214 protein-coding genes and 7 tRNA genes (2 of these 221 cut by a window edge) are annotated in these 227,720 nt (G+C 69.9%); 62 read left to right on the top strand and 159 right to left on the bottom strand.

The genetic code is table 11. The features are described 5' to 3' along the window. The 8 genes from HF323_RS10020 to HF323_RS09985 all read right to left on the bottom strand — a co-directional run. Positions 1-328: the 5' portion of an HIT domain-containing protein gene (locus HF323_RS10020; RefSeq protein ID WP_169582440.1), read on the bottom strand. It extends 20 nt beyond the left edge of the window; the window shows 328 of its 348 coding nt (coding positions 1-328); the start codon lies at positions 326-328; its stop codon lies off the left edge, out of view. Between the two features lie 47 nt (positions 329-375). Next, the gene (locus HF323_RS10015) at positions 376-1,110 is read right to left on the bottom strand and encodes a 16S rRNA (uracil(1498)-N(3))-methyltransferase (RefSeq protein ID WP_169582439.1); all 735 of its coding nucleotides are present in this window, start codon (positions 1,108-1,110) and stop codon (positions 376-378) included. A 3-nt stretch (positions 1,111-1,113) separates the two neighbouring features. Then, positions 1,114-2,229 carry a molecular chaperone DnaJ gene (dnaJ, locus tag HF323_RS10010; RefSeq protein WP_169582438.1) on the bottom strand — a complete coding sequence of 372 codons (1,116 nt, stop codon included), beginning with the start codon at positions 2,227-2,229 and terminating at the stop codon, positions 1,114-1,116. 54 nt (positions 2,230-2,283) lie between these two features. Beyond that, entirely contained in the window at positions 2,284-3,324 is a 1,041-nt protein-coding gene (gene hrcA / locus HF323_RS10005; RefSeq protein ID WP_169582437.1) for a heat-inducible transcriptional repressor HrcA, read from the bottom strand. 92 nt (positions 3,325-3,416) lie between these two features. Next, a complete protein-coding gene (gene hemW, locus HF323_RS10000; RefSeq protein ID WP_169582436.1) occupies positions 3,417-4,634 on the bottom strand; it encodes a radical SAM family heme chaperone HemW in 1,218 nt (405 codons plus the stop codon). A 7-nt stretch (positions 4,635-4,641) separates the two neighbouring features. Beyond that, positions 4,642-5,292: a DUF1990 family protein gene (locus tag HF323_RS09995; protein ID WP_169582435.1), complete on the bottom strand. Its 651-nt coding sequence runs from the start codon at positions 5,290-5,292 to the stop codon at positions 4,642-4,644. Between the two features lie 10 nt (positions 5,293-5,302). Next, complete coding sequence (gene lepA / locus HF323_RS09990) at positions 5,303-7,153, bottom strand: translation elongation factor 4 (RefSeq protein WP_169582434.1); 1,851 nt, start codon at positions 7,151-7,153, stop codon at positions 5,303-5,305. Positions 7,154-7,183: 30 nt separating this feature from the next. Further along, positions 7,184-8,347 (bottom strand): aminotransferase class I/II-fold pyridoxal phosphate-dependent enzyme, encoded by a 1,164-nt coding sequence (locus tag HF323_RS09985; protein WP_169582433.1) that lies wholly within the window; start codon positions 8,345-8,347, stop codon positions 7,184-7,186. A 40-nt stretch (positions 8,348-8,387) separates the two neighbouring features. Here HF323_RS09985 and HF323_RS09980 point away from each other — a divergent pair, with 40 nt between their 5' ends. Then, a complete protein-coding gene (locus HF323_RS09980) occupies positions 8,388-9,110 on the top strand; it encodes an alpha/beta hydrolase (RefSeq protein ID WP_169582432.1) in 723 nt (240 codons plus the stop codon). A 110-nt stretch (positions 9,111-9,220) separates the two neighbouring features. Continuing rightward, positions 9,221-9,481, top strand: a complete 261-nt coding sequence (rpsT, locus tag HF323_RS09975; protein WP_169582431.1) for a 30S ribosomal protein S20 — start codon at positions 9,221-9,223, stop codon at positions 9,479-9,481. 80 nt (positions 9,482-9,561) lie between these two features. Here rpsT and holA read toward each other — a convergent pair whose 3' ends face one another. From holA to pabB, 5 genes are all read right to left on the bottom strand, one after another. Beyond that, complete coding sequence (gene holA / locus HF323_RS09970) at positions 9,562-10,599, bottom strand: DNA polymerase III subunit delta (protein ID WP_169582430.1); 1,038 nt, start codon at positions 10,597-10,599, stop codon at positions 9,562-9,564. A 27-nt stretch (positions 10,600-10,626) separates the two neighbouring features. Further along, positions 10,627-12,960 (bottom strand): ComEC/Rec2 family competence protein, encoded by a 2,334-nt coding sequence (locus HF323_RS09965; RefSeq protein WP_169582429.1) that lies wholly within the window; start codon positions 12,958-12,960, stop codon positions 10,627-10,629. 1 nt (position 12,961) lies between these two features. Further along, positions 12,962-13,558: a ComEA family DNA-binding protein gene (locus HF323_RS09960; RefSeq protein ID WP_169582428.1), complete on the bottom strand. Its 597-nt coding sequence runs from the start codon at positions 13,556-13,558 to the stop codon at positions 12,962-12,964. 94 nt (positions 13,559-13,652) lie between these two features. Continuing rightward, complete coding sequence (leuS, locus tag HF323_RS09955; protein ID WP_169582427.1) at positions 13,653-16,244, bottom strand: leucine--tRNA ligase; 2,592 nt, start codon at positions 16,242-16,244, stop codon at positions 13,653-13,655. Positions 16,245-16,313: 69 nt separating this feature from the next. Further along, entirely contained in the window at positions 16,314-17,615 is a 1,302-nt protein-coding gene (gene pabB, locus HF323_RS09950; RefSeq protein ID WP_169582426.1) for an aminodeoxychorismate synthase component I, read from the bottom strand. Positions 17,616-17,657: 42 nt separating this feature from the next. Here pabB and HF323_RS09945 point away from each other — a divergent pair, with 42 nt between their 5' ends. Genes HF323_RS09945 through HF323_RS09930 form a run of 4 tightly spaced genes read left to right on the top strand, consistent with a single transcriptional unit; the run spans position 17,658 to position 21,033 of the window. Next, positions 17,658-18,347, top strand: a complete 690-nt coding sequence (locus HF323_RS09945; protein WP_169582425.1) for a DedA family protein — start codon at positions 17,658-17,660, stop codon at positions 18,345-18,347. 4 nt (positions 18,348-18,351) lie between these two features. Beyond that, complete coding sequence (locus HF323_RS09940) at positions 18,352-19,389, top strand: phosphatase domain-containing protein (RefSeq protein WP_169582424.1); 1,038 nt, start codon at positions 18,352-18,354, stop codon at positions 19,387-19,389. Positions 19,390-19,417: 28 nt separating this feature from the next. Next, entirely contained in the window at positions 19,418-20,131 is a 714-nt protein-coding gene (locus HF323_RS09935) for an SOS response-associated peptidase (RefSeq protein WP_169582423.1), read from the top strand. 26 nt (positions 20,132-20,157) lie between these two features. After that, on the top strand, positions 20,158-21,033 hold the full coding sequence (locus HF323_RS09930; RefSeq protein ID WP_169582422.1) for a 3-methyladenine DNA glycosylase: 876 nt from the start codon (positions 20,158-20,160) through the stop codon (positions 21,031-21,033). A gap of 1 nt (position 21,034) precedes the next feature. Here the strand turns inward: HF323_RS09930 and HF323_RS09925 are convergent, their stop codons facing one another. From HF323_RS09925 to rplU, 15 genes are all read right to left on the bottom strand, one after another. Then, a complete protein-coding gene (locus HF323_RS09925) occupies positions 21,035-22,246 on the bottom strand; it encodes a glycoside hydrolase family 3 N-terminal domain-containing protein (protein WP_317451049.1) in 1,212 nt (403 codons plus the stop codon). Positions 22,247-22,322: 76 nt separating this feature from the next. After that, on the bottom strand, positions 22,323-24,002 hold the full coding sequence (locus HF323_RS09920) for an acyl-CoA dehydrogenase family protein (RefSeq protein ID WP_169582421.1): 1,680 nt from the start codon (positions 24,000-24,002) through the stop codon (positions 22,323-22,325). Next, entirely contained in the window at positions 23,999-25,084 is a 1,086-nt protein-coding gene (locus tag HF323_RS09915; RefSeq protein ID WP_169582420.1) for a putative zinc-binding metallopeptidase, read from the bottom strand. Before HF323_RS09915 ends, HF323_RS09920 begins: the two co-directional genes overlap by 4 nt. A 45-nt stretch (positions 25,085-25,129) precedes the next feature. Next, positions 25,130-26,269 carry a PQQ-dependent sugar dehydrogenase gene (locus HF323_RS09910; protein WP_169582419.1) on the bottom strand — a complete coding sequence of 380 codons (1,140 nt, stop codon included), beginning with the start codon at positions 26,267-26,269 and terminating at the stop codon, positions 25,130-25,132. Beyond that, on the bottom strand, positions 26,266-26,742 hold the full coding sequence (locus HF323_RS09905) for a VOC family protein (protein WP_169582418.1): 477 nt from the start codon (positions 26,740-26,742) through the stop codon (positions 26,266-26,268). Before HF323_RS09905 ends, HF323_RS09910 begins: the two co-directional genes overlap by 4 nt. Positions 26,743-26,963: 221 nt before the next feature. Further along, positions 26,964-27,039, bottom strand: a tRNA-Ala gene (locus HF323_RS09900). Positions 27,040-27,110: 71 nt separating this feature from the next. Then, positions 27,111-27,488 carry a ribosome silencing factor gene (gene rsfS, locus HF323_RS09895; RefSeq protein WP_169582417.1) on the bottom strand — a complete coding sequence of 126 codons (378 nt, stop codon included), beginning with the start codon at positions 27,486-27,488 and terminating at the stop codon, positions 27,111-27,113. Then, positions 27,488-28,600: a hypothetical protein gene (locus HF323_RS09890; RefSeq protein ID WP_169582416.1), complete on the bottom strand. Its 1,113-nt coding sequence runs from the start codon at positions 28,598-28,600 to the stop codon at positions 27,488-27,490. Before HF323_RS09890 ends, rsfS begins: the two co-directional genes overlap by 1 nt. Further along, positions 28,597-29,193 (bottom strand): nicotinate-nucleotide adenylyltransferase, encoded by a 597-nt coding sequence (nadD, locus tag HF323_RS09885; protein ID WP_169582415.1) that lies wholly within the window; start codon positions 29,191-29,193, stop codon positions 28,597-28,599. The genes HF323_RS09890 and nadD overlap by 4 nt, the downstream gene beginning before the upstream one ends. 9 nt (positions 29,194-29,202) lie before the next feature. Further along, the gene (locus HF323_RS09880) at positions 29,203-29,430 is read right to left on the bottom strand and encodes a hypothetical protein (protein ID WP_169582414.1); all 228 of its coding nucleotides are present in this window, start codon (positions 29,428-29,430) and stop codon (positions 29,203-29,205) included. A 50-nt stretch (positions 29,431-29,480) separates the two neighbouring features. Further along, entirely contained in the window at positions 29,481-30,740 is a 1,260-nt protein-coding gene (locus tag HF323_RS09875; protein WP_169582413.1) for a glutamate-5-semialdehyde dehydrogenase, read from the bottom strand. A gap of 9 nt (positions 30,741-30,749) precedes the next feature. Further along, positions 30,750-31,580 carry a glutamate 5-kinase gene (proB, locus tag HF323_RS09870; protein ID WP_169582412.1) on the bottom strand — a complete coding sequence of 277 codons (831 nt, stop codon included), beginning with the start codon at positions 31,578-31,580 and terminating at the stop codon, positions 30,750-30,752. Further along, a complete protein-coding gene (gene obgE / locus HF323_RS09865; RefSeq protein WP_169582411.1) occupies positions 31,577-33,085 on the bottom strand; it encodes a GTPase ObgE in 1,509 nt (502 codons plus the stop codon). The genes proB and obgE overlap by 4 nt, the downstream gene beginning before the upstream one ends. A 97-nt stretch (positions 33,086-33,182) precedes the next feature. Beyond that, positions 33,183-33,440 (bottom strand): 50S ribosomal protein L27, encoded by a 258-nt coding sequence (gene rpmA, locus HF323_RS09860; RefSeq protein WP_169582410.1) that lies wholly within the window; start codon positions 33,438-33,440, stop codon positions 33,183-33,185. Between the two features lie 20 nt (positions 33,441-33,460). After that, complete coding sequence (gene rplU / locus HF323_RS09855) at positions 33,461-33,769, bottom strand: 50S ribosomal protein L21 (protein ID WP_168914039.1); 309 nt, start codon at positions 33,767-33,769, stop codon at positions 33,461-33,463. A 240-nt stretch (positions 33,770-34,009) separates the two neighbouring features. Here rplU and HF323_RS09850 point away from each other — a divergent pair, with 240 nt between their 5' ends. Further along, positions 34,010-34,285 (top strand): DUF4031 domain-containing protein, encoded by a 276-nt coding sequence (locus HF323_RS09850; RefSeq protein ID WP_169582409.1) that lies wholly within the window; start codon positions 34,010-34,012, stop codon positions 34,283-34,285. A gap of 19 nt (positions 34,286-34,304) precedes the next feature. Here HF323_RS09850 and HF323_RS09845 read toward each other — a convergent pair whose 3' ends face one another. Next, a complete protein-coding gene (locus HF323_RS09845) occupies positions 34,305-36,638 on the bottom strand; it encodes an Rne/Rng family ribonuclease (protein WP_169582408.1) in 2,334 nt (777 codons plus the stop codon). Positions 36,639-36,944: 306 nt separating this feature from the next. Here HF323_RS09845 and HF323_RS09840 point away from each other — a divergent pair, with 306 nt between their 5' ends. Next, positions 36,945-37,547, top strand: a complete 603-nt coding sequence (locus HF323_RS09840; RefSeq protein WP_169582407.1) for a vitamin K epoxide reductase family protein — start codon at positions 36,945-36,947, stop codon at positions 37,545-37,547. Positions 37,548-37,583: 36 nt separating this feature from the next. Here HF323_RS09840 and ndk read toward each other — a convergent pair whose 3' ends face one another. The 4 genes from ndk to ileS are packed head-to-tail and all read right to left on the bottom strand — an operon-like array spanning position 37,584 to position 43,150. Beyond that, a complete protein-coding gene (gene ndk / locus HF323_RS09835) occupies positions 37,584-37,997 on the bottom strand; it encodes a nucleoside-diphosphate kinase (RefSeq protein WP_169582406.1) in 414 nt (137 codons plus the stop codon). Positions 37,998-38,019: 22 nt separating this feature from the next. Further along, complete coding sequence (locus HF323_RS09830; protein WP_317451048.1) at positions 38,020-38,433, bottom strand: DUF4233 domain-containing protein; 414 nt, start codon at positions 38,431-38,433, stop codon at positions 38,020-38,022. Then, positions 38,430-39,788 (bottom strand): Mur ligase family protein, encoded by a 1,359-nt coding sequence (locus HF323_RS09825; RefSeq protein WP_169582404.1) that lies wholly within the window; start codon positions 39,786-39,788, stop codon positions 38,430-38,432. Before HF323_RS09825 ends, HF323_RS09830 begins: the two co-directional genes overlap by 4 nt. Continuing rightward, positions 39,785-43,150: an isoleucine--tRNA ligase gene (gene ileS, locus HF323_RS09820; RefSeq protein ID WP_169582403.1), complete on the bottom strand. Its 3,366-nt coding sequence runs from the start codon at positions 43,148-43,150 to the stop codon at positions 39,785-39,787. Before ileS ends, HF323_RS09825 begins: the two co-directional genes overlap by 4 nt. A gap of 272 nt (positions 43,151-43,422) precedes the next feature. On the opposite strand from ileS, the gene HF323_RS09815 reads away from it, so the two are divergent. From HF323_RS09815 to HF323_RS09800, 4 genes are all read left to right on the top strand, one after another. Continuing rightward, complete coding sequence (locus HF323_RS09815) at positions 43,423-44,757, top strand: MFS transporter (protein ID WP_317451047.1); 1,335 nt, start codon at positions 43,423-43,425, stop codon at positions 44,755-44,757. Between the two features lie 31 nt (positions 44,758-44,788). Further along, on the top strand, positions 44,789-45,445 hold the full coding sequence (locus tag HF323_RS09810) for a pentapeptide repeat-containing protein (RefSeq protein ID WP_169582402.1): 657 nt from the start codon (positions 44,789-44,791) through the stop codon (positions 45,443-45,445). A gap of 97 nt (positions 45,446-45,542) precedes the next feature. Next, positions 45,543-48,125, top strand: coding sequence for a valine--tRNA ligase (gene valS / locus HF323_RS09805; RefSeq protein WP_169582401.1), 2,583 nt, complete (start codon positions 45,543-45,545; stop codon positions 48,123-48,125). 1 nt (position 48,126) lies between these two features. Further along, a complete protein-coding gene (locus tag HF323_RS09800; RefSeq protein WP_169582400.1) occupies positions 48,127-48,375 on the top strand; it encodes a hypothetical protein in 249 nt (82 codons plus the stop codon). A gap of 143 nt (positions 48,376-48,518) precedes the next feature. Here HF323_RS09800 and HF323_RS09795 read toward each other — a convergent pair whose 3' ends face one another. Genes HF323_RS09795 through HF323_RS09785 form a run of 3 tightly spaced genes read right to left on the bottom strand, consistent with a single transcriptional unit; the run spans position 48,519 to position 50,739 of the window. Further along, the gene (locus HF323_RS09795; RefSeq protein WP_223169308.1) at positions 48,519-49,937 is read right to left on the bottom strand and encodes an MFS transporter; all 1,419 of its coding nucleotides are present in this window, start codon (positions 49,935-49,937) and stop codon (positions 48,519-48,521) included. Further along, the gene (locus tag HF323_RS09790; RefSeq protein WP_169582399.1) at positions 49,934-50,140 is read right to left on the bottom strand and encodes a hypothetical protein; all 207 of its coding nucleotides are present in this window, start codon (positions 50,138-50,140) and stop codon (positions 49,934-49,936) included. Before HF323_RS09790 ends, HF323_RS09795 begins: the two co-directional genes overlap by 4 nt. Then, positions 50,137-50,739 carry a helix-turn-helix domain-containing protein gene (locus HF323_RS09785; protein ID WP_169582821.1) on the bottom strand — a complete coding sequence of 201 codons (603 nt, stop codon included), beginning with the start codon at positions 50,737-50,739 and terminating at the stop codon, positions 50,137-50,139. The genes HF323_RS09790 and HF323_RS09785 overlap by 4 nt, the downstream gene beginning before the upstream one ends. Before the next feature lie 142 nt (positions 50,740-50,881). Between HF323_RS09785 and HF323_RS09780 the strand changes: the two genes are divergently transcribed. Further along, positions 50,882-52,933 carry a M3 family metallopeptidase gene (locus tag HF323_RS09780; protein WP_169582398.1) on the top strand — a complete coding sequence of 684 codons (2,052 nt, stop codon included), beginning with the start codon at positions 50,882-50,884 and terminating at the stop codon, positions 52,931-52,933. Positions 52,934-52,949: 16 nt separating this feature from the next. Here HF323_RS09780 and HF323_RS15430 read toward each other — a convergent pair whose 3' ends face one another. From HF323_RS15430 to HF323_RS09735, 9 genes are all read right to left on the bottom strand, one after another. Next, positions 52,950-54,080, bottom strand: a complete 1,131-nt coding sequence (locus HF323_RS15430) for an alpha/beta fold hydrolase (RefSeq protein ID WP_169582397.1) — start codon at positions 54,078-54,080, stop codon at positions 52,950-52,952. After that, a complete protein-coding gene (locus HF323_RS09770; protein ID WP_169582396.1) occupies positions 54,077-55,198 on the bottom strand; it encodes a class I SAM-dependent methyltransferase in 1,122 nt (373 codons plus the stop codon). Before HF323_RS09770 ends, HF323_RS15430 begins: the two co-directional genes overlap by 4 nt. A 78-nt stretch (positions 55,199-55,276) precedes the next feature. After that, positions 55,277-56,119 (bottom strand): hypothetical protein, encoded by an 843-nt coding sequence (locus HF323_RS09765; protein ID WP_169582395.1) that lies wholly within the window; start codon positions 56,117-56,119, stop codon positions 55,277-55,279. A 133-nt stretch (positions 56,120-56,252) separates the two neighbouring features. Next, on the bottom strand, positions 56,253-57,521 hold the full coding sequence (clpX, locus tag HF323_RS09760) for an ATP-dependent Clp protease ATP-binding subunit ClpX (RefSeq protein WP_169582394.1): 1,269 nt from the start codon (positions 57,519-57,521) through the stop codon (positions 56,253-56,255). A gap of 171 nt (positions 57,522-57,692) precedes the next feature. Further along, positions 57,693-58,367, bottom strand: coding sequence for an ATP-dependent Clp protease proteolytic subunit (locus HF323_RS09755; RefSeq protein WP_282435362.1), 675 nt, complete (start codon positions 58,365-58,367; stop codon positions 57,693-57,695). 32 nt (positions 58,368-58,399) lie between these two features. Then, positions 58,400-58,984 carry an ATP-dependent Clp protease proteolytic subunit gene (locus tag HF323_RS09750; protein WP_169582393.1) on the bottom strand — a complete coding sequence of 195 codons (585 nt, stop codon included), beginning with the start codon at positions 58,982-58,984 and terminating at the stop codon, positions 58,400-58,402. 80 nt (positions 58,985-59,064) lie between these two features. Next, positions 59,065-59,556, bottom strand: a complete 492-nt coding sequence (locus HF323_RS09745) for a tetratricopeptide repeat protein (protein WP_169582392.1) — start codon at positions 59,554-59,556, stop codon at positions 59,065-59,067. 73 nt (positions 59,557-59,629) lie between these two features. Further along, positions 59,630-61,048: a trigger factor gene (gene tig, locus HF323_RS09740; protein ID WP_169582391.1), complete on the bottom strand. Its 1,419-nt coding sequence runs from the start codon at positions 61,046-61,048 to the stop codon at positions 59,630-59,632. 80 nt (positions 61,049-61,128) lie between these two features. Next, a tRNA-Pro gene (locus tag HF323_RS09735) sits at positions 61,129-61,202 on the bottom strand. A gap of 124 nt (positions 61,203-61,326) precedes the next feature. On the opposite strand from HF323_RS09735, the gene HF323_RS09730 reads away from it, so the two are divergent. Beyond that, positions 61,327-61,400: transfer RNA gene (locus HF323_RS09730), tRNA-Gly, on the top strand. Positions 61,401-61,693: 293 nt separating this feature from the next. Further along, complete coding sequence (locus HF323_RS09725; protein ID WP_169582390.1) at positions 61,694-62,602, top strand: alpha/beta fold hydrolase; 909 nt, start codon at positions 61,694-61,696, stop codon at positions 62,600-62,602. Positions 62,603-62,615: 13 nt separating this feature from the next. Here HF323_RS09725 and HF323_RS09720 read toward each other — a convergent pair whose 3' ends face one another. The 3 genes from HF323_RS09720 to HF323_RS09710 are packed head-to-tail and all read right to left on the bottom strand — an operon-like array spanning position 62,616 to position 65,712. Beyond that, positions 62,616-62,978, bottom strand: coding sequence for a hypothetical protein (locus tag HF323_RS09720; protein ID WP_169582389.1), 363 nt, complete (start codon positions 62,976-62,978; stop codon positions 62,616-62,618). 2 nt (positions 62,979-62,980) lie between these two features. Continuing rightward, positions 62,981-63,523 carry a gamma carbonic anhydrase family protein gene (locus tag HF323_RS09715; protein ID WP_169582388.1) on the bottom strand — a complete coding sequence of 181 codons (543 nt, stop codon included), beginning with the start codon at positions 63,521-63,523 and terminating at the stop codon, positions 62,981-62,983. A gap of 44 nt (positions 63,524-63,567) precedes the next feature. Next, positions 63,568-65,712, bottom strand: coding sequence for an SGNH hydrolase domain-containing protein (locus HF323_RS09710; RefSeq protein WP_169582387.1), 2,145 nt, complete (start codon positions 65,710-65,712; stop codon positions 63,568-63,570). Positions 65,713-65,886: 174 nt separating this feature from the next. Between HF323_RS09710 and HF323_RS09705 the strand changes: the two genes are divergently transcribed. Continuing rightward, positions 65,887-66,369 carry a DNA starvation/stationary phase protection protein gene (locus tag HF323_RS09705; RefSeq protein WP_169582386.1) on the top strand — a complete coding sequence of 161 codons (483 nt, stop codon included), beginning with the start codon at positions 65,887-65,889 and terminating at the stop codon, positions 66,367-66,369. A gap of 62 nt (positions 66,370-66,431) precedes the next feature. Here the strand turns inward: HF323_RS09705 and HF323_RS09700 are convergent, their stop codons facing one another. The 8 genes from HF323_RS09700 to HF323_RS09665 all read right to left on the bottom strand — a co-directional run bounded on the left by HF323_RS09700 (position 66,432) and on the right by HF323_RS09665 (position 75,149). Further along, positions 66,432-67,085 carry a response regulator transcription factor gene (locus HF323_RS09700; RefSeq protein WP_169582385.1) on the bottom strand — a complete coding sequence of 218 codons (654 nt, stop codon included), beginning with the start codon at positions 67,083-67,085 and terminating at the stop codon, positions 66,432-66,434. 20 nt (positions 67,086-67,105) lie between these two features. Then, a complete protein-coding gene (locus HF323_RS09695) occupies positions 67,106-68,503 on the bottom strand; it encodes a sensor histidine kinase (protein WP_169582384.1) in 1,398 nt (465 codons plus the stop codon). Next, positions 68,478-70,046, bottom strand: a complete 1,569-nt coding sequence (locus HF323_RS09690; protein ID WP_211160439.1) for a multicopper oxidase domain-containing protein — start codon at positions 70,044-70,046, stop codon at positions 68,478-68,480. The genes HF323_RS09695 and HF323_RS09690 overlap by 26 nt, the downstream gene beginning before the upstream one ends. Before the next feature lie 91 nt (positions 70,047-70,137). Further along, positions 70,138-71,643 carry an amidohydrolase family protein gene (locus tag HF323_RS09685; RefSeq protein ID WP_169582383.1) on the bottom strand — a complete coding sequence of 502 codons (1,506 nt, stop codon included), beginning with the start codon at positions 71,641-71,643 and terminating at the stop codon, positions 70,138-70,140. Continuing rightward, positions 71,640-72,281 carry an FMN-binding negative transcriptional regulator gene (locus tag HF323_RS09680; protein WP_169582382.1) on the bottom strand — a complete coding sequence of 214 codons (642 nt, stop codon included), beginning with the start codon at positions 72,279-72,281 and terminating at the stop codon, positions 71,640-71,642. Before HF323_RS09680 ends, HF323_RS09685 begins: the two co-directional genes overlap by 4 nt. Before the next feature lie 38 nt (positions 72,282-72,319). Further along, entirely contained in the window at positions 72,320-73,321 is a 1,002-nt protein-coding gene (locus HF323_RS09675) for an Fpg/Nei family DNA glycosylase (RefSeq protein WP_169582381.1), read from the bottom strand. Between the two features lie 7 nt (positions 73,322-73,328). Further along, on the bottom strand, positions 73,329-73,874 hold the full coding sequence (locus HF323_RS09670; protein ID WP_169582380.1) for a ribose-5-phosphate isomerase: 546 nt from the start codon (positions 73,872-73,874) through the stop codon (positions 73,329-73,331). 48 nt (positions 73,875-73,922) lie between these two features. After that, entirely contained in the window at positions 73,923-75,149 is a 1,227-nt protein-coding gene (locus tag HF323_RS09665) for a ferrochelatase (RefSeq protein WP_188241685.1), read from the bottom strand. 152 nt (positions 75,150-75,301) lie between these two features. Between HF323_RS09665 and pepN the strand changes: the two genes are divergently transcribed. From pepN to HF323_RS09645, 4 genes are all read left to right on the top strand, one after another. Next, complete coding sequence (pepN, locus tag HF323_RS09660) at positions 75,302-77,848, top strand: aminopeptidase N (protein ID WP_169582378.1); 2,547 nt, start codon at positions 75,302-75,304, stop codon at positions 77,846-77,848. Positions 77,849-78,076: 228 nt separating this feature from the next. Continuing rightward, positions 78,077-79,192 carry a mechanosensitive ion channel domain-containing protein gene (locus HF323_RS09655; protein ID WP_169582377.1) on the top strand — a complete coding sequence of 372 codons (1,116 nt, stop codon included), beginning with the start codon at positions 78,077-78,079 and terminating at the stop codon, positions 79,190-79,192. Beyond that, positions 79,189-79,689 (top strand): globin, encoded by a 501-nt coding sequence (locus tag HF323_RS09650; RefSeq protein ID WP_169582376.1) that lies wholly within the window; start codon positions 79,189-79,191, stop codon positions 79,687-79,689. Before HF323_RS09655 ends, HF323_RS09650 begins: the two co-directional genes overlap by 4 nt. A gap of 57 nt (positions 79,690-79,746) precedes the next feature. Continuing rightward, entirely contained in the window at positions 79,747-81,417 is a 1,671-nt protein-coding gene (locus tag HF323_RS09645) for an FAD-binding dehydrogenase (RefSeq protein WP_169582375.1), read from the top strand. A gap of 22 nt (positions 81,418-81,439) precedes the next feature. On the opposite strand, the gene HF323_RS09640 is transcribed toward HF323_RS09645, so the two are convergent. Further along, positions 81,440-82,111, bottom strand: a complete 672-nt coding sequence (locus HF323_RS09640) for a hypothetical protein (protein ID WP_169582374.1) — start codon at positions 82,109-82,111, stop codon at positions 81,440-81,442. 101 nt (positions 82,112-82,212) lie between these two features. Here HF323_RS09640 and HF323_RS09635 point away from each other — a divergent pair, with 101 nt between their 5' ends. Next, positions 82,213-83,067 (top strand): acyl-CoA thioesterase II, encoded by an 855-nt coding sequence (locus tag HF323_RS09635; protein ID WP_169582818.1) that lies wholly within the window; start codon positions 82,213-82,215, stop codon positions 83,065-83,067. 44 nt (positions 83,068-83,111) lie between these two features. Here the strand turns inward: HF323_RS09635 and HF323_RS09630 are convergent, their stop codons facing one another. The 4 genes from HF323_RS09630 to HF323_RS09615 all read right to left on the bottom strand — a co-directional run bounded on the left by HF323_RS09630 (position 83,112) and on the right by HF323_RS09615 (position 86,562). Next, positions 83,112-83,630, bottom strand: a complete 519-nt coding sequence (locus HF323_RS09630; protein ID WP_169582373.1) for a thioesterase family protein — start codon at positions 83,628-83,630, stop codon at positions 83,112-83,114. Next, positions 83,623-85,302, bottom strand: a complete 1,680-nt coding sequence (gene ettA / locus HF323_RS09625) for an energy-dependent translational throttle protein EttA (protein ID WP_169582372.1) — start codon at positions 85,300-85,302, stop codon at positions 83,623-83,625. The genes HF323_RS09630 and ettA overlap by 8 nt, the downstream gene beginning before the upstream one ends. A gap of 134 nt (positions 85,303-85,436) precedes the next feature. After that, the gene (locus HF323_RS15275; RefSeq protein ID WP_317451046.1) at positions 85,437-85,976 is read right to left on the bottom strand and encodes a hypothetical protein; all 540 of its coding nucleotides are present in this window, start codon (positions 85,974-85,976) and stop codon (positions 85,437-85,439) included. A gap of 70 nt (positions 85,977-86,046) precedes the next feature. Continuing rightward, a complete protein-coding gene (locus tag HF323_RS09615; RefSeq protein WP_169582371.1) occupies positions 86,047-86,562 on the bottom strand; it encodes a single-stranded DNA-binding protein in 516 nt (171 codons plus the stop codon). A 218-nt stretch (positions 86,563-86,780) separates the two neighbouring features. On the opposite strand from HF323_RS09615, the gene HF323_RS09610 reads away from it, so the two are divergent. After that, entirely contained in the window at positions 86,781-87,038 is a 258-nt protein-coding gene (locus HF323_RS09610) for a hypothetical protein (RefSeq protein WP_169582370.1), read from the top strand. Between the two features lies 1 nt (position 87,039). Here HF323_RS09610 and HF323_RS09605 read toward each other — a convergent pair whose 3' ends face one another. Next, the gene (locus HF323_RS09605) at positions 87,040-88,464 is read right to left on the bottom strand and encodes a PLP-dependent aminotransferase family protein (RefSeq protein WP_169582369.1); all 1,425 of its coding nucleotides are present in this window, start codon (positions 88,462-88,464) and stop codon (positions 87,040-87,042) included. A 61-nt stretch (positions 88,465-88,525) separates the two neighbouring features. Between HF323_RS09605 and HF323_RS09600 the strand changes: the two genes are divergently transcribed. After that, positions 88,526-89,146: a hypothetical protein gene (locus HF323_RS09600; protein ID WP_169582368.1), complete on the top strand. Its 621-nt coding sequence runs from the start codon at positions 88,526-88,528 to the stop codon at positions 89,144-89,146. Positions 89,147-89,170: 24 nt separating this feature from the next. On the opposite strand, the gene HF323_RS09595 is transcribed toward HF323_RS09600, so the two are convergent. Then, the gene (locus tag HF323_RS09595; protein ID WP_169582367.1) at positions 89,171-89,383 is read right to left on the bottom strand and encodes a methyltransferase; all 213 of its coding nucleotides are present in this window, start codon (positions 89,381-89,383) and stop codon (positions 89,171-89,173) included. A gap of 107 nt (positions 89,384-89,490) precedes the next feature. Between HF323_RS09595 and HF323_RS09590 the strand changes: the two genes are divergently transcribed. The 6 genes from HF323_RS09590 (at position 89,491) to HF323_RS09565 (ending at position 91,527) form a co-directional block, all read left to right on the top strand. After that, positions 89,491-89,563: transfer RNA gene (locus HF323_RS09590), tRNA-Arg, on the top strand. A gap of 64 nt (positions 89,564-89,627) precedes the next feature. Continuing rightward, the gene (gene orn, locus HF323_RS09585; RefSeq protein ID WP_169582366.1) at positions 89,628-90,254 is read left to right on the top strand and encodes an oligoribonuclease; all 627 of its coding nucleotides are present in this window, start codon (positions 89,628-89,630) and stop codon (positions 90,252-90,254) included. Positions 90,255-90,291: 37 nt separating this feature from the next. Further along, positions 90,292-90,367: transfer RNA gene (locus HF323_RS09580), tRNA-His, on the top strand. A gap of 22 nt (positions 90,368-90,389) precedes the next feature. Beyond that, positions 90,390-90,740: a metallopeptidase family protein gene (locus tag HF323_RS09575; RefSeq protein ID WP_169582365.1), complete on the top strand. Its 351-nt coding sequence runs from the start codon at positions 90,390-90,392 to the stop codon at positions 90,738-90,740. After that, positions 90,731-91,039, top strand: a complete 309-nt coding sequence (gene clpS, locus HF323_RS09570; protein ID WP_169582364.1) for an ATP-dependent Clp protease adapter ClpS — start codon at positions 90,731-90,733, stop codon at positions 91,037-91,039. Before HF323_RS09575 ends, clpS begins: the two co-directional genes overlap by 10 nt. 8 nt (positions 91,040-91,047) lie before the next feature. Beyond that, positions 91,048-91,527, top strand: coding sequence for a DUF2017 family protein (locus tag HF323_RS09565; RefSeq protein WP_317451045.1), 480 nt, complete (start codon positions 91,048-91,050; stop codon positions 91,525-91,527). A gap of 9 nt (positions 91,528-91,536) precedes the next feature. Here HF323_RS09565 and HF323_RS09560 read toward each other — a convergent pair whose 3' ends face one another. Genes HF323_RS09560 through gatC form a run of 6 tightly spaced genes read right to left on the bottom strand, consistent with a single transcriptional unit; the run spans position 91,537 to position 97,118 of the window. After that, a complete protein-coding gene (locus HF323_RS09560) occupies positions 91,537-92,130 on the bottom strand; it encodes a hypothetical protein (protein ID WP_317451044.1) in 594 nt (197 codons plus the stop codon). Then, complete coding sequence (locus HF323_RS09555; RefSeq protein WP_169582362.1) at positions 92,105-92,425, bottom strand: hypothetical protein; 321 nt, start codon at positions 92,423-92,425, stop codon at positions 92,105-92,107. The genes HF323_RS09560 and HF323_RS09555 overlap by 26 nt, the downstream gene beginning before the upstream one ends. A gap of 33 nt (positions 92,426-92,458) precedes the next feature. Next, on the bottom strand, positions 92,459-93,724 hold the full coding sequence (gene dinB / locus HF323_RS09550; protein WP_169582361.1) for a DNA polymerase IV: 1,266 nt from the start codon (positions 93,722-93,724) through the stop codon (positions 92,459-92,461). A 57-nt stretch (positions 93,725-93,781) separates the two neighbouring features. Next, positions 93,782-95,299, bottom strand: coding sequence for an Asp-tRNA(Asn)/Glu-tRNA(Gln) amidotransferase subunit GatB (gene gatB / locus HF323_RS09545; RefSeq protein WP_169582360.1), 1,518 nt, complete (start codon positions 95,297-95,299; stop codon positions 93,782-93,784). After that, entirely contained in the window at positions 95,299-96,810 is a 1,512-nt protein-coding gene (gatA, locus tag HF323_RS09540) for an Asp-tRNA(Asn)/Glu-tRNA(Gln) amidotransferase subunit GatA (RefSeq protein ID WP_169582359.1), read from the bottom strand. The genes gatB and gatA overlap by 1 nt, the downstream gene beginning before the upstream one ends. 8 nt (positions 96,811-96,818) lie before the next feature. After that, on the bottom strand, positions 96,819-97,118 hold the full coding sequence (gene gatC / locus HF323_RS09535; RefSeq protein WP_169582358.1) for an Asp-tRNA(Asn)/Glu-tRNA(Gln) amidotransferase subunit GatC: 300 nt from the start codon (positions 97,116-97,118) through the stop codon (positions 96,819-96,821). Between the two features lie 76 nt (positions 97,119-97,194). Between gatC and HF323_RS09530 the strand changes: the two genes are divergently transcribed. Continuing rightward, entirely contained in the window at positions 97,195-98,895 is a 1,701-nt protein-coding gene (locus tag HF323_RS09530) for a long-chain-fatty-acid--CoA ligase (protein WP_169582357.1), read from the top strand. Between the two features lie 14 nt (positions 98,896-98,909). Here the strand turns inward: HF323_RS09530 and HF323_RS09525 are convergent, their stop codons facing one another. From HF323_RS09525 to HF323_RS09510, 4 genes are all read right to left on the bottom strand, one after another. Then, positions 98,910-99,404, bottom strand: coding sequence for a DUF4262 domain-containing protein (locus HF323_RS09525; RefSeq protein WP_211160438.1), 495 nt, complete (start codon positions 99,402-99,404; stop codon positions 98,910-98,912). Positions 99,405-99,494: 90 nt separating this feature from the next. After that, entirely contained in the window at positions 99,495-101,828 is a 2,334-nt protein-coding gene (ligA, locus tag HF323_RS09520) for an NAD-dependent DNA ligase LigA (protein WP_169582814.1), read from the bottom strand. Positions 101,829-101,904: 76 nt separating this feature from the next. After that, positions 101,905-103,002 carry a tRNA 2-thiouridine(34) synthase MnmA gene (mnmA, locus tag HF323_RS09515; RefSeq protein WP_169582356.1) on the bottom strand — a complete coding sequence of 366 codons (1,098 nt, stop codon included), beginning with the start codon at positions 103,000-103,002 and terminating at the stop codon, positions 101,905-101,907. 9 nt (positions 103,003-103,011) lie between these two features. After that, positions 103,012-104,199, bottom strand: coding sequence for a cysteine desulfurase family protein (locus tag HF323_RS09510; RefSeq protein WP_169582355.1), 1,188 nt, complete (start codon positions 104,197-104,199; stop codon positions 103,012-103,014). Between the two features lie 108 nt (positions 104,200-104,307). Here HF323_RS09510 and glgX (HF323_RS09505) point away from each other — a divergent pair, with 108 nt between their 5' ends. The 3 genes from glgX (HF323_RS09505) (at position 104,308) to glgB (ending at position 110,709) form a co-directional block, all read left to right on the top strand. Further along, a complete protein-coding gene (glgX, locus tag HF323_RS09505; protein WP_169582354.1) occupies positions 104,308-106,392 on the top strand; it encodes a glycogen debranching protein GlgX in 2,085 nt (694 codons plus the stop codon). Positions 106,393-106,549: 157 nt separating this feature from the next. After that, complete coding sequence (locus tag HF323_RS09500; RefSeq protein WP_317451066.1) at positions 106,550-108,535, top strand: maltotransferase domain-containing protein; 1,986 nt, start codon at positions 106,550-106,552, stop codon at positions 108,533-108,535. Further along, a complete protein-coding gene (gene glgB / locus HF323_RS09495; protein WP_169582353.1) occupies positions 108,532-110,709 on the top strand; it encodes a 1,4-alpha-glucan branching protein GlgB in 2,178 nt (725 codons plus the stop codon). Before HF323_RS09500 ends, glgB begins: the two co-directional genes overlap by 4 nt. A 7-nt stretch (positions 110,710-110,716) precedes the next feature. Here the strand turns inward: glgB and HF323_RS09490 are convergent, their stop codons facing one another. Both HF323_RS09490 and HF323_RS09485 read right to left on the bottom strand, forming a co-directional pair. Beyond that, the gene (locus HF323_RS09490; RefSeq protein ID WP_169582352.1) at positions 110,717-111,667 is read right to left on the bottom strand and encodes a tetratricopeptide repeat protein; all 951 of its coding nucleotides are present in this window, start codon (positions 111,665-111,667) and stop codon (positions 110,717-110,719) included. After that, positions 111,664-113,502 (bottom strand): glycosyl transferase, encoded by a 1,839-nt coding sequence (locus tag HF323_RS09485; protein WP_169582351.1) that lies wholly within the window; start codon positions 113,500-113,502, stop codon positions 111,664-111,666. The genes HF323_RS09490 and HF323_RS09485 overlap by 4 nt, the downstream gene beginning before the upstream one ends. Before the next feature lie 176 nt (positions 113,503-113,678). On the opposite strand from HF323_RS09485, the gene HF323_RS09480 reads away from it, so the two are divergent. Beyond that, entirely contained in the window at positions 113,679-114,740 is a 1,062-nt protein-coding gene (locus tag HF323_RS09480; RefSeq protein ID WP_169582350.1) for an AI-2E family transporter, read from the top strand. Positions 114,741-114,758: 18 nt separating this feature from the next. Here the strand turns inward: HF323_RS09480 and HF323_RS09475 are convergent, their stop codons facing one another. The 9 genes from HF323_RS09475 to rpsB all read right to left on the bottom strand — a co-directional run bounded on the left by HF323_RS09475 (position 114,759) and on the right by rpsB (position 121,566). After that, complete coding sequence (locus HF323_RS09475; RefSeq protein ID WP_169582349.1) at positions 114,759-115,481, bottom strand: alpha/beta hydrolase; 723 nt, start codon at positions 115,479-115,481, stop codon at positions 114,759-114,761. Between the two features lie 26 nt (positions 115,482-115,507). Then, positions 115,508-115,792, bottom strand: a complete 285-nt coding sequence (locus HF323_RS09470; protein ID WP_169582348.1) for a hypothetical protein — start codon at positions 115,790-115,792, stop codon at positions 115,508-115,510. Positions 115,793-115,796: 4 nt separating this feature from the next. Next, on the bottom strand, positions 115,797-116,405 hold the full coding sequence (locus HF323_RS09465) for a lytic transglycosylase domain-containing protein (protein ID WP_317451043.1): 609 nt from the start codon (positions 116,403-116,405) through the stop codon (positions 115,797-115,799). 187 nt (positions 116,406-116,592) lie between these two features. Next, complete coding sequence (locus HF323_RS09460; protein WP_169582346.1) at positions 116,593-117,159, bottom strand: DivIVA domain-containing protein; 567 nt, start codon at positions 117,157-117,159, stop codon at positions 116,593-116,595. After that, positions 117,156-118,304 carry a phosphatidate cytidylyltransferase gene (locus HF323_RS09455; RefSeq protein ID WP_169582345.1) on the bottom strand — a complete coding sequence of 383 codons (1,149 nt, stop codon included), beginning with the start codon at positions 118,302-118,304 and terminating at the stop codon, positions 117,156-117,158. Before HF323_RS09455 ends, HF323_RS09460 begins: the two co-directional genes overlap by 4 nt. 5 nt (positions 118,305-118,309) lie before the next feature. After that, a complete protein-coding gene (frr, locus tag HF323_RS09450; protein WP_169582344.1) occupies positions 118,310-118,864 on the bottom strand; it encodes a ribosome recycling factor in 555 nt (184 codons plus the stop codon). Positions 118,865-118,914: 50 nt separating this feature from the next. Beyond that, positions 118,915-119,634, bottom strand: a complete 720-nt coding sequence (pyrH, locus tag HF323_RS09445; protein WP_169582343.1) for a UMP kinase — start codon at positions 119,632-119,634, stop codon at positions 118,915-118,917. Between the two features lie 82 nt (positions 119,635-119,716). Next, positions 119,717-120,544: a translation elongation factor Ts gene (gene tsf, locus HF323_RS09440; RefSeq protein ID WP_169582342.1), complete on the bottom strand. Its 828-nt coding sequence runs from the start codon at positions 120,542-120,544 to the stop codon at positions 119,717-119,719. Positions 120,545-120,654: 110 nt separating this feature from the next. Next, a complete protein-coding gene (gene rpsB / locus HF323_RS09435) occupies positions 120,655-121,566 on the bottom strand; it encodes a 30S ribosomal protein S2 (protein ID WP_169582341.1) in 912 nt (303 codons plus the stop codon). 308 nt (positions 121,567-121,874) lie between these two features. Here rpsB and HF323_RS09430 point away from each other — a divergent pair, with 308 nt between their 5' ends. Beyond that, complete coding sequence (locus tag HF323_RS09430) at positions 121,875-122,408, top strand: M23 family metallopeptidase (RefSeq protein ID WP_169582340.1); 534 nt, start codon at positions 121,875-121,877, stop codon at positions 122,406-122,408. A 12-nt stretch (positions 122,409-122,420) separates the two neighbouring features. Here HF323_RS09430 and HF323_RS09425 read toward each other — a convergent pair whose 3' ends face one another. Then, positions 122,421-123,335, bottom strand: coding sequence for a tyrosine recombinase XerC (locus HF323_RS09425; protein WP_169582339.1), 915 nt, complete (start codon positions 123,333-123,335; stop codon positions 122,421-122,423). A gap of 150 nt (positions 123,336-123,485) precedes the next feature. Between HF323_RS09425 and HF323_RS09420 the strand changes: the two genes are divergently transcribed. The 3 genes from HF323_RS09420 to dprA are packed head-to-tail and all read left to right on the top strand — an operon-like array spanning position 123,486 to position 126,570. Then, positions 123,486-123,854: a YraN family protein gene (locus HF323_RS09420; protein ID WP_169582338.1), complete on the top strand. Its 369-nt coding sequence runs from the start codon at positions 123,486-123,488 to the stop codon at positions 123,852-123,854. Next, the gene (locus HF323_RS09415; protein WP_169582337.1) at positions 123,851-125,380 is read left to right on the top strand and encodes a YifB family Mg chelatase-like AAA ATPase; all 1,530 of its coding nucleotides are present in this window, start codon (positions 123,851-123,853) and stop codon (positions 125,378-125,380) included. Before HF323_RS09420 ends, HF323_RS09415 begins: the two co-directional genes overlap by 4 nt. Next, the gene (gene dprA / locus HF323_RS09410) at positions 125,377-126,570 is read left to right on the top strand and encodes a DNA-processing protein DprA (protein WP_169582336.1); all 1,194 of its coding nucleotides are present in this window, start codon (positions 125,377-125,379) and stop codon (positions 126,568-126,570) included. The genes HF323_RS09415 and dprA overlap by 4 nt, the downstream gene beginning before the upstream one ends. A 6-nt stretch (positions 126,571-126,576) precedes the next feature. Here dprA and HF323_RS09405 read toward each other — a convergent pair whose 3' ends face one another. From HF323_RS09405 to HF323_RS09385, 5 genes are all read right to left on the bottom strand, one after another. Next, complete coding sequence (locus tag HF323_RS09405) at positions 126,577-126,900, bottom strand: DUF2469 family protein (RefSeq protein ID WP_056120641.1); 324 nt, start codon at positions 126,898-126,900, stop codon at positions 126,577-126,579. Between the two features lie 66 nt (positions 126,901-126,966). Further along, positions 126,967-127,626 carry a ribonuclease HII gene (locus HF323_RS09400; protein ID WP_169582335.1) on the bottom strand — a complete coding sequence of 220 codons (660 nt, stop codon included), beginning with the start codon at positions 127,624-127,626 and terminating at the stop codon, positions 126,967-126,969. After that, positions 127,623-128,408, bottom strand: a complete 786-nt coding sequence (gene lepB / locus HF323_RS09395) for a signal peptidase I (RefSeq protein WP_169582334.1) — start codon at positions 128,406-128,408, stop codon at positions 127,623-127,625. The genes HF323_RS09400 and lepB overlap by 4 nt, the downstream gene beginning before the upstream one ends. 171 nt (positions 128,409-128,579) lie before the next feature. Continuing rightward, positions 128,580-128,927 (bottom strand): 50S ribosomal protein L19, encoded by a 348-nt coding sequence (rplS, locus tag HF323_RS09390; protein WP_169582333.1) that lies wholly within the window; start codon positions 128,925-128,927, stop codon positions 128,580-128,582. A gap of 169 nt (positions 128,928-129,096) precedes the next feature. Next, positions 129,097-129,588, bottom strand: a complete 492-nt coding sequence (locus tag HF323_RS09385; protein ID WP_169582332.1) for an MFS transporter permease — start codon at positions 129,586-129,588, stop codon at positions 129,097-129,099. Positions 129,589-129,706: 118 nt separating this feature from the next. On the opposite strand from HF323_RS09385, the gene map reads away from it, so the two are divergent. Continuing rightward, on the top strand, positions 129,707-130,489 hold the full coding sequence (gene map / locus HF323_RS09380; RefSeq protein ID WP_169582331.1) for a type I methionyl aminopeptidase: 783 nt from the start codon (positions 129,707-129,709) through the stop codon (positions 130,487-130,489). Position 130,490: 1 nt separating this feature from the next. Here the strand turns inward: map and treZ are convergent, their stop codons facing one another. Genes treZ through glgX (HF323_RS09365) form a run of 3 tightly spaced genes read right to left on the bottom strand, consistent with a single transcriptional unit; the run spans position 130,491 to position 136,772 of the window. Then, on the bottom strand, positions 130,491-132,215 hold the full coding sequence (gene treZ / locus HF323_RS09375) for a malto-oligosyltrehalose trehalohydrolase (RefSeq protein ID WP_169582330.1): 1,725 nt from the start codon (positions 132,213-132,215) through the stop codon (positions 130,491-130,493). Further along, positions 132,212-134,548, bottom strand: coding sequence for a malto-oligosyltrehalose synthase (gene treY, locus HF323_RS09370; protein WP_169582329.1), 2,337 nt, complete (start codon positions 134,546-134,548; stop codon positions 132,212-132,214). Before treY ends, treZ begins: the two co-directional genes overlap by 4 nt. 10 nt (positions 134,549-134,558) lie before the next feature. Next, the gene (gene glgX / locus HF323_RS09365) at positions 134,559-136,772 is read right to left on the bottom strand and encodes a glycogen debranching protein GlgX (protein WP_169582328.1); all 2,214 of its coding nucleotides are present in this window, start codon (positions 136,770-136,772) and stop codon (positions 134,559-134,561) included. A 341-nt stretch (positions 136,773-137,113) separates the two neighbouring features. Here glgX (HF323_RS09365) and nirB point away from each other — a divergent pair, with 341 nt between their 5' ends. From nirB to HF323_RS09345, 4 genes are read left to right on the top strand one after another with little or no spacing between them, the layout of a single operon-like run. After that, the gene (nirB, locus tag HF323_RS09360; RefSeq protein ID WP_169582327.1) at positions 137,114-139,693 is read left to right on the top strand and encodes a nitrite reductase large subunit NirB; all 2,580 of its coding nucleotides are present in this window, start codon (positions 137,114-137,116) and stop codon (positions 139,691-139,693) included. Beyond that, positions 139,690-140,088 carry a nitrite reductase small subunit NirD gene (gene nirD / locus HF323_RS09355; protein WP_169582326.1) on the top strand — a complete coding sequence of 133 codons (399 nt, stop codon included), beginning with the start codon at positions 139,690-139,692 and terminating at the stop codon, positions 140,086-140,088. Before nirB ends, nirD begins: the two co-directional genes overlap by 4 nt. Further along, on the top strand, positions 140,085-140,849 hold the full coding sequence (gene cobA, locus HF323_RS09350; protein WP_169582325.1) for a uroporphyrinogen-III C-methyltransferase: 765 nt from the start codon (positions 140,085-140,087) through the stop codon (positions 140,847-140,849). The genes nirD and cobA overlap by 4 nt, the downstream gene beginning before the upstream one ends. Further along, a complete protein-coding gene (locus tag HF323_RS09345) occupies positions 140,846-141,994 on the top strand; it encodes a uroporphyrinogen-III synthase (RefSeq protein WP_169582324.1) in 1,149 nt (382 codons plus the stop codon). The genes cobA and HF323_RS09345 overlap by 4 nt, the downstream gene beginning before the upstream one ends. A 4-nt stretch (positions 141,995-141,998) precedes the next feature. Here HF323_RS09345 and trmD read toward each other — a convergent pair whose 3' ends face one another. Further along, entirely contained in the window at positions 141,999-142,676 is a 678-nt protein-coding gene (gene trmD, locus HF323_RS09340; RefSeq protein ID WP_169582323.1) for a tRNA (guanosine(37)-N1)-methyltransferase TrmD, read from the bottom strand. Positions 142,677-142,840: 164 nt separating this feature from the next. Between trmD and HF323_RS09335 the strand changes: the two genes are divergently transcribed. Continuing rightward, positions 142,841-144,262, top strand: a complete 1,422-nt coding sequence (locus tag HF323_RS09335) for an MFS transporter (protein WP_169582322.1) — start codon at positions 142,841-142,843, stop codon at positions 144,260-144,262. A 156-nt stretch (positions 144,263-144,418) separates the two neighbouring features. Here the strand turns inward: HF323_RS09335 and HF323_RS09330 are convergent, their stop codons facing one another. The 4 genes from HF323_RS09330 to rpsP all read right to left on the bottom strand — a co-directional run bounded on the left by HF323_RS09330 (position 144,419) and on the right by rpsP (position 149,960). After that, positions 144,419-148,501: a bifunctional nitrate reductase/sulfite reductase flavoprotein subunit alpha gene (locus tag HF323_RS09330; RefSeq protein WP_169582321.1), complete on the bottom strand. Its 4,083-nt coding sequence runs from the start codon at positions 148,499-148,501 to the stop codon at positions 144,419-144,421. Between the two features lie 122 nt (positions 148,502-148,623). Next, a complete protein-coding gene (rimM, locus tag HF323_RS09325) occupies positions 148,624-149,211 on the bottom strand; it encodes a ribosome maturation factor RimM (RefSeq protein WP_211160480.1) in 588 nt (195 codons plus the stop codon). A gap of 82 nt (positions 149,212-149,293) precedes the next feature. After that, the gene (locus HF323_RS09320) at positions 149,294-149,524 is read right to left on the bottom strand and encodes an RNA-binding protein (protein WP_055965452.1); all 231 of its coding nucleotides are present in this window, start codon (positions 149,522-149,524) and stop codon (positions 149,294-149,296) included. A 4-nt stretch (positions 149,525-149,528) separates the two neighbouring features. Further along, on the bottom strand, positions 149,529-149,960 hold the full coding sequence (rpsP, locus tag HF323_RS09315) for a 30S ribosomal protein S16 (protein WP_169582319.1): 432 nt from the start codon (positions 149,958-149,960) through the stop codon (positions 149,529-149,531). A gap of 260 nt (positions 149,961-150,220) precedes the next feature. Between rpsP and HF323_RS09310 the strand changes: the two genes are divergently transcribed. Beyond that, positions 150,221-151,381 carry a glutamate--cysteine ligase gene (locus HF323_RS09310; protein ID WP_169582318.1) on the top strand — a complete coding sequence of 387 codons (1,161 nt, stop codon included), beginning with the start codon at positions 150,221-150,223 and terminating at the stop codon, positions 151,379-151,381. A gap of 35 nt (positions 151,382-151,416) precedes the next feature. Here the strand turns inward: HF323_RS09310 and ffh are convergent, their stop codons facing one another. Together ffh and HF323_RS09300 are read right to left on the bottom strand one after the other, a co-directional pair. Then, positions 151,417-152,973 (bottom strand): signal recognition particle protein, encoded by a 1,557-nt coding sequence (ffh, locus tag HF323_RS09305; RefSeq protein ID WP_169582317.1) that lies wholly within the window; start codon positions 152,971-152,973, stop codon positions 151,417-151,419. A gap of 45 nt (positions 152,974-153,018) precedes the next feature. Continuing rightward, complete coding sequence (locus HF323_RS09300) at positions 153,019-154,011, bottom strand: TetR family transcriptional regulator (protein WP_169582316.1); 993 nt, start codon at positions 154,009-154,011, stop codon at positions 153,019-153,021. Between the two features lie 88 nt (positions 154,012-154,099). On the opposite strand from HF323_RS09300, the gene lipB reads away from it, so the two are divergent. Further along, positions 154,100-154,738 carry a lipoyl(octanoyl) transferase LipB gene (gene lipB / locus HF323_RS09295; RefSeq protein ID WP_169582315.1) on the top strand — a complete coding sequence of 213 codons (639 nt, stop codon included), beginning with the start codon at positions 154,100-154,102 and terminating at the stop codon, positions 154,736-154,738. Continuing rightward, positions 154,735-155,760 carry a lipoyl synthase gene (gene lipA, locus HF323_RS09290; protein WP_169582314.1) on the top strand — a complete coding sequence of 342 codons (1,026 nt, stop codon included), beginning with the start codon at positions 154,735-154,737 and terminating at the stop codon, positions 155,758-155,760. Before lipB ends, lipA begins: the two co-directional genes overlap by 4 nt. 17 nt (positions 155,761-155,777) lie before the next feature. Here the strand turns inward: lipA and HF323_RS09285 are convergent, their stop codons facing one another. The 4 genes from HF323_RS09285 to smc all read right to left on the bottom strand — a co-directional run bounded on the left by HF323_RS09285 (position 155,778) and on the right by smc (position 161,254). Continuing rightward, positions 155,778-156,209 carry an MSMEG_6728 family protein gene (locus HF323_RS09285; RefSeq protein WP_169582313.1) on the bottom strand — a complete coding sequence of 144 codons (432 nt, stop codon included), beginning with the start codon at positions 156,207-156,209 and terminating at the stop codon, positions 155,778-155,780. Positions 156,210-156,214: 5 nt separating this feature from the next. Next, entirely contained in the window at positions 156,215-156,715 is a 501-nt protein-coding gene (locus tag HF323_RS09280) for a DUF2004 domain-containing protein (RefSeq protein WP_169582312.1), read from the bottom strand. Between the two features lie 88 nt (positions 156,716-156,803). Beyond that, positions 156,804-157,676, bottom strand: a complete 873-nt coding sequence (ftsY, locus tag HF323_RS09275) for a signal recognition particle-docking protein FtsY (RefSeq protein WP_169582311.1) — start codon at positions 157,674-157,676, stop codon at positions 156,804-156,806. A gap of 41 nt (positions 157,677-157,717) precedes the next feature. Further along, a complete protein-coding gene (gene smc, locus HF323_RS09270) occupies positions 157,718-161,254 on the bottom strand; it encodes a chromosome segregation protein SMC (protein WP_169582310.1) in 3,537 nt (1,178 codons plus the stop codon). A gap of 531 nt (positions 161,255-161,785) precedes the next feature. Here smc and HF323_RS09265 point away from each other — a divergent pair. The 3 genes from HF323_RS09265 (at position 161,786) to HF323_RS09255 (ending at position 164,303) form a co-directional block, all read left to right on the top strand. Further along, the gene (locus tag HF323_RS09265; RefSeq protein WP_169582309.1) at positions 161,786-162,043 is read left to right on the top strand and encodes a hypothetical protein; all 258 of its coding nucleotides are present in this window, start codon (positions 161,786-161,788) and stop codon (positions 162,041-162,043) included. Between the two features lie 86 nt (positions 162,044-162,129). Further along, complete coding sequence (locus tag HF323_RS09260) at positions 162,130-163,209, top strand: GNAT family N-acetyltransferase (RefSeq protein ID WP_188241683.1); 1,080 nt, start codon at positions 162,130-162,132, stop codon at positions 163,207-163,209. After that, complete coding sequence (locus tag HF323_RS09255; protein WP_169582307.1) at positions 163,206-164,303, top strand: GNAT family N-acetyltransferase; 1,098 nt, start codon at positions 163,206-163,208, stop codon at positions 164,301-164,303. The genes HF323_RS09260 and HF323_RS09255 overlap by 4 nt, the downstream gene beginning before the upstream one ends. Positions 164,304-164,346: 43 nt before the next feature. On the opposite strand, the gene HF323_RS09250 is transcribed toward HF323_RS09255, so the two are convergent. From HF323_RS09250 to HF323_RS09220, 7 genes are all read right to left on the bottom strand, one after another. After that, complete coding sequence (locus HF323_RS09250) at positions 164,347-165,117, bottom strand: GntR family transcriptional regulator (RefSeq protein ID WP_169582306.1); 771 nt, start codon at positions 165,115-165,117, stop codon at positions 164,347-164,349. Between the two features lie 70 nt (positions 165,118-165,187). Then, complete coding sequence (gene mutM / locus HF323_RS09245; RefSeq protein WP_169582305.1) at positions 165,188-166,105, bottom strand: bifunctional DNA-formamidopyrimidine glycosylase/DNA-(apurinic or apyrimidinic site) lyase; 918 nt, start codon at positions 166,103-166,105, stop codon at positions 165,188-165,190. After that, the gene (gene rnc / locus HF323_RS09240) at positions 166,098-166,799 is read right to left on the bottom strand and encodes a ribonuclease III (RefSeq protein WP_188241682.1); all 702 of its coding nucleotides are present in this window, start codon (positions 166,797-166,799) and stop codon (positions 166,098-166,100) included. The genes mutM and rnc overlap by 8 nt, the downstream gene beginning before the upstream one ends. Before the next feature lie 16 nt (positions 166,800-166,815). Continuing rightward, positions 166,816-167,025 (bottom strand): 50S ribosomal protein L32, encoded by a 210-nt coding sequence (gene rpmF / locus HF323_RS09235; protein ID WP_127818873.1) that lies wholly within the window; start codon positions 167,023-167,025, stop codon positions 166,816-166,818. A 2-nt stretch (positions 167,026-167,027) separates the two neighbouring features. Beyond that, positions 167,028-167,582, bottom strand: coding sequence for a YceD family protein (locus tag HF323_RS09230; protein WP_169582811.1), 555 nt, complete (start codon positions 167,580-167,582; stop codon positions 167,028-167,030). Positions 167,583-167,655: 73 nt separating this feature from the next. Further along, complete coding sequence (gene coaD / locus HF323_RS09225) at positions 167,656-168,153, bottom strand: pantetheine-phosphate adenylyltransferase (RefSeq protein WP_169582304.1); 498 nt, start codon at positions 168,151-168,153, stop codon at positions 167,656-167,658. 51 nt (positions 168,154-168,204) lie between these two features. After that, positions 168,205-170,367, bottom strand: coding sequence for an ATP-dependent DNA helicase RecG (locus tag HF323_RS09220; RefSeq protein ID WP_169582303.1), 2,163 nt, complete (start codon positions 170,365-170,367; stop codon positions 168,205-168,207). Between the two features lie 73 nt (positions 170,368-170,440). Here HF323_RS09220 and HF323_RS09215 point away from each other — a divergent pair, with 73 nt between their 5' ends. Continuing rightward, entirely contained in the window at positions 170,441-171,025 is a 585-nt protein-coding gene (locus tag HF323_RS09215; RefSeq protein WP_169582302.1) for a 1-acyl-sn-glycerol-3-phosphate acyltransferase, read from the top strand. Between the two features lie 22 nt (positions 171,026-171,047). After that, complete coding sequence (locus HF323_RS09210) at positions 171,048-171,611, top strand: RsmD family RNA methyltransferase (protein ID WP_169582301.1); 564 nt, start codon at positions 171,048-171,050, stop codon at positions 171,609-171,611. Position 171,612: 1 nt separating this feature from the next. Here HF323_RS09210 and thiL read toward each other — a convergent pair whose 3' ends face one another. Continuing rightward, entirely contained in the window at positions 171,613-172,608 is a 996-nt protein-coding gene (gene thiL / locus HF323_RS09205) for a thiamine-phosphate kinase (protein WP_169582300.1), read from the bottom strand. A gap of 56 nt (positions 172,609-172,664) precedes the next feature. Here thiL and HF323_RS09200 point away from each other — a divergent pair, with 56 nt between their 5' ends. Further along, the gene (locus tag HF323_RS09200; RefSeq protein WP_317451042.1) at positions 172,665-173,138 is read left to right on the top strand and encodes a DUF3515 family protein; all 474 of its coding nucleotides are present in this window, start codon (positions 172,665-172,667) and stop codon (positions 173,136-173,138) included. Positions 173,139-173,156: 18 nt separating this feature from the next. On the opposite strand, the gene HF323_RS09195 is transcribed toward HF323_RS09200, so the two are convergent. From HF323_RS09195 to HF323_RS09160, 8 genes are all read right to left on the bottom strand, one after another. Continuing rightward, complete coding sequence (locus HF323_RS09195) at positions 173,157-174,242, bottom strand: D-alanine--D-alanine ligase family protein (RefSeq protein ID WP_169582299.1); 1,086 nt, start codon at positions 174,240-174,242, stop codon at positions 173,157-173,159. Continuing rightward, positions 174,142-175,302: an NAD(P)H-dependent glycerol-3-phosphate dehydrogenase gene (locus tag HF323_RS09190; protein WP_169582298.1), complete on the bottom strand. Its 1,161-nt coding sequence runs from the start codon at positions 175,300-175,302 to the stop codon at positions 174,142-174,144. Before HF323_RS09190 ends, HF323_RS09195 begins: the two co-directional genes overlap by 101 nt. Then, positions 175,268-176,017, bottom strand: coding sequence for a lysophospholipid acyltransferase family protein (locus HF323_RS09185; protein ID WP_169582809.1), 750 nt, complete (start codon positions 176,015-176,017; stop codon positions 175,268-175,270). The genes HF323_RS09190 and HF323_RS09185 overlap by 35 nt, the downstream gene beginning before the upstream one ends. Before the next feature lie 22 nt (positions 176,018-176,039). After that, a complete protein-coding gene (murA, locus tag HF323_RS09180; RefSeq protein ID WP_169582297.1) occupies positions 176,040-177,407 on the bottom strand; it encodes a UDP-N-acetylglucosamine 1-carboxyvinyltransferase in 1,368 nt (455 codons plus the stop codon). Positions 177,408-177,482: 75 nt separating this feature from the next. Continuing rightward, positions 177,483-178,079, bottom strand: a complete 597-nt coding sequence (leuD, locus tag HF323_RS09175) for a 3-isopropylmalate dehydratase small subunit (protein ID WP_169582296.1) — start codon at positions 178,077-178,079, stop codon at positions 177,483-177,485. Position 178,080: 1 nt separating this feature from the next. Next, positions 178,081-179,559 (bottom strand): 3-isopropylmalate dehydratase large subunit, encoded by a 1,479-nt coding sequence (gene leuC, locus HF323_RS09170; protein ID WP_188241681.1) that lies wholly within the window; start codon positions 179,557-179,559, stop codon positions 178,081-178,083. Positions 179,560-179,734: 175 nt separating this feature from the next. Beyond that, the gene (locus tag HF323_RS09165; protein WP_169582295.1) at positions 179,735-180,814 is read right to left on the bottom strand and encodes an acyl-CoA desaturase; all 1,080 of its coding nucleotides are present in this window, start codon (positions 180,812-180,814) and stop codon (positions 179,735-179,737) included. Between the two features lie 113 nt (positions 180,815-180,927). Further along, a complete protein-coding gene (locus tag HF323_RS09160) occupies positions 180,928-182,040 on the bottom strand; it encodes a TerC family protein (RefSeq protein ID WP_169582294.1) in 1,113 nt (370 codons plus the stop codon). 284 nt (positions 182,041-182,324) lie between these two features. On the opposite strand from HF323_RS09160, the gene HF323_RS09155 reads away from it, so the two are divergent. Together HF323_RS09155 and HF323_RS09150 are read left to right on the top strand one after the other, a co-directional pair. Then, positions 182,325-182,882: a sigma-70 family RNA polymerase sigma factor gene (locus HF323_RS09155; protein ID WP_169582293.1), complete on the top strand. Its 558-nt coding sequence runs from the start codon at positions 182,325-182,327 to the stop codon at positions 182,880-182,882. Beyond that, positions 182,879-184,048, top strand: coding sequence for a DUF4349 domain-containing protein (locus HF323_RS09150; RefSeq protein WP_169582292.1), 1,170 nt, complete (start codon positions 182,879-182,881; stop codon positions 184,046-184,048). The genes HF323_RS09155 and HF323_RS09150 overlap by 4 nt, the downstream gene beginning before the upstream one ends. Before the next feature lie 79 nt (positions 184,049-184,127). Here HF323_RS09150 and HF323_RS09145 read toward each other — a convergent pair. After that, positions 184,128-184,200 (bottom strand) — tRNA-Glu (locus HF323_RS09145). A gap of 107 nt (positions 184,201-184,307) precedes the next feature. Between HF323_RS09145 and HF323_RS09140 the strand changes: the two genes are divergently transcribed. After that, entirely contained in the window at positions 184,308-184,946 is a 639-nt protein-coding gene (locus tag HF323_RS09140; RefSeq protein WP_169582291.1) for an MBL fold metallo-hydrolase, read from the top strand. A gap of 89 nt (positions 184,947-185,035) precedes the next feature. On the opposite strand, the gene HF323_RS09135 is transcribed toward HF323_RS09140, so the two are convergent. Genes HF323_RS09135 through HF323_RS09120 form a run of 4 tightly spaced genes read right to left on the bottom strand, consistent with a single transcriptional unit; the run spans position 185,036 to position 189,159 of the window. Then, a complete protein-coding gene (locus tag HF323_RS09135; protein WP_169582290.1) occupies positions 185,036-185,305 on the bottom strand; it encodes an HPr family phosphocarrier protein in 270 nt (89 codons plus the stop codon). A gap of 34 nt (positions 185,306-185,339) precedes the next feature. Beyond that, positions 185,340-187,400: a fructose-specific PTS transporter subunit EIIC gene (locus tag HF323_RS09130; RefSeq protein ID WP_169582289.1), complete on the bottom strand. Its 2,061-nt coding sequence runs from the start codon at positions 187,398-187,400 to the stop codon at positions 185,340-185,342. A gap of 29 nt (positions 187,401-187,429) precedes the next feature. Next, positions 187,430-188,383, bottom strand: coding sequence for a 1-phosphofructokinase (gene pfkB / locus HF323_RS09125; RefSeq protein ID WP_169582807.1), 954 nt, complete (start codon positions 188,381-188,383; stop codon positions 187,430-187,432). Further along, a complete protein-coding gene (locus HF323_RS09120) occupies positions 188,380-189,159 on the bottom strand; it encodes a DeoR/GlpR family DNA-binding transcription regulator (RefSeq protein ID WP_169582288.1) in 780 nt (259 codons plus the stop codon). Before HF323_RS09120 ends, pfkB begins: the two co-directional genes overlap by 4 nt. Positions 189,160-189,252: 93 nt before the next feature. Between HF323_RS09120 and HF323_RS09115 the strand changes: the two genes are divergently transcribed. Further along, on the top strand, positions 189,253-190,170 hold the full coding sequence (locus tag HF323_RS09115; RefSeq protein WP_169582287.1) for a phosphotransferase: 918 nt from the start codon (positions 189,253-189,255) through the stop codon (positions 190,168-190,170). On the opposite strand, the gene HF323_RS09110 is transcribed toward HF323_RS09115, so the two are convergent. From HF323_RS09110 to HF323_RS09095, 4 genes are all read right to left on the bottom strand, one after another. Continuing rightward, positions 190,158-190,964, bottom strand: a complete 807-nt coding sequence (locus HF323_RS09110; protein WP_169582286.1) for a hypothetical protein — start codon at positions 190,962-190,964, stop codon at positions 190,158-190,160. The two genes, HF323_RS09115 and HF323_RS09110, sit on opposite strands and share 13 nt — an antisense overlap. 118 nt (positions 190,965-191,082) lie before the next feature. After that, positions 191,083-191,157 (bottom strand) — tRNA-Gln (locus tag HF323_RS09105). A 75-nt stretch (positions 191,158-191,232) separates the two neighbouring features. Next, complete coding sequence (gltX, locus tag HF323_RS09100; protein ID WP_169582285.1) at positions 191,233-192,747, bottom strand: glutamate--tRNA ligase; 1,515 nt, start codon at positions 192,745-192,747, stop codon at positions 191,233-191,235. An 11-nt stretch (positions 192,748-192,758) separates the two neighbouring features. Next, on the bottom strand, positions 192,759-193,730 hold the full coding sequence (locus tag HF323_RS09095; RefSeq protein ID WP_169582284.1) for a LysR family transcriptional regulator: 972 nt from the start codon (positions 193,728-193,730) through the stop codon (positions 192,759-192,761). An 86-nt stretch (positions 193,731-193,816) separates the two neighbouring features. Here HF323_RS09095 and HF323_RS09090 point away from each other — a divergent pair, with 86 nt between their 5' ends. Further along, the gene (locus HF323_RS09090; protein WP_169582283.1) at positions 193,817-194,896 is read left to right on the top strand and encodes an aminotransferase class V-fold PLP-dependent enzyme; all 1,080 of its coding nucleotides are present in this window, start codon (positions 193,817-193,819) and stop codon (positions 194,894-194,896) included. Here the strand turns inward: HF323_RS09090 and HF323_RS09085 are convergent, their stop codons facing one another. The 8 genes from HF323_RS09085 to HF323_RS09050 form a co-directional block, all read right to left on the bottom strand. After that, on the bottom strand, positions 194,897-195,748 hold the full coding sequence (locus HF323_RS09085; protein WP_169582282.1) for a hypothetical protein: 852 nt from the start codon (positions 195,746-195,748) through the stop codon (positions 194,897-194,899). Between the two features lies 1 nt (position 195,749). Beyond that, on the bottom strand, positions 195,750-196,451 hold the full coding sequence (locus HF323_RS09080) for an iron-containing redox enzyme family protein (RefSeq protein WP_169582281.1): 702 nt from the start codon (positions 196,449-196,451) through the stop codon (positions 195,750-195,752). 10 nt (positions 196,452-196,461) lie between these two features. Next, entirely contained in the window at positions 196,462-197,589 is a 1,128-nt protein-coding gene (locus HF323_RS09075; RefSeq protein ID WP_169582280.1) for a 3-oxoacyl-[acyl-carrier-protein] synthase III C-terminal domain-containing protein, read from the bottom strand. Between the two features lie 96 nt (positions 197,590-197,685). Then, on the bottom strand, positions 197,686-198,954 hold the full coding sequence (locus HF323_RS09070) for an MFS transporter (protein WP_169582279.1): 1,269 nt from the start codon (positions 198,952-198,954) through the stop codon (positions 197,686-197,688). Between the two features lie 7 nt (positions 198,955-198,961). Next, on the bottom strand, positions 198,962-199,729 hold the full coding sequence (locus tag HF323_RS09065; protein ID WP_169582278.1) for a fumarylacetoacetate hydrolase family protein: 768 nt from the start codon (positions 199,727-199,729) through the stop codon (positions 198,962-198,964). A 108-nt stretch (positions 199,730-199,837) separates the two neighbouring features. Beyond that, entirely contained in the window at positions 199,838-200,944 is a 1,107-nt protein-coding gene (locus HF323_RS09060; RefSeq protein WP_169582277.1) for a branched-chain amino acid aminotransferase, read from the bottom strand. Between the two features lie 64 nt (positions 200,945-201,008). Then, positions 201,009-202,076 carry a 3-isopropylmalate dehydrogenase gene (locus HF323_RS09055; RefSeq protein ID WP_169582276.1) on the bottom strand — a complete coding sequence of 356 codons (1,068 nt, stop codon included), beginning with the start codon at positions 202,074-202,076 and terminating at the stop codon, positions 201,009-201,011. Between the two features lie 100 nt (positions 202,077-202,176). Beyond that, a complete protein-coding gene (locus HF323_RS09050; protein WP_169582275.1) occupies positions 202,177-202,482 on the bottom strand; it encodes a hypothetical protein in 306 nt (101 codons plus the stop codon). 99 nt (positions 202,483-202,581) lie between these two features. On the opposite strand from HF323_RS09050, the gene HF323_RS09045 reads away from it, so the two are divergent. After that, the gene (locus tag HF323_RS09045; RefSeq protein WP_223169305.1) at positions 202,582-204,000 is read left to right on the top strand and encodes a PLP-dependent aminotransferase family protein; all 1,419 of its coding nucleotides are present in this window, start codon (positions 202,582-202,584) and stop codon (positions 203,998-204,000) included. A gap of 13 nt (positions 204,001-204,013) precedes the next feature. On the opposite strand, the gene HF323_RS09040 is transcribed toward HF323_RS09045, so the two are convergent. Further along, positions 204,014-205,558 carry an MFS transporter gene (locus HF323_RS09040; protein ID WP_169582274.1) on the bottom strand — a complete coding sequence of 515 codons (1,545 nt, stop codon included), beginning with the start codon at positions 205,556-205,558 and terminating at the stop codon, positions 204,014-204,016. A 75-nt stretch (positions 205,559-205,633) separates the two neighbouring features. Here HF323_RS09040 and HF323_RS09035 point away from each other — a divergent pair, with 75 nt between their 5' ends. Beyond that, a complete protein-coding gene (locus HF323_RS09035) occupies positions 205,634-206,179 on the top strand; it encodes a TetR/AcrR family transcriptional regulator (protein WP_169582273.1) in 546 nt (181 codons plus the stop codon). Between the two features lie 96 nt (positions 206,180-206,275). Here the strand turns inward: HF323_RS09035 and serA are convergent, their stop codons facing one another. The 10 genes from serA to HF323_RS08985 all read right to left on the bottom strand — a co-directional run bounded on the left by serA (position 206,276) and on the right by HF323_RS08985 (position 217,253). Beyond that, on the bottom strand, positions 206,276-207,880 hold the full coding sequence (gene serA, locus HF323_RS09030) for a phosphoglycerate dehydrogenase (protein ID WP_169582272.1): 1,605 nt from the start codon (positions 207,878-207,880) through the stop codon (positions 206,276-206,278). 145 nt (positions 207,881-208,025) lie between these two features. Beyond that, positions 208,026-208,391, bottom strand: a complete 366-nt coding sequence (locus HF323_RS09025) for a bacitracin resistance protein (RefSeq protein ID WP_169582271.1) — start codon at positions 208,389-208,391, stop codon at positions 208,026-208,028. Beyond that, positions 208,388-208,945: a DNA polymerase III subunit gamma/tau gene (locus HF323_RS09020; RefSeq protein WP_169582270.1), complete on the bottom strand. Its 558-nt coding sequence runs from the start codon at positions 208,943-208,945 to the stop codon at positions 208,388-208,390. The genes HF323_RS09025 and HF323_RS09020 overlap by 4 nt, the downstream gene beginning before the upstream one ends. A gap of 141 nt (positions 208,946-209,086) precedes the next feature. Next, positions 209,087-209,623, bottom strand: coding sequence for a hypothetical protein (locus HF323_RS09015; RefSeq protein ID WP_169582269.1), 537 nt, complete (start codon positions 209,621-209,623; stop codon positions 209,087-209,089). A gap of 229 nt (positions 209,624-209,852) precedes the next feature. Next, a complete protein-coding gene (gene ilvC, locus HF323_RS09010; RefSeq protein WP_169582268.1) occupies positions 209,853-210,878 on the bottom strand; it encodes a ketol-acid reductoisomerase in 1,026 nt (341 codons plus the stop codon). Between the two features lie 65 nt (positions 210,879-210,943). Further along, positions 210,944-211,453, bottom strand: a complete 510-nt coding sequence (ilvN, locus tag HF323_RS09005) for an acetolactate synthase small subunit (protein WP_169582267.1) — start codon at positions 211,451-211,453, stop codon at positions 210,944-210,946. 5 nt (positions 211,454-211,458) lie between these two features. Further along, positions 211,459-213,261 carry an acetolactate synthase large subunit gene (locus tag HF323_RS09000; protein ID WP_169582266.1) on the bottom strand — a complete coding sequence of 601 codons (1,803 nt, stop codon included), beginning with the start codon at positions 213,259-213,261 and terminating at the stop codon, positions 211,459-211,461. Positions 213,262-213,303: 42 nt separating this feature from the next. Continuing rightward, positions 213,304-215,010, bottom strand: coding sequence for a dihydroxy-acid dehydratase (gene ilvD / locus HF323_RS08995; RefSeq protein WP_169582265.1), 1,707 nt, complete (start codon positions 215,008-215,010; stop codon positions 213,304-213,306). A 9-nt stretch (positions 215,011-215,019) separates the two neighbouring features. Further along, positions 215,020-215,814: a trehalose-phosphatase gene (gene otsB / locus HF323_RS08990; RefSeq protein ID WP_317451041.1), complete on the bottom strand. Its 795-nt coding sequence runs from the start codon at positions 215,812-215,814 to the stop codon at positions 215,020-215,022. Then, the gene (locus HF323_RS08985; RefSeq protein ID WP_169582263.1) at positions 215,811-217,253 is read right to left on the bottom strand and encodes a trehalose-6-phosphate synthase; all 1,443 of its coding nucleotides are present in this window, start codon (positions 217,251-217,253) and stop codon (positions 215,811-215,813) included. The genes otsB and HF323_RS08985 overlap by 4 nt, the downstream gene beginning before the upstream one ends. Positions 217,254-217,390: 137 nt before the next feature. On the opposite strand from HF323_RS08985, the gene HF323_RS08980 reads away from it, so the two are divergent. After that, positions 217,391-217,654, top strand: a complete 264-nt coding sequence (locus HF323_RS08980; RefSeq protein WP_169582262.1) for a hypothetical protein — start codon at positions 217,391-217,393, stop codon at positions 217,652-217,654. Between the two features lie 53 nt (positions 217,655-217,707). On the opposite strand, the gene HF323_RS08975 is transcribed toward HF323_RS08980, so the two are convergent. The 4 genes from HF323_RS08975 to HF323_RS08960 are packed head-to-tail and all read right to left on the bottom strand — an operon-like array spanning position 217,708 to position 220,827. Continuing rightward, complete coding sequence (locus HF323_RS08975; protein WP_169582261.1) at positions 217,708-218,148, bottom strand: GNAT family N-acetyltransferase; 441 nt, start codon at positions 218,146-218,148, stop codon at positions 217,708-217,710. Between the two features lie 42 nt (positions 218,149-218,190). Beyond that, positions 218,191-219,375, bottom strand: coding sequence for an acetyl-CoA C-acetyltransferase (locus HF323_RS08970; protein WP_169582260.1), 1,185 nt, complete (start codon positions 219,373-219,375; stop codon positions 218,191-218,193). Beyond that, a complete protein-coding gene (locus tag HF323_RS08965; RefSeq protein WP_188241680.1) occupies positions 219,372-220,025 on the bottom strand; it encodes a CoA transferase subunit B in 654 nt (217 codons plus the stop codon). The genes HF323_RS08970 and HF323_RS08965 overlap by 4 nt, the downstream gene beginning before the upstream one ends. A gap of 1 nt (position 220,026) precedes the next feature. Further along, complete coding sequence (locus HF323_RS08960; RefSeq protein ID WP_169582259.1) at positions 220,027-220,827, bottom strand: CoA transferase subunit A; 801 nt, start codon at positions 220,825-220,827, stop codon at positions 220,027-220,029. Positions 220,828-220,931: 104 nt separating this feature from the next. Here HF323_RS08960 and HF323_RS08955 point away from each other — a divergent pair, with 104 nt between their 5' ends. Continuing rightward, positions 220,932-221,726, top strand: a complete 795-nt coding sequence (locus HF323_RS08955) for an IclR family transcriptional regulator (RefSeq protein ID WP_169582258.1) — start codon at positions 220,932-220,934, stop codon at positions 221,724-221,726. 41 nt (positions 221,727-221,767) lie between these two features. Here the strand turns inward: HF323_RS08955 and HF323_RS08950 are convergent, their stop codons facing one another. The 7 genes in view from HF323_RS08950 to HF323_RS08920 are tightly spaced (each overlapping or abutting the next) and all read right to left on the bottom strand, a layout consistent with a single transcriptional unit that may run on beyond the window. Then, entirely contained in the window at positions 221,768-222,691 is a 924-nt protein-coding gene (locus HF323_RS08950; protein WP_169582257.1) for an alpha/beta hydrolase, read from the bottom strand. Then, positions 222,688-223,443, bottom strand: coding sequence for a 3-hydroxybutyrate dehydrogenase (locus tag HF323_RS08945; RefSeq protein WP_169582256.1), 756 nt, complete (start codon positions 223,441-223,443; stop codon positions 222,688-222,690). The genes HF323_RS08950 and HF323_RS08945 overlap by 4 nt, the downstream gene beginning before the upstream one ends. After that, positions 223,440-224,126 carry a TetR/AcrR family transcriptional regulator gene (locus tag HF323_RS08940; RefSeq protein ID WP_169582255.1) on the bottom strand — a complete coding sequence of 229 codons (687 nt, stop codon included), beginning with the start codon at positions 224,124-224,126 and terminating at the stop codon, positions 223,440-223,442. The genes HF323_RS08945 and HF323_RS08940 overlap by 4 nt, the downstream gene beginning before the upstream one ends. After that, positions 224,123-225,712, bottom strand: coding sequence for an AMP-binding protein (locus tag HF323_RS08935; RefSeq protein ID WP_169582254.1), 1,590 nt, complete (start codon positions 225,710-225,712; stop codon positions 224,123-224,125). Before HF323_RS08935 ends, HF323_RS08940 begins: the two co-directional genes overlap by 4 nt. Continuing rightward, complete coding sequence (locus HF323_RS08930) at positions 225,709-226,839, bottom strand: branched-chain amino acid ABC transporter permease (RefSeq protein ID WP_169582253.1); 1,131 nt, start codon at positions 226,837-226,839, stop codon at positions 225,709-225,711. Before HF323_RS08930 ends, HF323_RS08935 begins: the two co-directional genes overlap by 4 nt. Next, positions 226,836-227,711 (bottom strand): branched-chain amino acid ABC transporter permease, encoded by an 876-nt coding sequence (locus HF323_RS08925; protein WP_169582252.1) that lies wholly within the window; start codon positions 227,709-227,711, stop codon positions 226,836-226,838. Before HF323_RS08925 ends, HF323_RS08930 begins: the two co-directional genes overlap by 4 nt. Then, on the bottom strand, positions 227,708-227,720 hold the end of the coding sequence (locus HF323_RS08920; protein WP_169582251.1) for an ABC transporter ATP-binding protein. The gene runs 740 nt beyond the window's last position; only the last 13 of its 753 coding nucleotides appear in the window; its start codon lies beyond the right edge, outside the window — the gene reads right to left on this strand; it ends in the stop codon at positions 227,708-227,710. The genes HF323_RS08925 and HF323_RS08920 overlap by 4 nt, the downstream gene beginning before the upstream one ends.

Genomic DNA, 227,720 nt, shown 5'->3' with positions numbered 1-227,720 from the left:
CTTCGAGTCCTCCTGCGAGCACATGAGCGTGCACGTGGAAGACGGTCTGGCCCGCGTTGGGGCCGGTGTTGAACACCAGGCGGAAGTCTCCGTCGGCGTGCTCCGCCGCGAGGCTGCTGGCGAGGCCGATCAGCTCGGCGAGGAGATCGGGGTCACCGGCGGCGAGCTCGACGACGTTGCGGTACTCCTCGCGCTTGGGGATCACGAGGAGGTGCACGGGCGCCTTCGGAGCGATGTCGCGAATGGCGAACACGTTCTCGGTCTCCGCGATGATCTCGGACGGGATCTCGCCGCCCAGGATGCGCGTGAAGATCGATGGCTCGCTCATGCCGCAAGTCTACCGACGGGCCACCCCGCCGGGACGGGCGACGGGCCTCACCAGCGACCGACCGCGGCGCTCACCACGGCCAGGGCCGCGGGTCCCGCCGTCGACGTCCGCAGCACGCTGTCGCCGAGTCGTACGAGGTCGGCGCCGCTCTGCGCGAACGAATCGAGCTCTTCGGGCGCAATGCCGCCCTCGGGCCCGACGACGAGAACGAGGTCCCGGTCGTCGCCGGTGACCACGAGGCCGGCGAGCCGCTCGTCGCCGGTCGGCTCGAGGACGAGCCCTCGCGACGCCGCCAGCCGCGCCGTCAGCTGGCCGGTGGTGACGAGCGGGCCGACCTCGGGGATCCAGGCGCGATGGGCCTGCTTGGCCGCTTCGCGGACGATCGTCGCCCAGCGGGCGCGACCCTTCTCAGCCTTCGCGGCATCCCAGCGCGAGACGCTCCGCGCCGCCTGCCACGGCACGATCTCATCCACGCCGAGCTCGGTCGCCGCCTGGATCGCGAGCTCGTCGCGGTCGCCCTTCGCCAGGGCCTGAACCAGAACGATCCGGGGGCGGGGTGCCGGGGCGTCCGTCCGCCTCTCGATCCTCACAACCACCTCACGAGACGCAACCGACTCGCAGCGACCCGTGAGCCAGGCACCGCGACCGTCGCCGACGGTCACCTCCTCACCCACGCGGACCCGCCGCACGGTCGCGGCGTGATGCGCCTCCGACCCCGTGAGCACGACCGCGTCGCCGGGCGCGGCGTTCGTGGCCTCGTCGAGCACGAAGTGCAGCGCCACGGATCAGCCGTTCCGGAACCGGTCGCGCAGCTTGGCGAACAGACCCTGGTGGAATTCCGCGAGCCGCGGGCTCGGAGCCTTGGTGCGCTTGGCGAAGTCCTCGATCAGTGCGCGTTCCTTGTGGTCCAGGCGCGTGGGCGTGACCACGTGCACGCCCACGCGCAGGTCTCCGCGCTGCGATCCGCGCAGCGGGGTGATGCCGCGCCCCTTGATCGTGAGCACGTCCCCTCCCTGCACGCCGGGGCGCAGTTCGAGGTCGACGGGTCCGTCGAGCGACTCGATCGTGGTCGTCGTGCCGAGGATCGCGTCGGGCATCGACACCTCGAGCGTCGCAAGCAGGTCGTCGCCGTCGCGGCTGAAGACCTCGTGCGGCGCGACCGTCACCTCGATGTACAGATCGCCGTTCGGACCGCCGGCCGGACCCACCTCGCCCGAGCCGGGCAGCTGCAGACGGAGTCCGGTCTCGACGCCGGCGGGGATGTCGAGCGACACCGTCCGGCGTGCACGGACCCGGCCCTGACCCTGGCACGTGGCGCACGGGTACGGGATCGTCGTTCCGTAGCCCTGGCAGACGTTGCACGGCTGGTTCGTGAGCACGTTGCCGAGGAGGCTGCGCACCTGCCGCTGGACGTGACCGGTCCCGTGGCAGATGTCGCACGTCACCGGCTGCGTGCCCGGCTGGCAGCACGACCCCTGGCACGTCTCGCACAGCACCGCGGTGTCGACCTCGATGTCGCGGTGGACGCCGAAGACGACGTCGCCGAGCTCGAGGGTGACGCGTACGAGGGCGTCCTGGCCCCGCTCGCGTCGCGAGCGCGGCCGCACGCCGCGGCCGCCCCCGCCCGCTGCGCCGAAGAACGTCTCGAAGATGTCGTTGAAGCCTCCGAAGCCGCCCGCTCCGCCGAAGGGGCTGTCTCCGCCGCCCATGTCGTAGCGTCGCCGCTGCTCGGGGTCGCTCAGGACGTCGTAGGCGTGCGTGACGAGCTTGAACCGCTCGGATGCCTCTTCGCCGGGGTTCACGTCCGGGTGGAGCTCGCGCGCGAGACGCCGATAGGCCTTCTTGATCTCGTCGACCGTGGCGTCGCGCGAGACGCCGAGGACCTCGTAGTGGTCAGCCACATTCGCCTTCCTGCCCGCGCCGCGGCGCGGGGATCGTGGGGGTGCGCGTCCGCGTCAGCGGGAGCTCTCGTCTTCCTCGAGCATTCGCGTCAGATAGCGCGCGACGGCGCGAACCGCCGCGAGGTTGGTGGGGTAATCCATGCGAGTCGGGCCCATCACGCCCACGCGGGCGCGCGCGCCGGTCGCGTCGTAGTCGCTGGCGACGACGGATGCCTCGGCCAGCCCGAAAGGCTCGTTCTCGCGCCCGATGCTGGCGGCGAGGCCCTTCTCGTCGGCGACCATCTCGCCCATGAGCCTGAGGATCGTCACCTGCTCCTCGATGGCCTCGAGCAGAGGGTAGATGCTCCCACGGAAATCCGCTTCGCGTCTCGCGAGGGTGGCGCTGCCCGCCATGACGAGCCGGTCCTGGCGGAACTCCTCGAGCTCCTCGGCGACGACCCGCACGATCTCGGCGGTCGCCGCCTGGTGGGGTGCGGCGGTGGCGGGCGCGTTGGCGAGGTGGTCGGCGATGCGCTGCAGTCCGTCGCGCACCGACCGGCCGACGAGGAGCGTGCCGAGTTCGGCGCGGATGCGCGCCAGGTCGGCGTCGTCGAACTCGTCGCGCACGAAGGCCATGCGCTGCGAGACACGGCCCGTGTCGGTGACGACGATGACCAGCATCCGTCCCCCGCCCAGCTGGACCAGCTCGACGTGCGTGACGTTCGCACGCGCGAACGACGGGTACTGCACGATGGCGACCTGGCCGGTGAGCTGCGTGAGCGCGCGGACCGTGCGCGCGAGGACATCGTCGAGATCGCCCGGGCCCTCGAGGAACGACGTGATCGCCGTGCGCTGCGCGCTGCTCAGCGGCCGGACCTCGGCGAGGTGGTCGACGAACACGCGGTAGCCCTTGTCGGTGGGCACCCGACCCGACGACGTGTGCGGAGCCGTGATGAGCTCTTCGTCTTCGAGCAGGGCCATGTCGTTGCGGATGGTCGCGGCGGACACGCCGAACGCATGCCGTTCGACGATCGCCTTGCTCCCGACCGGCTCTCGCGTGTCGACGTAATCCTCGACGATCGCGCGGAGCACCTGCAGGCCACGGTCGCTGACCATCCCGCCTCCTCACACCGGCCTGGCACTCGCATGACTGGAGTGCCAATTCTACCGGATGGCCTGGACTGCGGCCGAGAGCACCGCCGCGCCGGTCACGCCGTGAGCGCCCGCACGACGGCGTCCGCGAGCAGGCGGCCGCGGCGCGTGAGGACGATGCGACCGTGGACGGCCGCGGGGCCCTCGATCAACCCGTCGGCGATGAGGGATGCCACGGCACGCCGCCCTTCGCCCAGCACCTCCGAGACAGGCAGGCCTTCGCGGATGCGCGTGCGCAGGAGGATGTTCTCCAGCGTGCGGGCCTCGATGTCCGGAACCTCGCGTGCGGCCGCAGGCGACGCGCCCGCCGCCAGCCGCTGAGCGTACGCGGCCGGATGCTTGACGTTCCAGAATCGGACGCCGGCGACGTGGCTGTGGGCGCCTGGGCCGAAGCCCCACCAGTCCGTGCCGCGCCAGTACGCCAGATTGTGACGCGACCGCTGAGATTCCTCGCGCGCCCAGTTCGACACCTCGTACCACTCGAAGCCGGCGCGCGACAGCTGCTCGTCGACGAGCTCGTACATGTCGGCCTGCAGGTCGTCGTCCGGTGCGGGCACCTCGCCACGGCGGATCTGGCGGGCGAGCTTCGTGCCGTCCTCGATGATCAGCGCGTAAGCCGAGATGTGGTCCGGTTCGAGCTCGATCGCCGTCTCCACCGACCTGCGCCAGTCGTCGAGCGCCTCCCCCGGCGCGCCGTAGATCAGGTCGACGCTCACGTCGAGGCCCGCGGTGCGCGCAGCGGCGACGGCGGTCCGCACGTTCGCCGGGTCGTGCGTGCGATCCAGCGCCGCCAGCACATGCGGCACCGCCGACTGCATGCCGATGGAGAGCCGCGTGACGCCGGATGCCGCGAGCTCGGCGGCGACCGCGTCGGTGACGGTGTCGGGATTGGCCTCGACCGTCACCTCCGCGCCGTCGGCCACGCCGAAGGCCCCCCGGACGCCCTCGAGCATGCGCCCGAGGTCGCCGGGCGGAAGCAGCGTCGGTGTGCCGCCGCCGAAGAAGACCGTGCTCGCGGGCCGGAGGGGGCCGGCGCCGGCCAGTACGACGCGAGCCAGGTCCACTTCGCGCAGCAGCGTGTCGGCGTACTCGTCCTGCCGGGCGCCGCGGAGCTCCCCCGACGTGTACGTGTTGAAGTCGCAGTAGCCGCAGCGGACGCGGCAGAACGGGACGTGCAGATACACGCCGAAAGGGGTCTCCGAATCGACCGAGACTCCGGGCGGAAGCGAGCCGTCGGCGGGAACCGGCTCGCCCAGCGGAAGCGCGGAACCCATCAGCGGTTCACGCGGGCGTCGCGTACAGGGGCGAGATCGCGCGGAGATACCGCGTGAAGAGCTCACGACGCCGGCGTCGCATCAGACCGGGGAACATCCGGTACATGAGCGCGGACGGCGCGTCGAAGGCGCGCACGGTGAACCACACCTCGTCGTTGTCGTGCCACTCGAGCATGAAGGACTCCTCCCCGCTGACCACCGACTCGCCGACGGTGCCCAGGGCGAAGCCGATGCGCCGCGGCTCCTCGATCGCGAAGATCACACGCAGCTCGGCGTCGGCGCGCAGGCCCTTGACCCGCCCGTCGACCCGGATCGTCGTGCCGCCGGCCACGTACGGCGTGCCGTCGGCGTCGTACCGCAGGTCGGCCTCCGAGCGGCTCGGCGCGATGGGATGGCCCTCGGCGTCGAAGCTGACGCCGGAGTACATCGGCCCCGCCGCCGGCCGCACGTCGGAGATCTCCAGACCCGCACCGCGCTGCGCGGTCCACGACATCAGCGCCTCGCCCGCACCCTGGAAGCGCGCCTCGCCGCTGCCGATGCGCCACGACTCCTCGGCCGGAATGCTGCGCTCCGGCGGATAGGTCATGAGGTCGGGCGCCTGCGTCGCCCCCACGGCGGCATAGTCGACCGTGTCGTCCCGGAAATTCCCTCGACGCATGTCGACCAGCCTACTTCGAGGCCTTCCCTTCGACGTCTCCCGACAGCGCGGCGATGAACGCCTCCTGGGGGACCTCCACGCGGCCGACCATCTTCATGCGCTTCTTTCCCTCCTTCTGCTTCTCGAGCAGCTTGCGCTTTCGGGTGATGTCGCCGCCGTAGCACTTGGCGAGGACGTCCTTGCGCATCGCGCGGATGTTCTCGCGCGCGATGATGCGGGCGCCGATGGCGGCCTGGATGGGGACCTCGAACTGCTGGCGAGGGATGAGCTTGCGCAGGCGCTCGGTCATCATCGTGCCGTAGGCGTACGCCTTCTCTCGGTGCACGATCGAGCTGAATGCGTCGACCTTGTCGCCCTGGAGCAGGATGTCGACCTTCACCAGGTCGGCCTCCTGCTGTCCGCTCGGCTCGTAGTCGAGGCTCGCATAGCCCTGCGTGCGCGACTTCAGCTGATCGAAGAAGTCGAAGACGATCTCGCCCAGCGGCATGTTGTAGCGGAGCTCGACGCGTTCCTCGCTGAAGTACTCCATGCCCAGGAGCTGACCGCGGCGCCCCTGGCACAGCTCCATCACGGTGCCGACGTAGTCCTTGGGCAGCAGGATCGCGGCCTTGACCATCGGCTCGGAGACGCTCGCGACGCGGCCGTCGGGGTACTCGCTCGGGTTGGTGACGATGACCGTCTCCCCGGTGTCCGTGAGGACCTCGTAGACGACGCTCGGTGCGGTGGTGATGAGATCGAGGTCGAACTCCCGGGAGAGACGCTCGGTGATGATCTCGAGGTGCAGGAGGCCCAGGAAGCCGCAGCGGAAGCCGAAGCCCAGGGCGACCGAGGTCTCGGGCTCGTACTGCAGCGAGGCATCCGACAGCTTGAGCTTGTCGAGGGCTTCGCGCAGGTCGCCGTAGTCGCTGCCGTCGATCGGGTAGATGCCCGAGAAGACCATCGGCTTGGGATCGGTGTACCCGGGGAGCGCATCGGAAGCGGGCTTGCGGTGGGTCGTGATCGTGTCGCCGACCTTCGACTGGCGCACGTCCTTCACGCCGGTGATGAGATAGCCCACCTCGCCGACGCCGAGGCCCTTGGTAGGCACCGGTTCGGGGCTCGAGACGCCGATCTCGAGCAGGTCGTGCGTCGCCGTCGTCGACATCATCTGGATGCGCTCGCGCGGGGCGAGCTTTCCGTCGACCATGCGGACGTACGTCACGACGCCACGGTAGGAGTCGTAGACGGAGTCGAAGATCATGGCGCGAGCGGGGGCATCCGCGTTCCCCTGGGGAGCCGGGATCTGCTCGACGATGCGATCCAGGAGGGCCTCCACGCCCATTCCCGTCTTTCCACTCACCCGCAGGACGTCGTCGGGATCGCCGCCGATCAGGTTCGCCAGCTCTTTGGCGAACCGATCGGGGTCGGCCGCCGGAAGGTCGATCTTGTTCAGCACCGGGATGATGTGCAGATCGTTCTCGAGGGCCAGATAGAGGTTCGCGAGCGTCTGCGCTTCGATGCCCTGCGCCGCGTCGACGAGCAGGATCGCGCCCTCGCACGCCGCGAGGGAACGGCTGACCTCGTAGGTGAAGTCGACGTGACCGGGCGTGTCGATCATGTTGAGCGCGAACGTGCCGTCGCTCGTCTGCCACGGCATGCGGACGGCCTGGGACTTGATCGTGATGCCGCGCTCGCGCTCGATGTCCATGCGATCGAGGTACTGCGCGCGCATGTCACGGTCGGCGACGACGCCCGTGATCTGCAGCATGCGATCGGCCAGCGTCGACTTGCCGTGGTCGATGTGGGCGATGATGCAGAAGTTGCGGATCAGCTCGGGAGGGGTCGCAGACGGCTCGAGAGGCTTCAGGGCGCGCGGTGACATATCCCGACGATTCTACGGGTGAGGCGGGCCTCAGCCCTGCGCGTGCGCTGAGTCCCCGGGCGCGGGCAGCCGGCGCAGTCCCGTGAGCAGCTGCTCCCGGTCGCTCGCGACGCACACGCGGATCCATCCTTCGCCCGACGCGCCGAACGCGGAGCCCGGGGCGACCGCGACGCCCGCTTCGTCGAGGAAGCGCTCGCACCACGCCACGACGTCGCCCCCGGAGGCGTGGGAGACGTCGATCCACAGGTAGAAGGCCCCCGTCGGCGTCAGGTACCGGATGCCCAGCTCGTCGAGCTGCGCCGTCGCCGCGTCGAGGTTGGCGCGGTAGTGCGCGGCGGCCCGGACGACGTCCGCCTGATCGCCGGCGATCGCGGCGGCGGCCGCCCGCTGCGACGGCGCGTCGACGCAGCTGACGATCGACTCCTGCACCCGCAGCATGGTCGGACGCCACCCCGGCGGCGTGACGAGCCAGCCGACGCGGGCGCCCGTCATCGCGTAGGTCTTGGAGGTCGAGAACACCGACAGCACGCGGTCGTCTCTATCGAGGCTCTGCAGGCTCGTGTGCGGCGCACCCCAGGTGAAGCGCTCGTAGACCTCGTCGCTGATCACCCACAGGTCGTGGCGCCGCGCGAGGTCGAGGAGGGACTCCAGCGTGGTCCGGTCGAACGTGGAGCCGAGCGGGTTGGACGGCGAGTTCACGATGATCGCGCGCGTCCGCGGCGACACGAGCGCCTCGACCTCGGCGAGGTCCGGCTGGAACCCTCGCTCGGGTCGCAGAGGGTAGGGCACCGGGACCGCCTGCAGCAGCCGCGCGTTCATGGTGAAGGTCGTGTAGCCCGGGTCGGGGACGAGCACCTCGTCCCCCTGGGCCAGCGTGAGGGCCATCGCCATGTGCAGCGCCTGGGTCGCCCCCACGGTCACCCAGACCTGCTCGAGGTCGACCGCGACGGCGTTCTCGCGGGCGAGCTTGTCGACGATCGCCTGCCGCAGCACCGGCAGCCCGCCGTTGGGCGTGTAGCGCAGGTCTCCGTCGAGCCACGCGTCCGCGGCGATCTGGCGGACACCGCGGCCGACGAGCTCGCCCGGCTCCCCCACCGCGAGGATGATCGTGCCCGGTCGGCGCAGTGCCCGCTCCAGGATGTGCCGTACGCCTGACCCCGGCATCCCGGCGATGTGCGGTGCGATCTCGGGCATGCCGCCATGCTACGTCCGGGCCGGCCGCTAGCCTGGGCGCATGGTCGTGCAGGTCGTGCTCGTGCACGGGATCCGCACGTCCGCCACGATGTGGCGATCGCAGGTCGCGTACCTCGAGGAGCGCGGCAACCCCGTCACCGCCGTCGACCTCCCGGGCCACGGCTCGCGCATGACCGAGGAGTTCACCATCGACGGCGCGTTCGCGACGATCGATGAGGCGGTGACGGATGCCTCTGCCCGCGGCCCCGTGCTGCTGGTGGGCCATTCGATGGGCGGCCTGCTCTGCATCGAGTACGCGGGCGCCCAGAGCCGTCCGCCGGTGGCGGGATTCATCGCGGCATCCTGCACCGCCATCCCCCGGGGGGTCGGTCTGGCGGCATACCGCTTCCTGGCGAGAAGCTTCGACTCCCTCCCCGACCGCGGGATGTGGCTGACGAACCGGCTGCTGGACCGGATCCTCCCCGACGAGACCCGCGACGACTTCGGCGCCGGCGGCTATGCCCTCGACGCGCAGGACATCGCGCTGGGCAGCCTCTCGGTGCTCGACCTGCTCGCCGCCCTCGAACGCATCGACGTGCCGCTGTGGTTCGTCAACGGCCAGTACGACCAGCTCAGGGTCAACGAGAGACTCTTCACCAGGATCGCCCCGCACGCCGAGCTGATCGTCTTCCCGCGGACGACCCATCACGTCACGGTGATGCGCCCGCGGGTCTTCAACGCCGTCCTGAACCTGGCGATCACGACGCTCGGGCAGACCTGTTAGACTCGGTGATTGGCTTGCGTGCGGGGTCCCACCTCCGCGCGACGCCGCGAGCGGCCCCTCTACCCGTAACGCGGCAACTCCCAATCCATCAACACGAAAGATCTTCACCCGTGGCGAACATCAAGTCGCAGATCAAGCGCAACAAGACCAACGAGAAGGCGCGCGAGCGCAACAAGGCCGTCAAGAGCGAGCTGAAGACCGAAGTGCGTCGCACCCGCGAGGCCGTCGCCGCCGGTGACAAGGCCGCCGCCGAGAAGGCGCTGCGCAAGGCGACCAAGAAGCTCGACAAGGCCGTGAGCAAGGGCGTCATCCACCAGAACCAGGCCGCCAACCGCAAGTCGGCGATCGCCAAGCAGGTCGCGGCGCTCTGAGCCCGCTCGGATCTGTTTCGAAGGCCCGTCCCTCCGGGGGCGGGCCTTCGGCGTCGACGCCCGGATCGCCGGGGCGGCGGTCAGGAACCGTAGGGCGCGCGCGTCGCGATCACCGTGACGAGTCGCTCGAGCGCGAACACCGAGTCCCGCGACCCGCCCTTGACCTCGGCATCGGCACGGGCGGCGGCCTGAATGGCCATGCCGAGGGATGCCTCGTTCCACCCCGACAGGTCACGGCGCGCGCGATCGATCTGCCAGTCCTTCATGCCCAGCCGCCCCGCAAGGGCGGCGGCCGGCTCGCGGCTGCCGGCGACGCGCGCCATGGTGCGGAGCTTCATGGCGATCGCCGCGACCAGAGGGACCGGATCGGCGCCTGACGCCAGGGCGTGCCGCAGGGCGATCAGAGCATCGCCGTACCTTCCCGCGATCGCCGTGTCGGCGACCGTGAAGGCCGACGTCTCGACGCGTCCGCCGTAATAGCGCTCGACGACCTGCTCGGTGACGTCGCCGGGCACGTCGGCGATCAGCTGCTGGCACGCCGCAGCGAGCTCGGTGACGTCGTCGGCGAACGCCGACACGAGGGCGCGGAGGGCCGGCGGCGCGATGCGCTTCTTCGCCGCCTGGAACTCCCCTGCGGCGAAGTCGTAGCGATCGCTGTCGCGCTTGATCGCCGGGCAGGCGATCTCGACGCCCCCTCCGTCTCCAGCGCGGATGGCGTCGAGGAGCTTCTTGCCGCGCACGCTCGCGCCGCTGTGACGCAGGACCACGGTGGCACCATCTTGCGGAGCGGCGAGGTAGGACACGGCCTCTGAGAGGAACGCGTCGGAGCACTTCTCGACCCCCGTGACGCGCACCAGGCGAGGTTCGCCGAACAGCGAAGGCGAGGTGACGGCCAGCAGCGATCCGGGCGCGTAGTCGTCTGCCCGCAGATCGGACACCTCGAGGCTCGGGTCCTCTGCGCGGAGGAAGTCGCGCACTGCGGCGATCGCGCGTTCGGCGCAGACCTCTTCCGGCCCCGACACGAGGACGATCGGGGCTGGCTGGGGGGACCGCCACGACAGCTGGGGGATCGTGCTGCGCGCGGCCTTCGCGGGTGCGCGTCGCGCGGTCGGTGCCATGACTCCAGCCTAGCGAGCGCCCCCGACTCACCCGCCTCGTTCCCGCCATACCTCCAGCACTCCCCTGCTCTCGCGCACTGCGACGACGCCCTCGGAGTCGGTCCGCGCCACCACCGCGCCGACATCCGCCAACGTGTCGAGGATCTCGGCCCGCGGATGGCCGTAGTCGTTGTCCTCGCCGACGGTGATGATCGCGAGCGACGGCGCGGCGGCTCGGTAGAGCGCCGGTTCCTGATCGGCGCTGCCGTGGTGGGCCACCTTCACCACCGCGTAGGGCGGACGCAGAGAGCCCGACCCCGCGATCGCCCGCTGCGGCGAGGCGGACAGATCGCCGAGGAGCAGCGTTGCCGGGATTCCCCCGCCGCGCACATCGAGCACGATGCTCGCATCGTTTCCGGGCGGGAAGGCGTGGCCTCGGGCGCGCGGCCACAGGACACTCCATCGTGCCCGCCCCAGCTCACCCGAAAGGCCCTCGTGGGCGGGCTGGAGTCGCGCCCCGGCCCGCGCAAGGCGGTCGAGGATCAGCCCCGCGTCCCCGTGCGGCGGGCCATGCAGCACCGTTCCCACGCGCCCCTCGACCGCGGCGGCGCCGCCCGCGTGATCGAGGTCGAAATGCGTCAGGACCAGCAGATCGACGGTGGCGATCCCGACGCGGTCGAGGCACGCGACGAGCGACTCGGGATTCGGGCCCGTGTCGACCAGAGCCACCACGCCGTTCGATCGGAGCAGAACCGCGTCGCCCTGCCCGATGTCGCATGCCAGAATGCTCCAGTCCGCGGGCAGGGTCCAGCGGCCCGCGACCGAGCCGAGCAGGCCCCCGCCGGCGACGACGCCGATCACGACCGCCACGAGCGCGCCCGACGACCAGCGCATCCTGCGGCCGACCGGCGTGCGCGGACGGAGCGCGATGAGCACGCCGACCGCCGTGCCGACCGCCGAGAGGGTCAGCACACCGGGCCACCCCTCGAGCCATGGAAGCGTGTCGCCGGGCAGCGAGCTGACCGTGGTCGCCGTGGCAGCGATCCAGGATGCCGGAAGCCACGCGACGGCTGCCAGCCCGCTCTGCAGGGGCGGGACGGGAGCGGCCAGGCACGCCGCGAGGCCGACGACCGTCGCGATCGGGGCGGCAGGAGCGGCGAGCAGGTTCGCCAGAACGCCGTACACCGGAATCTGCGGCGCCACCAGGATGATCAGCGGCCCGCACGCGAGCTGCGCCGCCAGCGGCACGGAGAGCCCGAGCGCGAGCGCGCGCGGGAGCACGCGCTCGAGTCCCTGCGCGAGTGGCCGGGCGAACAGCAGCAGCGACGCCGTCGCCGCCGTCGACAGGGCGAACCCGAGCGAGCCTGCAAGCCAGGGATCGATGACGAGCAGCAGGGCGACACCGAGCGAGAGGAACGCCATGCCGACGGCGGGGCGGCCGAGCAGCACCCCGAGCATCGCGATCGCCGACATCGTCGCGGCCCGCACGACACTGGGCTCGGGGGTCACCAGAAGCACGAACCCCGCCAGCACGGCGAGGCCGACCCCGACCCGCACCGGGCGGGATGCCCCGGCGGCGCTCGCAGCAACGAACGCGAGTCCCACCACGAGCGCGCAGTTCGCTCCCGATACCGCCGTCAGGTGCGACAGTGACGACTCCTTCATCGCACCCGAGAGTTCGCGGGAGACCGCCGACGTGTCGCCGACGGCGAGCCCGGGAACGAGCCCGGCACCCTCTCCGGGCAAGCCCCGGACTGCAGCGACGAGTTCCGTTCGCAGCGATGCGGTCGCCGCCGCGGTCCCGTCGGGCGCGCGGGCCACCGTCACCCCGCGGTCCGCCCGGAAGACGAGCACCGCCCGGTCGCCGGGGCGCCCGGCGTGCGCCGTCCCCTGCGCGACGACTTCAGCTCCGACATCGAGCACACCGCGAATGTCGACGTCGTCGGGCGCCACGCGCACCTCGGCCTCCGCGCGGACCAGATGGGCAGCCATGCCGATCGTGACCCTGCTGACGATCGCGTCGAAGGCGAGCGTGCCGTCTGCGCGGCCCTCGACCTTCCCGACCACCGTGGCCTGCACGGTGACGGCACGGCCACCCGTCACGTCGAGTGAGAGCACCGCGTGACGCGCCGGCTCCGCGACAGCGACGTGGGAGGCGGTGGCGGCTCCTCCCACCGCCGCGAGCATCGCGACGATCACCGCCAACCGGGCGCCGCGTCGCGGACAACGCCCGTACGCGGACCACGCGAGAGCCGCCAGCACAGCGAGCCAGAGAGTCGCGGCGAGCACCGCCGCATGCTGGGGAAGATGGATCGCTCCGAGTGCCACCAGCCAGGTCGCGCCCGCGACGGGAGCCAGCCGGAGGGTCTGCCCCCGTGGCACGTCAGACCCTCACCAGATCGCGGAGGGAGTCGAGCATCTTGTCGCCGATGCCGGGCACCGCGAGAAGGTCTTCGATCGCCGTGAACCGGCCGTTGGCGTCGCGCCATTCGATGATGCGCTGCGCCAGCGCAGGCCCGACCCGCGGCAGCGTCTCGAGTGTCACGGCATCGGCGGCGTTGAGGTCGATGAGACCGGCCGAGCTGTCACCGGCAGCCGCGGCGGCGCTCGCCTCCCCCGCGCGTGGAACGTGCAACTGCTCTCCGTCCGTCACCGGCCTCGCGAGATTGACCGCCGCCTGGTCGGCATCCCGCGCGAACCCCCCGGCGGCGGCGACAGCGTCGACCACGCGCGCACCCGCGTCCAGCACGTACAGGCCCGGGGAGACCACCGCGCCGGAGACGTGCGCATACAACGGCGCGGGGGTGGCGGCATCCGTCGCCGAACCGCCGCTCGCGACCTGCTCGATCGGCGCGGCGGCGCCACGGAAGATGCCGATCGCCACCGTCACCGCGAGGGCCGCGATCACCAGGATGACCGCCGCGCCGAGTCCGAGCCGGCGGGACGTCGGCGCCGGTTCGGGTTCGGGATCCGCAGTCACCCGCCCACGCTACGAGCGAGCCTGCGGCCGTCCGTTGCTCACGGGGCGTCCTGGGGATCTCCTCCGCCGGCGGGATGCCGGGGAGGAGTCGTCGTCAGTGCGTGCTGAAGCTGACGACCTTCGGCGGGCGGACGACCGCGCGCGTGATCTCGCGACCGGCGAGCGAGCGCTGCACCTTCTCGTCGGCGCGCGCGAGACGCTCGAGCTCGGCGGCGTCGATGCGCGCGGGGACCTGCAGCGTGGCACGCACCTTGCCGTCGATCTGCACGACCGAGGTGACCGACTCCTCGACCAGGAGCGTCGGATCGGCGTTGCGCCACGGAACCAGCCCGACGAAGCCGTCGTAGCCGAGGACCTCCCACATCTCCTCCGCCGTATGGGGGGCGAACAGGTCGAGGATCATCGCGGTCGCCTCGGCCGCTTCCCGAACCGCCGGGTCAGCGGGTCCGGCGCCGGTGTCGATCGCCTTGCGCGTCGCGTTGACGAGCTCCATGAGACGCGCCACGACGACGTTGAACTTCGTCTGCTCCACGAGCCCCGGAGCGTCGGCGAGCAGACGGTGCGTCACGCGCCGGAGCGACGCGTCACCGTCGGCCCAGACGACGTCCGGATCGCTCGAGACGTCCTTCGCGACGCGCCACGCGCGAGCCAGGAACTTCTGCGCGCCGGTCGTCGAGACGTCCTCCCAGTTGATGTCGTCTTCGACGGGGCCGGCGAAGGCGATCGCGACGCGCACCGCGTCGGCGCCGGGGTCGACCATGCTCGCGGCGAACTCGACGAGATTGCCCTTGCTCTTGGACATCTTCGAGCCGTCGAGCAGCACCATGCCCTGGTTGATGAGGCTGGTGAAGGGCTCGGTGAACTCGATCAGGCCTATGTCGAAAAGGACCTTCGTGATGAAGCGCGCGTACAGCAGGTGCAGGATCGCGTGCTCGACGCCGCCGATGTAGGAGTCCACGGGAGCCCACTTGTCGGCCTCGCGCGAGGGGAACGCCTGGCTCGGGTCGTTCGCAGACAGGAAGCGCAGGAAGTACCACGAGCTGTCGACGAACGTGTCCATCGTGTCGGCGTCGCGCAGCGCCGGCTCCCCCGTCTCGGGATCGGTGGTCGCCATCCACTCGGCCGCGCCGCCGAGAGGCGATGTGCCCTTGGGCGCGAGGTCGAGTCCCTTGGCGTCGGGCAGGCGGAGCGGCAGCTGGTCGTCGGGGACGGGGACGATGCGGCCGTCCTGCGTGTGGATCATGGGGATCGGGGTGCCCCAGAAGCGCTGACGCGAGATCAGCCAGTCGCGCAGGCGATAGGACTTCGCCGCGCGGCCGGTCCCGGCAGCCTCGAGCTGCTCGATCACACGCGCGATCGCGTTGCGCTTGGACAGCCCGTCGAGGGCGCCGGAGTTGATCATGCGACCATCGCCGGTCAGCGCGATGCCCGTCTTGGCGGGATCGATGTCGGCGAGCGTGGGCTCGTCCACACCGGGGTCGATCGGCACGCCGTCGTCGTCGAGCTCGATCACCGGGATCGCGCCCGTGATGGGAGCGGTGGTGTCGACCACCGTCTTCACGGGCAGGTCGAACGCGCGGGCGAAGTCCAGGTCGCGCTGATCATGCGCCGGCACGGCCATGACCGCGCCGTGACCGTAGTCGGCGAGAACGTAGTCGGCCGCCCAGATCGGCAGGCGATCGCCGTTGACCGGGTTGATCGCGTAGCGCTCGAGGAACACGCCGGTCTTGGGTCGGTCGGTGCTCTGGCGCTCGATGTCGGTCTCGCGCTGCACCCGCTCCAGGTAGTCCTGGAAGCGCATCCGCACGTCGGGCGACGATCCGGCCGCCAGCTCGGCGGCGAGGTCGCTGTCGGGCGCGACGACCATGAACGTCGCGCCGTAGAGCGTGTCAGGACGCGTCGAGAACACGGTGACCTTCTCGTCGCGGCCCTCGATCTCGAAGTCGATGTCGGCGCCGACCGACCGGCCGATCCAATTCCGCTGCATGCGGATGACCTTCTGGGGCCAGAAGCCCTCGAGCTGATTCAGGTCGTCGAGCAGTCTGTCGGCGTATTCGGTGATCTTGAAGTACCACTGCGTGAGCTTCTTCTTGACGACCTCGGCACCGCAGCGCTCGCAATGCCCGTCGACGACCTGCTCGTTGGCGAGCACCGTCTGGTCGTTGGGGCACCAGTTGACCGGGCTCTCCTTGCGGTAGGCCAGTCCCCGCTCGTACAGCCGCTGGAACAGCCACTGGTTCCACCGGTAGTACTCGGGGTCGCTCGTGTGGAGCACGCGGCTCCAGTCGTACGACGTGCCGAAGTTCTGCAGGCTGGCGCGCTGCTGCGCGATGTTCGCGTACGTCCATTCCCGCGGGTCGGCGCCGCGCTGGATGGCGGCATTCTCGGCCGGCAGGCCGAAGGAGTCCCAGCCGATCGGGTTGAGGACGTTGTAGCCGCGGTGCCGCCAGAAGCGCGCCACCGTGTCGACGTAGGCGTAGTTCTCGGCGTGACCCATGTGCATGTCGCCCGACGGGTAGGGGAACATCCCCAGCACGTACTTGCGCGGGCGCGTGTCGCCCTCGTCGCCGGCCTTGAACGGGTCGGCGGCCCTCCACCGCGCCTGCCACTTCTCCTGGATGGCGTAGGCGTCGTATCCCCCGCCGTCGGCGGGCACAGCGGTGTCGGGTGGGAGGGTCTGTGACACGGAGAAACCAATCAGAGGGATGCCGAGGACGCGCGACGCGCGAATGTCCAGGTTACCGGAACCGACGGTTCACCAGCCGGGCGGGAGATCCGCGCCCAGCGCGGCGAGCGGGCCGCGGGCCTTGATGCCCACCTCGGCGACTTCCGCCGAGGCATCCGATCGCCACGTGATCCCTCCGCCGGCACCGACGTACGCGCCGCCAGGGTGCACGACGATCGAGCGGATGACCATGGCGAGGTCGAGCGCGCCGTCGGCGCCGACCCAGCCGAAGCAGCCGGCGAAGGCGCCCCGCGGCCCGCCCTCGAGGTCGTGGAGGATCGTCATCGCGGAGAGCTTCGGAGCACCCGTCATGCTGCCGGCGGGGAAGGCAGCGGCGAGCAGGTCGCCCACGGTCACGCCCGGTTCGAGCCGTCCGGACACGGTGCTCACGAGCTGGTGGACGGCGGGGTACGACTCGACCTGCAGCAGCCCGTCGACCCCGACGGAACCCGCCTCGCACACGCGGGAGAGGTCGTTGCGCATCAGGTCGACGATCATGACGTTCTCAGCACGCTCCTTCTCGTTCGCGAGGAGCTCTTCGGCGAGGGCCGCGTCGGTCTCGGCATCCGCTCCCCTCGGCCGCGTGCCCTTGATCGGACGCGTCCGAACGGTCCCGGCGTCGACCTCGAGAAACCGCTCGGGACTGGCGCTCGCGAGGGCGACCTCTCCGGTTCGCACCAGTCCGCCGTGGTGCGCAGGCGTGGCGGCGCGCAGCCGTCGGTACGCGTCGAGGGGATCGACGACGGCGTCGACCTCGAACCGCGTGGTCAGACACAGCTGATACGCGTCGCCCGCACGGATGGCCTCGCGACAGCGCTCGATGAGCCCGGCGTACTCCGTCGGGGCGTGGCGGGACGACGCGGCGGCACGCGCGGCCGGCGGCGGGGTCTCCTCGACCGGGACGATGCGGGAGAACTCCTCGGCCAGCGCCCCGACTCGATCGGCAGGGCCGACGGCCCAGACACGGCCTGTGCCGTGGTCGAAGGCGAAGAACTCCGCTACCCGCAGCCAGCGCTGCCGCGGCATCCGTTCGTCGAACCGCGCCGGGGCACCGGTGCGCTCGGCTGCGTCGTCATACCCCAGCCAGCCGACCCACCCCCCGCGGAAGCGTCCCGCGGGCCAGGGCGGCGCGCTCACGCTCTGACACGCGATCGCGCGCACGACGTCGGGGTCGCTCTCCGACTCGCCTGCGCCGATCCAGCTCCAGCCGTCCGCGGCGTCCGGTCCGGCGTCGAGCCAGAACGCATGGTCATCGCGGTCGTGCCGCGACACGAACACGGATTCCGGGTCCGCCCATCGCGGGAGCTCCATGGCGACGAGGGGCTCGGACATGTTCCCAGGCTAGACGGGGGCCCGTCGTTCTAGGCTCGTGGCGTGAACGAGTTCCTGACCTGGCTGCTCGACGCCGTTCAGAGCGTCGACGCGGTCGTCAGGACCCTGATCGCCGGCGTCGCGATCATGCTGGAGACGAGCGTTCTGATCGGGCTCGTGGTTCCCGGCGACACCGTCGTGATCGTGGCGGCGACCGCCGTCGGCTCGGTGCTCGAGGGTGTCCTCCTCGGCGTCGCCGTCGTGGTGGGCGCGATCATCGGCGAGAGCATCGGCTTCGGCCTCGGTCGCTTTCTCGGCCCCAGGATCCGCCACTCCCGGCTCGGGCAGCGGATCGGCGAGGAGAACTGGGAGCGTTCCGAGCGCTACCTGCGCCGTCGCGGCGGCCCGGCCATCTTCATCTCCCGGTTCCTGCCGGTGCTGCATTCGCTCGTGCCGCTCACGGTCGGGATGAGCGGCTACCCGTACCGGAGGTTCCTCGCCTGGACCGTTCCCGCCTGTGTGATCTGGGCGTCGCTGTACATCTCGGTCGCGGCAGTCGCCGCCGGGACGTACCGTCAGCTCGCTGATCAGCTGCACTATGCCGGGTACATCTTCGTCGGCATCATCGTCATCTTCCTGATCCTCGTCTTCATCAGCAAGAAGATCATCGAGCGCGCCGAGCGCAAGCACCTCGACCACGGCCATGAGACGGACCCCCGTGCAGCCGTCACCGAAGACGACATGGAAGACTGAGACGATGCCCGAAACCGTCGCGACCCCCCAGCGCACGAAGGTTCTGTGGCTCGCGCGTCTGGAGTATCGCTTCCATTCGTGGCGCGAGCGCCGTGCCCGCAGGCGCGGACACACCCCCACCGTGACCCCCTTCCCCGGGTACGCCGGACCGGACTGGGTCCGCGTGCTGGGGCGAGTCATGATCGTCCCCCCGGTGAAGACCACGGAGTCCGGCGAGTATGCGAGCGTGCGAGGCTGGCGGAGCTTCGTCGCGGTCCCGATCGGGTACGCGCAGGTGACGGTCACGATCGCCGGCGTGGATCACGAGGTCGTGGCCGACCGCGGCGGCGTGATCGACGTGCGGCTGCCCGCCGCACTCGCGGCGGGGTGGCAGACCTTCACGATGACCGTCGAGGACGGCGAGCCTGTCGAGACCCGCGTGTTCGTCGTCGCGCCCGACGTGACGTTCGGCGTCGTGTCGGATGTCGACGACACGGTCATGGTGACCGCTCTTCCTCGGCCCCTCCTCGCGGCCTGGAACTCGTTCGTCGTCGACGAGCACGCGCGTCAGCCCGTTCCCGGGATGGCGGTCCTCATGGAACGGGTCACCCGCGAGAACCCCGGCGCGCCCGTGATCTACCTGTCGACGGGCGCCTGGAACATCGCTCCGACGCTGCTGCGGTTCCTCCGCCGCCATCTGTTCCCGCCGGGCGCGCTGCTCCTGACGGACTGGGGCCCGACCCACGATCGCTGGTTCCGCAGCGGCAAGGCGCACAAGCTCTCGAATCTCCGCCGTCTGGCCGAGGAGTTCCCCCACGTGCGCTGGCTCCTCGTCGGAGACGACGGGCAGCATGACGACGAGATCTACACGACCTTCACCGCGGAGCATCCGTCGAGCGTGGTCGGTGTCGCGATCCGGCGCCTGTCCCCTGCCGAGGCGGTGCTCGCCGGCGGTCGCACCGCCGTCAACGACCACAGCGCGGCCGCGGTCCCGTGGGTGTCGGAGTCCGACGGGGCCGGCCTGCTCGATCGTCTGGAGGACGTGGGAGTCGTCCCGCGCTGACGTCGGAGGCCGCGCGTAGGCTGGCCGTATGTGCGGACGCTTCGTGGTGGCCAGTGCCGGTTCCGACCTCGTCGGCGTGCTGCGGGTCGATGTCGAGGGCGACGACCTGCCCGAGCCCTCCTACAACGTGGCACCCACGTCACAGGTCGCCATCGTCCTCGACTCCATCAAAGAGGAGCTCCCCACGCGGCGGCTCGAGAGCGCGCGGTGGGGGCTCGTGCCGGGCTGGGCGAAGGACCCCAAGATCGGGGCCCGTGCCTTCAACGCCCGCTCCGAAGAGCTCGAAGAGAAGCCGATGTTCCGCAGTGCTCTCGAGAAGCGCCGGGCGGTCGTGCCCGCTTCGGGCTACTACGAGTGGAAGAACGTCGACGGGCAGAAGATCCCGCACTACATCCATCCCGCCGACGGGTCGCCGCTGTTCATGGCGGGGCTGTACGAGTGGTGGCGCGACAAGTCAAAGCCCGATGACGACCCGTCGCGGTGGCTGCTGAGCTTCACGATTCTCACGCGCGACGCGGTCGGCCGGCTGGGCTCGATCCATGACCGTATGCCGCTGTTCATCGACGCGGACCATGCCGACGCGTGGCTCGACCCTACGACCGACAACGTCCGCGATGTGCTCGATGCCGCCATCGATGCCGCCCCGGCGCTCGCCGAGAGCCTTGACGACCACGTCGTCTCACGAGCCGTCGGCAACGTTCGCAACAACTCCCCCGAGCTCATCGAGCCGGCCGAGGACTGACGCGCGCTCGCGCGTATCCTCGTACGGTGACGATCGCCCCACCCGCTCCCGCGCTGCTCAGCGCCGAGCGCTGGCGCGACCGCGCCGAGGCTCACACGGCCCGCGCCGACGCGCTCACCGAGGCCCACCGCTCGCGCGCGGCCCGCGGCGTGAAACATCCGGTGGAGGACTTCCTCTTCACGTACTACTCCTACAAGCCGTCGGTGCTGCGCCGCTGGCATCCCGGCGAGGGCGTGGACCTCGCCGATGCAGCGGGGACGGAGCGCACCGCCTGGCGCTGGTACGCATCCGGCGCGCATCCAGGATCACTCGCCGTGGACGGCGAGGGCCTGCGCGCCCGCTACGGCGCTCTCCTGGCGAACATCGGCCGCATCCTGCGTGCGACCGCCGGCCGAGCTGCGAACTTCGGATGCCTCGGACTGCACGAGTGGGCGATGGTCTACCGCGCGACCGACCGCCGTCACGACGTGCCCCTTCGGCTCGGCCAGACGGCGACCGATGCGGTGGTCGACGCGCACGACCTCCGGTGCACGCACTTCGACGCCTTCCGCTTCTTCACGCCCGCGGCGGCGCCGCTCAACCGCGTCCAGCCGACCCGAGAGGGTCAGGCCGCGCGGGAGCAGCCCGGTTGCCTGCACGCGGGAATGGACCTGTACAAGTGGGCGGTGAAGGCCGGCCCTCTCGTCCCCGGTGAGGTGATGCTCGACGCCTTCGAGCTCGCGCGCGACATCCGGATCCTCGACATGCGCGCATCGCCGTACGATCTCACCGACTGGGGCTATGCGGCGGTGCCGATCGAGACGCCGGATGGAAAGGCGTCCTACGTCCGCGCTCAGCGCGAATTCTCAGTGCGCGGGCAGGCGATCCGCGCGCGTCTCCTCGCCTGCATCGACCCGAGGTGACTCACGCCGCGGGCTCGCAGTCGGGACACGGCACGAGACCCCGCCCCGCGGCGGCGAGTTCGAGGCGCAGCGCGGCCACACGCACCGCGGCCTCCTCGAGACGCCCGGCCGGCACCGTGCCCGCATCGACAGCGGCCACGATGCCGTCCACAACCGCGGTCGCGCTGTCCGGGGTGGAGAACATGACGGCGAGCACGAGGTCGTTGCCGGCTGCGAGAGCGGTCACCGCGTTCGCGACCGGGTCAGCGTAGGCATCGATCCCGGATGCCTCGAGCATTCCGAGATCGTCGGTCACCGCGATCCCGTCGAAGCCCATCTCTTCGCGCGCGATGCGATGCCACTCCGGGGAGAGGCTCGCCGGAGTGGCGTCGACCGACGTGTAGGCGAGGTGCCCGAACATGAGCAGCGGAGCCCCCGCCTCGATCCCGGCCGCGAAGGGCACGGCATCCGCACTCTTCCATTCGGCCTTCGTCATGCCGGTGGACGGGATGCCGGCATGGGAGTCGCCCGGCGCCGCGCCGTGCCCGGGGAAATGCTTGAGCGTGGACAGTGCCGTCTCGCCCTCACCCGCGACCGCGGCGGCGACCCGCTCCGCGGCGGCCGCGGGTGACGTCCCCAGGGACCGGCGGTGGATGAACGAACCGGGATCGGCGGTCTCGTCGGCGACGATGCCGAAGTTGACCCCGATGCCGGCCCGCTGCACGAGCGCTGCCCGCGCGGCGAACGCGTCGCGGGCGTGGGCCGGCGGAGCGTCCTTGAGCTGGAGCGACGACGGGAAGCCGTCCCACGGCAGGCGCGAGACGTCGCCGCCCTCCTGGTCGATCGCGAGGAGGGGAGGGAACGCCGGATCTACCGTCAGAGCCGCCGTGACCTCACGAAGCGACGACTCGTCGGCGGGGATGTTCGCGCCCATGAGGATGAACCCGCCGATGCCGGTGGTCGCCATGTAGTCGCGCAGCCTCGCCGCCTCGGTCGTGGGGATGTGTCCCATCACGACCGACGCCGCACGCTCGCGAACCGTCATCGATTCGACCGCCCGGACCGCGGCTTCGTGGAGCGACGGCACCGCAGCAGCCTTGACGGTCACGACGGGCTCGGAGCCGGGCGCGGGACTCGCCTCGCTCGCGAGAGCACCGCTGCCGCTGACGACCGAGGTGGACAGCATCGCGGCCATCGCGGTCGCCGTCAGCAGTAGGCGGCGGTTCCGGATCACCCCGACAGCCTAGGCGGCACGCCTCGTATGGACACGCCCGCCGGGGTTCCCTCCCAGCGGATTCCCGGCGCGGTCCTCAGTGCCGGGCGACGATGGCGGCGGCATCCGTCCCCGTCGGCAACACGCCGTACTGCCACGCGCGGTCCTCGCCCAGCCGCGCCGCGATGAAGGCCTCGGCGTCGCGTGACGGGGCATGGCGCAGCATCAGCGAGGCCTGGAACGCGAGAGCCAGCGCCTCGCACAGGCGCCGGACCTGCGCCTGCGCCTGTGGGAGGTCCGCGCCCTGCACCTCCGCGAGGAGCGCGAGGGTGCGCGTGACGTGGCCGTCGAGAATCGCCGAGGCACCCGCAGCGGTGGCCAGTTCGCTCGCGAAGGCCTCGGCGGACGCCGGGTCGCGGGTGAGCGCCCGCAGGACATCGAGGGCGATCACGTTGCCCGACCCCTCCCAGATCGCCATGACGGGCTGCTCGCGATAGCGCCGCGCGAGAGGAAAAGCCTCGGTGTAGCCGTTGCCGCCCAGGCACTCGAGCGCCTCGTACGCGTGATGCGGCCCGCGCTTGCACACCCAGTACTTCGAGACCGGGGTGGCGAGCCGGCGCAGGGCGATGTCGGAATCGGATGCCTCGGCCTCGAACAGCTGGGCGAGCCGCAGCCCCGTCAGCATGGCCGCCTCGTATTCGAGCGCGAGGTCGGCCAGCACCGCCGTCATCGCGGGCTGATCCACGAGCACGGCACCGAAGGCGCGCCGGTTGCGGGTGTGCCAGAGCGCCTCGGCGAGGGACTGCCGCATCCCGGCCGCCGTCCCCAGAACGCAGTCCAGCCGCGTGCGCTGGACCATCTCGATGATGGTGCGCACCCCGTGTCCGGGTTCGCCGAGCACGAATCCGACGGTTCCGTCGAACTCGACCTCTCCCGAGGCGTTCGACCTGTTCCCGAGCTTGTCCTTGAGTCTCTGCAGCCGGAAGACATTGCGCGTCCCGTGAGGCAGGATCCGCGGCACGAACAGGCATGACAGCCCCTCCTCCGTGCCGCCGCTGCGGGTGTGGGCGAGAACGAGGAAGGCATCCGACATCGGCGCCGAGCAGAACCACTTGTGTCCGGTCAACTGGTATGCGTGCCCGCCCATGGAGACGCCCGTCGTCGTGCCCGCGCGGACGTCGGATCCGCCCTGCTTCTCGGTCATCGCCATGCCGACGAGCGCACTGGGCTTCGGCTCCGCGGGCAGCAGGCGCGGCTCGTAGGATCGCGCGTACAGCCGGGGAAGCCACTCGTCGGCGACCCACGGCGACCCCTGCACGGACGCGACGGCCGCGTGCGTCATCGAGACGGGGCAGGCGTGACCGGGCTCGACCTGCGCGAAGAGCATGAAGGAGGCCGCGCGGGCGACGTGCGCCCCGGGCCTCGGATCGGCCCACGCGGACGTGTGCGCACCGTGCGCGACGGCGGCGGAGATCACACGGTGATACGACGGGTCGTACTCCACCTCGTCCAGTCGGAAGCCCCATCGATCGTGGGTGTGCAGAACGGGGGTATGTGCGTTCGCGAGGTCCGCGTCGCGCTGGAAGTCGCCCGATCCGACGAGGGCGCCGACCTCCCCCAGCGCAGGCGTCGCCCACCCGGCTCCGAAGCGGTCGAGGGCGCCCACGAGCGGGGCGTTGGAGGAGAACTCGTCAACGTCCACGCGCCAGGGAGGCTGGTTCTCGACGTAATGGGTCGCGGCGCCGATCACGCGCTGACCGCGCGAGAACGCGGTCATGCTCGCTCCGTATCGGCCGCAAAGGCGATCGCGACCTGCTCCTCGACGGTGAGCGGGGCGCGCGTGATCACCTCGTGGACGAACTCCAGCTTGTGGCGCACGGGGCCGGCGATCGTGAACGGGTACAGATCGCCGAAGCCCATCGCGCGATTGATCCGATTGAAAGCCTGCGACATCCACTCCCAATCGCTCAGCAGGCGCTGGATCGGCTCGTCGTGGTACGAGTCCAGCGGTACGACGTCGGTATCGCGCAGGTTGGTCATCTCCGCGTCGAGTCGGATGCCGAGAACCGCCGCGGTCTGGAGGGTGCCGGTGATGTGGAGATAGTGCGCGAAGGTCTCGGCGAAGTCCTCCCACGGGTGCATGGTGGCGTACTCGGAGATGAAGCTCTCATGCCAGTCGGCGGGCGCCCCGATCTTGTAGTGGCGAGACAGCGCTTCCTTGTAGCTGGCCCTCTCGTCGCCGAAGAGCGCGCGACACCGCGCCCACGTCTCGTCGTCCGTCATCAGGACACCCTGGTAGTAGTGCCCCACCTCGTGCCGAAGATGCCCGAGGATCGTGCGATAGGGCTCACCCAGACGCACGCGCAGTGCTTCGCGACGGTCGTCGAGACTCTCCGCGAGATCGATCGTGATGATGCCGCCCGCGTGCCCGATCATCACCGGCTTGCCGTCGCTCAGGCTCGAGATCAGATCGAATCCGAGACCGCCGGAGCGCACGTCCCACGGAACGATCGGGAGTCCGAGGTCGCCGAGCTGCAGCAGGAGACGGCGCTTGGCCTCCTCGGTCTTCGCGAGCTTCTCGAGGGCCACGGTGTCATCCGCCTCCGGTCGACGCCGCGTGAGCCGACACGAGAAGCATCTGCCGGCGGGTGCGTCCTCGCGGACGAGCCAGTTGCAGTCCCAGTCGCGATTCGAGCAGGTGTACCAGATCTTGTCGTCGATCTGCACCCGACCATGGCGCACGCCGTAGAACTGCCGCGTGACGATGTGATACCCGAGCTCGGCCTCGCAGTTCGGGCACCTCAGGGTGTCGAGGTAGACGAAGTGGCGGCAGTGCGGGCACCGTGGCTGCGAACTCACGGTCTCACCGTAGCGTCGCCGTGTCGTCGGCGGCCGCTCCGACCCTCATGTCGCCGGGGTCACGCGCAGCTGAAGCAGCAGATCGTCCTCGGGGCGCGGGTCGCCCCTTCCGTCGGTGTTGCTCGTCAGGATCCACAGCGCGCCGTCCGGTGCCGCGACCACGTCGCGCAGTCGGCCCTGCTCCCCCGCCAGGACGGCGAAGGGCTCGCCCGCGAGCTCGCCGCCGGCGGTGTCGACGACCCACAGTCGTTCGCCGCGGAGTCCGGCGATGAACACCGTGTCGCCGATGGCCGCGATGCCACTCGGGCTCGCCTCATCGGTCGGCCACCAGGCGACGGGGCCGATCATCCCCTCGCGGTCGTCCGGCCCCTCGACGACCGGCCAGCCGTAGTTGCCGCCGGCCTCGATGCGGTTGAGCTCGTCCCAGGTGTCCTGTCCGAACTCGCTCGCCCACAGAGTCCCGTCGGCGGTCCACGCGAGGCCTTGCACGTTCCGATGCCCCAGGGACCACACCGGCCCGTCGAACGGATTGCCGGGTGCCGCCTCCCCGTCGGGCGTGAGACGCAGGATCTTGCCGCCGAGCGCGTGCGGGTCCTGAGCGCTGTCCGTGTCGCGCGCGTCGCCCGTGGCGACGTAGAGGTATCCGTCGGGGCCGAAGGCGAGGCGCCCTCCGTTGTGCGTGTTCGCCCGTGGGATGCCGGAGAAGACGACCTCCACGTCGCCGATCGTCCGCGCGCCGGGCTGGCCGCGCAGCGGCATCCGCACCACTCGGTTATCGTCCTGTGCGCCGTGATACGCGTACAGCCACGACTCCGGCCCGTCCACCAGCACGGCGAGCCCGTGCAGGCCCGATTCACCGCCCGAGACGACGCCCGGCACCGCCCCGACCGTGCGCACCCGGCCTGTCGGAGCGAGTTCGAGGATCGCGCCGTCATCTCGCTGCGAGAGGAGCGCCCCGCCGTCCACGGCGACCACCGACCAGGGAGAGGCGAGGCCCTGCGCGAGCGTGCCCGGCGCACCGTCGGGATGCCACAGGCCTGTGGCGGCCGGTCTCGACGACGGGCCCGGCGTCGGCGCGACCGCGGACGGCACCGTCCGCTGCACATCAGTGGGCGTGCAGGCGGATGCCGCGACCGCCGCGAGGGCGAGGCATCCGGCCGCCACCACCCGTCCGAAGCGCGTCACTCGCCCGTTGCGGCCGCTTCGAGCGCGGCGATGTCGATCTTGTGCATGGCGAGCATCGCCTGCACCGCCCGGTGGGCGGTGTCGGGATCGGGATGCCTGATGAGCTCGATGAGCCGGTCCGGAATGATCTGCCATGAGACACCCCAGCGGTCCTTGAGCCAGCCGCAGGGCTGCTCCTGTCCGCCGCCGGCCGTGAGCGCATCCCAATAGCGATCCACCTCGGACTGGTCGGAGCAGGCCACGTACAGCGAGATCGCCTCTGTGAACGGGAACTGCGGACCGGCATCCATCGCGTAGTAGTCCCGTCCTGCGAGCCGGAAATGCGCGTGCATCACCTTGCCGCCCATCGCCGGTACATCGTCGGGGTATCGCCCGAGCGACACGATGGACGAGTCGGGGATGAGTTCGGTGTAGAACGCGATCGCGGCTTCGGCGCCGTCGTCGAACCACAGGAACGGGGTCACATCGGTCATGGGGGCCTCCAGGGTTCCCCCTAGAGTCTCCCGCGCGTCGCGTGCGGTCAACGACCTGCGCGTCGTGGTGTGCGGTGAGCCTCGGGCGTCAGACGCTCCCGTGGCCTGGGCCCCGCCCGCGCCGGGGCGAGTGCCTCGAGGCCGGACAGCGAATAGCGCGCCGGAGCATCGCCGATGCGTAACAGGAAATGCCCCCGGAAGACCGGGGGCATTTCATGCGGTGGTGGACCTGAGGGGACTCGAACCCCTGACCCCCTGCATGCCATGCAGGTGCGCTACCAGCTGCGCCACAGGCCCTCGTTCGGCTGCCCGTCGGGGCAACCAGACCAGCTTACAACACCTCGAACGATGCTCCGAACCACCGCCGCCTACTCGGCCGGAGCGGCCGCCGGCAGCTCGATCGGAACAACCGGGCAGTCCTTCCACAGGCGCTCGAGGCCGTAGTACACGCGCTCCTGCTCGTGGAAGACGTGAACGACGAGGTCGCCGAAGTCGAGGAGCACCCAGCGCGCCTCCTGCCGCCCTTCGCGACGGAGTCGCTTGTGGCCCGCCTCGATGAGCTTGTCTTCGATCTCGTCGGCGATCGCTGCGACGTTTCGCTCGCTGCGACCCGTGACGAGAAGGAAGATGTCGACGAGAGGAAGAGGCTGCGAGACATCCAGCGCGATGAGGTCCTCGCCGCCCTTGGCGTCGGCAGCGACCGCGGCGATTCGCAGCATGTCGTGGGACTGATCGGACACTGTCATCACAGCGCTCCTGTCACGAAGGCGAGGATGAGGACGCCGACCAGCGCAAGCGCGAGGGCGCCCGCCGTGATCGCCAGGGTCAGCATGAGCTTGCTGCCCTTTTCGGGTGCCGGCGGCCTGATGACCTCGCCGGCCGTCTTGACCGTGCTGATCGCCGCGCTCGCGGCGATCGGCGTCGGTGACGAGTGGGCGGGCAGTTCCCCGTCGACGAGCGTCGCGTCGACCTCCTTGCCGTCGGCTGTCCCATGGGCGTGCCCGGTCGAACCAAGACCCTCGGGCAGGTTGAGCGTGCCTGTGACGAGCACTTCTCCGGCGGCTCCGAGCGGCGCGGAGATCGGCGCACCTTCGGGCGCCTGAGACAGGATCAGCGCATTCGGCATGGACACGGCGCCGGTGCTGCGAGCGAGCAACTGGTCGAACGATGGCGGCAGTTCCGCCTGCGGGGTCTCGCCCGACAGCACTCCTGCGCCGAAGAGGGGGTTGACCACGCGGTCGCGCTCATCCTCTGCGGCGTCGGCGGTCTCGCCGTCCGGGAGGACCTCGCTCCACGCGTCCTCGCGATCCGCGGACGTCGACGGCTCGTCCTCCTTCACGGGAGCCGACGTCGATGCCGCGAGCCCGAAGAGGTCGTGCATCCCGCTGTGCAGGCCGACCGGCTCGGTATGGGTGAGCGTCGGGAGCTGGGTGGAGGCGGCCTGGCTGGGGGTGAGCGAGGCCGAGTGAGCGGCTGCGACCTCGGGCGTGATGACCGGTACGGATGCCGTCCGGATCCGCTCCTGCTGACGCGCCTGGCGCCGAGTGAGGGGGGATGCACCGAGGTCGACGGTGGCGTCGGCCACGGGCGCCGGCGGCACGACCGCCGGCTCGGCGGGGCGCGGCAAGGGCGCGACCGCGATCGACGACGCGGGCGGAGCGGTCTGCCACGGCGTCGAGCTCACTGCCGATCCGGCGGCGGCCTTCTTCGACGTCGCCGCGGGCGCGGCGGGCACGGGGACGGATGCCTCGGCCTCTGCGGCTTCGGGCGTGATGACCGGCGTGGATCCGGTGTTTCGGATCTCACGCAGTTGTTTGCGTGTCAGCGGTGGATTCGCCGGCTGCTCGGGTGTGCTCATTCCTTGCTCCGGTAGAGATGGTGCTTCGCAATGTATTGGACGACCCCGTCGGGAACGAGGTACCACACCGGGTGTCCTTGCTCCACGCGGTCACGGCAGTCCGTCGACGAGATGGCGAGAGCGGGGATTTCGAGCTGACTCACGTCCTCACTGGGCAGTCCGTCCGTGCTCAGGACATGCCCCGGGCGCGAGACCGCGACGAAATGGGCGAGGTCCCACAACTCATCATGGTCCCTCCAACTGAGAATTTGCGCTATGGCGTCCGCGCCGGTGATGAAGTACAGCTCGGCGCCGGGCCGTTCGGCCTTCAGGTCGCGAAGCGTGTCGATCGTGTAGGTGGGTCCCGAACGGTCGATGTCGACGCGGCTCACGGTGAAACGGGGGTTGGATGCCGTGGCGATGACCGTCATCAGATAGCGGTGCTCACTGGGCGAGACGTCTTCCTTGTGCCACGGCTGCCCCGTCGGCACGAAGACCACTTCGTCGAGATCGAACCATTGAGCGACCTCGCTCGCGGCGACAAGGTGACCGTGATGGATGGGATCGAATGTCCCACCCATGACCCCGATCCTCGGGGTGGCCGTCACCGACATGCAGTCGGCCTAGTGGCCGTGCCCCGCATGCTGGACGACGTCGTTGGCGTGTGCGCGCGCATACGCCTCGGCCTTGTTCGCATGGCGATTCGCGACGTTGCGGTACGACATCGTCACGAATGCCAGGAGCGCGAAGACGACGATGGCGATGATCCCGTACTGAACGGTCTCGAGAGCGACGTTGCCGTGATGCTCGGACTCCTCCGCAGCGAGGGCGACAATCGTGGCGAGGTTCATTCGGGCTCCGTTCGGTTCGCCAACATCGGTGCTGTGTTCAGTTTAGGCGCTCACGCGCGGACTTGCCCGACGCCTCGCGCGAGCCACTTCGTGCTCGTGAGCTCACTCAGCCCCATCGGACCGCGTGCATGCAGCTTCTGCGTGGAGATCCCGACTTCTGCACCGAAGCCGAACTCGCCTCCGTCGGTGAAACGCGTGGACGTGTTGGCCATCACGACGGCGGAGTCGACCTCGGCGAGGAAGCGCTCGGCCCGTGCGGCGTCCTGCGTGATGATCGATTCGGTGTGGTGGGTCGAGTAGCGACGGATGTGGGCGAGCGCCTCATCGAGGTCGTCGACCGCACGGATGGAGACGTCGAGACTGAGATATTCGGTCGCCCAGTCCTCATCGGTGGCCGGCACCACGCCTTCGGCCAGGGAGGCCACGACCTCGTCACCGTGCACCGTGACGCCATTCGCGCGCAGCGCCTCCACGACCGGCGGCACGAGCCGGCCGGCGGCATCCCCCACCACCAGCACGGTCTCGACGGCGTTGCACACGCTCGGTCGCTGCGTCTTGGCGTTCACGACGATGTCGCGCGCCCACTCGAGGGGGGCGGATTCGTCGAGCACGATGTGCACGACCCCTGCGCCCGTCTCGATGACGGGAACCGACGACTCGGTCACCACCGTCTCGATGAGCTGGGCGCTTCCGCGCGGCACGAGCACGTCCACGATGCCTCTCGCGTGCATGAGCTCACGGGCGCCGTCGCGTCCGAAGTCGTCGACGGTCTGGATCGCCTCGGGGTCGAGCCCACGCTCGGCGAGGGCACCGCGCATCGCGCGAACCAGGGCCCCGTTCGTCTTCTCGGCGGCCGAGCCGCCGCGGAGCACCACCGCGTTCCCCGAGCGCAGGGCGAGCGCGGCGATGTCGACGGTCACGTTCGGGCGCGCCTCGTAGATCGAGCCGACGACGCCGAACGGAACGGAGACCTTCGTCAGTGCGACGCCGTTGGCGAGGGTCCGCTCGTCCAGGACGCGGCCGACCGGGTCGGGCAGCGCCGCGATCTCGCGCACCGCGGTGGCCAGCGCCGCCACGCGAGGGGCGTCGAGGCGCAGGCGATCCTGAAGTGCTTCCGACAGGCCGGTCGCGCGGCCGCGTTCGAGGTCCTCGGTGTTCGCGGCGACGATCTCCGCCTCGGACGCCTCGAGCGCGGATGCGATCGAGAGCAGGGCGTCGCGCTTCTCGGCGTCGGAGAGGAGACCGATGCTGCGCGAGGCCTCCTTGGCGAGCATCATCCGCTCGCGCGCGGTCGTGGCCGTCGTGGTCATCCGCCCAGTTTATCGAGCGGCGGTCCGGATCGGACCGGTCCCGACCGGCGCCCCCGGTTCGGGGTTCGGCTGGAACCACGTGCCGATGTCGTCGCCGTTGAGCGCCTGGTCGACGAGGTCGGCGCTCGTCACGAGAACGCCGATCCCGGATGCCGCGGCGAGCCGCGCGGCCGTGACCTTGGTCGCCGCCCCGCCGGTCCCGACGCTGTTCACCACGACGGAGCCGAACTCGAACCCGTGCAGGTCGTCTCCGTACGCGACGCGCTTGATCGGGACGGCGCCCGGCTCACCGGGGGGACGGGTGTACAGGCACTCGATGTCGCTCAGGAGAACGAGGGCGTCGGCGCCGACGAGCTGCGCGACGAGGGCGGCGAGCCGATCGTTGTCGCCGAAGCGGATCTCGTGCGTGGCGACCGTGTCGTTCTCGTTGACGATCGGGAGGATGCGCAGTCCGAGAAGGCGCTCCATCGCGCGGCGTGCGTTCGATCGGTGCGTGGGATTCTCGAGGTCCCCCGCTGTCAGCAGAACCTGCCCGGCGACGATGCGGAACTCGCGCAGAGCCGCCTGGTACCGGTAGATGAGGACGTTCTGACCCACCGCGGCCGCCGCCTGCTGCGTCGCGAGATCGGTCGGTCGCTCGTCGAGCTGCAGGAAGGGCATCCCGGTCGCGATCGCACCCGACGAAACCAGCACGACTTCCGTGCCCCGCCCGTGAGCGGCAGCGAGGGCGTCGACGATCGGACCGATCTTCTCGGAGTTCTCACCGCTGATCGACGACGAGCCCACTTTGACGACGACGCGGCGCGCCGTGCGGATGCCCTGCCGTGCCGCGAAGCTCACTCGTCGCCCTCGCCGTCCCAGCTGCGCGCAGCCCGGCGCTCGGCCTCGAGCTCGGCGCGGGCTTCGGCCTTCGCGTCCATCAACTCGTGGTAGCGCTCGCGGCGCTCCGACGTGGTGCGACGGTTGCTCTGCAGCAGGCGCGGGTCGGTGCCACGCGGGGCGGTCGCGAGCTCAGCAGCCGACTTCAGCGAGGGCTCCCAGTCGAACACGATCCCGTCGCCCTCGCCGATGACGACGGTCGCTCCCGGGGTCGCACCGGCACGGAAGAGCTCGTCTTCGACGCCGAGCTTCTCGAGCCGGTCCGCGAGGTATCCGACCGCCTCCTCGTTCTGGAAGTCGGTCTGGTGCACCCATCGCACCGGCTTCTCGCCGAGGATCCGATAGACGTTGCCGTAGGTGCCGCCTTCGACGCGGATCCAGAAGTCCTTCTCGGATCCCTTGGGACGGATCACGATGCGCTCGGGGACCGGTGTCTTCGCCTGCTCGAGCCGGTGCTGCGCGACGATGTCGCCCAGGGCGAAGGTGAGCTGCCGAAGGCCCTCGTGGCTCACGGTGGAGATCTCGAACACGCGGAATCCGCGCGCCTCCAGTTCGGGGCGCACGAGATCGGCCAGATCCTTCGCCTCGGGCACGTCGACCTTGTTGAGGGCGACCAGCTGCGGACGCTCGAGCAGAGGCACCTGCCCCTCGGGCACCGGATAGGCGCCGAGCTCTGCGAGGATCACGTCGAGATCCGTGAGCGGGTCGCGGCCGGGGTCGAGGGTCGCGCAGTCGAGCACATGGACGAGCGCGGTGCAGCGCTCGACGTGGCGGAGGAACTCCAGGCCCAGGCCCTTGCCCTCACTGGCGCCCTCGATGAGGCCCGGCACGTCGGCCACCGTGAAACGCGTGTCGCCCGCCTGGACCACGCCCAGATTCGGATGAAGAGTCGTGAACGGGTAGTCGGCGATCTTGGGGCGCGCGGCCGAGACCGCTGCGATGAGGCTGGACTTCCCGGCGGAGGGGAAGCCGACCAGCGCCACATCGGCCACCGTCTTCAGTTCGAGGAGGACGTCTCCCTCCCACCCCGGCGTGCCGAGGAGCGCGAACCCGGGCGCCTTGCGCTTGGGATTCGCGAGAGCTGCGTTGCCGAGCCCACCGATGCCGCCCGGCGCCACGACGAACCGCATTCCCGGCTCGATCATGTCGACGAGCGCCTCGCCCGAGGCATCCTTCACCACCGTCCCGACCGGCACAGGCAGCTCGAGCGAATCCCCCGCCGCACCCGAGCGATGATCGCCCATGCCGAAGCCGCCGTTTCCGCCGGCGCGGTGCGGCGAGTGGTGGTACGACAAGAGCGTGGTCACCTGGGGGTCGGCGACCAGCACGATGTCGCCGCCGTGACCGCCGTTGCCCCCGTCGGGGCCGGCGAGCGGCTTGAACTTCTCGCGCTTCACAGAGACGCAGCCGTTGCCGCCCTTGCCCGCGCGCAGATGCAGCGTCACGCGGTCGACGAACGTCACCATGCGAACTCCTTCATGAAGCGTCCTGGGTCAACCCCAGGGTAAAGGGAAGGGGCGAGCCGAAGCCCGCCCCTTCCTCGAGAATTGCGCAGCGCGTGGATTACTCCGCGTTCGCCACGATGTTGACGACCTTGCGGCCGCCCTTGTTGCCGAACTCGACCGCGCCCGCCGCGAGGGCGAACAGCGTGTCGTCGCCACCGCGGCCGACGTTGGCGCCGGGGTGGAAGTGAGTGCCGCGCTGACGGACGATGATCTCGCCCGCGAGGACCTTCTGGCCGCCGAAGCGCTTCACGCCCAGTCGCTGAGCGTTGGAGTCACGACCGTTACGGGTGGAGCTTGCGCCCTTTTTGTGTGCCATCTCTGCGTCTCTTCCTGGACTTACTTGATGCCGGTGACCTTGACGCGCGTGAGGTCCTGACGGTGGCCCTGGCGCTTCTTGTAGCCGGTCTTGTTCTTGAACTTCTGGATCACGATCTTGGGGCCGCGCTCCTCGCCGAGCACCTCGGCCGTCACGGTCACCTTGGCGAGCTTGTCGGCGTCGGTCGTGACAGCGTCGCCGTCGACGAGCAGGACGGCGGGCAGCTCGATCTTGTCGCCGATCTTCGCGGCCTGGCGGTCGAGAACGACGATCGTGCCGACCTCGACCTTCTCCTGCCGGCCACCGGCGCGCACAACTGCGTAAACCACTTCACACCTGTTTCTACTGGGATGGAGCGCACGGCTCCGGTTGCTTTTGCGAGACTCTGCTCTTGCGAGAAGAGGAAGTCGTGGTGCGGATGGACGGCCCGAGCCGGATGCCGGGGCCCGTCGAGCATCGCCGTGAACCTGCGACGCGTGACGCACCAAAGGACAACTTTACCGGATGCCGCGACATACGGCAAAAGCGCGACGAGCCGTGTCCTTCCCTCGAGCGCATAGGATCGCGACGTGGCCATCCTCATCGACGACCCGCTCTGGCCGGCGCACGGTCGGCTCTGGGCGCATCTCGTGAGCGACTCGGACCTCGAGGAGCTTCACGCCTTCGCCGCGGCGAACGGGATCCCACGCCGTGGCTTCGATCTGGACCACTACGACGTGCCGGATGAGGCGCATGCGCGGCTGGTCGCCGCCGGGGCCGAGCACGTGAGCGGACGCGAACTCGTCCGGCGCCTGATCGCATCCGGGCTGCGCGTCCCGGGACGCGAGCGCCGCGCCGGCCGCTGAAGGACCGGCGCGCGCGCCGTCAGTCGTCGACCGGCGTGTGCGCGACGGGCGTGCCGGTGAGGGCGGCCGTCGTCACCCGCCGGCGGGAACGCCCCTGGCCCGGCGCCTTCGGCTCTGGCAGGGCGCTCAGCACGGAGTCCAGCAGCAGGTCCTTCTCGGTCTTCGGCGCCTTGGCGCGCTCCTTCGGCTCCCCGCGCTTCTTGCGCGCCTTCTTCGGACGCTCGACGGGCACCTCCGCCGCCGCAGCGGTCTCCTCGACCGTCGGCTCCTCGTGATGGTGGATGGTCGATGCCGCGATCTGCGCGAGCGCCGACTTCACACCCTCGGTGATCACGTGCGTGCCATTGGACCCGCCGCCGGCCGGCTGGGCCGAACCGCCTCCGCGAGGACGACGCTGCGAGGACGATCCGCCCGCGGACTGCGCACCCCGATGCTTGACCACCGGGTCGTGATGCACGATGAGGCCGCGGCCCGCGCACACCTCGCACGGTTCGCTGAAGGTCTCGAGAAGGCCGAGGCCGAGCTTCTTGCGCGTCATCTGGACGAGACCCAGCGAAGTGACCTCGGCGACCTGATGCTTGGTGCGGTCGCGACTCAGGCACTCGACCAGACGCCGCAGCACGAGGTCGCGGTTGGATTCGAGCACCATGTCGATGAAGTCGACGACGATGATCCCGCCGATGTCGCGCAGGCGCAGCTGCCGCACGATCTCCTCCGCCGCCTCCAGGTTGTTCTTGGTGACGGTCTCCTCGAGATTGCCGCCCGAACCGACGAACTTGCCGGTGTTGACGTCGACGACGGTCATCGCCTCAGTGCGGTCGATGACGAGCGACCCGCCCGAGGGCAGCCACACCTTGCGGTCGAGTGCCTTCTCGATCTGCTCCGTCACGCGGAACTCGTCGAACGGGTCCCGGTCGCCCTCGTACGCCTCGACGCGCTCGAGAAGGTCCGGCGCCACACTCTCGACGTACTTCGTGATCGTGTGGTGCGCGTCCTCGCCTTGGATGAGCATCTTCGAGAAGTCCTCGTTGAAGACGTCCCGGACGATCTTGACCAGCAGGTCGGGCTCGGAGTGCAGCAGCGCGGGGGCCTGGATGGTCTGGATCTGCTTGCTGATGTGCTCCCACTGGGTGGTGAGGCGCTGAACGTCCCGCGTCAGCTGCTCCTCGGTCGCACCCTCGGCGGCCGTGCGCACGATGACGCCCGACGACTCGGGGAGGACCTCCTTGAGGATCTTCTTCAGACGTGCGCGCTCGGTGTCGGGGAGCTTGCGGGAGATCCCGTTCATCGCCCCGCCCGGCACATACACGAGATAGCGGCCCGGCAGCGAGATCTGGCTCGTGAGGCGCGCGCCCTTGTGGCCGACCGGATCCTTGGTGACCTGCACGAGCACCTTGTCGCCCGACTTCAGCGCGAGCTCGATGCGGCGCGGCTGGTTGCCCGTCTCAACGGCATCCCAGTCCACCTCACCCGAGTACAGGACCGCGTTGCGGCCGCGTCCGATGTCGACGAACGCGGCCTCCATGCTCGGCAGCACGTTCTGCACGCGGCCGAGGTAGACGTTTCCGATCAGCGAGGCGTCCTGGTTGCGCGCGACATAGTGCTCTACCAGCACGTTGTCTTCGAGCACTGCGATCTGGATGCGTCCGTTCTTGGAGCGCACGATCATCACGCGGTCGACGGCCTCACGGCGTGCCAGGAACTCCGCCTCGGTGACCACGGCGCGCCGACGGCCCGCTTCGCGGCCATCGCGACGGCGCTGCTTCTTCGCCTCGAGACGCGTGGACCCCTTGATGCGCTGCGGCTCAGTGATGAGCTCGACCGCGCGCTGACGCGGCGGCGACGGTTCGGAGGCGGACTCGGATGCCTCGCTGCGCTGCCCCTCTCCCCCGCGGCGACGGCTGCGGCGCCGTGACGACCCCGAGGACTGCTCCTGCTCGGGCTCGCTCGGCGGGGCCGGAAGGGGTGCGATCTCGGGCGCGTAGAAGTGCAGTTGAGTCGACACGGCCGAGACGAACGTCTCGGGCAGCAGACCCAGCGACACGGCGGTGACCGGTCCAGTCGGCTCGGGCTCGGGCTCTGCTTCGGGCGCCTCGGGCTCTTCCGCAGGTGCCGGCTCGTCGGCAGGAGCGGACTCATCCGCAGCTGCCGCCCCGTCAGCGGGCGCCGGCTCCTCCGCAGGAGCGGACTCCGGTGCGGGCGCGCCCTCCTCGTAGACCTCGACGGCCTCGATGACCGCTTCGGTCTCGGCCTCAGCCGGCGACCCGTCGGAGTGCGCGCTCACACCGCCTGGTGCGGGTGAAGCATCCGATCCGGTCTGGGGGTTGAGGTCTTCATCTGTTCCATCGGCCATCACTGGCTTACTCCCTGCGGGTCGGCACCGCGCGCCGCCCGGCGAAATCTCTTGCGGTGCCGCACCTGCGGTGCCGCGAACTCACTCGGTCTGCAGCGGGATCCCGGCTCATGCGGCGGGAAAACGCGCTGCCACGGGCATTCGTCGCCCTGAAGTCTTCTGGTGATGCGCGTCGCGGCGCGGCCGCAGCACATCGACACTCATTATCGCACTTTCGCCCGCCGATTGCTCGCCGACGCCACGCCGACGATTTCACACGGCCCCGCACGAGGCATCCGATCCGTCCTCGATGCCATAATCCGGAGCATGTCCGAGCGTCCCTCGCCTACCCGCCACCCGCTGATGGCCGTGTGGCTCGTCGTCGCCGGCGCGATCGGCTGGTGGGCGGCTTTCCAGCTGACGGTCGAGAGGTTCCACCTGCTCGCCGACCCCGACGCCATCGCGTCCTGCGACTTCAGCGTGCTGGTCCAGTGCACGGCGAACCTCGAGTCGTGGCAGGGAAGCGTCTTCGGTTTCCCCAATCCGATCCTCGGGCTGACAGGGTGGGTCGCGCCGATCGTGGTCGGGATGGCCTTGCTCGCGGGTGCGCGATTCGCGCGGTGGTTCTGGCTCTTGTTCGAACTGGGAGTGCTCTTCGCCTTCGCGTTCGTGATCTGGCTGATCTCGCAGAGCATCTTCGTGCTCGGCACCCTGTGCCCGTGGTGCATGGTGACGTGGGCGGTGACGATCCCCACGTTCTACGTCGTGACCCTCCACGTCCTGCGCACCGGCATGGTGCCCGTCGGACCGAGGGCGCGGCGCGCGGCCGGCGCTCTCATGGGATGGGTGCCGTTGTTCGCCGTCGTCAGCTACGCCGTGATCGCGATCCTCGCCCAGGTGCGGCTCGACGTTCTGGGCAGCATCTTCTGACGCGAGATCTTCTGACGCGAGCGCACGAGGCCCGCGTCAGAACCAGATCTCGAGCTCGCGCGCTGCCGACTCCGGGCTGTCGGAGCCGTGAACGAGGTTCTGCTGCACCTTGAGGCCCCAGTCGCGGCCCAGATCACCGCGGATCGTGCCGGGCGCCGCCGTCGTCGGATCCGTCGTTCCCGCGAGCGATCGGAAGCCCTCGATGACACGGTTGCCTGCCAGGCGGATCGCGACGGACGGTCCCGACATCATGAACTCGAGAAGCGGCTCGTAGAACGGCTTGCCCTCGTGCTCGGCGTAGTGGCGCTCGAGCGTGCCCCGGTCGGGCTCGACGAGGCGGATGTCGACGAGTGCGTAGCCCTTCGCCTCGATGCGCGCGAGGATCGCGCCGGTCAGTCCGCGCGCCACGCCGTCGGGCTTGATGAGGACGAGGGTCTCTTCGGTGGCCATGGGAAGTCTCCGTTTCGCCGGTTCAGGCTTCTTCTGGGGGGTTCGCGGCGAGCTGGGCGTTGCGCCGATCGAGGGCCGCTCCCTTGATGGTCGCATACGCGTACATCCCGCCGAAAATCAGCGCGACGATCCCGAGCGAGGGAACCAGGAACGCCCCCAGCGCCACGATCACCTGCAGCGCCCATCCGAAGGCGATGCCCCACGGGTAGCGGAGGAAGCGCGTCGCAAGCACCATCAGCACGGCCACGACGGTGCCGGCGACGATTCCCCACCACGGCGCGATCGGTTCGGGAAGGGCCCGGAGGCCGTAGATCACGAGGCCGCCGAGGAACGCGATGATCGACTCGAAGCCGAGCACGATCGCCGCGAGCGATTCGGCTGCGCCGCGCGGGCGGCGTGAGCGGGGCGCGGGCGCGGGCGCGTCGGCGGTCGTCACTGCTCCCACCCGCTCTTCCAGTCCTCGGCGGCGGCGAGGGCCAGCGCCTGGCCGGCGAGCACGACGGATCCTGCGATCACGACAGCACGCCGATCGGATGCCGCCGCCCACGCCCGCGCGGACTCCGCCGCCTGTGCGAGGTCGTCGTGCACCGTCACGGCGAGCCCCTGGGCCTCGGCGAGATCGGCGAGACGGTCGGCGTCCTCGGCCCGCTCGGATGCCGGCGCCGTGGCGAACACGTGGCTTGCGGCGGGGGCGAGTTCGCGAACGATGCCGTCGGCATCCTTGTCGGTGAAGACGCCGAGCACGACGCCCCACTCGTCGAAGTCGAACGACTCGCGCAGCGCCGTGACGAGCGCGCGGACGCCATGCGGGTTGTGCGCGGCGTCCACGAGCACGGTCGGCGCGATGCCGACGAGCTGCAGGCGTCCGGGAGCCGTCGCGCGGCCGAGGCCCTCCGCGAGCACGTCGCCGGTGATCGGCTGGGATGCCCCGCCGATGAGCGCCTCGACCGCAGCGATCGCCAGCGCGGCGTTGAAGCCCTGATGCCCGCCGTAGAGCGGAAGGTACTCCTCCTCGTACGTTCCGGCCAGACCGCGGACCGTGATCTGCTGTCCGCCGACGGCAAGTCGCTGCTCGGCGAGGGCGAACTCCGCGCCCTCGAACGCGATGCTCGCGCCGCGGGCGGCGGCGGCTTCTCGCAGCACCGCCTCGGCCGCGGCATCCTGTCGCGCCGACACCACCGCCGCGCCGTCCTTGATGATGCCGGCCTTGACCGCGGCGATCTCGGCGATCGTCTCGCCGAGGCGGTCGGCGTGGTCGATGTCGATCGGCGCGAAGACCGCCACATCGCCGTCGGCCGTGTTCGTCGAGTCCCACGCTCCGCCCATACCGACCTCGAGGACCAGCACGTCGATCGGGGCGTCGGCGAATGCGACGAACGCGAGCACGGTGAGCAGTTCGAAGAACGTCAGCGGAGCATCGCCCGCCGCCGCCAGCTCGGCATCGACCAGCCCTACGAAGGGCTCGATCTCGTCCCAGGCGTCGGCGACGGCAGCGTCGGCGATGGGCTCGCCGTCGATCATGATGCGCTCGGTGAACCGCTCCAGATGCGGACTCGTGAACAGGCCCGTGCGCAGCCCGTGCGCACGGACGAGACTCTCGATCATCCGGCTCGTCGAGGTCTTGCCGTTCGTCCCCGTCACGTGGACCACGCGATACGTCTTCTGAGGATCGTCGAGCAGTTCGAGCACTCGGCGCGTCCGCTCGACGCGGGGCTGCACCCAGCGCTCACCCTGGCGCTCGAGCAGCGCCGCATAGACGGCGTCTGCGCGAGCGACGTCGCGATCGGTCATGCGTTCGCCTCCACCTTGGTCACGGACACGGTGAACGCGCCGCGGTTCGCGAACGTTCCCGCCGAGAAGTCCGCGGAGTGCTGAGCGGTGCTCGCCGACGCTGGCCCGCCGACGACCAGCTCGTGCTCGAGCGCGAGCGTCTCCCCCGGGATGTCGGCTGCGAAGAACGCGGCCTCGACCGCCCGGCCGTCGTCGGGGTCTGCGAATGCCAACTCGAGACGGATGCGGTCGCTCACCTCGAACCCGGCGGCCTTGCGCGTATCCTGCACGGCGCGGATGACGTCACGCGCCAGCCCCTCGGCCTCGAGCTCGGGCGTGGTGGCGGTGTCGAGCAGCACGAAGCCGCCCTCGCCGACGAGCGCGATGGCCGTTCCGGCGGCGACGCCGCCCGCCTCGAGGGTGAGCTCGTACTCGCCCTCGTGCAGCGCGACGCCGTCGACCACCACGGCGCCGTCGATCTCCTCCCACACGCCCGCGCGTGCCCCCGCGATGACGTGCTGCACCTGCTTGCCCAGGCGCGGTCCGGCCGCCCGTGCGTTCACGGTCAGGCGCTTGCTGATGCCGTAGCGCTCGGCCACGTCACCGTCGAGCTCGACCAGCTCGACCGACTTCACGTTGAGCTCGTCTCGCAGGATGCCCTCGAACTGGCCGAGGGACGAGGCATCCGGAACCACCACCGTCAGCTTCGCGAGCGGCAGGCGCACGCGCTTGCCCTCCTTCTTGCGAAGGGCGTTGGCGACGCTGGAGACCTGCCGGACCGCATCCATGGCCGAGCGGATGTCGTCGGCGGCCGGGAACGCGGAGGCGTCCGGCCAGTCCTGGAGGTGCACGCTGCGGCCCCCGGTGAGTCCCTGCCAGACCCGCTCGGACACCAGCGGGATGAGGGGCGCCGCGACGCGCGTGAGCGTCTCGAGCACGGTGTACAGGGTGTCGAACGCCTCACGGCTGCGGGGATCATCGTTCACCCCCAGCCAGAAGCGATCGCGCGAACGGCGGATGTACCAGTTCGTCAGCGCCTCGGCGAAGTCGCGGAGCTTGGCGGCGGCGAGGGTCGAGTCGAGCCCCTCGAGATCTGCGGCGACGTCGCGCACGAGATCTCCGGTGAGCGCGAGGATGTAGCGGTCGAGCACATCGGTCGAGTCGGTGCGCCAGGATGCCTCGTACCCGCTGCCCTCGGGCCCGCCCGCCGCGTTCGCGTAGGTCGCGAAGAAGTACCACGCGTTCCAGAGCGGGAGGAGGAACTCGCGCACGCCGGCGCGGATGCCCTCCTCGGTCACGACGAGGTTGCCGCCGCGCAGCACCGACGACGCCATGAGGAACCAGCGCATCGCGTCGGAGCCGTCGCGATCGAAGACCTCGCTCACATCGGGATAGTTGCGCAGCGACTTCGACATCTTCTGACCGTCGCTGCCCAGCACGATGCCGTGGCACGAGACGCCCGTGAACGCCGGACGGTCGAACAGCGCCGTCGAGAGCACGTGCATGACGTAGAACCAGCCGCGGGTCTGGCCGATGTACTCGACGATGAAGTCGGCGGGCGCATGCTCGTCGAACCAGTCGTGGTTCTCGAACGGGTAGTGCACCTGGGCGTAGGGCATCGACCCCGAATCGAACCACACGTCGAAGACGTCCTCGATCCGGCGCATCGTGCTGCGGCCGGTAGGGTCGTCGGGGTTCGGACGCGTCAGCTCGTCGATGAACGGGCGGTGGAGGTCCACCTCCCCCTCGGTGTTTCGCGGCAGGCGTCCGAAGTCGCGCTCGAGGTCGGCGAGCGAGCCGTAGACGTCGATGCGCGGGTACTCCGGGTCGTCGCTCTTCCAGACCGGGATCGGCGACCCCCAGTAGCGGTTGCGGCTCACCGACCAGTCGCGCGCGCCCTCGAGCCACTTGCCGAACTGCCCGTGCTTGACGTTCTCGGGCACCCACGTGATCTGCTCGTTGTTCTCGAGCAGCCGATCCTTGATATCGGTGACGCGAACGAACCAGCTCGACACGGCTCGGTAGATCAGTGGGTTCCGGCAGCGCCAGCAGTGCGGGTACGAGTGCTCGTAGCTGGCCAGCCGCAGCAGGCGGCCGGCCTGACGCATCAGCCGGACGAGGGGCGTGTTCGCGTCCATCCACAGCTCGCCCGCGACGTCCGTCACCTGCGGCAGGAATCGTCCTCCGTCGTCGAGGCTCATGATGAGCGGGATGCCGGCGGCCTCGGTCACGCGCTGGTCGTCCTCACCGTAGGCCGGGGCCTGGTGGACGATGCCGGTGCCGTCGCCGGTGGTGACGTAGTCGTCGACGAGGATGCGCCATGCCGTCTGGGTGCCCCAGATCTCGGCGTCGGCGTAGTAATCGAACAGCCGATCGTAGGCGACGTCCGCCAACTCCGAGCCCAGGACGGTCTGCACGACCGCCGCGCGGGCCTCCTCGGCCGACTCGTAGCCGAGATCCTTCGCGTAGCCGGCGAGCAGCTCTTCGGCGAGCAGGTAGCGGTGCGCGTACGCCTCGGCGGGCTCGTCGGCGCGGCCGTCGGGGGCATGGTGGACGTCTGCCGCGCCGGCCGGACCGCCGGGAACCACCACATAGCGGATCTCGGGTCCCACCGCCAGGGCGAGGTTGGTCGGCAGCGTCCAGGGCGTGGTCGTCCAGGCCAGCGCCCGCACACCGGTGAGCCCGAGCGACTCCGCCTTCGCCCCGACCAAGGGGAAGGTCACCGTGACCGACGGGTCCTGGCGCATCTTGTAGACGTCGTCGTCCATGCGCAGCTCGTGGCTGGAGAGAGGCGTCTCGTCCCGCCAGCAGTAGGGAAGCACGCGGTAGCCCTCGTAGGCGAGCCCCTTGTCGTGGAGCGTCTTGAAGGCCCAGAGCACCGACTCCATGTACGAGGTGTCGAGCGTCTTGTAGCCGCGCTCGAAGTCGACCCACCGGGCCTGTCGCGTGACGTAGTCCTCCCATTCGCGGGTATAGGCGAGCACGGACTGCCGCGCCTTCGCATTGAAGGCCGCAAGTCCCATCTCCTCGATCTGCGTCTTCTCGGTGATGCCCAGCTGCTTCATCGCCTCGAGCTCGGCCGGAAGCCCGTGCGTATCCCACCCGAACACGCGGTCGACCTTCTTGCCGCGCATCGTCTGGAAGCGCGGGAACAGGTCCTTGGCGTACCCGGTGAGGAGGTGTCCGTAGTGGGGAAGGCCGTTCGCGAAAGGAGGGCCGTCGTAGAACACCCACTCCTCAGCGCCGTCGCGGTTCGCGATGGACGCCCGGAACGTGTCGTCCTGCTGCCAGAACGCGAGCGTGTCGCGTTCGATCTCTGGGAACCGCGGGCTCGGCACGACGGCATCGGCGGCGGGTCCGAACGAGGACTTCGGGTAGGTCATGTCACTCCAGCAGGTTGCGAACGCTTCCTGCGAGGACGACCCTTGCGAGCCGCGGTACCACCCCGCGTGGCGCCCGTTGTCGCGGGCGCCCTCTCTCACTGCGGCTGTGACGGGCCTGACCCGCTCGGTTCTAGTGACCCCGAAGGGCGTTCTTCCGAGAGCTCCCCGGTGATGGCCGGATCGGTGCTGATGGTCGATTCTATCGTGCGGGCACAAGAGGGAATGCCGGGAATGGTGCCGCGGTTTCTGGACGCGTGCCAAGATTGACGTCCGTGACCTCTGCTGCCATGCCCGACACCGCCTCGTCCCCCACACGCCGAGTGGCGTGGGCCTCCATGGTGGGGACCTCGCTCGAGTCCTTCGACTTCTACGTGTTCGCGTACTTCTCCGCGTTCTTCGTCGGCCCTCTGTTCTTCGAGCCGCTCGGCGAGCTCGGCGCGACCGCGGCGGGCTTCCTCACGATCGCGCTCGCCTTCGTGGTGCGCCCCATCGGCGCGATCCTCTTCGGCTACATGGGCGACCGCCTCGGCCGCCGGGCGACGCTCCTGTGGACCGTGGGCATCATGGGCGTGGCCACGGGCCTCATCGGCCTGCTGCCGACGTATGCCCAGGCCGGCTGGATCGGCGCGATTCTCCTCATCCTCCTGCGCATCGTGCAGGGCCTCTCGCTCGGCGGGGAGTGGGGCGGCTCGATCCTCATCGCGACCGAGCACTCCGGCCGCCTCAAGCGCGCGTTCTACGCCGCGATCCCGCAACTGGGCTCCCCGGTCGGCTCGATCCTCTCCGCGACGCTGTTCATCGTCATGACCGTCGCCCTTCCCGCCGAGGCGATGGTCGAGTGGGGATGGCGCATCCCGTTCCTCCTCGCGATCCCGCTGCTGCTGGTGTCGCTGTACCTTCGCTGGTCGATCACCGAGACACCCGTCTTCGAGGGAGTGGTCGCCGAGGGGCGCCGCGACAAGATCCCGTTCGTGACGATGTTCGCGCAGCGCCCCGCGGCGATGGCGATCGCGATCGGCTCCGCGCTCCTCGGGATCGGCTCGTACTCGCTGATGAACACGTACACGATCAACTACGGCGTCGAGCGGCTCGGCTTCAGCTTCCAGGACCTCCTGATCGCGACCACCATCGGCGGCCTCCTGCAGCTCGTCACCATCCCGCTGTTCGGGGCGTGGGCGACGCGAGTGGGTTCGGCGAAGGTGGTCGCCTGGGGAGCCCTCGGCACGCTGCTGATCACCTTCCCGATGTACTTCCTGCTCCAGTTCGCGGCTTTCCCGATCCTCGTGGCGACGATGATCATCGGCGGGATCCTGCCGACCATGTCGTGGGCCGCGCTCGGCGGACTCATGAACGACCTGTTCCCGGATCACTTCCGGTACTCGGCACTGTCGTTCGCCTACGCCCTGGCGGCCACGATCAGCGGCTTCGTTCCGTACGTGACCTTCGAGCTCGGTGCAGCAACGGACTTCGCGTGGTGGCACCCCGGCGTCATCCTCGCGATCCTCTCGGCGATCACGCTCGTCTCGGCGTGGGCGGCGTCACGCCGCCCGGCCGAGCCCGAGTTCAGCGGGTCCGGTCGCGACCAGCCGGAGACCGCGACCGTCTGACTGGTCGGAGCGGGCGGGTAGCGTCGACGGCATGGCTCGTGTCGACCGCCCGCTCGCTCCTCGTATCGGCGCCCCCGATCTTCCCGACGAGTTCACGGAGGTCGCCGGACTGCGACCTCGTGACGACGTCCTTCGCGCGCGGATCTCGAACCTGGAAGCCCGCACGGATGCCTCGCACGCCGTCCTGACCGAGTGCGAGGTGCTCGAGGCATCCGTCGACCGACTCGATCTCACCGGCGCCACGCTCATCGACGTGACGTTCGACGGGCTCCGGGCGACCGAGCTGATCGCACGCGAGGCACGGCTGAGGCGCGTCTGCATCACCGGGGGCCGGATCGGCACCCTCGACCTCGGGAGTGCCGGCGCCGACGAGGTCGAGCTCCGAGGCATCCGGATCGACTATCTGTCGCTCGGGGGCGCCACGGTCGAGGATCTTCTGGTGGCCGACGGCACGATCGTGACGCTCGACGTGCCGCAGGCGGCGCTCACGCGCGTGCGGTTCGAGGGCACGCGGGCGGACGAGGTCGACACCCGGGGAATGCGGGCGGACAGTCTCGACCTGCGCGGACTCGATGCCGCGTCCTTCCTCGACGTGTCGTCGCTGCGGGGCGCCACCCTTACCCCGTGGCAGGTGGAGCAGCTCGCTCCCGCCTTCGCCGCCTCACTCGGGATCGACGTGCAGGCCTGACGCCGCCGGCGGCGTCGCGCGCACCCGGTAGAATCGTGGGGCACCCCACACTCAGGCACGCTCACACAGTGCCGCACATATCGTCCAGGAGACCCGCATGGCCGACGCGCACATTCCCGACAAGCCCGCCCTCGAGGGTCTCGAATCCAAATGGGATGCCGCGTGGACCGCGCAGGGAACGTACCTGTTCGACCGCGCCCGCGCTGCGCGGGCCGGCCGCGCCGGGATCTACTCGGTCGACACTCCCCCGCCTACGGCGTCGGGGAGCCTGCACATCGGACACGTCTTCAGCTACACCCACACCGACGTGAAGGTGCGCTTCGAGCGCATGCGCGGGAAGACCGTCTTCTACCCGATGGGCTGGGACGACAACGGCCTGCCGACCGAGCGCCGCGTTCAGAACTACTACGGCGTGCGCTGCGATCCGTCGCTGCCCTACGATCCCGCGTTCACCCCCCCGTACGAGGGCGGTGACAACAAGTCGAGCCGCGCGGCCGACCAGGTGCCGGTGAGCCGCCGCAACTTCATCGAGCTGTGCGAGAAGCTCACCGTCGAGGACGAGAAGCACTTCGAGGCGCTGTGGCGCGCGCTCGGACTGAGCGTGGACTGGACGCAGACCTACCGGACGATCTCGGACGACACCATTCGCACGAGCCAGCTTGCCTTCCTCCGCAACCTCGAGCGCGGCGAGGCGTACCAGGCGATGGCTCCCACGCTGTGGGACATCGACTTCCGCAGCGCGATCGCGCAGGCCGAGCTCGAGGATCGCGACCAGCCGGCGGCGTATCACCGCGTGGCGTTCCACAAGGCCGACGGCTCCGGCGACGTCCACATCGAGACGACCCGCCCCGAGCTCCTGCCCGCGTGCGTGGCCCTCGTCGCGCACCCCGACGACGAGCGCTACCAGCCGCTCTTCGGCTCGACCGTGCGCACACCGCTCTTCGATGTCGAGGTGCCGGTGCTCGCCCACCCGCTGGCGCAGCAGGACAAGGGATCCGGCATCGCCATGATCTGCACCTTCGGCGACGTGACCGACATCATCTGGTGGCGCGAGCTCGACCTGCCGAACCGCACGATCCTCGGCCAGGACGGGCGGGTCCTCGCCGACGCTCCCGACGTGATCGTGACGGATGCCGCGAAGGCCGCCTACGCGGAGCTGGCGGGCAAGACGGTCTTCAGCGCGAAGAAGCGCATCGTCGAGCTGCTCCAGGAGTCCGGCGAGATGGAGGGCGACCCCAAGACCTTCACGCACGCCGTCAAGTTCTACGAGAAGGGCGACCGCCCGCTCGAGATCGTTTCGACGCGCCAGTGGTACATCCGCAACGGCGCCCGCGACGAGGCACTGCGCGACAAGCTCATCGCGCTCGGCAAGAGCATGGCGTGGCATCCGGACTTCATGCGCGTGCGGTTCGAGAACTGGACCAACGGGCTCACCGGCGACTGGCTCGTCTCACGGCAGCGCTTCTTCGGCGTGCCCATCCCGGTCTGGTACGGGCTCGACGAGAGCGGCGAGCGGGACTACGCGCACGTGATCACGCCCGACGCCGCCGCGCTGCCCATCGACCCCAGCACCGACGTGCCGCCCGGGTACACCGAGGACCAGCGCGGCGTTCCGGGCGGGTTCGAGGGTGAGAACGACATCTTCGACACGTGGGCGACCTCGTCGCTGACGCCGCAGCTCGCGGGCGGGTGGGAGCGCGATCCCGAGCTGTGGAACCTCGTCGCCCCGTTCGACCTGCGCCCCCAGGGCCAGGACATCATCCGCACGTGGCTCTTCTCGACCCTGCTCCGCAGCGCGCTCGAGGACGACCGGGCACCGTGGACGGACGCCGCGATCTCCGGGTTCATCGTCGACCCGGACCGCAAGAAGATGTCGAAGTCGAAGGGCAACGTCGTCACTCCCGCCGACATCCTCGCCCAGCACGGCTCCGACGCCGTGCGGTACTGGGCAGCCTCGAGCCGGCTGGGCACGGATGCCGCGTTCGACCCGCAGAACCCCACCCAGATCAAGATCGGGCGGCGCCTCGCGATCAAGGTGCTCAACGCGGCGAAGTTCGTGCTGTCGTTCCCGGTGCCCGAGGGCGCCGAGGTGACGCACGCCCTCGACGCGTCGATGCTCGCCACGCTCGACGGAGTCGTGCGCGACGCCACGAAGGCACTCGACGCCTACGATCACGCCCGTGCGCTCGAGGTGACCGAGTCGTTCTTCTGGACGTTCTGCGACGACTACCTCGAGCTGGTGAAGGAGCGCGCCTACAACCAGGCCGATGTCGGCCAGGCCTCGGCGGCGCTCGCGCTGCGCACCGCCCTGTCGACCCTCCTGCGCCTGTTCGCGCCCGTGATCTCGTTCGCGGCCGAGGAGTCGTGGTCGTGGTTCAACGAGGGTTCGGTGCACACCGCGTCGTGGCCCGAGCCGCTGGGCATCGACGGGGACCCCGAGGTGCTCACCGCAGCCAGTGCCGCGCTGATCGGCATCCGTCGCGCGAAGACCGAAGCGAAGGCCTCGCAGAAGACGGCCGTCGCGACGCTGACGCTTCGCGCCGAGGATCACACCGTCGCGCGGCTGCGGCTGGCAGAGGGCGACCTTCGCGCCGTCGGGCGCATCGAGTCCCTCGAGCTGCTCGGCGGCTGGAACGAGCTCGTCATCGACAGCATCGAGCTGGCGCCGCAGGAGGCCTGACATGCAACTCGGAACACGCTGGACCTCGGGGGACGAACCCCCGAGCTCGGTCCCCCAGGAGCTCCGTGGCGAGATCGCCTCGGTCGACGCCACGATCCCGGCGGACCTCTTCGGGCAGCCTCGTCCGCGCTGGACGCTGACGTGGCTCGAGGGCAAGCCGATCGCGGAACTCGACACGGGCATCATCGTGTCGCTGGACGAGGACGGCGTCGCCTTCGCGCGGAACGACCCTGAGGACGGCTTCGGCTAGGAGCCCGCGCCGGCGCGCAGCGTTCGCGCGGGCAGGAGTGCCGCGTCGATCAGCGTGCGCCCTCCGACAGGTGCGGCGAGTTCCCGCACGACGAGTGTCGCCATGTTGGCCGGACACGCCCATCTCCGCCGCGCGGTGACGGGTCAGTCCTCGGGGGCGTCGTGCTTCGAGGCCTGCAAGAGGAGCCTCCAGGCGACGAGGACGGCGAGCAGGGTCGCGCCGGCGGCGAGCAGGTAGGGCAGGCGCAGATCGAAGCGGGCGATCCACCCGCCGAGCAGCGTCGCGAAGGGAAACAGTCCCCAGGTGAAGGTGCGGATGATCCCGAGCACACGTCCGAAGAGATAGCCGGGCACGATCGCCTGCCGAAGCGCTCCCCACGGGACGTTCCACACCGAGACCGCGCACGCCATCAGCGCATACGCGATGGTTCCGGTGATCACTTCGGGTGCAGCCCAGACGCAGACGAGGGATGCCGCCGCCACCAGGTTCGCTCCGAGCATGACTGCCCCCCGGCCGAATCGCTCCACAAGCCTCGACGCGACCAGCGAGCCGCCGAGCGCGCCCAGTCCTATTCCGGCCGTCACGACGCCGATGGCGGCGGGTGCGACAGCGAGCTCGTCGAGGAAGTAGAGGAAGGTCGGGGCCTGGGCCAGCGAGAAGGCGGAGCCCACGACGCACGTGAAGACCACCATGGACCGCAGGAAGCGGTGGCGCCAGAGGTACGTGATCGCTTCGCGAGCGGACGTACCGCCTTCTGCGGCGACGAGCGCGGCCTGCTCCGCGGCCTGTTCGGCCGGAGCCTCCGCGGCGGCGATCGGCTCTCCCGCGACGACGGCTGCCGCCGGTTCGGGGGCATCCTGCCGCTGACCGCGCGACGCCCCCCGCAGGGGACGTGCCGCAGAGAGCGGGAGCATCACGGCAAGCGCGATCGGGATCAGGTACCCCGCCGCCCCGACCCACAGCGGAAGTGCGAGCGACACGGCGAACAGGACGCCGCCGATCGGCGTGGCGATGAAGCTGTCGATGGTGACCTGCGCCGCCTGCAGGAATCCGTTCGCCCGATCGAGCGATCGACGTTCGACGAGAGAGGGGACGACCGCGTTCGTCGCGTTGTCGAACAGGGTCTCTCCGACCCCGAAGACGAGGGTGGCGGCGAACAGCCACCAGATGTCGAGTGAGCCGGTCACGGTGAGCACGGCAAGGCCGAGAGCAGCGAGCCCCCGCAGTGCGTTCGCGAGCGCCATGATGCGTCGTCGGTCGAAGCGGTCGACGATCATGCCTGCAGGGAGCCCGAAGACGAGCCACGGCACGAAAGCGAGCGCACCGATCGCGGCGATCGCCAGCGGGTCGCGGGTGAGCGTCGTGGCGATCAGCGGCACCGCCACCCGGCCGAGGCCGTCAGCAAGGTTGCTGAAGGCTGCGGCGGTCCAGAGCTTGCCGAAGTCCCGTCCCAGCGCGGGTTTCGCTCGCGGTTCCGGGTTCGTCGCCGGGCCGGCCAGAGGGGGCCGGCCCTTGCGCCCGGCCCCCTCTGTCATATCCGCGGTGTCCGTCGTGCCGGTCATCGCGGAAGCATCCCGACCGCGCCCATGGCGAGGGCATCGGCGCGGGTGTCGGCGGCCTGACTCTGCGCGTCGAGCGGCGGGGTGGTCCAGGTGCGCCGTTCGAGTCTCGATTCGACGAACCGGTCGATCCCGGCGGCGGTGGTCAGCAGCATCCGCTCGAATCGCGTGGCGTGCGTGGAGCGAGGTGCGGTGAGAGCGGTCATGACTGTCCTCCCAGGGTGGGAAGCGGGAACAGGTCGGCCCGAATCGTGACGGGCCGGACGTTCTCGCCGGATTGGTCTCGGTAGTTGTCCACGGCCTCGTCGATCAGGGCCATGATTTTGAGCGCGAGCTCCTTGCTCTGCTCGGGGGTGAGGCGTGCCGTCGCGGTGGAGATGAGCGTGCCCTCCTGCCACATCTCGTCCTCTCCGCCGATTCCGCGGTTGACGAACTCGAGCAGCTGGTCGTTGCGGTTGCGCAGGAACTCGTTCATGACGACCTGCGTCGCGGCACGGCCGGCAGGTGTCGCCATGGCGTCGGGGCTCGCGAACGAGACGCCGCCCACGGGCCGCTCCCACCAGCGCTCGCGACCCGTTCCACGGTCGGTGGCTTCGCGGATGAGGTCGTGCTTGGCGAGCGCACGGAGGTGGTAGCTCGTCGCACCGCTCGACTCCCCCAGGCGCTCCGCGAGGGAGCTCGCCGTCTGCGGTCCGTACTGGCTGAGGATGTCGTAGATCCTCACCCGGAGCGGGTGGGCGAGCGCGCGCAGGGCCCCGGAGTCGAGGACGCGATCCTCGTTGTGACGCTGCTCCGAGCGGGCCATCGCTTCGGCCTGCTCGTTGGTCTCGTTCTCTGCCATGGCATCAGATTAGCGATGCAAAGACTTCTTTGCAAGCATTTCTTTGCAACGGCTTGTTTGCAAACAAGTGTGGGCATCTTGGCTCGTCGTGATTAGGCTGAACCGCATGCCGAACGACAACCCTCTGCTGTCCCCCGGGCCGCTTCCCTACGATCTCCCCGACTACACCGCCATCCGGCCGGAGCACTACCTCCCCGCGTTCCGCGAAGCCTTCCAGCAGCACTCCGGCGAGATCGCCGCCATCACTCGCGTGCGCTCCATGCCCACGTTCGAGAACACCCTCGTACCGCTCGAGGAGAGCGGGAAGCTCCTCGGCGACATCTCGCGCGCTTTCTACACCGTGTCGTCGGCAGACGCCACTCCCGAGATCCAGGCGATAGAGGAGGAACTCGCTCCGCTCATGTCGGCGCATCACGATTCGATCCAGCTCGACTCGGACCTCTATTGGCGGATCAAGACCGTCCACGACGGGCTGGACGACCTCGAGGTGGATTCCGAGCAGCGCTACCTGGTGGAGCGCCATTATCGCGAGATGTCTCACGCCGGCGCCGGACTCGATGATCCGGCGAAGGAACGGCTCACTGCTCTCAACCAGCGCCTCTCGACCCTGACCACCACCTTCGAGAAGAACCTGCTGAACGACACGAACGACCTCGCGGTCGTGTTCGACGCGGCCGACGAGCTCGACGGGCTCACCGAGGGCGAGCTGTCGGCCGCGGCACAGGCTGCCACGGACCGCGGCCTCGACGGGAAGTGGGTCGTCACCCTCACGCTGTTCACGGGTCACCCCTACCTGTCGTCGCTGACGAACCGCGACAGTCGCAAGCGCCTCCTCGACGCTTCGCGCTCGCGCGGCAGCCGCGGGAACGAGTACGACAACCGTGAGGTGCTCCTGGAGATCGTCCGGCTGCGGGCCGAGCGGGCGGCACTGCTCGGCTACGACACGCATGCGGGCTACGTCACCGCGGACGAGACCGCCGGATCGCCCGAGGCGGTGCACGACCTCCTGCGGCGGCTGGCCGTTCCGGCCGCTCGGAATGCGCGGAGCGAGCAAGCGGCGCTGCAGGAGATCATCGACGCCGAATCACAGCCCTTCACGCTCGAGGCGCACGACTGGGCGTACTACACCGAGAAGGTGCGGGAGGCGGAGTTCGACCTCGATCGCGGTGCACTGCGCCCGTGGTTCGAGGCGGAGCGCGTGTTGAACGATGGTGTCTTCCGCGCAGCGACAGAGCTGTACGGCGTGACCTTCACCGAACGCCCCGACATTCCCGCGTATCACCCGGACGCCCGCGTCTTCGAGCTCCACAATGCCGACGGCAGCGAGCTGGGCCTGTTCATCCTCGACCTGTACACGCGCGACACGAAGCGCGGCGGCGCATGGATGAACTCGATCGTCTCCCAGTCGGCGCTGCGCGCAACCCGTCCCGTCGTGGTGAACAACCTCAACGTGCCCAAGCCGGCGCCCGGCAAGCCGACCCTGCTCACCCTGGACGAGGTGACGACGCTCTTCCACGAGTTCGGGCACGCCCTGCACGGCCTCTTCGCGACGGTGACCTACCCGCACTTCGCCGGCACGAATGTGTTCCGCGACTTCGTGGAGTTCCCCAGCCAGGTCAACGAGATGTGGATCTACTGGCCGGAGATCCTCGACGCCTATGCGCGGCACGTCGACACCGACGAGCCGCTCCCTGCCGACGTGGTCGAGAAGCTGCGCGCGTCGGAGGCCTTCAACCAGGGGTTCGCGACCAGCGAGTATCTCGCCGCTTCCTGGCTCGACCAGGCCTGGCACTCGCTGACGTCCGAGCAGGCAGGCGTCGACCTCGACGTCGCGGAGTTCGAGGCATCCGCTCTCGCCGACATCGGTCTCGACAACCCGGCGGTGCCCACCCGCTACTCGTCGACCTACTTCGCGCACGTCTTCTCGGGGGGCTACAGCGCCGGCTACTACTCCTACATCTGGAGCGAGGTCCTCGACGCCGACACGGTGGAGTGGTTCCGCGAGAACGGCGGGCTCACGCGGGCGAACGGCGATCGATTCCGTCAGCGCCTCCTGGGCGTCGGCGGGTCGAAGGACCCGCTTGCCGCCTACCGCGACTTCCGTGGACGGGATGCCGATATCCGGCCCCTCCTGGAGCGACGCGGTCTCGTCGCCTGACGACGGGGCGCCGCGGTCACGCCGTGTGGGCGACGGCCCACGCGGCGGCAGCGGCACGCGAGGGAACGCCGAGCTTGGAGCGCGCATTCGCGACGTGACGGTGCACCGTATGGATGCTGAGGTACAGCTCCGAGGCGATCTGGGCGTCTGTGAGTCCCCGGGCCACCAGCGTGAGCACCTCGAGCTCACGGAGGCTGATCGGAAGCGCGGCACCCGGCGTCGGCGCACTCGGCGAGACCACGTCCGGCTCGGCCACCCCGTCGAAGCGGAGAGCGGCCGCGAGCAGCGCGGTCGTGTCACCGTGCCAGGGATGATGCGCCGCTCCGTCGAGCACCTGCAGGCGTGCGTCGGGCAGCGCGTCGGCGACCGCCGCCCCCAGCGCCAGACGTATCGCGCGGTCACCGCGGCGGTGGAGCACGAGCGCGGGAGCCGAGACGTCTGCGGCGAAGTCCCTCGCGTCGAAGGAGTACACGGCCTCGAGCGCGGCGGCCGCGGCATCCGCCGTCGCCGTCGAACGCTGGTGCCGCACATACGCGCGACGCTGCTCCGGGGTCGCGTCGGGGTAGAAGATGTCCGACATCACCCGCGAGCTGACGCCCCAGCTGCGTCGCACGAGTTCCACCAGGGCGGCGCGGTCGGCGTCGGGCGCGATCATGGACCCGGACAGGTACGCGCCCGACAAGACGAGTCGCCGCACTCGTTCAGGGTGGCGGGCGGCGAACGCGATCGCGACCGGACACCCCGACGAGCCGGCGAAGAGGGTCGCCTGCTGCGCGTCGGCGGCATCGAGCACCGCGAGCATGGCGTCGACATGCGGCCAGAGTTCCGACGGTGTCTCGCGAGATCGCGAGAGGCCACTGCCCGGCGGATCCATCCGGATGACTCGACGGTGCTGTGCGATCGTCGAGACGAAGTCCCGGAAGGGCGGGTACTCCGCGTCGCGTTCGAGGTGGCTCATCCACCACCCGCCGATGAGGACCGGCGGGCCGTCGCCCGTCTCAGACCACGCCACGTCGTCTGATCCGGTCCAGGCGTACCGGATGGGGGGCTCGCCCGATCGCACGATCTCAGTATGGGACACGACCCGGCCCGCGGCGAGCGGGCCGGGTCGTGGCGGCGAGAGCGTGCGACCCTGGACGGGCGTCATACACCGAGCCGGTAGAAGGACCAGGCCGGGTGCTCGATCTCGAGCCGGCGAACGTCCGCCAAGCCGGCGGCCCTCGCCCACGCCGCGACCGTGGGCGCGCGCAGCACGGTGCCGTGCGCGTGGCCGCTCCCCTCTGCGAGGGTGGCGGGCAGGCAGTGCAGCACACTGAACGCCGAGAACATGCGGTCGAGGGGCCCGGCCGGAGCGGTGAACGTGTCCGACACCTGAGCATCGCCGACGAGGACGGCTCCCCCCTCCTGCAGGAGTTCGGCGAACGCCGAGAGCGCGCGCTGCGGTTCATTCATGTCGTGAAGCGCGAGGAAGACGGTCACGAGGGTCGCTCTGCCGCCGACGATGCGGGCGAGCTCGCCCACGTCCGTCGCGTCGGCCGCGGCGAACGACACCCGGTCCGCCACGCCGGCTTCAGCCGCGTGGCTTCGAGCTTCGTCGACGGATGCCTCGTCGAGGTCTACCCCGACGACGCGGGCATGCGGGAATCGACGCGCGAGCGCGATCGTCGACCACCCGGTTCCGCAACCTGCGTCCACGACGATGCCGCCCTGCTCGAGTCGTGCCGCGATGTCCGGCAGGTGCGCCATCCACGCGCCGAGCGCGTGCGTGTAGCCCGGGCGGTAGATGGTCTCCAGACCGTGGCGCACTGCAGCGCCGAAGTCCGAGAACGCGACGGCTCCGCGTCCGGGGAACGCCGCTGAGACGTCCTCGAAGGTCTCCGCGATCCCGGCGAACATCTCCGCCAGTCCGGCACCGTGCAGCGGATTCGTCGGATCGAGGAGCACCGGCCGGTACGACTCGGGCAGGACATAGCGTTCGGCGCGGTCGTCCGCGACGAGGACGCCTGCGATCGCCTGCTGCTGGAGCCATTCGGCAAGCTGCCGTTTCCCAACACCGGTCTCGTCGGCCAGCTGGGCGGCTGTCGCGGCGCCCAGGCGGTCGATGGTCTCGTACAGGCGGTGGCGTCGTCCGAGTTCGATGGTCAGCAGTTCGAGGGCCGGGCCTACCGATTCGAGGAGTCGCTGGGCGAGCGCCGCGCCCTCTTCTGCCTGCGCAGCGGTGAGCGCGGCGGCGCCGTGATCGATGTCTTCAAGGATGGTCGACATGGTGTGCCTTTCTGTCAGTGCTCGGCTCAGCCGGGCGAGTGGGTGGAGTGTTGGGCTGTCTGCGACGGCCCGTGTGGATCACCGGAAGCGACTCGCCCACCGGGCGACGCGCTGCCTGCGGAGGGCGATCCAGGTGGAATCGGCGCGGGCGATCACTTGCCCGCGGCTGTCGACGATGGCGACGGACGTCTCGTGCCGACGTCCCTGGCGCGCGCGGGTCCAGCTGTACACGACGAGGTTCTCCCCCACGCGCGGCCGGCGCTCGACCAGGGCGGTCATCGTCCCGAGCAGGCAGAGTTCACGATCCCGTAGGGCGGCGGCGGGGTAGCTCGGGCAGTCCATGGCGGCCCACACCGTTGCGTACGAGGCCGTTCCCCCCACGGCATCGCGACTGTCGACGGACCAGGGTGCCGCCAGAAGCTCCGGCCGACCGCGAACCGGCCCCGGCGTGATGTGCATGCCATCCCGGCGGTGCGGCGAGCAGACGACGCAGTCGGACAGGGGATGCTTCTGGCCGACGAAGGGGTGGGCTTCACGCGCGGCGAGGGCGTCATCCCACGCGGGCGCGGCAGGAAGCGCCGCCGGCACCAGGCTCCCGGGACGCGCCTCGGCGATGAGGCGGCGTCCGTGGTGGACAAGGCACCCGTGGGCGCCGTCACCCGAGACGTACAGGGTGCGACCGAGAGGGATGCGGCGGCGGAGCCGCACGGTGACGACATCCGCGTCGATGTGACGCGCGATCGCACCCGCGGCGAACCCCCCGTTCGCAGAGCGCCGAGGGCCGTTGTGCCGCGGGTCGATGCGTACGCTCCCCAGGAGTGAGGACCGCACTTGCTCGGCGCCGGCCGGACGGAGGTCGATCGCAGCGGGCCGGCCGAAGAGCGCGGCCGACTCGTGGGTGGAGAGGATCAGGTCTGACATGTCCCCGAGTCAACCGCGCGGCGGATCTAGCGCGCGTCGCTCGGAAGGGCCATTCACACGTGGCCGGAATCGGCCATCTCGCAACGAGCCGGCCCTGTGGGATCACCTCCCGGGTCCGGCCGCGGGCCTGTCGTCAGGCGCTCTTGCGCTTCTGGCGCAGCACGAGGGTGGGCGGCGCGCCATCCTCGACCGCCGCGCGCGTCACGATGACCTTGTCGACGTCGTCGGTGGACGGGATCTCGAACATGATCGGGCCGAGCACGTCTTCGAGGATCGCGCGCAGACCGCGGGCGCCTGTCTTGCGCTCGACGGCGAGATCGGAGATCGCTTCGAGCGCCTCCCGGTCGAACTCGAGAGTGACGCCGTCGAGCTCGAACATGCGCTGATACTGCTTGACGAGGGCGTTCTTCGGCTCGGTGAGGATCTCCATCAGCGCGTCACGGTCGAGCGGGGAGACCGATGCGACGACTGGCAGACGCCCGATGAACTCGGGGATCAGGCCGAACTTGTGGAGGTCTTCCGGCCGGACCTCGCTGAAGAGAGTCAGGTCGTCGCCCTTGTTGTGCAGCGGTGCGCCGAAGCCGATGCCGTGCTTGCCGACGCGCGACGAGATGATGTCTTCCAGGCCGGCGAACGCACCGGCGACGATGAACAGCACATTCGTCGTATCGATCTGGATGAATTCCTGGTGCGGGTGCTTGCGACCGCCCTGCGGCGGCACCGATGCGACCGTGCCCTCGAGGATCTTCAGGAGCGCCTGCTGCACCCCCTCGCCCGAGACGTCGCGGGTGATCGACGGATTCTCCGCCTTGCGCGCGATCTTGTCGACCTCGTCGATGTAGATGATGCCGGTCTCGGCGCGCTTGGTGTCGAAGTCGGCGGCCTGGAGGAGCTTGAGGAGGATGTTCTCGACGTCTTCGCCGACGTAGCCCGCCTCGGTGAGCGCGGTCGCGTCGGCGACGGCGAACGGGACATTGAGACGCTTGGCGAGCGTCTGTGCGAGGTAGGTCTTTCCGCAACCGGTGGGACCGAGGAGCAGGATGTTGCTCTTGGCGATCTCGATCTCTTCGGCCCGCTGCTCGGCGGACTGGATCGTGCCGTGCGCACGCACGCGCTTGTAGTGGTTGTACACCGCGACGGACAGCGCACGCTTGGCGGCGTGCTGACCGACGACGTACTCCTCGAGGAAGCCGAAGATCTCACGCGGCTTCGGAAGATCGAAATCGGTCACGACGCCCGAGCTGGACTCGGCCATCCGCTCTTCGATGATCTCGTTGCACAACTCGACGCACTCGTCGCAGATGTAGACGCCGGGACCCGCGATGAGCTGTTGCACCTGCTTCTGGCTCTTTCCGCAGAAGGAGCACTTGAACAGGTCGGCGCTCTCACCGATGCGTGCCATGAGGCTCCCTCTCGTCACGTGCCGGGGCGCTCCCCGGGTGTTCTCAGAGCCTAATCGCTCGCGACGACATGCGGCGGGATTGCCACGTTCAATGTGAACGATGAATTGTCCGCCCACAGCGAAGCCCCGCCCTCCCGGGTTTCCGGGAAGCGGGGCTTCGAGGCATCCGCCCTACTTCGTCAGAGCAGCGGGGGTGCGCTTGCGCGTCGTGAGCACCTGGTCGACGAGACCGTACGTGACGGCCTCCTCGGCGGACAGGATCTTGTCGCGGTCGATGTCCTTGTTGACCTCTTCGATGGTCTTGTTGGAGTGCTTCGACAGCGTCTGCTCGAGCCACGTGCGCATGCGCATGATCTCCTGCGCCTGGATCTCGATGTCGGACGCCTGGCCGTGGCCGGCCTCGCCCATCGCGGGCTGGTGGATCAGGATGCGCGCGTTCGGCAGCGCGAGACGCTTTCCGGGGGCGCCGGCCGCCAGCAGCACGGCCGCCGCCGAGGCCGCCTGGCCGAGCACGACGGTCTGGATCTGCGGCGACACGTACTGCATGGTGTCGTAGATCGCCGTCATCGCCGTGAACGAGCCACCGGGCGAGTTGATGTACATGATGATGTCGCGGTCGGGATCCTGGCTCTCGAGCACGAGCAGCTGCGCCATGACGTCGTCGGCCGACGCGTCGTCGACCTGGACGCCGAGGAAGATGACGCGGTCCTCGAACAGCTTGTTGTAGGGATCCTGGCGCTTGTAGCCGTACGCCGTGCGCTCCTCGAACTGCGGGAGGACATAGCGGCTTCCGGGCATCTGGAGGCCCTGCGGGCTCATGCCGGGTCCGAAGGTGGGGGTCTGCATTCCGGGTTCTCTCTCTTTCGCCTTCGGAGCCGTCAGGCCGCGGTCCCGCCGCCGCCGACGACGTCGGTGGCGGATTCGCGGATGTGGTCGACGAAGCCGTACTCGAGGGCCTCGTCCGCCGTGAACCAACGGTCGCGGTCACCGTCGGCGTTGATCTGCTCGACGGACTTGCCGGTCTGCGCGGCGGTGATCTCGGCGAGACGCTTCTTCATGTCGAGGATGAGCTGTGCCTGCGTCTGGATGTCGCTCGCGGTTCCGCCGAACCCGCCGTGAGGCTGGTGCAGCAGCACGCGGGCGTTGGGCGTGATGTACCGCTTGCCCTTCGTGCCCGCGGTGAGCAGCAGCTGGCCCATGGACGCGGCCATGCCGATGCCGACGGTGACGATGTCGTTCGGCACGAACTGCATCGTGTCGTAGATCGCCATGCCAGCCGTGATCGAGCCGCCGGGCGAGTTGATGTAGAGGTAGATGTCCTTCTCGGAGTCCTCGGCGGCGAGAAGGAGGATCTTCGCGCAGATCTCGTTGGCATTGTCGTCGCGCACCTCCGACCCCAGCCAGATGATGCGGTCCTTCAGCAGCCTGTCGAAGACGCTCGTCGCGACAAGTGGTTCGGCCATGTGTACTCCTGATTCCGTGGTCGTGCCATCGAATCTACCGGCGCGCCGAGAGCGACCCGCGCGTGTTCGCCCTGGGCAGATCAGGCGCCGCCGACGCGCAGTTCGTCGGCGTACCAAGCGACCGCGCGCCCGTAGCGGCTGAGGTGGGGTGCCAGGGTGCGGAGGGCGACGGATGCTCCCTCCGCCGCGTCGCCGTTCGAGACGAGCGCGAGAGCGAGGAACGCCGCGGCCTCGTCGCGCAGCGGCGAGACGGGCTGGCGGGCGACCTCGGCGCGCAGCATCCGGATCGCCTCCTCGCTGCGGCCGAGGTTGCGGACCGTGCTCGCGAGCTGGATCACCGCCTGAGGCCGGAGCTCATCGTCGAGACCGCGCTCGAGGGCCGCGCGATACAGCGGCTCGGCCTCTGCTTCGCGCCCGGCGGCATCTCGGGCACCCGCCCTCTCGAAGAGGCCGCGCGCGTCATCGGGGGCGAGCTCGGCCGCGAGGGCGTCGATCCGCTGGAGGCGCGTCTCATCGTCGAGCCCGGTGTCGGCCCACACGGCCTCGACGCGTCGTTCCCAGTCCCGGGTCATGGTCGTCCTCCTCGATGAAGAAGGGGACGGATGCCGCGGCATCCGTCCCCTCACTCTCGCTGCGTCGCAGCGATCACTCCTTGTCGGCAGCGGCCTTCTTCTTGGCCGGCGCCTTCTTCTTGGGCTTCTCGGCCGCGGCCTCGGGGGCGGCCTCGGCCTCGGCGGCCTCGGCCTCGTCCGCGGCTTCGGTCTCCTCCGCGGCCTCGGTCTCGTCCTCGACGGCGACGAAACCGGTGAGGTCCACCGGGTTGCCGTTCGTGTCGACGACCTTCACCTTGCCGAGCGCGACCGCGAGGGCCTTGTTGCGGGCGACCTCGCCGACCATGGCAGGAAGCTGGTTGCCCTCCTGCAGCGCGTTGACGAAGTCCTGCGGCGCCATGCCGTACTGCGCGGCCGACTGCACGAGGTACTGCGTGAGCTCGTCCTGCGAGACCTGCACGTTGACCGTCTCGGCGATCTTGTCGAGGAGCATCTGCGTCTTGAACTGCTTCTCGCTGGCCTCGGCGACCTCGGCGCGGTGCACGTCGTCCTCGAGACGGCCCTCGCCCTCGAGGTGGTTGTGCACCTCGTCGTCGATGAGCTGCTGCGGCACGGGAATCTCGACCTGCTCGAGCAGCTGCTCGATGAGCTTGTCGCGCGCGGCCGAACCCTGCGTGAAGACCGACTGCTGGCCGACGCGCTCCTTGAGGCTGTCGCGCAGCTCGGCGATCGTGTCGAACTCGCTGGCGATCTGGGCGAAGTCGTCGTCGGCCTCGGGAAGCTCGCGCTCCTTGACGGCCTTGACGGTCACCGAGACCTCGGCCTCTTCGCCGGCGTGGTCGCCGCCGACCAGCTTCGAGCGGAACGTGGTGTCCTCACCGGCGGTGAGCGAGTCGATGGCCTCGTCGATGCCCTCGAGCAGTTCACCCGAGCCGACCTCGTACGACACGCCCTCGGCGCGGTCGATCTCGGTGCCGTCGATCGCGGCGACGAGGTCCAGCTCGACGAAGTCGCCGGTGGTGGCGGGGCGGTCGACGGTCACCAGCGTGCCGAAGCGGGCGCGCAGGCGGTCGAGCTCGGCGTCGATCGCGGCCTCGTCGACCTCGGCGGCCTCGACCTCGACGGTCGTGCCCTCGAACGCGGGGAGATCGAAGTCGGGACGCACGTCGACCTCCACCTCGACCTCGAGGTCGCCCGAGAAGTCCTTCTCGTTCGGCCACTCGGTGACCTCGGCGCTCGGACGGCCCAGCACGCGCAGCTCGTTGGCCTCGACGGCCTCGCGGTAGAACCCGTCCAGGCCCTCGCTCACGGCGTGCTCGAGCACGGCGACGCGGCCGATGCGCTGGTCGATGATCGGCGCGGGGACCTTGCCCTTGCGGAAGCCGGGGATCTGCACGTCCTGCGCGATGTGCTCGTACGCGTGCGCGATGCTCGGCTTGAGCTCATCGGGGGTGACCGTGATGTGGAGCTTCACCCGGGTCGGGCTGAGCTTCTCGACGGTGCTGTTCACCATGCCTGTTCGTTCTCCTCTATCGGACCGCGCGCGGGCGCGGCGGGTGGAAGTCTGGTTTCGCGGAATCTGTGGCCGTGATGTCGGGGCGACAGGATTTGAACCTGCGGCCTCCCGCTCCCAAAGCGGGCGCTCTACCAAGCTGAGCTACGCCCCGGGCGGGTTCGCACGCGTGCGTGCGCCTTTCGGCCCCGAGAAGTCTAGCCGACGCGCCTGGGCACTCGTGTCGGATGCGCGCGTCGGATGCGGTTAGACTGTCGGATGCCGCGGCACGCCGCTGCGGGGATGTAGCTCAATGGTAGAGCCTCAGTCTTCCAAACTGATGGTGCGGGTTCGATTCCCGTCATCCCCTCCACATCGTCATCTGCCGGTCAGGGCCGGTATCGCTTCGCGTCCGCGGGACACGCTCGAGCACCGTGCGCACGCCGTCCTGTCTTGCCGCGCCGGGCGCGCCGCACACTTCGGCTCGTGACGCGCAGATGCAGCCGCGCGGCATGCACCGATGTGCGCGGCACCCGCACCCGCGCGGCGCGCGGCACGCACGGGTGGAGGGGGCGACTTCGGGGGTGATTTCGGCCCGGTCGTGATGACGCCCCGCCCTGCCCGCGGCAGAATGCGGGCAGGCAAGGATCACGAGGGGGTACCGCGATGACCACGCCGAGTTCGTCGGCCCAGACACCGAAGCCGCGGAAGCTGCCGCGTCGGCCGGCGTCAGCGCTCACCGAGAAGTGGACGCGCATCGACGACGTCGACGTGTTCTACCGGGAGTCGCCTCGGAAGCCGGCCGATCCGCGCGTGATGATGCACGTGCACGGATTCGGCCTGTCGGGCCGGTACCTCCTGCCGACGGCGGAACGCCTCGCCGACGAGTTCCACACCTACGTTCCCGACCTCCCCGGCTTCGGCAGGAGCGGCAAGCGCCGCGACATGCTCGACATCCCCGATCTCGCCAGCGCCGCACGCGACTTCATGGACGACCGCAGAGTCGAGAAGGCCACCCTCGTGGGCAACTCGATGGGGTGTCCCGTGATCATCGAGTTCGCCCATCACTTTCCTGAGCGCATCGACCGCGCCGTGCTCGTGTCGCCGGCGGGCGGACTGTACAACCAGCCGCTGCGGCGCGCGATCGGTCAGCTCTCGAAGGATGCGCCCCGCGAGCCGACGCGCATGGCACGGGTCGCGGTCCCCGACTACGTGCGCTTCGGCGTGCCGAGCACGGTGCGCATGTTCAAGGCGCTCACGCAGTACCCGTCGCTGCAGCGCCTGCTCGAGATGCGCATACCGACGCTCGTCGTGCTGGGCGAGCGCGACCCGCTCCTCCCCCACGCCCACCGCGTGGACGAGATCGCCAGTCAGACCGACAGTCACGTGCTCGTGGTGCTGCTCGAGGGCGCGGCACATGCGATCAACTTCAGCCATCCCGGTCAGCTCGCGCACGTCATCCGGCTCTTCATGGACGACCAGCCGATCGTGAACGACCCGACCTGGCCGGGCCACGTGCGTCTGTACGAAGTGCACCGCGGCAAGCACCATCCCGAGCCGAAGACCGGGGCCTGAGGCGCGGCGGCGGTCAGCGGGATTCGAGCGCCGAGGCGAAGCTCGCCGGCAGCACGACGTTGTCCGGCGCACCTGCGAAGAACACCGCCACCTGATCGGGCCGGTACCCGGCGATCCCGCAGCCCACCTCCGTGACCAGGAAGCGGAGGTCGGGGCGCGAGCGAGCGAATTCCACGAATCGACCGGCCTGCTCCTCGAGCACGGCCAGCCCCGACATCGTGTCGATCGCGTACGCCTGACCCTGGAGTCCCTCGGACTGCCCCCACACCGCACCGAAGCGGTCCAGCGCGAAGCGCGCCGCCCCACCGGCATGCGCCCCGGCTGCGTTCGATCCGAAGACGAAGACCTCGCCGGGAGCGAGCGACTCGATCCGCATCCCTACTCCCCCGGGAGAGTCGCCGTACGGTGAGCGTCGAGGTGCGCGCGGTAGGTCGCGGCGTTGCGCACGATGCTTCCGCGCTCCTCGTCCGTGAGCTCGCGGCGCACCTTCGCGGGGACGCCGGCGACCAGCGAACCGGCTGGGACGACGGTGCCCTCGAGAACGACGGCGCCGGCGGCCACGAGGCATCCGTCTCCGATGACCGCCCCCGACAGCACCACGCTGCCCATTCCGATGAGCGAGCCATCGCCGATCGAGCAGCCGTGCACGACCGCGTTGTGTCCCACGGACACGTCCCGCCCGATCACGACGGGATGGCCCGCGTCGACGTGGACGGAGACGTTGTCCTGCAGATTGCTGCCTGCCCCCACGGTGATCGCGTCGCTGTCAGCTCGAAGGACCGCGTTGTACCAGACGCTCGCACCCTCGCCCAGCGCGACGGCTCCGATGACTCGGGCGCCGGCCGCGAGGAAGGCGGAGCCGTCGATCTCGGGGGTGCGCCCGCCGACGGCGAGCACGGTGGCATCCGGAGAGATCGTCATGGCACGACCTTATTCGACGGCGACGGACGCCAGGGAGGCCGGAGCTAGCCCGCCCGGGAGGAGAGGCTCTGCTGGATCGCCTCGGTGTACCAGGGGGCAAGGGTGTCGGCGAAGGTGACGGTGAGGTGGTCCTGATCGCGGTACACGTTCGCCCCGCCCACGACCGGCGCGCACCACTGGTCGTCGCAGAAGACGTCCGTGAAATCCAGCAGGGTCACGGTGTCGCGCTGGGATGCCGCATCCCGAAGCGGATCGTCGGCGACGAGCACGTCCGACCGCGCGCCGAGGCACTCGGCCTGATCGCGCGTGCGCAGGCACTTGTTCGGATCGGTCTCCCACACGGGATTGTCCACGACGGTGATGACGGGGATGCCGCGGTCGAGAACCTCGTCCCACGCCTCGACGTACCCGGCCACAGCCGCGTCGTACGACGAGTCGAAGCCGTCCGACGAGTACGGCGTCGTGGCGATCGCCGCCGTGAAGACCGCGTCGACATCCGCCTCGGCGAGGGCTTCGGACACGCCCTCGCGCCATTCGGTGCACGCCGCACCGAATGCGCCGGGGGTCGCGAGCGGCGTCGTGCTCCAGGGACACGCCCCCTTGAACCACGTCACCAGCTGCCAGCCCTGATCGTCGGCGATGCGCTCGAACGTCGACAGGAGCTGATACGCGTGGCTGTCGCCGATGAGTGCGATGCGCGGAGCATCGGGGTCGTCCGAGCCGAAGGTGCACGACACCGGCCGTGCGTCGGTGAGCTGCACGAAGCAGTCGCCGGCCTGAGGACTGTCGACCCCGGCGAATCCCGGAGCGGGCAGGATGTCATCGCCGAAATCGGCCGACGCGCACGACGGATCGAGCACCGACGCGGCGCCGAAGCACGGCGGCGGATCCTCCTGCAGCTCCTGGATCGCCCGGAAGCCGGCGTTGTACGCCGGTGCGTTGACGAACCACGCCATCGCGGCGACCAGCGCGACCACGATCATCGCCGCCAGGGAGCTCCACAGCGTGACGCGAGCAGGACGCGACGTGAGCACCTTCCAGCCGCGCACCGGATCCTCGACGAACCGCTTCGTGAGCCACGCCAGGACGAAGCACAGTCCGAGGAGCGCCACGCGGTGATAGATCGTGAGGCCCCAGAACGGCACAGACGGCGCGATGATGATGAGCGGCCAGTGCCACAGGTACAGCGAGTACGAGATGTCGCCCACGAACTGAGCGGGGCGGAGGGACAGAATCCGCGTCGGATACCACCACCGGCCGGCGTTGGACGCCGCGATCACGGCCGCCGCGCCGAGCGTGGGGAGCGCCGCCATGTAGCCGGGGAACGGCGTCTGCCCGTCGAACTGGAAGATCACGAACACGAGCACCGCGATGCCGCCCCAGCCCAGGAGGAAGCTGCCGAGCGCGTTGCGCACCCGCAGCACCGGCACCAGGGCGATCATCGCTCCGACTCCGAACTGCCACATCCGCCCGAAGGTGACGAAGTACGCGGGCGCGGGATCGGTGATCGTGAAGACCACGCAGAACGCGAACGAGATCACCGAGACGACGGCCAGCGTGACGATCACCGCGCGCCGACGAGCGCCGCGGAACCACTTCACACCGATCCACGCGGCGAGGAGCATGAGCAGCGGCCACATGACGTAGAACTGCTCTTCGAGCGAGAGAGACCAGTAGTGCTGGACAGTCGTCGGGTCGCCCGAGTGGTTGAGATAGTCCGCCGAGTTCAGCGCGAGGAACCAGTTCTCGACGTAGAACGTCGAGGCGAGGATCTCGCGCACCTCATTCGGCAGCGCCGACGTGGGGGTCAGGTAGGGCGACATCGCCACCAGCGCGCAGAACAGCAGGACGAGGAGGGATGCCGGCAGCAGCCGTCGCGCCCGCCGCGCCCAGAACTGCCCCAGGCGCACGGTGCCCGTGGCGGTCAGTTCCCGCATCAAGTGCGACGTGATGAGGAAGCCCGAGATGACGAAGAAGATGTCGACGCCGACGTAGCCGCCCGAGAACCGCGCAGGCCAGAAGTGATACAGCACGACGGCGAGCACGGCGATCGCGCGCAGCCCCTGCACATGCGGAAGGAAGCGCGACGGCTCGGCGTGTTCGGGAGACCGGTCCAGCGGCTCCTGCGTCACCGTCGCAGCGGGCTGGCGCAGATGCTGGGGTCCGAGGTCGTGATCGGCGGAAGGCACCCAACGACGTTAGCCGGTCCCGGCTGACAATCCGGCGCGACAGGTCGGCCATGCTCCGCCTCGGGTAAGCGGAGCCTTCTCTTGCTTGCGGAATGCGACCTGCTGAGTAGCGTTGCACCCACTGGAGGACGCGCGCCGACAGAGACGCCCCTGCCGAAGATGGAGACGAGAGACATGTCGAAGACGAACACCACCCCCGCCACCGCCGCCGACCCGACTGTGGCCGCTGCCAGCGCCCAGTTCCTCACGCCCGTGGTCCTCGGCCTCCAGGCCCTCGCCGTCAACGGCAAGCAGGCTCACTGGAACGTCCGCGGAGCGAACTTCATCGCGATCCACGAGCTGCTCGACACGGTCGTCGCCAACGCTCAGGCCGGCGCAGACCAGGCCGCCGAGCGGATCGTCGCGCTCGGGCTGCCGGTCGACGCTCGCGTGAGCACCGTCGCGGCGAAGACGACGACCGAGGTTCCCGCCGGGTTCACCCAGTGGGATGCGCTGATCCGCACCGTCATCGCCGACATGGATGTCGTCATCGCCGACGTCCAGGCCGCGATCGACGGCCTCGATGAGTTCGACCTGACGAGCCAGGACATCGCCATCGGCATCAAGGAGACGCTCGAGAAGGACCGCTGGTTCCTCTTCGCGCACCTGGCCGAGTGATCCTCAGCGACTGACAGGCGCCCCCGGCTCGCGCGGGGGGCGCCTTGCCATGTCGCCTGGGATCAGTGCTGGAGGAACGCGAGCACCGCGAGGACGCGGCGATGCTCGGTCCCCGATTCCTCCAGCCCGAGCTTGGCGAAGATGGCGCTGATGTTCTTCTCGACGGCGCCGACGCCGATGAAGAGGCGCTGGGCGATGCTCGCATTGCTGCGCCCCTCGGCCATGAGCGTGAGCACGTCGCGCTCTCGAGGTGTCAGCGTGGACAGCGGATCGGGCCGCGCGGCGAGGAGACCCTGCACGACGAGCGGATCGAGGACGGTCCCGCGCTCCCTGACGCGGCGCACCGCGTCGGTGAACTCCTCGAGCGAGGTCACCCGGTCCTTCAGCAGATAGCCGACTCCCCCGTCGCCGCCGGCGAGGAGCTCCCGCGCATACACGCCCTCGACGTATTGGCTGAGGACGAGGATGCCGACCGCAGGAAGCGCCGCGCGGAGCTCCAGGGCGGCCCGGATCCCCTCGTCACGGAACCCGGGCGGCAGCCGGACATCGAGGATGGCGACATCCGCTCGCGTCTCCCGCACGCGCGACACGACATCCTGCGCGTCCCCCCACGCGCCGGCGGTGACATAGCCGGCCTCGTCGAAGAGTCGCACGAGGCCCTCCCGCAGGAGAACGGAGTCCTCGAAGAGCACGACGCGCAACGGAGCCTCGGTCATGGCCCCAGCATACGGAGCGCTCACGACGCGCTCGCGGCGAGCGGCACATGTGCGCCGATCGACGTCGGTCCGCCCACGGGACTGTCGACGACGAGCATCCCTCGCAGTCCGGCGACCCGCTCGCGCAGGCCCTCGAGCCCGTGGCCCGCCGCGTAGGAGGCACCGCCGCGCCCGTTGTCGACCACCCAGACGTCGAGCATCGACGGCGCGCCGCTCACCGAGGGTCGCAGCGACACCTTCAGGGTCGCAGCCGTCGCGCCGGCGTGCTTGACCACGTTCGTGAGCAGCTCGGCCACCACGAAGTACACGGTCCGTGCGATCTCGGGGCTCGTGACGGCGTCGATCGCCGGGTCGATATCGGTGTGCACCGCGATGGGCGCGCCCGCCGCCGTGGCCGCGAGCGCCGCCGCGAGCCCGCGATCCTGCAGCAGCGGCGGCGCGACGCCGCTGGAGAGCGCGCGGAGCTCGTCCAGTGCGGCCTTGGCGTGCGCCCGAGCCTCCCTGGCGAGCTCGGCCGCGGCATCCGCGTCGCCCGACTCGGCCCGCCGCTCGAGGGCGGCCAGGTCGAGCTGAAGGCGCACGAGGCGCTGCTGGGGACCGTCGTGGATGTCGCGCTCGAGCCGCCGCAGCGCGACATCCTCGGCGTGGACGGCCGCGCCGCGCGCGGCTGCTTCGGCCCGCACCTCGGCGGCCAGGTCGTCGGACTTCCAGCGCCCGAGCATGCCCACGGCCACGGCGTGGTGTCCGCGCGCGAGACCGCCGAGCACCCACGGCATCGTGAAGGTGAAGACCATCCCGGCGAGAAGGTACAGCACGACCTCGACCGTCCACGCGGACCAGCCGCCGAACAGCCACGGCAGCGCATCGGCCACGTATCGGCCCCAGTCCGCCCCGCGGTCCCCGCGCGGCAGGAAGACCCCCCAGAACCAATAGGTCAACCCGCCCAGGCCCACGCTCAGCCACACCGTCGTCAGCGCGAACGAGATCGTGCTGATGATGGGGCTCACGACCACGCCGTGCACGAGGTACACCCAGTAGTGCGCGTTGCGGAGCGGGCGAGTGAGCGTCAACCAGAAGCCTCCTGCGTCGGTGCGATCGCGGTTCCACTCCGGCTCGACGATCGTGGGCAGGCCGGTGAGCCGCAGCAGGCCGCGATCGGCCGCACCGAAGCCCCGGGCGATCACGAGCGTGCCCACGACGATCGGGAGCCCGATCACGAGGACGAGAAGGCCGACACCCGTCCAGAAGAGCGAGGCGAGCACGGTCACCGACACCATGGCGAGGACGAAGACGGCGAGGAGGTAGACGGCGCTGCCGGGGGTGCGCACCCAGGCCCGTCCATACGAGGCCCAGAAGCCCTCCGGCGTCGCGGGCGCGAGCGCCGGGGGCGCCTCAGTGGTCGTGGGCTGAGTGGTCATCGGAATCTCCCTCGGGACGACGCAGGTCGGGCTGTTGGCCCTCTTCGACGACCAGGAACTGTCCCATCATGCCCTGGTCCTCGTGCCACAGCAGGTGGCAGTGATACATGTACGGAGTGGTCGGGTCGGCGTAGTCCTCGAACCTGACCAGCAGGCGGTATTCGCGGTTCCACTCGAGCGCGATCGTGTCCTTCCAGCCCGACAGGCGAGCGGGCGGCGCCTCGCCGTCGACGCTCAGCACACGGAACTGCGTGTCGTGGACGTGGAACGAGTGGGGCAGCGGATTCTCATTGCGGACCGTCCACACCTCGGAGGTGTCCACAGTCGCCGTGAAGTCGGCGCGTCCGAGATCCATCTGGCGGTCGTTGATGCTGTGGCCAGACATCACGAACGAGCGCTCGGCCGCGGCATCCGCGTCGCTCGCGTCCGGAAGTGCGGCGAGCGTCTCCGGCAGGACGGGAGAAGGGGTGAGGGATGCCTCGGCGCGCAGCTCCAGCACGTCGAAGACGGCGCTGCCGGCGTTCAGGGCGGGGTCCGGTGCCTGCGAACGCAGGACGGCACGCTCCCCCGGACGCATGCTGACGACGATCTCCGCGCGCTCGCCGGGCGACAGCGGGATGCTCGTCGACGGCACCGGGGCGGCCAGCAGACCGCCGTCCGTTCCCACCAGGGCGAATTCGCGGCCATCGGCGAAGGCGAAGTCGTACATCCGTGCGCTGGAGCCGTTGAGCAGCCGCAGTCGCACCTTCTCGGTCGACACGTCGAGGAAGGGCCCGACCGTGCCGTTGACGAGGATCGTGTCGCCGAGGACGCCGTCGAACTGCATGCCGAGGCCACCGGCGAACGCACCATCGGCGCTGAACGAGCGGTCCTGAACGATCACGGGCACATCGTCCACGCCGTAGTCCCTCGGCAGCGCGAGCCCCGCCTCCTCCTCGTCCGTCACCAGGAACATGCCGGCGAGGCCGGCGTCGACCTGCTCGCGCGTCCGGCCGTGCAGGTGCGGGTGGTACCACAGCGACGCCGCAGGCTGATCGATCGTCCATTCGGGTGACCAGGACGCGCCCGCCGCGATCGGCGAGTGCGGTCCGCCGTCCATCGCGGCAGGCAGATGCATGCCATGCCAGTGCACCGTCGTGCTCTCGTCGAGCCCGTTGCGCACCTCGACGCGCACGCGCTCACCGCGCTCGGCGACGAGCGTCGGGCCGAGGTAGTCGCCGTTGTAGCCGAGGGTGGGCGTGGTCCCCTGAGGTACGAGGGAGCTGCGGCCCTCGGCCGCCTCGAGCCGGAACACCCTGACCCCGTCCTCGACCGTGGAGGGTGCGAGCTCCGGGATCCGCAGCGGCTGCGCGAAGGTGACCGCTCCGGCGGCGGGCGGAGTCGGCCGCCCGGATTTGAGGCCGAACCACACGGCGCCCGCAGCCACCGCCAGCACGAGCGGCGCCGCGATCAGGACGGCGATGAGTCCGCCGCGGCGGCGACGCGGTGGAACGGGCGGAGCAGGGGGCGGGGCGGGGAAGGGATCAGGGGCAGCGGAGACCATGCATCCAGCCTCGTCACGACAGGCGGAAGGCGGCATCCGACGCCCTCCCGAACCGCGACGGGGGCAGACCCCCGGTTTCGCGCGCGGGTGGCTACCCGACGTGCGTCAGACGCCCGCCGAGAAGGGTCGCGGTCACCGTCATGCCGCGCAGCTGAGCCTCGTCGGCGCGGAGCGGGTCGTGGGCGCACAGTGCGAGGTCGGCCGGCATGCCCGGCTCGATGCGCGCCGGTGCGAGCGATCCCCCGCGGGTCGAGGCGCCCAGCGCCGTCGCGGCGTCGACGCTCTGGTGCGGCTGCCAGGCCTCCCGGCCGTCGCGCGTGCGGAACACGGCCGACGCCATCGCCGCCCACGGGTCGAGCGGCGACACAGGCGCGTCGGAGCCGAACAGGAGGTTCGCGCCGGAGTCGGCCAGCGCCCGCAGCGGGTAGGGCTGCGCTGTCTGATCGGCCCAGATCATGTCGGTCATGTCCCGGTCGTCGATCGCGTGCTCGGGCTGGACGCTCGCGCCGACCCCGAGTCGTGCGAATCGGGGGATGTCGGCGTGAGCCACGAGCTGGGCGTGCTCGATCGTGCCCCACGCACCGGTCGCGGCGAAGGCGTCGAGCGCGTGCGTGTTGGCGACGTCGCCGATGGCGTGTATCGCGCATGAGATCCCCGCCGCGGTCGCGCGCGTCATGAGGTCGACGAGCGTCGCGAGGTCGACCGTCAGCATGCCGTGATTGTGAGGGTCGCCGGGATACGCGTGAGAGCAGGCGGCTGTGCGGGTCCCGAGCGAGCCGTCGGTGATCACCTTGAGCGAGCCGACGCGAGCGAGAGCGGATGCCCCGCCCCGCGCCGGATCGCCGGTCTGCAGTCCGTCGGCGATCGCCCGGTCGAGGTACTGCGGGTAGATCCCGAACTCGACGCGCAGCACATCGAAGCCGGCGCGCGTGCGCCGAGCCCACGCGTCCTCGTTCCACGCCATGTCGAGGTCGACCAGTCCGACGACACCGCGAGCCGCGGCATCCGCCGCCATGCGCTCCACGAAGGGATCGGCAGTCTCCGGCGCGACCGCGTTGAGGCGACGCGACACCTCGAACGCCGGCTCCTCGCGAAGGATCCCGGTGCCGTCGTCGTCGAACCCCTCGCGTCGCAGCGCCGCCGAGTTGAGCCAGACGCTGTGCACGTCAGCGTTGATCAGGTACGTGGGAATCTCCCCCGTCGCCGCGTCGAGCAGGTCGGTCGTCGGCGCGTCCGGCCACAGCGCGTCCCGGAATCCCGTCCCGATGCGGCGTCCGTCCGGCAGCATCGGCGCCCCACTCATGAGCCGGGCGGCGTGTGCCGCCGACGTGGCGTGGCCCAGTGGCGCGCGCTGGGCGGCGAGAGCCCATTGCACGACGTGCACGTGATGGTCCCACAGCCCAGGGAGGAGCCAGGAGCCGCCGCCTTCGAGAACCAGGCCGCGCCGCGCAAGTGCGCCGGCCGGAGCCACGTCGACGACGAACCCGTCGGCGAGGTGCACATCCACGACGTCGTCGGCGAAAGGATCGGTGCGCTCGGAACCCGTCAGGCGGACGTCGGCGATGACGTCGGGCCTCTCGCCGCGGGCGGCGCTCATCGAGCGGCCCTGCGCGTGTCGAGGTCGCGGCGCATCTCACGCGCGAGGCGCGGATCGGCGTAGGGCCCCGCCCCCGCCTCGAGCTCGGCGATGATCGTCTCGACGACCTCATCGGGCCGGTTCTGGCTGAGCTTGCGCTTGGCGACGACGCGCGTCGGCGTCAGGCGAAACCCGACGGTGCCGCGTTCGAGCCGCGTGACGTAGTCCGGATCGTTCGGCCGCTCCCAGAGGAGTCGCGGCTGGAGCATCCCGCCCTCGAAGCGTGCGACCAGCCGGTCGAGCACGCGCAGGTTCTCCTCCGGCGACAGCAGCTCGGGCACTCCCGCCAGGTGCGCCGACACGAAGTTCCAGGTGGGCACGCTCGGCACGTCGCCGTACCAGCCCGGAGAGATGTAGCCGTGCGGCCCCTGCACCACCACGAGCAGTTCTCGCTCGCCGAGCCCGTGGATGAGATCGTCGGGCTTGCCGACGTGGCCGACAACAGTGAGATCATCTCGGCCCTCGTCGAGGAGAACGGCGTAGTGCGACGCCACGAGCCCCCCGTCGGCATGGCTGACCAGGGTCATCCAGGGGTTCAGGTCGATGAGGCGACGAAGCTCGGCGACGTCCGTCAGCGCGAAGCTCGGGTTCTGACGCATGCACCCAGCCTAGAGTCCGGAGCGGCCGCCGATCCGCCTCAGCGCTGGCAGGACGGGCACCAGTAGAGCTTGCGCGTGGCGACCTCCTCGACGACGATCTCGGTGCCGCACACCCGGCAGGGCAGACCCGCCCGGTGGTACACCCAATGCCTGTCGTCGCGGTTCGCCATGGCCTTGCGATACGCGTCGGGATCGAGGTCGTCCATCGTCATCATCTGGCCGGTCTCGACGCCGATCGCGAGCAGCCGCACCCAGTCGCGCCAGATCCCGCGCACGATCTCCTCGGGCACGTCGCGGCCGGGGGTGTGCGGATTCAGGCGCGCCCGATACAGCAGCTCGGCCCGGTAGACGTTCCCGATGCCGCTGACCACGCTCTGGTCCATCAGGAGCAGTCCGATGGCGGTCGGCTTGCGGCGAACGACGGACGTGAAGCGCTCCTCGCCCTCGGCGACGTCGTCGACGAGCGGATCCGGACCGAGCTTCGCGATCGTCTCGGCCACCTGATCGGGAGACTGCAGTTCACAGGCCGTCGGACCGCGCAGATCGGCGACCGTCGAATCCGTCATGAGCCGCAGGCGGACCTGGCCGACGACGGGCGGCGGCCACTCCTCGCCATCGCCCGGGAGCCCGGTCGTCTGCTCCGACATGCGCACGTGCACCCGTGTGCGCCGCGGAGCCCCGATCGACGTGAGCGAATTCTCGCCGGCGGCGTCGAGGATCGGTGGGCTGTCGAGGTCGGTGCCGCGCTGATTGGTCTGCCCCATGCGCCCGTTCGCCGCCGCGATCGTCGGGTCGACCAGGATCTCTCCGGCGAAGTCCCAGGCGCCGTACATTCCCAGATGAACGCGCAGCCAGAGGTCGTCGTCGAACTCGAGGAACATCTGCTTGCCGACGGCGCGCACCGACCGCGCCTCACGGCCGTCGATCATCGCGGCGCCCTCGACGAAGCGTCCCTGCGGGCTCGACGCCGTCACGACGCGGCCGACGAAGTTGCGGTCGAACTGGCGTGCGATGCGGTGGACGGAATGGCCCTCGGGCATCGCCGGTTCAGCCGGCCTCGGGGTCGAACGAGCTGTCGTCGGCGTCGAGCACGTCGGGCCGGCCGGGAGTCGCCCGCGGGTCGGGCTCCAGCGACCCGTCTCGCTCATACGCGGCGAGCTGCCCGATGCGGCGCGCATGCCGCTCCTCGCCCGAGAAGGGCGTGTCGATGAAGCGGTCGATGAAGGACACCGCCTCGTCGAAGGTGTGCTGGCGCGCGCCGATCGCGATGACGTTGGCGTCGTTGTGCTCGCGAGCGAGCTCGGCGGTGGCGATGCTCCACGCGAGCGCGGCGCGCACGCCGACGACCTTGTTGGCCGCGATCTGCTCACCGTTGCCCGAGCCGCCGAAGACGACGCCGAGCGCCTCGATCCCCGCGGCCTGGTCTCGGACCACGGCCTTCGCCGCGCGGATGCAGAAGGCCGGGTAGTCGTCGAGCGGGTCGTACTCGATCGGACCGTGGTCGATCACCTCGTGGCCCGCGGCGGCCAGGTGGTGCTGCAGCTGGGTGGAGAACTCGAGGCCGGCATGGTCGGTCGCGATGTGGATGCGCATGGGCTCAATCCTAGGAGCGCGGCGATGACGCCCCGCGTCTGTGTCGAGTCAGGGGGCGATACCAGCGGCGGCCGGTTTGAAGCCCGCCCGGATGTTCTCGCAGCAGGCGGGGCGGCACACGTCGAACCACGGTCCGAGCTGCGTGGAGTGCGGCCGTTCGGCGGCGGGCGTGCCGTTCACCCGCTCCTCGACGAGGTCGACGAGTCCCGCGACGAAGGCCGGATCGACGCCGGGAGTCGGAGTGCGCACGGACCGGATGCCGGCTTCGGCCGCGGCATCCGTCGCCTCCGTGTCGAGATCCCACAGGACCTCCATGTGGTCGCTCATGAAGCCGAGCGGCACGATCGCCACCGCCTCGATGCCCGCGCCGGGCAGGTCGGCGATCACGTCATTGACGTCGGGTTCGAGCCACGGCTGGCTCGGCGGGCCCGACCGGGACTGGTAGACGAGCTCCCAGCCGACGCGCGCCGCCGAGGGGATCTCGGCGGCGACGGCAGCCATGACCACCTCTGCGACGGCGAGGTGCTGAGCGGCGTACGCGCCGCCGGCCCCGAAGTCGCGATGGGCGGGATCGCCCTCGCGCGGGCCCGAGCGCTCGGCGTCGGCAGTCGGGATGCTGTGCGTCGAGAAGAGCACGCGGATGGCCTCGGGGGCGAGGCCGTCGGCGAGGAAGCCCCCCACTGCGTCCCGTACGCCGTCGATGAACGGCTGGACGAAGCCGGGGTGATCGAAGAACTGGCGCACCTTGTCGATCGTCACGGTGCCGGCGAGCCCGGTCTCGGTGAGCACACGGGCGAAGTCCTCGCGGTACTGACGGCAGCTCGAGAAGGACGAGTAGGCGCTCGTGGCGAGGCCCAGGAGGTTGGTGTGCCCGGCAGCCGCGGCATCCTGGACCGCCTCCTCCAGATACGGGGCCCAGTTGCGATTCCCCCAGTACACGGGCAGCTCGATCCCGCGGCGCGAGAGCTCCGATTCGAGCGCCGCCTTGAGTGCCCGGTTCTGCGCGTTGATGGGACTCACCCCGCCGAAGTGGCGGTAGTGGTGCGCCACCTCTTCGAGCCGCTCGTCGGGGATCCCCCGCCCCCGCGTCACGTTGCGCAGGAACGGGATGACGTCGTCCTGCCCCTCCGGTCCTCCGAAGCCGGCGAGGAGGATCGCGTCATACGCGACCGGGACCTCCACATGCGGGGGTCCGGATGCCGCGGCCGGCGAGGCGAACGGAACGACGGCGTCGTTCGGGGAGATCTCGGAGGGGTTCTGCGGTTCCGACGTCACCCTCCCATCCTTCCACCGCGCCGAGGGGTGTCGGACCGGAACCGTCCACACGCGCCGCCACCGCCCGGGCGCTGGAATAGGCTGGTCCGGTTGCCGCCGGCGCCAGCAGCGCCTCCGACGCGGTATCCACCCTCACCCACGGGAGCATTGCAGTGCCTGGAGAGAACCTCACCCGCATCGAGGCGCAGGAGCGCCGCGCGATCGTCGACACCCACTCGTACGAGGTGGACCTCGACCTGACGAAGGGCGACGAGGTCTTCGCGTCGCGCACCGTCGTGCGCTTCGCCGCGACCGCCGGCGCCGACACCTTCATCGACCTCATCGCCAGGGAAGTGCGCGAGATCACCCTCAACGGCCGATCGATCGACCCGGCCGACGCGTTCCGCGACTCGCGCATCGCCCTCACCGATCTCGCGGCCGAGAATGAGCTCGTCGTCGACGCCGACTGCCTGTACACCAACACGGGCGAGGGCCTGCACCGCTTCGTCGACCCCGTCGACGGCGAGGTCTACCTCTACTCGCAGTTCGAGGTGCCCGACTCCCGCCGCATGTACGCGGTCTTCGAGCAGCCCGACCTCAAGGCGACGTTCCAGTTCACGGTGACCGCGCCCGAGCCGTGGAAGGTCGTCTCCAACTCCCCCACGCCCGAGCCGAAGAAGCACGGCGACGGCACCGCGACGTGGACGTTCGCGCCGACGCCGCGCATCTCGTCGTACATCACGGCGCTCATCGCGGGCCCGTACGAGGGGACGTTCTCCGAGCTCACCAGCGCCTCGGGCAAGGTCGTCCCGCTCGGCGTCTACGGCCGCAAGAGCCTCTGGCAGCACCTCGACGCCGACTACATCTTCGAGAAGACCCGTCAGGGCTTCGCCTACTTCGAGGACAAGTTCGACTACGCGTACCCCTTCGAGAAGTACGACCAGCTCTTCGTCCCGGAGTTCAACGCGGGCGCCATGGAGAACGCGGGCGCGGTCACGTTCACCGAGACCTACGTGTTCCGCTCCAAGGTCACCGACGCCGTCAAGGAGCGCCGCGTCGTCACGATCCTCCACGAACTCGCCCACATGTGGTTCGGCGACCTCGTCACGATGAAGTGGTGGAACGATCTGTGGCTCAACGAGTCGTTCGCCGAGTGGGCGTCGACCATCGCCACCGCCGAGGCCACGGAGTGGACCGAGGCGTGGACCACGTTCAACGCCATGGAGAAGACCTGGGCGTACCGCCAGGACCAGCTGCCCTCTACGCACCCCGTCGTCGCGCAGATCAACGACCTCGAGGACGTGCAGGTCAACTTCGACGGCATCACCTACGCCAAGGGCGGGTCGGTGCTCAAGCAGCTCGCGGCCTGGGTGGGCATCGAGCAGTTCTTCGCGGGCGTCGCCGCGTACTTCAAGAAGCACGAGTGGTCGAACACCGAGCTGAGCGACCTCCTGTCCGAACTCGAGACGACGAGCGGCCGCGAGCTCTCGACGTGGTCGATGAAGTGGCTCGAGACCGCCGGCGTGAACACGCTCTCCCCCGAGATCGCAACCGACGTCGACGGAACGATCACCCGATTCGCAATCGTCCAGACGGCGCCCGCCGACTACCCGACGATCCGCCCCCACCGGCTCGGAGTCGGCTTCTACTCGCTCGACGGCGACAGCCTCGTGCGCGTGCACCACGTCGAGCTCGACGTGGACGGCGACCTCACCGAGGTGCCCGAGCTGAAGGGCCACAAGCGCCCCGATCTCGTGCTCCTCAACGACGAGGACCTCGCGTATGCGAAGATCCGCCTCGACGAGCGCTCGCTCCAGACGGCGATCGATCACCTCGGCAAGATCAGCGACCCGCTCGCGCGTTCGCTGGTCTGGGGCGCGGCATGGGACCAGACGCGCGACGCCGAGGCATCCGCGTCCGACTACGTCGACCTCGTCCTGCGCAACATCGGCTCCGAGACGGAGTCGACGACGGTCCGCACCACCCTGGCCCAGCTGCAGCTTGCCGCGAACGCCTACGTCGCGCCCGAGAAGCGCGATGCGACCCGCCAGAAGGTCGCCGACGCCCTGTGGGAGCTCGCGCAGGCAGCCGAGGCGGGAAGCGACAGCCAGCTGCAGTTCGTCACCGCCTTCGCGAGCGCCGCATCAACGAGCGCGCAGTGGGAGAAGGTGCGCCAGGTGCGCGACGGCGAGGTCGCCTTCCCCGGACTCGAGATCGACACCGACCTCTCGTGGCAGCTGCTCGTGGCTCTCGCGGCCGGCGGCAGGGTGACCGTGGCGGACATCGACGCGGCGCTGGCCGCCGACAACACCGCCAAGGGCGGCGAGTTCGCGGCGCAGGCGAAGGCCGCACTGCCGTCCGCCGAGGCCAAGGCCGCCGCGTGGTCATCGCTCGTCGACAGCGACGACCTGCCCAACACGATCGTGCGCTCTGCGGCGCTCGGCTTCGTGAACCCGGCAGGTCGCGCCCTCCTCGGTGCGTATGTCGAGCCGTACTTCGCGTCCCTGCTGCCCATCTGGGAGACGCGGAGCTACAAGATCGCCGAGTACCTGATCTTCGGCCTGTACCCGGCTCCGCTCGCGAACCCCGAGCTGCGCGATGCGACGCGCGCCTGGCTCGAGGCCAATGCCGATGCCGCCCCGGCCCTGCGCCGCCTCGTCGCCGAGAACCTCGCCGGCGTCGAGCGCGCGCTGTCGGTGCAGGAGCGCGACGCTCAGTAGCACCGGAACCACGAGGACACAGCGGCGACACCCCTCCCGACGCACTGCGGGGAGGGGTGTCACCGTGGTCCCGGACCGCGTCCGCAGCACGGCGCAGAACCACGGCGTGCGCGAGGCCGCGGTGTCGGGGCGAGCGGCGAGCGGTGCCCCTGATGCGCTGCGCACCAGACGGCGACCTCGGCCCGGCGCTCAGCGGTCGCCGAGGCATCCCTCGTTAGGATCGTGGCGATGATGGAAGCAACCCTCGCCAGCGCGCCCGCCCCGACGTCCGGTCCGACCGATGTGAGCATCACGTCCGCCGAGTTCTGGGAGAGAGTGGGCGCGTTCTTCGTCGCGTTCGGCTGGAACATCGTGACGGTGGGATGCATCGTCATCGGCGCGATCCTCGCCGTGTGGATCCTGCGCCTGGTGATCCGACGGGTCGTCAACCGCATCGTCTCGGGTGCGAAGAACAAGGCGAACGTCGACGACACCCAGGCGCTCGACCGGTCGCCTCTCGCGTCGGTCCGGCTCGTGCAGCGCACCCGCACGCTCGGTTCGATCCTGTCGAACATCGTCAACGTGACGATCGTCATCATCGCGCTGCTGCTCATCATCAACGTCCTCGCGCCCACCGCTCTGGGGTCCCTCACGCTTCTCACGGCCGCTGTCGGCGCGGGGCTCGGCTTCGGGGCGCAGAACATCGTCAAGGACGTCCTCAACGGCATCTTCATCGTCGCCGAGGACCAGGTCGGGATCGGCGACGTCGTCGACCTCGGTCTCGCCTCCGGCATCGTCGAGTACGTCAGCGTGCGGGTCACCCACGTCCGCGACGTGAACGGCACCCTCTGGTACGTCCGCAACGGCGAGATCACGCGCATCGGCAACCTCTCGCAGGGGTGGTCCCGCGTGATCCTCGATCTGTCGATCCCGGTCGATGCCGACATCGACGAGGTGGAGAAGCTTCTGCTCGAGACCGCCAAGGGCCTCGCGAAGGACGCCAAGTGGAGGACCCGGATCCTGGAGCAGCCCGAGGTGTGGGGCCTCGAGTCGATCTCCGGCGATGCTCTCGTGATCCGCCTCGTCATGAAGACCCGTGCGAACGCCAAAGACGACGTCGCCCGCGAGCTGCGGATGCGTGTCAAGAAGGCGCTCGACGAGGCATCCATCACCCTTCCGGCCCTCAACACGATCATGCCGACCGGGATCGAGGGCGCCCAGCGCGTGCGCGGCGCCAACCCACCGAAGACGAAGCCCACCGCGGTCACCCCGCCGGCCGCGGCCTCCCGCCCGGTCTGGAAGCCCAAGCGCACGCCGAAGACCCCGCCGACCGCCGGCGGGGACGACACGAAGAGCACGCCATGACAGACGCACTGAGCTTCTACGACGAGATCGGCGGCCACGAGACATTCGTGCGCCTCGTCGACGCGTTCTACCGCGGGGTGGCGGACGACGACGTGCTGCGCCCGATGTATCCCGAAGACGACCTCGGCCCGGCCAAGGAACGGCTGACAGGGTTCCTCGAGCAGTACTGGGGCGGACCGACGACGTACAGCGAACAGCGGGGGCACCCGCGACTGCGGATGCGCCACGCACCGTTCCACGTCAACCCCGACGCCCGGGACCGCTGGCTCGCGCACATGCGGGTCGCGGTCGACGAGCTCGGGCTCTCGCCGCTGCACGAGGCGACCCTGTGGGACTACCTGCAGCGCGCCGCGCACGCGATGGTGAACACGTTCGAACCCACCGGCATCGGCCCGGCGGCCGGATCCCGGTCCGCGACGTCACTGCCCGTCACCGCCACGCCGTCCTCTCCGCCGGTGTCTCCGGCTCCCCCGGCTCGAAGCGACGACAGCGACTGAACCCGGCCGCGCCGTGACGAGGCGCCGCACCCCGCCAACCCCGACGAAGGAGTCGACATGACCGCATCCGCCGCATCGCACACCGCGGACGTCCTCGTGATCGGCTGGGGCCTGGCCGGCCTGGTGGCCGCGAGCGAGGCGATCGCAGCCGGCAAGCGGGTCGTGATCGTCGATCAGGAGCCGCGCTCCAACCTCGGCGGCCAGGCGTGGTGGTCCTTCGGCGGTCTGTTCTTCATCGACTCCCCCGAGCAGCGCCGCCTGGGCATCAAGGACTCCCTGGAGCTGGCACGGCAGGACTGGTTCGGCACAGCCGGGTTCGATCGTGACGAGGATACCTGGCCGAAGCAGTGGGCCGAGGCCTATCTGCAGTTCGCCCATCATGAGAAGCGCGCCTGGCTTCGCGAGAAGGGCGTCGGCTTCTTCCCCATCGTCGGCTGGGCGGAGCGCGGCGGGTACACCGCAACCGGTCCGGGCAACTCCGTCCCGCGCTTCCACATCACGTGGGGCACCGGCCCGGGTCTCGTCGCCCCCTTCCAAGCCGCCGTCGAGTCGGGCGAGGCGCAGGGGCGCGTCACGATCCTCCCCCGCCACCGCGTGACGGCTCTCACGCTCGTCGACGGCGCCGTGACGGGCGCACAGGGCGACATCCTCGCGCCGTCGGGGGCCGCGCGCGGCGTGGCGTCCTCTCGCGAGACGGTGGGGTCGTTCTCGATCGCTGCGGGCGCGACGATCGTCGCGTCGGGCGGCATCGGCGGGAACCACGAGCTCGTCCGCCGCTGGTGGCCGGAGCGGCTCGGCAGCGCGCCTGCGACCATGGTCACCGGCGTACCGGCCTACGTCGACGGCTCGATGCAGGCCGTGTCGGAGACCGCCGGCGCCAGGCTCATCAATGGCGACCGCATGTGGCATTACGTCGAGGGCATCCAGAACTGGGATCCGGTCTGGCCCGACCACGGCATACGCATCCTGCCCGGCCCGTCTTCGCTGTGGCTCGACGCGACAGGCCAGCGCCTGCCGGTGCCCCTCTTCCCCGGCTTCGACACTCTCGGCACGCTCGCGCACCTGCGCGCCACAGGCCACGACCACTCCTGGTTCGTGCTCTCGCAGCAGATCGTCGAGAAGGAGTTCACGCTCTCCGGGAGCGAGCAGAACCCCGACCTCACGGGAAAGGACGTGCGCCTCCTCGCGAAGTCCCGGCTCGGCAAGGGCGCCGCAGGTCCCGTGCAGGCGTTCATGGACAAGGGGGCGGATTTCGTCGTGCGCGACTCGCTCGACGAGCTCATCGCCGGCATGAAGGCGCTCCCCGGCGGGGAGCTGCTCGACGGCGACCGGGTGCGGTTCGAAGTAGAGGCACGCGATCGTGAGATCGACAACGAGTTCACCAAGGACGCGCAGATCGCGATGCTGCGTTCGGCGCGGTCGTATCGGGGCGACAGGCTCATCCGCACCGCGACCCCGCATCGCATCCTCGACCCCACGTCCGGTCCGCTCATCGCGGTGAAGCTCCACGTGCTCACCCGCAAGTCCCTCGGCGGCATCGAAACCGACCTCTCCGGACGCGCGCTCGGCGTCGGCGGTCAGCCGATTCCGGGCCTCTACGCCGCGGGCGAGGCGAGCGGCTTCGGCGGCGGCGGCGTGCACGGGTATCGCGCCCTCGAGGGGACGTTCGTGGGCGGATGCCTCTTCTCCGGTCGCGTCGCGGGGCGCGCGGCGGCCGCGGCTGTCTAGGACCCCGGGCGCCTGTTGCGGCTCAGCTCGCGCCCGTCCGTCGCACGGGCGTGAGCCCGATCGCGACCGGGCCGCGGACCACGACATGACCGCGCTGCAGCGACACGCGCGTCCACGGGCCGCTCGCGTAGACGCGGGCGGTCTCGGATCCGCTGATGAATCCCATGCTCACGGCGGCGAAGGCGACCCCCAGCGGGAGGCCGCCGAGCTCGTCGTCGGGCGCTCCCCAGACCGACGCGCGGATCGCCCGCACCACCTCTTCCCCGGCGTCGGTGGGCACCGCGTCTGCCACGCGTGCGATCCCGCCCTGCGCCTTCGCCGCGAGCACCGACGCGTCGATGCCCGGTCGCTCACTCCACCCGGAGCGAGGCGGCGCGACACCCGCCCACGCGGGTGAGAGTGCGGTGTCGGGAAGCTGCACCGCCGTCGCGTCGTCCGGTGCGGCAGAGAGGGCGGATGCCTCGACCACGAGATCGCACATCAGCTCGGGGTCTGCCGCGAGCGTCCGCATCGCGAGGACGGTCGGTGTGGCGTCGCCGATCCCCCGGGGGGCCAGCGCGGCGGCGGTCATGACGAGGATGCCGCCCGTCGCCTGGAGGCGCACCGCCTCGTCGGTGAACCGATCGGCCCGGCCGGCGAAGGTCAGGGCATCGGCGGCGGACTCGGGGTCGGCGAGGAGAAGGCGGGGAGACATCGCCCCCTAAGCTACCAAGCGAGCGATGGGTGGCAGACCGCCCCGGAAGGAGATCCGTGGAGCACGCGGAGTGGGAGCCCGACCCCGATCCGGTGGCGTCGATGCTGTCGGTGCTCGATCTCGCCGGATCCGACGCCAGGACGACAGAGGACATCTTCACCGGCGTCTCGCAGTCGATGCCGCTCGGTCGCGTCTACGGCGGGCAGGTGCTCGCCCAGTCGATGGTCGCCGCCGCCCGCACGATCCCCGATGGTCGCAACATCCACTCCATGCACGGATACTTCCTTCGACCGGGCGACTCCGCGAAAGGCATCACGTTCGCGGTCGATCGGATCCACGACGGCCGGTCCTTCTCGACACGCAGGACGCAGGCCTTCCAGGAGGGCGTCCCCATCTTCTCGATGATCGCCTCCTTTCAAGACGAGGACCCGGGGATCGAGCACCATGCGCCGATGCCCGATGGCCTGCCCGGGCCGGAGGACCTGCCCGACATCGAAGCGCACCTTCACGGGCTCCACCCCATGTCCAAGCGGCTCTTCACCGACCGGCCGGTGGATCTCCGACACGTGCCCTCGCCGATCTATCTCTCCGTCGAGGGTGAGCGTGAACCCAGCCAGGCGGTATGGATGAAGGTGCGACGAGCCATCCCCGACTCCCCCGATCTTCACCGTGCGGCACTGGCGTACCTGAGCGATCTCACCATCCAGGAGTCGATCCTCCGGGCGCACGGGATTCCGTGGGCGACCCGCGGTCTGAAGGTGGCGAGCCTCGATCACGCGATGTGGTGGCACCGCTTCGGGCGGGTGGACGAGTGGGTGCTCTATGTGCAGGAGTCTCCGAGCGCCCGGGGCGGCCGCGGCCTCGCGACCGGTCGCGTGTACGCGCAGGACGGCACGCTGCTGGCGAGCGTCGCACAGGAGATCATGGTGCGCGTCCCGGAGCCGGAGGCCGTCTGAGCAGGCCACGCTCACGCGCGGCCCACGCTCATGCGCGATGCGCTTCAGGCTCGGTGTGCGTACGCGATCGGGGCTCCCACGTACGGGGTCCACGCCTCCCGCTCGGCGGCCGACAGCCTCAGCGGGCGCCCGGTCGCGGCATCCACTTTCACCACCACCGTGGTCGCGCGCGCATACACCGTCTGCGGCCGCGTGTCGGATGCCGTCTCGATCGGGCTGCGCACTTCGTAGCAGACCTCGATGCTGGAGCCGCCGAGCTTCCCGAACCACATCTGCACGTCGAGCGGATCCCGCTGATAGGGAACGGGTGCCAGGTACTCGATCTCCTGTCGCGCGATGAGCGTGAGCACGCCGCTGAGGATGCTCGACTCGAGCACTGCCGTGTCTGGCGCGGTCTCGCCGGGCTCGGGGAGCCAGAACGCGCGGACGCGCGCCTCTTCCAGCAGCTTGAGCATGGACGTGTTGTTGACGTGGTTGAAGGCGTCGAGATCGCCCCAGCGCAGGTGGATGGGGATGTGCAGGCGCCGCCCTCCGGCGGCGCCTGCCTCCGCGGCGTCAGTCACGCGTGAGCTTGCGGTAGGCCGAGCGGTGGGGCTTGGCCGCCTCCGGACCGAGGCGCTCGATCTTGTTCTCCTCGTACGCCTCGAAGTTCCCCTCGAACCAGTACCACTTGTCGGGGTCCTCATCCGTGCCCTCGTACGCGAGGATGTGCGTCGCGATGCGGTCGAGGAACCACCGATCGTGAGTGATGACCACGGCGCAGCCGGGGAACTCGAGCAGCGCGTTCTCGAGCGACTGGAGAGTCTCGACGTCGAGGTCGTTCGTCGGCTCGTCGAGGAGGAGCAGGTTGCCGCCCTCCTTGAGGGTCAGCGCGAGATTGAGACGGTTCCGCTCACCACCCGACAGGACGCCGGCCTTCTTCTGCTGGTCGGGACCCTTGAACCCGAACTTCGACACGTAGGCCCGCGACGGGATCTCGGTCTTGCCGACCGTGATGATGTCGAGCCCGTCCGACACGACCTCCCACAGCGTCTTGTTGGGGTCGATGTTCGAGCGCGACTGGTCGACGTAGCTGATCTTGACGGTCTCACCGATCTTGAGGTCGCCGCCGTCGAGCGGCTCGAGCCCGACGATCGTCTTGAACAGCGTGGTCTTTCCCACGCCGTTCGGTCCGATCACGCCGACGATGCCGTTCGGCGGGAGGCTGAAGCTCAGGCCGTCGATGAGCGAGCGCCCGTCGAAGCCCTTCTGCAGCTTCTTCGCCTCGATCACGATGCTGCCCAGACGCGGTCCCGGCGGGATCGTGATCTCTTCGAAGTCGAGCTTGCGCGTGCGGTCGGCCTCGGCGGCCATCTCCTCGTAGCGGGCGAGGCGCGCCTTCGACTTCGCCTGACGGCCCTTGGCGTTGGAGCGCACCCACTCGAGCTCTTCGGCCAGCCGCTTGGCGAGCTTGGCGTCCTTCTTGCCCTGGATAGCGAGGCGCTCGCCCTTCTTCTCCAGATAGGTCGAGTAGTTGCCCTCGTACCCGATGAGGCGGCCTCGGTCGACCTCGGCGATCCACTCGGCGACGTTGTCGAGGAAGTACCGGTCGTGCGTGATCGCGATCACGGCGCCGGGGTACTTCTGCAGGTGCTGCTCGAGCCACAGCACGCTCTCGGCGTCCAGGTGGTTGGTGGGCTCGTCGAGCAGAAGGAGGTCGGGCTTCTGAAGAAGCAGCTTGGTGAGAGCGACGCGGCGCTTCTCACCGCCGGAGAGGTTGGAGACGGAAGCCTCGCCGGGCGGCGTTCGGAGAGCGTCCATTGCCTGCTCGAGCTGGGAGTCGAGGTCCCACGCATCGGCCGCGTCGATCTCTTCCTGGAGGGTGCCCATCTCGGCCAGCAGCGCGTCGAAGTCCGCATCGGGATCCGACATCAGCGCGGAGATCTCGTTGAAGCGATCGACCTTGGCCTTGATCGCGATGCCGTCCTGGATGTTCTCGAGCACCGTCTTGGACTCGTCGAGCTCAGGCTCCTGCATGAGGATCCCGACGCTGAACCCCGGCGTCAGCTTGGCCTCGCCGTTCGAAGGGGTGTCGAGGCCCGCCATGATCTTGAGGATGGTCGACTTGCCCGCTCCGTTGGGGCCCACCATGCCGATCTTCGCCCCCGGGAGGAACGCCATCGTGACGTCATCGAGGATGAGCTTGTCTCCGACCGCCTTGCGGGCGCGGACCATCGAGTAGATGTATTCAGCCATGTCGTGTGAGCGTTCTCCTGTCGGGTGGCGACGTCAGCCTCCCAGCCTACCGGCCGACGGCTGAGCGATCCGCGAGCGCGGATGTCGCGGTCGGCGCCACGACGTCTGCCGCGGCCGGCGTCACTGCGTCGGCGTCACCAATCGATCGGGCGCGTCTGGCCGATCAGGCATCGCCCGTCGACGACGGGCAGGACGACGGCGTGCGGGTCGCCCGTCGTGGATCCGACCTGCCCGACCAGGCACTCGTCGCCCCACAGCACCGAGAACTGGATGCTCTCGGCTGGGTTGCCGATCGTCGTCTGGTCCGCGGTGACCTCCATGGCGACCTTGTCGAACCCGGCGGCGACGAGCGCGTCGATGTACGCACGACCGGCGTCTCGGGACTCCGAAGCCCACACGCGCTCGGTGACGGCGAGGAACAGCGGCAGGTTGTCCTCGGCGGTTCCTTCTGGCACGAGCGTGGGCGCGGGATCGACGTCGGACGTCGGGGTCGGAGTGTCCTGCGGGCTCGCCGTGCCTGGGGAGGGAGTCTGCCCTGTCGACGGGCCCGGCTCGGGAGCGTCCGTGCAGGCGGCGAGGCCGGCCGCTGAGAGAGCCACCAGGGCCGCCACGGCGGCCGCACGTGCCGACGCATGCACGATCCGCACACCGGCACGCTCGGGATTTCGGGGCACGGACCGAGTCTATGACCCGTCACCCCGAACGCCCTGTGAGCACGATCGAACGGCGCGACGCCGCGTCGCGTCAGAACGGCGCGTCGACACCGGCGGGCTCGAGCGGACGGGCTTCGCCCTCCGAGCCGGGCTCCGGGCCATTCGAAGCTGCCTCGGCATCCGCACCCGGCGCGCGCCACTCGGGCGCATCCGCGTCGCTGCTCCACGCATCACTCCCCGCAGCGGCCGCCGGAGCGACCTTGCTGAACGTGGAGGTGCCCCACCGCAGGTCGTGACCGATCGCCTCGGCGTCGATCTCGACGTCGGTACCGCGCTTCGTGCCGTTGTCCCAGTCCTTGATTCGGAGCCGTCCCGTCAGCACGACAGGCTGGCCCTTGCGGAGCGACTCGAATGCGTGATCGGCGAGCCCACGGAAGGCTGACACCGAGTACCAGTTGGTGCCGCTGTCGACCCAGACGCCGGTCGGCCGGTCGAAGCGGCGCTGTGCGCTGGCCAGCCGGAACGTGGTGATCGAGACTCCTCCACTCGTGCGCTTGCTCTCGGGCTCGGTCGCGACGTTCCCCGTGATCGTGATGGTGTCGGACATCTTTCCTCCTCGTCTGCGGAGACCTTCCCCGCCCCGCCGGCGCCTGAGTGCCCGTCAGGCGCCGACGGTGAGACGAGCCTGACGGCTTCGGATCACCGTCCGAGTGCGAACTCCGGAACCTGGGGACAGCTGCCTCGCGGCCCTCCCTGGGGAGAAGCAGGTCCCGATCGACGAATGTCGGTGATCGCATTTATGTTCGAAGAAGGAAGGAGCAACCCATGACGCAGGACGCGCTGATCACCGACCGACCCGCCATCGCACCCGAGGCGCCGGTTCGACTCCTCGACGCCGCCCCATCGCTGTGGCGCGTGATTGACCGCAGCGGCCGAGTGATCGGCCACCTGCAGGCTCTCGCGGCCGGCGGCGACACGCGGTACCGCGCTCGCCGCTTTCACGCGGCGTCCAAGGCTTTCCGCGAGCTCGGCGACTTCTGGTCGGCAGAGGATGCGATCGACTGTCTGCGCTTCGCCCGATGACTCACACGACGGATTCGTACTGCTCCACCATCGACGACGGCGCGCCCGCCTTCACGTCGGCCCACGACTCGGCGAGCAGCTCGGCCGCACGCACGACATCGTCCGGCGGCGCAGTGAAGGGAACCCGCAGATGCCGATCGTGACCCCCGTCCACCGAGAAGCGCGGTCCGGCAGAGAGGAGGACTCCTCGCGCTCGAACGTCCAGCACGAGCGCGGCGCTGAGGGGAGCATCGAGCTCGATCCACAGCGCGACTCCGCCCGGAGCGTACGGTATGCGCCACGTGGGGATTCGAGTCCGGAGCGCCGAGGTAAGGGCGTCGCGCCCGGAACGCAGGAGGGCCGATCTCTGCTGCGCGATAGCGGCGAACTCGGCGAACAGCGCGGCCGCCACCGCCTGCTCGAACTCCGGCGTGCCTAGATCGTGTGCCGGGCGGGCGGCGGCGAATCGCCGAACGAGGTCACCCGATGCGCGAATCCACCCCACCCGGAGGCCGCCCCAGACCGTCTTGCCCAGGGAGCCGATGCGAACCACCCCCGACGGGTCGGCGCTCGCGAACCCCGGCGCTACCGGTCCGCGGTCGATGTCCAGGTCGGCGGTCGTCTCATCCAGGACGAGCACCGCACCCGCCCGCTCTCCGGCCCGCAGGAACACCTCACGCTCGATCGCATCCATCGACCGCCCCGTGGGATTGTGGAAGTCCGGCATCAGATACGCCATCACCGGGAGCGTCCGCGCGAACACCTGCTCGGCCCGATCGACATCCCACCCCGCGTCGGTCGTGACCGGGACGCCGACCAGTCGCGCCCCTGCGCGGCGCAGCGCGTCCACCGCGTGCGGATAGGTCGGGGTCTCGACGACGACACGGTCGCCGCGACCCAGCAGAACGGACGCGACGAGGTGGATCGCGCTCTGCGCGCCGGTCGTCACGAGCACCTCCGCAGGCGAGGTCGGGATGCCTCGCCGCTCATAGTGCGCGGCGATCGCTTCACGCAGCTCGGTGCTGCCGAGCACGTCGTACCCGACGCGCGACACCAGCGCTGGAGCGTGCGCGGCGACTTCGCCGATGATGCCGGCCAAGCCGGGCCACGCCGGCGGACTCGCCTGCTGGAGATCGATCATTCCGTCGCTCGGTTGGGTCTTGCCCGGATCGCGACGCTGCAAGGGCAGAGTGACGCTGCCCGAGCCTCGCAGGCTGGCGATGTGACCCGTCTCGCGCAGGCTCCGATAGGACGCCGCAACCGTGCTGCGGCTGAGGTGGAGCGCGGCAGCCAGCTCGCGTTCGGCGGGCAGAGCGGTCCGCGGGGCGATCCGGTTGTCCAGGCAGAGCAATCGGATACCGTCCGCGAGCGCCTCATAGGCGGGCTCGCGCGTTCGCCACCCTCCGAGGGCGGCGGCCAGTGCGCGGGCGGAGATCCGGGAGTCCATAGGGCCAGGGTATCCATATTGGCCTGTTCCGCACATGCCAATCCTGCGATTGGATGGGAGCATGGTTCGTCGCGTCGTGCAGCTCTTCGTTGGCCTGTTCCTGTACGGGGTCGGCTGTGCGATGACCGTCCAGGCCGGCCTGGGCGTAGACCCGTGGACCGTCCTCGCTGAAGGAATCTCGATCCATACCGGGATCGGCATCGGCTGGGTCGCCAACATCCTGGGGTTCTTCGTCCTGTTGCTGTGGATCCCGCTGCGACAGAAGCCCGGTGTCGGCACGATCGCCAACATTCTGCTTGTCGGCACGAGCATGCAGGTCGCGCTTGCCGTCATCCCGCCCGTGAGTGGGCTGATCGCACAGTTCGCCGTTCTTCTCGGCGGAATCGTCGTCGTCGCCATCGCCTCAGGGCTCTACATCGGCGCTCACTTCGGCCCCGGGCCGCGAGACGGACTCATGACCGGCATGCACAGACGACTCGGGTGGCCGATCTGGACCTGCCGAGCGCTCGTCGAGCTGACGGTGCTGACCATCGGCTGGCTTCTCGGCGGCACCGTCGGCATCGGCACGGTGCTCTTCGCCTTCCTTATCGGGCCGCTGGTGCACCTCGCGCTGCCGCTCCTCGACACGCGTCGAACGATCACGCCGGGCACGTCGACGGAATCGTCGATCGCTCGGCGCTGAGCATCGACGGACGCTCGGGCGAGCCTAGTGCTCGCGGAACTCCGGCCAGTCGCTCCCCGGCGTCATGCGCGCGTGGAGGGCGCTCTTGGCGATCTCCATCGAGGGATAGCTGCCGGCCGAGGCATCCGCCCCCGCCATGGTGACCGTGTACCCGTCATCGTCCTTGCGAATGCTTCCGACGACTCCCGAGGGGCCGTAGGCGACCCACAAGGGGTGGTGCGTCTCCGTGGTGCTCATGCCCGAACTCCTTTCGATGCGTCCGATGCAGACGCTACGCCGCGTCCGCGTTGCGCGCCAGCCTTCGCGGCCTGCCCACAGGAACCGCTAGCCTGGGAGACACCCTTCCCTCCGTAGCTCAGGGGACAGAGCGAGCGGTTTCTACCCGCCAGGTCGGGGGTTCGAATCCTCCCGGGGGGGCACAAATGGCCTCGGCGACGGCGCTGAGGCGTCGGCGTCCGGGGCCGTCAATAGGATGGAGCGCATGGTGGGGGCACCCGAGAACGACCGACTTGTCTGGATCGACTGCGAGATGACGGGACTCGACCTCGACGTCGATGAACTCGTCGAGATCGCGGTCGTCGTGACCGACTTCGAGCTGCGCCCGCTGCATCCGGGCTTCCAGGTCGTCATCAAGCCCGACGCGAGTGCGCTGGCGAACATGAGCGAGTTCGTGACGAAGATGCACGCGAAGTCCGGCCTGCTCGATGAGATTCCTCACGGCGTGTCCGTCGCGGACGCCGAGTTCCAGGCGCTCGAGTACATCCAGCAGTATGTGCCGCTCGAGGGCAAGGCTCCGCTCGCCGGCAACACCATCGGCACCGATCGCATGTTCATCGCGAAGTACATGCCGCGGATCGATCACTGGCTGCACTATCGCAACGTCGACGTCTCGAGCATCAAAGAGCTCGCCCGCCGTTGGTACCCCCGGGCCTACATCCACGCGCCGGCCAAAGACGGCGGGCATCGCGCGCTCGCCGACATCATCGAGTCCATTCGCGAGCTCGCGTACTATCGCCAGGCCGTCTTTGTGCCTGAGCCCGGTCCGACGAGCGACGGCGCACGAGCGGCGGCTGCGGCGGCCGTGTCGTCGTTCGCCCCAGAGGTGTGAGAGAATCTTCTGGTTGCCCGCGCAGGCGGGAGACATGGTGGGTATAGCTCAGTTGGTAGAGCACCTGGTTGTGGTCCAGGGGGTCGCGGGTTCAAGTCCCGTTACTCACCCCAATTTCTGCTGTCGCGAGGCATCATGATGGAGATGGATGCGGCGACGTTCGAGCAGCTCGTCGTCGACGAGCTCGACCTCCTCCCCGACGACATGGTGGAGGGGCTCGACAACGTCGTGTTCGTCGTCGAGGATCGTCCAGAGGACGGCAGCCTCGACCTCCTCGGCCTCTACGACGGGTGGGCGCTGACCGAGCGCGACCGTTACGGCGTCGGGGAACTGCCCGATCGCATCATCGTCTACCGCGAATCGCATCTCGCCGCGTGCGAGAACGAGGAAGAGCTTCGCGACGAACTGCACACCACTCTCGTGCACGAGATCGCGCACTTCTACGGCATCGACGACGAACGTCTTCATGAACTGGGATGGGCATGATGGCAGCGCTGACCACGCCCGACCTCGATGCCGACACCGACCTGGGCAGCAAGCTCGGTCCCGAACGACCGTGGCAGACCGTGGTGTGGGATGACCCCGTCAACCTCATGAGCTACGTGACGCACGTCTTCCGCGAGTACTTCGGCCTGCCACGGGCAGAAGCTGAGCGGCTGATGCTCGCCGTCCACCACGAGGGTCACGCCGTCGTCGCCGAGGGAGCCCGTGAGCAGATGGAGCTGCATACCCGCGCGATGCACGATTACGGCCTGTGGGCGACCGTCAGGCAGGCGCCGGCATGACCGCCCGCGTGGTCGTCGTCGAGATCACCAGGCTGGAGGCCGCCCACCTGTCCGGGTTGGTGACGCAGTTCTCGGAACTGGTGGACGGTGCCTCCGTCGCAGAAGGCGACCCCGCCATCGAGCGTCTCGCGCCCGATGCCTATGAGGAGGCCGAAGCCGCCCGGGAGTTCCGCCAGTTCACGGAGGACGATCTGCTGGATCGTCGCCGCGACGACGCCGCGCGGGTCCTCGCGTCCCTCACGGAAGCGTCGCAGATTCCTGAGGACCCCGACGATCCGGCGCTCCTCGAAACCGTCGCGATCGTCCTGGACGCCGAGGACTCGGGCGCGTGGCTGCGCACGCTCGCCGCCATCCGCCTGGTGCTCGCCACGCGGCTCGGCATCACCGAGGCCGATGACCATGATCCCGAGGACGCCCGATTCGGCATCTATGACTGGCTGGGCTACCGCCTGGACGGGCTCGTCAAAGCGCTCTCGGAGGAGAGCTGAGGCATCCGATCACGGAACAGCGAAGACGTGCGACGCCAGCCTCATCGGCTCGTCGCGCGTCACATGCCGCTCCTCTTGGCGTGCCCACCGGTCCCAGTGCGGTCGGTAGGCGTCGCCGTCGCGCGTGAGCGCCCGGCGGCGCCGCGACGCACCCGGCGAGTCCAGCCACACGCGGACGTCTCCGAGCGGACTCGTGGAGGGGCGCAGGATGCCCGATCCTTCGACGATGAGCGGGAGCGCAGGGTCCACCGCGTGCGCTTCTGCCGGCGCACCCACCTCCCAGTCCCAGCGCTGCCACACCCCGATCAGACCGCGCGCGTGAGGAACGAGGATCTGTGCGCGGGCGAGCTCGACGCCCTCGTCGAGGCCGTCCCAACCGGGATATACCGAGTCGAGCGCGACGAGCTGCACCCTGCCTGCCGCGGGCCAGCGGGCAACGAGCGATCGCGCCAGCGAGGTCTTGCCGGCTCCGCTCCGTCCGTCGATCAGCACCACTGGATTGAGGGCCGCCACCGCCCGGATCGCACCGATGAGACTCGACGCCGCGGCGTCGAGGGCGTGCGCGACCGGGTCGGAACTACTTCTTGAGGGCGCGGATGACACGGCTCAGCGCGCGCCCGGCGAAGAAGACGAACGGAATCGCAACGGCGATCAGCGAGACGATGTTCGCTTCGAAGCGCAGGTCATCGCCCCGTCGGATGTAGGCGCCGAGCGGGATGGACCATCCGCCACCGCCACCTCCGCCGTTGCCCGCCTCGTCGGAGCCGCCGCCGAAACCTGCCCACGTCAGCGCGACGGGGATGACACGGACGCCGTCGACGTCCTGCTGTTCGCCATAGGCGCTCTTGACGCCGAACGACGCCGACTGCTGACCGAGTTCGAGTGCGATGTTGGGCATGCGACCCACGCTACCCGTCGGGCGTGGGCGGTGTCAGCCCCGATCGAGCTTCGGAGCCGGCGGACTCGAGGGGAGGGACCCGCCGCCCCTTGCCCTGCCGAGAAGCGTCGCCCGTGTCACCGCACCACGACCGAACTTCGCCGCCGCACCGTCCAGGGCATCTTCGATGCGGCGCCAGTCCTGGTCGTCGTCCCACAGGGCGAGCGGCGCGGATCCGGCCGGGCGGAGCTTCTCGGCACGGACCCCGATGAGGCGGACCGGCATGCGGCGCTCGACGGACTCGAACAGCTCGTGCGCGGCGTCGCCGATCCGCTGCCCCACGGCGGTCGGCTCCGGCAGGGTCTGGGAGCGCGAGATCGTGCTGAAGTCGGCGAAGCGGACCTTGATCGCGATGGTCGAGGCCTCCCAGCCGCCGCCACGCAGCCGGGCTCCGACGCGGTCGGCGAGGCGTCGGAGTTCCGATCGAAGGATGACAGGATCGGCGATGTCCGCGTCGAACGTCTCCTCGTGTCCGACGCTCTTCTCGGTGCGGTCGGTCTCGACGGAGCGCAGATCGATTCCGCGGGCGAGGTGCCAGACACGGTCACCCATGGCCGGGCCGAGCGCGCGATCGAGGACGTCGCGAGGCGCGTCCAGGACGTCGGCGACGGTGCGGATGCCTCGTCCCTCGAGCGACTCGGCCGCTTTCGGGCCCACACCCCAGAGCGCACGCACCGACCGCGGTCTGAGGAAGGCGTCCGTGTCTGCCGCCGACACGACGAGGAGTCCATCGGGCTTGCTGATCGTCGATGCCATCTTGGCGACATGCTTCGTCGCCGCGACGCCGATGCTGCACGTGAGACCGGTCTCCTCGAGCACACGCGCCCGAAGCGCGCGGGCGATCTCGCCCGGGCTCCCCCACAGCCGCCGCACGCCCTGCACGTCGAGGAAGGCCTCGTCGATCGACAGCGGCTCGACGAGCGGCGTGACGTCGCGGAAGATGCGCATGACCCGCTTCGAGAACTCGAGGTAGCGGTCGAAGTGCGGCAGCACGACGATCGCCGATGGGCACAGCCGCAGCGCCTGGCTGACCGGCATCGCGGACCGCACACCGAACCGGCGAGCTTCGTACGATGCACTCGACACGACCGAGCGGCCATCCGGCGCGCCGATGATGATCGGCTTGCCGCGCAGCGACGGGTCGTCCAGCTGCTCGACGGACGCGTAGAACGCGTCCATATCTACGTGCAGGATGCCCGTGCCGGTGTCGTCGGCGCCGACCGGCGAGGTCAGGCGTCCCGTGCCGTCACCTCGTCCCATGGCGACGATTATCCTCCGTGGCTCCGACGTCCCCCTCGGGAGCGGACGACGTGACGCCTACGACGCGGCGGCGCGCTCCAGCACGAGTTCGCGCACGCGCGCCGCGTCCGCCTGACCCTTCATGGCCTTCATGACCGCACCGATGACCGCACCGGCCGCCTGGACCTTGCCGTCGCGGATCTTGGCGAGCACGTCGGGCTGGGAGGCGAGGGCATCGTCGATCGCCGCGATCAGCGCGCCGTCGTCGGACACCACCGCGAGACCTCGAGCGTCGACGACCTCCTGGGGAGTGCCCTCCCCCGCGACGACACCCTCGAGCACCTGGCGCGCGAGCTTGTCGGTCAGCGTCCCGGCGTCGACGAGCGACTGCAGGGCCGCAACGTCCGCCGCGGTGGCGAGGTCGGATGCCTCGCGCCCCTGTGCGTTCGCGATGCGGGTCAGCTCGCCCGTCCACCACTTGCGCGCTGCGGCCGGCGACGCGCCCGCGGCGACCGTTGCCTCGACCTCGGCGAGCAGTCCGCCGTTGTGGACGTCCTGGAACTCGAGATCGGTGAAGCCCCACTCAGCCTTCAGCCGCCGGCGACGCGCAGCGGGCGCCTCGGGAAGCGCGGCACGCAGCTCCTCGATCAGCTCCAGCGCGGGGGCGACGGGCAGCAGATCGGGCTCGGGGAAGTACCGGTAGTCGTCGGCGTCCGACTTCGGCCGGCCGGGGGACGTCGTGCCGGTGTCCTCGTGCCAATGGCGCGTCTCCTGCACAATGGATCCACCCGCGGCGAGGATCGCCGCCTGGCGCTGGATCTCGTAGCGAACGGCGCGCTCCACCGACCGCATCGAGTTGACGTTCTTGGTCTCGGTGCGGGTGCCCAGCTTCTCCTGGCCACGCGGGCGAAGCGAGACGTTGGCGTCGCAACGCAGGTTCCCGCGCTCCATGCGGGCCTCCGAGATTCCGAGGGCCAGCACGATGTCGCGGATCGTCTGCACATACGCCTTGGCGATCTCGGGGGCACGGTCCTCCGCGCCGAAGATCGGCTTGGTCACGATCTCGACGAGCGGAACGCCGGCGCGGTTGTAGTCCACGAGGGAGTACTCGGCGCCCTGGATGCGACCGGTCGATCCACCCACGTGCGTGAGCTTGCCGGCATCCTCTTCCATGTGAGCACGCTCGATCGGCACCGAGACGATCGACCCGTCAGCCAGCTCGACATCCACCCGTCCTTCGAAGGCGATGGGCTCGTCGTACTGCGAGATCTGATAGTTCTTGCCCAGGTCGGGGTAGAAGTAGTTCTTTCGTGCGAATCGGCTCGACGGCGCGATCGAGCACCCCAGGGCGAGGCCGAGGCTGATCGAGTGCTTCACCGCCTCGGCGTTCACCGTCGGCAGCGAACCGGGCAGTCCCATGTCAACGGGTGCGACGAGTGTGTTGGGGGCGGCGTCGTGGTTCGCCGGGTGGGCAGGATTGGCCGCACCCGAGAACATCTTGGTCTTTGTGTTGAGCTCGACGTGGACTTCGAAGCCCAGCACCGGCTCGAAGAGCTCGAGGGCCTTGTCGAAGTCCATCAGCTTGTCCTTGGCCATCATCGTCCTCCTCCGAGGATCGGTGCGCGGTCGAGGAGCGGCCCGCCCCACGCGTCGAGCAGCAGGGCTTCGAGAGCGGCGCCCACCCGGTAGAGGCGCGCGTCCTCGCGGGCAGGAGCGAGGAATTGGATCCCCACGGGGAGCCCGTCCTCCTCGGCGAGGCCCGACGGGATGGAGATGCCGGGAACACCTGCGAGGTTCGCGGGAATCGTGGTGACGTCGTTGAGGTACATCTGCATCGGGTCGTCGATCTTCTCGCCCAGGCGGAAGGCGGTCGTCGGCGCCGAGGGCGTGGCGATGACGTCGACCGAGGCGAACGCCTCGTCGAAGTCGCGCTGGATGAGCGTGCGGACTTTCTGAGCAGAGCCGTAGTAAGCGTCGTAGTAGCCCGCGGACAGTGCGTACGTGCCCAGGATGATGCGCCGCTTCACTTCGTCGCCGAAGCCCTGGTCGCGCGTCGCCGCCATGACATCTTCGACGGTGCCGCCGGGCACGTCGACCCGCAGGCCGAATCGCACCGAGTCGAACTTCGCCAGGTTGCTCGATGCCTCGGCAGGCAGGATCAGGTAGTACGCCGCGACGCCGTACTCGAAGTGCGGTGCGCTGATCTCGACGATCTCGGCGCCCTGCGACTCCATAGCGGCCAGGGCCGAACGGAAGGACGTCGACACACCGGACTGGAACCCCGCGTCGGGCAGTTCCTTGATGACGCCGACCTTGAGGCCCTTCAGCACCTCACCACGGGCGCCCTCTCGAGCAGCGTCGGCGAACGACGGCCAGGCTTCCTCGAGCGAGGTGGCGTCGTGCGGGTCGTGCCCGGCGATCACGTCGTGGAGCAGCCCCGCGTCCACAACGGTGCGCGTGACCGGCCCCACCTGGTCCAGGCTCGACGCCAGGGCGATGGCGCCGAAGCGACTGACGCCGCCGTACGTGGGCTTGAGGCCGACCGTCCCCGTCACGTGCGCGGGCTGACGGATCGAGCCGCCGGTGTCGGAGCCGAGCGCGAGAGGCGCCTCGAACGCGGCGACGGCGGCAGCCGAGCCCCCTCCCGATCCACCGGGGATCCGGTCGAGGTCCCACGGGTTGCGCGTGGGACCGTACGCGGAGTGCTCGGTCGACGAGCCCATCGCGAACTCGTCCATGTTGGTCTTGCCGAGGGGCACGAGACCGGCGGCACGGGAACGCGCCACCACCGTGGCGTCGTACGGCGACATGTAGCCGTCGAGGATCTTCGATCCGCTCGTGGACGGCATGTCGGTGGTCACCAGGACATCCTTGATGGCCAGGGGCACACCGGCGATGGGACCGAGTGCCTCGCCCGCCATGCGGCGGCGATCGATGTCGGCGGCCACGTCGAGTGCGCGATCACTGACGTGGAGGAAGGCATGCAGGTCGCCGTCCACAGCGGCGATGCGATCGAGGTGCGCCCGCGTGGCCTCGACGCTGGAGACCTCGCCGGAGACGAGCTTGTCTGCGAGCGCGGCGGCGCTCAGCCTGGTCAGATCGGTCACAGTGGTCCTTACTGCTCTTCGCCGAGGATCGCGGTCACGCGGAAGCGGCCGTCCGCCGAGTCCGGGGCGTTCTGAAGCACCTGCTCCGGGGTGAGCTGATCGCCGACCACGTCGGGACGGAACACGTTCTGGAGCGGGATCGGGTGGCTGGTGGCGACCACGTCGGGCGTGGCGACCTCGGACACCTTGGCGATGTTGTCGACGATGACGTCGAGCTGGCCGGTGAGGCGCTCGACCTCCTCTTCGCTCAGCTGGATCCGGGCGAGCACACCGAGATGGCGCACGAGATCGGGGGTGATTTCAGACACCCGGACAGTCTATTCGGATCGCCGCCGCCGCCCTGCGGCGAGAGCGCCGCGAGACCCCCCGGCGTAGGCTGAGCGCGTGACGACGTATGACCCCCCTCGCCCGTGGATCGCCAGCTACGCAGATGGCGTGCCGCAGGATCTCGAACCGGTGAGCGGTTCGCTCGTCGAGATCGTCGAGGCCTCGGCGCGCGACTTCCCCGAGGCACCTGCGCTCCAATTCTTCGGGCGGACCACGTCCTATCGCGAACTGCGCGAGCAGATCGATCGCGCCGCGGCGGGGCTGCGTGCGCAGGGCGTGAAGGCCGGCGATCCGGTGGCGATCGTCCTGCCGAACTGCCCTCAGCACATCGTGGCCTTCTACGCGATCCTGCGCCTCGGCGCCGTCGTCGTGGAGCACAATCCCCTGTACACGCCCCGCGAGCTGCGCAAGCAGTTCGAGGACCACGGCGCCAAGCACGCGATCGTCTGGTCCAAGGCCGTGGCAACCGTGCAGGACTTTCCCGCCGACCTCGCTGTCACCTCGCTGATCTCGGTCGACATCACCACCGCGATGCCCCTCGGCACCCGCCTCGCCCTGCGATTGCCGATCGCGAAAGCCCGGGAGGCGCGCGCGGCACTCACCGCTCGCGTGTCGGGCGTCATCCCTTGGCAGCAGATCGTCGGCTCCGAACCGCTGCCCGCCTCCCATCCCAAGCCGTCGACAGACGACCTGGCGCTCATCCAGTACACGAGCGGCACCACCGGGACGCCGAAGGGCGCATCCCTCACCCACCGCAACCTGCTCTCCAACGCCGCGCAGGCGCGCTCCTGGGTCCCCTCGATCGTGCGCGGTGACGGATGCGTCGTCTACGCGGTCCTTCCGATGTTCCACGCATACGGCCTCACCCTGTGCCTGACCTTCGCGATGTCGATGGCCGCGCGTCTGGTCCTCTTCCCCCGCTTCGACCCAGACATGGTGCTCGAGGTCACCCGGAAGCACCCGGCGACCTTCCTTCCGCTCGTTCCCCCGATCGCCGATCGACTGCTGAAGGCGGCGAAGGAGAAGGGCGTCTCGCTCGCCGGCACCCGGGTCGCCATCTCGGGAGCTATGGCCCTCCCCCACGAACTGGTCGTGCCTTTCGAGGAAGCGTCGGGGGGATACCTCGTCGAGGGATACGGCCTCAGCGAGTGCTCGCCCGTGCTCATGGCGAACCCCGTGGCGGACAACCGTGTGCCAGGCACGGTAGGGCTGCCCCTGCCGGGTACCGAGTGCCGTGTCGTCGATCCCGATGAGCCGACGAAGGACGTTGCCTGGGGCGAGCGGGGCGAGCTCGTCGTGCGCGGACCGCAGGTGTTCAGCGGGTACTACGGCAAGCCCGAGGAGACCGAAGCCGTCTTCACCGACGGGTGGTTCCGCACCGGTGACATCGTCACGATCGACGACGCCGGCTTCGTGCGCATCGTGGATCGCATCAAGGAGCTGATCATCACCGGCGGCTTCAATGTCGCACCCACCGAGGTGGAGAACGCGCTGCGCCAGCACCCGGCTGTCGAGGACGCGGCGGTGGTCGGACTGCCGAACGAGCGCTCGGGCGAGGAGGTCGTCGCCGCCGTCGTGCTGACTCCGGGTCAGGACGCCGACGTCGAGCGCATCCGGGAGCACGTGCGCGGGATCCTCACGCCCTACAAGGTGCCCCGGCGCATCTTCGTTGTCGACGAGCTGCCCACCTCGCTGATCGGCAAAGTGCTCCGCAGGCAGGTGCGCGACCGGCTCCTCGCCCTGACATCGGGATCCTGACAGGTTCGCGGCGATCACCAGGCCGAGAACGTGCCGGGCCGCGGCTGGATCCAAACGGCGTTCGAGTACTCGTCGTCCCACGGGAACAACCCGTCGCGGTCGTCGTACGTGAGCTGGAGCAACGGCACCGAGTGCTCGTCGGGGCGCTGATAGAAGCGATTCGCCGCGAACGCGATCTCGCCGGGGTTGGGCACCGTTTCGACCGTGACCCGGTGACTCCAGCCGTCGAACTCGAGAAGCTCACCCGGGACGATGTCGCGTCCACGCCGGATCCGATCGCTCACGTCGTTGAGGAGCAGCCCCGTCGTGCGCGAGTCCAGACCGAAGACGAGCAGCTCGGGATGCCCCATTCCGAAGAGCCCGACCGTGTACGCGAAGGGAGTCTGGCGCCGGCGCATGTCGCCGATGACGTACTCGATGTGGGTGCCGTGGGTGCGGATCGTCTGCGCCGTCCGGCGGTCCTGCTGGTCGAGCCAGGCGATCACGGCGGGATCGGGGATCATGGTCATGGCGGAGTCCCTTCTTCGGAGGACACCGACATTAGAACAAAGCTACGACATTGCCGCGAGTCTCAGGACTGCCCTGATCGGAAGAGACGCTCAGGCTTCGGCAGGCGCCGCCCCGTCGAGAGCCGCCGGCCCCCGGGTGACCAGGATGTGGAACTGGGCGGCGTCGAGGACGGGAACCCCCAGCTCTTCGGCCTTGGCGAGTTTCGATCCCGCCCCGGGTCCGGCCGCGACGAAATCCGTCTTCTTCGAGACGCTCGAGCCCGCCTTTCCGCCGGCCTTGATGATCGCCTCCTGCGCCCCTTCGCGCGTATACCCCTCGAGACTTCCGGTCGCGACGACTGTGAGTCCCTCCAGCACGCCGCCCTCCACCACCGCGGCACCGGGGCCGGGATGCCCGGGCGTGGCCAGCTGCGCCCCGGCTGCCGCCCAGCGTTCGACGATCTCGCGGTGCCAGTCCACGGCGAACCAGTCCGTCAGCGAGTCGGCGATGATGCCGCCGACGCCCTCCACAGCTGCCAGCTCGTCTCGCGACGCGGCGCGAATCGCGTCCACCGACCCGAACCACTGGGCGAGCGCACGCGCGGCGACGGGGCCGACGTGACGGATATTCAGGGCTACGAGGAAGCGCCAGAGGTCCTTTCTCTTGGCCCGCTCGAGCTGATCGATGAGCGTGAGCGCCTGCGCGGACGGCTGAGGACCTTCGAGTCCCGCCTTCTTCTCGGCCGCCGAAGGATTCCGCCCGAACGGTCGGCGCCGTACCGGCTCCCCCGTCCTCTCGTCGACCCGCGCCTCCCCGGTCTCGGCATCGCGCACGATCACCTCGATCGGGACGAGTTCGGGAAGGGTCAGCTCGAAGAGGCCGGCTTCCGTCTCGAGCGGCGGCACGTCGGGGTACGACGGCTGCGTCAGCGCCGCTGCGGTCACCTCGCCGAGCGCTTCGATGTCGAGCGCACCCCGTGAGCCGATGTGCTCCACACGGCCGCGCACCTGCGCGGGGCATGCTCGCGTGTTCGGGCAGCGCAGGTCGATGTCGCCTTCCTTCGCGGGCGCGAGCGGAGACCCGCACTCGGGACAGTCCGCGGGCATCACGAACTCGCGTTCGGTCCCGTCCCGCAGCTCCACGACGGGGCCGAGGACTTCGGGGATGACGTCTCCGGCCTTGCGGAGCACCACGGTGTCGCCGATGCGCACGCCTTTGGCGCGAACGATCTCCTGATTGTGGAGTGTCGCCTGGCGCACGACGGACCCGGCGACGCGTGCGGGCGCCATGACCGCGAACGGCGTCGCCCGTCCGGTGCGACCGACGGATACGACGATGTCGAGCAGCTTCGTATTGACCTGCTCGGGCGGGTACTTGTAGGCGATGGCCCACCTCGGCGCGCGGCTGGTCGCGCCGAGCTCGTCGTGCAGAGCGAGCTCGTCGACCTTGACGACGACACCGTCGATCTCGTGCTCGACGTCGTGACGGTGCTCTCCGTAGTGCGCGACGAAGCCGAGCACGCCGTCGATGTCGTCGAAGGTCCGGAAGTACGGACTGGTCGGCAGACCCCACTCTGCGAGGAGCGCGTACGTCTCGCTCTGGGACTCGACCGGCGGGCGGGACCATGCTCCGATGCCGTGCACGAACAGCCGCAAGGAGTCGAGGCGCGCCTGCCCGGCCTCGAGTTCGAGGCCGTCCTTCTTGTCGAGCTGCTGGCGAAGGCCGCCGGAAGCGGCGTTCCGGGGGTTGGCGAACGAGGGGAATCGGCGCTCCGCGCTCGCTCGGGCCTTCGCCTCGTCGAAGGCCCGGCCGCGCGCACGGGTCTCCTCGACCGCGCGATCGCGCATATCGGCTTGAAGGGCGTTGAGCCGCGCGAACGCCGCGACCGGGATGAACACCTCGCCGCGGACTTCGACGAGGTCGGGATGTCCCGCGCCTTCGAGTCGCTGCGGGATGCCTGCCACCCGCACGGCGTTGACGGTCACGTCCTCGCCCGTCCGGCCGTCGCCGCGGGTCGCCGCCGACGTCAGCACGCCCCGCTCGTACCGCAGGCTGATCGCGAGTCCGTCGATCTTGAGCTCGGTCAGCCATCGGACCTTGCGGCCCGCCGCGCTCTCGGCCTTCCCGCACCACTCCCTCAGTTCGTCGAGGCTGAACACGTTGTCGAGGCTGAGCATGCGCTCGGCGTGCTCGACCGGCGCGAACATCGAGCTCTCGGCGGCACCGACGGTGAGCGTCGGCGAATCCTGGCCCTGCAGTTCGGGGTGGAGCCTCTCGAGCTCCTCGAGTCGCCTCATCCACTGGTCGTACGTCGCGTCGTCCACGATCTCGGCGTTGCGGCCGTAGTACGCGTCTCGCGCGTCGAGGATGCGCTCGGTGAGCTGCTGAGCCTCCACGCGGGATGCCTCGAGCCCGGCGTCGGCGGGGAGCGCCGGAGCGTCGATCGAAGGGGACTGCGGCGTCGCGAGATCGTCATCCGTCACGCCGCCAGTCTAGGAGCGGCCTCCGACCCCGCGCGGCTCACGCCGGAACCGGGACCGCCGACACCGTCCGGTCGATCGTGAACTGGCCGATGACCCGCGTGCCGTCGTACAGCACGGCGGTCTGACCCGGCGCGACGCCGTCGAACGGCGTCGCGGGCACCACCGTGATGAGGCCGCCGCCGAACGTCGCGCGCGCCGGAACCGGATCGGCGTGGGCCCGGATCTGCACGTCGCAGTCGAACGCACCCTCGGGCTGGGCCCTGCCGGCCCACGAGTAGCGCTCGCCCCCGATCTCGGACGTGGCCAGCGCCTCCTTGGGCCCGACCACGACCGTGTTGGTCACGGGCCGCACCTCGAGCACGAATCGCGGCTTTCCGTCCGGCGCCGGGACCCCGAGGGAAAGGCCGCGGCGCTGGCCGACCGTGAACGCGTGCGCACCCTCATGACTGCCCACCACCGCGCCGGACCGATCGACGATCTCGCCTGTCGCGGTGCCGACCTTCTCGGCGAGCCACCCGCGGGTGTCGCCGTCGGGAATGAAGCAGATGTCATGACTGTCGGGCTTGTGCGCGACGGTGAGACCACGCTCCTCGGCCTCGGCCCGCACGACCGCCTTGGACGGCGTGGATCCGAGCGGGAAGAAGGTGTGCGCGAGCTGCTCGGCGGTGAGCACGCCCAGCACGTAGGACTGGTCCTTCGCGGCATCCGAGGCCCTGTGGAGCTCGAGCCCGTGGGCACCCTCGACGAGCGTCGCATAGTGCCCGGTGCACACCGCGTCGAACCCCAGCTCGAGCGCGCGCTCGAGCAGTGCGGCGAACTTGATCTTCTCGTTGCATCGCATGCAGGGATTCGGCGTTCGGCCGGCGCGATACTCCGTGATGAAGTCCCCGATCACGTCGTCGCGGAACCGCTCCGAGAAGTCCCACACGTAGAACGGGATCCCGAGCCGGTCGGCGGCGCGGCGCGCGTCCATCGCGTCCTCGATCGTGCAGCAGCCGCGACTGCCGGTGCGCAGCGTGCCGCCGGCGCGCGAGAGGGCGAGGTGAACACCGACGACGTCGTGGCCGGCATCCACGGCGCGGGCGGCCGCGACGGCGGAGTCGACGCCACCGCTCATGGCCGCGAGAATCCTCATGCGCCCAGTCTAGGAGCGGGCGCCTGAGCGGGTCCCGGACGCGGCGCGAGCGCGCTCGACGGCCTCCGGGAGCACCGACAGCACGGCGGCGACGTCGGCGTATCCGGATGTCCTCCCGAGCGTGAACCGCAGAACCTGACGAGCCTCGGCATCCGTCCGCCCCATCGCCTTCACCACGTGCGACGGCTCGGGGATCCCGGCCTGGCACGCCGAGCCGGTCGACACCGCGATGCCCGCGCGATCCAGCAGGAAGAGGAGCGACTCGCCCGGCGCGCCCTCGAAGTGGACGTGCGCATTGCCCGGGATGCGCTCGATCGGGTCGCCCAGCAGCTCGGCTCCCGGAACGCGGGAGAGGATGCCGCGGACGAGCTCGTCGCGCAGGCGGGAGAGCCGCTGCGCCTCGCCCTCGCGCTCCGCCTCCGCCAGCTCGGCCGCCACCGCGAAGGCCGCGGCGCCTGCGACGTCCTGCGTGCCGGCGCGGAGCCCGCGCTGCTGACCGCCGCCGTGGTGGAGCGCCGCGATGCGGGCGTGACGGGACACCACCAGTGCGCCGACTCCCACGGGCCCACCCACCTTGTGGGCCGTGACGCTCAGCGCGCTCAGGCCGGAATGGCCCTTCGCGCTCCCCCGCCACGACCGGAATGACACCGGGACGTGCCCGAACGCCGCGACGGCATCGACGTGCAGCGGAACGCGTGCCTCGATCGCTGCCGCTGCGAGTCCGGCGACGTCGCTGATCGTGCCCACCTCGTTGTTCGCCGCCAGAGCGGTGGCGAAGGCCGCGCCGGGCAGCTCCCCGGCGAAGACGTCACTGTCGATCCGCCCGCTCGCCTCGAGCGGCACGTGTCGAAGTCGCGCGCCCTCGGTCGTCGCGAGCCACTCGGCGGCGTCGAGCGTCGCATGATGCTCGCCGTCCGGCAGCACCACCGCGACCGTGCCCTCGGCACGCGCCCACCACAGTCCCTTGAGCGCGAGATTGACCGCCTCGGTCCCGCCGGATGTGAAGACCACCTCGATGGGATCGCAGTCGAGCGCCGCCGCGAGCCGCTCTCGGGACTCTTCGAGCAGCCGCCGCGCCGACTGGCCATAGCCGTGGATCGACGAGGCGTTCCCGATCTCCTGAGTCGCCGTGAGCCATGCATCGCGCGCCTCCGGGCGAAGCGGCGAGGTCGAGGCGTGATCGAGGTAGACCTCCATCGCTCCTCCCTCGCTTCACGGCGCGCTCCACGGTGCACCCGGGTCCCGCGAGGCCCGGCACCCGGTCCCGTAACGCGCCGGACTCACGCGGTTACTACTGTAGTTCGCATGCCCAGCCTCGAGTCCGCCGCGATCGCGCTGCCCGCGGGCTTGCACAGCGCCGACCTCGACCGCCTCGGCGTGACGCTCGGCCCCGACGGTGCGACCTTGCGCGTATGGTCGGGTGCGGCGGACGCCATGGAGCTGGTGGTGTTCGACGACACCGACCTGGACTGGGCGATCGAGAGCGTTCCGCTTGCCCCCGTCGGCGGCGGGGTGTGGGAGATCACCTCCTCCCTGCTCCGCCCCGGCACCCGCTACGCCATCCGCGTCGACGGTCCGCACGGCCCGGGCAACACGTTCAATCGAGGCACGCTGCTGGTGGAGCCGTACTCGCGTGGGCTCGCGCGCGGCGGCTATGACGACTGGCGATCGGTCGTCGTCGAGGGCGCCTTCGATTGGGGCGGCGTCCCGAAGCCGGCGGTTCCGATGGATCGCACGGTGCTCTACGAGGGGCACGTCAAAGGCCTGTCGAAACGGCATCCCGGCGTGCCGCCGGCGCTCCACGGAACCTACGCCGGGCTCGCCCACCCCGCGATGGTGGACCACTTCCTCTCGCTGGGAGTGACCAGCATCGAGCTCCTCCCCGTGCACGCGTTCGCCACCGAGCCCCGTCTGCTGCAGCACGGCCTGGCGAACTACTGGGGCTACAACACCCTCAACTTCTTCACCCCGCACGCCGCCTACGCGACCGAGCAGGCACGCCGGGAAGGACCCGAGGCGGTGCTCCGCGAGTTCAAGGGGATGGTCCGGCTCCTTCACGAGGCGGGGCTCGAGGTGATCCTGGACGTCGTGTACAACCACACCGCCGAAGAAGGCCTGGGGGGTCCGCGCTCGAGCCTGCGCGGGATCGACAACGGCGCGTACTACCGCCAGCAGGACGACGGCGCCTACATCGACGTGACGGGTTGCGGCAACGCGGTGAACACGTCGACGGATGCCGCGGCACGCCTCATCCTCGATTCGCTGAGGTACTGGGCGAACGATGTGCAGGTCGACGGCTTCCGATTCGACCTCGCGGTGACGCTCGGGCGCGATGCCGCGCATCACTTCACGCCGGAGCATCCGCTTCTGCGCGCCATCATCGACGACCCGGCGCTGGCTGGAGTCAAGAAGATCTCCGAGCCATGGGACGTCGGCATGGGCGGCTGGCAGACGGGCAGCTTCGGGGCCGGCTGGAGCGAGTGGAACGACCGCTATCGCGACCGCGTCCGCAACTTCTGGCTCAGCGACGTCGACTATGCGCGACGCGCCTCCACCGCGCCGGTCGGCATCGGCGGCTTCGCGACGCGGCTCGCCGGCTCGTCGAACACGTTCTCGGCGGAGCGCGGCCCGCTCGCGAGCATCAACTTCGTGACCGCACACGACGGCTTCACGCTGCGCGACCTCGTCTCGTACGACGTCAAGCACAACCTCGGCAACGGCGAGCAGAACCGCGACGGCGCCGACACGAACCGCTCGTTCAACCACGGAGCGGAGGGGCCGACCGACGACGAGGGCATCCTCGCCAGCCGCCGCAAGGCGATGAGGAACCTGATCGGGACGCTGCTCCTCTCGGCGGGCGTGCCGATGATCACGGCCGGGGACGAGTTCGGCCGCACGCAGCGAGGCAACAACAACGCCTACTGCCACGATTCGCCGCTCACCTGGCTGCCGTGGGAGCACGCGCCCTGGCAGCACGATCTCTTCGCGCACGTGCAGCACCTCCTGAGGCTGCGCCGGGAGAACCCGGCACTTCGACCGGTGCGGTTCGCGCGCCTCGACGAGCACATCCCGTCGGCCTCGGTCATGGAGTGGTACGACGAGCACGGCGAGACGATGTCCATCGAGCGGTGGACGAATCCCTCGCACCGCACGCTGCAGTACGTCGCCGCGTCCACTCCCGAGTTCGAGGCGTTCAACCGCATCCTGCTGATCGTCCACGGCACCGAGCGCCCGATCGACGTGACCCTTCCGACGATCGACGGAGTCACGCGTTTCGTGCCGCTGTGGTCGAGCGCCGACGAACGACCGCACGGGACCGGCGACGAGGCATCCCCCGGTGACGTGCTCGCGATCCCCGCGACGTCGATGCGCCTTTTCCGAGCCGAGTGAGCGACGCGCCCGTGTCAAACGGCTGTCGCGGGCTGTGAGGGCGGGGTAGGTTCGAGACGTGGTCACGACGTCGCGCGCCGCGCGCTCCCGCCCGTGGCGGAGCGCCACCGCCATCCCTGTCCGAGACGCCCGCGAGTGGCAGCCCGATCGCCTCACGGTGACGCGCCGGCTTCCCCTCGCCCGGCCGTATCCGTCGGTGCCGTGGGGCGACTACCGGCCCAAGGCCTTCGCCGGCGAGGCCGTGCCGTTCGGCGTCACCGCATTCCGCGAGGGGCACGATCGCATCGGCGTCCAGCTGCGGCTCACCTCCCCCACCGGGGATGTGTCGCTCCACCGGCTCGAGCCGCTCGGCGATGGCTTCGACCGGTGGGAGACCACCGTCGTGCTGCTCGAGGAAGGGGTCTGGAGCTTCCGCTTCGAGTCCTTCGGAGACGAGTTCGCGACGTGGGAGCACGCTGCCGACGTGAAGATCGAGGCGGGGGTGGATGCCCCGCTCATGCGAGACATCGGCGCCTCACTGTTCGATCGCGCGGCCGCCGAGAAGTCGCGCCCCAGAGCGCAGCGAGAAGCGCTGACGGCCGCCGCCTTGTCGTTGCGGGATCCATCCGTGAGCGACGACGAGGCCCTCGTGACGGTGCGTGACCCGGCCCTCGCGGGGTTCTTCCGCGAGCGGCCGATCATGTCGCTGACGACGGTCGGAGACGAGCAGTCCCTGCTCGTCGAGCGCGAGCGCGCCGGCGTCGGCGCGTGGTACGAGTTCTTCCCTCGCTCGGAAGGCGCTCGACGGCTCAAGGACGGATCGATCAAGAGCGGCACCTTCCGCACGGCGATGCGGCGCCTCCCCGCCGTGGCGGCGATGGGCTTCGACGTGCTCTACCTTCCGCCGATCCACCCCATCGGCACCCTGAACCGCAAGGGCCGCAACAACACGCTCGACCCCGGACCCGGCGACCCGGGGTCGCCGTGGGCCATCGGCTCGGCGGAGGGAGGCCATGACGCCATCCACCCCGACCTGGGCTCACTCGCCGACTTCCGCGCGTTCGTGCGCGCCGCCCGCGCCGAAGGCATCGAGGTCGCACTGGACTTCGCGCTGCAGGCAGCTCCCGACCACCCGTGGGTCGCCGAGCACCCGGAATGGTTCACGACGCTGCCGGACGGCACCATCGCCTACGCCGAGAACCCGCCGAAGAAGTATCAGGACATCTACCCGATCAACTTCGACAACGATCCGGAGGGCATCTACTCCGAGGCACTGCGGGTCATCCGCCACTGGATCGCGCAGGGAGTGAAGATCTTCCGCGTCGACAACCCGCATACCAAGCCCCTGCAGTTCTGGGAGTGGCTGATCGGGAAGGTGAACGCCGAGCACCCCGACGTGGTCTTCCTCGCCGAGGCGTTCACCCGGCCCGCGCCCCTGCAGAGTCTCGCCTCGGCGGGATTCCAGCAGAGCTACACATACTTCACGTGGCGCAACACCAAGGCCGAACTCGAGGAGTTCCTGTCGGGTCTGGCCCGCGAGACCGCCGACTTCGTGCGACCGAACCTCTTCGTCAACACGCCCGACATCCTGACCGAGTACCTCCAGTTCGGCGGCCGTCCCGCGTACCGCATCCGTGCGGCGATCGCCGCCACCGCGGCGCCGACGTACGGCGTCTACGCCGGATACGAGCTGTACGAGAACGTCGCACGGCCCGGCTCCGAGGAGAACATCGACAACGAGAAGTACGAGTACAAACTGCGGGACTGGAGCGGTGCAGAGGAGCGCGGCGAGTCGCTGGCGCCGTTCCTGCGCCGCCTGAACGACATCCGACGTGCACATCCCGCCCTCCGCCAGCTGCGGAACCTGACAGTGCACTGGAGCGATGACGACGCCGTCCTCGTCTACGTCAAGCATCTGCCCGCCGCGCTCTCGCCGAGCGGGGCGAACGACACGATCATCGTCGTCGTCAACACCGACCCGCATTCGGTGCGGCAGACGATGGTCCACCTCGACACCCGCGTGTGGGGCGTTCAGCCGGGCGATCCCTTCGAGGTCGAGGACCTCGTGACGGGGTCTCGCTGGACGTGGTCCGATCACAACTTCGTCCTCCTGGACGCGTTCGCCGAGCCCGTGCACATCCTCCACGTCAAGGAGCAGCGATGACGCCCTCAGATCAGGTCCTCGATGCGGTGGGCGCGGCCGCCTACCACGATCCGCACAGCGTCCTGGGAATCCATCCGGGCCGGGACGGCGAGGGTCGGGACGAATGGATCGTGCGTGCTCGCCGCCCCCTCGCCCGCAGCGTGACCGCCGTCTTCGCCGACGGCACGCGCGTACCGCTCGAGCACGTCCGCGCGGGAGTGTGGGAGGGACTGCGCTCCGGCGACGCGGGCGGATACGAGCTGCTGACCACGTATGAGGGCGCACCCGACTTCGTCGTCGACGATCCGTACCGCTTCCCGCCGACGATCGGCGAGATGGACCTGCACCTGATCGGAGAGGGCCGGCACGAAGAGCTCTGGCGCGTGCTCGGTGCGCACGCGCGCGAGCACCACGGTGTCGGCGGCACGGCGTTCACCGTGTGGGCTCCCAACGCGCGAGCGGTCCGCGTCATCGGCACGTTCAACGAGTGGAACGGCGAGAGCCACGCCATGCGGTCGATGGGCGGAACCGGCGTTTGGGAGCTGTTCGTGCCGGGGCTGGGGGCCGGCACCACGTACAAGTTCGAGCTGCAGGGCCGCTCCGGCGACTGGGTCGTGAAGGCCGATCCGATGGCCCGGTTCGCCGAGGTCCCGCCGGCCACGGCATCCGTCGTCGTGGAGTCCTCCTATCGATGGGAGGACGACGTCTGGATGGCCCGCCGCGCACGGGAGACCCCGCTGTCGCGCCCGATGTCGGTGTACGAGCTGCACCTCGGGTCGTGGCGACCCGGGCTGTCCTACCGCGACGCCGCCGACCAGCTGATCGACTATGTGACGGATCAGGGCTTCACCCACGTCGAGTTCCTGCCCCTCGCCGAGCACCCGTTCGGCGGCTCCTGGGGATATCAGGTCACCGGGTACTACGCACCGACCAGCAGGTTCGGCCACCCCGACGACCTGCGGTACCTGATCGACCGCCTCCACCGCGCCGACATCGGCGTGATCATGGACTGGGTCCCCGGCCATTTCCCCAAGGACGCCTTCGCGCTGGCGAGATTCGACGGGGAGGCGCTCTACGAGCACCCCGATCCCCGCCGCGGGGAGCACCGCGACTGGGGCACCTATATCTTCGACTACGGCCGCAACGAGGTGCGCAACTTCCTCGTCGCCAATGCCCTGTACTGGTTCGAGGAGTTCCACGTGGACGGCCTCCGCGTGGACGCGGTGGCCTCCATGCTCTACCTCGACTACTCCCGCGAAGCGGGCGAATGGGCACCCAACATCCACGGCGGACGCGAGAACCTCGAGGCGATCCGGTTCCTGCAGGAGGTGAACGCCACCGCCTACAAGCGCTATCCCGGCATCGTGATGATCGCCGAGGAGTCGACCAGTTTCCCCGGCGTGACGGCGCCGACCAGTCACGCGGGCCTCGGGTTCGGGTTCAAGTGGAACATGGGCTGGATGAACGACTCGCTGCAGTACATCAAGCGTGATCCGATGTACCGCGCGCACCACGAAGGCGAGCTGTCCTTCTCGTTCGTCTACGCCTTCAGCGAGAACTACGTCCTGCCCATCAGCCACGACGAGGTCGTGCACGGCAAGGGCAGCCTTTTCGGGAGGATGCCGGGCGATCACTGGCAGAAGCTGGCGAACACGCGCGCGTTCCTCGCCTACATGTGGGGACACCCGGGCAAGCAGCTCCTGTTCATGGGGCAGGAGTTCGGTCAGTTGTCGGAATGGTCCGAGGGGCGTTCCCTCGACTGGTGGCTGCTCGACCAGCCCAGCCACGCCCAGCTGCACGGCTTCGTCGCCGCCCTCAATCGCACCTACCGCGAGCACTCCGCGCTGTGGGCACGCGACAGCGACGGAGCCGCTTTCGCACGGTTGGGCGCGCCGCATTGGAACTCCAATGTCGTCGCGTTCTCGCGGCGCGACTGGCACGGCAACTCGATCGCCGTCGTCTGCAACTTCTCGGGGGTGCCCATCACCTCGTTCGAACTGGACCTCCCGGAAGAGGGTGTGTGGCACGAGGTCCTGAACACCGACGCGGAGATCTACGGCGGCTCAGGCGTCGGCAACCTCGGCGTCGTCCACGCCGGCGTCGGGGGCCGAGCGAAGATGGTGCTGCCGCCGCTCGGCGTTCTCTGGCTCCGTCACGACCCGGAGGCGCACATCCCGTCCCCGACGAAGGGCTGACGCCGCGTCAGAAGAGGAGCGAGGCCAGCCGGCCTCGAGCGCGCAGGACGCGCGGGTCCGCATCGCCGACGAGTGAGAAGAGCTCGAGGAGTCGCTCGCGCACGGGCGCGCGGTCCTCGTCGGGGAGCTGTGCGAACAGGTCGAGCAGACGGCCGAAGGCGTCATCGACGTGACCGCCGGCGAGGTCCAGGTCGGCTACCGCGAACTGGGCCGCGACATCGGTCGGTCCGGCGGCCGCCGCGGCGCGCGCGGCCTGAAGGTCGAGTCCCTGCACGCGGTCGAGCAGGCGGACCTGTCCGAGTCCGGCGCGCGCCTCCGTGTCGCGGGGGTTCTCTGCGAGGGCTTTCTCGTAGGCCGTGATCGCGCGGGGGTAGTCGCCCGCTTCGATGGCCTCGAACGCCTCGGCGTGCAGCGGTGGCAGAGGCGGCTCGACGGGTGCGTCGGCAGGGGCATCCGTCTCCACGCTCACCGAACCGGTGACCCCGTTCTGCGCGGCCAGCTGCAGCAGCTGGGCGAAGACCTCGCGAACCTGCTGCTCGGGCACGGCTCCGGTGAACAGCGGCACCGGCTGGCCCGCCACGAGAGCGACCACCATGGGGATGGACTGCGCCCGGAAAGCCTGCGACAGCTGCGGGTTCGCGTCGACGTCGACCTTGGCGAGGATGAGCCGGCCGCCCAGTTCGGTGACGACGCGCTCGAGGACGGGACTGAGCTGCTTGCAGGGTCCGCACCACTCCGCCCACAGGTCGACGACCACCGGAACCGTGCGCGAGAGCTCCAGCACCTGCGCGAACGTCTCGTCGGTGACGTCCATCACCAGCGAGGAGATCGAGGGCCCGCCCGCACCCGGTGAAGTCGCCGGATCGCCCGCCGGCGCAGGGGCCGGAGCGGGACGATTGCGCAGGGCCGAGAGGTCGACGGCACCGCGCAGCGCGGCAACCGAGGTGGGATCGGTCACGGGATCACCTTCGCGTCGAGGAGGTCGGACGAGTACCCGAGGAGACGGATCTTCTCAGGCGAGCCCTGAACGGGCACGTAGAAGAACACCTGGTCGGTGAACGTGGTCGTGACGCCGGTCGCCGACTGGTCGGCGTCCACGAGCGCCCGGACGGCGGGGTTCTTGTCGAGCTTGATGACGGCGTCCGAGTTCTTCGGCTTCACGGTGTCGGTCTCGTCGACGTTGACGGCGACGATCGCGCCGCTCTCGAGCGTCGCCAGCGCCATCGGCGCGAAGGACCCGGGCGAGGAGGAGAACGTCAGGGTCGCTGTCTCGGCGCCCGTCTGGTTGAACTCGGTCAGGCGATCCTGCCGGTCCAGGGCGATGCGCTCGCGCAGCTGGTCGCCCTCCGCCTCGAACATGTCGTAGTACTCGCTGTCCTCACCCTTGTTGATGATGTCGGAGTATGCAGCAGCGACGTCCTGCGGCGCCATCTTGAGGAACGGTGAATCGGGCGCGGGCTGAACCGCGCCGATGTACACCGGCGCGAGGTCAGGCATCGGCGTCGACGCCTCGAGGCTTGCGGCGTACGAGAGCTTGTAGGGCGCCCAGGCGTCCTGCTGGGTGAGCACCATGATGCTGGACGTCTTCGACTCCTCGTCGTCCACGACGACCATGACGGAGCGCGGCCACTCGTCGTACGCCTGCGGGAGGACGATCTCCAGCGGCTTGGTGAGGATCGGGGCGGGAGCCGCGAAGTCGGCGATCGCCGCGCGAAGCTTGTAGTTGGTCTCGCGTGTCGCCAGCGCGGCGCCTTCCAGGCGCGTCGCCGCGAGCGCGGCATCCTTCGCCTCGTCGGCCTCGGCCACGGTCTCGGCGATCCGCGAGAGGATCCGCTCCGCCTGGGGCTTGGTCACGGCCGGCGCCTGCTGCCCCTCGGGGACCACCACGCTCGCCGTGGGGGTGGGCGTGGGGGTGGCGCCGAACTGCGGCCAGGCGTCGGCGGAGCATCCGCTGAAGAGCAGTGCGGACACCGCCACGACAGGGACGATCGCGAAGGCGCGCCGGCCGCCGGTGATCGCACGGCGGGAGCGGGGGGTCGAACTGATCACGCCCTTGTCGGCGCTCTCGACGGCGATGTCGATCGGCTCGGTCACTGGCAGCGGGAGTCCCTTGCGGCGCGGCCCGCGCGAACGGCGCGCGTGACGGATGCCCAGGATGTACAGGAACACGCCGAACGCCAGCACGATGCCGCCGGCGACGATGAGCGGTCCCGCCCACGGGGTGGAATTCTCGATCGGCCAGGACACGGAGACGTTCTCCGGTGCGGGCGCACTGCCGTCCGAGGCGACGAGCACGCTCATCTCGGCCGGGAGCTGGAGCGGGGCGATCAGAACGTCGCTCTGCTGGAACTCGTCCAGCCAGAGGTCGGAGCCGATGGGGCTGCGCGCGGTGGGCTCTTCGGCCGCCGCGTCGTCGGCTGCGGATCCCCCTTCACCGTCCGCCGATCCCTCGACCGGCTGCGCCGCGACCTCCGGCTCCACGAGCTCGGTGACGATCTCACCGGACTCATCGAGCGACGCGACGTTGTAGGGCGTGTCGGCGAGCCAGGCCTTCATGTCGGCCGTGCGCCCGTAGGCCGCGAAGATCTCGCCGTCGCCCTGCGCACGAAGCGTCTGGGCGCCAGCGGTCTCATTCAGCACGGCGCCGTCGATGAGGAGGTACGGCGCCTCCTCGTCCACCGAGATGGCGGCGATGTCGGCGTCGGGACCTTGGAAGACCGTCCGTTGCGCGATGCCGGCTCCGATCATCACGGCGGCCAGCACGAACGCCGCGACGGCCCATACGAAACGCACGAAGACACCTTTCCCAGGCTCGCTCGGGACGCGCGAAACCTCGACTCGACATTTCAGACTAGCGAAAGTGACCTGAAAGGGGACCGGGAGGGACCATTCCGCGGGCTGAAGGTCTCGCCCGCGTATCCTGACGTGACAGGAGTCGGCGGTCGAGCCGACGACGGCGGGGAGGCCGAATGAAGGTGCACAATCCGTTCCGGGTCGCGTTCGTCGCGACGCTCGGAGTCGGGCTCGGTCTGCTGCTCATCGGCAGCATCCAGACGCTGTCCACCATCCTTCTCTACGTCGGCACCGCGCTGTTCCTGTCCCTCGGTCTCGATCCTGTCGTCGCCTGGCTCGAGCGGCGGAAGATGCCGCGGTGGGCCGCGGTGCTGATCACGATCCTCGCGGTGCTGGCGGCATTCGCAGGCATCCTGATCATGGTGGTGCCGATCATCGTGGGGCAGATCTCCCAGCTCGTCGCCGACGTCCAGGACCTCATCGAAGAAGGGTGGAACCCGATCGACGAGGTCAAGACCTGGATGGGCGAGACCTTCCCGAACCTGAAGGTCGACGACGTCTTCACCTACCTCAACGACTGGTTCGAGTCCCTGGACATCGGCGCGATCGGCGAGCAGATCGGCGGCGGTCTCATCGTGATCGGCGGCGCCGTGCTCGCGGGGCTCGCCGGAGCGTTCATCGTCCTGATCCTCACGATCTACTTCACCGCATCGACGCCGAACCTCAAGCGTGCGGTGTACCAGCTCGTCCCCGCCTCCAAGCGCGCACGGTTCATCGACCTGGGCGAGCAGATCACCGACTCCGTCGGCTACTACGTCATCGGACAGCTGAGCCTCGGCGTCATCAACGGGGTGCTCAGCGCGATCTTCCTGTCGATCATCAATGCGCCGTTCCCGGCGGTGCTGGCCGTGATCGCGTTCTTCTTCTCGCTGATCCCGCTCGTCGGCACGCTCACCGGCTCGACGATCATCGTGCTGTTCTGCCTGGGCCTCGGCTCTCCCACGACCGCCCTCATCGCCGCGATCTACTACCTGATCTACATGCAGATCGAGGCGTACGTGATCTCGCCCCGCATCATGGGCCGCGCGGTATCGGTTCCGGGCGCGGTGGTCGTGATCGCAGCGCTCGCCGGCGGCGCGCTCCTCGGGCTCCTCGGCGCGCTCGTCGCGATCCCGGTGGCCGCCAGCATCCTCATCATCTACCGGCAGGTGGTGATCCCGCGTCAGAACGAGCGGTGAGCGGATGCCTCGGCTCGGTCAATCCTCGGTCGGGCCCTCCCACTCCGTCGGGAGGGGCAGGGCGTCCGGATTCACCGCCGCGACGATCTCGGTGAGCACACGGCGGGTCTGGTTCTCCCCCACCCACAGGTGCTTGCCTCCCTCGACGGGGATGAGAACCGCGTGCGGGATGCTCGCGAAGCGCACGGCCGCGGCATCCGGTCGCAGATAGTCGTCGAACTCGGGCACCAGGATCACCAGGCGCCGGGGGTCGCCTGCCCAGGCCGCGACCTCTTCGTCGGTGGCGCGATGCAGGGGCGGCGAGAGCAGGATCGCACCTTCCACGTCGTGGTCGCGCCCGTACTTGAGCACGAGCTCCGTGCCGAAGGACCAGCCGACGAACCACGGCCGCGGCAGACCGCGCTCGCGCACGAAGTCCATGGCGGCGGCGACGTCGAACGCCTCGGCCCGGCCTCCGTCGAAGGCGCCCTGACTGGTGCCGCGCGGCGACGTCGTGCCACGGGTGTTGAACCGCAGGACAGCGAGATCGGCGAGAGCAGGCAGGCGGCCGGCCGCCTTGCGCAGGATGTGCGAGTCCATGAACCCGCCGGCGGTGGGAAGTGGATGCAGGGTCACCAGGGTCGCCACGGGATCGCGATCCGCCGGCAGCGCGAGCTCTCCGACGAGGGTCAGCCCGTCGATCGTTTCGAGCTCGATGTCCTCCCGGCGGGCGGGCAGGAGCATCGGTCCTCGGATCTCCATGTTCATCGATCCTCTGCGAGGGGCCGTCAGGCCGTCTTCCAACAGTGCTGGTGCCAGTGTCGGCGTGCCGCGAGGTCGGCGGCGTCGCCGAGTACGCCATCGGCGCGCCAGATCACGAGATGCGCCGCCCCCACCCGGATGACGCGACCGCACCCCGGGCACACGTACTCCTTCAGCGCCTGTGCCGCCGTCACCGGCTGCACGGTCCATGAGACGCCCCGCCGCATCTCCGTCCGCTTCCAGCCCGCCAGCAGGCGTTCGAACGAGTCGTCGCCGGCCGACTCGGGTCGACGGCGGTTCGATCGCGGCATGGTGTCAGTACCAGCCGACGCTCTGCGAGTGGTTCCACGCTCCGCACGGGGTGCCGTAGCGGCCCGAGATGTAGCCGAGACCCCAGGCGATCTGCGTCGCGGGATTCGTCTCCCAGTCGGCGCCCGCACTGCCCATCTTGCTGCCGGGGAGGGCCTGCGGGATGCCGTACGCCCCACTCGAGGCGTTGTAGGCGTTCACGCGCCAGCCGGACTCCTTGTTCCACAGGGCGACAAGACACGCGAACTCGTCGTCGCCCCAGCCTCGTGCGAGCACCATGTCGTAGGCGATGGCCTGGGCCGTCCCGGGATCGGGTGTGACGAACGGCGGCGCCCAGCCCGACCCCGATGACTCTGCGGCCTCGGGCTCGGGTTCCGGCGTCGGTGTGGGCTTCGGCTTGACGTAGACGGAGTAGCCGCCACGATCGAGTGCACGCGCGTCGTCATCGCTGGCGACGGCGTCGACGGACATCGTCTGCACGTCGCCGAGCGAGCTCGCGTAGAGCGAGATGGGCGGGGACTCTTCGGCGTTCGCCTCGGTGAGGGCCATTCCCGTGGGACCGACATACGCGGCGACGAAGCCGATCGCGGCGAAAGCGGCGAAGACGCCGAGCACGCCTCGGCGACGGGACCAATGCGGCGCGGGCGCCGGGCGGGGCGCTGTGCGGACGGGTGAAACCGCGAGGGTGGAGACACCGTTTCGGCGAGGACGCCTGGTCGGGATCAGCTCGTTTCCGGAAGTCACAGTTCCCCGAGTCTACCGATGGCTCGCCCGCCGTGCCATCCGCGGCCCCCGGATCGCGTCACGAGACGGCCAGCATCACCTCGACGACCGCATCCAGCAGGGCATCCACCTGCGCCTCGCGGTATCCACCCCGCTGCATGCGGAATGCCACCGAGCGCACCTGCTCGACCGAGATGGGGTCGTCCTTCTCCAGGTAGCGTGCGATCTTGTCCGCCACGAGATCGACCTCGTCGACCCGATAGCCGTAGCGGAGCGCGGAGACCCGATCGAAGCGATGCCCGCGTGGTCGCGACAGACGGTCCAGGACGACCTGGGCGGTCTCCCGAGTTCGGCCGACCCACGCGCGGGGACCGCCAGTCGCCGAGAGCGCTGCCTCGCGCTCGCGCGCGGCGAAGGCGTCCTCGATGCGTCCGAGGGCCGCGTCCACCGACGCGATCGCGTAGCCGTGGCGAACGAGCGGGAACGCCGCCCGGCGCACGTCGGCTGCCGACAGTGACTCGCTGCCGACCTCGAAGGCGATGCGGGCCTTCGAGAGGAAGTCGTCGACGGCCTGCTTGTCGTAGCCCTTCTCGCGGCCGCGTGTCTCCGGGAACGACGTCGGAGGTGAGCTCGATGCGGTCGTCATGAGGCCACCAGCGGGGTGAAGAGGTAGAAGAGGGCGAGCGCGCCGACGGTCGACGGGAGGATCGAGTCGAGTCGGTCGAGGACTCCCCCATGGCCGGGAAGCCACGAGCTCATGTCCTTGATGCCCATGTCGCGCTTGATCATCGACTCGCCCAGGTCGCCCGCGGTGGCGGTGCCGACGATCACGATGCCGATGATGAGGCCGACCCACCAGTCCAGACCGAGCAGGAAGATGGCGAGGAGAGCGCCCGCCAGGAGCGACGCCGCCACCGAGCCGGCGAATCCTTCCCACGTCTTCTTCGGACTGATCTTGGGCGCCATCGGATGACGGCCGAAGCTGAGCCCCGCGGCATAGGCTCCGGTGTCGGCGGCGACCACGATCGCGATGAAGCTCAGCACCCACCATTCCCCGCCGTCCTGCGCCAGCAGCACCACGCACAGACTTCCGAGGAAGGGGACGTACAGCTGCACGAACCCCGCGACCAGGACGTCCCCGAGCACGTTTCCGTAGGTGCGCCCGTCGCGCGCGGCCATCTGGACGAGGAGGCGCCAGACCACGACGACCGCCACGGCGACGAAGACGACGACCCAGTGCAGCCACAGATCGAAGAAGTAACCCGACAGCACGACCACGGCACCGGCGATGAGCTGCGGCACGATGTCGACGCGCCGACCCGCCACCCGGAGCGCACGGGCGAACTCGAAGATCCCCAGCAGGACGGCAGCCAGGGCGAACACGAGGAACAGCTGCTTCACGAAGATCAGCGAGCCCAGCAGGGCCGCGCCGGCGGCGACGCCGATCAGTATCGCCAGGATGAGGTCACGCCCCGTTCGCTGCTTGATCCGCTCGTTCGCCTCCTCGAATTCCGCGCGGGCGTGGGCCACCTGGCTCTCGAACTCCGAACGCGCGGCTCGGATGTGGGTCTGCAGGGCGGGAGCACCGCCGGCCGGACTCGCCGGGAGCGGCGGGACCGGGGGCACGACCAGCGCCGGTGCGGCCTGCTGATCGGACGCCGGCTGCACCGGGGGAACGATGGCGGCTACCCCGTCCGGCTCGGATCGCCGGCGCGCCTCTGCCGCCTCACGCCGGGTCAGCGGCGTGTCGGGAACGGCGTCGCCGTCCCCGCCTGACTCAGCCTCGGCCATGGGCCTCAAACCTCGAGGAGTTCCGCCTCTTTGCGCTTGAGCGCTTCGTCGATGGCATCGACGTGCGCGCGCGTGAGGGCGTCGAGCTCCTTCTCGGCACGGTTCAGCTCATCTTCGCCGAACTCGCTCTTGAGCCCGTCGAGATCGTCCTTCGACTTTCGCCGGATGCCGCGAAGGTGCACCTTGTGGTCCTCGCCCTTGGAGCGGACGAGCTTGACGTACTCCTTGCGTCGCTCCTCGGTCAGTTCCGGCATCGTGACACGCACGATGTTGCCGTCGTTCGTGGGGTTCACGCCGAGGTTCGGGATGTCTCGGATCGCCTGCTCGATCGCCCGCAGTGCCGACTTGTCGTAGGGCGTGATGATGAGTGAGCGCGCCTCGGGGCTGTTGATCGACGCCAGCTGGGCGAGCGGAGTCGGGGTGCCGTAGTAGTCGACGAGCACCTTCTGGAAGAGCTGGGGATTCGCCCGTCCGGTGCGCACCGTCGCGAAGTCATCCTTCGCCGCCTCGACGGCGCGGTCCATGCGTGCTCCGGCATCGGCCAAGACGTCCGCGATCACTGTGTCTCCTTCACTGGGGTGTGCTTGATCAGTCTACTCAGCGGGGCGATTCACGCCGTGACCAGCGTGCCGATCGACTCGCCGAGCAGGGCACGTGTCACGTTGCCCGCGGGCTCCATGCCGAACACGCGCATGTCCATCTTGTTGTCCATGCAGAGGCTGAACGCCGTCGAATCGACGACCTTGAGCCCGCGCTGCAGCGCGTCGAGATACGTGATGCGGTCGATCTTCGTCGCCGAGGCATCCTTCTTCGGGTCAGCGGTGTACACGCCGTCGACCCCGTTCTTGGCGACCAGCACCTCTTGCGCGTCGATCTCGAGAGCGCGCTGCGCGGCGACGGTGTCGGTCGAGAAGTAGGGAAGACCCGCGCCCGCGCCGAAGATGACGACGCGCCCCTTCTCCATGTGGCGTTCCGCACGGCGCGGAATGTAGGGCTCGGCGACCTGGGTCATCGAGATGGCCGACTGCACGCGCGTCGCGGCGCCCGCCTGCTCGAGGAAGTCCTGGAGCGCGAGCGCGTTCATGACGGTGCCGAGCATGCCCATATAGTCGGCGCGGCCCCGGTCCATGCCGCGCTGGCTGAGCTCGGCGCCCCGGAAGAAGTTGCCGCCGCCGACGACGACGGCGATCTCGACGCGATCGACGGCCGCGGCGATCTCACGGGCCATCTGGCTCACGACGTCGGGATTGACCCCGAGCTGTCCACCTCCGAACGCCTCGCCCGACAGCTTCAGGAGGACGCGACGGCGCCCGGTGTTCTCATTGATCACGACGATCCTCTCGTTGACGACAAACTACCGTTGGGCATGAGAAAAGGCCCGCACCGGAATCGATGCGGGCCTTCTCGATGTGTTACGCGCCGACCTTGAAGCGGGCGAAGCCCGTCAGGGTCAGTCCCGCGTCCTTGGCGACCTGGGCGACGGACAGCTTGTTGTCCTTGGCGTAGTCCTGGTCGAGCAGCGAGACCTGCTTGAAGAACGCGTTGACGCGACCCTCGACGATCTTGGGAAGAGCAGCCTCGGGCTTGCCTTCGTTGCGCGAGATCTCGGTGACGATCTCGCGCTCCTTCTCGACCTCGGCCTCGGGGACCTCGTCGCGGGAGAGGTAGGACGGGTTCGCGAACGAGATGTGCTGCGCGAGGCTGCGCGCCGTCTCGGCGTCGTCGCCCGTGTAGGCCAGCACCACGCCGACCTGCGGGGGCAGGTCCTTGCTGGTCTTGTGCAGGTAGATCTCGAACTTGTCGCCCGAGAGCGTGCGGACCCGGCGCAGCTCGACCTTCTCGCCGATGATCGCGGCTTCGTCCGAGATGAGCTCGGCGACGGTCTGGCTGCCGGCGGGCGCCGCGAGGGCGGCCTCGGCAGACTCGGCGCCGGCGGCGGCCGCGGCGTCGAGCACCTTGTCGGCCAGCGCGATGAAGCGCTCGTTCTTCGCCACGAAGTCGGTCTCGGTGTTGAGCTCGAGGATGGTGACCTTGTCGCCCTCCTGCTTGGCGGCGACGAGACCCTCGCTGGTGGAGCGGTCGGCGCGCTTGGCGTTGCCCTTCGCGCCCTTGAGGCGGAGGATCTCGACAGCCTTCTCGAGGTCGCCGTCGGCCTCCTCGAGAGCCTTCTTGGTGTCGACCATGCCCGTGCCGAGCTGCTCGCGCAGCGCCTTGATGTCGGCGATCGTGAAGTTTGCCATGGGTGGCGGCTCCTTGATTGTGGTGAGTTCTGAGGATGCCTCGGCGGGACCGCCGTGACCGTGCGGGTCAGGGCGATCCCGCCGAGGCGGAGTTCATGCGGGTCGGCCGATTACTTGTCGGCGGCCTCGGCGTCCTCGGCGGGAACCTCGGCAGCCTCGGGGGCGTCCTCTGCGGGGGCTTCTTCGGCGGCGGCCTGGGCGTCAGCAGCCTCGGGAGCCTCGGCCGACTCGGCGGGGGCCTCGGCGGCAGCGTCGGCGGCGGCGCCCTGCTCGAGCAGCTCGCGCTCCCAGTCGGCGAGGGGCTCGGCGTCGGCCGACTCGTCGGTCGGCTGGTGGCGCTGGATGAGGCCCTCGGCGGCGGCGTCGGCGATGATGCGCGTGAGCAGGCTCACCGAGCGGATCGCGTCGTCGTTGCCGGGGATCGGGTACTGGAACTCGTCCGGGTCGGCGTTCGTGTCGAGGATCCCGATCACCGGGATGCCGAGCTTGGTGGCCTCGTCGACGGCGAGGTGCTCACGCTTGGCGTCGATGACCCAGATGGCCGACGGCGTCTTCTGCAGGTTGCGGATGCCGCCGAGCGACTTGTGGAGCTTGTCCAGCTCGCGCTTCTTGATCAGCAGCTCCTTCTTGGTGAAGCCGCTCGCAGCCGGGTCGTCGAAGTTGAGCTCCTCGAGCTCCTTCATGCGCGCGAGGCGCTTCGACACGGTCTGGAAGTTGGTGAGGAGGCCACCGAGCCAGCGCTGGTTCACGTAGGGCTGGCCGACCCGGGTCGCCTGCTCGGCGACGATCTCCTGGGCCTGCTTCTTCGTGCCGACGAAGAGGATCGTGCCACCGTGGGCGACGGTCTCCTTGACGAACTCGTACGCCTTGTCGATGTAGGTCAGCGACTGCTGCAGGTCGATGATGTGGATGCCGCTGCGCTCCGTGAGGATGAAGCGCTTGACCTTCGGGTTCCACCGGCGGGTCTGGTGCCCGAAGTGGACGCCGCTGTCGAGCAGCTGGCGAATCGTGACGACGGCCATAGCCGTTCTCCTGTTCTGGCGCTTTCGCGCCGCTTGCGGTTGTGTTCTCGCCGACTGATGGCCGGCGGGCCTGGTGCCCGGCGCACACCCGCTCGCAGAGGACTGCAAGACCGGTGGGAGTGGATGCCGCACCACGGGACCCGGTGGATCGTCGCGGTGCTCTGGGCACGCGGAGTCACCCCGACATGCGGAGTGCGAGGTCCAGTGTATCAGGACGCCGTTCCTCCCCCGCTGCCCCGTCGGTGCGCCGTTCCACCGCGGCGCGCCGGCGTGACGTCGGCGCTCACGCCGCGAGGCAGGCTCGCAAGATGCGCAAACCACCTGCTCACTCACGGAGCCTCGCCGCGCTTCTCGTCGGCGCCGCGCTGGTCGCCGCACTGGGCGGTGGGGCGGAACCGGATGCCTCGGCGGCGACGCCGCCGATCGGCGAGGAGGACCCAGCATGGGTCTGGCCGCTCGCCGCCTTCCGGGTGGAGCGCCCGTTCGAGGCGCCCGCGCACCGCTACGGTGCCGGACACCGCGGGATCGACCTCAGGGCCGATCCGGCGGAGCCGATCCGCTCACCGGCACCGGGGACGGTGGCCTTCTCCGGCACGGTCGCTCGGCGGGGAATCCTCACCATCGACCACGGTGACGGCCTCGTCACCACGCTGGAGCCCGTCGAGTCGGAGCTCGAACCGGGAGCCCCCGTCGATCGCGGGCAGGTTGTCGCGCGCGTGGCCGTCGGCGGTCATGCGGCGCCGGGCGCGCTGCACGTCGGGGTGCGGCGGCACGGAGAGTACATCAACCCGCTCCTGCTCCTGGGAGAGGTGCCGCGCGCGGTCCTGTTGCCCTGCTGCTGAGTCGTGGCGTGCTCAGGCCCGCGGGTGCGCGTTGCGATAGGTGGCCGCCAATCGCTCGCTCGAGACGTGCGTGTAGATCTGCGTGGTGCCGAGGCTCGCGTGGCCGAGGAGCTCCTGGACCGCACGCAGATCGGCGCCGCCGTCGAGGAGGTGCGTCGCCGCGGAGTGGCGGAGGGCGTGCGGGCCGACGGATCCGCCGAGGACCGGGCCGAACACTCCCGTGACGAGGTCGTAGACGGCCCGCGTGCCCAGGCGCCCGCCGCGGCTTCCGAGGAACAGCGCGTTGCCGTCGCGGTTCGCCCCGTCCGCCCTTCGGGCGGCGAGAGCGGGGCGGCCACGCACGAGATAGGCGTCGACCGCGCGGGCCGCCGCACCGCCGAACGGAACGACGCGCTCTTTCGAGCCCTTGCCGACAACGCGCGCGGTGCGCCGATCGCGATCGAGATCGCCGACATCCAACCCGCACAGCTCCGACACCCGGATGCCCGACCCGTAGAGAAGCTCGAGCGCCGCGTGATCTCGCAGTGCCACCGGATCGCCGCTCTCCGCCGCCGCAGCCCCCCGATCGTCGAGCACCGCGGAAACGGCATCCGTCGTCGCGACTTTCGGCAGGGTACGCCCGCGCTTGGGTGCGACGAGGCGCAGCGCCGGGTCTTCGGGGACGAGCCCGTGCTCCGACGCCCAGAGGAAGAAGCCCTTCGCCGTGGAGGTGCGCCGGGCGATCGTGGAGCGCGCGTCGCCGCGCTGTGTGGCCCGCCAGAGCCACTCGCGGAGCGTCTCGAGGTCGACATCCCGCACCTCGACGTCACCGGTCGCGGCGCACAGGTCGGTGAGATCTGCGCGATACGCGCGGACCGTCGCGGGAGACAGCCGGCGCACCTCGGCCAGGGTGCGCGCGTACTCCTCCGCGGCGTCGTGCAGTCTCACTCCCCCAGCTTCGCTCCTCGGGCGGCCAGGTCGTTCCCGACGCTCCGTTCTCACTGCGCCCGCTCCTCCCCAGGCCTCCTGCGAAGAACTGAGTGAACGGATGCCTCAGCATCCTGATTCCGGCACCGGCGGGCGGGAGAGCATCGCAGCATGGCGATGAAGGACGAGCTCGGCCGAGCGGGCGAAGACCGCGCCGCAGGGTATTTCGCGAGCAGCGGGTACGAGATCCTGGCCCGCAACTGGCGGTGTCGGGCGGGAGAGATCGACCTCGTCGTGGCCGATGCGGCGCACGTGGTCGTCGTCGAGGTCAAGACCCGCCGCGCCGAGGGGTTCGGGCACCCGTTCGAGGCGATCGACGGCCGCAAGCGTGCGCGCCTGTGGCGCCTGGCGGCCGCCTGGGCGGCGGGGAACCGGGATTCTGTGCAGGGCCGGCGCCTGCGCATCGACGCCGTCGCGCTGACCGGCGCCGATCCCCGCACCGCCCGACTGGAGCACATCGTTGACGTGGAGGTGCCGTGAGCGTCGCGCGCACGTGGGCCGTCGCACTCGTGGGTGCACAGGGAGAGCTGGTCGAGGTCGAGGCCGACCTGTCCAATCAGACGCCCGAATTCAAGATCATCGGGCTCCCCGACAAGTCGCTCGGCGAAGCGGTCCAGCGGGTGCACAACGCGTGCGCGAACAGCGGTGTCCCGCTTCCCCGGCGCCGGCTGACCGTCAACCTCTCGCCCGCGAGCCTGCCGAAGCAGGGCTCGGGATTCGATCTCGCGATCGCGATCGCGTGCCTGGCGACGGAGAGGGCGATGGATGCCTCATCCCTCGCTGGCACCGTCCACCTCGGCGAACTCGGGCTCGACGGCCGGCTCCGGCCGATCCCCGGCATCCTTCCCGCCGTCGTCGCCGCCGCGCGGGCCGGTCATCGCCGCGTGATCGTCCCGGTCGCCAACCGGGCCGAAGCGGAACTGGTCGATGGCATCGAAGTGCTCGGCGCGATCAACCTGGCCGAAGTGGTCTCCGCGCACGGCGCGGATGTCGTGGTCCCCGCCGACCCTCCGGTCGAGCTGCCCGAGGAGTGCGCACCCGCCCCATCGGCGCCCGCGGACCTTGCCGACGTCATCGGCCAGGGTGAGGCGATCGAGGCACTCGTCGTGGCGGCTGCCGGCGGACACCACCTGCTGATGTGCGGTCCTCCCGGGGCGGGGAAGACGATGCTCGCGCAGCGGCTTCCCGGCATCCTGCCCGAACTCGATGATCGTGCAGCGCTCGCGAGCGCATCGATCCGGAGCCTGTCGGGCTCGCGCGTGGTGGAGCTGTCCCGCGTTCCCCCGTTCGAAGCTCCCCACCACAGCGTCAGCGTCGCAGCGCTCGTCGGCGGAGGATCCAGAATCGTGCGCCCCGGCGCCATCGCACGGGCGAGCGAGGGAGTGCTGTTCCTCGACGAGGCCGGCGAGTTCGCCGCGAGCGCGCTCGACGCGCTGCGCCAGCCGCTCGAGAGCGGAGCCATCACAATCCACCGGTCCGGCGCCAGCGCCGAGTTCCCCGCGCGATTCCAGCTGATCCTCGCGACGAACCCCTGCCCGTGCGGCGACTACGGCATTCGCGGCGGCACGTGCACGTGCCCGCCCGCCGCGATCCGCCGGTATCTCCGGCGTCTCTCGGGTCCGCTGCTGGACCGCATGGACATCGAACTCACCCTCGCGCGGGTGTCCGTGGCCCAGCGCGGAGTCGGCGGAGCGAGTACCACCACCGCCGAGGCGCGCGCTCGCGTCGCGGAAGCGCGAGACCGAACCGCGCGGCGCCTGGCGGGAACACCGTGGCGCCTCAACGCGCAGGTCCCGGGAACGTGGCTCCGAGAAGGGCCCTGCGCGCCGTCGCCGACGGTTCGACGGCCTCTCGACGCGGCGTTGCACCGAGGATCCCTCACGCTCCGGGGCTACGACCGCGTGCTGCGGGTGGCGTGGTCTCTGGCCGACCTGGACGGACGAGAGCAGCTCGACGTCGAGCGGATCGGCCGCGCTCTGTACCTCAAGAAGGGAATCGCCCTATGACCCGTTTCGCGCTCGACGCCGTTGCCGCACGGAGTGCGCTCGGCAGAATCGTCCGCCCCGACGAAGCCGACGACGCTCTCCTCGACCGCTATGCCACCGTCGTGTGGAGTCACCTCGTCGAGCCGGGCGACTCCGCTGCCGGCCGGCTGGTCGAAACGCTCGGCTCGGTCCGCGCCCTCGAGGTCGTCCTGGCAGGCGGAGCGCGTGCAGACCCGCTGACGCCGAAGGAGTTCGACGACGGGCGTCGGCGATGGCTGCCCCGTTTGCAGGCAGAGCAGATCGCGCTCTCGCTCCGGGCGGCGGAGAAGGGCCGGATCGGGCTCGTCACCCCGGCCGACGACGAGTGGCCGCGACAGCTGCACGACCTCGGACCGCATGCACCTCACTGCCTCTGGGTGCGTGGCGACGTCGGTGCGCTCACCCGGCTGCGTCCCTCTATCGCGATCGTCGGGGCTCGCGCGGCCACGTCATACGGAGATCACGTCGCGATCGAGCTCGCCGCCGATCTCGCGGGGAGCGGTGTCCCTGTGGTGTCGGGCGGTGCGTTCGGGATCGACGGCGCCGCCCACCGTGCGGCGCTGCACGCCGGTGGCCTCACGGTGGCTCTCCTGGCAGGCGGCGTGGATCGCGCCTATCCGGCCGGTCATGCAAGCCTTGTCGACCGCATCGCCCTGAGCGGCGCCGTGGTGAGTGAAGTGCCGTGCGGCGCTGCGCCGACCAAGTGGAGATTTCTGCAACGGAACCGGCTGATCGCCGCGCTCACGGACGCGACGATCGTCGTGGAAGCCGGCTGGCGCAGCGGCTCCCTCAACACCGCCGGTCATGCCTGCGCACTGGCGCGCGGGCTCGGGGCGGTGCCCGGTCCGATCACGTCCGCGGCCTCAGCGGGAACCCATCGCCTGCTGCGCGAGTACGGCGCCTCCTGCATCACCGGCGCCGACGACGTGCGCGAACTCCTCGGCATCGCCGGCAGCACACGGGGCGGCCGCGACGATGGACGTCCACCCACCGACGACACCACGCGCGTGCGCGACGCGCTCAGCCCGAGAACCGCTCGCAGCGCCGCCGATGTCGCCGCCCGGGCGGGCATGTCTCCCGCGGAGACCGAGGCGATCCTGGGCCTCCTGCACCTCGAGGGCGCCGCCGTACGCACGCCCGGTGGATGGCGCGCGGCATCCGGCGCCGAGTGACCCGGGTCAGGTGTCGAGCGAGAGCTCCTCGGGAAGGTGGAAGTCCCGGCGCTGCAGCTCCTCGACGTTGACATCCTTGAACGTCAGCACGCGGACCGCCTTGACGAAGCGGTCGGCGCGATAGATGTCCCACACCCATACGTCCGACATCGAGATCTCGAAGTAGAAGTCGTGCTCGGTGTCGCGGCGCACGACATTGACCTCGTTCGCGAGATAGAAGCGCCGCTCGGTCTCGATCACGTACTGGAACTGAGAGACGACGTCGCGGTACTCGCGGTACAGCGCGAGCTCCAGCTCACGGTCGTAGTCTTCGAAGACTTCGTCATCCATGGTGAGACCATCCTATGGGCCGGGCGCGAGCGCGCGACCACACGTCCGCCGACGGCGGACAGCACCTCAGAACAGCGTCGGAGCCTCGGCGATCGACCACGACGCCCGGTGGTGAGCACTGATCCCGTGCTCGCGGATCGCGTCACGATGGTCCGGGCTCGCGTAGCCCTTGTTGCGCGCCCAGTTGTAGGCGGGGAGGTCGTCGTGCAGCTCGGTCATGAGCGCGTCGCGCGCGACTTTCGCGATCACGGATGCCGCGGCCGCCGACGCGCAGTCGCGGTCGGCCTTGATCACCGGCCGCACGAGCAGACCGGTCGCGCCAGCCGCGCTGATGTAGTCGTAGTTGCCGTCGAGGATCACGATCGCATCCTCCGGCACGACTCCGTGTGCCCGCAGATCCGCCAGCGCTCGGATCGACGCCAGTCCCAGCGCGCGCATGATCCCGATCTCGTCGATCTCGGCCGAGCTGGCCCACCCCACCGCGCTCGCCGACACCCACGAGGCCGCCCGCGCGGCGACATCGGCGCGCTTGGGCTCGGGCACCAGCTTGGAGTCGCGCAGCCCCTGAGGAATCCGCTTCCGAGCACGCGGGGCGTCGATCACCGCGGCGCCCACCGCGACCGGTCCCGCCAGCGCGCCGCGCCCGACCTCGTCGCACGCGATCACGATCGCGTGCTCCCGCAGAAGCCGCCGCTCCAAGGTGAGGCGCGGCTCGGCGACGGTCATGGCGCCGACTCCTCCTGCTCCGGCGACGGCTCGGGGACGCCCGCGAAGTCGTCGTGATGGAAGTCGAGAGTGCCGAAGCGGTCGAGAGGCCAGGTCACCAGGAACGCGCGCCCGACGACGTTGTCGACGGGGACGAATCCGTCGCCCGGCTGATCCTGGTTGTAGCGCGAGTCCTTCGAGCGATAGCGGTTGTCGCCGAGCACCCAGAGGCTGTCTTCGGGCACGGTGACGTCGAAGGCGTCGCCCGACGCTGCGGACTCGCCGGACGGGAGCTTGATGTAGTCCGTCTCGTCGATCGGCACGCCGTTGACGGTCACCTGTCCGATCGTGTTGCAGCACACGACATGGTCGCCGGGCAGGCCGATGATGCGCTTGACGAGATGGTCGTCGCTGTCGGGGGCTGAGAGCCCGACGAGGGCCAGCACCCAATCGACGGCTTCGACGAACGGGGGCCGCGCCGGGTCGGTGCTGGGCGGGAGCCACCCACCCGGGTCCTGGAACACCACGATGTCGCCCCGCGCATAGTCCCCGAACCGCGGGGTGATCTCGTCGACCAGGATCCGGTCGTTCACGTGCAGCGTCTCCTCCATCGACCCGGAGGGGATGTAGAAGGAGCGCACCAGGAACGTCTTGACGAGGAACGAGACCAGCACCGCGATGAGGATGATGACGACGACGTCCCGCAGGAACGTCAGCCAGCCACGACGACGCCGGTGGATCGTGGCCTCGCCGCCCTCGGGCGACGGCGACGACTCAGCAGGGGCCGTCTTCTCGGTCGTCATTTGCGGGTTCCTTCACCGGCACACCGAACGTCGGATGGCCTCCCGTCAAGCGTCCCACATTCCGGCGCGGCCGACATGCCGCCGCCGTCGGTTTCCCGGGACGTTTCCAGCGTCGCGAACGACGAAGCCCCGGACCGTCGGGTCCGGGGCTTCGATTCGCGCAGCGCTGACTCAGTTGTCGCGCTTCTCCTTGATCTTGGCCTTCTTGCCACGGAGGTTGCGCAGGTAGTAGAGCTTGGCGCGACGCACGTCACCGCGGGTGACGACCTCGATGTGGTCGATCACCGGGGAGTGCACCGGGAAGGTGCGCTCGACGCCGACCTGGAAGCTGATCTTGCGGACCGTGAAGGTCTCGCGCACGCCGTCTCCGGAGCGGCCGATGACGACGCCCTGGAAGACCTGGATGCGGGAGCGGTTGCCTTCGGTGATGTTCACGTGAACCTTGACGGTGTCACCGGGACCGAAGGCGGGGATGTCGGAGCGCAGCGATGCCGCGTCGACGGAGTCGAGGATCTGCATGATCGTTTCTCTCTGCGGCCGCCACAGGTCGACCGCGGGAAGTATTCGGAAGGGAAGTCGTGTGCCCGAGGCCGCCGGATGAATCCGTGCGACGGGTTCCCCTGAGGCAGAACCTGGTCAGGGCACAAGCACCCATTCTGCCACGGATGCCTCGACCGGCCAAAACGCCTCAGGACGGGGTCCGGCGCTGCTTCTCCTCGATGACGATCACGTCCTGGACTTCCGCCTCCGAACGCTCACCGGCTGCAGGGATGTAGGCGACGCCGTCGACGGTGTGCAGCACCACGCGCGACGGTTTGGCCTCGCTCCACAGCTGCCACAGTTCCATCCAGAACAGTCCGATCCCCACGATGATCGCGGTGATCATGACGGGCGTCCACCATGCCTGCGCGTAGAACCCGAGCGAGATCACGAGAAGGTGCCAGACCGTGAAGCCCAGCACGTCCCACCATGACACCGCCCGGTGAGCCCGGACCGTTCCGCGTGCCCTCACGAGGAGGGTGAGGAGGAGCTGCCAGAGGAACAGGCCGGGGATGGCGAACAGCATCCAGATGAACGCCCAGCCGTTGGCGCCCGAGGCGATCCATCCCACGAAGAGCCACAGCGGCAACACGAACGCCGCCGGGATCATCCAGGCGAAGAATCCACGTCGAAGCCACATGCCTTGAATGGTACGCCCGGGAGGCGCTCGTGAGGCAGGCCCCTGCCCCGCCACGGAGCATCCTCACAGCCGCGCGCGTTCGCATCCGACAGAATGGATTCCGGACGAGAGGAACACGATGATCGAGCTGCGCACCCCCGCCGAGATCGAGGCGATGAAGCCCGCCGGGCGATTCGTCGCCGAGACGCTGGCGACGCTGCGCGACGAGACCAAGGTGGGCACGAACCTGCTCGCGATCGATCGCCGCGCCCACGACCTCATCCGGAAGGCCGGTGCGCAGTCGTGCTACATCGACTATCACCCTTCGTTCGGAGCGAGCCCCTTCGGCAAGGTCATCTGCACCTCCATCAACGACGCGGTGCTGCACGGACTCCCCTTCGACTACGCGCTCCGAGACGGCGACCTGGTGTCGCTGGATTTCGCTGTCTCCATCGACGGGTGGGTGGCGGACTCCGCCGTGTCTTTCGTCGTCGGCACCGCGCGAGACGAGGACCTCGCCCTCATCGACACCACGCAGCGCGCGCTCGACGCGGCGATCGCGGCCGCCACCGTCGGCAACCGCATCGGCGACATCTCCGCGGCCATCGCCGCCGTCGCCCATGCCGACGGCTACTCGATCAACACCGACTTCGGCGGTCACGGCGTCGGCCGCGAGATGCACGGGGACCCGCACGTGGCCAACGACGGCAAGCCCGGCCGCGGTTACCCCCTCCGCGACGGCCTGGTGCTGGCGCTCGAGCCCTGGTTCCTTCAGACCACCGACCGGCTCGTGACCGACCCGGACGGCTGGACGCTCCGCTCGGTCGATGGGTCGCGCGGCGCGCACTCCGAGCACACCGTCGCGATCACGGCGGACGGCCCCGTCGTGCTGACGGACCGTTCCTGGCTCGGCGTCGACTGACTCAGTCGCCCGTCACCGCGACCGCCCCGGACCGCGGCGGAAGCATCAGCCACCCGTCGGAGGCCTCGGCGCGAGAGTCCGTCGCCCAGGCGAGCGCGGCACCGGGGACCGGCAGCCGCACCGCTTCCGTCGAGAAGTTCACGAGGACTTCGACCCCCGGACGCACCAGTCGGAACCACCGGGCATCCTCGTCGGCCGTCGCGCTCAGATGGCGGAAGTCGGGGTCGGTGAGTCCCGGAATCCTCCGGCGGAGCGCGATGAGCTCGCGGTACATGGCGAGCAGGCGCGCGTGGGGGGCGGCATCCCGTTCCCGCCACGTCAGCTTCGACCGGTGGAACGTCTCCGGATCCTGTGGGTCGGGCACGACGGACTCGTCCCAGCCCATCCGCGCGAACTCCGCCTTCCGCCCTCGCGCCGTCGCCTCGCCGAGCTCCGGCTCGGGATGCGAAGTGAAGAACTGCCACGGCGTGGAGGCACCCCACTCCTCCCCCATGAACAGCATCGGCGTGTATGGCGTCAGCACCGTGAGCACCGCGGCGATCGCGAGACCGCCCTCGTCGAGGGTCTGGGAGAGACGGTCCCCCGCCGCGCGGTTGCCGATCTGATCGTGGTCCTGTGAGAACGTGATCAGGCGCCACATCGGGACGCGCTGATCGATCCGGTGACCGTGCTCGCGCCCCCGGAAGGACGAGAACGTGCCGTCGTGGAAGAACCCGCGCGTCGACGCCTTGACGAGGGCCGCCAGCGGGGCGAAGTCGGCGTAGTAGCCGCTCGTCTCACCGGTCAGGGCCACATGGAGCGCGTGGTGATAGTCGTCGCTCCACTGCGCACCGAGGCCGTACCCGCCCGCCTCGCGCGCAGTGATGAGGCGGGCGTCGTTGAGGTCGCTCTCGGCGATGAGGGTCAGCGGCCGGGCGAGGTGCGCGCTGAGGGCGTCGACGGCCTCGGCGAGCTCTTGCAGGATGTGGTTCGAAGACCGGTCCCTGAGGGCGTGCACCGCATCGAGCCGGAGCCCGTCGACATGGAAGTCTCGCAGCCACATCAGTGCGTTCTCGACGATGTAGCGCCGCACCTCGGGCTGGTCGAGGTCCACCGACGACCCCCACGTGGTGGACTCCGCCTCGCGCAGGTAGGGGCCGAACTCGGGCAGGTAGTTCCCGCTCGGCCCGAGGTGGTTGTAGACGACGTCCTGGATCACTCCCAGCCCGGCCGCGTGGCAGGCGTCGACGAACCGCTGGTAGGCGGCGGGGCCGCCGTACGCCTCGTGCACCGCGTACCACAGCACACCGTCGTAGCCCCAGTTGTGCACCCCGTTGAACGCGTTGACGGGGAGGAGCTCGACGAAGTCGATGCCGAGGTCGACGAGATGGCCGAGACGGGCCGCCGCGGCATCCAGCGTCCCCTCCGGTGTGAAGGTGCCGATGTGGAGCTCGTAGACCACGCCGCCGGCGAGCTGGCGTCCGTGCCAGGCGGTGTCCTTCCACTCGTGCGTCCCGAGATCGACCACCGCGCTGAGATCGTGCACCCCACGAGGCTGGCGGCGGGAGCGCGGGTCGGGGCGGACGTCGCCGCCGTCGAGGACGAAGCCGTACTCGTCGCCGTCTTCCAGCTCGACCTCGGCGTGCCACCAGCCCCCGTCGCCGGACCGCATGTCGACGTCGGCGCCGAGCTCCGGCGCGCGCAGGGCGACCCGCTTCGCGCGAGGAGCCCAGACAACCGGCTTCATGACTCCTCCGCGACGAGGAGTGCGACCGGGTACACGTCGAGCACCTCGGCGAGCGGCAGCGCTCCGCCGGTGAACGAGCGCCCGGTGAACACGTCCCGGGTCGGACCGGAGTGCCGCAGCAGCACGGTGTCCTCCCACGGGTGCCCGGTGGCCGCGCCGCGCCGCGCGAGCGCGACGGGAAGTCTCGTCGCCACCACGAGCGCGCCTCCGCGATCCACCGCGATGGCATGCGTCGCGGCGGGCCCGACCACCGTGGCAGGCGTGTATCGGGTGAACAGGTCGGGACGCTCTCGGCGCATGCGGAGCGTCCGCGACGTGACGAGCAGCTTGGCCGCGCCCGAGCGGTCGATCGGAGGCTGATCGCCGTCGGCGATCGCCTGGAGCAGGCCGCGGCGCTCGTCGAAGTCGACCGTGCGGCGGTTGTCGGGATCGACGAGGCTCTGCTCCCACAGTTCGCTGCCCTGATAGACATCGGGCACGCCCGGGCCGGCGAGCTGGAGGAGCTTCGCCGAGAGCGCATTGGCCCAGCCCGCGCCCTCGATCTCCGAGACGAACGACTCGATCCGGGCAGCCAGGTCGGCATCGTCGAATGCGGCGTCGACGAGATCGTGCATGCGCGCTTCGAACTGCGCGTCGGGGTCCAGCCAGGACGTGACCTCGCCCGCCTCGCGCGCGGCTTTCTCGGCGTAGGCGTGCAGGCGTTCGCGAGAGGCCGGCCACGATCCGACGATCGCCTGCCACAGCAGCGCGTCGAACGGTCCATGGCCGGTGGTGGCGGCATCCCGGAACCCGGTCACGACCTCACCCCATCGATCGGGGATCTCGGCGAGCACGGAGAGGCGCGCGCGCACGTCCTCGCCGCGCTTGGTGTCATGCGTGGACAGCGTCGTCATCGTGTGCGGCCAGGCCGCATGACGCCGCGCCTGAGAGGCGTGGAACTCAGCGACGGTGAGGGCGAACTCCGACGGGTCCGCCCCGACCTCGGTGAGCGTGCCGAGCCGCGTGGCCCGGTAGAACGCGGTGTCCTCGACCCCTTTGGCCATAATCATGCCGCTCGTCTGCTGGAAGCGCAGGCTTGCCGGATGCCCCGGCTGGGCGAGCGGCGGGAGAATCCGGCCGATCGTTCCGACGAGTTCGGGTCGGTGCTCCCGCGCCGCTCGCGCGGCGGCGAGAAGGTGGTCGGCACCGGCGGGAAGGTACGAGCGGTAGACCGGGAACCGCGCGAGCAGCTCGGCGAGAGCGTCTTCGACATCGGGAGCGTCGCCGGCACCGAGATCGCGGGCGAGCCTTCGCACCTCCGATCGAAGGATGCCGTCGGCGACGGCGCGCTTCGTCGTGGCGATGAGCTCGTTCCACGGCACGGCGGCGGGCAGTCCGCTCTCTTCGCGCAGGCGCGCATCGAGGTCGTCCAGCGCCTTCTCCCCCGCTGGGTCGACGAGCACCCGGTCGATCTCGGCGAGGGCGTCGTACCCGGTCGTGCCGTCGGCGGCGAAGAACTGCGGGAGAGTCTCGCCGTGCTCGAGGATCTTCTCCACGAGCACGTAGGCGCCGCCGGTGACGGCGCTCAGGCGGTCCAGGTACTCCACCGGCGCGCGGAGGCCGTCCGGATGATCGACGCGCAGCCCGTCGACGAGCCCGTCCGCGAACCAGCTTCCGATCTCGGCGTGAGTGCGCGCGAACACGTCGGGATCCTCGACGCGGAGCGCGGCCAGGCTGGATACCCCGAAGAATCGCCGGTAGTTGAGATCCGTGGCCTCGCGTCGCCACGGCATGAGCTCATAGTACTGCCGCGCGTGGACGGCGAGGACGTCGCCCCTGTTCTCAGTTCCCGGCGCCAGCGGGAAGCGATGGTCGTAGTAGCGAAGCTCGTCGCCCTCGATGCGCAGGGAGCCGGATGCCGCGGCATCCGTCACCTCCTCGCCCAGCACGGGCAGGCGCACGCGGCCGTCGCCGAACTCCCAGTCGATGTCGAACGCGCCGGCGTGCACGGACTCCCGGCCATGCTGCAGGACGTCCCACCACCACGGGTTCTCGAACGGACGCGCGACACCGACGTGGTTCGGCACGATGTCGACGAGCACGCCGAGTCCCGCAGCGTGGAACGCGCGGCTCGCCCGCTCGAGTCCCGCCCGTCCCCCGCGCTGCGGGTCCACCGCCGTCGGATCGACGACGTCGTAGCCGTGGTCGGAGCCCTCCGACGCCGTGAGGATCGGCGAGAGGTACACCCAGTCCACCCCGAGCTCGACGAGGTAGCCGGCGAGCGCGGCGGCGTCGTCCAGCGTGAAGGACGGACGGATCTGCAGGCGATACGTCGAGAAGGGTCGGGCGGGCATGGCGCTCACCTCAGCGGCTCTGCTCCGCACGCGGCGCGGCACCGGGAACCTCGTCGGCGCCGGCGACGGCCGTCACGGCCAGCGACGCGGCGACCGTGTGGCCGATCTCGGGCTCGGGCAGCTCATGCTCCCGCAGCACCATGAGCGAGCGTCCGAGCACGGCGAGCGACGAACCCGGCTCCACCGGCTCGGTGTTCGCATGCTCGCCGGCGGTATCGACGATCACGTCCCACTTCGGGCTGAACTCGTCCTCGGGGATCCGGAACTCCACGACGTCCTCTCCCGCGTTGAAGAGCACGATGAAGTGGTGGTCGGAGATGGCCTCGCCTCGCCGATCGCGCTCGCGGATCCCGTCGCCGTTCAGGAAGACGGCGACAGCGCGACCGAAGCCGGAGTCCCAGTCCTCGGGCTGCATCTGGGTGCCGTCGGGCCGCGCCCACACGATATCGGGGATCGGAGCGCCCTCTTCGCGACGGACCGGGCGACCGTTGAAGAAGCGGCGGCGCCGGAAGGTGGGATGCTCGCGGCGCAGGCGCGCGAGAGCCGCAGTGAACTCGACGAGCGGCTGGTCCGGCGCCGACCAGTCCACCCAGGTGATCTCGTTGTCCTGCGCGTATCCGTTGTTGTTGCCGCCCTGGGTCCGTCCGAGCTCATCGCCGTGAAGCAGCATGGGGACGCCTTGCGACAGCATGAGCGTGGCGATGAAGTTGCGCTGCTGACGGGCGCGGAGCGCGAGGATCTCCGGGTCGTCCGTCGGCCCCTCGACGCCGCCGTTCCAGGACCGGTTGTCGTCCGCCCCGTCCCGGCCGTCCTCGCCGTTGGCCTCATTGTGCTTGTCGTTGTACGACACGAGATCGCGCAGCGTGAAGCCGTCGTGGGCGGTCACGAAGTTGATGGATGCCACGGGCCGTCGTCCGGAGTGCTCGTAGAGGTCGGCCGAACCGGTGAGCCGTGAGGCGAACTCGCCGAGCGTGGCGGGCTCTCCGCGCCAGAAGTCGCGGACGGTGTCGCGGTACTTCCCGTTCCACTCCGTCCACTGGGGCGGGAAGTTCCCGACCTGGTACCCGCCAGGCCCGACGTCCCACGGCTCGGCGATGAGCTTGACCTGCGACACGACCGGGTCCTGTTGCACGAGCTCGAAGAAGGTCGCCAGCTTGTCGACCTCGTAGAACTCGCGGGCCAGGGTCGATGCGAGGTCGAACCGGAAGCCGTCGACGTGCATGTCGAGCACCCAGTAGCGCAGCGAGTCCATGATGAGCTGCAGGGTGTGGGGGTTGCCGACGTTGAGGCTGTTCCCCGTCCCCGTGTAATCGGTGTAGTAGCGCTTGTCGTCCTCCTCGAGCCGGTAATACGCCTCGTTGTCGATGCCGCGCATCGAGAGCGTCGGGCCGAGGTGGTTGCCCTCGGCGGTGTGGTTGTAGACCACGTCGAGAATGACCTCGATCCCCGCCGCGTGGAGCGCCTTGACCATGCCCTTGAACTCCTGAACCTGTTGCCCTCGCTGGCCGCTCGAGGCATAGGTGTTCTGGGGCGCGAAGAAGGCGATCGTGTTGTATCCCCAGTAGTTGGAGAGGCCCTTCTCCTCCAGCACGGAGTCGTTCACGAACTGGTGGACGGGCATGAGCTCGATGGCGGTCACGCCGAGCTTCTGCAGGTGCTCGATGATCGCGGGATGGGCGATCGCGCTGTACGTGCCTCGGATCTCCTCGGGCACCGCCGGGTGCAGCTGCGTGAGCCCCCGGACGTGGGCCTCGTAGATGAAGCTCTCCGAGTACGGCGTCTTCGGCTGGCGGTCACCGCTCCAGTCGAAGTAGGGGTTCACCACCACGCCCATCATCTGGTGGGCGGCGGAGTCCTCGTCGTTGCGTGAATCCGGATCCCCGAAGTCGTAGCCGAAGACCGGCTGTCCCCATTGCACCTGACCCTCGACGGCCTTCGCGTACGGATCGAGGACGAGCTTGTTCGCATTGAAGCGCTTGCCTGAGGCCGGGTCGTGCTCGCCGTGCACCCGGAAGCCGTAGCGCTGGCCGGGCTGGACCGCCGGCAGGTAGCCGTGGTGCACGAACGCGTCGACGTCGACGAGCGTCACGCGAGTCTCGGCGCCGTCGTCGTCGAACAGACACAGCTCGACGCGCTCTGCGCCGTCGCTGAAGAGCGCGAAGTTCGTGCCGCTGCCGTCGAACGTCGCGCCCAGCGGATACGGGGAACCGGGCCAGAGCTGCATGAGACCTCCACCTCATCGAGGACTTCACGATAGCGGCGGAGACGAACCGTGCGCCGGGGCTGGCCATCGCAGACCTCGTGAGGTAGGCGGCGGAACCGCGGGAATCTCACTTCCGCTCGCCGCGCGCTGTGAGGGAAACGTTCGTCGCAGGTAACGGTTCTTCGCCGGGCGGTGAAACACCGCGCTCCTAACGTGGCCGCCACCGAGAGATGTTCCGCCGAGCAGGAGACGATATGACCGAGGAATCGCCCCGCACTCCCGCACCGGGCCGGCCGGCGCCCGTCAAGAGCCCGAAACATGACGCTGACTCCCCCGCAACATCCCCGGCGTACCGTGACGCCATGAGCTCCACCGCCCCACCCGCCACGCATGTCGTGGTCGTGGGCGCGGGAATGGTCGCCCACCGCTTCGCCGAGAGCCTGCTCAGCCGTGCGGGCGATGACTGGCGGCTGACGGTGATCGGCGAAGAGCCTCGCCACCCGTACGACCGGGTCGGTCTGACAGGGTACTTCGCCGGATCGACGCCGGACGACCTCACGCTCGACCGCAGCGTGCTCGAGGACCCCCGCGTGCGCTTCGTGAGCGGCGACGCCGTCGCGCGCATCGACCGCTCCGCACGGCGCGTCACCACCCGCAGCGGACTGAGCGTCGCCTACGACCGCCTCGTGCTCGCCACGGGCTCGTACGCGGCCCGGCTGGCGGTGGACGGCTTCGGGCTGGACGGATGCTTCGTCTATCGAACCCTCGACGACGTGGAGCGGCTCCGGGCTTTCGTCGAGGAGCGCTCCCGCGAGCTCGGCCGGCCCCTCACGGGCACGGTCGTCGGCGGCGGGCTCCTGGGCCTCGAGGCCGCGGGCGCCCTGCAGGGACTGGATGTCACGTGCACCGTCGTGCAATCGTCCGACCGCCTGATGTCGGCCCAGCTCGACCTTCCGGCCGGCGACGCCCTGCGCCGGCTCATCGAATCGCGCGGGATCGCGGTGAAGACCGGCACGGTCACCACCCGGCTCGATCCGGACCGCAGCGGCCGGGTGACCGGGCTCGAGTTCCGGGACGGCGGATACGAGCGCACCGACGTGGTGGTCTTCACGGTGGGCGTCCGTCCGCGCGACGAACTCGCCCGCGGCGCCGACCTCGCCGTCCACGAGCGCGGTGGCGTGCTCATCGACGAGCGCTGCGAGACCTCCGATCCCCGCATCCTCGCGATCGGCGAGGTCGCGAACTTCGACGGTCTCTGCGTGGGCCTCGTCGCCCCGGGATACGCGATGGCGGAGGTCGCCGCAACGCGGCTCCTCGGAGGAGAGGCATCCTTTCCCGGCTACGACCTGTCGACCAAGCTCAAGCTGTCGGGTGTCGATGTCGCCAGCTTCGGGGACGCCTTCGCCGAGACGCCGGGCGCCCTCGATGTCGTCTACGCCGACCCCGTGGCGGGCGTCTACAAGAAGCTCGTGCTGTCGGACGACGCGAAGACCCTTCTGGGCGGCATCCTCGTGGGCGACGCGTCGGCGTACGGATCGCTGCGCCCACTGGTGGGAGGCGCGCTGGGCGGGGACCCGGCTGCCTACCTGATGCCGGAGGGCGGCGTGGCCCCGCCGACGGGGGATCTTCCCGACGAGGCACTCGTGTGCTCCTGCAACAGCGTCACGGCGGGCACGATCCGTCACGCGGTGCACGAGGAGGGCTGCACCGATGTCGCCGCCGTCACGTCGTGCACGAAGGCCGGCGCTGCGTGCGGCTCCTGCGTGATGATGGTGAAGAAGATCGTCGGCACGGAGCTCGCCAGGTCGGGCGCCTCGCTCAGCAACGCGCTGTGCGAGCACTTCGACATGTCGCGCCGTCAGCTCTTCGACGCCGTGCGCGTGTCGGGGCTCACGACGTTCAGCGCGGTGATCGAGCGCTTCGGCACCGGCCGCGGCTGCGACATCTGCAAGCCCGCGCTCGCCAGCATCCTCTCGACCCTCGTCGGCGGTCACGTGCTTGCAGGCGAGAACGCGACTCTGCAGGACACCAACGACCACGTCATGGCCAACCTGCAGAAGGACGGCAGCTACTCCGTCGTGCCGCGGATCCCCGGCGGAGAGATCACCCCCGAGGGGCTCGTGACCATCGGCGAGGTGGCCCGGGATTTCGGGCTCTACACCAAGATCACCGGCGGGCAGCGCATCGACATGTTCGGAGCGCGGCTCGAGCAGCTGCCCGACATCTGGCGGCGCCTGGTCGATGCCGGCTTCGAGTCGGGACACGCCTACGGCAAGTCCCTGCGCACCGTGAAGTCGTGCGTCGGATCCACGTGGTGCCGGTACGGCGTGCAGGACTCGGTCGGCATGGCGGTGCGGCTCGAGCTGCGGTATCGCGGCCTGCGCTCGCCGCACAAGCTGAAGCTCGGCGTCTCGGGCTGTGCGCGCGAGTGCGCCGAGGCCAGAGGCAAGGACGTGGGCGTGATCGCGACCGAAGCGGGCTGGAACATGTACGTCGGCGGCAACGGCGGGTTCACGCCGCGGCACGCCGTGCTGCTGGCCGAAGGCCTCAGCGACGCCGAACTCCTGACGGCGATCGACCGCTTCCTGATGTACTACATCTTCACGGCGGACCGCCTGCAGCGAACGGCTCCCTGGTTCGAAGACCTCGAGGGCGGGATCGAGGGCCTCCGCGCGGTGATCTTCGACGACACCCTCGGCATCGGCGCCGACCTCGACGCCGCGATGGCCTCGCACATCGGCTCGTACGAGGACGAGTGGAAAGCCACGCTGGAAGACCCCGAGAAGCTGCGCCGTTTCGCCTCGTTCGTGAACGCCCCGACGACGCCCGATCCGTCGCTGGCCTACACCGCCGAGCGGGGACAGGCACGGCCCGCCACCGACACCGAGCGCGAGAGCGGCGGCGTCCTCATCGCCGGAACGATCCTGGAGGTGCGCCGATGACACTCGTCGATCCGCAGACCGCGGCAACCGACGCACCCGAAGGCTGGGTCCGCGTCTGCGCACTCGAAGACCTGGAGGTGGAACGCGGACGCGCCGCCCTCCTCGGGGGCACGCAGATCGCGCTCTTCCTGCTGCGCGGCGACGACGGCAGGCCCGGGCGCGTGCACGCGGTGTCGAACTTCGACCCGTACAGCCGGGCGAACGTGATCTCCCGCGGCATCGTCGGAACCCGGCAGGATGCCCCGACGGTCGCCTCGCCGATGTACAAGCAGGTCTTCGATCTGCGCACCGGCATCTGCCTCGACACGCAGGGCAAGCAGCCCGCGGCCCTCGGCGTGTGGCCGGTCGCCGTGCGTGACGGCGAGGTGCTCGTGCGCTGGGAGTCGGAATCATGACCGGGCGCGTCGACCTCGTGGGCGGCGGCCCAGGACCGATCGACCTGATGACGGTGCGGGCGTGGCGCCTGCTCGCGCAAGCCGACGTCGTGGTGATGGACCGGCTCGGCCCCACCGATGTCCGTCCTCACCTGCAGCCGGGAGCCGAGGTCATCGACGTCGGCAAGCTCCCCGGGCACCATCCCGTTCCGCAAGACGAGATCAACGCGATCCTCGTCGACCGTGCGCGCGCCGGCAAGCGCGTGGTGAGGCTCAAGGGGGGCGACCCCTTCGTCTTCGGCAGGGGCGGCGAGGAGGTCGTCGCGTGCGTGGCGGCCGGCATCCCCGTCGCCGTCGTTCCGGGCATCACCAGCGCCGTCGCCGTGCCCGCGGCCGCGGGGATCCCGGTGACCCATCGCGGCGTCGCGTCGGCGGTGCACATCGTGAACGGGCAGTCCGAGATCACACCCGCGACCCTGGCGGCGCTCGCGGAGGAGAGCGTCACGACGGTGATCCTCATGGGCGTTGGCGCGCTTCCCCGTCTCGTCGCCGATGCTCTCCGCGCCGGGGTGCCCCCGGAGCGGCCCGTCGCAATCGTCGAGCGCGGTCACCACGCCGACCAGCGCACGACCCGCAGCACGCTCGCGGCGATCGTCATAGATGCGGGGCGCATCGGCGTGCGCAACCCCGCGGTCATCGTCGTGGGCGATGTCGCCCGCGCCGGCATGCTCGTTCCCGACCTGCTCTCGGCACGCTCCGGGATCGACAGCCGGACACCGTGAACACCGCGCCTCGCCCCGCCCTCTCCGCCGCCCTCGACGGGTGCACCGTCGTGATCGCCGTCGACCGGCGCTCGCTCGAGCTCGCCGCCGCGCTGGAGCGTCACGGGGCTGCCGTGCGCCACGCACCCGCGCTGACGATCGTGCCGCACATCGACGACGAGGCCCTCATCGCACGCACGCGCGAGCTGATCGAGAGTCCGCCGGACATCGTGGTCGCGACGACGGGCGTCGGATTCCGCGGCTGGATGGAGGCGGCCGACGAGGCGGGTCTCCTGGATGATCTCCAGAGCGCCATCGCGGGGGCCCAGATCGTGGCGCGAGGACCCAAGGCGCGTGGCGCGATCCAGCAGGCCGGCTTCACCGCCGACTGGGTCGCCGAGTCCGAGACATCCGCCGAACTCGGCGACTACCTGCTCGCGGAGGGCGTGCGCGGCCGCCGCGTCGCCGTGCAGCACCACGGCTCAGGGGCGGACGGACTGGACGAGCTCTTCCACGCCGCCGGCGCCGACGTGGTGAGCCTCACCGTCTACCGCTGGGGACCGCCGCCGGACGCCGTGGCCGTCTGCCGCTCGGTCACCGCGACCGCGATGGGCGACGTGGACGCGGTGCTCTTCACGTCGGCACCCGGCGCGGCGGAATGGCTGGCCGCCGCCGCGCGGGAGGGAGTGCTCGACGACATCGTCGGGCTGGCCGAAGCAGGACGAGTCCTCCTCGCCGCCGTCGGGCCGATCACGGCCGGTCCTCTGGTCGCCGCGGGCATCGCTCCACAGATCGCCGAGCGAGGTCGCCTGGGATCGCTCGTCCGCGCCGTCGTCACCCACTTCGGCGGCGGCCACGCGGCGTCGCTGCCGACGACCGCCGGGCGCCTCGAACTTCGGAGCACGGGAGCCGTGCTGGACGGCGTGCACGTGCCGCTGTCCCGGACCGGGACAGACATCCTCGCCGCCCTCTTCGCCGCGCGCGGAGGAGTCGTCTCACGCCAGCGCCTGCAGGGCGCCCTCCCCCGCTCCGGCGAGAACACCCACGCGGTGGAGATGGCGGTCGCCCGCGTGCGAGAGGCCATCGGCGTGCCCGATCTCATCAAGACCGTGGTCAAGCGGGGCTACCGGCTCAACGTGCTCGATCCTGCCGAGGCATCCGCCTGATCGCTCAGGTGAGCAGATCGGGTCGGTGCGCCCGGGTCCGCTCGAGGCTCTGCTCGCGCCGCCACGCCGCGATCGCGCCGTGATTGCCACTGAGCAGGATCGGCGGCACCTCGTGGCCGCGCCACACGGCGGGCTTGGTGTAGCTCGGGTACTCGAGCAGGCCGTCCTCATGCGACTCCTCGACCAGGCTCTCGGGGTTGCCGACCACGCCGGGGACCAGCCGCGACACCGCCTCCACGACCGCCATTGCGGCGACCTCCCCGCCGTTGAGCACATAGTCGCCCAGGCTCACGAGCCGCACGCGTCCGCGCTCGGCGTAATGGTCGACGACGCGCTGGTCGATCCCCTCGTATCGTCCGCAGGCGAACACGAGATGCCTCTCCTGCGCGAGCTCCCTCGCGAACGCCTGAGTGAACAGCTCCCCCGCCGGCGACGGAACGAGCAGCACGGCGTCGTCGGTGAGGATCGCGTCGAGAGCCTCGCCCCACGGCTCGGGTTTCATGACCATGCCGGCTCCCCCGCCGTACGGGGTGTCATCGACGGTGCGGTGGCGGTCGTGCGCCCAGTCGCGCAGATCGTGCACGTGCATGTCGAGGATGCCCCGGTCGCGGGCCTTGCCGATGAGCGAGACGTCGAGCACGTCGAAGAACGCCGGGAAGATCGTGACGATGTCGACGCGCATGGGTTCGAGTCTAGGCATCCGCCCATGTTTCCGACGTGTGACGGGGGCCTCACCGGCCTCGGGAGGCCCGGTGACCGAACCTTGACCGAGAAGTAACCGCCGGGGTCGCAGGGCGGAAACACCCCCTTCATACGGTGAAGGCACACTTCACCTGAGGAGGCGTCATGACCACGACCGTCACTCCGTCCACGACGGATGTCGCAGCTCCGCCCGAGGCCGCATCCGCGGTCGAACTCACCCATCGCTCCGGCCGCTGGATCGACGGCTGGAATCCCGAGAACACGGCGTTCTGGCAGAGCCAGGGCCGCTCCATCGCCCGGCGCAACCTCGGCTGGTCGATCTTCGCCGAGTTCCTCGGCTTCATCATCTGGCAGCTGTGGAGCATCGTCGTCGTGATGCTGCCCGCGGCCGGCTTCGAGCTCTCCAGCTCGCAGCTGTTCTGGCTCATCTCGCTGCCGAGCCTGGTCGGCGCAACGCTCCGCTTCCCCTACACCTTCATGGTCGCGATCTTCGGCGGCCGCAACTGGACGATCGTCTCAGCTGCGCTGCTGCTGATCCCGGCCGTGCTGCTGGGGATCGTCGTGTCGAACCCCGAGACGCCGTTCGGCGTCCTGCTGCTCGTCGCCGCACTCGGCGGCGTCGGCGGGGGCAACTTCGCCAGCTCGATGGCCAACATCACCTACTTCTTCCCGCAGAAGGAGAAGGGCTGGGCGCTCGGCCTCAACGCCGCCGGCGGCAACCTCGGCACCTCGGTTGCGCAGTTCGCCGTGCCGATCGCGGTGACGATCGGGGCAGGCGCGACCCTCAACATCGCACTGGCGGGCTGGATGTGGATCCCGCTGATCCTCGTCGCCATCTGGGGTGCGTGGCGCTACATGGACAACCTCTCCTCGGCCAAGGCCGACTTCGCCGGATCGGCGGCGGCGCTCCGCGAGCCGCATCTGTGGCTGATGGCGCTGCTCTACATCGGCACGTTCGGCTCGTTCATCGGCTTCGCGAGCGTCTTCCCCAAGCTCATCGCCGATCAGTTCCCGAGCTTCTCGACCTTCCAGGTGGGTCAGGCGGCCGTGTCACTGGCGTTCCTCGGCGCGCTGGTCGGATCGCTGGCGCGGCCGTACGGCGGCCGGCTCGCCGACCGCTTCGGCGGCGCGCGCGTCACGGTCGGCGCCTTCTCGATCATGGCTCTGGGGGCGCTGTCCCTCATCTGGACACTTCCGCTGCAGAACTTCTGGGTCTTCCTCGCCTGCTTCCTCGTCCTGTTCGCCGCCACGGGGATGGGAAACGGCTCGACATACCGGATGATCCCGAGCATCTTCGCCGCGCGAGGGCTGGCGACGGGAGCCCTCCCGGGCACGCCCGGCGGCATCAGGATCCAGCGGAAGGCTGCCGCCGCGCTCGGGCTCATCTCGGCCATCGGCGCCTACGGCGGATTCCTCGTGCCGCAGGTGCTCAACGCCTCGCAGCTCGCCACCGGCGGCTACACCGCGGCCTTCTACGGCTTCGTCGCCGCCTATGTGGGGCTCATGGTGCTCACCGTTCTCGTGTACGTCATCCCCCGGAAGTCGCTCGCGCTCCAGCGCATCTGACGCCGGAAGCAGAGGCGGCCGCATCCGATCGGGTGCGGCCGCCTTGGTGCGTCGCGCGCGATGCTGCGCAGACGCCAGGAAACTCACCCCTCCCCGACCCTCGCGGAAGAAGATCCCGGCCAGTGCGTCTCCTGGTTCTTCGACGCCAGAGCTCGGTCAATAGACGTCGCGCACGTACCGCCTGTCGGCGACGAGGTCCTTCTTCCACTCCTCGGCCGCCTCGACGGAGAGGCCGCCGTGACGCTGGGCGATGAGGACGAGGGTGTCGTCGACGTCCTTCGCCATCCGACTCGCGTCGCCGCACACGTAGAAGTGCGCGCCCGCCTCGAGCCACCGCCACAGCTCGACCCCGTGCTCGACCATCCGGTCCTGAACGTAGATCTTCTGGCGCTGGTCCCGGGAGAACGCGAGGTCGAGCCGGGTGAGGAACCCGTCCTCCTGCATCGCGGTCAGCTCGTCGCGGTAGTAGAAGTCCGTCGCCTCATGCTGCTCGCCGAAGAAGAGCCAGTTGCGTCCGCGGTGGCCGTCCGCACGGCGATCGTGGAGGAAGCTGCGGAAGGGCGCGATGCCCGTGCCGGGTCCGACCATGATCATGCGCGCGTCCGGATCCGCGGGCGGGCGGAAGTGCGAGGACTTCTGCAGGTAGATCGGGACCGGCGCCTCACCGGCGGTGTCCGCCAGGAACGCCGAGGCGACGCCGCCGCGCCGCTTTCCCGTCTCGGTCGCGAAGCGGACGACCGACACCGTCAGCTGCACTTCGTGCGGGCTCGTCTTCGGGCTGGACGAGATGGAGTACTGGCGCGGCTGCAGGCGCTTGAGCGCCGCGACCCACTCGGCAGCGTCCGCGCGCACGGGGAACTCGGCGAGGAGGTCCACCGCCTGCATGCTCCACAGGTACTGCTCGAGGCGCGCCTTGTTCTCTCGGCGGAGCAGTGTCGCGAGGGTCGAGTCGGAGTTGCGCTCGGCGACGAACGCGAGAAGGTCCGAGGTGATGCGCGTGATGTCGAGCTGGCTGGTCAGCGCGTCGACGAGGAACCGCTCCTCGCCGTCCACCTCGACGACGGCGTGCGAGGCGAGTCCGGTCACCTCGAGCCACTCCTCCACGACGCCGGGCGCGTTCGCGGCGACGACGCCGAGCGAATCACCGGCCTCGTATGCGGCTGCGGTGCGGGAGAGATCGAAGCCGAGCTGTCGCACCTCCTTCGCCGATCCGGCGCTGCTGAGCAGCCGGTTCGTGACGAGCGATGCGCGCACCGGGTTGGCGCGTGTGAAGAGGCGGCGGGTGGCGGGCGCTGCGGCTGCAGAAGGGACGGATGCCTCCCCCTCCGCCCAGGCCGCGATGACGTTCCCGAGCCAGGCGGCGGCGGGATCGGCGTAGTCCGGCTCGCAGTCCACGCGCGGGACGATCGCGGTCGCTCCGAGCGCGCTCAGGCGCTCGTCGATCCGGCGGCCGTGGCCGCAGAAGTCGTCGTAGCTGGGGTCGCCGATGGCGAAGACCGCGTAGTGAAGTCCGTCCAGCGAGGGCGCGTCATCGCCGCGAAGCTGATCCCACAGGTCGGCCGCATTGTCGGGAGGACCGCCGTCGCCGAAGGTCGAGGTCACGACGAGGAGCCGTCGGACTTCTGCCAGCTCCGCCGCCGTCATGTCCACCATGCTGACGGTGCGGACCGGGAGCCCTCGAGCCGTGAGCGTCGCCGCGCACGTCGCCGCCACCTCCTCGGCGTTGCCCGTCTGCGAACCCCACAGCACCGTGATGCCGTCGGGCCGGGCATCCGGGACCGCCGAACCGCGCGGTGCGCGGGAGTAAAGCCCGGCGAGCACGCCGTCCAGCCATGCGCGCGCAACGGCGCCGAGCGGCGCGGAGTCCGGCAGCTGCGGCACCAGTCCCTCGGCCGGCGGCGCGGCTTCGAGCGCGGTGAAGAACCCGCCGACGTACGCGCTCTCGGCTTCGGTGAGCCGCGGCGCGCCCGCCAGGCCGGCGACTGCGGCGACGTCGGGGTGGTCCGCCGCCGCGTCCGGGGCGCGCTCGGGCGCGGGGTCCACGCGACGCAGCGCCACGGCGGCGTACTTGAACTCCGGCTGCAGCGAAGCCGGGTCGACCGCGTCGCTGGTCACCGCGTTGACTGTCAGGTACTCGCCCTGCTCGTCGTTCCAGTGGAACGGCGCGAAGCAGCATCCCGGGCGGACGCGGTCGGTCACGACGGCGGGAAGCACGACACGGCCGCGTCGCGACGACACCTCGACCAGGTCGCCCGCGACTATCCCCTCGCGCTCGGCGTCGGCGGGATGCAGTTCGACGAACGGATCCGGGTTGAGCTTCACGAGCTTGGCGACCTTGCCGGTCTTGGTCATCGTGTGCCACTGGTGCTGCAGACGACCGGTGTTGAGGACCCACGGGAAGTCGTCGTCCGGCAGCTCGCTCGGCCCCAGGTGCGGTCGCGGAAGGAACTGCGCACGCCGCGATGGTGTCGCGAACGCGAGGCGCGGGGTTGCGCCGTCGGCATCTCGATGAAGTGCCTGGCTGACCCCGTCGTTGAGATAGCGGATCGGATGCCGGTCCTCGCCGTCCCCCGGGGGCGCCGGCCATTGCACCGGGCCGCGGCGCAGGCGGTCGTAGTCGACACCTCGGATGTCCCACCCGGTCTTCGGATTCCAGAAGCGGCGGATCTCGTCGAAGACCTCCTCCGCGCTCCCGAAGTCGAATCCCTCGTCGAACCCCATCGCACGGGCCACGGCGCAGATCGTGACCCAGTCCGGCTGCACCTCCCCTGGCGGCTGCAATGCTCGCGGAACCAGGGTCATCGTTCGGTCGCTGTTGACCATCACGCCCTCACCCTCGACCCACAGCGTCGCGGGCAGAAGGATGTCCGCGTACGCGTTGGTCGCCGTCTCGGTGAAGACGTCCTGCACGATGACGAGCTCGGCCGCCTCGAGGCCCTCGATGACCGTGCGCCGATTCGCGACAGAGGCGACCGGGTTCGTGCAGATGATCCAGGCCGCCTTGATGTCGCCCGCCGCCATCGAACGGTACATCTCGACCGTGCCCGGGCCCGCCTCCGCGCGGATCGTGCCGGCGGGAAGACCCCACACCTCTTCTGCGAAGGCGCGATCGTGGGGGTCGAACACAGCGCGCTGCCCGGGAAGCCCTGGGCCCATGTAGCCCATCTCGCGACCGCCCATCGCGTTCGGCTGCCCGGTCAGCGAGAACGGACCGCTGCCCGGGCGGCAGATGGCGCCGGTCGCGAGATGGAGATTGCAGATCGCGTTGGTGTGCCACGTGCCCTGGGTGGACTGGTTCAATCCCATCGTCCAGAGCGTCATCCACTCGCCGGCCTCGGCGATCCACCGCGCCGCTGTGCGGATGTCGGCCTCATCCAGCCCCGTGATCTCGGCGACGCGCGCAGGGGGATAGTCCTCGAGGAGCGCAGGCATCGCCTCCCATCCCTCGGTGTGGGCGGCGATGAACTCGTCGTCGATCGCTCCTTCCGCCACGAGGAGGTGCAGCAGCCCGTTGAGGAGCGCCAGGTCCGTGCCCGGCCGGATCGGCAGATACAGGTCGGCTCGGTCGGCGGTCGCGGTGCGCCGCGGGTCCACGACGATGAGCCGCGCCCCCTGCTTGAGGCGATCCGCCATCCGCAGGAACAGGATGGGATGGCAGTCCTCCATGTTCGAGCCGATGACGAGGAAGAGGTCGGCGCTGTCGAGGTCCTCGTACGAGCCGGGCGGGCCGTCCGCCCCCAGCGACTGCTTGTACCCGGTGCCGGCCGACGCCATGCACAGGCGCGAGTTCGACTCGATGTGAAGTCCCCGCAGGTAGCCCTTCACGAGCTTGTTCGAAAGGTACTGGGCCTCGATCGACATCTGCCCCGACACGTAGACGGCGACCGCGTCAGGGCCGTGCTCGTCGACGATCGCGCGCAGCCTCGAACCCGCGTCGGCGATCGCGGCGTCGACGGACACCGGCACCGCCTCCTCCCCGCGCGACGGACGCACGAGAGCCGTGGTCATCCGACCCGGCGCGTGCATCAGGTCGACATGCGTGGCGCCCTTCGTGCAGAGCCGCCCGGCATTGGCCGGGTGCAGACGATCGCCCACGGCCTTGACGATTCGCGCCCCTTCCGCGGACGACTGCGCCGACACGGCGATGCCGCACCCGACACCGCAGTACGAGCACACCGTGCGCAGCTCGGTCGCGGGCACGCCGGCGCCCGCGGCCAGCGAGTCGGCGACCAGGGTCATGGTCCGATGATCGCGGACGCATGTTCCACCGCGGGTGCGCGCGTGTTACCGGCGCATCACGCCGATCTCACCCTGCGCCGATGGCGGGCGTGAGGAGACCGGATGCCGCTTCCGCCGTGCGGTCAGCGGTCGTCGCCGGGCTCGGCGACAGGCTCGGCATCCTCATCGTCTGCGGCGAGATCTTCGAAGAGTCCCGCGGGCGGCGTCACGACCACGCGTCCGCCCTCGACGTCCACCTCGGGCACGATCGCCTTGACGAAGGGCACGAGGACCTCCCGGGCGTCGCCGTGCGAGGCATCCGGAATCGTCCTGACGATGAGAAGATCCTGCGCGGGCATGTGGTCGACCCGGATGACGCGCCCGATGGGAACGCCGTCGCGAACGACCTCGAGCCCCACGAGCTGGTGATCGAACCAGGCGTCGTCTTCGGCGGGCGTCGCCTCCGTGTCCTCGTCGATCCAGAGGATCGCGCGGATCAGCTCCTCGGCCGCGTTGCGGTCGTCGACGCCCTCGAAGAAGGCGACCGGGTGGCTGTTCATCCAGCGGAACTCGCGGATGGTGAGCGGCTTGCCGTGCCACGGCGAGGATGCGGGAACCTGGAGGGTGAACGTGGCTCCGGGAACGAAGCGACCCTCAGGGTCGTCAGTGTAGAGCTCGAGCTTGATCGCACCCTTGAGGCCGTGGGCCTTCACCAGCCGTCCGACGCGCAGCTGCGTCTTGCCGGACGGGGCGGGCGCCGATGTCTTCGCGGGAGGCTCGGGGGTCGCGCCCCGGTCGTCGTCGCCTGCCACCTCAGTCGTCCGCGACGTCGACGCGCACGCGCCTGCCGTCGGCGAGCGCGCTGATGAGGGTGCGCAGGGCTTTGGCCGTACGGCCGCCGCGCCCGATCACGCGACCCCGGTCGTCGGGGTGGACGTGCACCTCGAGCACATCTCCGCGAGGAGAGGTGGACGAGTCGATCCGCACGGCGTCAGGGTGATCGACGATCCCCTTGACGACGTGCTCGAGCGCGGCGGCCAGCAACGGATTACTCGGCGGACTCGGCGGCCTCGTCGGCCGCGTCGGTCGCCTCGTCGGCGGGAGCCGCGACGGGCTCCTCGGCCTTCTTCTCAGCCTTGGGCTTGATGACCGACTTCTTGGCGGAGTCGATCTCGAACTCGGGCTTGGCGTCCTTCGTGCGCACCGTCGAGACGGCGTTCTTGTCACCCTTGAACTGACCCCAGTCGCCGGTCAGCTTGAGGAGGGCCAGCACCTGCTCGGTCGGCTGGGCGCCGACGCTGAGCCAGTACTGCGCGCGCTCCGAGTCGACCTCGATGAGCGAGGGCTCCTCGGTCGGGTGGTACTTGCCGATCTCTTCGATGACACGGCCGTCGCGCTTGGTGCGCGAGTCGGCCACGACGATGCGGTAGTACGGCGCACGGATCTTGCCGAGGCGCTTGAGACGGATCTTGACAGCCACGATTCTCCTGAATGTGTGGAAGGGAACGAACCGGTCGCCTGGAGCGTGGGGTGCACACCCGGCGGAAGCTCAGAGGAGGATCTCCCTGCTGGATAGAGGGTCGAGCAGGTGATCCGACCCTCTATTCTGCCAGATCGCGGGGGCGCCCGCGAACCGACAGCTGAAGGCCGGGGCTCGATGCCGGACGGCACGGCCTAGCAAATGACGACGTATGCCGGAAGCCGCGCCGTTGCGCGGCATCCGCGTGCAAAACTGTGGCCATGACGGTGCCCTTCGCGACATCCGCCCGCTCCTCCGTGGGACTCGAATGGGAGCTCATGCTCGCCGACGGCGAGACGGGCGACCTCGTGTCGCGGGCCCCGGAGGTGCTCGCCGACCTGGAGGAGCGCACCGCGCTCGAGCGCTACACGGTCACGGGCGAGCTGCTGACGAACACCGTCGAGGTGACCAGCGGAGTGGGCGCCACCGTCGCCGCGGCGGTGGACGACATCGCCGACGCGATCGCCGCCGTGCGAGCTGAGACCGGACCCCTCGGCGTCGAGCTGCTGTGTGCCGGCAGCCACCCGTTCGCGCAGTGGTTCGACCAGGAGGTCACCGACAAGACCCGGTACCACAAGCTCATCCAGCGCACCCAGTGGTGGGGACGCAACATGATGATCTGGGGCATCCACGTGCACGTCGGCGTCGACGACGTCAACAAGGTCTTCCCGATCATCAACGCCCTCGCCGTCTACCTGCCGCACCTCCAGGCGCTCTCGGCGTCGAGCCCGTTCTGGGCGGGCGAACGCACGGGCTACGCATCGAACCGGTCGCTCGTCTTCCAGCAGCTGCCGACCGCGGGACTGCCCTGGCCACTGGACACGTGGGCGCAATTCGAGGGCTACCTCGACGACCTCGTGCGCACCGGAGTCATGGAGGACGCCACCGAGGTGCGCTGGGACATCCGCCCGGCGCCCCGCTGGGGGACGATCGAGGTGCGCGCCTGCGACGGAATGTCGACGCTTCCCGAGCTCGCTGCGGTCGCCGCACTCGTGCAGGTGCTCGTGGAGCACTTCTCGCGGCAGCTCGACGAGGGACGCGAGCTCCTCACCCTCCAGCCCTGGTACGTGCGCGAGAACAAGTGGCGCGCGGCCCGCTATGGACTCGAGGCTCGCGTGATCGTCGACCGCGAGGGCACCCAGGTGCCCGTCGTCGAGCATCTGCGCGAAACGATCGAAGAGCTCGCCGACATCGCCGTCGAGCTGAAGTGCGCGCGCGAGCTCGCCGGCATCGAGACGACCCTCACGCAGGGCGCCAGTTACGCGCGCCAGCTTCTCGTGGCGGATGCCGCGGACGGCGACCTGCGCGCGGTGGTGCGCCACCTCATCCACGAGTTCAAGTCCGGCCCCACCCTGCGCGAGCATCTCGGCTTCGCGCGCTGAGCTGTCCGCGACCGGCTCGCGCAGGCCGGCGGGGGTCAGCCCTTGCCGAGGAGCTTCTGCAGTTCGGCGAGGTCGGCCTCGCTCGGTGTGGCGCCGGCGCCGCCGAGCCCGAAGCCCGACCCCGTCGGGGCGGGAGCGGTCGCGGCGATTCCGGCGTTCTCAGCAGCGCGCTTGGCCGGGTTGCCCGAACGCGAACCCTTCGCCTTCTGCTGCTTGCCGCGCTTGGACGATGCCCCGGGACGACCCGCGCCCGGCATGGGGCCCATGCCCGGGATGTTGGGCACGCCGCCTCGGGCCACCGTCTTCATCATCTTGGCGGCCTGCTCGAAGCGCTGGACGAGCTGGTTGACGTCGGTCACGGTCATGCCGGAGCCTCGCGCGATGCGCAGGCGCCGGGAGCCGTTGAGGACCTTGGGGTTTCGGCGCTCCCCGGGCGTCATCGACCGGATGATCGCCTCGGTGCGGTCGATCTCACGCTCGTCGAAGTTCTCGAGCTGCTCCTTCATGGACCCCATGCCCGGGAGCATCCCGAGCATCTTCTTCATGGAGCCCATCTTCTTCATCTGCTGCATCTGCTCGAGGAAGTCCTCGAGAGTGAACGTCTCGGTCGCGATCTTCTCGGCGACCTTCATCGCCTCGGCCTCGTCGAAGGCCTGCTGAGCCTGCTCGATGAGGGTCAGGATGTCGCCGAGGTCGAGGATGCGGCTCGCCATGCGGTCGGGGTGGAAGGCCTCGACGTCCTCGAGCCCCTCACCGGTGGAGGCGAAGATGATCGGGCGGCCGGTGACCGATGCGACCGACAGGGCGGCGCCGCCTCGCGCGTCGCCGTCGAGCTTGGACAGGACGACGCCGGTGAAGTCCACACCGTCCTGGAACGCCTTGGCCGTGTTGACGGCGTCCTGACCGATCATGGCGTCGATGACGAAGAGGACCTCGTCGGGGTCGGTCGCCTTGCGGATGTCGGCGGCCTGCTTCATGAGCTCCGCGTCGACGCCGAGGCGGCCGGCCGTGTCGATGATGACGATGTCGTGCTGCTGGCGGCGCGCGACCTCGACGCCGTCACGGGCCACGCGCACCGGATCTCCCACGCCGTTGCCCGGCTCGGGAGCGTAGATGGCCGCCCCGGCACGCTCGGCGACGACCTGCAGCTGGTTGACGGCGTTCGGACGCTGCAGGTCGGCGGCGACGAGGAGCGGCGTGTGGCCGTCCTTCTCGAGCATCCGGGCGAGCTTGCCGGCGAACGTCGTCTTTCCCGAGCCCTGCAGTCCGGCGAGCATGATGACGGTCGGCGGATTCTTGGCGAACTGCAGTCGGCGCTGCTGGCCGCCCAGGATCGCGATGAGCTCCTCGTTGACGATCTGCACCACCTGCTGGGCGGGGTTGAGCGCTCGGTTGACCTCGTCACCGAGGGCGCGCTCGCGCACCTTCGCGGTGAACTCCTTGACGACGGGCAGTGCCACGTCGGCGTCGAGCAGCGCACGCCGGATCTCGCGGACGGTGCCGTCGACGTCCGCGGGCGTGAGCTGGCCCTTCTTGCGGAGGGTGCGGAAGGTCTCGGTGAGCCGGTCGGAGAGGGTGCCGAAAGTCGCCATGATCCCCCGATTCTACGCGAGCGGATGCCGCGCCCGGACGACACCTCAGGCCGGATCGAGCTCCTGGAAGAGCGTCAGCTGCAGGTCGGCAGGGCCGCGCAGGCGGGCGTTGAGGGATCGCCAGGGGGTTTCCCGAGCGGATGCCTCGACCGCCGCGCCCCCGTCGGCGAGCCGCGCGACCGCATGAGTGGTGTCGTCGACCTCCAGCGCGATCCTGATGCGGTCGCTCGGCGCGTCGCCGTCGGTCTCGACGCGATCGATGAACGACACCTGCTCGGCGTTGGCGATCTCGAGGGTCGCGCGTCCTGCGTCGAGGATCGCGACGCGTGCGCCCCCTTCCGCCTCGTAGGCCTCGGCCTGCGGCATCCCTACCACGTCGCGGTAGAAGGCGAGCGTCTCGTCGAAGTCGGGGGCCTGCACGACGACGCGCAACTGGCGTACCGTCCCCTCCGCGGACGACCCGGCTACCGCCGCGGCGGCTCCCGCCGCGCGCTGGAGGAATCGGCCGAGCGAGGTCACACCGGCGCCGTCGTGCGCCCAGGCCTCCACGGCCGCGATCAGCGCGCCGCCCCACGCCGCGCCGGCCACCTCGGCCGTGAGGCGATCCGCCCCGCCGCGGATGAGGCGCGCTGCCACGCTGCGGGCAAGGCGCGCCCGACGCTGCGAGGCCTCGCGTTCCAGTTCTTCGCCGAGGCCCATCGCCGTCGTATTGACGATCGCGAGCGCCAGGCTGTCGGGAGTGAAGCCGTCGGCGACGGCGAGGATCGCGATGCGCACGGCGGCCGGGGCATCCGTCCCCTCGTCCTGCGCCAGGCGCGCGTCGACGGCGTCGAGCCGTTCGTCCAGTCCCGACCACAGGATGTCCGACTTGGACGCGAAGTAGTTGAAGAAGCTGGAGCGGCTCACGCCCGCTCGGGTGGTGATGTCGGCGATCGACGTCGCCTCGAAGCCCTGCTCGAGGAACAGCTCGCAGGCCGCTTCGGCGAGGATCTCGCGCGACGACGCCTTGGGCCTTCCGACCCGTCCGCTGGTGCTCATGCACCACACGCTACTGGTGCGCCCGCAACGTCGCCGGGTGGCGTAATCTTGGACGCGATCCAGAAATCGCCACGAGCGAAGGAGCTCCATGCTCGACATCCAGACGGTGGGGCTGGCCCCCGACTACGTCCCCTACCTCACCGGGTGGGATCTGCAGCGCGGCATCCACGCAGAAGTGGTCGGCGGCACCCGAAGCGACACGCTCCTGCTCCTCGAACACGAGCCGGTGTACACGGCGGGCGCACGCACGGCGCGCCACGAGCGTCCGACCGACGGCACCCCCGTCGTCGACGTGGATCGCGGCGGCAAGATCACGTGGCACGGCCCGGGTCAGCTCGTGGGGTACCCCATCGTGCGGCTGGCCGAGCCGGTCGATGTGGTCGCCCACGTGCGCAGACTGGAGCACCTCCTCATCGACGCTCTCGCCGTCCACGGTGTCGAGGGGTACCGCGTCGAGGGGCGCAGCGGCGTGTGGGTGCGCCGCCCCCTCGGGGAGGACAAGGTGGCGGCGATCGGCGTGCGTGTGCAGCGCGGCGTGACGATGCACGGCTTCGCACTCAACTGCGACAACTCGCTGGCGGGCTTCCGCGGCATCATCCCGTGCGGGATCACCGACGCCGGCGTGACCACCATCAGCGAGGTGGTCGGAGCCGACATCGCGCCGCGCGACGTCATCGACACGGTGTCTCGCGTGTTCGCAGCCGACTTCGCGGCGGTGGCGGCATGAGCGGCTGCGGCACGCCGGGGTCGGCACCGGCGACCGGTCCCGACGGCCGGAAGCTGCTGCGCCTCGAGGTTCGCAACGCGCAGACGCCCATCGAGCGCAAGCCCGAGTGGATCAAGACGAAGGCGAAGATGGGGCCCGAGTATCAGGCCCTCCATTCGCTCGTGAAGACCGAGGACCTGCACACGGTGTGCCAGGAAGCCGGCTGCCCCAACATCTACGAGTGCTGGGAGGACCGGGAGGCGACGTTCCTCATCGGCGGCTCCCAGTGCACGCGCCGGTGCGACTTCTGCCAGATCGACACCGGCAAGCCCGCAGACTACGACACGGACGAGCCCCGCCGCGTCGCCGAGAGCGTCGTGCGGATGCAGCTGCGCTATGCCACGGTGACCGGCGTCGCCCGCGACGACCTGCCCGACGGCGGCGCGTGGCTGCACGCCGAGACGGTGCGGCAGATCCACGCGCAGAACCCCCGCACCGGCGTCGAGATCCTCGCCACCGACTTCAACGGCGACCCCTCGCTGCTCGGCGAGGTCTTCGACAGCCGCCCCGAAGTGTTCGCGCACAATGTCGAGACCGTGCCGCGCATCTTCAAGCGGATCCGCCCGGCCTTCCGCTACGAGCGGTCTCTCGACGTGCTGACCCGGGCGCGTGCCGCAGGCCTCATCACGAAGTCGAACCTCATCCTCGGCATGGGCGAAGAGACCGAGGAGGTCGTCCAGGCGCTGCAGGACCTCCACGACGCGGGGACCGACATCATCACCATCACTCAGTACCTGCGCCCGTCCCCTCGGCACCTCCCCGTCGCGCGGTGGGTGAAGCCCGAGGAGTTCGTCGAGCTCAAGCAGGAGGCGGAGCGCATCGGCTTCCTCGGCGTGCTGGCCGGGCCGCTCGTGCGGTCCTCGTACCGGGCGGGCAGGCTCTGGGCGCAGTCCATGGTCTCGAAAGGGCGGGAGATCCCCGCGAACCTCGCCCACATCGCCGAGGACGTGCACGTCGAACGCGGGTTCGCCCAGGCGGTATGACCTCACGGCCGACAACCTCACGGCCGGGGCCAGATGTAGGGCAGGTCGTCGGGGACATCGCCGAAACGAGGCCGGTAGAACGCCGGGTCCTTGCGCACGAGGTTGGAACGGTGCGAGAGGTGGAAGTCCTCGTCACCGAGCCAGCGCGGCATCTCCACCTCTTCCAAGGGCACGCCGTCGACCTCCGGCGCGAAGGCGAGGAGCTGGTCGCGAACGGTGTCCGCACGGCCCAGTGCGATCCAGGCATCCGTCATCGCCAGACCGTACGCGACCAGGGCAGGCAGACGTCCCGCCCACATCTTGGCGGCGGGATGGTGTCGCCAGCCGTAGTCCGGCACGGTGTTGGCGCGCAGCAGCTGCAGCGTCTCCACGCGCTGCTTGCCCAGTCGCAGCGGATCGAGCGCCGCCGCCGACTCCGCGAACGACGGATACGGCAGGAAGGTCTGCACTCGCGCTATTCGGCGCTGGTCACGCTGAGAACGCCGCCCTCGGAGTCCAGGTTGACCAGCAGCACATCGTCGGTCGCGTCCGGGTCGAGGGCGTACTCGAGCACCGCGAACGGGTCGGCACCGCCGTGCTCGTCGGCGAGGATCGTCATGCTCATGAGCTGAAGCGAGCGGATGACGTCGATGTGAACATCGCCCGAGATGTCGACCAGCAGGTCTTCGAGCTCGTCGCCCAGCGTCTCCTGCTGCTGAAGGATGTACTCGGTCACCTCGCTGGTGCGGTCGCTGAGTTCGTTCACCATGGCGTTGCGCGCATTGCGGTCGATGTCTTCGATGGCCGAGATGAGCCCGGCCGCGACATCGAGCGCCGCTTCCGACACGTCGTCCTGGTCGGGCGCAGTCAGATCGACGGTGACGGACTGATCTCCGAGTTCGACGTTCTCGGACCAGAAGATCGACCCGTCCGGCCCCGATTCCAGGAGTCCGAAGTAGTCGTGCTCGATCGCCATGCCCTTATGAAACCAGCCTCGGACGCCACGCGATAGCCCTGAGCGCGCGTGGCGCGAATCCGTTACGCGATCGGCGGCTGCGCATGGCTCAGTCGACCAGGGAGGCGGCGAACACGTGCGGCGTGAAGCCGGTCAGATCGCCGATCCCCTCGCCCTGGCCGAGCAGCTTCACGGGGATGCCGGTGCGCTCCTGCACGGCCAGCACGAATCCGCCCTTCGCGGATCCGTCGAGCTTCGTGAGCACCAGACCGGTCACCCCGGCGTGCTCCAGGAAGGCCTGCGCCTGCATCACGCCGTTCTGTCCCGTCGTCGCATCCAGCACCAGCAGCACCTCGCTGATCGGCGCCTGCTTCTCGATGACGCGGCGGATCTTCGTGAGCTCGTCCATGAGCCCGCCCTTGGTGTGAAGGCGGCCGGCGGTGTCGACGAGCACGATCTCGGTGCCCGTGCGCTTGGCGTAGTCGATCGTCTGGAAGGCGACGGATGCCGGATCCTGACCCTCCTGCTGGGGACGGACGATCGTCGCTCCGCCACGCTCGGCCCACGTCGCGAGCTGATCGACAGCGGCCGCGCGGAACGTGTCCGCCGCGCCGACGACGACCGTGCGCCCATACCGCTGCAGGAACTTCGCGAACTTGCCGATCGTCGTGGTCTTGCCGACGCCGTTGACGCCGACCACGAGCACCACCGCGGGGCGTTCGGTGAGCCGCAGCGTGGTGTCGAACTTCGCGAAGTGCTCCTCGAGCGTCTCCTTGAGCATGCGCTGCAAGTCGCGAGGATCGGTCGTCCGGAACCGCTCGACCTTCTCGCGCAGCTCCTCGACGATCCGCTCGGTGATGTCCGGTCCGAAGTCGGCCGTCAGCAGAGCCGTCTCGAGATCGTCCCATGTCGTCTCGTCGATGGTGGGCTTCACGAACATGCCGCGCAGCGCGCGACCGAGCGACCAGGAGCTCTCTGCCATGACTCCAGCCTATGGCCGGGCAGTGCGGCCTCCGCGCCTGCTCAGCTCGCGGCGCGTTCGGCGAGCCGCTGGCCCACGACCGCCGAGACCCCGTCCTGACGCATGGACACGCCGTACAGGGCGTCGGCGATCTCCATCGTGCACTTCTGGTGCGTGATGACGATGAGCTGGCTCGACTCCCGCAGCTGCTCGAACACGCCGAGCAGTCGGCCGAGGTTCGCGTCGTCCAGCGCGGCCTCGACCTCGTCGAGGATGTAGAAGGGGCTGGGACGGGCCTTGAAGATTGCGGTCAAGAGCGCAACCGCCGCCAGCGAACGCTCGCCGCCCGAGAGCAGCGACAGGCGCTCGATCTTCTTGCCGACCGGGCGAACGGCCACCTCGATGCCGGTGGTGAGCGGATCGTCGGGGTTCGTGAGCGAGATGCTGCCCGAGCCGCCGGGGAACAGGATCGGGAAGACCTCACCGAACGCGGTCTTGGTGTCTTCGAACGCCGCGAGGAAGATCGTCTGCATCCGCTCGTCGAGCTCTTCGATGATCGTGACGAGGTCCTTGCGCGTCTGCGTCAAGTCGGCCAGCTGCTCGGTGAGGAACTTGTGCCGCTGCTCCAGCGCGGCGAACTCCTCGAGCGCGAGCGGGTTCACTCTGCCCAGCTGCGTCAGCTTGCGCTCGGCGTCCTGCAGACGGCGACGCTGCTGCGCGCGGTCGAACGGGACGGATGCCTCACCTTCCGATTCCTCGCCATCCGCGGCCCCGTCCACCGGAACGGGCTGGGCGGGCCCATATTCCGAAACAAGAATGTCCTCTTCGAGCCCGAGCTCGGACTGAACGCGCTCGAGGATCCCCGTCACGTGAAGCCGCTTCTCGTGGATCTGCAGTTCGAGGCTGTGAACGCTCTCCGTGAGGCCCGCCAGCCGCTCGCGCGCGGCCGCCTCCTGGCGGCGCATCTCGGCCAGTTCGGACGTCAGCGCGGTGCGCTCCGACTCGGCGCGGGCGAGCTCGAGCCGCGCCTGCACGAGGGAACGCTCGACCGAGTCGAGCACCGGAGGCAGCTGCGCGGCGACCGCGGCCGCTGTCTCGCGCTGCGAGCGGCGGACCACAGCCCGCCGAGCAGCCTCGGCCGCAGCCTCCCGCTCCCGCTCGCGCTGGCGTTCGAGCGCGGCGACGCGGGCCTCGCCCGCCCGGATCCGCTCACGGAGCGTCTCGACGTCCAATCGAGCTCGCATCTCGGCATCCCGTGCCGCTTCCAACGCCGCCAGCATGCCGTCCCGCGCGGAGGCGTCGAGGATGGGCCGCGGCGCCTCGAGGGCGGCGGTCAGCTGATCGTCGGCGGAGCGCGCCGCCGCTTCCGCCTCGTCGACCGCGGCTTCGGCCTGAGCGAGCCCGGCGGCGAGACGGTCGCACTCGGCGACGGCCGCTTCGTGCCGCACCGTCGCGCGGTTGACCTGCTCGGTGTGGGCTGCCAGAGCCGCATCGTGCTCGCGAAGCGTCGTGAGCGCCGTCTTCGTCCGCTGCCGCGCGGCGTCGAGGTCTCGCGTCGCGTCGGCCAGCGCCTCGCGCAGCGAGTCGGCTACCACCGCGATCTCATCGCGGCGCTCGGCCGCGGCATCCCGCTCCGCTGCCAGTTCGAGTCGCGAGCGACCCTGGCCGGAGCCGGCTCGCACGGTGTACTCGGTCACGACCTCGCCGGCGCGCGTGACGACGGTGACCGCTCCCCCGGCCCCGGCCGCGGCAAGGTCGGCGCTCGCTGCCAGCGCCGTGTCGAGGTCGTCGGCGATCACGACGTGCGCCAGGATTCCCAGGACGCCGTCCGGCGCCGTGACCACCTCGCGGGCCGGCACGATCCCCGCGATCGTGGGGAGAGCGGGATGCGTCGCCGTCGCCTCGGCGACCGCGATGTCGATGCGGCCGAGGTCGCCCTCGCGGGCCAGGCGGGCAGTCGCAACGGCGTTCTCGCGGGTGTCGACGAGCACGCCCTCCACCAGCGGCCCGAGCGCGGCAGCGATGGCCGCCTCGTAGCCCGAAGTGATCTTGACCGAGTCGCCGAGGAGTCCTCGCACGCCGGCCGCGCCGAGCGCGACGATCTGCTCTGCAGCGTTCTTGCCGTCGAGCGCGCGTCCTAGTGCCGAGGTCTGCGCTGTGAGCGCCTCGACCTCGCGTTCGGCGGCGTGGAGACGCTCACGCAGCGCTCCCACCTGGGATTCCGCGTCGGTCGCATCTCGCTGCGCTCGCTCGTACGCGCTCGCGTACTCGGCCGCGGAGCCCTCTGGCACGAGATCCGGGTCGACGCCGGCGAGTGCCGCTTCGGCCTCCCCTCGTCGCGAGAGTGCGGCGTCGAGTGCGCGCTGCTGCCGCTCCACGGCAGCGCGCACGGCTGCAAGGGCGGATGCCGCCGCCTCTGCCGATCCACGCAGCGCGGTGATGCGCATGTCGTGCTCGGAGACCAGCGCGCTCTGCTCGGCGATGTCGGTGTCGAGAGCGTCGAGCTCGGCCCGGGCCCGCATCACATCGCGGGATGCCTCGGCCGCGGCATCCTGTGCGCCGCCCAGGCCATCGCCGATCGCCTCGATCTCTGCTCGCGCTTCGTCGATCATCGGCTGCGAGACGGTCGTCAGCTCGAGCCGCTCGTCGTCCTCGGCCTCACCGAGAAGCGCCAGACGCTGACCCGCCAGTGCGTACAGGCTGCGCAGCCGCTCCTGCACGCGCTCGAGGCCGTACGTGACCCGGCGCGCCTGATCCACCGCCTCCGACCGCTGCTGTGCCTCGAGAAGCTCGATGCGGGCGCGGGCGTTGTCGAGCTGATCCTGCAGCACGAGACGCTCGGCGTGTCGCTCCTGCTCGCTGCGCGCGTGCGAGGCCAGCTCGGTCCGCAGTCCGACGATCTCGTCGGCGAACAGGCGCGCCTTCGCGTCGCGCACGACGGCGGCGATCGTCGCGGCCTCCCGGGCGATCTCCGCCTGGCGACCGAGAGGTTTGAGCTGTCGGCGAAGCTCGCCCGCGAGGTCGTTCAACCGGGTGAGGTTGGCTTCCATCGCGTCGAGCTTGCGAAGCGTCTTCTCCTTGCGACGGCGATGCTTCAGGATGCCGGCCGCCTCTTCGATGAAGCCGCGCCGGTCTTCGGGCGAGGCCTGCAGCACGCTGTCGAGACGCCCCTGCCCGACGATCACGTGCATCTCGCGTCCGAGACCGGAATCGCTCAGCAGCTCCTGCACATCGAGCAGCCGGCAGACCTCGCCGTTGATGGCATACTCGCTCGCGCCGTTGCGGAAGAGCGTCCGGCTGATCGTGACTTCCGAGTACTCGATCGGGAGTGCGCCGTCGCTGTTGTCGATCGTGAGCTGCACCTCGGCTCGGCCGAGTGGACCGCGCGTGGCGGTTCCGGCGAAGATGACGTCCTCCATCTTTCCGCCGCGCAGGGTCTTCGCGCCCTGCTCACCCATCACCCACGCGAGCGCGTCCACGACGTTGGACTTGCCGGAGCCGTTGGGCCCGACGATGCACGTCACGCCCGGCTCGAGGGCGAAGGTCGTGGGCTGGGCGAACGACTTGAACCCCTTGAGCGTCACGCTCTTCAGGTGCATTCATCGCCTCCGCGCTCACGCCCGCCCCGGCCGGGGGCGCCCGATGGGCTCGGGCGGGATCCAGGCTACCGGAGGCCCCGTCGCGCACCTGAGAGCACCCGCCGAACAGATTCAGCACCGTGGCGCAGCGAACTCGACACGCCCGTGATCCATCGAATCTGCGAGAACGCTTGACGTGACCTGTGCGACCGCGCTAGTGTCACTCTCCGCGTCTTGAAGTCGAGAAAGGAGGTCCCGAGATGATGCACATGAACACAACTGGAGTCGCCGCCACCGGCGTTGCGGCTCGTGTCTTCGCGCTCGGGACTGTCTCCTTCGGCGCGTTCCAGAACAGCGGATTCCACACCGCCGGCTGACCCCCGCAGGGGAGGACTCTGCCCGCTTCCGGGCACGACCCTCCTGCGCCGCCCCGATATTCGGGTGCTGAGCGCACGATCCTGCCATCCGCCCCGTCGTGCTGCGGCATGACATCCCCGCCCGACCGCGCGTGGTTCCGGGCATCCACCTCCCTCCCATCGGAAGAGAACCATCATGAACACCATCCTTCTCGCGCCGCAGCGCCCCTCGGGCGTACCCGATACGCTGCGGCTCCCGAGCCGCGACACCCGTACCCCGCTCCTGGATCGCGTCGCCCTGCACATCGGGCTGCGCCTGCTGATCTGGGGAACGCGCTCTCCGCGGCTCGCCGACGATCGCGAGCGCCATGCTCGCGCGCGCCGCTCTCACGAGGCCACGACGGCCCGCGAGCACGGCTACCTCCGCGAGGCGCTCCTCGCACCGCGGCCGTGACGGCCCCCGGGGTCCGTCGCCCGACCATTCGCGCGACGGACCCCTCCCCCGAACCTCGAATCCACAGACCGAAAGACGTAATGACCATGGACACTCTCACCGACATCGAGTTCCGCCCACTGCAGATCCCGGACGCGATCGACGCCCCTAACGCCGGCGACTTCGTCGAGATGGTGCGCGTTCGCAACCTCGTCTACCGCCAGATCTCTGGTCACGACGACCACGCCATTCCCGCCGACGAGCTCCTCGCGTACTTCGCCCCCACGGAGTATGAGCGCCGGCTGATGTGGCTGATCGTCGACGACGGCCGCATCATCGGCCGCGCCGGTACCGACCTTCCGCTCGAGAAGGACTCGAAGGTCGCCTTCTGGCTCATCGAACTGCTCCAGGAGCACTGGGGTCGCGGCATCGGATCGGCAGCGTACGAGCTCATCGAGCGCACCGCGCGCGAGAACGGACGCTCCGTGCTGCAGTCCTGGGCAGAGCATCCGGCCGCGCCCGGCCCCACGCTCGCCCCGCCCACGGGCTTCGGGACGATCCCGGAGGACCACGCGGCGCGCTTCTACCGGCGGCACGGCTACACGCTCGAGCAGGTCGAGCGCAACAGCGCGTTCGACCTCACCGCCCCGTTCGAGACGGTCGAACGACTCCTCTCCGAAGCGAAGGCAGCCTCGACCGACTACCGGGTCGTGCAGTGGTTCGCTCCCACTCCCCCGGAGTTCGTGGACGGCTATGCGTGGATGAAGTCGCGCATGGCGACGGATGCCCCCGCCGCCGGTCTGGAGTTCGACGAGGAGAAGTGGGATGCCGCGCGGATCGCCGAGCACGACGCGCGATACACCTCGTCGGGCCGCACCCTCCAGGTAACGGCTGCCCAGCACATCAAGACCGGTGAGCTGTGCGCGTTCAACGAGCTCGTGATCGGGAAGGACCGAACGCAGGCGAGTCATCAGGAGGACACGCTGGTGCTTAAGGATCACCGCGGTCACAAGCTGGGCACGCTCGTCAAGTGCGCGGGACTGATCTCGTGGCGCGAGCTCGCGCCCGAGTCGCCGCGCGTGATGACATACAACGCGGAGGAGAACCGTCCGATGCTGGACATCAACGAGGCCATCGGCTTCGTGCCGATCGCCTACGAAGGCGCATGGAAGAAGGTGCTGTCATGACCGACCTCGCACAGAACGCCACTCTGGTGGTGCGTGCCATCGACGTCCCGGCTTCGGTGGACGCCCCGGATGCCGGGCCGTTCCTCGAGCTCGTCCGACTCGCGAATGCCGTATGCCTCGCGGACGCCGGGCACGACTACCTTCACGAGGAGCCGGAGGAGATGCTCGGCTTCTTCCAGGACCAGTCGGACTGGACGCAGCTGGCCTTCCTCGCCGAGCGTGACGGCGTGCCACTGGGAGCCGTCAAGATGATGATCGCGAAGCAGGACGACACCACCACGCTCGAATTCGACCTCATGACCGATCCCGAGCGCTGGGGCGAGGGCGCCGAGCAGGCGCTCCTCGCCGAGGTCGAGCGGGTCGCGCGCGAGCGGGGGCTCCACACCATCCAGACGTGGACTCTCCACCGGCCGGAGCAGTCCGGCCGGCGCCTCGAGCCGTCGACGGGGTGGGGCAGCATTCCCGCGGACGACCGTCAGACCGTCTTCCACCTCAGCAGAGGCTTCACCCTGGAGCAGGTCGAGCGCAACAGCGCCTTCGACCTGCGCGGTGACTTCCGCCTGGTCGAGCGCATGCTGGCCGAGGCGATCGAGGTGGCCGGCCCCGACTACCGGCTCGTGGAGTGGACGGCGCCGACGCCGGACGAGTACAAGGCGGGCTTCGCCCGCGTGCTCGCGCGAATGTCGACGGACGCGCCGGCAGGAGGCCTCGTGATCGAGGAGCAGATCTGGGATGTCGCGCGGGTCGAGCGTCGCGACGCCCGGCAGGCGGCGCAGGGCCTCACGGTTTCGGTGGCGGCGGTCGAGCACGTGCCCACGGGGACCCTTGCGGCGTACAACGAACTGGTCATCTCGGATGACCACGGTCTCGCCACCCAGCAGTACGGAACCCTCGTCCTGAAGGAGCACCGCGGTCGTCGGCTCGGGACGATCGTGAAGTGCGCGAACCTGCTCCGCTGGCGGGAGCTCGTGCCCGAATCGCCGCGCGTGTCCACGTTCAACGCAGAGGAGAACCGGCACATGCTCGACATCAATGAGGCCATCGGCTTCGTGCCGGTGAGCTACGCCGGCGCGTGGAAGAAGGTTCTGGACTGACGGCGCTTGCCTGTCGGAAGCGGTCGGCGCTTCCGACAGGCAGTCACCGATCCGACGGCGCGATCTGCTCGAGCGCCTCGACGATCGGAAGGAAGCGGTGAAGTCCGCCCTCGATGTGGTCGCGCATACGGGCCGCTGCCAGAGAGCCGTCGCCCGCGATGATCGCGTCGGCGATGGCAGTGTGATCGGCGATCGTGCGGGCCGCAGCTCCCGCCTGGTCGAAGCGAGCGAGCGCCGGCTCCAGGCGCGCAGCGGCACGGGGTTCGTCCACCGCTGAGAGCGACGCGAGGTACAGCCGCAGGAAGTGCAGGTGGAAGTGCATGCGCTCGAACGATTGCGCGACCAGGGAGTTCCCGCCCAACTCCGCGATCCTTCCGTGGAACCTCAGGTCGTGCTCGATCAGCGCACGGAGGACGTCGGCCTCGACCGGGCCCGCCGCTGAGGCGCCCCGCGCGAGCTCGGATCGGAGGTCGTCCGCTGCGGCAGCGCCGACCGACACGGCTGCGTGCTCAGCGGTGAACTGCTCCAAGAGGATGCGGAACTGCGTGAGCTCCTCGAATTCACGAGGAGTGAGCAGGGGTGTCGTCGAGTATCCGCGCAAGGGGCGCTTGACCACCAGTCCGTCGGACTCGAGTCGCGCGAGCGCCTCGCGAACGGGAGTCGGCGACACATCGAGACGCGCCGAGAGCGCATCGATGTTGACCCGAGCCCCGGGGGGCAGATCGTGGTCGAGGATGAGATCGCGGATGACGACGTAGATGTCGTCGGAGAGCACCGAACGACCGACGAAGCCGCCGAAACGCAGTTCGCTCACGAGTCACCTCTCCGGGCGCGGGTGGTTGCCAGGGCTACGACGTTACCGCCGTTCGGCCCGCGACCCGGGCTCAGACCCGCGGCACCCGCTGACAGTGAGGACAATAGTGGCTCGACCTGTTGGTGAACGAGACGCGCACGATCGGTCGGCCGCACCGCGGGCACGGCTCGCCGGTGCGGCCGTACGCGTTCAGCGAGTGTGCGAAGTACCCCGCCTGCCCGTTCACGTTCACGTATTGTGCGTCGAAGCTCGTGCCGCCCTCGGCGAGGGCCTTCTCGAGCACGCTCCGCACGTCGCCCAGCAGCCGGTTCACGGCTCGGGTCGGCAGGTCTCGTGCGAGTGTGTCGGGATGGATGCGGGCTGCCCACAGGGACTCGTCGGCATAGATGTTGCCCACTCCGCTCACGATGGTCTGATCGAGCAGCACGCGTTTGATCGCCGAGGCCTTCGTCGCGAGCGCGGCTCGGAACCGCCTCGGGTCGAACGCCGGATCGAGCGGGTCACGTGCGATGTGCGAGACCTGCTGGGGGACGGATGCCTCGGCACTCCCGTACCCGCCGGGTGCGCCGTCCGGTGTCGGCACGAGCTCGTCGATGGCGAGGGAGCCGAAAGTGCGCTGGTCGGCGAAGACCACCGACACCTCGCCGTGACGAGGGTGGACGAGGTCGAATCGCACGCGCTCGTGGCGCTCGGGTGCGGAGCCGGGTGACCGGAGGAGGAGTTGACCGCTCATACCGAGGTGCCCGACGACGGCATCGGCGGGCGAGGCATCCGGATGCGGACTCTGCAGCGGCAGCCACAGGAACTTGCCTCGACGCGCGGCGCCGAGGATCACCCTGCCCGTGAGCGCCGCTTCGAAATGCGCGCCGTCACCCGGATGGCGCGTCAGCGACCGTTCATCGCTCACCGAGACACCGAGGACGGTCGCGCCCGTCACCGCGGGAGCGAGGCCGGATCGGACGACCTCGACCTCGGGGAGTTCAGGCACGCCCGCTGAGCTCCTGCCACGCGCGGAGCGCGGCTGCCATCTCGGCCGTCTTCTTGCTCGATCCCGCGCCCTGGGCCGAGACGTCGCCGACGACCACCGTCGCCGTGAACTGTCGGTCGTGATCGGGGCCCGTGGACGACACGGAGTAGGCCGGAGGCTGGAGTCCGGAACGCGCGGCCAGCTCCTGCAGGCTGGTCTTGGGATCCATGGCGGCGCCGTACCGCTCCGGGTCCGCCAGGAGGGGCTCCACAAGGCTCAGGACCAGGGCGGTGGCGGCATCCGGTCCCGCCGACAGGTAGGTGGCTCCGATGACCGCCTCCATGGTGTCGGCGAGGATCGAGTCCTTGTCTCGCCCCCCGGTGAGGTCCTCACCGCGTCCGAGCCGCAGGTGCTCGCCCAATCCGATGCCGCGGGCGATCTCAGCCAGCGCGATCGTCGAGACGACGCTCGCCCGCCGCTTGGCGAGGGCGCCCTCCTCGAGTTCGGGATGCGCGGTGAACAGGCGCACCGTCACAGCCTGCCCGAGAACGGAATCGCCGAGGAACTCGAGGCGCTCGTTGTGCGGCACCTGCCCGTGCTCGTACGCCCAGGAGCGATGTGTGAGCGCAAGCGACAGAAGCTCGGGGTCGATCTCGACCCCGAGCTTCTGGCTGAGTTGAGTGAGCGCGAGGCGCTCAGAGATGACGTCGGTCACGTCGCCGTCAGGGCGATCAGACGTCGGCGACCTTGCGGCCCTTGTACTCGAGGAACAGCTCCGTGCCCTGCGAGTCGGTGACGACCTTCGCCTGGTGGGGACGGCTGTAGACGACCTTGCCGTTCTCGACCGTCTTGACCAGCGTGGGGGCCTCGGCCTTCCACTGCGCGCGACGCGAGCGCGTGTTGGAACGGGAGACCTTCCGCTTCGGGGGGTTGCCTGCCATAGCTAGCTCTCTTCTGTGTTCTCGACGCCTGGGCGCGGTGCTTCGTCGTCGTGGTCTGTGGTGTATCCCTGGAGCGCGGCCCATCGAGGATCGAGGGGCTCGTGCTGCTCTGTGCCGGTGCTCGCGGTCAGTCGCTCACCCGTGGCCGGATCGAGGCCGGGGCAATCCGGCTGACACACCGGCTGAAACGGAAGCGATAGGACAATCGCATCCCTGACCAGAGTTTCAAGATCCACGTGGTCGTCTTGAACCTCGAAGTCAGTTGCTTCGTCACCAGGATACGCGAAAAGCTCCTGAAACTCGACTCGGACGTCCCGGGCGATGTCTGTGAGGCATCGTCCGCAGACACCGGTGTACTCGGTGTCTGCGCTCCCCGACACGAGAATGCCCTCGTGCACCGACTCCACGCGGACGTCGAGGTCGATGGGCTCACCGGCGTCCACCGACACCAGTCCCTCGCCCCACTTCTCGGGCGCCTGCACATCCCGTTCGAACTCGCGCATCTCGCCCGGACGGTGCACGATGTCGCGGACGCGGATCGCGAACGGACCCGTCACATGCTGTCTGACCACGAGAGACCATCGTAGTCGCGGCCTCCTGGACAAGGCCCGAACGCGGCGGTGCGCCGACTCAGGCTGAGCCGGCCCCGGTGTCGAGGAATCGGGCGACCGCCGGCGGCACGAACGGCGAGACATCACCGCCGAGCGCGGCCACCTGCCGGACCAGCGAGCTCGAGACGAGCGCGTGCGCAGGATCAGGGAGCAGGAACACGGTCTCGACGTGCGCGAGATGCCGGTTCACGATCGCCATCGGGGTCTCGTAGGCGACATCGACCTGCGAGCGGATGCCCTTCACCAGCACACCGGCACCGACGTCGGTCGCGTAGTCCACGAGAAGGCCCACGCTCCATGACGCCACGACGACGTCGCCGTCGATGTCGCTCTCGGCGATCGACTGCTCCAGCAGGGTGAGCCGCTGTGCGATCGGCAGCATGGCCTCCTTGCCGGGATTGTGGACCACGAGCACGTGCAGTTGGTCGTAGAGCGTCGCTGCGCGGCGGATGACGTCGAGATGACCGAGGGTCGGCGGGTCGAATGACCCGGGGACGACGGCGATCCGGCTGTTCATGCGCTCAGCCTATCCGCAGGCCGCTGCCTTCCCGGGCCCGTGGCGCGCCGGTCAGTTCTTCGCGAGAGCAGCCCGCTCCGCCATCCCGACACGGCGCTCGATCGCCGCGGCAAGGCCGGGGTGGCGCAACAGGGCGGGATCGTCCTCGAGCACCCGCTCGGCTGCCGTGCGGGCTTCGGCGATGATGTCGGCGTCCTTCACCACCCGCAGCAGGCGCAGCGACGACCGCGCACCGGACTGCGCGTCACCGAGGACATCGCCCTCGCCGCGAAGCTCGAGATCGACCTCCGCGAGCTCGAAGCCGTCGAGCGTCGAGGCGACCGCCTCGACGCGGGCGCGGGCGGGGGACCCGGCACCGGCCTCGGTCACGAGCAGGCAGAGTCCGGGCAGGCCGCCGCGGCCGACGCGGCCGCGCAACTGGTGCAGCTGCGAGACCCCGAACCGGTCGGCCTCGAGGATCACCATCGTCGACGCGTTCGGCACATCGACGCCGACCTCGACGACCGTCGTCGCGACGAGCACGTCGACGTCTCCCCGCGCGAACGCCTGCATGACGGCGTCCTTGTCGTCGGACGGCATCTTGCCGTGGAGGATCTCCACGCGGATGGATGAGAAGGACGGATGCCGCGAGAGCAGGTCCGCCACCTGTACGACGCCCCACCGCGTGCGGTTCGCCTCACCGCCCTCGTCGCCCGGAGATTCGTCGGCGGTGTCGTCCTTCACGAGCGCCTCGGCGTCGATCGCGGCACACACCACGAACGCCTGGCGCCGCTGCGCGACCTCCTCGGCGATCCGGTCCCACACCCGGCCGAACCATGCGGGCTTCTCGGCGAGCGGTGCCACGAACGTCTCGATACCGGCGCGGCCGGCGGGCATCGTGCGGATGGTCGACACGTCCAGGTCGCCGAAGACGGTCATCGCGACCGTCCGGGGAATGGGCGTCGCCGTCAGCACCAGTGCGTGCGGCGAGGAGCCCTTCCCGCGCAGCTGCTCGCGCTGCTCGACGCCGAAGCGGTGCTGCTCGTCGACCACCACGAGCCCCAGATCGGCGAACGTCGTGGTCTCGCTCAGCAGCGCATGCGTGCCGACGACGATGCGTGCCTGACCCGAGGCGACCCGGAGTGCGGCCTTGCGCCGTTCGGCTGCCGGCAGCTGACCCGTCAGCAGCGTCGGCATCAGCTCGGGTGCGAGCCGGGGCCCGAGCATGCGCGCGATGGATCGCAGGTGCTGCGCCGCGAGGACCTCGGTGGGCGCGATGAGTGCGGACTGGCCGCCGCTCTGGGCGACCTGCAACATGGCGCGCAGCGCGACCAGGGTCTTGCCGGATCCGACCTCGCCCTGCACGAGACGGTTCATCGGCCAATCCGCCACCAGATCGCGCTCGATCTCATCCCCTACGCTGACCTGATCCGACGTGCGCGCGAACGGAAGACTCGCGTCGAAGCGCTCGAGCAGTTCTCCAGGAGCGCGCTTGGTCGCCGAGAGCGCACGCACGAACGCGCGCTGCTGAAGGAGAGCGGCCTGCAGCACGAACGCCTCGTGCATCCGCAGCGTCTGCCGGGCGGGCTCGATCTGGTCGGCGAATTCCGGCCGATGCACACGGTCGAGCGCCGCGCGGGCCTCGAGCAATCCGTCGCGAGCGCGCAGCTCTGCGGGCAGTGGATCGTCGATCGGTCCGAGCCCGTCGAGCACGAGGTCGACGATCTTCTTGAGCTGCCAGCTCGCGACCGTGCTCGTGGCGGGGTAGATCGGGATCGGCAGGTTCGCATACGCCTCAGCCGTGAGCCGCGCCGTCGCCTCGTCGTCGAAGAGCTCGTAGTCGGGATGCGTCAGCTGCTTGGTGCCGCGGTACTCCCCCACTTTGCCGGCGAAGATGCCGCGGCGACCGGGACGGAGGTCCTTGACCCGCCACGACTGATTGAAGAACGTCAGCGACAGGTCCCCCTGCCCGTCGCTGATGGTCACCTCGAGGATCGAGCCGCGACGATTCTGCATGCGGCGCTCCCCCGCGCGCTTGACCTCGGCGACGATCGTGACCGCCTCGCCGACAGGAAGCGAGGAGATCGGGGTCAGCTCGCCCCGCTTGGCGTAGCGACGGGGATAGTGCGACAGCAGGTCGCCCACCGTCCGCATGCCGAAGGCCCGCTCGAGCGCCGTCGCCGTCTTGCCTCCCACGGCGCCATCCAGGCGCGACTCGAGGGTGAACGACGACATGCGACGAGTCTAGGTTCGCCCGGCGACGCCCGCCTGTCGGCGGACCCCCAGCCGACGCGCGTAGCGTGGCGGGATGCTCCGACGACTCGTCTCCCGCATCTATTGGGCCTGCAGTCGCTGGACCCTCTCCACGGAACCCGCACCCGGGCGTCCCACCCTGCTCCTCGGTGTGCCGCACACGTCGAACTGGGACTTCGTCCTCATGCTGGGCATCGCGTGGCGCCTCGGGATCCCTGTGCGCTGGCTGGGCAAGTCCAGCCTCTTCCGGGGCTGGCGGGGGCCGATCATGAGGCGACTGGGCGGGATTCCCGTGAACCGCTCCGATCCCTCGAGCGTCGTCGCCGACGTCGTCGCCCGGATCCGCGGAGGCGAGGAGTTCGGACTCGTCGTCACGCCGGAGGGGACGCGCGGCGGCAGCGGCTACTGGAAGTCGGGCTTCTACCGGATCGCCCGCGAGGCGGGCCTCCCCGTGACGCTGGGCTATGTCGACCGCACCACGATGACCACAGGACTGGGGCCGACGATCGAGCTCACGGGCGACGTCGCCGCCGACATGGACGTCATCCGCGCCTTCTACGCGGACAAGTCGGGTCTCCGGCCCGAGCGTCGCACCGAGCCTCGCCTCCGCGACGAGAACCCGACGCCGATCGCACCCTGATCCCGCGGGATATCGTGGGCGTGTGACGCGCATCATCTCCGGCCGGGCCGGCTCGCTCACGCTCGAGGTGCCCGATGCCGGCACACGCCCGACGAGCGACCGCGTGCGGGAGTCCCTTTTCGGCGCGCTGGAGTCCGCCGACGCGATTCGCGGCGCCGCGGTGCTGGATCTCTACGCCGGCTCGGGTGCGCTGGGTCTCGAGGCGATGAGCCGCGGAGCGGCGCGGGCCGATCTCGTCGAGAAGGCTCCGCGTGCGGCATCCGCCGTCCAGCGCAACGCCGTGCGCGTAGGCAAGGCGATCGCGCGCGACGGGCCGATCGCGGTCCATCGCACGTCGGCGGCCGGCTACCTGCACGTCCCCCGTGGCCCGTACGATCTGGTGTTCGTCGATCCGCCGTACGACCTCCCCGAGCACGAGCTCACCGCCGTCCTCGAGCTGCTGGTTCCGGCGCTCTCGGAGAACGCGATCGTCGTGGTGGAGCGCGCCAAGCGCTCCCCGGAGCCCGCCCTTCCGACAGGACTGATCGCCGATCGGTCCAAGAGCTACGGCGACACCACCCTGTGGTGGGCGGTCGCGGAAGGCTGACTCAGCCGGTGCGGGAGTCCCAGTCGCGGTAGGGATCCCAGCCGCCGCGACCGTCGTGGGGCACGCCGTCGACGAGCACGTCGTGGTCTCCGCGCGGGGCCGCGTGGCCGATGCGCCGGAACCCTTCGGGCAGCGTCCGCTCCGGGGGGAAGGTCGCCAAGAGCGCGTGATCCTCGCCGCCCGCCAGCGCAGAGGCGACATCGGGACCCAGCGCCGCTGCGTCGAGCAGGACCGAGACACCGGATGCCGCGGCCAGCCGCGACGCATCGAGAACGAGCCCGTCCGACACATCCATCATCGCCGTCGCGCCGGCGTCGGCCGCCGCCGCGCCGAGAGCGACGGGAGGCCGCGGGCGCAGCTGCACATCCAGGCACGCGCGCTCGTCGGCGGAGAGCAGGGTCGGATCGACCGGCGTGGGGGCGGCCGAGGCATCCGTGAATCGCGCGAACAGCAGCTCGAGGCCGCGTGCCGCGTGCCCGAGCGCTCCCGCGACGGCGACGACATCGCCGGCACGGGCGCCCGACCGCAGCACCGGAGCGCGTCCGTCGAGTGAGCCGAGCGCCGTCACCGCGATCGTGAGGGTGTCGGACACCGTGAGGTCGCCGCCTTCGACGTCGCATCCGGGGGCCAGTTGGTCGCACGCCGCGCGCAGGCCCGCCGCGAGGCCCTCGACGAAGGAGATCCGCGTCGCGTCGGGCATCGCAAGGGCCACGAGGAGAGCGATCGGACGTGCGCCCATCGCAGCGACGTCGGCCAGGTTGACGGCGGCGGCCTTCCACCCGAGGTCGAACGCGCTCGACCAGGCCAGGCGGAAGTCCGGGCCGTGCACGAGTGTGTCGACGGTCGCCACGACGCGGCCGTCCGGCGTCTCCAGGACGGCGGCATCGTCGCCCGGCCCGACCTGCGCGCGCGAGGGACCCAGCCGGTCGAGGATCCGCCGGAGGATCGCGCCCTCGGAGAGCTCGCCGACGGTGGGATCGGGTTGCGGGTCGGTCACACGTCCACGCTACCGTCGCGCGATCGGCCGGCCTCCCCGCGGCTTAGGCTGGATGGGTGCCCCGCCGCTCCCGTGCCGCCGCCTCTCTCGTGGTCGTCGCAGCGATCGCCCTGACCGGCTGCGCCGGCACCGTCTCGATGCAGCCCGCGCCCGACGCCGACGACCCGGCGTGCGCCGACCTGACGGTTCGCCTGCCCGGCACCCTCGCCGGCGAACCGCGCCGCTGGACCGACGCCCAGGCGACGGGCGCGTGGGGCGACCCGGCGGCCGTCCTGTTCACGTGCGGGGTCGAGCCGATCGGCCCGACGACGCTTCCCTGCCAGACCGTCAACGGGGTCGACTGGGTGATCGACGAGTCGGAGGCTCCCTCGTATCGGGTCACCAGCTTCGGGCGAGTGCCGGCCGTGGAGGTGTACCTCGACAACGACGTCGTCTCGAGCGCCGACGTCCTCGACGCTCTGTCCACGCTCGTCGCGCAGCTCCCGGCCGACGGGTCGACCTGTCTCGAGCGCGGACCAGCCTCCGGCTGACCCGTCGTGAAAGCCCGCTCAGGCCCGCTCGAGCGCGGTGTCGATGAGCTCGGTGATCAGCTCCGGGTAGGTGAGCCCGGACGCGATCCAGCACTTGGGGAACATCGAGATCGGAGTGAAGCCCGGCATCGTGTTGAGCTCGTTGACGAACAGGCCCCCGTTCGTCAGGAAGAAGTCGACGCGCGCGAGCCCGCGTCCGTCCACGGCCTCGAACGCCCGCACGCCCATCTCCTGGATCGCTGCGATCTCGTCCCCGGTCAGGTCGGCCGGGCACACGACATCGGCGCCGTCGCCACCGAGGTACTTGCCCTCGAAATCGTAGAACTCCCGCGTCGTCAGCACGATCTCGCCGGGCAGGGATGCGCGCGTCGGCCCGCCGCGACGACCCTCGAGAACGGCGACCTCGACCTCTCGGCCCACGATCGCCGACTCGATGAGGACCTTGTCGTCCTCATCGAAGGCCAGCTCGAGCGCGGCGGCGAACTCGGAGGGGTCGTGCACCTTGGAGACCCCCACGCTCGAGCCCGCGCGCGCCGGCTTGACGAAGGTCGGCTCTCCGAGCCTGGCGGCATCGGCCTGGACGCCCGCCGGATCGGTCTCCCAGCGTCGGCGTGTCACGGTCACCCACGGCGCGACCGGCACTCCGGCGGCTTCCAGCACGATCTTCATGAAGTGCTTGTCCATGCACAGCGCCGAGTCGAGCACCCCGCCACCTGCGTAGGGGATCTCGAGGGTGTCGAAGAAGCCCTGGATCGTGCCGTCCTCGCCGTGAACGCCGTGAAGGATGGGGAGCACGACGTCCAGGCGGCCGAGCTCGTCCACGGCGCCGTCGGCGCGGCGGACGCGGAGCACCCGATCGCCGACCTCCGGCCACAGCACGCGCGTGCCGTTGTCGCGCACCTCCGGCAGCCGATCGGCGTCGAGAGCGAACTTGTCGGGATCGTCGTCCTCGAGCACGAAGACGCCCTCTCGCGTGATCCCCACCGGGATCACGCGATAGCGATCACGATCGATCGCCCGAAGCACCCCGCCCGCCGTTGCGGAACTGATCGAGTGCTCGCTGGATCGACCGCCAAAGAGCACCGCCACCGCCGGCCTGTCCATTCTGCGTCCTCTCGCCCTTGGGGGTGTCGTCGTCCGTCGTCAGATGCGGCGCGATGTCGCGCGGGTTCATGGTTCCGTCGAGCACCATCTTCACCTGCTCGACGATCGGCATGTCGACGCCGACCTCGCGCGCGAGCTGAAGGATCGGTGCGACCGAGGCGAGCCCCTCTGCCGTCTGGTTCATCTGCTTGACGACGTCGTCGAAGCGGTAGCCCTGGCCGAGCAGGCGCCCAGCGGTGTTGTTGCGGCTGAGGGGCGACTGGCACGTCGCGATCAGGTCGCCGAGCCCGGCGAGGCCTTGCAGCGTCTCGGGGTGCGCCCCGAACGCGACCGCGAAGTCGGTCATCTCGACGAGCCCGCGCGTGATGATCGAGGCCTTCGTGTTCTCGCCGTAGCCCACGCCGTCGACGATCCCGATGGCGACGGCGATGAGGTTCTTCAGCACACCGCCGAACTCGGTACCGATCACGTCGGTGTTCACGAACGTGCGGAAGTAGTCGTTGCGCGCACGCCGGGCCACCGCGTCGGCGGTCTCCTGGCTCGTCGACGAGATCACGGCAGCGGTGGGCTGCTCCCGTGCGATCTCGAGGGCGAGGTTGGGTCCGGATGCCACGGCGATCCGGGCAGGATCGCAGTGCAGCTCCTGCTCGATGACCTCACTCATCCGCAGGCCGGTGCGTCGCTCGACGCCCTTCATCAGCGACACGATCGGCACATCGCTGCGCGAGACGAGCGGGCGGACCGCCTTCAGGTTCTGTCGAACCGCCTGGCTGGGAATCGACAGGTACACCTGCTCGGCGCCCTCCAGCGCCTCGGACAGATGGTGGGTCGCACGCATGCTGCGCGGCAGGTTGATGCCGGGCAGGTACTGGCTGTTCCGCTTGGCTTCGTGGATCTCGCTGGCGAGCTCCGGCCGTCGCGCCCACATCGTGACGGTGGCGCCGCCGTCGGCGAGGATCTTTCCGAACGTGGTCCCCCAGCTGCCGGCGCCGATGACGGCGACGCGCGGGCGAGAGGCATCCTGTCTACGACTCAAGGCGGCCCGTCTCCTTCTGACCATGGTCCGCCGGATTCCAGCGTTCGGCCGGGGCGGGCTCGTCGCGCAGTCGCGAGAGCAGCCGGGCGATGTCTGCCATGACACGGTCGGTCGCGGCGATGAGGTTCGCGGACTGCCCGGCGCCTCTGAAGGACGACAGATCGACCGGGTCACCGAAGATCACCCGCACGCGACGACGGAGCGGCCACAGCTTCAGCTTGCCGTAGCGCGGCATGACCTGCTGCACGCCCCAATGCGCCATGGGGATGACCGGGATGTCGTCGGCCAGCGCGAGACGCACAGCACCGGTCTTCCCGCGCATCGGCCAGAGCGCCGGCTCGCGTGTGAGCGTGCCCTCCGGGTAGACGATCACGCCCCGGCCGAGCCGCACAAGAGTCTCGGAGGTCTCGAGCGTCTGCCGAGCCGACGCCGCCGACGAGGAGCGCGCGACCGGCACCATGCCCGTCACCCGGAGTACCCATCCGAGCACGGGGACGCGGAAGAGGCTCTCCTTGGCCATGAAGCGCGGTGCACGACCGGCCTTCCAGACCGCCAGGGCGACGGCGAGCGGATCGGCCTCGGAGTAGTGATTGGGCGCGAGGACGTACGCACCCTCGCGCGGGAGCTTCTCGGCGCCTTCGATCTGGAGCTTGAACAGCAGCGCGATGAGGGGGGCGGCGATCGCGGCGATCGGCCAGAAGACGCTCGGGCGCGTCTTCTCTCGTGACGCCGGCGGCATCGGGGACGAGGGAGTCACCGGGCTATCCGATGACGTCGAAGTCGGCGCCGAGCGTGTCGAGCTTGGTGAGGAACTTCTCGTAGCCGCGGCGGATGATCCCCACGTTGCGGACGATCGACTCGCCCTGCGCCGCGAGGGCCGCGATCACGTAGCTGTAGCCGCCGCGCAGGTCGGGCACGACGACGTCCGCACCGTGAAGCGGCGTGGGACCGTTGATCACGGCCGCCTGCTCCAGCTCGCGCCGGCCGACGCGGCGGTTCGGCGCATCGATGCCGTGCGGGTGCACGACGATGTCGGCGCCCATCTGGTTGAGGGCCTGGGTGAATCCCAGCCGGTTCTCGTACACCGTCTCGTGCACGACCGACTCCCCCTCGGCCTGCGTGAGAGCCACGATCAGCGGCTGCTGCCAGTCCGTCATGAAGCCCGGGTGCACGTCGGTCTCGACCATCACCGGCTTGAGCGCACCGCCCCGGCGGAACTGGATGCCGTCCTCGTGGATGTCGAACCAGCCGCCCGCCTTGCGGAAGACGTTGAGGAAGGTGAGCATCTCCTGCTGCTTGGCGCCGCCGACGAAGATGTCGCCGTCCGTGGCCAGCGCGGCGCAGGCCCACGACGCGGCCTCGTTGCGGTCGAAGATCGCCCGGTGGTCGTACCCGCGCAGCTCGTCGACGCCCTCGATCAGGATGACGCGGTTCGGCTCGTAGGAGATGATCGCGCCCATCTTCTGCAGGACCGCGATGAGATCCATGATCTCGGGCTCGATCGCCGCGTTGCGCAGCTCGGTCGTGCCCTTCGCCTTGACAGCGGTCAGCAGCACCTGCTCCGTCGCGCCCACGCTCGGGTACGGAAGGTGGATGTTCGCGCCGTGGAGACCGTTCGGTGCCGTGATCCGGATGCCCTCGTAGCTCTTGTCGACGATCGCGCCGAACGCGCGCAGCGCGTCCATGTGGAAGTTGATCGGACGGTCGCCGATGCGGCAGCCGCCGAGGTCGGGGATGAGCGCCTCGCCCAGAAGGTGGAGCAGCGGTCCGCAGAACAGGATCGGAATGCGCGACGCGCCGGCGTGCGCGTCGATCGCCTCGAAGTGCGCCGCGACGGCGCCGCTGGGATCGAAGTGGAGCGTGCCGTCGGTCTCGCCGTCCCATACCTTCACGCCGTGGACTTCCAGCAGCGAGCGCACGACCTGCACGTCGCTGATGTCCGGGACGTCGTGGAGCGTGCTCGTCGTCTCACCCAGGAGGGCCGCCACCATCGCCTTGGTCACGAGGTTCTTGGCGCCCTTGACCTCGACGCGTCCGGTCAGCGGACGCCCGCCGCGGATCGCGAGGACCTCGCCGGCCGGTTCGCCACCGGCGGGAGGGGTGGGCGTAACGCTGAGAGCGGACTTCATCCGGTGGACCTCACTTGGTGTGTTCGAGGGACGGCTGGGGCGGATCCGGCGCCGGGGTCGGGCGTCGGTCCTGGCTTACGGAACGGGAAGCGTCCGCGGCCGCCAAGCCTCGCGGCGAGCCTCGAACTGCGCGATTCGTTCTTCGCTGCGCAGCGTGAGCCCGATGTCGTCGAGCCCTTCGAGAAGCCGCCACCTAGTGTAATCGTCGATGTCGAATGCGAGCTCGCGATCGCCGATCGCCGCGGTTCGCGCCTCGAGATCGACCGTCATGTTCACGCCCGGATCGGCCTCGATGGCCGCCCACACCGCTTCGAGGTCGGCCTCGGAGATGACTCCCGTGACCAGTCCCTGCTTGCCGGCGTTCCCGCGGAAGATGTCGGCGAACTTCGGGCTGAGCACCACTCTGAAGCCGAAGTCGCGCAGCGCCCAGACCGCGTGCTCGCGGCTGGAGCCGGTGCCGAAGTCGGGTCCGGCGACGAGGATGCTCGCCCCGGCATAGGCGGGCTGGTTCAGGACGAATTCGGGGTCCTGCCGCCAGTTCGCGAAGAGCGCGTCCTCGAAGCCGGTCTTCGTCACGCGCTTGAGGTACACCGCCGGGATGATCTGGTCGGTGTCGACCGCAGAGCGCCGCAGCGGCGCGGCCACCCCGGTGTGAGTCGTGAACTTGTCCATGTCAGGCCTCCGCTCCCGCCGCGACGGTCGTCTCCGACGGAATGGGATCGAGGTCGCTCGGGCTCGACAGCGTCCCTCGAACCGCCGTGGCGGCGGCGACGAGCGGCGACACCAGATGGGTGCGGCCGCCCTTGCCCTGTCGCCCTTCGAAGTTGCGGTTGCTCGTCGACGCACAGCGCTCCCCCGGAGCGAGCTGATCGGGGTTCATGCCCAGGCACATCGAGCACCCTGCGAAGCGCCATTCGGCGCCGAACTCCGTGAAGATCCTGTCGAGGCCCTCGGCCTCGGCTTCGAGCCGCACGCGTGCCGAGCCGGGAACGACCATCACGCGGACGTTCTCCGCCTTCGTGCGACCTCTGATCACCGAGGCGAACGCGCGGAGATCCTCGATGCGGCTGTTGGTGCACGAGCCCATGAAGACAGCGTCGACGGGAACGGCCTTCAGAGGCGTTCCGGGCGCGAGGTCCATGTAATCGAGCGCCCGCTCGGCGGCCGCGCGTTCATTGGGATCGGCGATGTCGTCGGGTGTCGGCACGACGCCCGACAGCGAGACACCCTGACCGGGGTTCGTCCCCCACGTGACGAACGGCTCGAGCTCGTTCGCGTCGAGATAGACCTCGGCGTCGTAGACGGCGCCCTCGTCGCTCGGAAGCGTGCGCCAGTAGGCGACGGCGTCGTCCCAGTCCTGACCGGTGGGCGCGTGGTCGCGCCCCTTCACGTAGTCGAACGTGATGTCGTCGGGAGCGACCATGCCGGCGCGCGCCCCCGCCTCGATCGACATGTTGCAGATCGTCATGCGGCCCTCCATCGAGAGGGAGCGGATGGCACTGCCGCGGAACTCGAGCACGTAGCCCTGCCCGCCGTTGGCGCCGATCTTCGCGATGATCGCCAGCACGATGTCTTTCGCGGTGACGCCCGGCTTCAGCTCGCCCTCGACCGTGACGGCCATCGTCTTGAAGGGCTTCAGCGGCAGGGTCTGCGTCGCGAGGACGTGCTCGACCTCGCTTGTGCCGATGCCGAACGCCATGGCGCCGAACGCGCCGTGGGTCGAGGTGTGGCTGTCGCCGCACACCACCGTGATGCCGGGCATCGTGAGGCCGAGCTGGGGCCCGACGACGTGCACGATGCCCTGCTCCTTGTCGCCGAGGGAGTGCAGGCGCACGCCGAACTCCGCGGCGTTGCGGCGGAGCGTCTCGATCTGCGTCCGGCTCGTGAGGTCGGCGATCGGCTTGTCGATGTCGATCGTCGGCGTGTTGTGGTCTTCGGTGGCGATCGTCAGGTCGAGACGACGGACCGGGCGGCCCTCGGCACGGAGGCCGTCGAACGCCTGCGGACTGGTCACCTCGTGCACGAGGTGGAGGTCGATGTAGATCAGATCTGGCTGGCCGTCCTCGCCCTTGACGACGAGGTGGTCGTCCCACACCTTCTCAGCGAGGGTGCGCGGCCGATCGGGGATGCCGGATGTCTGGGAAGTGCTCACTGCTCGGTTCTCCTCTAGAAGGGACTCTGCCCTCAGTGGGTGGGGCCCGCGACGAACTCCGCGACGAGTGAGGCCTGGGAACTAGGACTCGTCGCGGCCGCTAAGAAGAAGGCGAGCGATCCGCACCGGCCCAGGTTACCACCGGCCGCCGAGCGTGCGACCCGCACGCTCCGCCTCAGACCGCCTGCCGCTGCGCGATGAGCGGGCAGTCGAAGGGGTCGCGCTCCCCCAGTCCGACGCGATTGATGTGGCGGACGACGATGCCGTAGGACTTCCACAGGCCGGTCACCGTGTACGGCACGCCCTTCTTCTCGCAGTAGGACGCGACGATCGGCGCGGCACGGCGCAGGTGCGGGCGCGGCATCGAGGGGAAGAGGTGATGCTCGATCTGGTAGTTCAAGCCGCCCATCGCGACGTCGAGTGCCTTCGATCCGCGAATGTTGCGACTCATGACGACCTGACGGGTGAGGAAGTCCAAGCGGGTCCCCGCCGGAACGAGGGGCATCCCCTTGTGATTCGGCGCGAAAGCCATTCCCATGTACACGCCGAACAGCCCGAGCTGCACCGCCAGGAAGACCGCGGCGATCCCGGGCGAGAGCACCAGGAAGACCAGCGCGACGAATCCACCGAGGCGGAGAGTGAGGAAGGCGATCTCCACCCAGCGCCGATCGACGTGCTCGCGTGCGACGACCCTCCGCACGCCCGAGGCGTGAAGGGAAAGTCCCTCGAGCAGGAGGATCGGGAAGAAGAAGACGCCCTGGTGGGCGACCATCCAGCGTGCGAACCCGGACCGCTGCGCTCTCACCTGCTCGGGAGTGAAGGCGATGACGGGCAGCTCGATGTCGGGGTCCGACCCGATCTTGTTCGGATTGGCGTGGTGGCGCGTGTGCTTGTGGCGCCACCACCCGTAGCTCATGCCGACGAGCAGGTCGCCGAGCACGAGGCTGATCCAGTCGTTCCATCGCCCCGACACGAAGATCTGGCGATGCGCGGCGTCATGGCCGAGCATCGCGATCTGCGTGAACAGCACCGCGAAGCCCACCGCCGTGAACAGCTGCCACCAGGTGTCGCCGATGAGGATGAACGCGACGATGCCTGCCGCCAGCACGACAGGCATCGCCACGAGTTTCGTCCAGTAGTAGCCGTAGCGGCGGCGCATCAGACCCGAGTCGCGGACGATCGCCGCCAGCTCGGTGAAGTCGCTTTCGGCCCGCGCGGGTCCCCGGGGCTTCGTCGCGATGATTCCAGGAGCCATCTCGACCTCCTTGGGTCGATCAAGGCGGCGGGCGGACCCCGCTGTCCTGTTTCGGACGCTACGCCCGGTTGCTGAACGCCCTCACAGCGCGGACGCAGGCAACGTCCAGCCCGTCAGCGCTCGGTTCGCGGCGGCTCCACGGTCGGCGGCGTGCCCTTCTCCTCGGCGACCACGGTGGCCGCCTCGGCTGCCGCCTCGGTTCCAGCAGGCGCCTCGGCCGCGGCGAGGGCGGCTGCGGCATCCGTCCTCCTGTCACGCGCCGACGCGACGAGGCTCGCGACCGTGGCGACCGTCATGGCGACCACGATCACTCCGAGCGACATCCAGGTCGAGATCTCGGGGGCCCACTCGATGTGCTCGCCGTTGTTGATGAACGGCAGCTCGTTGACGTGCATGGCGTGGAAGATCAGCTTCACGCCGATGAACGCGAGGATGAACGCGATGCCGTAGTGGAGGTAGCGCAGCCGATCGAGCAGGTCGCCGAGCAGGAAGTAGAGCTGTCGCAGTCCCATGAGGGCGAAGATGTTCGCCGTGAACACGATGAACGGGCTCTGCGTGATGCCGAAGATCGCGGGGATGGAGTCGATCGCGAAGAGGAGATCGGTCACGCCGATCGCCGCGAAGACGATGATCATCGGCGTGAACATCTTCTTGCCGTCCACGACGGTGCGGATCTTGGCGCCGTCGTAGGTCTCGCTGATGTCGATCGTGCGGCGCAGCAGGCGGACGATGAAGTTCTCCTGCTTCACGTCCGAATCGTGGTCACCGCCGGGGAAGGCCTGACGCCACGCCGTCCACACCAGGAACGCGCCGAAGATGTAGAACACCCAGCTCCACTGCTCGATGATCGCAGCGCCCAGCATGATGAAGATCCCACGCAGGATGAGCGCGATGATGATGCCCACCATCAGCACCTCCTGCTGGTACCGGCGAGGCACCGCGAACTGGCTCATGATGAGCACGAACACGAAGAGGTTGTCGATCGACAGGCTGTACTCGGTGAGCCAGCCGGCGACGAACTGGCCGGCGTATTCGGGGCCCGCGATCAGCCACATGATCCCGGCGAAGAGCAGCGCCAGGGTGACGTAGAACACCACCCACAGCGTGGACTCCCGCGTGGACGGGATGTGCGGACGCTTGAGGATGAGCAGCAGATCGCCGAGGAGGATGAGCGTCAGGAGGACGAGCGATCCGATCTCGAACCACAGTGGGAGGACGAGGTCCATTCAGGGCCTTTCGGGGAAGCGTTGGAGGGGTACGACGGACGTCGAAAGTCTCTCCCCGCGGCTCGTCGGCCGCGTCGCGCACCCGGGGCCTCACTATCGGGACCCGTGATGACGGATGCGCGCTCGCGGGATACTCCCTCTCGCCCTACCAGAATACAGGCAGGCGGATGCCGCAGCCGCCGCGCCGAGACGATCCGGTCCTCCGCGACACTGACCGGGTGAGAGACAATGGTGCTCCGCGACGACGCCCCGCACGGCGCCGCCGCGGACCCGAAGGACGGGGCATGCCACAGGACATCGAGCGGGACGACGCTGCGCTCGTGGCGCAGGCGGCGGCAGGCAGCGAACACGCCTTCCGTGCGCTGTACCGCGCCTACGTGCGCCCCGTGTACTGGCTCGCCCACGGGCTGGTGGGGAACGCGGCCGACGCGGAGGACGTGACCCAGGAGACATTCCTCGTCGCGTGGCGGAAGCTGCCGGGCCTCGAGCTCGCGAGCGACTCGCTGCTCCCGTGGCTGGCGACGGTGTGCCGCTTCCAGGCGGCCAATCGCATCCGGCGTCAGAAGCGCGATCGCGAGCACACCGCGGCGGCAGCCGACGAGACGCTCCCCGACACGGTCAGCGTCGAGGAGCAGGTGATCGGCGCCGACCTGGCGGCGCGCATCCTGCAGGAGGTGCAGGGTCTCAGTGCGCTCGACCGCGAGATCTTCCGGCTCTGCGCTGCCGAGGGGTACGCCTACCAGGTGGCCGCCGATGAGCTCGGCGTGGCGCACGGGGTCGTCCGCAATCGTCTCTCCCGCATCCGCACGCGACTGCGGACCGTTGTGAAGGAGAGCACATGAGCACGCAGCAGCCCACGGGCGCGCCGGCGGAGCTTCCCGAACTCAGCGCGCAGCGCATCGACGAGATCGAAGAGGCGCTGTTCGCGGACATCGCGCACGAGCGCACCACCCGACGCGCACGGACCGCGCGTCGGGGGCGCATCTGGATGGCCGGCGGTGCAGCAGCGGCTGTCATCGCCGTCGCCGCGATCATCGCCCCCACGGTCGTGCCTCTGGTCTCCCCCGGTGGCGGGACGAGCGACTCCTCCGCGGAGCCCGGCCTCGCGCCCGACGCACCGACCGAGTCATCCGGCGACAGCGGCGCCGCGACGACGGAGGACAGCGGCGGCGGAGCCGACGGCGACCTGAGCGGCGGATCCACCCTCGTCGACCCGGGCGACGAGCAGCGCGACATCATCACCACCGCGTCGGCGACCGTCGTGGTGGACGATGTGGCTGTCGCGGTCCGCATCGTCGGCAACAGCGCGGTCGCCCACGGCGGATACGTCGAGTCGATGAATGTGGGCACGAAGGGCGCTCCCGTCGATCCCGAGACCGGTGTCGCCTACGACAGCATGCCGTACCCCTATCCGTACCCGACCGAGGGCGCCTGGATCACCGTTCGCGTGCCCTCCGAGGAGCTTCCCGCGGTCATCGACGAATTGAGCGGAATCGGAGAGGTGACCACCTCGGCGATCAACCGCCAGGACGTGACGGAGCAGACAGTCGATCTCGAGGCGCGCATCGAGGCGGCGCAGGCGTCGGTGGACCGGCTGACGTCGCTCCTCGCCGAGGCAACGAGCGTCGCCGACCTCATCGCCGCCGAAGCGGCGCTCTCGGAGCGTCAGGCGCTGCTCGAGTCCTACCAGCAGCAGCTGGAGATGCTCGAGAGCCAAGTCGCGATGTCGACGCTCACGGTGAGCCTGACACCGAGGGTCGAGACCGTCGAGGCCGACCCCGCAGGCTTCACCGACGGCCTCGCCGCCGGGTGGAACGGACTCATCGCGGCGCTCAACGGCATCGTCATCGCTCTCGGATTCCTCCTCCCCTGGCTCGCGGTCGCGGGCGTGATCGCCCTCCTCGTGTGGGCGATCGTGCGCTGGGTGCGCACCCGCAGGCAGCGCAGACGAGCGGATGCCTCGGCGGCCGCGACGTCGGAGTCGAAGGTGGACGAGACGCTGGGGTGAGGGACGGGTGCTCTCAGCCCACCCGGCATACGCAACGAAAGAAGCCCGGTCCTGTGGACCGGGCTTCTTTCGTGTGTTGTGACCCCAGCGGGATTCGAACCCGCGTTACCGCCGTGAGAGGGCGGCGTACTAGGCCGCTATACGATGGGGCCTTTTTCGCAACCGTTCGATTATGCCACGGTGCTCATGCGCTCTCCAAATCGAGGCGGGAATGGTCTGCGCGCTTGCCCGAGGGGGGTGCGCAGAGTTGACTCGCAGCATGCGAGTGACCAAGTTCGAGCACGCCACCCTCACGCTCCTCGAGGCCGGGAGGACCCTCGTGGTCGACCCTGGTTCGTACACGGCTCCCCTGGCCGATCTCGAGGAGGTCGTGGGAATCGTGATCACCCATGAGCATCCCGACCACTGGACGCCGGACCACCTCGACCGGCTGATCAAGGCGTACCCGGGGATCCCCGTCTATGCGCCGGAGGGCGCCGCGAAGGCCGCCGCAGGGTACGAGGTCACGGTCGTCCGCCCGGGCGACGTCGTCGAACTCGACCCGTTCCGGCTGGAGTTCTTCGGCGGAAAGCACGCGGTGATCCACGAGTCGATCCCCGTGATCGACAATGTCGGCGTGCTCGTCAACGACGGCTTCTACTACCCGGGCGACTCGTACGCCGTGCCCGACGGAAAGGACGTTCGCCTGCTGGCCGCTCCCGTGGGGGCGCCGTGGCTCAAGATCGGCGAGGCCATGGACTTCGTTCTCGCCGTCGCCCCGCGGCAGGCCTTCGGAACGCACGACATGACGCTGTCGCGCATCGGCCGGGACATGGGCCGCGCCCGCCTTCGCTGGGCCGTCGAACAGCATGGCGGCGAGTTCCTCGAGCTCGAGCCGGGCGAGGGCACCGACATCTGAGACCCGCCCGGATCGTCCCCACGAACAGACGACGGATGCCGCAGCGGCTTCGATCTGCGGCATCCGTCGTCTCGTCTCGCGCCGGAGCGCTATTGTGCGTCGAGATCCGTCTCGAGCAGTTCGACGAGCTCGTCGAGAGCCTGCTCGGCGCCGTCCCCCTCGGCCTTGAGTGTCACGACCGTACCATGCGAGGCGCCCAGCCCCATGAGGGAGAGGATGCTGCCCGCGTTGAGGTCGGGGCCTCCGTCGACCGCGATGGTCACCGGCACCTTCTTCTCCTGCACCGCCTGCACGAAAAGCTTCGCGGGGCGTGCGTGCAGTCCCGAGCTGCTCGCGATGGTGGCCTGACGTTGTGCCATGTCTGTCTCCTTGATCACTCGGTGGCGGGGTCGATCACGCCGGGACGGCCTCGAACGGCGCTTCGGCCTCTTCCAGCTCCTTGCGGCCGACCCAGCGCTTGAGCGCGACGACGAGGAGCGCCGTCACGACGGTACCGGCGGCGATGGCGACGAGGAAGCCCCAGAACGGGTTGATCGCGAAGAAGACGAACGCGCCGCCGTGCGGGGCCAGCGACTGCACGGCGAACGCCATGCTCAGCGCGCCGGTGACGGCGCCCCCGGCGAGGCAGGCCGGGATGACGCGCAGCGGATCGGCCGCGGCGAACGGGATCGCCCCCTCGCTGATGAACGCGGCACCGAGGAGCCAGGCAGCCTTGCCGTTCTCGCGCTCGACCGGCGGGAACAGGTCGCGAGCGAGCACCGTGGACGCGAGAGCCATGGCGAGCGGAGGAACCATGCCCGCCGCCATCACGGCCGCCATGATGAGGTAGGGCGTGGTGTTGTCGGGCGAGGCCTCGGCGAGACCGGCCACGGCGAACGCGTAGGCCACCTTGTTCACAGGACCGCCCAGGTCGAAGCACATCATCAGGCCGAGCACGATGCCGACGACGATGATCCCGGAGGTTCCGGCCAGGTTGTTCAACCAGTCGGTCAGCCACACCATCAGCGTGGCGATCGGGCGGCCGAGGAAGAGCACCATGAGGCCGGAGGCCACGATCGAGGCCAGCAGCGGGATGATCGCGACCGGCATGAGGCCGCGCAGCCAGCGCGGCACCCGCCACGTGCCGATCCACCATGCGGTCACACCGGCGAGCAGACCGCCGACGATGCCGCCGATGAATCCGGCGTTCATGGTCACGGCGATCGCACCCGCGACGAATCCGGGCGCGATGCCCGGTCGGTCGGCGATCGCGAACGAGATGTACCCGGCGAGTGCCGACACGAGGAAGCCCATCGAGGCGGCGCCGATCGCGAACGCCACAGAGCCGATGTAGAGCCCGAGTCCGCCTTCCGGCAGATCCCACAGCGAGTTCTCGACGATCACGGTCGTCGCGTTGGCCGGCGCGGTGTAGTCGTCGCCGAAGAAGAGGAACCCGAGGGCGATCAGCAGACCGCCGCCGGCGACGAACGGGATCATGTAGCTCACGCCGGTGAGGAGGATCCGCTGGATGCGGGCTCCCCACGAGAGCGTCTCGGTCCCCGCCGCGGACGAGCCCGCCGACGCGGCCGCGCTCACCCTCGTCGCACCGGGATTGTTCGCTGCGGCGACCGCCTCGGCGATGAGCTCCTTCGGCTGCTCGATGCCGCGCTTCACACCCGAGCGCACCACGGGTTTGCCCGAGAAGCGGTGAAGCTCGCGCACGTCGACGTCGGTCGCGAAGATCACGGCGTCGGCGCTGTCGATGACGCCCTGCGGCAGTGCCTGGTAGCCGCTGGACCCCTGCGGCTCGACGACGAGGTCGACTCCGGCGGCGACGCCGGCGGCGGTCAGTGCGTCGGCTGCCATGAACGTGTGCGCGATGCCGGTCGCGCACGAGGTCACGGCGACGATGCGCGCAGGACGGCCTTCCACGGTGAGACCGGGATCGGTCGTGACGGCACCCGGAGCAGGAGCCTCGGGAGCGGGAGCGGGCGTCGCGGCCGGGGCGGCGGCTGCGGCATCCGATTCCCCGATGGCCTCCCGAACGATCGCGACCACCTCGTCGTCGCTGCGAGCGGCGCGCAGTCCGCTCGTGAACGGGTCCTGCATGAGGCTGCGCGCGAGTTTCGAGAGCACCGCGAGGTGCGCCTCGGCCGCACCCTCGGGCGCCGCGATGAGGAAGACGAGGTCGGCGGGTCCGTCGGGAGCGCCGAAGTCGATGCCGGGCGAGAGCCGCGCGAAGGCGAGCGACGGCTCGGTGACCGCCGCGCTCTTGGCGTGCGGGATGGCGATGCCGCCGGGGAGCCCGGTCTCGTCCTTCTCCTCGCGTGCCCAGGCATCGGCGAAGAGCGCATCGGCGTCGGTCGCGCGTCCCTGCGCGACGACGCGTGCGGCGAGCGCACGGATGACGGCGGCCTTGTCGGCGCCGAGGCCTACGTCGAGGCTGACGAGGCCGGGGGTGATGGTGTGTGACACGGTGACCTCCTAGGTCGTGGATGGTGCGTTCAGTCGAAGGCGTTCAGGCGCGTGATCGGCACGTCGCCTGCAGGCAGATCGGTCGGCGAGGGCGCCTGCGTTCCGGGGAGGGATGCCGCAGCCGCGCCATAGCGGACGGCGCTGCGCAGCCGCTGCTCGGGGTCGGCGCCGCTCTCGGCTGCCAGGACGAAACCGGCCAGCGAGCTGTCGCCGGCGCCGACGGTGCTGGCGACGCGGATCTCCGGCGACGCAGCCGTCCAGGCGCCGTCGCCGGTCACCAGGACGGCGCCCTGCGCGCCGAGCGTGATCAGGGCCGAGCCGACACGATTCGGCACGAGCACGCGCGCGACGGTCGTGACGGCGCGGGTCAGGTCCCCGTCGGGCAGATCCCTGCCCGCAAGCTCGGCGAGCTCCTCGTCATTGGGCTTGATGAGATCAGGGCGACCCCGATCCACCACCGCCGCCAGAGCCGCGCCCGATGTGTCGACGGCCACGAGCGGTGCTCGCTCGCCGTGAGCCGCGCGGACGGCCTCGATCACGTCGACGTAGAAGTCGTCTGCGACCCCCGGCGGGAGGGATCCCGCGAGCACGAGCCAGCGCGCGCCGCGGGACGACTCGACCACCTGACGCACGACGGCTGCGGCCTCGGACTGCGTGAGGGTCGCGCCAGGCAGGTTGAGCTTGGTCGTGACTCCGGCCGGGTCCGTGATCGTCACGTTCGCGCGCACGTGTCCCCGCACGGCGACGCGACGGGTCGGGATGGCAGCGGTGCGCAGGGCTGCGTCGAACGGGTCGTCGGCTGCCAGCGGGAGCACCGCGACGACATCCCGTCCGGCGGCGGAGACCACGCGGGCGACGTTGATCCCCTTGCCGCCGGCGTCCTCGCGGGAGTCGAGGGCCGCCTGGACCTCACCCGGGCGCAAGGGCGAACCCAGCACGATGGTGCGGTCGAGCGAAGGATTGGCCGTCAGCGTCACGATCATGCGATCCATACCTCCACATCGGCATCGGCGAGAGCGGCGGACAACTCGGCACCCGGAGCCCGGTCGGTCACGAGCACGTCGATGTCTCCCAGGGCGGCGAAGCCGACCAGCAGCTCGCGGTCGTGCTTCTCGGCGTCGGCGACGACGACCACCCGGCGCGCCGACCGGACGATGGCTCGTTTGACGGCCGCCTCTTCGGGGTCGGGGGTGCTCAATCCGAATCCCGCGGACACCCCGTTGGTGCCCAGGAAGGCGATGTCGGGGCGCATGGCCTCGACCGCGCGGACGGTGTCGGCGCCGACGGCGGCTGCGGTCAGACCGCGCACCCTCCCGCCGATGAGCGTGAGCGAAGGACTCGGCAGCGCCGCGAGCGTGTGGGCGAGCGTCAGCGCGTGCGTGACCACCTCGATCGCACCGTCGCCCAGGCGCGGGGCGAGCTGGGCGGCGACGGCCGCGGTGGTAGTGCCCGCATCGAGGAAGATCGAGCCGCGGAAGCCGTCGCCCAGGGCCTCGAGCGCGCGGGAGGCGATCGCCGACTTCGCGCCGCTGTGTCGCTGAAGGCGCTCGGTCAGAGGCGACTCGGTGGTGCTGGCGCGCTCTGAGGCGACCGCCCCACCGTGCACGCGCCGCAGGGTGCCGGCCGACTCGAGCTGCGCCAGATCGCGTCGCACGGTCTCGGTGGTGACGTCGAAGCGCGCAGCGAGGTCGACGACGCTCACACGACCGTCTGTCGTGATCAGGCGCTCGATCGCCTCCTGGCGCTCCGTTGCGTACACGCGTCTCACCCTCCATCGGATTCCCACACAGTACAACACAAAGCCACACAAGACAACACCTCTGTGGCACTGCCGGAACAGTACGCTCGGACGGTGCCCGACAAGCCGGCTGCCGAGGTGACGATCGACGAACCCCTCGTGCGACACCTCGTCTCGTCGCAGGCGTCTCGCATCCCGCAGGCGGCGACGCTTCCGCTCGTGCGCGCCGCCGAAGGCTGGGATTGCGCGGTCTGGCGACTGGGAGACGCCCACGCGGTGCGGCTTCCCCGGCGTGCCGCAGCCGCACCTCTCATCCAGCACGAGCAGGCGAGCCTCTCGCTGCTCGCGCCCGCGGTCGAGGCATCCGGAATCCGTATCCCCGTCCCGATCGTCCACGGCACGCCCGACTCCCGATACCCCTGGGCGTGGTCCGTGGTGCCGTGGATCGCAGGAGACCGCGGCCTGGACGTGCCCCGCGGCGAACGCACGGGATGGGCGCCGACGCTCGCTGCCGCGCTCGCGGCGCTGCACGTTCCCGCGCCCCCGTCCCACCCGGACAACCCGGTGCGCGGGCGCCCGCTCGTCTCGCGCGCCACGGTCTTCGAGGAGCGTCTGCGCGCGCTCGTCTCGGCCGCCGTCATCGACCCCGACGATGCCGACGTCCTCGCCGGGGCCTGGAGCGAGGGTGTCGCCGTTCGCCCGTGGCCCGGCACCCCGGTGTGGATCCACGGAGATCTGCACCCCGGCAACCTCGTGGCGAGCGGATCGGCCCTCACCGGGATCATCGACTTCGGCGACGTCACCGCGGGCGACCCGGCCTACGACCTCGCGGTCGCCTGGCTCGCGTTCGATCGCGACGGACGCGAGGGCTTCATCGCCGCGACCGGCACTCGCTACGACGACGCGACCTGGGCCCGCGCACGCGCGTGGAGCGCCGCTGTCGCCGTGCTGCTGCTGGCGCACAGCGACGACGAGCCCGACTACGCGCGACTGGGGCGCGGAGCGCTGGCCGAGCTGACCTACCGCTCCTGACCGCCGGGTTCGCGCACCCAGACGTCGACGGAGCCTTCGTGTCCGACGAAGCGGATCACCGTCCCCGTGGGAAGCGGGTCATCCAGTTCCAGCACCATGTCCTCGTAGACGGTGAAGTCGAGGACCGGATCGAGCCCTCCCCCGGTGCAGGTCGCGCTGAGGAACGCGCCGTCGTGCGACAGGAGCAGGCACCGTGACTCGTCCACGCCCATCGCCGTCCAGACCTGGATGGCTCCCAGGCTCTCATGCGGGACGACGGTCCCGCGGTCGACTCCCCAGTAGTCGAGGTTCTCGGTGAAGCCGGCGCCGCGCTCCCCACCGCCCGGGTCCACGCCGAGCGTGCGGTCGGGCGGGATCTCCGATGCTCCCGTCGGCCAGAGCAGCGCCACGGCGACCCCGATCGCGAGGCCGGCGACGCCGGCGAGCAGCCACACCGGGATCCGACGCCACCACCGGCGCGTGGTCGCGACCGGCGGTGGCCCGTCCGGCGTCGATCCCGCGGCCGTCCGGCCGGGACCGATCGCGGTCTCCGAGGCAGTCGCGTCGGCGGGGACGGATGCCTCGGCATCGGGTTCGCCGGCCTGGGCATTCGGTTCGCGCGCCTCGTCGCCCGGATCGGCGATCTCGCCCACCGCCGGCGGCGCCGCCGGCGTGGAGCGCGCGAGTTCTTCGAGTTCGCGCAGTCGCTCCTGAGCGATCCGGTCGAAGCCGATGTCGGCATTCGGGCCATAGGCGCGCCGGCGCAGATCGGCGAGCTCTCGTGAGCGTTCCGGCGTCAGCGGCGGCGCGTCCATGGGGCCATTATCGTCGCGTCCTCGGCGCGCGGCACTCCCCGGCTTCGACGCGCCGTGCCTCGCCCGGGCATTCCGCGTGCGGAAAACGAAAAACCCCCGCTCAGCGGGGGTTTCTGCTTGGCTGGGGTACCTGGACTCGAACCAAGAACAACTGAACCAGAATCAGCCGTGTTGCCAATTACACCATACCCCAAGGCGTTCGACCGGAGTCGTGCCGAGGGTCAAGCTTAGCCGACCCCGGCACGTGCTCCAAACCGAGCGCGTCTCGTCAGACCTGGCGAGCCAAGAGTGCGCCGAGGCGACGGACCGTCTCGGCTTTTCCGAGCAGTTCGATCGACTCGAACAGCGGCGGCGACACCCGGCGACCGCTCAGCGCGACGCGGAGTGGGCCGTACGCGACGCGCGGCTTGAGGCCGAGCCTGTCGATCAGCGCGGACGAGAGCGCATCCTGCACGGCGGCGGTCGTGAAGCCCGAATCCGGAACGTCCTCGAGCGCCGAGATCGACGCGGCGAGCACCTCGCCGGCGTGTGCGGGAAGGGAGGACAGCGCATCCTCGTCGTAGGAGACCTCGTCACGCAGGAGGAAACCGAGCAGGCCGGGGGCCTCCCCCAGCAGCTGCATCCGCTCCTGCACGAGCGGTGCGGCGGCTTCGATCACGCGCTGCTGCTCCGCGGTCGGCGGCTCGGCGACGAGCCCCGCGGCAGCGAGGTAGGGGGTCAGCCGTCCGGCGAAGTCGCCGGGCGCGAGCATCCGGATGTGGTCGCCGTTGATCGACTCGGCCTTCTTCTGGTCGAAGCGTGCCGGATTCGGGTTGACGTCGACGATGTCGAACTCGGCGACGAGCTCGTCCAGCGTGAACACGTCGCGGTCGGGGCCGATCGACCAGCCGAGCAGGGACAGGTAGTTGAGAAGGCCCTCGTGGATGAAGCCCTTCTCCCGCTGCAGGAAGAGATCGGCCTTCGGATCGCGCTTCGAGAGCTTCTTGTTGCCGACCTCCCCGAGGACCAGAGGCATGTGCGCGAAACGGGGGATGAACGTCGTCACCCCGGCGTCGACGAGCGCGCGGTACAGCGCGAGCTGGCGTGCCGTCGAGGGCATGAGGTCTTCACCGCGAATCACGTGCGTGATCCCCATGAGGGCGTCATCGACGGGGTTGACGAACGGGTAGAGCGGCACTCCCCCGGCGCGCACCAGCACGAAGTCGGGGAACGAGCCGGCGGGGAAGGTCACCTCGCCGCGGATGAGATCGACGTACGTGAGGTCTTCGTCAGGCACACGCAGGCGCCAGGCGGGCTCGCGCCCTTCGGCGCGGAAGGCCGCCTTCTGATCGTCGGTCAGATCCCGGTCGAAGTTGTCGTAGCCCAGCTGCTTGGCGCGGCCGTTCGCCTCATTGCGCGCGTCGATCTCCTCGGCGGTCGAGTAGCTCTCGTAGACCGCCCCCGAGGCGATGAGCTTGTCGAGGACCTCGCGATAGATGTCGTGGCGCTGCGACTGGCGGTACGGCTCATGGGGCCCGCCGACCTCGACGCCCTCATCCCAGTCGATCTCGAGCCAGCGCAGCGCGTCGAGCAGCTGGTGATAGCTCTCCTCGCTGTCACGCGCGGCGTCGGTGTCCTCGATGCGGAAGACGAGCTTCCCGCCGTTGTGGCGTGCGTACGCCCAGTTGAACAGGACGGTGCGGATGAGTCCGACGTGCGGCAGGCCGGTCGGCGAGGGGCAGAACCGCACGCGCACATCGGCGCCCGTCGCGGTGGTGGTGCGGGGATCGGGTGTAGAAGGCATCGGCGACCAGTCTAGTTGCGCCCCGCCTGCCTCCCCGGGGGCTCCGGCGACGGCCCGACGAGGCCGGCGATCGCGTCGAGGGTCGCCCCCACCGCCGGCACGCGATCGGCGCCGTGCGCGGTCACGACGTGGATGGTGCGTGCCTCCGAGGCCGGAAGCGGCACGGTGATCACGCCGGGAAGGAGGGGGAAGGATGCCACGGCCATCCGCGGCAGCGTGGCGACGCCGATCCCCTGCGCCACGAGCCCCTCCACCGCGACGACGTTGTCGGTCTCGAAGGCGATCCGCGGGGTGAAGCCCGCGCGAGCGCACAGCTCGAGGAGATGACCGCGGCAGCGAGGGCATCCGGCGATCCATCTCTCGTCGGCGAGGGCCGTCACATCGACCGTGCCGCCGGCCGCTGCCGGATGCCCGCCGGGAAGCACGGCGAGCAGGTCGTCGGTGCCGATCGTGCGCACCGAGAGCCCGTGGGCGCTCTGCCCGTGCGGGTCGTCCCGGTCGCCCGGATAGCTGAACGTCAGCGCGATGTCGGCGCGGTCGTTCCTGACGGCCTCGACGGCTTCCGGGGGCTCCGCCTCGATGTAGGTGAGTGCCACGCCGCTGTGCCGCGCATCGAGGTCGGCGAGGAGCCGCGGCACGATCGTGGGCGACGCGGACGGGAAGCCGACGAGTCGCACCCGTCCGGAGCGCAGGCCCTTCAGCTCGGCGAGCTCGCCTGCCGCGGCATCCAGCGCCGTGGTCACCGCCGGGGCGTGGCGGGCGAGCACCCGGCCCGCGTCGGTGAGCCGGACGCTGCGGCCGACGCGCTCGACGAGAGGAAGATCCAGACGCTGCTCGAGACGCTTGAGCTGCTGGCTGATCGCGGGCTGGCTGTAGCCGAGTGCCGCCGCGGCGCCCGTGATCGATCCCTCGTCGGCGATCGCCTTCACCACGCGAAGCGCGTGGGCGTCGATCTCGGGATCGTCGAGGAAGCTCACGCGCACAGCGTACCTCCTCAATAAGCCGACGGAATGGGTTTCATCCGACACCTCCCGTAGACGAATGGAAAGGACGCGACGAACCTGGATTCATGCCCGCTCCCACCCTCGCCGTCGCTCCCGTCGCCGCCGCCCGCAGCGAGTTCACCGGGGGGCGCGGCTACCTTGCCGCGTGCACCGTGGGACTCCCGTCGCGCGCGACCCGGGAAGCGATCATCGCGGATCTGGACACCGCGGCCGCCGGACGCCCGGACCTGCTCGCCGCCACGGCGGCCGTCGAGCGCAGCCGCTCCCACTTCGCCCGGCTCGTCGGCGTCGACGCCGGGCGCATCGCCATCGGCTCGCAGGCCTCCCCCGCCGTCGCCCTCGTCGCGGCATCGCTGCCGACGGGAGCCGAGGTGCTTCTGGCCGACGGCGACTTCTCCTCGGTCATGCTGCCATTCGTGCACGCCGGTCGTTCGCTGCGCGTCCGCACCGCTCCCCTCGCGAGCCTCGCCGATGAGGTCACGCCGTCGACGGCCCTCGTGGCGTTCTCCGTCGTGCAGTCGGCAACGGGCGAGGTCGCAGACGTGGACGCCATCCTGTCGGCCGCGGCCAGGCACGGGGCGCGGACGCTGTGCGACGCCACCCAGGCGGTCGGGTGGCTGCCGGTCGAGGCATCCCGATTCGACGCCGTCGTCTGCCACGCCTACAAGTGGCTGTGCGCCCCGCGCGGGGTGTCGTTCGTGAGCCTCTCCGACCGGCTCGCGCGCGACATCCCGCCGCTCTTCGCCGGCTGGTACGCCGGCGAAGACCCGTGGTCGTCCTGCTACGGGACCGACGTCGGTCTGGCGGACGACGCGAGCCGCTTCGACGTGTCGCCGGCGTGGCAGGCGTTCGTCGGCGCCGAACCTGCTCTGGGCCTGTTCGCCTCGCTCGACCGGACCGCCGTGCACCAGCACACGACGGGGCTCGCCGCGGACTTCCGCGCGCGGCGAGGGCTCGCACCCAGCCCCCGCGAGAGCGCCATCGTGACCTGGGCCGACCCCGAGGGCCGCGACCTGGCGACGCTCGCCGCCGCCGGGATCGTCGCCTCGGGACGTGCCGGCCGGGCGCGGGTGGCGTTCCATGTCTTCAACGACGACGAAGACGTCGAACTCGCCGTTCGCGCGCTCGCTCGTCGACCGGGCTGACTAGTCGAACTCCACGGCGGTGTGGCGCGGGTAGGCGCCATGAGCGAGCTTTACCAGGCGCGCATGCGCGTACTCGCAGACGATCGCGTGCCGGTAGACCAACTGGGGCACATCGACGTTCGAGTCCATCCACAGGCTCAGCGCGCCCACCTTCCAGTGCCGGAACGTGTCGTCGCCGCACACGACGGCGAGTATTTCGAGGAAGGAGTCGTCGAATCGGATGGAGTGCACCGCTCGCCGGTACTCCTCCACGGTGAGCGCCATCGAGAACGGGATGTTCATGAAGCACAGTGCCGTCTGGATGTCCAGGCGCAGAAGCCGCCGGTGACGACGCTCCGCGTCGAGCGGGGGCACGTCGAGCTGGGAGAAATCGAGGACGGCCGGCCGCTCGAGCTCGACGCGATCGAGGGCGATGAGCACGTCGTACACGTTGACGTCGTGTTCGACGACCGCCTGATCCCCGAGGCCCGACAAGGCGACCGGGCGGAGGGTGACCGGCTCCATCGCCACCGCGGTGTTGCGGATGATGAAGTTCACCAGGTTCGTCTCGACGACGAAATGACGGATGAGCAGATCGACGGCATCGGGCGAGACGAAGTTGCGGAGGAACCAGACGCACAGGGCATCCATCGTGCGAAGCGGCATCCACCGGAACGGCAGTACGCGCTTGACGACGGAGACGAGCGCGACCACGAGCCGCGAGAAGATCCGGGCGATCGGATACAGCCAGCGCCTCGAGAGCCGGCGCTGATCGTCGATGATCTGCCGCACCAGCGCGCGGTCGAGCGGGACGGAGGGATCGGCGTAGACCGCCTCCCACATGCTGGGGTCGGAGCGGACGAACTCGGGCATGTCAGCGGTCCAGCTCTTCCAGCTGCAGGGCGTACAGGCGACCGACGACCTGTGCGCAGCGCACGATCTCGTCGGCTCCGTCGGCGTCGATCATCCCCGAGGCGAGGATCGCCTCGAGGTCTCCGGTGTGCTCGGCGTCGGCATCCTGGTGATAGGTCATGAAGCGCACCTGGCTGTCGGCGAGCCCGAGGACGTCCTGGAACCGTGCCGCCCACTCCGCCGCACGTCTGGCTCCGAGCCCCTCGATGATGAACATGGCGCCGAGAAGGCCCACAGGGTTGGGGCGGTCGGCGTAATGGAACATGTAGCCCGACAGCGCCTCCGAGCCCAGATTCTTGCGCCCGGCGCGCAGCTCGTCGAGGGAACCGCCGACCGCGACGTAGTCGCGCTCGATCATGAGGAAGTCGCGGTGCTCCTCCTCGGCGTGGTGGATCGCCGCCGATCGCAGCTCGAAGTGGTCGATGTCGAAGCGCGAGGCCGCGCGCGAGATCCACGGCGATCCGTCGACCACCTGCTGACGCAGGTTGAACAGCAGGCGGCGGTAGTCGTCGATCGTGACGGTGCCCTCGGCCAGCCGCTGGAGCACCGGGACGCGCGCGAGCCGCTCCTCGAACTCGCCCCACACGTCGTCGAGCCGTTCGGTGAGCGTGGGCCCTTCGGATGCCGACGCCGCATCGGGCAGGGTCTGGGTGTCGATGGTCATCTCGGACTCCTCACGGGCTTGGCGGGGGGACGACGGTCAGGTGAGCGAAGGCGAACGAGAACCGGCCGGACTCGGGGACGGCGAGGAGCACCGTCTCGCCCGGCGCGAATCTTCCGGACCGGAATGCCTCCTCGAGAGCGATGAAGATGCTCGCCGCCCCGGTGTTGCCGCGCGTCTCGAGGTTCGAGAACCATCGCGACGTGTCGAGCGTGGGGATGCGGCGGCGGAGCCCCTCGAACGCGAGGTCGCGGAACACGTTCGTGCTGTAGTGGCACAGCACGTGGTCGAGGTGGCGCACGTCGATGAGACCGATGTCGACCAGCTCCTCGAACTGCGCGAGACCCGCGGCGGCCAGATCGTCGAGGACACCGACGTCCTGACGCAGGGTGAACATGCCGGCGGCCTCAGCGTCGTCGATCGTCCCGTCCTGCCATGTGCCGCCGACCGTCGGCTCCCGCCCCTCCATGCCCGCACGCATGCAGACGTCGTGCTCGTGGGCGAGCGAGATGTGGCGCACCCAGTCCACCCGCAGCGAGGGTCGGCTGGGGTGGGGCTGGAACTCCGCGACGACGGCGCCTGCGCCGTCGGAGAGCATCCACCGCAGGAAGTGGGAGTCCATGCCGGCGCGGATGCCGTCGAACCGCTGTTGACGCAGGCTGCGGCTCGGTAGCTCCGAGCCCACCACCGCGACCCGGGGGTGGTCCCCGAGTTTCACCTTGCTCACCGCGGCATCGAGCGCCGCGAGGCTCGACGCGCACACCCCCGAGGCGGAGAGCAGCTGCATCGGACCGCCCCCGAGGCGCCCGTGCACCATCGATGCGAAGCCCGGGACGAGCACGTCGCCCATCGTGGTCGCCGTGGCGAGCATGCGGAGGTCGGACGGCTCCCATCCCCGGTCGCGCAGCGCGGCCTGCAGCGCCTTGACGGCGAGCTCCTCGTTGAGTTCCGTGGGGTTTCCGTGGTCGTCGATCGCGTAATGCCGTTGACGAATGCCGTTGTGCTCGAGGATCCGGCGACGGATCCGGTCCGTGACCGCATCGTCGCCACCGAGACGTGCCGCGATCCCGTCGTTGCCGACCGGGACTCCCGGCAGGTAGCTGCCGAAGCCGGTGAGATACGCGGAAGCGGTCGTGGCCATGCAGCGACGGTAGGGCATCGAACGTGCATCGCCCGGAACATTGTGGCGAACACACAAAACCGCATGCCACGCTCGGCATACGGGATCCCCGCGCGGTCAGGATGAGCGGGCGACAGGCACGGTGCGGTGACGTCCGAACGGCGCGAGCACCGCGGTCGCGATGACCAGCACGCCGACGAGAAGCGCCAGTCCGCCGTATCCGATCCACGACAGGACGAGACCCGCCAGGATCGCGCCGATCGCGCCGACGAGGCTCATGATGAGGTCGCTCCGTCCCTGACGGCGGGTGCGCTGGTCTTCTGACGACGCCTCCGTCAGCAGGGCCGAGCCGGCAACCGTCGAGGCGCTCCACCCGAGCCCGAGCAGGACGAGCGCGACGGTGACCACCGCGGAGGAGTCCTGTCCGAACGATGCGGTGAGCAGCGCCGCGGCGAGCAGCACCTGGCCGATGAGGATCGTCGGCACGCGGCCGACGCGGTCGGCGAGGATGCCGAAAAGCGGTGACAGCGCGTACATCCCGGCGATGTGAAGGCTGATCGTGAGTCCGATGATCGACAGCGATGCGCCGTGGTGAAGCAGATGCACGGGCGTCATCGCCATCACCGAGACCATGACGCCGTGCGCGGCGGCGACCGCGAAGATCGCGTAGCGGGCGACGCGAGGGACGTCCGGTTTCGCGATCGCCGCACCCGCCGCCCGGGCGCTGGCGACCGCCCGCTGCGCGAGCAGCAGCGGGTCGGGGCGGAGCGCCAGGATGTAGAGCAGGATGCCGAGGACCTGCGCGACCACGGTGATGAGATACGGCCCGGTGAGCGGGGGCATCCCCACCGCCTGTCCGAGCGCTTCGCCAGGGCCGGTCAGATTCGGGCCGAGCACCGCGCCGATCGTGGTCGCCCACACCACGATCGACAGATCCCGCGCGCGGGTGGCGTCGGTCGCGAGATCGGCTGCGGCGAACCGCGTCTGGAGATTCGCCGCCTGGCCGGCCCCGATCAGCGCGAATCCGCCGAGCAGCACCGGGAACGACGCGGTGGCGGCGGCGAGCACCACGACCGCGACGCCGACCAGTGCGATCGCCATGCCCGACGCGAGCGACAGCCGACGCCCGCGTCGGCGAGCGAGCCCCGCGAGGGGCACCGCCAGCGCGGCCGTCCCCAGAGTCACGCCCGCGGCCGCGAGGCCGGAGAACGCCTCGTCGCCGGAGATCTCTGCGGCGAGGACCGCGCCCAGCGACAGCGTGGCGCCGAACGCGAGCCCCCCGAGGATCTGCCCACCCGACAGCACCCAGACGGTGCGCCGCTGGACGCGTGCGAGCTCTCCCGCATCCAGGGACGCATCGCGCGGCGGGGACGGGGCGGAGGTCATCGCAGGCTCACGCGTCGCGCGCGGTGTTGCGCAGCGTGCCGAGGCCGGTGATCTCGACCTCGACCGTGTCACCGGCCACCAGCTGGCCCACTCCGGCCGGCGTTCCCGTGAGGATCACGTCTCCCGGCAGCAGAGTGAAGGCCGCCGAGGCGAAGGCGATGACGTCGGCGAGCGAGAAGATCATGTCGCTGATCGGCCCCTGCTGGCGCACCTCGCCGTTCACGCGGGTCGTGATCACCGCCCCACCGTCGACGTCGAACTCGGTCTCGATCGCGGGCCCCAGCGGGCACGATGTGTCGAAGCCCTTCGCCCGCGCCCACTGGCCGTCGGACTTCTGCCAGTCACGTGCCGTGAGATCGTTGGCGATCGTGTACCCGAAGACGTGGTCGAGCGCGTCATCGGCCGAGACGTTCTTCGCGATGCGGCCGATCACCGCCGCGAGCTCGCCCTCGAAGCTGATGAACTCGGATCCGCGGGGCAGCACGACCGCGTCGCCCGGCCCGACCACGGACGTGTTCGGCTTGAAGAAGAGCATCGGGGCCTCGGGGACGTCGTTGCCGAGCTCGGCGGCGTGATCGCGGTAGTTGCGGCCCAAGCAGACGACCTTGGACCGCGGGATCACCGGCGCGAGCAGCGCGACGTCGGACAGCGGCACGCGCTCCCCCGTCGTGTCGTACCCGGCGAACATCGGGTCTCCGGCGAGGACGACGAGGTCGCCCCCGTCGACGATCCCGAACCTGATGGCGTCGTTGTGGCTGAAGCGCGCGATCCTCACCGTCCCAGAGTACTCAGCGCTTCCGACGCCGTTCCGTCTGGCCGCTGCGGTCCTCGCTCGACGACCGGAGTCCCCGGTCGTCGAGCGAGCGATGCGAGACGAGACGCGTCAGGCGTCGAGGCGCAGCAGCCACCCGTGCTTGTCGTCGCGGCGGCCGTACTGGATGTCGGTGAGCTCCTCACGCAGCGACAGCGCGAGCTCGCCGGTGGGCTGCTCGTCGACGAAGTCCTTGCCCTTGAGCAGGCCGATCGGCGTGACGACGGCCGCGGTACCGCATGCGAACACCTCGACGATGTCGCCGGATGCCACGCCGTCGCGCCACTCGGTGAGCGAGACAGCACGGCCCTCGACTCTGTGACCGCGGTCGCGGGCGAGCTGCAGGATCGAGTCGCGTGTGATGCCCTCGAGGATGGACTCGGACTGCGGTGTCACGAGCGTGCCGTCGCGGTAGACGAAGACGACGTTCATTCCGCCGAGCTCCTCGACGTTGCGGTCCTGATCGAGGAACACCACCTGGTCGCACTCGTTCTCGTACGCCTCGGACTGCGGCAGCAGGCTCGCGGCGTAGTTGCCGCCGGTCTTGGCCGCTCCGGTGCCGCCCCTGCCGGCGCGGGCGTAGTCCTCGCTGAGCCAGATCGACACCGGCTGCACGCCGCCCTTGAAGTAGGCGCCCGCGGGCGAGGCGATCACGTAGTAGCCGACCTTGTGCGCGGGGCGGACGCCGAGGAACGCCTCCTTGGCGAACATGAACGGGCGCAGATAGAGGCTCTGGTCGGCGCCGGAGGGCACCCACTCGCCATCGACGGCGATCAGCTCGCGCAGGGACTGGATGAAGTACGGCACCGGCAGCTCCGGCAGCGCCAGACGACGCGCGGACCGCTGCAGGCGACGGCCGTTCTGGTCGGGCCGGAAAGTGTGGATCGACCCGTTGGAGTGCCGGTAGGCCTTGATGCCCTCGAAGATCTCCTGGCCGTAGTGCAGCACCGCAGCGGCGGGGTCGAGCGAGAGCGGGCCGTAGGGCTGGACGCGCGGTCGGTGCCATCCGCCGCCGACCGACCAGCAGATGTCGACCATGTGGTCGGTGAAGCTGGTGCCGAAGCCGGGGTTGGCGAGGATGTCGGCGCGCTGCTCGGCGGACTTCGCCTGCAGGTTGCGGTTGACCGTGAACTCCAGCGGGGCGAGTCCGGTGTCGGGGTCGGAGTCGATGAGCGTCATGACGGGCCTGTGCTTTCGTGCGGAGCGGGCTGCTCGGCGTGTGGAGGCGCTTGCGGGTTCCAGGTTACGCCTGGAGGCGACGGACGATGGCGTCGCCGATCTGCGCCGTGGTGCGGGGTTCGCCGCCGCGTGCCGCGATGTCCGTTTCGACCGCGCGGGTGACGGCCTCGGCTTCCGCCCGCAGCCCGAGGTGATCGAGCAGGAGTGCAGTGGAGAGGATCGCGGCCGTGGGATCGGCCTTCTGCTGACCTGCGATGTCGGGCGCCGAACCGTGCACGGGCTCGAACATCGAGGGGAACGCGCCGTCGGGGTTGATGTTGCCCGAAGCGGCGAGGCCGATGCCACCGGTGACGGCGCCGGCCAGGTCGGTCAGGATGTCGCCGAAGAGGTTGTCGGTGACGATCACGTCGAATCGGCCCGGGTTCGTGACCAGGAAGATGGTGGCCGCGTCGACGTGGAGATAGTCTACGGCGACCTCGGGGTGCTCCGACGCCACCTCGTCGACGACGCGCTTCCATATGCCGCCGGCGTGCACGAGCACGTTCGTCTTGTGCACGAGCGTGACCTTCTTTCCCCGCCGCTCGGCGAGGTCGAACGCGTAGCGCACGACGCGCTCGACGCCGAACGCGGTGTTGACGGACGTCTCGTTGGCCACCTCGTGGGGCGTGCCGCGGCGGATCGAGCCGCCGTTGCCGACATAAGGACCCTCGGTGCCCTCGCGGACGACCACGAAGTCGATGTCGCCTGGCGCGGCGAGGGGACCGGGGACGCCGGGGTACAGCTTGGACGGACGGAGGTTGACGTAATGGTCGAGCTCGAAACGCAGCTTCAGCAGCAGGCCACGCTCGATGTTGGCGTCCTTGAGCCGCGGGTCGCCCGGAACGCCCCCCACGGCTCCCAGCAGGATCGCATCCTGCGCCCTGATCGCCTCGAGGTCATCATCGGTCAGCGTGTCGCCGGTTTCGAGGAAGCGCGCGGCTCCCAGCGAGAGCCGGGTCTTCTCGAACCGGATGCCGCTTCCCGCCGTTGCGGCGTCGAGCACCTTCTCCGCCTCGGCGATGACCTCGGGGCCGATCCCGTCACCGGGGATCACGGCCAGCTTCACGACACCTGAGTCCTGCACGCTCGACATCCCTCCAGCGTAGTGCGGCGCGCGGGGCCCACTCGGCGAGAGAGGCGGATGCGACCCGCGCACCCGCCCCTAATTTCATCGGCCCGCGTCCGTGTCGGCCTCACCCGGCCGCCTCGCGATCGAGCTGCTCCTGAACGCGGTCCGCCGGGACCCCGGCGAAGCGCTCGGACAGCGCTGCGGCACGTGCCGCGTCGCGGGCGATCGCCTGCTCGATGCGATCGGCCGGGAGACCTTGGAAGGACTCGGCGGGCGTCAGCGGACGCTCGTAGTGGATCTTCACGACCTGGACGTCGGGTGCGGCGCCCTGGGCGCCGGAGCGACACCCGCTGAGGCCCCCGGCCCCCGCGACCAGCATGACGGCGAGGACCAGTGCCGCTGTTCGTTGGGAAGAGATGTGCGAGAACATGATGAAGCTCCTTTCTCTGTCTCTGTTTCTTCATCACTGGTCATAGGTTTCTCCTCGATTGGTATTCCGTATAGAGACCAATCGGAGCAAACTGGTCACATGACCACACACCAGGTCTCCATGCACCAGCTGACATCGCTGCTCGGCGACTGGCGGGGCGCGGGGAGCGATTACTCCTCGCTCGCCGAGCGCATCCGGCTCATGGTTATCGACGGTCGCGTCAAGGCGGGGGCGCGGCTGCCGTCGGAGCGCACCATGGCGCAGTCCCTGGGCGTCAGCCGCACCACGGTGAACTCGGCGCTGGCCGATCTGCGCGCCAGCGGCTACGTCCAGAGCCGCCAGGGATCGGGCAGCGTCATCCGCATCCCGGGCCGCACCGGCGACCTGCCGATCCCACAGGCAGGCGACATCCTGGATCTCAGCCGGGCCACGTCATCCGCCGTCCCGGGTGTCCACGCCGCCGCCGAGCGGGCGCTCCGGCGGCTCCCCGCGCGACTCACCACCGACGGGTACGAGCTGTCCGGCCTCCCCGCGCTGCGCGAGGCGCTCGCCTCGCGCTACACCGGCGCCGGTGTTCCCACCTCCGCCGACGACATCCTTATCACGAGCGGGAGCGCGAGCGCGATCTCGCTGATCGCACGCACCTTCCTGGCGCCGGGAGACCGGGTCATCGTCGAGACGCCCGGGTACCCGCACTCGAATGACGCGTTCCGCTCCGCCGGCGCCCGCCTCCTCCCCGCCACCGTCGACGGAGATCACGGCTGGGACACCGACGAGTTCACCGGTGTGATCGAACGGGCACTGCCGACCCTCGCGTACGTGATGCCGGACTTCCACAACCCCACGAGCCGGAGCATGTCGGCCGAGACGCGCGCCGCCATCGTCGACAGCGCCGCGCGGCACGGCGCTGTCATCGTGTCCGACGAGACGACCGCGGAGCTGGACATCGACCGCGGCGAGGACACCGTCCCCCTCTGCGCCTACGACACGCGGGGCAGCACCGTGCTGAGCGTCGGATCGGCGAGCAAGACGATGTGGGGCGGACTCCGCGTCGGCTGGATACGCGCGTCGTCGACGCTCATCGACCGTCTCGTGGCGGCGCGGTTCTCGTTCGATCTGGGCGCGGCCGTGCTCGATCAGCTCGTGACGTCGGAGCTCCTCGACGACATGGGACGGATCATCGAGTACCGGCGCGACGTGCACCGGCGCTCCCGAGAGGCCCTCGAGTCCGCTCTGGCGACCCACCTCCCCTCCGCACGTCTGCATCCCGTGGACGGAGGAGTCGCAGGATGGATTCAGCTGGACGCGCCGAACAGCTCCCCGCTTGCGGTCGCCGCGCGATCGCGGGGCCTGCTGATCGGCGCGGGACCCTGGTTCGGCCTCGGCGGAGAGTTCGAGCGGAACGTCCGGGTGCCGATCACCGCGACCCCCGACGCGATCGCACGTGCGATCGCGATCCTCGGCGAGGCGCATACCGCGATCGCGCCAGGGCCGCCCCGCACGGGCGCGCCCGTCTGACCGGGCGACGGCGTCAGTGCTCGGGAGCGGACGCGGTCCTCTCCAGCGTGGTGGCTCCGATCACCGCCGCGATCACGACGAGCCCCGCGCCGATGAGCGCGGTGACGGCGACGCCGGAGTCGAAGGCGTGGGCCGCGGCATCCCGCAGCTGCTCCGCCAGCCCGGGGTCGAGCGCGTCAGCGGCCGCCACCGCCCCGGCGAGCGTCTCGCGCGAGGCATCGGCGGCCGCGGCGGGGATACCGGCGGGCAGCACGAGGCTCGCCCGGTAGAGCGCGGTGAGCAGGCCGCCGAGCACCGCCGTGCCCAGCACGGCTCCGAGCTCGTACGCGGTCTCGGACACCGCGCTGGCAGCGCCCGCCTTCTCGGGCGGCGCACTGGAGAGGATGAGCTCGTTCGACACGGTCTCGGCGATGCCGATGCCGATGCCCAAGGCGCTGAAGGCGACGGCGAGCACCCACACGTGTCCGCTCTGAGCGGTGAGGGCGATCATGACGTAGCCGAGCACCGACATCGCGAGGCCGACCGGCACGATCACCCGCGGCGAGAACCGCTTGGCCAGCGGCACCACAAGCAGCCCGGCGAGGATCATCGCCAGGAGCCCGGGCACGAGTGCGAGTCCGGCCTGCAGCGGCGTGAGCCCGGCGACGAGCTGCAGGTGCTGGGCGACGAAGAAGAGGAAGCCGACGAGCGCGACGACGCTGAGCAGGTTCACCAGGATCGCTCCGCTGAACGATCCGCGACGGAACAGCGCCATGTCGAGCATGGGCGTCTCGAGCCGGAGCTGGCGTCGCACGAACAGCGCCGCGAAGACCAGTCCGACCGCGAACAGCGGTGCGGCCGTGCTCGCCAGGCCGTGCACGGCGAGCTCCTTCACGGCGTAGACGATCGGCACGAGCGCCGCGAGGGACAGCGCGATGCTCGCGGGGTCGATGCGGCCGGGCATCGGGTCACGGCTCTCCGGAACGAGCAGCGGAACGAGGACGAGCAGGGGCAGCAGCACCGGCACCGCGAGGAGGAACACCGATCCCCACGAGAAGTGCTCCAGGAGCACGCCGCCGACGATCGGGCCGAGCGCTGCGCCCGCAGAGAATCCCGCCGCCCAGATGGCGATCGCAAGTCGTCGCTGGTCGCGGTTCGTGAACACCGTGCGCAGCAGCGAGAGCGTGGATGGCATCAGCATCGCGCCGAACACGCCCATCCCGGCGCGGGCGGCGATGAGGAGGGCCGCGGTCGGCGCGAACGCCGCGAGGGCGGAGACGGCGCCGAAGCCGGTCGCGCCGATGAGCAGCATCCGCCGTCGCCCGAACCGATCGCCGAGGACCCCCATGGTGACGAGGAGGCTCGCGAGCACGAGCGGATAGGCGTCGATGATCCACAGCTGCTGCGCGCTCGTCGGCTCGAGGTCGAGCGCGATCGCGGGCAGCGCGAAGCTCAGCACCGTGTTGTCGACCGAGACGAGCAGCACGGGGAGCATGAGGACGACGAGAGCCGCCCAGCCGCGCCAGCCGACGCGCTCACCGGCGTCGGCGGAGGTCGCGGGCAGGGTGTCGGTGGTCATCTCATCCTCAGTTTCTATACCGTCCGGTCGGTATAGTAACAGGATGCGCACGCCGCTGTCGATACGATCGAGCCCATGAGCCGCCCGCCCCTCGCCCGAGAGAAGGTGCTCGACGCGTTCGAGGCGATCCTGATCGAGGAGGGCGAGCGCTCCGCGACGATGGACGCCACGGCCCGCGCGGCCGGGGTGTCCAAGGGCGGCCTGCTCTACCACTTCGGCTCGAAGGATGCCCTCGAGTCCGGGCTCATCGAGCGACTGACGACGCTCGTCGAGGCGGACGTGGCCGAGATGAAGGCCGCGCCCGAGGGGCCGATCGCCTACTTCCTGCACACCTCGGTGAACTCCAACGATCCGATCGACCGGGCGATCCTCGCGACCTCACGCCTCGCGCAAGGGGGCAACACAGGCGCGGGCGACGCGCTGCGCAGCATCCGCGATCAGTGGGCCGATGCCTTGCGCCCGCACACGAAGGACGCGACGGCCCTCGACCTCGTGATGCTCGTCAGCGACGGCCTGTACTTCAACAACGCCCTCTCGGGTGGCTCGATCCCCGGACCGGTGCCCCGCGACGCCGCGCTGGACGCGCTCGTCGCGCTCGTCGAGCGCGCTGCGCGCTCCTGAGGCCGGCGCTCACCGCCCACGTCGGCTCGATCGTTCGATCGCGGCGCGGCAGCGGCGCCGAGATCGCGCGAACGAGCCGGCGAGGCGGGCGCGGCGTCAGGACTCGGTGATCTCGATCTGACGGAACAGATCGGCCTTGATGTCGGAGCGCACCTCGTCGAGCAGGTCGTCGGGCACGGGAGAGTCCACCGTGAGCACCGACAGGGCCTGCCCGCCGGCCTCGCGCCGGGCGATCTGCATGCCCGCGATGTTGATGCCCGCCTCGCCGAACTTCTGGCCGTACACGGCGACGATGCCCGGGCGGTCGGTGTAGACCATCACGACGTGGTGCTTCTCGATCGGCAGCTCGATCGCGTAGTCGTTGATGCCGACGAGCTTCTCGATCTGCTTGGTTCCCGTGAGGGTTCCCGACACCGACAGCTGCGATCCGTCGGAGAGTGCGCCGCGCAGCGTGATGATGTTGCGGTACTCGGGGCTGTCGTCATCCACGAGCAGGCGCACGTCCACACCGCGCTGCTCGGCGAGCAGCGGCGCGTTCACGTACGACACGGTCTCGCTGACGATGTTCGTGAAGACGCCCTTGAGCGCGGCGAGCTTCAGCACGCTGACGTCATAGGCATTCAGCTCGCCGTGAACTTCGACGTCGAGGCTCGTGAGCGGCGAGTGCGCGAGTGCGGCGAAGATCTGCCCGAGCTTCTCGACCAGCGGGATGCCGGGGCGCACGTACGGGTCGATGACGCCGCCGGCGACGTTGACCGCATCGGGAACGAGCTCGCCGCCGAGCGCGAGGCGGACGGAGCGGGCGACCGACACGCCGGCCTTCTCCTGAGCCTCCTCGGTGGACGCGCCGAGGTGGGGCGTGACGACGACGTTGGGCAGGTCGAGCAGCGCGCGGGCGGTGCCGCCCTCGGCGGGCGGCTCGCTCGTGAAGACGTCGAGTCCGGCGCCGGCGATCTCGCCGGTCGTGAGCGCCGCGTGCAGCGCCTCCTCGTCGATGAGGCCGCCGCGCGCGACGTTGACCACGTACGCGGTCGGCTTCATCCGCGCGAACTGCTCGGTGCTGATCATGCCGGTCGTCTCGGGCGTCTTCGGCATGTGGATCGTGACGAAGTCGCTCTGCTCGAGCAGCTCATCGAGGCTCAGCAGCTGCACGCCGAGCTGCTGCGCGCGTGCGCTCGTGACGTACGGGTCGTAGGCGACGACGCGCATGTCGAACGCCTGCAGGCGCGCGGCGATGAGCGCGCCGATGCGCCCGAGCCCGATGATGCCGACCGTCTTCTCGAAGAGCTCGGTGCCGGTGTAGGCGCTGCGCTTCCACTGGCCCTGGGCGAGCGAGGCGTGGGCCGCGGGGATGCGCCGCGCGAGGCTCAGGATGTGCCCCACGGTCAGCTCGGCGGCAGAGATGATGTTCGAGGTCGGCGCGTTGACGACCATGACACCGGCGGTCGTCGCCGTCTTGATGTCGACGTTGTCGAGGCCGACGCCGGCGCGCGCGACGACCTTGAGCACCGGTGCGGCCTGGATGGCCTCGGCGTCGATCTTGGTCGCGGACCGGATCAGCACGGCGTGCGCGTCGGCGAGGGCCGACAGCAGCGCGGGCCGGTCGGTGCCGTCGACGTTGCGCACATCGAAGTCGGGACCGAGCGCGTCGATCGTTGCGGGAGAGAGTTCTTCGGCGATCAGGACGACAGGCTTCGTCACGGGGTGATTCCTTCGGGGGGCGGTGCGCGACGGCAGGGGCTGTCCGTCATTGCAGGGCAGAGCGGATGCCGCGCCGCACGCCAGCGGGGGCGAGGCCTGCCGCCCAGCCTAGCGCGGGTCGGCGAGACCTCCCGACCGTGTGACGTCAGCCGAGCAGCGAGGCGCCGTAGACCGCGGCGTAGGCGATGACGTTGAGCCAGAACACCGAGACCAGGCACAGTCCCGCGAAGAGCACGAGCGCGAACTGCCACGCCGTCCGCCGCCAGCCGATCGCGAAGGCGACGCCGAACGCGGTGAGCGGGAAGGCGACCGCCAGCAGCAGCACGAACCAGCCATAGCCGTTGAGCCCGAGCGGTCCGTTCGCCTGCGAGATCAGGAAGGCGAGGGCATTCCACAGCGCGTAGGCGTAGAACAGGCCGAAGGCGACCGAGATCGTGACGAGGAGCCAGGTCGCGGTGCGCCGGGGCGTCGTGGGGGCGGATGCCGCGGCATCCGTCGTGGTGTCGCTCATTGTCCGATCGCTCCCACCATGATGAAGGGCCACGGCACGAGGAGCACGATCCCGCCGATGAGCCACGCGAACCTCACCCAGACCGGGCGCTCGCGCGTGAGAAGCAGGACGGTGACGAACCACGCGAGCGGCGCCAGCACGGCGAGCCAGAGGCTCACCTGGTACGCCAAGGGGGCGACGAGGAATTCGGCCGTCCCCTGCAGGCGAAGGCCGCCGATCAGCCATCCGACGGCGTAGAGCAGCGAGAATCCGCCGATCACCCCGAGCGAGACCAGCTCGACGTTGCCCAGCGGCGCGGGTTCATCGTCGTCACCGACGACGGCGTCGCGCCCGGCGATGGGAGGTTTCGAAGGCTCGCGGTAGTCCTCGCTCCCCCGGCCGACCGGCGTGAAGCCCTCGGGAAGGCGCGCGGGCGGGGCATCCGTCTCGAGATCCGGCTCGGGATCCGGCTCGGGATCCGGCTCCTCCGGTCGTTCGGCTGGAGCTCCGACGGAGAGCGTCGGATCGTCGTCGCCGTCCCAGCTCAGGGCATCGTCCTCGCGTCCGGGTGTCACGCACCCAGCGTAGCGACCCGCGGGAGGTGGCATCCCGGCACGACGTCTGAGGCTCCCGTTCGTCAACGGGAGCCTCAGAGTTCGTGCCGCGGCGTCGGGTGTCCCCCAGGGACCGTCCGGGGCCGCGGGTGCGAACGGCCGCTAGTCATTCGCGTCCAGACGATCGGCCACGATCGGCGACTCCCCCACGGTGCGGGGCGTCTCGAGGCGATCGGCGACGACCGGCGATTCACCTTCCGTGCGCGGTTCCTGCTCCACCGTGATCCGGCGGTCGAGGCGGTCGGCGACGACGGGCGACTCTCCGACGCTGCGGGGCGGCTGCGGCGCGGTCGGACGGTCGAGGCGGTCGGCGACGATCGGCAGCGAGGAATCGGCCACCTGCGCGCGTTCGGCCCAGTAGTCCGCGAGACCCTCGTACCGCGCCTGCGAGGCGTCGGCGGCGCGAGTGCTCTGCACACCCTGCTGCGCGTACTGCTCGGCGAGGCCTTCGTAGCGCGCCTGGGCGGCGCCCATGCTGCGCGCGGTCTGCGCTGCGGTCTTCCCCGTCTCGTTTTCGACGGTCGTGTTCTGGTCGACGACACCGGTCTGGCATCCGGCCAGTCCGAGTCCGAGGACCGCGAGGACGGTTGCGGTGAGAGCGGCCCTGCGGCCGCGACTCCCGCGCGTGTTGGTGTTCATCGGGGGCTCCTTTGCTTACCCGCCGGACGGGCATCCGGCTTGTGACAATGAGGAGCGGAGTGTGCCGGAGGTGATACCTCTCGATCCCCGGGGCGGGGCGACAAGACGGGAAGGGGCCGCCCCCTCGTGGGGGACGGCCCGAGCCGCGCGGCTCTGTGACGGGCGCGCGGAAATCGAGGGACCGCGCCGCCTCGGTCTGAGGTCGGCGCGATCCCTCGAAGCGGTCAGGTCAGCGCGCGGCGCTGCCCTCGACGTAGTCCGAATCCTGCTGCTTCCAGGCGAACAGCGCGCGCAGCTCCTTGCCGGTCGCCTCGATCGGGTGCTGCGCCTCCTTCTCGCGCAGCGCCAGGAACTCGACGGCGCCGTTGTCCTGGTCATCGATGAAGCGCTGGGCGAAGGCGCCCGACTGGATGTCGGCGAGAACCGCCTTCATGTTCTCCTTGACGCTCGGGTCGATGACCCGGGGGCCGGAGACGTAGTCGCCGTACTCCGCCGTGTCGGAGATCGACCAGCGCTGCTTGGCGATGCCGCCCTCCCACATGAGGTCGACGATGAGCTTCAGCTCGTGCAGCACCTCGAAATAGGCGATCTCGGGCTGGTAGCCCGCCTCGACGAGCGTCTCGAAGCCGTACTCGACGAGGTGCGACATGCCGCCGCAGAGCACCGCCTGCTCGCCGAAGAGGTCGGTCTCGGTCTCCTCGGTGAACGTGGTCTTGATGACGCCGGCGCGCGTGCCGCCGATCGCCTTCGCGTACGACAGCGCGAGGTCCCACGCCTGGCCGGAGGCGTTCTGCTCGACGGCGATGATGTCGGGGATGCCGCGACCGGCGACGTACTCGCGACGCACCGTGTGACCCGGCGCCTTCGGCGCGACCAGGATCACGTCGACGCCGTCGGGCGCCTGGATGTAGCCGAACCGGATGTTGAAACCGTGCGCGAAGGCGAGGGTCTTGCCCGGGGTCAGCTTGTCCTTGATGTGGTCGTTGTAGATGCCGCGCTGGTGCTGGTCGGGCGCCAGGATCATGATGACGTCCGCCCACTCGGCGGCATCGGCGACCGACTTGACCTCGAAGCCCTCCTCCTGGGCCTTCTGCGTCGACTTCGAGCCTTCCTTGAGGGCGATGACGACCTGGACGCCCGAGTCGCGCAGGTTCTGCGCGTGGGCGTGGCCCTGCGAGCCGTAGCCGACGATCGCGACCTTCTTGCCCTGGATGAGCGACAGGTCGGCGTCGTCGTCGTAGAAGAGTTCAGCCATGGGGGTGTTTCTCCTTGATGTGGTGGTTCGTCCGGCCGTGAGGCCGTGGTCTGGATGAAGGGGGGTCAGCCGCGCAGGACGCGCTCGGTGATGCTCTTGCCGCCGCGGCCGATGGCGAGCAGGCCCGACTGGGCGAGCTCCTTGATGCCGAAGGGTTCGAGCGCGCGAAGGAACGCCTCGACCTTGCCCTTGTCGCCGGTCACCTCGACGACGAGCGCATCCGGGGCGTAGTCGACGATGGACGCGCGGAAGAGGTTCACGACCTCGAGCACGTTCGAACGGGTCTGGTTGTCGGCGCGCACCTTGACGAGCATGTGCTCGCGCTGGACGGACGCCGAGGGGTCGAGCTCGACGATCTTGATGACGTTGACCAGCTTGTTGAGCTGCTTCGTCACCTGCTCCAGCGGCAGCGCGTCGACGTCGACGACGACGGTGATGCGCGAGAGGCCGGGAACCTCCGTCACTCCCACCGCGAGGGACTCGATGTTGAAGCCGCGGCGGGCGAACAGTCCCGCCACGCGGGTCAGCAGACCCGGCTTGTCCTCGACGAGGAGGCTCAGCACGTGAGTGGTCATGCGGCTCAGTCCTCCTGCTCGAAGCCGGGCGCGTGGTCGCGCGCGTACTGGACGTAGCTGTTGCTGACGCCCTGCGGAACCATGGGCCACACCATCGCGTCGGCGCTCACCACGAAGTCGATGACCACGGGGCGGTCGTTCGTCTCGAGGGCCGTCTTGATGGCGGCATCCACGTCCTCCTCCTTCTCGACCCGGATCGCCAGGCACCCGTACGCCTCGGCGAGCTTCACGAAGTCGGGGATGCGCACGGTGTCGTGTCCGGTGTTGAGGTCGGTGTGCGAGTAGCGGCCGTCGTAGAAGAGCGTCTGCCATTGGCGGACCATGCCCAGCGACGAGTTGTTGATGATCGCGACCTTGATCGGGATGTTGTTGATGGCGCAAGTCGCGAGTTCCTGGTTGGTCATCTGGAAGCATCCGTCGCCGTCGATCGCCCACACGTGACGATCCGGCTGCGCGACCTTGGCTCCCATCGCGGCCGGGACGGAGTAGCCCATCGTGCCGGCGCCTCCGGAGTTGAGCCACGCGTTGGGGCGCTCGTACTTGATGAACTGCGCAGCCCACATCTGGTGCTGGCCGACACCTGCGGCGAAGACGCCCTCGGGACCGGTGAGCTCGCCGATGCGCTGGATCACGTACTGCGGCGACATGAGACCGTCGGAGGGCTGGGTGTAGCCGAGCGGGAACTCGTCGCGCAGCCCGTCGAGGAACGACCACCATTCGGCGGTGTCGGGCTTCGCCGCAGCGGATGCCTGCCGGAACGCCACGTCGAGATCGACGAGCACCTCCTTCAGGTCTCCCACGATCGGCACGTCGGCCGTGCGGATCTTGGAGATCTCGGCGGGGTCGATGTCGACGTGCACGACCTGCGCGTGCGGCGCGAACAGCGCTGCCTTGCCGGTGACGCGGTCGTCGAAGCGCGCGCCGAGCGACACGAGGAGATCGGCCTCCTGCAGCGCAAGCACCGCCGGCACGGTGCCGTGCATGCCCGGCATGCCGAGGTGCTGCGCGTGCGAGTCGGGGAACGCGCCGCGCGCCATGAGGGTCGTGACGACCGGGGCGCCGGTCGACTCTGCGAGCGTCAGCAGTTCCGCCGATGCCTGCGCCCGGATGACACCGCCGCCGACGTAGAGCACCGGCTTCTTCGCCTCGGCGATCAGCTGCGCCGCCGCCTGGATCTGCTTGCCGTGCGCCTTGGTCACCGGCCGGTACCCCGGCAGGTCGATCTTCGGCGGCCAGACGAAGGGCACCTCGGCCTGCTGGGCGTCCTTGGTGATGTCCACGAGCACGGGACCGGGGCGGCCGGTGCCGGCGATCTCGAACGCCGCGGCGATGGCACCGGGGATCTCGGAGGCGTCCTTCACGAGGAACGAGTGCTTCGTGATCGGCATCGTGATGCCCACGATGTCGGCCTCCTGGAACGCGTCGGTCCCCATGAGGTTCGAGAACACCTGGCCCGTGATGCAGACGATCGGCACCGAGTCCATGTAGGCGTCGGCGATCGCGGTCACGAGGTTGGTCGCGCCGGGGCCCGAGGTCGCGATGGCGACGCCGATCTTGTTGGATGATGCGGCGTAGCCTTCGGCTGCGTGGCCCGCGCCCTGCTCGTGGCGCACGAGGATGTGTCGCAGCTCGCTCGAATCCATGAGCGGGTCGTACACGGGGAGGATGGCGCCGCCCGGCAGCCCGAAGACGTCGGTGACGCCGAGCAGCTCGAGCGAGCGGACGACCGCCTGGGCGCCGGTGAGCACGGGCGCGGTGGCGGTGCGAGCGGGAGGCCGTGGGACGGCCGCGGCGGTTTCGGCGGGCATGGTGAGTTCCTCGTCAGTCGGAAGGAGTGTCGGAAGCCGAGATCACCCTGTCGTCGCGCCCTCTGCAGCAGAGCGCACGAGACGGGAGTACTTGGCAAGGACGCCACGGGTATAGCGCGGAGGAAGAGGCTCCCAGCCAGAGCGGCGGGAGTCGAGCTCTGCATCGTCGACGAGTAGGTCGAGAGTGCGAGCCGCGATATCGACCCGTATCAGATCACCATCGCGCACGAAGGCGATGGGACCTGCGTCCACCGCTTCGGGTGCTATGTGGCCGATGCACAGGCCGGTTGTGCCGCCTGAGAATCGTCCGTCCGTCAAGAGTAGTACATCTTTTCCGAGCCCTGCGCCCTTGATGGCGGCCGTGATCGCGAGCATCTCGCGCATGCCCGGACCGCCCTTGGGGCCCTCGTAGCGGATGACGATCACGTCGCCCGGCCGGATCTCGCCGGCCTCGAGCGCGTCCATCGCGGAGCGCTCGCGCTCGAACACGCGGGCGGGACCCTCGAACACCGAGGCGTCGAAGCCGGCGGTCTTCACGACGGCGCCCTCCGGGGCCATCGAGCCGTGCAGGATCGTGATGCCGCCGGTCGCGTGGATCGGATCGTCGAACGTGTGGATCACGGTGCCGTCGATCGGATCGGGGTCGAGGTCGGCGAGGTTCTCGGCGAGGGTCTTGCCCGTGACCGTGAGGGCGTCGCCGTGCAGGAGGCCCTCGTCGAGCATGGCCTTCATGATCACCGGGATGCCGCCGTGGCGGTCGACGTCGTTCATGACGTACTTCCCGAACGGCTTCATGTCGGCGACGTGGGGAACCTGGTCGCCGATGCGGTTGAAGTCGTGGAGGCTCAGGTCGACGTCGGCCTCGCGTGCGATCGCGAGGAGGTGCAGCACGACGTTGGTCGAGCCGCCGAGGGCCATCGCGAGGGCGATCGCGTTCTCGAACGCCTCCTTCGTGAGGATGTCGCGCGTCGTGATGCCCTGACGCAGCAGGTTGACGACCGCCTCCCCCGACCGGTGCGCGAAGTAGTCGCGGCGGCGGTCGGCCGAGGGCGGCGCCGCCGAGCCGGGAAGGCTCAGGCCGAGCGCCTCCGCGACGGATGCCATGGTGTTGGCGGTGTACATGCCGCCGCAGGCCCCCTCGCCGGGAGCGATGGCGCACTCGATGCGCTTGAGGTCTGCCTCGCTCATCTTGCCCGCGAGACACGCGCCGACCGCCTCGAACGAGTCGATGATCGTGACGTCCTTCTCGGTGCCGTCGCTGAGCTTCACCCAGCCGGGAGCGATCGATCCGGCGTAGAGGAACACGCTCGACAGGTCGAGGCGTGCCGAGGCCATCAGCATGCCCGGAATGGACTTGTCGCAGCCGGCCAGGAGCACCGAGCCGTCGAGTCGCTCGGCCATGATCACCGTCTCGACGGAGTCCGCGATGACCTCGCGCGAGACGAGCGAGAAGTGCATGCCCTCGTGACCCATCGAGATGCCGTCGGACACCGAGATCGTGCCGAACTGGAGCGGGTAGCCCCCGCCCGCGTGCACGCCCTCCTTGGCGCCCTGCGCAAGCCGGTCGAGGCTCAGGTTGCAGGGTGTGATCTCGTTCCAGCTCGACGCGATGCCGATCTGAGGCTTGTCCCAGTCCTCGTCCCCCATGCCGACGGCGCGGAGCATGCCGCGCGACGTCGTCGCTTCGATGCCGTCGGTGACCACCCGGCTGCGCGGCTTGATGTCGATGGAGTTGTCAGGCTGGGGCATGCCCTGAGTCTATTGCCGCGCGGACCCGCGCTCTCGCGCGATGACGGCGAGCAGGTCGGCCATCGCCGGGATGTCCGGGACGGTGAGGCTCGCGGCTGTCGGACGGCTCCCGACATGCACCCCGAGGTCGCCTTCCCCGAGGCTCCGCAGGGCATCCTCGTCGGTGACGTCGTCGCCCGCGAAGAGGACTGCCGAGGCATCCGTCCGCTCGCGGAGCTCGGCGAGCGCGGAGTCCTTGCCCTCATGGCGGAACGCGTACTCGACGATGTTGTGCCCGGTCCGTCGGCGCCAGTGCGGAGCCTCAGCCGCCACCAGGTCGTCGACGAGGCGGTTCGCCTCGGCGGCGTCGGCGGGCGTCGATCGGCGGGTGTGCACTCCGAAGCCGAAGCGCTTGGGCTCGATCCACACGCCGTCGAGATCGGCCGTCGCCTGCTCGGCATGCGCGCGGAGCTCGTCGCGCAGCGCGGCGTCGGCGGGATCCTCGTCGTGCGTCACGGCCCCCTCTCCCGGCAGCCAGAACTCCGCGCCATGAGAGCCCGCCAGGAGCAGGGGCGAGTCGTCGCGGTGCTCGGCGATGATGCGCAGGTCCGACAGGCTGCGTCCGGACACCAGTGCCACGAGGGTCGCGGGCGCTTCGACGAGGGCCTCGACGGCGGTCCGCGCCGCCGGGAGCATCCGGGCGTCCATCGGCTCGTCCTCGAGGGGCGCCAGCGTGCCGTCGAAGTCGAGGGCGACGAGCAGTCGATCGGATGCCACGACTCCCGCGATCGCGCCGCGGACCGCGTCCTGCTCCGACGCGCTCACGCGCTCGCCTTCTTCGTCTCGCGCCGGGCCTTGGCGGCCTTCGCCCCGTCGAGGGCGGCGAGGAACGACCGCGACCATCGGGCGACGTCGTACTCGATGACGCGCTTGCGCAGCGCGCGCATGCGGCGTCCCTGCTCGGCGGAGGGCATCTCGATCGCGCGCATGATGGCGTCCTTCATGCCGTCGATGTCATGGGGGTTGATGCGCACCGCGCTGGGCAGCTCGTCGGCCGCGCCGGCGAACTCGCTCAGCACGAGGACTCCGCGATGGTCGATGCGCGTCGCGACGTACTCCTTCGCGACGAGGTTCATGCCGTCGCGCAGCGCGGTCACGAGCATCACATCGGCGGCGAGGAACAGGGCCACCATCTCCTCGCGCGGGTAGGCCTGGTGCAGATAGCGGATCGCGGTGTGGCCCATCGTGTCGAAGTCGCCGTTGATGCGTCCGACGGTGAGCTCGATCTCGTCTCGCAGCTGGACGTAGGCCTCGACGCGCTCGCGGCTCGGGCTCGCCACCTGAACGAGGGTGACATCCTCGACGGAGATGCGACCGTCGTGCAGGAGCTCCCCGAACGCCTTGAGGCGGTGCCGGATGCCCTTGGTGTAGTCGAGCCGGTCGACGCCGAGCAGGATCCGCTTGGGGTTGCCGAGCTCGGCGCGGATCTCGGCGGCGCGCGCCTGGATGTCGGGGCGACGCGCGAGCTCGATGTAGGACTCGGCGTCGATCGAGATCGGAAACGCCTTGGCGAGAGCGGTGCGGCTGGTGCCGTCCTCGTTCGGGACGGAGATGCCGCTGGCCTTGGTGTCGTAGCGCAGGACCCGACGCACCGCACGAGCGAAGTTGCCTGCGTCCGCCACACGCTGGAAGCCGATGACATCCGCTCCGAGGAGGCCCTCGAGCACCTGGCGGCGCCACGGGAGCTGCGAGTACAGGCCGTATGCCGGGAAGGGTATGTGGTGGAAGTAGCCGATCGTGAGGTCGGGGCGGGCCTCGCGGAGCATGCGGGGGACGAGCTGGAGCTGATAGTCCTGCACCCACACCATCGCGCCCTCCGCAGCGACGGCGGCGGTCGCCTCGGCGAAGCGCCGGTTCACCCGCACGTACGTGTCCCACCACACCCGCCGATAGCGGGGCTCCGCGATCACGTCGTGGTACAGCGGCCAGAAGGTGTCGTTCGACATTCCCTCGTAGTACTTCTCGACCTCGTCGGATGAGAGGGCGACGGGCACGAGCTGCGTGCCTTCGAACTCGAAGGGCTCGACCTCGATGTCAGGCTGCCCGGGCCAGCCGATCCAGGCGCCGTCGGCACGGCGCATCACCGGTTCGAGGGCTGTGACCAGTCCTCCGGGTGAACGCCGCCATGTCTGCTCGCCGGACGGGTCGACCACGCGGTCGACCGGAAGTCGATTGGCGACGACGACGAGATCTGCCTGGGTCACTCGGGCTCCTGACGGTGGCGGGGGGACGAGGCATCCTCAGGCTATCGCGGCACGGCGAGGAGCCTGCGCGGCTTGACGCGGTGGCCCGACCCTGTCAAGGGGCGACGACGCGCCACCTCGTTCGCTACCGTGGGCGCATGCGAAAGTACCTCTTCGGAACCGGCCTGCTGACCGCGATCACCGGAGGGCTGACCCTGCTGCGCGGGATGAGGGAGGACGCCCCCTTCACGTGGCGCAGCGCCCTCGGCTGGCTGAGCTGGGCGATCTCCGTCGCCCTCGTCGTGGGAGCCTTCGTCGACATCCGTCGCGCCGCTCAGGGCAAGGCCATCGCGCCCGACTCCCCCATCCACGGGCAGGAGAAGGCGCTTCTGAAGCAGCGCATGCGGCGCGAGCGAGCCTAGACGGGGTCCGGCCTTCGCGCCGGGCTGCCGAGCCGTGCGGCGCGCCCGCGCGCTCAGAGCTCGATCTCGTAGTGCACGAAGCCGGTCGACGTCGCGATCTTGTCGTACAGACCGCGGGCGGTGACGTTGTCGTGCGCCGTCAGCCAGTACACCTTCGTCGCACCGTAGACCTGCGCCCAGTCCTTCACATGCTCGATGAGCGCCTTCCCCACGCCTTCGCCTCGCGCTCCGGGGTCGACGAAGAGGTCCTCGAGATAGCAGTAGACCTTGCTCGTCCACGTCGCGGGGTGCGTGAGCCAGTGGACGAACCCGATGGGCCGCCCCTCGTCGTCTCGCGCGAGCACGCCGTGGATGTGCTCGTCCGCGACGATCCGTCCGAACGTCGCCTCGGTGACATCGGCGGGCACCTCCGATTCGTAGAACTCGAGGTACGCCTGCCACAGCGCGTCCCAGGCGGGACGGTCGTCGACGGTGATGGGTGAGATCGAAGCCATGTCGCGACCGTACACCGCCGGGCACGACACGGATGCCGCTGCTCAGCGCGTCAGGATGAGCGCATCGCCCTGGCCGCCGCCACCGCACAGCGCCACGGCGGCCGTGCCGCCGCCGCGGCGCACGAGCTCGTGCACCGCGTGGACGACGAGGCGGTTCCCGGACGCGCCGATCGGATGCCCGATCGCGATGCCGCCTCCGTGGGGATTGACGACCTCGTCGGACAGTCCGAGCTCGCGCTGCGAGCGGGCGACCACCGCGCCGAACGCCTCGTTGATCTCGACGATGTCGAGATCGGATGCCGTGATGCCCTGCTTCGCGAGCGCCTTCTCGATGGCACGCGCCGGCTGGGAGTGCAGCGAATTGTCGGGACCGGCGACCTGCCCGGAGGCGCCGACGACGGCGAGCACCTTCCATCCGTTCTCATCGGCGTGCGAGCGGGTCGTGAGCACCACGGCGGACGCGCCGTCGGAGATCTGCGAGGCGTTCCCGGCGGTGATCGACCCGCCCTCCGCGAATGCCGGGCGGAGTTTCGCCAGCGTCTCGACGGTCGTCTCGGGCCGAACACCCTCGTCCTTGGTCACCACGACCGGGTCGCCCTTGCGCTGCGGGATCTCGACGGGCACGATCTCGGCGTCGAAGATGCCGTCGGCCTGCGCCTGCGCGGCGCGCTGATGCGATCGTGCGGCGACGGCATCCTGCTGATCGCGCGTGACCTCGAGTGGGCCGTTGTGACGCTCGGTCGACGCTCCCATGCTCTCGCGGTCGAAGGCGTCCGTCAGTCCGTCGAACGCCATGTGATCGAGAACCTCGATCGATCCGTAGGCCCAGCCGTCGCGTGAGCCCATCAGGAGGTGCGGCGACCGCGTCATCGACTCCATCCCGGCAGCGACCACGACGGTGGCGTCGCCGACGGCGATCATGCGCGCGCCCTCGATGATCGCGGTGAGACCCGACAGACACACCTTGTTGACCGAGCCGGCGTGCACGTCCCACCCGATGCCGGCGCCGACGGCGGCCTGGCGAGCAGGATTCTGACCGGAACCGGCCGGCAGCACCTGTCCGACGAGCACGGCGTCGACGGCGTCGGCCGGGATCCCGCCCTTCTCGAGAGCGCCGCGGATCGCGGCGCTGCCCAGCTGCACAGCGGACAGCGGTGCGAGCTGGCCCTTCAGTCGCCCCTGCGGCGTACGCGCAGCGGCGACGATGACGACGTCGTCGTGATTCATGCCTCCACCTTAAATTCGTCCGAGACGGTCAGTTCCGGCTCGGTGGCCGCGATGACCTCGTCCGCCGTGACGCCGGGAGCGAGTTCCACGAGAACCAGTCCCGCCTCGGTGACATCGATCACGGCGAGATCGGTGATGATCCGGTCGACGACGCCGCGGCCGGTGAGGGGCAGCGAGCACTCGTCGACGATCTTCGGCGAGCCGTCCTTGGCGACGTGCTCCATGAGGACGATGACCTTCGCCGCGCCGTGGACGAGGTCCATGGCACCGCCCGGGCCTTTGACCATCTTCCCGGGGATCATCCAGTTGGCCAGGTCGCCCGTGGCCGACACCTGCATCGCGCCGAGGATGGCGGCGTCGATCTTGCCGCCGCGGATCATGCCGAAGCTCGTCGCAGAGTCGAAGAAGGCGGCTCCCGGGAGTGTCGTCACGGTCTCCTTGCCGGCGTTGATCAGGTCGGGATCGACGTTCTCCTCCGCCGGGTAGGGGCCGACGCCGAGGATGCCGTTCTCGGACTGCAGCACGACGGTCACCCCCTCGGGCACGAAGTTGGGGACGAGCGTCGGCAGGCCGATGCCGAGATTGACGTAGGCGCCGTCGGCGAGCTCGCGGGCGGCCCGCGCCGCCATCTCGTTGCGGGTGAGGGCCATGTCAGGCTCCTTCCGGCATCTCGCGCGCCGCCGCCTGCGCGACGGAGACGGTTCGGCGTTCGATGCGCTTCTCGATGTCGGAACCGACCTCCACGATGCGGTGCACGAAGATGCCGGGAAGGTGGACGCAGTCGGGGTCGAGCTCGCCCGGCTCGACGAGCTCTTCGACCTGGGCGATGCACACGCGGCCGGCCATCGCGGCGAGCGGGTTGAAGTTGCGGGCCGACTTGTTGAAGATCAGGTTGCCGTGCCGGTCGCCCCTGAGGGCGTGGACGAGGGCGAAGTCGGTGACGATCGCCTCCTCCAGGACGTACTCGCGGGCCTCGCCCGACACGTCGAAGGTGCGCACGTCCTTGACCGGCGACGCCACGGCGATCCCCCCGGCACCGTCGTACTTGCGCGGCAGGCCGCCTTCGGCGACCTGGGTTCCGACGCCCGTCTGCGTGTAGAAGGCGGCGATTCCGGAGCCTCCGGCGCGAAGCTTCTCGGCGAGGGTGCCCTGCGGCGTCAGCTCGAGCTCGAGCTCACCCGAGAGGAACTGGCGCTCGAACTCCTTGTTCTCGCCGACGTACGACGACGTCATCTTTCGGATGCGCTTGGCGTTCAGCAGGATGCCGAGACCCCAGTCGTCGACGCCGCAGTTGTTGCTCACGATGCTGAGGTCTCGGGTGCCCTGAGCGAGCAAGGCCTCGATGAGGGCGATGGGGTTGCCGGAGAGCCCGAAACCGCCGACGGCCAGCGAGGCCCCGTCGGGGATGTCGGCGACGGCCTCGGCGGCAGACCCCCAGGTCTTGTCGATCACGTGCTACTCCTTCGTTGCCGGATGCCTCCATCCTGCGCTCATTCGCCCGGGCTCGCACGCGCGCGGTTTGCCATGTGGAAGCCCCCGCGCGTAGGGTCCACATTGTGGACGACCTCACGCGAACCAGCCGATCGGTGCCCGGTGCGCAGTCCGTCGCGCGGGCCGCGCACCTGCTGCGTCTCGTGACCTCCGCCGGCGGCGAGGGCATGGCCGTGGCAGAGCTCGCGCGGCGCGCGGAGCTCACCCGGCCGACCGCCCATCGGCTGCTGACCGCTCTGCGCCACGAGGGGCTCGTCGACCAGGACGATCGCACCGGTCGATGGATGCCGGGACCCGAGCTGTACCTGATGGGGACGGTCGCGGCATCCCGTTACGACATCACCGGCGTGGCGCGCGACATCGTGCGCTCGCTCGCGGTCCGCACCGAGGAGAGCGCGTTCCTCTCGGTGCGGCGAGGTGATGAGACGGTGTGCCTTCTCCGCGAGGAGGGGAGCTTTCCGATCCGGTCGTTCGTGCTCTCGGAGGGTGTGCGATTCCCCCTCGGCGTCGCCTCCGCGGGGCTGGCCATCCTCGCCTTCCTGCCGCCTCACGATGTGGACGCGTACTTCGGGAGGCATCCGTCGCTCGCGAACGACTGGGGGGCGGCGCACGGCGAGGCGCGGCTGCGTGCTCGGCTGCGCGACACCCAGGAGCGCGGGTACGCCGTCAACCCCGGCCTCATCGTGGAGGGCTCCTACGGCCTCGGCGCGGCGGTCTTCACGCGTGAGGGACATCCGCAGTGGGCGCTGAGCCTGACGGGCGTGGAGTTCCGGTTCGGCCACGACCGGCTGCCCGAGCTCGGCCGCACGCTGCTGGCGCACGCGCACCAGCTCACGACGCGCATCGCCGCGACACGCTAGCCACCGCGCCCGCGGTCGTCGAGCGCGCGAGACGAAACGCCTCAGCTTCCCGCGGCGAGCTCCTCGCGCACCACCGAGGCGACGACATCGGCCCCTGCGGGAGACATCACGATCGTGTAGTGGTTGAACCCGTCCACGCGCTCGTGCCGCACGGTCGGATTGGCGGCCAGGACGCGCTCGAGGTGCGCCTCGGCGTACAGACCCGGCTCTTCGTTGCGCAGGCCCCGGGGCACGGTGATCATGCGGGCCGGATGCCTCAGCCCGCCGAGCGCGTCGGACAGCGCGGTCCCGGTGTTCATGTCGACGGTGTCCTCGGCAGTCGTCCGGTAGCTGGTGGCCGGCCGGAACGCTCCCTCGCCGTCGGGCACGAGGTCGTAGGCGAGGTAAGCCTCGAGCTGGGGGCTCCAGTCGGACTGGAATGCGGGGTGCGCGCGCCAGAAGTCGAGGTACTCCCCCTCATCGGCGAACCGCATCGAGAGCCGGGCCGCGGTCGGGCCGAGGATCCCGGCGACGAGCGCGTCGGTGTCGACGCCGGTCGGCACGTCGAGCGGCAGGCCGCCGTCGACGAGCACGAGACGCGACACGCGGTCGGGGTAGAGGTGTGCGAACACCACGGCGACGAAGGCTCCCATCGAATGGCCCACGACGGTCAGACGCTCGATGCCGAGCGCATCGAGCGTCTCGGCGAGGTCGTCGGCGTGGGCCCGCATGCCTGCCGGGCCGGTGAGTCCGTTGCTGGCGCCTCGCCCGCGGAGATCGGGGGCGATGGCACGAACCCCCGGCAGCCGATCCACTACGAAGGGCCAGGCCATGTGCGACGCCGTCACGCCGTGGATGAGGAGCACATCGGGGGCATCGGGCGCGGCGGGCTCCGCGTCCCACACGCCGACGCGGAGGTCGCCGCCGGTGACGGGCACCTCGAGCGTGCGATAGCGATGGCCCGTGACGGTGTTCGCCGAGGTCATCGCGCCGTCCACCCGCCGTCCATCGTGTACGACGCGCCCGTGACCATGCCCGCCTTGTCCGACACCAGCCATCCCGCGAGCGAGGCGACCTCGTCGGCCTCCACGAGCCGCTTGACCGCGGTCTCGGTCAGCATGATCTTCTCGACGACCTCGCTCTCGGGAATCCCGTGCACCTTGGCCTGGTCGGCGATCTGCTTCTCGACGAGAGGCGTGCGAACATACGCGGGGTTGATGCAGTTGCTGGTCACTCCGTGGGGCGCTCCCTCGAGCGCCGTGACCTTCGAGAGCCCCTCGAGACCGTGCTTCGCCGAGACGTACGCGGACTTGAACGCGCTTGCGCGCAGGCCGTGGGCGCTGGAGATGTTCACGATGCGCCCCCATCCGTTCGCATACATGCCGGGCAGCGCGGCACGGACCAGCAGGAAGGGCGATTCCAGCATGAGCCGCAGGAGCAGCCGGAAGGTGTCGGGGTCGTACTCGGTGATGGGACTCACGCGCTGGATGCCGGCGTTGTTGACCAGGATGTCGACGTCGAGCGACAGGTCGTCCAGGGCGGCGGTGTCGGAGAGGTCGACCACCCACGACTCGCCGCTCACCTCCGCGGCGGCGGCGGCCGCGGCATCCGCGTTCAGATCCGCGATGATCACGTGCGCGCCCCGACGGGCGAACTCGTGAGCGCACGCGAGTCCGATGCCGCTCGCCCCTCCCGTGACGAGGGCGCGCTTTCCTGCGAGGTCGTGTTCAGCGGTCACGGGGACTCCTCCCTCGCCGCCGTCCTCGGGGCGAGCGCGTTGTCGATGAAGCGGGTCATGCCGTCGAAGACGACGGGGTCGAGCTGTGCGGGCGGGCGGCCGTCGGCGTCGCGCTCCCACAGCAGGAAGCGCATGCCGATGAGCTCGCCCATGCCCATGAGCGCCCACGCGGTGGTCTCGGGGTCGAGGACGGGATCCACGTCGCCCGCCTGCTGCGCCGCGCGCAGTCCGGCCTCGTACCCCTCGACGATCCGCGTGTAGTGCAGCCGCAGCACCTCGGGCGACACGAACTCCGCTTCGCGCACGACCCGGTAGAGCGCCGGGTGCTCGGCGGTGAACCGGAAGAACCCGGCGAATCCCGCGCGCTCCGCTTCGAGCCGCGACCCCGTCCCGGCCATCGCCTCCGACATGGAGTGCCGGACGCGCCGGTTGAGATCGATCACGAGCGCCTCGAAGATGGACTGCTTGCTGTCGAAGTAGAGGTAGAACGTGCCGAGGCCGATGCCGGCGCGCTCGGTGATCTTCACGATGGATGCCTCGTGATACCCCTGCTCTGCGAATACCACCTCCGCCGCTTCGAGCAGGCGGCGCCGCGTCGCCTCGCCCCGCTTGGTGAGCGGGCGGCCCGTCGCCTGCGACACGAGCTCCGGCTCGTCGTCGACTAGTTCTCCGGGAAGCGTCATGACTCCACCCCTTCCGTCTCGTTCGCGGGCTCCGTCGCCCGATCGCCTTCCACCAGCCGTCTTGCGGTCTCGCGCAACCGCGCCCGGGCGAGCTTCTCGATCGTCGATCTCGGCAGTGCGTCGACGAACTCCACGCGCACGGGGACCTTGAAGGCGGCGAGGTTGCGGCGCGCGTGCGCGAGCAGCTCGTCGACCGACAGCGGAGCCCCAGGCGTCCGCACCACGAACGCTACGCCCCGCTCGCCCCACACGGGATCGGGCACGCCCACGACGGCCGCGGACCCCACGAGCGGATGCAGGGCGAGGGCATACTCCACCTCGGCGGGCGCGACGTTCTCGCCGCCCGAGATGAAGATGTCCTTGAGACGGTCGACCACCCTCAGCACGCCGCCCGCGTCGCGGTGAACGAGGTCACCCGTGCGCAGCCAGTCACCGCTCATGGCGCGAGCCGTCGCCGCCTCGTCATCGAGGTACCCGGCGAAGACGCTCGGTCCGCGCACCCACAGCTCGCCCGTCGCCTCGCCATGAAGCGGCAGCGACGTCTCAGGATCGACGACCCGCACGGCCACGTGCGGGTAGGGCCGACCCACCGCGCCGGCATGCGCGGCTGATTCCGCTGCGGGCAGATGGAGCACGTTCGGCGCGGCCTCGGTCAGGCCGTACCCCTGCGTCAGGGCGACGCCGCGGGCACTCCACGCCTGCTGCAGCGGAGCCGGCATGGTGGCTCCGCCTACGAGGGCGAGACGGAGGGACGAGACATCCGTCGCCTCCCATCCGCGATCCGATGCGAGGAGCGCGTACTGCGTGGGAACCCCCATCATCGCGGTCACGGCGCGCTCGGCGATGAGCTGGAGTGCGCGGGCGGGCTGGAAGGAGCGCTCGAGCACGACTGTGGCGCCCACCCACCATGCGAGGAGCGGCTGGCAGTTCCACGCAGCGACGTGGAACTGGGGCAGCATCGCGAGCACGACGTCGTCCTGGGTGAGCGGCAGCGCCTGGCCGAGGGCGAGGTTGTTCCAGAAGCAGTTGGCATGCGTGAGCACGACGCCCTTCGGCGCGGCCTCGCTGCCCGATGTGAAGATCACCAGGAGCGGGTCGTCGTCGCGGACGGGGCGCTGCTCCCGTGGGCGCCGGGCCACGGGGACGGATGCCTCGGCCCCCGTGGTGCCGAGCGAGGCGGTGGCCGGCACGGTCGTCATGCCCCGTAGCGCCTCGCCGGCGAGGGCGGCGTGCTCGTCCTCGACGAGCACGAGAGCGGGATCGGTGCGGCTGAGCAGGTCGCCGAGCTCGCGGGGCGTGAGACGCCACGACAGCGGCACCAACGCGATGCCGGCGAGCGCGCAGGCGAAGAAGGCGACGACGTGATCCGTCGAGTTGCCCGACACCGTCGCGATGCGGTCGCCCGGACCGTAGCCCGCGCGGCGAAGCCGCTCGGCGAGTGACGAAGCACGGCCGGCGAGCGTGGCGTAGTCCGTCGTCACACCGCGGTCGTCGACGGCGATGCGGTGCGGCGACTGCGTCGCGCGGTCGGTGAGCCAGCGACCGACCGTGTGTGGGCCGGCGTCGAGTTCGGCATCCCAGATCATGCCCGCACCTCCATGGGCGCGTCGACGGCGTCTCCTGCCTCGTCGAGAGAGGCGAGCGAGCCGCGCACCTTCTCGCCTCGCCGACGGCGCACCGCGGCGTCGATCGTGCCCGCGATGCCGCCGGGAAGGAACATCACGACGAGGATGAAGAGCACGCCGAGGATGAACAGCGGCTCGGACAGGGGCACGCGCAGAACGTCGGGCAGCGCGGCGATCGCCTCCGACCCGGCGAGGACGGTGAGCCGCTGGTCGAGCAGCGTGTACAGCACACCGCCAACGATGGCACCCCACCGGAACCCGACGCCACCGAGCACCACCATGACGAGGATCGTGATCGTCAGGTCGGCCGAGACCGCCCGCGGCACGGTGCCGGACTGGAGCAGCATGTACGCCACTCCGGCGAGGCTCGCGAGCACCGCCGCGATGACGAAGACCACGAGCTTCACGCGGTACGGCTGCAGCCCGAGCACGCGCACCCGCTGCTCGTTCTCGCGTGTCGCCCGGGCGAGGTGCCCGAGGCGAGATGTGTCGACCCACAGCGTGACCAGGTAGACGATCACGAGCACGGCCAGCGTCAGCCAGTACAGGTTGCGCGTGTTGACGACGCCGATGAGGAAGTCCGGCACCTGATCGGTGTTGAGACCGAGTCCCTCTTCACCGCCGGTCACACGCGAGTTGCGACGCACGAGCACCGAGCCCGCCTGCGCGAACGCGAGGGTGACCATGGCGAACGGGATGCCCGAGACGCGCATCGAGACGGCGCCGGTAGCGAGCGCGATCACCATCCCGCCGAGCAGCGCGACGAAGACCCCCGGCCACAGCGGCACGCCGAAGTGCTCGAGCGCGATGCCGAGTCCGTACGCGCCGGCGCCGAAGTACAGGGCATGCCCGAACGACAGCATGCCCGCCGAGCCGAGCAGGAGGTTGTACGACAGCGCGAGGGCCGCGAACACCATGCACAGCGACAGCAGCGCCAGGGTGCCCGGCATGTAGGTCGGCGTCGGCAGGATCCCCGGCACCGAGAGGTTCAGCAGCGGCAGCAGCGCCATGAAGATCACGAGCGCGGCGCCCGTGACAGCGGGGAGGAGGCGACGGATGCCTCGACGCGAGGGGTTCACGGTTCTCATGCCTTCTTCCCCAGGAGTCCGGCCGGCCGCACCAGCAGCACGACGGCGAGCAGGATCACGACGATGAAGTCGCCGGTGCCGCCGAGGTAGAAGTTGGCGAACTGCTGCAGGACGGCGACGAGGACGGATGCCACGGCGGCACCGGTCAGCGATCCGAGACCTCCCACCACGGTGACGATGAAGGCGAAGATCAGCAGCGTCGCGCCGAGATGGGCCGACACGAAGGTCGAGTAGTGCATCGCGAGCACTCCCCCGATGCCGGCCGCTGCACCGCCGATCGCGAAGACGAGGGTGAAGGAGCGGCGGACGTCGATCCCCAGCGCCGTCACCATCGAGCGGTTCTCGACGCCGGCGCGGATGATCATGCCGTACCGCGTGCGCTGGAGGAACAGCACCAGCACGACCAGCACGAGCACCGCGGCGATCATCAGCACCCAGTAGGTGTTCGGGATGCGCGCGCCCAGCACGTCGGTGGTCTGGCGCAGCCACGGCGGTCCGGAGATGTGGATGGGGTCGGTGCCCCAGATCCCCTCGAACAGGGCGACGGCGGCGAAGGAGAGCCCGACGGTGACGAGCACCTGCTCGATATGCCGTTCGTAGAGCGGACGGATCAGGACGAGCTCGGTGAGGGTCGCGAACACCGCGCCGACCGCGGCGCCGACGAGCACCGAGAGGAGGAAGGATCCCCAGGACTCGGTGCCGAGCGCCTGCGCCACCATCCATCCCATGAAGGCGCTGAGGGTGAGGAACGCCCCGTGCGCGAAGTTGAGGACGTGCATGAGCCCGTAGATGAGGCTCAGTCCACTGGCGACGAGGAAGTAGAGCGCGCCGAGCCCGACGCCCGTGATGAGGGTGAGGACGAGGGTGCTCACTTCGACTCG

It is taken from the genome of Microbacterium sp. MF43 (assembly GCF_012847295.1).
In the GTDB taxonomy this organism is placed as follows: domain Bacteria; phylum Actinomycetota; class Actinomycetes; order Actinomycetales; family Microbacteriaceae; genus Microbacterium.
The sequence above is the reverse complement of the archived record's forward strand: the minus strand, read 5'-3'. Positions and strand labels throughout refer to the sequence as shown.

Coding starts and splice junctions, on each gene's coding strand:
- hrcA (WP_169582437.1), bottom strand. CDS start 3,324: ATGGTCAGCGACCGTGGCCTGCAGGTGCTCCGCGCGATCGTCGAGGAT.
- hemW (WP_169582436.1), bottom strand. CDS start 4,634: ATGGGTTCCGCGCTTCCGCTGGGCGAGCCGGTTCCCGCCGACGGCTCG.
- HF323_RS09995 (WP_169582435.1), bottom strand. CDS start 5,292: ATGCGTCGAGGGAATTTCCGGGACGACACGGTCGACTATGCCGCCGTG.
- lepA (WP_169582434.1), bottom strand. CDS start 7,153: ATGTCACCGCGCGCCCTGAAGCCTCTCGAGCCGTCTGCGACCCCTCCC.
- HF323_RS09985 (WP_169582433.1), bottom strand. CDS start 8,347: ATGCCCGAGATCGCACCGCACATCGCCGGGATGCCGGGGTCAGGCGTA.
- HF323_RS09980 (WP_169582432.1), top strand. CDS start 8,388: ATGGTCGTGCAGGTCGTGCTCGTGCACGGGATCCGCACGTCCGCCACG.
- holA (WP_169582430.1), bottom strand. CDS start 10,599: ATGGCACCGACCGCGCGACGCGCACCCGCGAAGGCCGCGCGCAGCACG.
- pabB (WP_169582426.1), bottom strand. CDS start 17,615: ATGTCCGAGCCCCTCGTCGCCATGGAGCTCCCGCGATGGGCGGACCCG.
- HF323_RS09940 (WP_169582424.1), top strand. CDS start 18,352: ATGCCCGAAACCGTCGCGACCCCCCAGCGCACGAAGGTTCTGTGGCTC.
- HF323_RS09935 (WP_169582423.1), top strand. CDS start 19,418: ATGTGCGGACGCTTCGTGGTGGCCAGTGCCGGTTCCGACCTCGTCGGC.
- HF323_RS09920 (WP_169582421.1), bottom strand. CDS start 24,002: ATGACCGCGTTCTCGCGCGGTCAGCGCGTGATCGGCGCCGCGACCCAT.
- HF323_RS09905 (WP_169582418.1), bottom strand. CDS start 26,742: ATGACCGATGTGACCCCGTTCCTGTGGTTCGACGACGGCGCCGAAGCC.
- rsfS (WP_169582417.1), bottom strand. CDS start 27,488: ATGACAGTGTCCGATCAGTCCCACGACATGCTGCGAATCGCCGCGGTC.
- HF323_RS09890 (WP_169582416.1), bottom strand. CDS start 28,600: ATGAGCACACCCGAGCAGCCGGCGAATCCACCGCTGACACGCAAACAA.
- nadD (WP_169582415.1), bottom strand. CDS start 29,193: ATGTCGGTGACGGCCACCCCGAGGATCGGGGTCATGGGTGGGACATTC.
- HF323_RS09880 (WP_169582414.1), bottom strand. CDS start 29,430: ATGAACCTCGCCACGATTGTCGCCCTCGCTGCGGAGGAGTCCGAGCAT.
- HF323_RS09875 (WP_169582413.1), bottom strand. CDS start 30,740: ATGACCACGACGGCCACGACCGCGCGCGAGCGGATGATGCTCGCCAAG.
- obgE (WP_169582411.1), bottom strand. CDS start 33,085: ATGGTGACGTTCGTCGACCGCGTGACGCTGCATCTGCGCGCGGGCAAG.
- rpmA (WP_169582410.1), bottom strand. CDS start 33,440: ATGGCACACAAAAAGGGCGCAAGCTCCACCCGTAACGGTCGTGACTCC.
- HF323_RS09845 (WP_169582408.1), bottom strand. CDS start 36,638: ATGGCCGATGGAACAGATGAAGACCTCAACCCCCAGACCGGATCGGAT.
- HF323_RS09840 (WP_169582407.1), top strand. CDS start 36,945: ATGTCCGAGCGTCCCTCGCCTACCCGCCACCCGCTGATGGCCGTGTGG.
- ndk (WP_169582406.1), bottom strand. CDS start 37,997: ATGGCCACCGAAGAGACCCTCGTCCTCATCAAGCCCGACGGCGTGGCG.
- HF323_RS09825 (WP_169582404.1), bottom strand. CDS start 39,788: ATGACCGATCGCGACGTCGCTCGCGCAGACGCCGTCTATGCGGCGCTG.
- ileS (WP_169582403.1), bottom strand. CDS start 43,150: ATGACCTACCCGAAGTCCTCGTTCGGACCCGCCGCCGATGCCGTCGTG.
- HF323_RS09810 (WP_169582402.1), top strand. CDS start 44,789: ATGGCTCGTGTCGACCGCCCGCTCGCTCCTCGTATCGGCGCCCCCGAT.
- valS (WP_169582401.1), top strand. CDS start 45,543: ATGGCCGACGCGCACATTCCCGACAAGCCCGCCCTCGAGGGTCTCGAA.
- HF323_RS09800 (WP_169582400.1), top strand. CDS start 48,127: ATGCAACTCGGAACACGCTGGACCTCGGGGGACGAACCCCCGAGCTCG.
- HF323_RS09795 (WP_223169308.1), bottom strand. CDS start 49,937: ATGACCGGCACGACGGACACCGCGGATATGACAGAGGGGGCCGGGCGC.
- HF323_RS09790 (WP_169582399.1), bottom strand. CDS start 50,140: ATGACCGCTCTCACCGCACCTCGCTCCACGCACGCCACGCGATTCGAG.
- HF323_RS09785 (WP_169582821.1), bottom strand. CDS start 50,739: ATGGCCCGCTCGGAGCAGCGTCACAACGAGGATCGCGTCCTCGACTCC.
- HF323_RS09780 (WP_169582398.1), top strand. CDS start 50,882: ATGCCGAACGACAACCCTCTGCTGTCCCCCGGGCCGCTTCCCTACGAT.
- HF323_RS15430 (WP_169582397.1), bottom strand. CDS start 54,080: ATGACGCCCGTCCAGGGTCGCACGCTCTCGCCGCCACGACCCGGCCCG.
- HF323_RS09770 (WP_169582396.1), bottom strand. CDS start 55,198: ATGTCGACCATCCTTGAAGACATCGATCACGGCGCCGCCGCGCTCACC.
- HF323_RS09765 (WP_169582395.1), bottom strand. CDS start 56,119: ATGTCAGACCTGATCCTCTCCACCCACGAGTCGGCCGCGCTCTTCGGC.
- clpX (WP_169582394.1), bottom strand. CDS start 57,521: ATGGCACGCATCGGTGAGAGCGCCGACCTGTTCAAGTGCTCCTTCTGC.
- HF323_RS09755 (WP_282435362.1), bottom strand. CDS start 58,367: ATGCAGACCCCCACCTTCGGACCCGGCATGAGCCCGCAGGGCCTCCAG.
- HF323_RS09750 (WP_169582393.1), bottom strand. CDS start 58,984: ATGGCCGAACCACTTGTCGCGACGAGCGTCTTCGACAGGCTGCTGAAG.
- HF323_RS09745 (WP_169582392.1), bottom strand. CDS start 59,556: ATGACCCGGGACTGGGAACGACGCGTCGAGGCCGTGTGGGCCGACACC.
- tig (WP_169582391.1), bottom strand. CDS start 61,048: ATGGTGAACAGCACCGTCGAGAAGCTCAGCCCGACCCGGGTGAAGCTC.
- HF323_RS09725 (WP_169582390.1), top strand. CDS start 61,694: ATGACCACGCCGAGTTCGTCGGCCCAGACACCGAAGCCGCGGAAGCTG.
- HF323_RS09720 (WP_169582389.1), bottom strand. CDS start 62,978: ATGCGGATCGAGTCGCTCGCTCCCGGCGAGGTCTTCGTCTTCGGATCG.
- HF323_RS09715 (WP_169582388.1), bottom strand. CDS start 63,523: ATGACGATCTCTCCGGATGCCACCGTGCTCGCCGTCGGCGGGCGCACC.
- HF323_RS09705 (WP_169582386.1), top strand. CDS start 65,887: ATGTCGAAGACGAACACCACCCCCGCCACCGCCGCCGACCCGACTGTG.
- HF323_RS09700 (WP_169582385.1), bottom strand. CDS start 67,085: ATGACCGAGGCTCCGTTGCGCGTCGTGCTCTTCGAGGACTCCGTTCTC.
- HF323_RS09695 (WP_169582384.1), bottom strand. CDS start 68,503: ATGACCACTCAGCCCACGACCACTGAGGCGCCCCCGGCGCTCGCGCCC.
- HF323_RS09690 (WP_211160439.1), bottom strand. CDS start 70,046: ATGGTCTCCGCTGCCCCTGATCCCTTCCCCGCCCCGCCCCCTGCTCCG.
- HF323_RS09685 (WP_169582383.1), bottom strand. CDS start 71,643: ATGAGCGCCGCCCGCGGCGAGAGGCCCGACGTCATCGCCGACGTCCGC.
- HF323_RS09680 (WP_169582382.1), bottom strand. CDS start 72,281: ATGCGTCAGAACCCGAGCTTCGCGCTGACGGACGTCGCCGAGCTTCGT.
- HF323_RS09675 (WP_169582381.1), bottom strand. CDS start 73,321: ATGCCCGAGGGCCATTCCGTCCACCGCATCGCACGCCAGTTCGACCGC.
- HF323_RS09670 (WP_169582380.1), bottom strand. CDS start 73,874: ATGCGCATCCACATCGCGACCGACCATGCCGGCCTCGAGTTCTCCACC.
- HF323_RS09655 (WP_169582377.1), top strand. CDS start 78,077: ATGATGGAAGCAACCCTCGCCAGCGCGCCCGCCCCGACGTCCGGTCCG.
- HF323_RS09650 (WP_169582376.1), top strand. CDS start 79,189: ATGACAGACGCACTGAGCTTCTACGACGAGATCGGCGGCCACGAGACA.
- HF323_RS09645 (WP_169582375.1), top strand. CDS start 79,747: ATGACCGCATCCGCCGCATCGCACACCGCGGACGTCCTCGTGATCGGC.
- HF323_RS09640 (WP_169582374.1), bottom strand. CDS start 82,111: ATGTCTCCCCGCCTTCTCCTCGCCGACCCCGAGTCCGCCGCCGATGCC.
- HF323_RS09635 (WP_169582818.1), top strand. CDS start 82,213: ATGCTGTCGGTGCTCGATCTCGCCGGATCCGACGCCAGGACGACAGAG.
- ettA (WP_169582372.1), bottom strand. CDS start 85,302: ATGGCTGAATACATCTACTCGATGGTCCGCGCCCGCAAGGCGGTCGGA.
- HF323_RS09615 (WP_169582371.1), bottom strand. CDS start 86,562: ATGTCCGACACCATCACGATCACGGGGAACGTCGCGACCGAGCCCGAG.
- HF323_RS09610 (WP_169582370.1), top strand. CDS start 86,781: ATGACGCAGGACGCGCTGATCACCGACCGACCCGCCATCGCACCCGAG.
- HF323_RS09605 (WP_169582369.1), bottom strand. CDS start 88,464: ATGGACTCCCGGATCTCCGCCCGCGCACTGGCCGCCGCCCTCGGAGGG.
- HF323_RS09600 (WP_169582368.1), top strand. CDS start 88,526: ATGGTTCGTCGCGTCGTGCAGCTCTTCGTTGGCCTGTTCCTGTACGGG.
- HF323_RS09595 (WP_169582367.1), bottom strand. CDS start 89,383: ATGAGCACCACGGAGACGCACCACCCCTTGTGGGTCGCCTACGGCCCC.
- orn (WP_169582366.1), top strand. CDS start 89,628: ATGGTGGGGGCACCCGAGAACGACCGACTTGTCTGGATCGACTGCGAG.
- HF323_RS09575 (WP_169582365.1), top strand. CDS start 90,390: ATGATGGAGATGGATGCGGCGACGTTCGAGCAGCTCGTCGTCGACGAG.
- clpS (WP_169582364.1), top strand. CDS start 90,731: ATGGGCATGATGGCAGCGCTGACCACGCCCGACCTCGATGCCGACACC.
- HF323_RS09555 (WP_169582362.1), bottom strand. CDS start 92,425: ATGCCCAACATCGCACTCGAACTCGGTCAGCAGTCGGCGTCGTTCGGC.
- dinB (WP_169582361.1), bottom strand. CDS start 93,724: ATGGGACGAGGTGACGGCACGGGACGCCTGACCTCGCCGGTCGGCGCC.
- gatB (WP_169582360.1), bottom strand. CDS start 95,299: ATGGCCAAGGACAAGCTGATGGACTTCGACAAGGCCCTCGAGCTCTTC.
- HF323_RS09525 (WP_211160438.1), bottom strand. CDS start 99,404: ATGACCATGATCCCCGATCCCGCCGTGATCGCCTGGCTCGACCAGCAG.
- mnmA (WP_169582356.1), bottom strand. CDS start 103,002: ATGAGGATTCTCGCGGCCATGAGCGGTGGCGTCGACTCCGCCGTCGCG.
- HF323_RS09510 (WP_169582355.1), bottom strand. CDS start 104,199: ATGGAGGTCTACCTCGATCACGCCTCGACCTCGCCGCTTCGCCCGGAG.
- glgX (WP_169582354.1), top strand. CDS start 104,308: ATGCCCAGCCTCGAGTCCGCCGCGATCGCGCTGCCCGCGGGCTTGCAC.
- glgB (WP_169582353.1), top strand. CDS start 108,532: ATGACGCCCTCAGATCAGGTCCTCGATGCGGTGGGCGCGGCCGCCTAC.
- HF323_RS09480 (WP_169582350.1), top strand. CDS start 113,679: ATGAAGGTGCACAATCCGTTCCGGGTCGCGTTCGTCGCGACGCTCGGA.
- HF323_RS09475 (WP_169582349.1), bottom strand. CDS start 115,481: ATGGAGATCCGAGGACCGATGCTCCTGCCCGCCCGCCGGGAGGACATC.
- HF323_RS09470 (WP_169582348.1), bottom strand. CDS start 115,792: ATGCCGCGATCGAACCGCCGTCGACCCGAGTCGGCCGGCGACGACTCG.
- HF323_RS09460 (WP_169582346.1), bottom strand. CDS start 117,159: ATGACGACCGCATCGAGCTCACCTCCGACGTCGTTCCCGGAGACACGC.
- HF323_RS09455 (WP_169582345.1), bottom strand. CDS start 118,304: ATGGCCGAGGCTGAGTCAGGCGGGGACGGCGACGCCGTTCCCGACACG.
- tsf (WP_169582342.1), bottom strand. CDS start 120,544: ATGGCAAACTTCACGATCGCCGACATCAAGGCGCTGCGCGAGCAGCTC.
- rpsB (WP_169582341.1), bottom strand. CDS start 121,566: ATGGCCGTCGTCACGATTCGCCAGCTGCTCGACAGCGGCGTCCACTTC.
- HF323_RS09430 (WP_169582340.1), top strand. CDS start 121,875: ATGCGCAAACCACCTGCTCACTCACGGAGCCTCGCCGCGCTTCTCGTC.
- HF323_RS09420 (WP_169582338.1), top strand. CDS start 123,486: ATGGCGATGAAGGACGAGCTCGGCCGAGCGGGCGAAGACCGCGCCGCA.
- dprA (WP_169582336.1), top strand. CDS start 125,377: ATGACCCGTTTCGCGCTCGACGCCGTTGCCGCACGGAGTGCGCTCGGC.
- HF323_RS09405 (WP_056120641.1), bottom strand. CDS start 126,900: ATGGATGACGAAGTCTTCGAAGACTACGACCGTGAGCTGGAGCTCGCG.
- HF323_RS09400 (WP_169582335.1), bottom strand. CDS start 127,626: ATGACCGTCGCCGAGCCGCGCCTCACCTTGGAGCGGCGGCTTCTGCGG.
- lepB (WP_169582334.1), bottom strand. CDS start 128,408: ATGACGACCGAGAAGACGGCCCCTGCTGAGTCGTCGCCGTCGCCCGAG.
- rplS (WP_169582333.1), bottom strand. CDS start 128,927: ATGCAGATCCTCGACTCCGTCGACGCGGCATCGCTGCGCTCCGACATC.
- HF323_RS09385 (WP_169582332.1), bottom strand. CDS start 129,588: ATGTGGCTTCGACGTGGATTCTTCGCCTGGATGATCCCGGCGGCGTTC.
- map (WP_169582331.1), top strand. CDS start 129,707: ATGATCGAGCTGCGCACCCCCGCCGAGATCGAGGCGATGAAGCCCGCC.
- treZ (WP_169582330.1), bottom strand. CDS start 132,215: ATGAAGCCGGTTGTCTGGGCTCCTCGCGCGAAGCGGGTCGCCCTGCGC.
- treY (WP_169582329.1), bottom strand. CDS start 134,548: ATGCCCGCCCGACCCTTCTCGACGTATCGCCTGCAGATCCGTCCGTCC.
- glgX (WP_169582328.1), bottom strand. CDS start 136,772: ATGCAGCTCTGGCCCGGTTCCCCGTATCCGCTGGGCGCGACGTTCGAC.
- nirB (WP_169582327.1), top strand. CDS start 137,114: ATGAGCTCCACCGCCCCACCCGCCACGCATGTCGTGGTCGTGGGCGCG.
- nirD (WP_169582326.1), top strand. CDS start 139,690: ATGACACTCGTCGATCCGCAGACCGCGGCAACCGACGCACCCGAAGGC.
- cobA (WP_169582325.1), top strand. CDS start 140,085: ATGACCGGGCGCGTCGACCTCGTGGGCGGCGGCCCAGGACCGATCGAC.
- trmD (WP_169582323.1), bottom strand. CDS start 142,676: ATGCGCGTCGACATCGTCACGATCTTCCCGGCGTTCTTCGACGTGCTC.
- HF323_RS09335 (WP_169582322.1), top strand. CDS start 142,841: ATGACCACGACCGTCACTCCGTCCACGACGGATGTCGCAGCTCCGCCC.
- HF323_RS09330 (WP_169582321.1), bottom strand. CDS start 148,501: ATGACCCTGGTCGCCGACTCGCTGGCCGCGGGCGCCGGCGTGCCCGCG.
- HF323_RS09310 (WP_169582318.1), top strand. CDS start 150,221: ATGACGGTGCCCTTCGCGACATCCGCCCGCTCCTCCGTGGGACTCGAA.
- ffh (WP_169582317.1), bottom strand. CDS start 152,973: ATGGCGACTTTCGGCACCCTCTCCGACCGGCTCACCGAGACCTTCCGC.
- HF323_RS09300 (WP_169582316.1), bottom strand. CDS start 154,011: ATGAGCACCAGCGGACGGGTCGGAAGGCCCAAGGCGTCGTCGCGCGAG.
- lipB (WP_169582315.1), top strand. CDS start 154,100: ATGCTCGACATCCAGACGGTGGGGCTGGCCCCCGACTACGTCCCCTAC.
- lipA (WP_169582314.1), top strand. CDS start 154,735: ATGAGCGGCTGCGGCACGCCGGGGTCGGCACCGGCGACCGGTCCCGAC.
- HF323_RS09280 (WP_169582312.1), bottom strand. CDS start 156,715: ATGGCGATCGAGCACGACTACTTCGGACTCCTGGAATCGGGGCCGGAC.
- ftsY (WP_169582311.1), bottom strand. CDS start 157,676: ATGGCAGAGAGCTCCTGGTCGCTCGGTCGCGCGCTGCGCGGCATGTTC.
- smc (WP_169582310.1), bottom strand. CDS start 161,254: ATGCACCTGAAGAGCGTGACGCTCAAGGGGTTCAAGTCGTTCGCCCAG.
- HF323_RS09265 (WP_169582309.1), top strand. CDS start 161,786: ATGAACACCATCCTTCTCGCGCCGCAGCGCCCCTCGGGCGTACCCGAT.
- HF323_RS09260 (WP_188241683.1), top strand. CDS start 162,130: ATGGACACTCTCACCGACATCGAGTTCCGCCCACTGCAGATCCCGGAC.
- HF323_RS09255 (WP_169582307.1), top strand. CDS start 163,206: ATGACCGACCTCGCACAGAACGCCACTCTGGTGGTGCGTGCCATCGAC.
- rpmF (WP_127818873.1), bottom strand. CDS start 167,025: ATGGCAGGCAACCCCCCGAAGCGGAAGGTCTCCCGTTCCAACACGCGC.
- coaD (WP_169582304.1), bottom strand. CDS start 168,153: ATGAACAGCCGGATCGCCGTCGTCCCCGGGTCATTCGACCCGCCGACC.
- HF323_RS09220 (WP_169582303.1), bottom strand. CDS start 170,367: ATGTCGTCGTTCACCCTCGAGTCGCGCCTGGATGGCGCCGTGGGAGGC.
- HF323_RS09215 (WP_169582302.1), top strand. CDS start 170,441: ATGCTCCGACGACTCGTCTCCCGCATCTATTGGGCCTGCAGTCGCTGG.
- HF323_RS09195 (WP_169582299.1), bottom strand. CDS start 174,242: ATGGACAGGCCGGCGGTGGCGGTGCTCTTTGGCGGTCGATCCAGCGAG.
- HF323_RS09190 (WP_169582298.1), bottom strand. CDS start 175,302: ATGGTCAGAAGGAGACGGGCCGCCTTGAGTCGTAGACAGGATGCCTCT.
- HF323_RS09185 (WP_169582809.1), bottom strand. CDS start 176,017: ATGCCGCCGGCGTCACGAGAGAAGACGCGCCCGAGCGTCTTCTGGCCG.
- murA (WP_169582297.1), bottom strand. CDS start 177,407: ATGAAGTCCGCTCTCAGCGTTACGCCCACCCCTCCCGCCGGTGGCGAA.
- leuD (WP_169582296.1), bottom strand. CDS start 178,079: ATGGACAAGTTCACGACTCACACCGGGGTGGCCGCGCCGCTGCGGCGC.
- HF323_RS09165 (WP_169582295.1), bottom strand. CDS start 180,814: ATGGCTCCTGGAATCATCGCGACGAAGCCCCGGGGACCCGCGCGGGCC.
- HF323_RS09160 (WP_169582294.1), bottom strand. CDS start 182,040: ATGGACCTCGTCCTCCCACTGTGGTTCGAGATCGGATCGCTCGTCCTC.
- HF323_RS09155 (WP_169582293.1), top strand. CDS start 182,325: ATGCCACAGGACATCGAGCGGGACGACGCTGCGCTCGTGGCGCAGGCG.
- HF323_RS09150 (WP_169582292.1), top strand. CDS start 182,879: ATGAGCACGCAGCAGCCCACGGGCGCGCCGGCGGAGCTTCCCGAACTC.
- HF323_RS09140 (WP_169582291.1), top strand. CDS start 184,308: ATGCGAGTGACCAAGTTCGAGCACGCCACCCTCACGCTCCTCGAGGCC.
- HF323_RS09135 (WP_169582290.1), bottom strand. CDS start 185,305: ATGGCACAACGTCAGGCCACCATCGCGAGCAGCTCGGGACTGCACGCA.
- pfkB (WP_169582807.1), bottom strand. CDS start 188,383: ATGATCGTGACGCTGACGGCCAATCCTTCGCTCGACCGCACCATCGTG.
- HF323_RS09110 (WP_169582286.1), bottom strand. CDS start 190,964: ATGGACGCGCCGCCGCTGACGCCGGAACGCTCACGAGAGCTCGCCGAT.
- gltX (WP_169582285.1), bottom strand. CDS start 192,747: ATGCCTTCTACACCCGATCCCCGCACCACCACCGCGACGGGCGCCGAT.
- HF323_RS09090 (WP_169582283.1), top strand. CDS start 193,817: ATGCCCGCTCCCACCCTCGCCGTCGCTCCCGTCGCCGCCGCCCGCAGC.
- HF323_RS09085 (WP_169582282.1), bottom strand. CDS start 195,748: ATGCCCGAGTTCGTCCGCTCCGACCCCAGCATGTGGGAGGCGGTCTAC.
- HF323_RS09080 (WP_169582281.1), bottom strand. CDS start 196,451: ATGACCATCGACACCCAGACCCTGCCCGATGCGGCGTCGGCATCCGAA.
- HF323_RS09075 (WP_169582280.1), bottom strand. CDS start 197,589: ATGGCCACGACCGCTTCCGCGTATCTCACCGGCTTCGGCAGCTACCTG.
- HF323_RS09070 (WP_169582279.1), bottom strand. CDS start 198,954: ATGACCTCCGCCCCGTCCCCGCCGCGCGATGCGTCCCTGGATGCGGGA.
- HF323_RS09060 (WP_169582277.1), bottom strand. CDS start 200,944: ATGACGCTCATCGACTCCGACCCCGACACCGGACTCGCCCCGCTGGAG.
- HF323_RS09055 (WP_169582276.1), bottom strand. CDS start 202,076: ATGTCGAGCGTGCAGGACTCAGGTGTCGTGAAGCTGGCCGTGATCCCC.
- HF323_RS09050 (WP_169582275.1), bottom strand. CDS start 202,482: ATGTTCTCGCACATCTCTTCCCAACGAACAGCGGCACTGGTCCTCGCC.
- HF323_RS09045 (WP_223169305.1), top strand. CDS start 202,582: ATGACCACACACCAGGTCTCCATGCACCAGCTGACATCGCTGCTCGGC.
- HF323_RS09040 (WP_169582274.1), bottom strand. CDS start 205,558: ATGACCACCGACACCCTGCCCGCGACCTCCGCCGACGCCGGTGAGCGC.
- HF323_RS09035 (WP_169582273.1), top strand. CDS start 205,634: ATGAGCCGCCCGCCCCTCGCCCGAGAGAAGGTGCTCGACGCGTTCGAG.
- HF323_RS09025 (WP_169582271.1), bottom strand. CDS start 208,391: ATGAGCGACACCACGACGGATGCCGCGGCATCCGCCCCCACGACGCCC.
- HF323_RS09015 (WP_169582269.1), bottom strand. CDS start 209,623: ATGAACACCAACACGCGCGGGAGTCGCGGCCGCAGGGCCGCTCTCACC.
- ilvC (WP_169582268.1), bottom strand. CDS start 210,878: ATGGCTGAACTCTTCTACGACGACGACGCCGACCTGTCGCTCATCCAG.
- ilvN (WP_169582267.1), bottom strand. CDS start 211,453: ATGACCACTCACGTGCTGAGCCTCCTCGTCGAGGACAAGCCGGGTCTG.
- HF323_RS09000 (WP_169582266.1), bottom strand. CDS start 213,261: ATGCCCGCCGAAACCGCCGCGGCCGTCCCACGGCCTCCCGCTCGCACC.
- ilvD (WP_169582265.1), bottom strand. CDS start 215,010: ATGCCCCAGCCTGACAACTCCATCGACATCAAGCCGCGCAGCCGGGTG.
- HF323_RS08980 (WP_169582262.1), top strand. CDS start 217,391: ATGCGAAAGTACCTCTTCGGAACCGGCCTGCTGACCGCGATCACCGGA.
- HF323_RS08975 (WP_169582261.1), bottom strand. CDS start 218,148: ATGGCTTCGATCTCACCCATCACCGTCGACGACCGTCCCGCCTGGGAC.
- HF323_RS08970 (WP_169582260.1), bottom strand. CDS start 219,375: ATGAATCACGACGACGTCGTCATCGTCGCCGCTGCGCGTACGCCGCAG.
- HF323_RS08965 (WP_188241680.1), bottom strand. CDS start 220,025: ATGGCCCTCACCCGCAACGAGATGGCGGCGCGGGCCGCCCGCGAGCTC.
- HF323_RS08950 (WP_169582257.1), bottom strand. CDS start 222,691: ATGACCTCGGCGAACACCGTCACGGGCCATCGCTATCGCACGCTCGAG.
- HF323_RS08940 (WP_169582255.1), bottom strand. CDS start 224,126: ATGACGCTTCCCGGAGAACTAGTCGACGACGAGCCGGAGCTCGTGTCG.
- HF323_RS08935 (WP_169582254.1), bottom strand. CDS start 225,712: ATGATCTGGGATGCCGAACTCGACGCCGGCCCACACACGGTCGGTCGC.
- HF323_RS08930 (WP_169582253.1), bottom strand. CDS start 226,839: ATGAGAACCGTGAACCCCTCGCGTCGAGGCATCCGTCGCCTCCTCCCC.